The organism is Pseudomonas lini (assembly GCF_964063345.1).
Classification (GTDB): Bacteria; Pseudomonadota; Gammaproteobacteria; order Pseudomonadales; family Pseudomonadaceae; genus Aquipseudomonas; species Aquipseudomonas lini_B.
The window spans coordinates 5,050,816-5,279,416 of the sequence record NZ_OZ061318.1 but is presented as its reverse complement, the minus strand read 5'-3'; the positions used below and the strand labels follow the sequence as shown (position 1 = coordinate 5,279,416).

216 protein-coding genes, 8 tRNA genes, 2 pseudogenes and 1 riboswitch (2 of these 227 running past the window's edge) are annotated in these 228,601 nt (G+C 59.0%); of the genes and pseudogenes, 78 read left to right on the top strand and 148 right to left on the bottom strand.

The window, feature by feature from the left end:
- From lon to AB3226_RS23930, 8 genes are all read right to left on the bottom strand, one after another.
- Positions 1-526, bottom strand: partial view of an endopeptidase La gene (gene lon, locus AB3226_RS23965; protein WP_367374883.1) — the 5' end (the start) only. 1,871 nt of this gene lie to the left of the window's left edge; 526 of the gene's 2,397 nt are visible here — the first part of the coding sequence; it begins with the start codon at positions 524-526; the stop codon falls past the left edge of the window.
- Positions 527-789: 263 nt separating this feature from the next.
- Entirely contained in the window at positions 790-2,073 is a 1,284-nt protein-coding gene (gene clpX, locus AB3226_RS23960) for an ATP-dependent Clp protease ATP-binding subunit ClpX (protein ID WP_007946893.1), read from the bottom strand.
- Between the two features lie 112 nt (positions 2,074-2,185).
- Positions 2,186-2,821, bottom strand: a complete 636-nt coding sequence (gene clpP, locus AB3226_RS23955) for an ATP-dependent Clp endopeptidase proteolytic subunit ClpP (RefSeq protein WP_007901795.1) — start codon at positions 2,819-2,821, stop codon at positions 2,186-2,188.
- Positions 2,822-2,914: 93 nt separating this feature from the next.
- Entirely contained in the window at positions 2,915-4,225 is a 1,311-nt protein-coding gene (gene tig / locus AB3226_RS23950) for a trigger factor (RefSeq protein WP_367374882.1), read from the bottom strand.
- A 386-nt stretch (positions 4,226-4,611) separates the two neighbouring features.
- Positions 4,612-4,687, bottom strand: a tRNA-His gene (locus tag AB3226_RS23945).
- Between the two features lie 75 nt (positions 4,688-4,762).
- A tRNA-Leu gene (locus AB3226_RS23940) sits at positions 4,763-4,847 on the bottom strand.
- A gap of 58 nt (positions 4,848-4,905) precedes the next feature.
- Positions 4,906-4,981: transfer RNA gene (locus tag AB3226_RS23935), tRNA-His, on the bottom strand.
- Positions 4,982-5,013: 32 nt separating this feature from the next.
- A tRNA-Arg gene (locus tag AB3226_RS23930) sits at positions 5,014-5,090 on the bottom strand.
- 274 nt (positions 5,091-5,364) lie between these two features.
- Here AB3226_RS23930 and folD point away from each other — a divergent pair.
- On the top strand, positions 5,365-6,219 hold the full coding sequence (folD, locus tag AB3226_RS23925) for a bifunctional methylenetetrahydrofolate dehydrogenase/methenyltetrahydrofolate cyclohydrolase FolD (protein ID WP_305446212.1): 855 nt from the start codon (positions 5,365-5,367) through the stop codon (positions 6,217-6,219).
- Between the two features lie 272 nt (positions 6,220-6,491).
- A complete protein-coding gene (pbpG, locus tag AB3226_RS23920) occupies positions 6,492-7,430 on the top strand; it encodes a D-alanyl-D-alanine endopeptidase (RefSeq protein ID WP_123357537.1) in 939 nt (312 codons plus the stop codon).
- Between the two features lie 56 nt (positions 7,431-7,486).
- On the opposite strand, the gene AB3226_RS23915 is transcribed toward pbpG, so the two are convergent.
- The 3 genes from AB3226_RS23915 to AB3226_RS23905 form a co-directional block, all read right to left on the bottom strand.
- Positions 7,487-7,711 (bottom strand): hypothetical protein, encoded by a 225-nt coding sequence (locus AB3226_RS23915; RefSeq protein ID WP_217857233.1) that lies wholly within the window; start codon positions 7,709-7,711, stop codon positions 7,487-7,489.
- Between the two features lie 12 nt (positions 7,712-7,723).
- A complete protein-coding gene (locus AB3226_RS23910) occupies positions 7,724-7,939 on the bottom strand; it encodes a DUF6021 family protein (protein ID WP_367374881.1) in 216 nt (71 codons plus the stop codon).
- A 93-nt stretch (positions 7,940-8,032) separates the two neighbouring features.
- Positions 8,033-8,761, bottom strand: coding sequence for a peptidase C39 family protein (locus tag AB3226_RS23905; protein ID WP_367374880.1), 729 nt, complete (start codon positions 8,759-8,761; stop codon positions 8,033-8,035).
- Positions 8,762-8,931: 170 nt separating this feature from the next.
- Between AB3226_RS23905 and AB3226_RS23900 the strand changes: the two genes are divergently transcribed.
- Positions 8,932-9,102 carry a hypothetical protein gene (locus AB3226_RS23900; RefSeq protein ID WP_367374879.1) on the top strand — a complete coding sequence of 57 codons (171 nt, stop codon included), beginning with the start codon at positions 8,932-8,934 and terminating at the stop codon, positions 9,100-9,102.
- Between the two features lie 81 nt (positions 9,103-9,183).
- Here AB3226_RS23900 and AB3226_RS23895 read toward each other — a convergent pair whose 3' ends face one another.
- Positions 9,184-9,933: a TerC family protein gene (locus AB3226_RS23895; RefSeq protein ID WP_123357534.1), complete on the bottom strand. Its 750-nt coding sequence runs from the start codon at positions 9,931-9,933 to the stop codon at positions 9,184-9,186.
- A 28-nt stretch (positions 9,934-9,961) separates the two neighbouring features.
- A complete protein-coding gene (locus AB3226_RS23890) occupies positions 9,962-10,204 on the bottom strand; it encodes a hypothetical protein (protein WP_367374878.1) in 243 nt (80 codons plus the stop codon).
- A gap of 180 nt (positions 10,205-10,384) precedes the next feature.
- Between AB3226_RS23890 and nhaR the strand changes: the two genes are divergently transcribed.
- Positions 10,385-11,284, top strand: a complete 900-nt coding sequence (gene nhaR / locus AB3226_RS23885) for a transcriptional activator NhaR (RefSeq protein WP_367374877.1) — start codon at positions 10,385-10,387, stop codon at positions 11,282-11,284.
- 4 nt (positions 11,285-11,288) lie between these two features.
- On the opposite strand, the gene AB3226_RS23880 is transcribed toward nhaR, so the two are convergent.
- Complete coding sequence (locus tag AB3226_RS23880) at positions 11,289-12,443, bottom strand: MFS transporter (protein ID WP_052967280.1); 1,155 nt, start codon at positions 12,441-12,443, stop codon at positions 11,289-11,291.
- 330 nt (positions 12,444-12,773) lie between these two features.
- On the opposite strand from AB3226_RS23880, the gene sstT reads away from it, so the two are divergent.
- Together sstT and AB3226_RS23870 are read left to right on the top strand one after the other, a co-directional pair.
- Positions 12,774-14,024 (top strand): serine/threonine transporter SstT, encoded by a 1,251-nt coding sequence (sstT, locus tag AB3226_RS23875; RefSeq protein WP_367374876.1) that lies wholly within the window; start codon positions 12,774-12,776, stop codon positions 14,022-14,024.
- Positions 14,025-14,049: 25 nt separating this feature from the next.
- Positions 14,050-14,136, top strand: a pseudogene (locus AB3226_RS23870) (metal ABC transporter ATP-binding protein); the annotation flags it as partial.
- Between the two features lie 139 nt (positions 14,137-14,275).
- On the opposite strand, the gene AB3226_RS23865 reads toward AB3226_RS23870, so the two are convergent.
- The gene (locus AB3226_RS23865; protein WP_367374875.1) at positions 14,276-14,785 is read right to left on the bottom strand and encodes a DUF1993 family protein; all 510 of its coding nucleotides are present in this window, start codon (positions 14,783-14,785) and stop codon (positions 14,276-14,278) included.
- Between the two features lie 140 nt (positions 14,786-14,925).
- Here AB3226_RS23865 and AB3226_RS23860 point away from each other — a divergent pair, with 140 nt between their 5' ends.
- Complete coding sequence (locus tag AB3226_RS23860; RefSeq protein ID WP_217857236.1) at positions 14,926-15,573, top strand: YceH family protein; 648 nt, start codon at positions 14,926-14,928, stop codon at positions 15,571-15,573.
- Positions 15,574-15,756: 183 nt separating this feature from the next.
- Here the strand turns inward: AB3226_RS23860 and AB3226_RS23855 are convergent.
- Together AB3226_RS23855 and AB3226_RS23850 are read right to left on the bottom strand one after the other, a co-directional pair.
- Positions 15,757-16,274: pseudogene (locus tag AB3226_RS23855) on the bottom strand (cupin domain-containing protein).
- Positions 16,275-16,864: 590 nt separating this feature from the next.
- Positions 16,865-17,683, bottom strand: a complete 819-nt coding sequence (locus AB3226_RS23850; RefSeq protein WP_367374874.1) for a shikimate 5-dehydrogenase — start codon at positions 17,681-17,683, stop codon at positions 16,865-16,867.
- Positions 17,684-17,922: 239 nt separating this feature from the next.
- On the opposite strand from AB3226_RS23850, the gene AB3226_RS23845 reads away from it, so the two are divergent.
- The 3 genes from AB3226_RS23845 to AB3226_RS23835 all read left to right on the top strand — a co-directional run bounded on the left by AB3226_RS23845 (position 17,923) and on the right by AB3226_RS23835 (position 18,972).
- Positions 17,923-18,300 carry a hypothetical protein gene (locus AB3226_RS23845; RefSeq protein ID WP_367374873.1) on the top strand — a complete coding sequence of 126 codons (378 nt, stop codon included), beginning with the start codon at positions 17,923-17,925 and terminating at the stop codon, positions 18,298-18,300.
- A gap of 194 nt (positions 18,301-18,494) precedes the next feature.
- Positions 18,495-18,689: a hypothetical protein gene (locus tag AB3226_RS23840; protein WP_123720366.1), complete on the top strand. Its 195-nt coding sequence runs from the start codon at positions 18,495-18,497 to the stop codon at positions 18,687-18,689.
- A 100-nt stretch (positions 18,690-18,789) separates the two neighbouring features.
- Positions 18,790-18,972 carry a hypothetical protein gene (locus AB3226_RS23835; protein ID WP_367374872.1) on the top strand — a complete coding sequence of 61 codons (183 nt, stop codon included), beginning with the start codon at positions 18,790-18,792 and terminating at the stop codon, positions 18,970-18,972.
- Here AB3226_RS23835 and AB3226_RS23830 read toward each other — a convergent pair.
- A complete protein-coding gene (locus tag AB3226_RS23830) occupies positions 18,969-20,030 on the bottom strand; it encodes an AI-2E family transporter (RefSeq protein WP_367374871.1) in 1,062 nt (353 codons plus the stop codon). The genes AB3226_RS23835 and AB3226_RS23830 overlap by 4 nt on opposite strands.
- A gap of 163 nt (positions 20,031-20,193) precedes the next feature.
- Here AB3226_RS23830 and yegQ point away from each other — a divergent pair, with 163 nt between their 5' ends.
- Positions 20,194-21,531 carry a tRNA 5-hydroxyuridine modification protein YegQ gene (gene yegQ / locus AB3226_RS23825; RefSeq protein WP_367374870.1) on the top strand — a complete coding sequence of 446 codons (1,338 nt, stop codon included), beginning with the start codon at positions 20,194-20,196 and terminating at the stop codon, positions 21,529-21,531.
- Positions 21,532-22,004: 473 nt separating this feature from the next.
- Here yegQ and AB3226_RS23820 read toward each other — a convergent pair whose 3' ends face one another.
- Positions 22,005-22,355, bottom strand: coding sequence for a hypothetical protein (locus AB3226_RS23820; RefSeq protein WP_367374869.1), 351 nt, complete (start codon positions 22,353-22,355; stop codon positions 22,005-22,007).
- A 303-nt stretch (positions 22,356-22,658) separates the two neighbouring features.
- Here AB3226_RS23820 and bcsQ point away from each other — a divergent pair, with 303 nt between their 5' ends.
- The 9 genes from bcsQ to AB3226_RS23775 are packed head-to-tail and all read left to right on the top strand — an operon-like array spanning position 22,659 to position 37,372.
- Positions 22,659-23,819 (top strand): cellulose biosynthesis protein BcsQ, encoded by a 1,161-nt coding sequence (gene bcsQ / locus AB3226_RS23815; protein ID WP_367374868.1) that lies wholly within the window; start codon positions 22,659-22,661, stop codon positions 23,817-23,819.
- Positions 23,816-26,047, top strand: coding sequence for a UDP-forming cellulose synthase catalytic subunit (gene bcsA / locus AB3226_RS23810; RefSeq protein ID WP_367374867.1), 2,232 nt, complete (start codon positions 23,816-23,818; stop codon positions 26,045-26,047). Before bcsQ ends, bcsA begins: the two co-directional genes overlap by 4 nt.
- 41 nt (positions 26,048-26,088) lie before the next feature.
- Positions 26,089-28,347, top strand: coding sequence for a cellulose biosynthesis cyclic di-GMP-binding regulatory protein BcsB (bcsB, locus tag AB3226_RS23805; RefSeq protein ID WP_367374866.1), 2,259 nt, complete (start codon positions 26,089-26,091; stop codon positions 28,345-28,347).
- Positions 28,348-28,354: 7 nt separating this feature from the next.
- Positions 28,355-29,596: a cellulose synthase complex periplasmic endoglucanase BcsZ gene (gene bcsZ, locus AB3226_RS23800; RefSeq protein WP_367374865.1), complete on the top strand. Its 1,242-nt coding sequence runs from the start codon at positions 28,355-28,357 to the stop codon at positions 29,594-29,596.
- On the top strand, positions 29,572-33,435 hold the full coding sequence (locus AB3226_RS23795; RefSeq protein WP_367374864.1) for a cellulose synthase subunit BcsC-related outer membrane protein: 3,864 nt from the start codon (positions 29,572-29,574) through the stop codon (positions 33,433-33,435). Before bcsZ ends, AB3226_RS23795 begins: the two co-directional genes overlap by 25 nt.
- 16 nt (positions 33,436-33,451) lie before the next feature.
- Positions 33,452-34,120, top strand: a complete 669-nt coding sequence (locus AB3226_RS23790) for an SGNH/GDSL hydrolase family protein (protein WP_367374863.1) — start codon at positions 33,452-33,454, stop codon at positions 34,118-34,120.
- A complete protein-coding gene (locus AB3226_RS23785; protein ID WP_367374862.1) occupies positions 34,117-34,791 on the top strand; it encodes an alginate O-acetyltransferase AlgF in 675 nt (224 codons plus the stop codon). The genes AB3226_RS23790 and AB3226_RS23785 overlap by 4 nt, the downstream gene beginning before the upstream one ends.
- A gap of 17 nt (positions 34,792-34,808) precedes the next feature.
- Positions 34,809-36,218, top strand: coding sequence for an MBOAT family protein (locus AB3226_RS23780; protein ID WP_367374861.1), 1,410 nt, complete (start codon positions 34,809-34,811; stop codon positions 36,216-36,218).
- Positions 36,218-37,372 carry an alginate O-acetyltransferase AlgX-related protein gene (locus AB3226_RS23775; protein WP_367374860.1) on the top strand — a complete coding sequence of 385 codons (1,155 nt, stop codon included), beginning with the start codon at positions 36,218-36,220 and terminating at the stop codon, positions 37,370-37,372. Before AB3226_RS23780 ends, AB3226_RS23775 begins: the two co-directional genes overlap by 1 nt.
- Before the next feature lie 278 nt (positions 37,373-37,650).
- Here AB3226_RS23775 and AB3226_RS23770 read toward each other — a convergent pair whose 3' ends face one another.
- Both AB3226_RS23770 and AB3226_RS23765 read right to left on the bottom strand, forming a co-directional pair.
- Complete coding sequence (locus AB3226_RS23770; RefSeq protein ID WP_367374859.1) at positions 37,651-37,812, bottom strand: hypothetical protein; 162 nt, start codon at positions 37,810-37,812, stop codon at positions 37,651-37,653.
- A 173-nt stretch (positions 37,813-37,985) separates the two neighbouring features.
- Complete coding sequence (locus tag AB3226_RS23765) at positions 37,986-38,699, bottom strand: FadR/GntR family transcriptional regulator (protein ID WP_367374858.1); 714 nt, start codon at positions 38,697-38,699, stop codon at positions 37,986-37,988.
- A 366-nt stretch (positions 38,700-39,065) separates the two neighbouring features.
- Between AB3226_RS23765 and AB3226_RS23760 the strand changes: the two genes are divergently transcribed.
- Positions 39,066-40,412, top strand: a complete 1,347-nt coding sequence (locus tag AB3226_RS23760) for an MFS transporter (RefSeq protein WP_367374857.1) — start codon at positions 39,066-39,068, stop codon at positions 40,410-40,412.
- Positions 40,413-40,448: 36 nt separating this feature from the next.
- Entirely contained in the window at positions 40,449-41,792 is a 1,344-nt protein-coding gene (gene gudD / locus AB3226_RS23755) for a glucarate dehydratase (protein WP_367374856.1), read from the top strand.
- A gap of 123 nt (positions 41,793-41,915) precedes the next feature.
- Here gudD and AB3226_RS23750 read toward each other — a convergent pair whose 3' ends face one another.
- Positions 41,916-42,788 (bottom strand): LysR family transcriptional regulator, encoded by an 873-nt coding sequence (locus AB3226_RS23750; protein ID WP_367374855.1) that lies wholly within the window; start codon positions 42,786-42,788, stop codon positions 41,916-41,918.
- 159 nt (positions 42,789-42,947) lie between these two features.
- Between AB3226_RS23750 and ampC the strand changes: the two genes are divergently transcribed.
- Positions 42,948-44,102: a class C beta-lactamase gene (gene ampC, locus AB3226_RS23745; protein ID WP_367374854.1), complete on the top strand. Its 1,155-nt coding sequence runs from the start codon at positions 42,948-42,950 to the stop codon at positions 44,100-44,102.
- 83 nt (positions 44,103-44,185) lie between these two features.
- Here ampC and AB3226_RS23740 read toward each other — a convergent pair whose 3' ends face one another.
- The gene (locus AB3226_RS23740; RefSeq protein ID WP_367374853.1) at positions 44,186-44,719 is read right to left on the bottom strand and encodes a DUF4174 domain-containing protein; all 534 of its coding nucleotides are present in this window, start codon (positions 44,717-44,719) and stop codon (positions 44,186-44,188) included.
- 166 nt (positions 44,720-44,885) lie between these two features.
- Between AB3226_RS23740 and AB3226_RS23735 the strand changes: the two genes are divergently transcribed.
- Positions 44,886-45,254 (top strand): VOC family protein, encoded by a 369-nt coding sequence (locus tag AB3226_RS23735; RefSeq protein WP_367374852.1) that lies wholly within the window; start codon positions 44,886-44,888, stop codon positions 45,252-45,254.
- A gap of 227 nt (positions 45,255-45,481) precedes the next feature.
- Here AB3226_RS23735 and AB3226_RS23730 read toward each other — a convergent pair whose 3' ends face one another.
- The 3 genes from AB3226_RS23730 to AB3226_RS23720 form a co-directional block, all read right to left on the bottom strand.
- Entirely contained in the window at positions 45,482-46,840 is a 1,359-nt protein-coding gene (locus AB3226_RS23730; protein ID WP_367374851.1) for an erythromycin esterase family protein, read from the bottom strand.
- Between the two features lie 93 nt (positions 46,841-46,933).
- Complete coding sequence (locus tag AB3226_RS23725; protein WP_123720376.1) at positions 46,934-47,719, bottom strand: sulfite exporter TauE/SafE family protein; 786 nt, start codon at positions 47,717-47,719, stop codon at positions 46,934-46,936.
- Between the two features lie 279 nt (positions 47,720-47,998).
- On the bottom strand, positions 47,999-48,748 hold the full coding sequence (locus AB3226_RS23720) for a hypothetical protein (RefSeq protein ID WP_367374850.1): 750 nt from the start codon (positions 48,746-48,748) through the stop codon (positions 47,999-48,001).
- A gap of 250 nt (positions 48,749-48,998) precedes the next feature.
- Between AB3226_RS23720 and AB3226_RS23715 the strand changes: the two genes are divergently transcribed.
- From AB3226_RS23715 to AB3226_RS23705, 3 genes are all read left to right on the top strand, one after another.
- Positions 48,999-50,147: an aldose epimerase family protein gene (locus AB3226_RS23715; RefSeq protein ID WP_367374849.1), complete on the top strand. Its 1,149-nt coding sequence runs from the start codon at positions 48,999-49,001 to the stop codon at positions 50,145-50,147.
- A gap of 168 nt (positions 50,148-50,315) precedes the next feature.
- Positions 50,316-51,137: an aldo/keto reductase gene (locus tag AB3226_RS23710; protein ID WP_367374848.1), complete on the top strand. Its 822-nt coding sequence runs from the start codon at positions 50,316-50,318 to the stop codon at positions 51,135-51,137.
- A gap of 30 nt (positions 51,138-51,167) precedes the next feature.
- Positions 51,168-51,638 carry a DUF1810 domain-containing protein gene (locus AB3226_RS23705; protein ID WP_038982373.1) on the top strand — a complete coding sequence of 157 codons (471 nt, stop codon included), beginning with the start codon at positions 51,168-51,170 and terminating at the stop codon, positions 51,636-51,638.
- Here AB3226_RS23705 and AB3226_RS23700 read toward each other — a convergent pair.
- Positions 51,603-53,963: a DNA polymerase II gene (locus AB3226_RS23700; protein ID WP_367375837.1), complete on the bottom strand. Its 2,361-nt coding sequence runs from the start codon at positions 53,961-53,963 to the stop codon at positions 51,603-51,605. The two genes, AB3226_RS23705 and AB3226_RS23700, sit on opposite strands and share 36 nt — an antisense overlap.
- A 195-nt stretch (positions 53,964-54,158) precedes the next feature.
- On the opposite strand from AB3226_RS23700, the gene AB3226_RS23695 reads away from it, so the two are divergent.
- Positions 54,159-56,870 carry an RHS repeat-associated core domain-containing protein gene (locus tag AB3226_RS23695; RefSeq protein ID WP_367374847.1) on the top strand — a complete coding sequence of 904 codons (2,712 nt, stop codon included), beginning with the start codon at positions 54,159-54,161 and terminating at the stop codon, positions 56,868-56,870.
- Between the two features lie 117 nt (positions 56,871-56,987).
- Here AB3226_RS23695 and AB3226_RS23690 read toward each other — a convergent pair whose 3' ends face one another.
- Positions 56,988-61,937: an NEL-type E3 ubiquitin ligase domain-containing protein gene (locus tag AB3226_RS23690; RefSeq protein WP_367374846.1), complete on the bottom strand. Its 4,950-nt coding sequence runs from the start codon at positions 61,935-61,937 to the stop codon at positions 56,988-56,990.
- Between the two features lie 362 nt (positions 61,938-62,299).
- On the opposite strand from AB3226_RS23690, the gene AB3226_RS23685 reads away from it, so the two are divergent.
- Positions 62,300-62,740 (top strand): CBS domain-containing protein, encoded by a 441-nt coding sequence (locus tag AB3226_RS23685; protein WP_007901706.1) that lies wholly within the window; start codon positions 62,300-62,302, stop codon positions 62,738-62,740.
- A 159-nt stretch (positions 62,741-62,899) separates the two neighbouring features.
- On the opposite strand, the gene AB3226_RS23680 is transcribed toward AB3226_RS23685, so the two are convergent.
- Complete coding sequence (locus tag AB3226_RS23680; RefSeq protein WP_367374845.1) at positions 62,900-63,520, bottom strand: glutathione S-transferase N-terminal domain-containing protein; 621 nt, start codon at positions 63,518-63,520, stop codon at positions 62,900-62,902.
- Positions 63,521-63,763: 243 nt separating this feature from the next.
- Between AB3226_RS23680 and AB3226_RS23675 the strand changes: the two genes are divergently transcribed.
- A complete protein-coding gene (locus AB3226_RS23675) occupies positions 63,764-64,126 on the top strand; it encodes a hypothetical protein (protein ID WP_367374844.1) in 363 nt (120 codons plus the stop codon).
- 79 nt (positions 64,127-64,205) lie between these two features.
- On the opposite strand, the gene AB3226_RS23670 is transcribed toward AB3226_RS23675, so the two are convergent.
- Positions 64,206-65,300 (bottom strand): DUF1615 domain-containing protein, encoded by a 1,095-nt coding sequence (locus AB3226_RS23670; protein WP_367374843.1) that lies wholly within the window; start codon positions 65,298-65,300, stop codon positions 64,206-64,208.
- Between the two features lie 183 nt (positions 65,301-65,483).
- Here AB3226_RS23670 and AB3226_RS23665 point away from each other — a divergent pair, with 183 nt between their 5' ends.
- Positions 65,484-67,013 (top strand): FAD-dependent monooxygenase, encoded by a 1,530-nt coding sequence (locus tag AB3226_RS23665; protein ID WP_367374842.1) that lies wholly within the window; start codon positions 65,484-65,486, stop codon positions 67,011-67,013.
- A 139-nt stretch (positions 67,014-67,152) separates the two neighbouring features.
- On the opposite strand, the gene hemB is transcribed toward AB3226_RS23665, so the two are convergent.
- The 3 genes from hemB to AB3226_RS23650 form a co-directional block, all read right to left on the bottom strand.
- Positions 67,153-68,127, bottom strand: coding sequence for a porphobilinogen synthase (gene hemB / locus AB3226_RS23660; protein ID WP_367374841.1), 975 nt, complete (start codon positions 68,125-68,127; stop codon positions 67,153-67,155).
- 233 nt (positions 68,128-68,360) lie between these two features.
- Positions 68,361-69,203, bottom strand: coding sequence for a PhzF family phenazine biosynthesis protein (locus AB3226_RS23655; RefSeq protein WP_367374840.1), 843 nt, complete (start codon positions 69,201-69,203; stop codon positions 68,361-68,363).
- 23 nt (positions 69,204-69,226) lie between these two features.
- On the bottom strand, positions 69,227-69,934 hold the full coding sequence (locus AB3226_RS23650; protein ID WP_367374839.1) for a glutathione binding-like protein: 708 nt from the start codon (positions 69,932-69,934) through the stop codon (positions 69,227-69,229).
- A gap of 382 nt (positions 69,935-70,316) precedes the next feature.
- Between AB3226_RS23650 and AB3226_RS23645 the strand changes: the two genes are divergently transcribed.
- Entirely contained in the window at positions 70,317-70,991 is a 675-nt protein-coding gene (locus AB3226_RS23645; RefSeq protein ID WP_367374838.1) for a histidine phosphatase family protein, read from the top strand.
- A 159-nt stretch (positions 70,992-71,150) separates the two neighbouring features.
- On the opposite strand, the gene mnmH is transcribed toward AB3226_RS23645, so the two are convergent.
- Both mnmH and selD read right to left on the bottom strand, forming a co-directional pair.
- The gene (gene mnmH, locus AB3226_RS23640; RefSeq protein WP_367374837.1) at positions 71,151-72,254 is read right to left on the bottom strand and encodes a tRNA 2-selenouridine(34) synthase MnmH; all 1,104 of its coding nucleotides are present in this window, start codon (positions 72,252-72,254) and stop codon (positions 71,151-71,153) included.
- A complete protein-coding gene (selD, locus tag AB3226_RS23635) occupies positions 72,254-73,288 on the bottom strand; it encodes a selenide, water dikinase SelD (RefSeq protein WP_367374836.1) in 1,035 nt (344 codons plus the stop codon). The genes mnmH and selD overlap by 1 nt, the downstream gene beginning before the upstream one ends.
- A 514-nt stretch (positions 73,289-73,802) precedes the next feature.
- Between selD and AB3226_RS23630 the strand changes: the two genes are divergently transcribed.
- From AB3226_RS23630 to AB3226_RS23620, 3 genes are all read left to right on the top strand, one after another.
- Complete coding sequence (locus AB3226_RS23630) at positions 73,803-74,759, top strand: nucleoside-specific channel-forming protein Tsx (RefSeq protein WP_367374835.1); 957 nt, start codon at positions 73,803-73,805, stop codon at positions 74,757-74,759.
- A 24-nt stretch (positions 74,760-74,783) separates the two neighbouring features.
- Positions 74,784-75,818, top strand: a complete 1,035-nt coding sequence (locus tag AB3226_RS23625; protein WP_367374834.1) for a purine nucleoside permease — start codon at positions 74,784-74,786, stop codon at positions 75,816-75,818.
- A gap of 245 nt (positions 75,819-76,063) precedes the next feature.
- Positions 76,064-76,291: a DUF6555 family protein gene (locus AB3226_RS23620; RefSeq protein WP_008071169.1), complete on the top strand. Its 228-nt coding sequence runs from the start codon at positions 76,064-76,066 to the stop codon at positions 76,289-76,291.
- 70 nt (positions 76,292-76,361) lie between these two features.
- On the opposite strand, the gene AB3226_RS23615 is transcribed toward AB3226_RS23620, so the two are convergent.
- The 7 genes from AB3226_RS23615 to AB3226_RS23585 form a co-directional block, all read right to left on the bottom strand.
- The gene (locus tag AB3226_RS23615; protein ID WP_367374833.1) at positions 76,362-76,526 is read right to left on the bottom strand and encodes a metallothionein; all 165 of its coding nucleotides are present in this window, start codon (positions 76,524-76,526) and stop codon (positions 76,362-76,364) included.
- A 366-nt stretch (positions 76,527-76,892) separates the two neighbouring features.
- A complete protein-coding gene (locus AB3226_RS23610) occupies positions 76,893-78,575 on the bottom strand; it encodes a methyl-accepting chemotaxis protein (RefSeq protein ID WP_367374832.1) in 1,683 nt (560 codons plus the stop codon).
- A gap of 179 nt (positions 78,576-78,754) precedes the next feature.
- A complete protein-coding gene (locus AB3226_RS23605; protein WP_367374831.1) occupies positions 78,755-80,071 on the bottom strand; it encodes a Na+/H+ antiporter family protein in 1,317 nt (438 codons plus the stop codon).
- 459 nt (positions 80,072-80,530) lie between these two features.
- Positions 80,531-81,844 carry a sensor histidine kinase gene (locus AB3226_RS23600; RefSeq protein WP_367374830.1) on the bottom strand — a complete coding sequence of 438 codons (1,314 nt, stop codon included), beginning with the start codon at positions 81,842-81,844 and terminating at the stop codon, positions 80,531-80,533.
- The gene (locus AB3226_RS23595; RefSeq protein ID WP_007907723.1) at positions 81,841-82,509 is read right to left on the bottom strand and encodes a response regulator transcription factor; all 669 of its coding nucleotides are present in this window, start codon (positions 82,507-82,509) and stop codon (positions 81,841-81,843) included. The genes AB3226_RS23600 and AB3226_RS23595 overlap by 4 nt, the downstream gene beginning before the upstream one ends.
- A gap of 3 nt (positions 82,510-82,512) precedes the next feature.
- Positions 82,513-82,833 (bottom strand): PepSY domain-containing protein, encoded by a 321-nt coding sequence (locus AB3226_RS23590; protein WP_367374829.1) that lies wholly within the window; start codon positions 82,831-82,833, stop codon positions 82,513-82,515.
- Positions 82,833-83,144, bottom strand: coding sequence for a PepSY domain-containing protein (locus AB3226_RS23585; protein ID WP_367374828.1), 312 nt, complete (start codon positions 83,142-83,144; stop codon positions 82,833-82,835). The genes AB3226_RS23590 and AB3226_RS23585 overlap by 1 nt, the downstream gene beginning before the upstream one ends.
- A 324-nt stretch (positions 83,145-83,468) precedes the next feature.
- On the opposite strand from AB3226_RS23585, the gene AB3226_RS23580 reads away from it, so the two are divergent.
- From AB3226_RS23580 to codA, 5 genes are all read left to right on the top strand, one after another.
- Entirely contained in the window at positions 83,469-84,548 is a 1,080-nt protein-coding gene (locus AB3226_RS23580; protein ID WP_367374827.1) for a patatin-like phospholipase family protein, read from the top strand.
- A gap of 256 nt (positions 84,549-84,804) precedes the next feature.
- A complete protein-coding gene (queD, locus tag AB3226_RS23575; RefSeq protein ID WP_003173033.1) occupies positions 84,805-85,161 on the top strand; it encodes a 6-carboxytetrahydropterin synthase QueD in 357 nt (118 codons plus the stop codon).
- A gap of 241 nt (positions 85,162-85,402) precedes the next feature.
- On the top strand, positions 85,403-86,233 hold the full coding sequence (locus tag AB3226_RS23570; protein WP_367374826.1) for an alpha/beta fold hydrolase: 831 nt from the start codon (positions 85,403-85,405) through the stop codon (positions 86,231-86,233).
- Between the two features lie 314 nt (positions 86,234-86,547).
- Positions 86,548-87,819, top strand: a complete 1,272-nt coding sequence (gene codB, locus AB3226_RS23565; protein ID WP_367374825.1) for a cytosine permease — start codon at positions 86,548-86,550, stop codon at positions 87,817-87,819.
- A 13-nt stretch (positions 87,820-87,832) separates the two neighbouring features.
- On the top strand, positions 87,833-89,077 hold the full coding sequence (codA, locus tag AB3226_RS23560; protein ID WP_367374824.1) for a cytosine deaminase: 1,245 nt from the start codon (positions 87,833-87,835) through the stop codon (positions 89,075-89,077).
- A 137-nt stretch (positions 89,078-89,214) separates the two neighbouring features.
- Here codA and AB3226_RS23555 read toward each other — a convergent pair whose 3' ends face one another.
- The 8 genes from AB3226_RS23555 to AB3226_RS23520 form a co-directional block, all read right to left on the bottom strand.
- A complete protein-coding gene (locus AB3226_RS23555) occupies positions 89,215-90,051 on the bottom strand; it encodes an IS3 family transposase (protein ID WP_367372336.1) in 837 nt (278 codons plus the stop codon).
- On the bottom strand, positions 90,048-90,353 hold the full coding sequence (locus AB3226_RS23550) for a transposase (protein WP_229801896.1): 306 nt from the start codon (positions 90,351-90,353) through the stop codon (positions 90,048-90,050). Before AB3226_RS23550 ends, AB3226_RS23555 begins: the two co-directional genes overlap by 4 nt.
- A gap of 184 nt (positions 90,354-90,537) precedes the next feature.
- Entirely contained in the window at positions 90,538-90,870 is a 333-nt protein-coding gene (locus AB3226_RS23545) for a hypothetical protein (protein WP_367374823.1), read from the bottom strand.
- A 489-nt stretch (positions 90,871-91,359) separates the two neighbouring features.
- On the bottom strand, positions 91,360-91,767 hold the full coding sequence (locus AB3226_RS23540) for a sel1 repeat family protein (RefSeq protein ID WP_367374822.1): 408 nt from the start codon (positions 91,765-91,767) through the stop codon (positions 91,360-91,362).
- Positions 91,768-92,139, bottom strand: coding sequence for a hypothetical protein (locus AB3226_RS23535; RefSeq protein ID WP_007898892.1), 372 nt, complete (start codon positions 92,137-92,139; stop codon positions 91,768-91,770).
- Positions 92,136-92,477, bottom strand: coding sequence for a helix-turn-helix domain-containing protein (locus tag AB3226_RS23530; RefSeq protein WP_030131674.1), 342 nt, complete (start codon positions 92,475-92,477; stop codon positions 92,136-92,138). The genes AB3226_RS23535 and AB3226_RS23530 overlap by 4 nt, the downstream gene beginning before the upstream one ends.
- 111 nt (positions 92,478-92,588) lie before the next feature.
- Positions 92,589-93,044 carry a YkvA family protein gene (locus AB3226_RS23525; protein ID WP_367374821.1) on the bottom strand — a complete coding sequence of 152 codons (456 nt, stop codon included), beginning with the start codon at positions 93,042-93,044 and terminating at the stop codon, positions 92,589-92,591.
- A gap of 293 nt (positions 93,045-93,337) precedes the next feature.
- On the bottom strand, positions 93,338-94,051 hold the full coding sequence (locus AB3226_RS23520; protein WP_258616085.1) for an FKBP-type peptidyl-prolyl cis-trans isomerase: 714 nt from the start codon (positions 94,049-94,051) through the stop codon (positions 93,338-93,340).
- Positions 94,052-94,318: 267 nt separating this feature from the next.
- Here AB3226_RS23520 and AB3226_RS23515 point away from each other — a divergent pair, with 267 nt between their 5' ends.
- A complete protein-coding gene (locus AB3226_RS23515; protein ID WP_367374820.1) occupies positions 94,319-96,151 on the top strand; it encodes a di-heme-cytochrome C peroxidase in 1,833 nt (610 codons plus the stop codon).
- Between the two features lie 3 nt (positions 96,152-96,154).
- Positions 96,155-97,291: a catalase family protein gene (locus AB3226_RS23510; RefSeq protein WP_367374819.1), complete on the top strand. Its 1,137-nt coding sequence runs from the start codon at positions 96,155-96,157 to the stop codon at positions 97,289-97,291.
- Positions 97,292-97,579: 288 nt separating this feature from the next.
- Here AB3226_RS23510 and AB3226_RS23505 read toward each other — a convergent pair.
- The 4 genes from AB3226_RS23505 to AB3226_RS23490 form a co-directional block, all read right to left on the bottom strand.
- A tRNA-Asp gene (locus AB3226_RS23505) sits at positions 97,580-97,656 on the bottom strand.
- Positions 97,657-97,675: 19 nt separating this feature from the next.
- A tRNA-Val gene (locus AB3226_RS23500) sits at positions 97,676-97,751 on the bottom strand.
- Positions 97,752-97,938: 187 nt separating this feature from the next.
- Positions 97,939-98,015: transfer RNA gene (locus AB3226_RS23495), tRNA-Asp, on the bottom strand.
- Positions 98,016-98,033: 18 nt separating this feature from the next.
- Positions 98,034-98,109, bottom strand: a tRNA-Val gene (locus AB3226_RS23490).
- Positions 98,110-98,270: 161 nt separating this feature from the next.
- On the opposite strand from AB3226_RS23490, the gene rdgC reads away from it, so the two are divergent.
- The 3 genes from rdgC to sugE all read left to right on the top strand — a co-directional run bounded on the left by rdgC (position 98,271) and on the right by sugE (position 100,781).
- Positions 98,271-99,191, top strand: a complete 921-nt coding sequence (gene rdgC, locus AB3226_RS23485; RefSeq protein ID WP_052967943.1) for a recombination-associated protein RdgC — start codon at positions 98,271-98,273, stop codon at positions 99,189-99,191.
- Positions 99,192-99,381: 190 nt separating this feature from the next.
- Complete coding sequence (locus tag AB3226_RS23480; RefSeq protein ID WP_123360124.1) at positions 99,382-100,347, top strand: bile acid:sodium symporter family protein; 966 nt, start codon at positions 99,382-99,384, stop codon at positions 100,345-100,347.
- Positions 100,348-100,466: 119 nt separating this feature from the next.
- Positions 100,467-100,781, top strand: a complete 315-nt coding sequence (sugE, locus tag AB3226_RS23475; RefSeq protein WP_367374818.1) for a quaternary ammonium compound efflux SMR transporter SugE — start codon at positions 100,467-100,469, stop codon at positions 100,779-100,781.
- A gap of 125 nt (positions 100,782-100,906) precedes the next feature.
- Here the strand turns inward: sugE and AB3226_RS23470 are convergent, their stop codons facing one another.
- The 4 genes from AB3226_RS23470 to AB3226_RS23455 all read right to left on the bottom strand — a co-directional run bounded on the left by AB3226_RS23470 (position 100,907) and on the right by AB3226_RS23455 (position 105,682).
- On the bottom strand, positions 100,907-102,781 hold the full coding sequence (locus tag AB3226_RS23470) for an MFS transporter (RefSeq protein ID WP_367374817.1): 1,875 nt from the start codon (positions 102,779-102,781) through the stop codon (positions 100,907-100,909).
- Positions 102,782-102,877: 96 nt separating this feature from the next.
- Positions 102,878-104,029, bottom strand: a complete 1,152-nt coding sequence (locus tag AB3226_RS23465; RefSeq protein ID WP_367374816.1) for a TDT family transporter — start codon at positions 104,027-104,029, stop codon at positions 102,878-102,880.
- A 105-nt stretch (positions 104,030-104,134) separates the two neighbouring features.
- Positions 104,135-104,446, bottom strand: coding sequence for a cupin (locus tag AB3226_RS23460; RefSeq protein WP_367374815.1), 312 nt, complete (start codon positions 104,444-104,446; stop codon positions 104,135-104,137).
- Between the two features lie 42 nt (positions 104,447-104,488).
- Positions 104,489-105,682: an MFS transporter gene (locus tag AB3226_RS23455; RefSeq protein ID WP_367374814.1), complete on the bottom strand. Its 1,194-nt coding sequence runs from the start codon at positions 105,680-105,682 to the stop codon at positions 104,489-104,491.
- 91 nt (positions 105,683-105,773) lie between these two features.
- Between AB3226_RS23455 and AB3226_RS23450 the strand changes: the two genes are divergently transcribed.
- Both AB3226_RS23450 and AB3226_RS23445 read left to right on the top strand, forming a co-directional pair.
- Complete coding sequence (locus AB3226_RS23450; protein ID WP_367374813.1) at positions 105,774-106,313, top strand: TetR/AcrR family transcriptional regulator; 540 nt, start codon at positions 105,774-105,776, stop codon at positions 106,311-106,313.
- Between the two features lie 241 nt (positions 106,314-106,554).
- Positions 106,555-110,025: a NahK/ErcS family hybrid sensor histidine kinase/response regulator gene (locus AB3226_RS23445; protein WP_367374812.1), complete on the top strand. Its 3,471-nt coding sequence runs from the start codon at positions 106,555-106,557 to the stop codon at positions 110,023-110,025.
- Positions 110,026-110,166: 141 nt separating this feature from the next.
- On the opposite strand, the gene rmuC is transcribed toward AB3226_RS23445, so the two are convergent.
- Together rmuC and AB3226_RS23435 are read right to left on the bottom strand one after the other, a co-directional pair.
- Positions 110,167-111,531, bottom strand: coding sequence for a DNA recombination protein RmuC (gene rmuC, locus AB3226_RS23440; protein ID WP_367375836.1), 1,365 nt, complete (start codon positions 111,529-111,531; stop codon positions 110,167-110,169).
- Between the two features lie 175 nt (positions 111,532-111,706).
- The gene (locus AB3226_RS23435) at positions 111,707-112,030 is read right to left on the bottom strand and encodes a sel1 repeat family protein (protein ID WP_367374811.1); all 324 of its coding nucleotides are present in this window, start codon (positions 112,028-112,030) and stop codon (positions 111,707-111,709) included.
- A gap of 992 nt (positions 112,031-113,022) precedes the next feature.
- Here AB3226_RS23435 and AB3226_RS23430 point away from each other — a divergent pair.
- The 3 genes from AB3226_RS23430 (at position 113,023) to AB3226_RS23420 (ending at position 115,422) form a co-directional block, all read left to right on the top strand.
- The gene (locus tag AB3226_RS23430) at positions 113,023-113,247 is read left to right on the top strand and encodes a hypothetical protein (RefSeq protein WP_007898912.1); all 225 of its coding nucleotides are present in this window, start codon (positions 113,023-113,025) and stop codon (positions 113,245-113,247) included.
- A gap of 275 nt (positions 113,248-113,522) precedes the next feature.
- A complete protein-coding gene (locus AB3226_RS23425) occupies positions 113,523-114,005 on the top strand; it encodes a hypothetical protein (RefSeq protein WP_367374810.1) in 483 nt (160 codons plus the stop codon).
- A gap of 145 nt (positions 114,006-114,150) precedes the next feature.
- Positions 114,151-115,422 (top strand): OmpP1/FadL family transporter, encoded by a 1,272-nt coding sequence (locus AB3226_RS23420; protein ID WP_367374809.1) that lies wholly within the window; start codon positions 114,151-114,153, stop codon positions 115,420-115,422.
- Positions 115,423-115,511: 89 nt separating this feature from the next.
- Here AB3226_RS23420 and AB3226_RS23415 read toward each other — a convergent pair whose 3' ends face one another.
- From AB3226_RS23415 to cobO, 14 genes are all read right to left on the bottom strand, one after another.
- On the bottom strand, positions 115,512-116,063 hold the full coding sequence (locus AB3226_RS23415; RefSeq protein ID WP_367374808.1) for a glutathione peroxidase: 552 nt from the start codon (positions 116,061-116,063) through the stop codon (positions 115,512-115,514).
- Between the two features lie 56 nt (positions 116,064-116,119).
- A complete protein-coding gene (locus AB3226_RS23410) occupies positions 116,120-116,242 on the bottom strand; it encodes a hypothetical protein (RefSeq protein ID WP_007898919.1) in 123 nt (40 codons plus the stop codon).
- Entirely contained in the window at positions 116,239-117,447 is a 1,209-nt protein-coding gene (locus tag AB3226_RS23405) for an MFS transporter (protein WP_367374807.1), read from the bottom strand. Before AB3226_RS23405 ends, AB3226_RS23410 begins: the two co-directional genes overlap by 4 nt.
- Positions 117,448-117,499: 52 nt before the next feature.
- Positions 117,500-117,904, bottom strand: a complete 405-nt coding sequence (locus AB3226_RS23400; protein ID WP_048394362.1) for a MarR family winged helix-turn-helix transcriptional regulator — start codon at positions 117,902-117,904, stop codon at positions 117,500-117,502.
- A gap of 185 nt (positions 117,905-118,089) precedes the next feature.
- Positions 118,090-118,824: an adenosylcobinamide-GDP ribazoletransferase gene (locus AB3226_RS23395; RefSeq protein WP_367374806.1), complete on the bottom strand. Its 735-nt coding sequence runs from the start codon at positions 118,822-118,824 to the stop codon at positions 118,090-118,092.
- 2 nt (positions 118,825-118,826) lie between these two features.
- Positions 118,827-119,402, bottom strand: coding sequence for an alpha-ribazole phosphatase family protein (gene cobC, locus AB3226_RS23390; protein ID WP_367374805.1), 576 nt, complete (start codon positions 119,400-119,402; stop codon positions 118,827-118,829).
- Positions 119,399-120,454: a nicotinate-nucleotide--dimethylbenzimidazole phosphoribosyltransferase gene (gene cobT / locus AB3226_RS23385; RefSeq protein WP_367374804.1), complete on the bottom strand. Its 1,056-nt coding sequence runs from the start codon at positions 120,452-120,454 to the stop codon at positions 119,399-119,401. Before cobT ends, cobC begins: the two co-directional genes overlap by 4 nt.
- A complete protein-coding gene (gene cobU, locus AB3226_RS23380) occupies positions 120,451-120,972 on the bottom strand; it encodes a bifunctional adenosylcobinamide kinase/adenosylcobinamide-phosphate guanylyltransferase (protein WP_367374803.1) in 522 nt (173 codons plus the stop codon). Before cobU ends, cobT begins: the two co-directional genes overlap by 4 nt.
- 147 nt (positions 120,973-121,119) lie before the next feature.
- The gene (locus AB3226_RS23375) at positions 121,120-122,583 is read right to left on the bottom strand and encodes a cobyric acid synthase (RefSeq protein ID WP_367375835.1); all 1,464 of its coding nucleotides are present in this window, start codon (positions 122,581-122,583) and stop codon (positions 121,120-121,122) included.
- Positions 122,584-122,588: 5 nt separating this feature from the next.
- Positions 122,589-123,581 carry a threonine-phosphate decarboxylase CobD gene (cobD, locus tag AB3226_RS23370; protein ID WP_367374802.1) on the bottom strand — a complete coding sequence of 331 codons (993 nt, stop codon included), beginning with the start codon at positions 123,579-123,581 and terminating at the stop codon, positions 122,589-122,591.
- Complete coding sequence (cbiB, locus tag AB3226_RS23365) at positions 123,574-124,482, bottom strand: adenosylcobinamide-phosphate synthase CbiB (protein WP_367374801.1); 909 nt, start codon at positions 124,480-124,482, stop codon at positions 123,574-123,576. The genes cobD and cbiB overlap by 8 nt, the downstream gene beginning before the upstream one ends.
- On the bottom strand, positions 124,479-125,129 hold the full coding sequence (gene bluB / locus AB3226_RS23360; RefSeq protein ID WP_367374800.1) for a 5,6-dimethylbenzimidazole synthase: 651 nt from the start codon (positions 125,127-125,129) through the stop codon (positions 124,479-124,481). The genes cbiB and bluB overlap by 4 nt, the downstream gene beginning before the upstream one ends.
- The gene (locus tag AB3226_RS23355; RefSeq protein ID WP_367374799.1) at positions 125,126-126,508 is read right to left on the bottom strand and encodes a cobyrinate a,c-diamide synthase; all 1,383 of its coding nucleotides are present in this window, start codon (positions 126,506-126,508) and stop codon (positions 125,126-125,128) included. The genes bluB and AB3226_RS23355 overlap by 4 nt, the downstream gene beginning before the upstream one ends.
- Positions 126,509-126,518: 10 nt before the next feature.
- Positions 126,519-127,130, bottom strand: a complete 612-nt coding sequence (gene cobO / locus AB3226_RS23350; RefSeq protein WP_008071512.1) for a cob(I)yrinic acid a,c-diamide adenosyltransferase — start codon at positions 127,128-127,130, stop codon at positions 126,519-126,521.
- An 80-nt stretch (positions 127,131-127,210) separates the two neighbouring features.
- A riboswitch (cobalamin riboswitch) is annotated at positions 127,211-127,445 on the bottom strand.
- Positions 127,446-127,599: 154 nt separating this feature from the next.
- On the opposite strand from cobO, the gene AB3226_RS23345 reads away from it, so the two are divergent.
- On the top strand, positions 127,600-128,184 hold the full coding sequence (locus AB3226_RS23345; RefSeq protein WP_367374798.1) for a hypothetical protein: 585 nt from the start codon (positions 127,600-127,602) through the stop codon (positions 128,182-128,184).
- Positions 128,185-128,252: 68 nt separating this feature from the next.
- Positions 128,253-129,566 (top strand): sorbosone dehydrogenase family protein, encoded by a 1,314-nt coding sequence (locus tag AB3226_RS23340; protein ID WP_367374797.1) that lies wholly within the window; start codon positions 128,253-128,255, stop codon positions 129,564-129,566.
- A gap of 165 nt (positions 129,567-129,731) precedes the next feature.
- Here AB3226_RS23340 and AB3226_RS23335 read toward each other — a convergent pair whose 3' ends face one another.
- From AB3226_RS23335 to AB3226_RS23315, 5 genes are all read right to left on the bottom strand, one after another.
- On the bottom strand, positions 129,732-130,268 hold the full coding sequence (locus AB3226_RS23335; protein ID WP_367374796.1) for a C40 family peptidase: 537 nt from the start codon (positions 130,266-130,268) through the stop codon (positions 129,732-129,734).
- A 165-nt stretch (positions 130,269-130,433) separates the two neighbouring features.
- A complete protein-coding gene (locus AB3226_RS23330) occupies positions 130,434-131,084 on the bottom strand; it encodes a C40 family peptidase (protein WP_367374795.1) in 651 nt (216 codons plus the stop codon).
- Between the two features lie 227 nt (positions 131,085-131,311).
- Positions 131,312-132,016, bottom strand: a complete 705-nt coding sequence (gene hda / locus AB3226_RS23325; protein ID WP_007898944.1) for a DnaA regulatory inactivator Hda — start codon at positions 132,014-132,016, stop codon at positions 131,312-131,314.
- Between the two features lie 229 nt (positions 132,017-132,245).
- Positions 132,246-133,319 carry an AI-2E family transporter gene (locus AB3226_RS23320; RefSeq protein WP_367374794.1) on the bottom strand — a complete coding sequence of 358 codons (1,074 nt, stop codon included), beginning with the start codon at positions 133,317-133,319 and terminating at the stop codon, positions 132,246-132,248.
- 30 nt (positions 133,320-133,349) lie between these two features.
- A complete protein-coding gene (locus tag AB3226_RS23315; protein ID WP_367374793.1) occupies positions 133,350-134,408 on the bottom strand; it encodes a DUF2066 domain-containing protein in 1,059 nt (352 codons plus the stop codon).
- 390 nt (positions 134,409-134,798) lie between these two features.
- Between AB3226_RS23315 and purM the strand changes: the two genes are divergently transcribed.
- The 3 genes from purM to AB3226_RS23300 are packed head-to-tail and all read left to right on the top strand — an operon-like array spanning position 134,799 to position 137,229.
- Positions 134,799-135,857 (top strand): phosphoribosylformylglycinamidine cyclo-ligase, encoded by a 1,059-nt coding sequence (gene purM / locus AB3226_RS23310; protein WP_010456810.1) that lies wholly within the window; start codon positions 134,799-134,801, stop codon positions 135,855-135,857.
- Entirely contained in the window at positions 135,857-136,507 is a 651-nt protein-coding gene (purN, locus tag AB3226_RS23305; protein ID WP_367374792.1) for a phosphoribosylglycinamide formyltransferase, read from the top strand. The genes purM and purN overlap by 1 nt, the downstream gene beginning before the upstream one ends.
- Before the next feature lie 8 nt (positions 136,508-136,515).
- Positions 136,516-137,229 (top strand): DUF3108 domain-containing protein, encoded by a 714-nt coding sequence (locus AB3226_RS23300; protein WP_367374791.1) that lies wholly within the window; start codon positions 136,516-136,518, stop codon positions 137,227-137,229.
- A gap of 73 nt (positions 137,230-137,302) precedes the next feature.
- On the opposite strand, the gene AB3226_RS23295 is transcribed toward AB3226_RS23300, so the two are convergent.
- Positions 137,303-137,767, bottom strand: a complete 465-nt coding sequence (locus AB3226_RS23295; protein WP_367374790.1) for a DUF3859 domain-containing protein — start codon at positions 137,765-137,767, stop codon at positions 137,303-137,305.
- Between the two features lie 292 nt (positions 137,768-138,059).
- On the opposite strand from AB3226_RS23295, the gene AB3226_RS23290 reads away from it, so the two are divergent.
- Both AB3226_RS23290 and AB3226_RS23285 read left to right on the top strand, forming a co-directional pair.
- Positions 138,060-138,476, top strand: a complete 417-nt coding sequence (locus AB3226_RS23290; protein ID WP_367374789.1) for an OsmC family protein — start codon at positions 138,060-138,062, stop codon at positions 138,474-138,476.
- Positions 138,477-138,537: 61 nt separating this feature from the next.
- The gene (locus AB3226_RS23285) at positions 138,538-139,407 is read left to right on the top strand and encodes a pirin family protein (RefSeq protein WP_367374788.1); all 870 of its coding nucleotides are present in this window, start codon (positions 138,538-138,540) and stop codon (positions 139,405-139,407) included.
- Between the two features lie 179 nt (positions 139,408-139,586).
- Here the strand turns inward: AB3226_RS23285 and htpG are convergent, their stop codons facing one another.
- The 3 genes from htpG to AB3226_RS23270 all read right to left on the bottom strand — a co-directional run bounded on the left by htpG (position 139,587) and on the right by AB3226_RS23270 (position 142,498).
- Positions 139,587-141,491 (bottom strand): molecular chaperone HtpG, encoded by a 1,905-nt coding sequence (htpG, locus tag AB3226_RS23280; RefSeq protein ID WP_367374787.1) that lies wholly within the window; start codon positions 141,489-141,491, stop codon positions 139,587-139,589.
- 81 nt (positions 141,492-141,572) lie between these two features.
- Positions 141,573-142,025: a PaaI family thioesterase gene (locus tag AB3226_RS23275; RefSeq protein ID WP_367374786.1), complete on the bottom strand. Its 453-nt coding sequence runs from the start codon at positions 142,023-142,025 to the stop codon at positions 141,573-141,575.
- Positions 142,022-142,498, bottom strand: a complete 477-nt coding sequence (locus tag AB3226_RS23270; RefSeq protein WP_367374785.1) for a PaaI family thioesterase — start codon at positions 142,496-142,498, stop codon at positions 142,022-142,024. Before AB3226_RS23270 ends, AB3226_RS23275 begins: the two co-directional genes overlap by 4 nt.
- A gap of 157 nt (positions 142,499-142,655) precedes the next feature.
- Between AB3226_RS23270 and AB3226_RS23265 the strand changes: the two genes are divergently transcribed.
- Positions 142,656-142,925 carry a hypothetical protein gene (locus AB3226_RS23265; RefSeq protein ID WP_367374784.1) on the top strand — a complete coding sequence of 90 codons (270 nt, stop codon included), beginning with the start codon at positions 142,656-142,658 and terminating at the stop codon, positions 142,923-142,925.
- A gap of 66 nt (positions 142,926-142,991) precedes the next feature.
- Here the strand turns inward: AB3226_RS23265 and AB3226_RS23260 are convergent, their stop codons facing one another.
- The 12 genes from AB3226_RS23260 to sdhC all read right to left on the bottom strand — a co-directional run bounded on the left by AB3226_RS23260 (position 142,992) and on the right by sdhC (position 157,495).
- Positions 142,992-143,393: an MAPEG family protein gene (locus tag AB3226_RS23260; RefSeq protein WP_367374783.1), complete on the bottom strand. Its 402-nt coding sequence runs from the start codon at positions 143,391-143,393 to the stop codon at positions 142,992-142,994.
- Positions 143,393-144,130, bottom strand: a complete 738-nt coding sequence (locus tag AB3226_RS23255; RefSeq protein WP_367374782.1) for a DUF599 domain-containing protein — start codon at positions 144,128-144,130, stop codon at positions 143,393-143,395. The genes AB3226_RS23260 and AB3226_RS23255 overlap by 1 nt, the downstream gene beginning before the upstream one ends.
- Before the next feature lie 273 nt (positions 144,131-144,403).
- Positions 144,404-145,717: a branched-chain amino acid transport system II carrier protein gene (gene brnQ, locus AB3226_RS23250; protein ID WP_367374781.1), complete on the bottom strand. Its 1,314-nt coding sequence runs from the start codon at positions 145,715-145,717 to the stop codon at positions 144,404-144,406.
- 421 nt (positions 145,718-146,138) lie between these two features.
- Entirely contained in the window at positions 146,139-147,020 is an 882-nt protein-coding gene (gene sucD / locus AB3226_RS23245; RefSeq protein ID WP_007898976.1) for a succinate--CoA ligase subunit alpha, read from the bottom strand.
- Entirely contained in the window at positions 147,020-148,186 is a 1,167-nt protein-coding gene (gene sucC / locus AB3226_RS23240) for an ADP-forming succinate--CoA ligase subunit beta (RefSeq protein ID WP_007898980.1), read from the bottom strand. Before sucC ends, sucD begins: the two co-directional genes overlap by 1 nt.
- A gap of 179 nt (positions 148,187-148,365) precedes the next feature.
- The gene (gene lpdA / locus AB3226_RS23235) at positions 148,366-149,802 is read right to left on the bottom strand and encodes a dihydrolipoyl dehydrogenase (RefSeq protein WP_007898983.1); all 1,437 of its coding nucleotides are present in this window, start codon (positions 149,800-149,802) and stop codon (positions 148,366-148,368) included.
- Positions 149,803-149,912: 110 nt separating this feature from the next.
- On the bottom strand, positions 149,913-151,130 hold the full coding sequence (gene odhB / locus AB3226_RS23230) for a 2-oxoglutarate dehydrogenase complex dihydrolipoyllysine-residue succinyltransferase (RefSeq protein ID WP_367374780.1): 1,218 nt from the start codon (positions 151,128-151,130) through the stop codon (positions 149,913-149,915).
- Positions 151,131-151,172: 42 nt separating this feature from the next.
- Complete coding sequence (locus AB3226_RS23225) at positions 151,173-154,004, bottom strand: 2-oxoglutarate dehydrogenase E1 component (RefSeq protein ID WP_367374779.1); 2,832 nt, start codon at positions 154,002-154,004, stop codon at positions 151,173-151,175.
- Between the two features lie 262 nt (positions 154,005-154,266).
- Entirely contained in the window at positions 154,267-154,971 is a 705-nt protein-coding gene (locus AB3226_RS23220) for a succinate dehydrogenase iron-sulfur subunit (protein ID WP_007898989.1), read from the bottom strand.
- 11 nt (positions 154,972-154,982) lie between these two features.
- Positions 154,983-156,755, bottom strand: a complete 1,773-nt coding sequence (sdhA, locus tag AB3226_RS23215) for a succinate dehydrogenase flavoprotein subunit (RefSeq protein WP_367374778.1) — start codon at positions 156,753-156,755, stop codon at positions 154,983-154,985.
- A 3-nt stretch (positions 156,756-156,758) separates the two neighbouring features.
- Positions 156,759-157,127, bottom strand: coding sequence for a succinate dehydrogenase, hydrophobic membrane anchor protein (sdhD, locus tag AB3226_RS23210; protein WP_045057756.1), 369 nt, complete (start codon positions 157,125-157,127; stop codon positions 156,759-156,761).
- Positions 157,121-157,495 (bottom strand): succinate dehydrogenase, cytochrome b556 subunit, encoded by a 375-nt coding sequence (gene sdhC, locus AB3226_RS23205; RefSeq protein WP_015096190.1) that lies wholly within the window; start codon positions 157,493-157,495, stop codon positions 157,121-157,123. Before sdhC ends, sdhD begins: the two co-directional genes overlap by 7 nt.
- Positions 157,496-157,858: 363 nt before the next feature.
- Here sdhC and gltA point away from each other — a divergent pair, with 363 nt between their 5' ends.
- Complete coding sequence (gltA, locus tag AB3226_RS23200; RefSeq protein WP_007898998.1) at positions 157,859-159,148, top strand: citrate synthase; 1,290 nt, start codon at positions 157,859-157,861, stop codon at positions 159,146-159,148.
- Positions 159,149-160,090: 942 nt separating this feature from the next.
- On the opposite strand, the gene AB3226_RS23195 is transcribed toward gltA, so the two are convergent.
- The 3 genes from AB3226_RS23195 to AB3226_RS23185 all read right to left on the bottom strand — a co-directional run bounded on the left by AB3226_RS23195 (position 160,091) and on the right by AB3226_RS23185 (position 163,160).
- Complete coding sequence (locus tag AB3226_RS23195) at positions 160,091-161,749, bottom strand: cation acetate symporter (RefSeq protein WP_367374777.1); 1,659 nt, start codon at positions 161,747-161,749, stop codon at positions 160,091-160,093.
- Positions 161,746-162,057, bottom strand: a complete 312-nt coding sequence (locus tag AB3226_RS23190; protein WP_367374776.1) for a DUF485 domain-containing protein — start codon at positions 162,055-162,057, stop codon at positions 161,746-161,748. The genes AB3226_RS23195 and AB3226_RS23190 overlap by 4 nt, the downstream gene beginning before the upstream one ends.
- 245 nt (positions 162,058-162,302) lie before the next feature.
- Positions 162,303-163,160, bottom strand: a complete 858-nt coding sequence (locus AB3226_RS23185; protein WP_367374775.1) for a glycine betaine ABC transporter substrate-binding protein — start codon at positions 163,158-163,160, stop codon at positions 162,303-162,305.
- 286 nt (positions 163,161-163,446) lie between these two features.
- On the opposite strand from AB3226_RS23185, the gene AB3226_RS23180 reads away from it, so the two are divergent.
- Complete coding sequence (locus AB3226_RS23180; RefSeq protein WP_367374774.1) at positions 163,447-165,042, top strand: beta (1-6) glucans synthase; 1,596 nt, start codon at positions 163,447-163,449, stop codon at positions 165,040-165,042.
- A 123-nt stretch (positions 165,043-165,165) separates the two neighbouring features.
- On the opposite strand, the gene AB3226_RS23175 is transcribed toward AB3226_RS23180, so the two are convergent.
- Positions 165,166-165,534, bottom strand: coding sequence for a hypothetical protein (locus AB3226_RS23175; protein ID WP_367374773.1), 369 nt, complete (start codon positions 165,532-165,534; stop codon positions 165,166-165,168).
- 223 nt (positions 165,535-165,757) lie between these two features.
- On the opposite strand from AB3226_RS23175, the gene AB3226_RS23170 reads away from it, so the two are divergent.
- Together AB3226_RS23170 and AB3226_RS23165 are read left to right on the top strand one after the other, a co-directional pair.
- On the top strand, positions 165,758-167,056 hold the full coding sequence (locus tag AB3226_RS23170; RefSeq protein WP_367374772.1) for a serine/threonine protein kinase: 1,299 nt from the start codon (positions 165,758-165,760) through the stop codon (positions 167,054-167,056).
- Positions 167,049-167,837 carry a VacJ family lipoprotein gene (locus AB3226_RS23165; protein ID WP_367374771.1) on the top strand — a complete coding sequence of 263 codons (789 nt, stop codon included), beginning with the start codon at positions 167,049-167,051 and terminating at the stop codon, positions 167,835-167,837. The genes AB3226_RS23170 and AB3226_RS23165 overlap by 8 nt, the downstream gene beginning before the upstream one ends.
- Positions 167,838-168,011: 174 nt before the next feature.
- On the opposite strand, the gene AB3226_RS23160 is transcribed toward AB3226_RS23165, so the two are convergent.
- On the bottom strand, positions 168,012-168,926 hold the full coding sequence (locus AB3226_RS23160; protein ID WP_367374770.1) for a DUF808 domain-containing protein: 915 nt from the start codon (positions 168,924-168,926) through the stop codon (positions 168,012-168,014).
- A 134-nt stretch (positions 168,927-169,060) separates the two neighbouring features.
- Between AB3226_RS23160 and AB3226_RS23155 the strand changes: the two genes are divergently transcribed.
- Positions 169,061-169,666, top strand: coding sequence for a TetR/AcrR family transcriptional regulator (locus AB3226_RS23155; protein WP_030131738.1), 606 nt, complete (start codon positions 169,061-169,063; stop codon positions 169,664-169,666).
- A gap of 130 nt (positions 169,667-169,796) precedes the next feature.
- On the opposite strand, the gene AB3226_RS23150 is transcribed toward AB3226_RS23155, so the two are convergent.
- Both AB3226_RS23150 and AB3226_RS23145 read right to left on the bottom strand, forming a co-directional pair.
- Entirely contained in the window at positions 169,797-170,255 is a 459-nt protein-coding gene (locus AB3226_RS23150; RefSeq protein ID WP_367374769.1) for an REP-associated tyrosine transposase, read from the bottom strand.
- A 248-nt stretch (positions 170,256-170,503) separates the two neighbouring features.
- Complete coding sequence (locus AB3226_RS23145) at positions 170,504-170,944, bottom strand: heme-binding protein (RefSeq protein ID WP_367374768.1); 441 nt, start codon at positions 170,942-170,944, stop codon at positions 170,504-170,506.
- A 266-nt stretch (positions 170,945-171,210) separates the two neighbouring features.
- Between AB3226_RS23145 and gcl the strand changes: the two genes are divergently transcribed.
- The 10 genes from gcl to AB3226_RS23095 all read left to right on the top strand — a co-directional run bounded on the left by gcl (position 171,211) and on the right by AB3226_RS23095 (position 183,235).
- Entirely contained in the window at positions 171,211-172,986 is a 1,776-nt protein-coding gene (gene gcl / locus AB3226_RS23140; RefSeq protein ID WP_008014981.1) for a glyoxylate carboligase, read from the top strand.
- A 171-nt stretch (positions 172,987-173,157) separates the two neighbouring features.
- Positions 173,158-173,940 carry a hydroxypyruvate isomerase gene (gene hyi, locus AB3226_RS23135; RefSeq protein ID WP_367374767.1) on the top strand — a complete coding sequence of 261 codons (783 nt, stop codon included), beginning with the start codon at positions 173,158-173,160 and terminating at the stop codon, positions 173,938-173,940.
- Between the two features lie 211 nt (positions 173,941-174,151).
- On the top strand, positions 174,152-175,042 hold the full coding sequence (locus AB3226_RS23130) for a 2-hydroxy-3-oxopropionate reductase (RefSeq protein WP_367374766.1): 891 nt from the start codon (positions 174,152-174,154) through the stop codon (positions 175,040-175,042).
- A 174-nt stretch (positions 175,043-175,216) separates the two neighbouring features.
- Positions 175,217-176,497 carry a glycerate kinase gene (locus AB3226_RS23125; protein WP_367374765.1) on the top strand — a complete coding sequence of 427 codons (1,281 nt, stop codon included), beginning with the start codon at positions 175,217-175,219 and terminating at the stop codon, positions 176,495-176,497.
- Entirely contained in the window at positions 176,487-177,902 is a 1,416-nt protein-coding gene (gene pyk, locus AB3226_RS23120; RefSeq protein ID WP_367374764.1) for a pyruvate kinase, read from the top strand. Before AB3226_RS23125 ends, pyk begins: the two co-directional genes overlap by 11 nt.
- A 138-nt stretch (positions 177,903-178,040) precedes the next feature.
- Positions 178,041-178,955, top strand: a complete 915-nt coding sequence (locus tag AB3226_RS23115; RefSeq protein WP_367374763.1) for an urea transporter — start codon at positions 178,041-178,043, stop codon at positions 178,953-178,955.
- Between the two features lie 21 nt (positions 178,956-178,976).
- Complete coding sequence (locus tag AB3226_RS23110; protein ID WP_367374762.1) at positions 178,977-179,801, top strand: ion transporter; 825 nt, start codon at positions 178,977-178,979, stop codon at positions 179,799-179,801.
- Positions 179,802-179,907: 106 nt separating this feature from the next.
- Complete coding sequence (locus tag AB3226_RS23105) at positions 179,908-180,903, top strand: sulfate ABC transporter substrate-binding protein (protein WP_367374761.1); 996 nt, start codon at positions 179,908-179,910, stop codon at positions 180,901-180,903.
- A 124-nt stretch (positions 180,904-181,027) separates the two neighbouring features.
- A complete protein-coding gene (locus AB3226_RS23100; protein ID WP_367374760.1) occupies positions 181,028-181,753 on the top strand; it encodes a hypothetical protein in 726 nt (241 codons plus the stop codon).
- A gap of 276 nt (positions 181,754-182,029) precedes the next feature.
- Positions 182,030-183,235, top strand: a complete 1,206-nt coding sequence (locus AB3226_RS23095) for an MFS transporter (protein ID WP_367374759.1) — start codon at positions 182,030-182,032, stop codon at positions 183,233-183,235.
- A 100-nt stretch (positions 183,236-183,335) separates the two neighbouring features.
- Here AB3226_RS23095 and AB3226_RS23090 read toward each other — a convergent pair whose 3' ends face one another.
- Positions 183,336-183,740, bottom strand: coding sequence for a type II toxin-antitoxin system HicB family antitoxin (locus AB3226_RS23090; protein ID WP_367374758.1), 405 nt, complete (start codon positions 183,738-183,740; stop codon positions 183,336-183,338).
- Positions 183,740-183,952, bottom strand: coding sequence for a type II toxin-antitoxin system HicA family toxin (locus tag AB3226_RS23085; protein WP_367374757.1), 213 nt, complete (start codon positions 183,950-183,952; stop codon positions 183,740-183,742). Before AB3226_RS23085 ends, AB3226_RS23090 begins: the two co-directional genes overlap by 1 nt.
- A gap of 223 nt (positions 183,953-184,175) precedes the next feature.
- Between AB3226_RS23085 and AB3226_RS23080 the strand changes: the two genes are divergently transcribed.
- A complete protein-coding gene (locus AB3226_RS23080; protein WP_367374756.1) occupies positions 184,176-184,643 on the top strand; it encodes a helix-turn-helix domain-containing protein in 468 nt (155 codons plus the stop codon).
- Complete coding sequence (locus tag AB3226_RS23075; RefSeq protein WP_367374755.1) at positions 184,640-185,215, top strand: PIN domain-containing protein; 576 nt, start codon at positions 184,640-184,642, stop codon at positions 185,213-185,215. The genes AB3226_RS23080 and AB3226_RS23075 overlap by 4 nt, the downstream gene beginning before the upstream one ends.
- 56 nt (positions 185,216-185,271) lie before the next feature.
- Here AB3226_RS23075 and AB3226_RS23070 read toward each other — a convergent pair whose 3' ends face one another.
- From AB3226_RS23070 to ccmA, 10 genes are all read right to left on the bottom strand, one after another.
- Positions 185,272-185,673 (bottom strand): hypothetical protein, encoded by a 402-nt coding sequence (locus AB3226_RS23070; RefSeq protein WP_123360183.1) that lies wholly within the window; start codon positions 185,671-185,673, stop codon positions 185,272-185,274.
- A 14-nt stretch (positions 185,674-185,687) separates the two neighbouring features.
- The gene (ccmI, locus tag AB3226_RS23065) at positions 185,688-186,890 is read right to left on the bottom strand and encodes a c-type cytochrome biogenesis protein CcmI (RefSeq protein WP_367374754.1); all 1,203 of its coding nucleotides are present in this window, start codon (positions 186,888-186,890) and stop codon (positions 185,688-185,690) included.
- Positions 186,883-187,356 (bottom strand): cytochrome c-type biogenesis protein, encoded by a 474-nt coding sequence (locus tag AB3226_RS23060; RefSeq protein WP_007894247.1) that lies wholly within the window; start codon positions 187,354-187,356, stop codon positions 186,883-186,885. Before AB3226_RS23060 ends, ccmI begins: the two co-directional genes overlap by 8 nt.
- Positions 187,353-187,889, bottom strand: a complete 537-nt coding sequence (locus AB3226_RS23055; protein ID WP_367374753.1) for a DsbE family thiol:disulfide interchange protein — start codon at positions 187,887-187,889, stop codon at positions 187,353-187,355. Before AB3226_RS23055 ends, AB3226_RS23060 begins: the two co-directional genes overlap by 4 nt.
- A complete protein-coding gene (locus AB3226_RS23050; RefSeq protein ID WP_367374752.1) occupies positions 187,886-189,889 on the bottom strand; it encodes a heme lyase CcmF/NrfE family subunit in 2,004 nt (667 codons plus the stop codon). Before AB3226_RS23050 ends, AB3226_RS23055 begins: the two co-directional genes overlap by 4 nt.
- 3 nt (positions 189,890-189,892) lie before the next feature.
- On the bottom strand, positions 189,893-190,348 hold the full coding sequence (ccmE, locus tag AB3226_RS23045; RefSeq protein ID WP_367374751.1) for a cytochrome c maturation protein CcmE: 456 nt from the start codon (positions 190,346-190,348) through the stop codon (positions 189,893-189,895).
- A complete protein-coding gene (gene ccmD / locus AB3226_RS23040; protein ID WP_123360189.1) occupies positions 190,345-190,521 on the bottom strand; it encodes a heme exporter protein CcmD in 177 nt (58 codons plus the stop codon). Before ccmD ends, ccmE begins: the two co-directional genes overlap by 4 nt.
- Entirely contained in the window at positions 190,518-191,273 is a 756-nt protein-coding gene (locus AB3226_RS23035) for a heme ABC transporter permease (RefSeq protein WP_123720715.1), read from the bottom strand. Before AB3226_RS23035 ends, ccmD begins: the two co-directional genes overlap by 4 nt.
- 76 nt (positions 191,274-191,349) lie before the next feature.
- A complete protein-coding gene (ccmB, locus tag AB3226_RS23030) occupies positions 191,350-192,018 on the bottom strand; it encodes a heme exporter protein CcmB (protein ID WP_008072659.1) in 669 nt (222 codons plus the stop codon).
- The gene (gene ccmA / locus AB3226_RS23025) at positions 192,015-192,650 is read right to left on the bottom strand and encodes a cytochrome c biogenesis heme-transporting ATPase CcmA (protein ID WP_367374750.1); all 636 of its coding nucleotides are present in this window, start codon (positions 192,648-192,650) and stop codon (positions 192,015-192,017) included. Before ccmA ends, ccmB begins: the two co-directional genes overlap by 4 nt.
- A gap of 197 nt (positions 192,651-192,847) precedes the next feature.
- On the opposite strand from ccmA, the gene AB3226_RS23020 reads away from it, so the two are divergent.
- Together AB3226_RS23020 and AB3226_RS23015 are read left to right on the top strand one after the other, a co-directional pair.
- A complete protein-coding gene (locus tag AB3226_RS23020) occupies positions 192,848-194,422 on the top strand; it encodes a flagellar hook-length control protein FliK (RefSeq protein ID WP_367374749.1) in 1,575 nt (524 codons plus the stop codon).
- Positions 194,419-194,748, top strand: a complete 330-nt coding sequence (locus AB3226_RS23015) for an EscU/YscU/HrcU family type III secretion system export apparatus switch protein (protein WP_367374748.1) — start codon at positions 194,419-194,421, stop codon at positions 194,746-194,748. Before AB3226_RS23020 ends, AB3226_RS23015 begins: the two co-directional genes overlap by 4 nt.
- A 129-nt stretch (positions 194,749-194,877) precedes the next feature.
- On the opposite strand, the gene AB3226_RS23010 is transcribed toward AB3226_RS23015, so the two are convergent.
- From AB3226_RS23010 to flhA, 14 genes are all read right to left on the bottom strand, one after another.
- The gene (locus AB3226_RS23010; RefSeq protein WP_367374747.1) at positions 194,878-195,270 is read right to left on the bottom strand and encodes a DUF2802 domain-containing protein; all 393 of its coding nucleotides are present in this window, start codon (positions 195,268-195,270) and stop codon (positions 194,878-194,880) included.
- A complete protein-coding gene (locus AB3226_RS23005) occupies positions 195,271-195,756 on the bottom strand; it encodes a chemotaxis protein CheW (RefSeq protein ID WP_007894224.1) in 486 nt (161 codons plus the stop codon).
- Between the two features lie 89 nt (positions 195,757-195,845).
- Positions 195,846-196,712, bottom strand: a complete 867-nt coding sequence (locus tag AB3226_RS23000) for a CheW domain-containing protein (RefSeq protein WP_367374746.1) — start codon at positions 196,710-196,712, stop codon at positions 195,846-195,848.
- A 117-nt stretch (positions 196,713-196,829) separates the two neighbouring features.
- Entirely contained in the window at positions 196,830-197,618 is a 789-nt protein-coding gene (locus AB3226_RS22995; protein WP_030130563.1) for a ParA family protein, read from the bottom strand.
- A 43-nt stretch (positions 197,619-197,661) separates the two neighbouring features.
- Positions 197,662-198,555 (bottom strand): flagellar motor protein MotD, encoded by an 894-nt coding sequence (gene motD, locus AB3226_RS22990; RefSeq protein WP_367374745.1) that lies wholly within the window; start codon positions 198,553-198,555, stop codon positions 197,662-197,664.
- Positions 198,556-198,567: 12 nt separating this feature from the next.
- Positions 198,568-199,308, bottom strand: coding sequence for a flagellar motor protein (locus tag AB3226_RS22985; RefSeq protein ID WP_367374744.1), 741 nt, complete (start codon positions 199,306-199,308; stop codon positions 198,568-198,570).
- Complete coding sequence (locus AB3226_RS22980) at positions 199,308-200,444, bottom strand: chemotaxis response regulator protein-glutamate methylesterase (RefSeq protein ID WP_367374743.1); 1,137 nt, start codon at positions 200,442-200,444, stop codon at positions 199,308-199,310. The genes AB3226_RS22985 and AB3226_RS22980 overlap by 1 nt, the downstream gene beginning before the upstream one ends.
- A 49-nt stretch (positions 200,445-200,493) precedes the next feature.
- Positions 200,494-202,737 carry a chemotaxis protein CheA gene (locus AB3226_RS22975; protein ID WP_367374742.1) on the bottom strand — a complete coding sequence of 748 codons (2,244 nt, stop codon included), beginning with the start codon at positions 202,735-202,737 and terminating at the stop codon, positions 200,494-200,496.
- 53 nt (positions 202,738-202,790) lie between these two features.
- A complete protein-coding gene (locus AB3226_RS22970) occupies positions 202,791-203,579 on the bottom strand; it encodes a protein phosphatase CheZ (RefSeq protein ID WP_367374741.1) in 789 nt (262 codons plus the stop codon).
- Positions 203,580-203,609: 30 nt separating this feature from the next.
- Positions 203,610-203,981, bottom strand: a complete 372-nt coding sequence (locus tag AB3226_RS22965; RefSeq protein ID WP_367374740.1) for a chemotaxis response regulator CheY — start codon at positions 203,979-203,981, stop codon at positions 203,610-203,612.
- Between the two features lie 167 nt (positions 203,982-204,148).
- Positions 204,149-204,889 carry an RNA polymerase sigma factor FliA gene (fliA, locus tag AB3226_RS22960; RefSeq protein WP_095080132.1) on the bottom strand — a complete coding sequence of 247 codons (741 nt, stop codon included), beginning with the start codon at positions 204,887-204,889 and terminating at the stop codon, positions 204,149-204,151.
- Complete coding sequence (gene fleN, locus AB3226_RS22955) at positions 204,886-205,716, bottom strand: flagellar synthesis regulator FleN (RefSeq protein WP_367374739.1); 831 nt, start codon at positions 205,714-205,716, stop codon at positions 204,886-204,888. The genes fliA and fleN overlap by 4 nt, the downstream gene beginning before the upstream one ends.
- Before the next feature lie 117 nt (positions 205,717-205,833).
- Positions 205,834-207,159 (bottom strand): flagellar biosynthesis protein FlhF, encoded by a 1,326-nt coding sequence (gene flhF / locus AB3226_RS22950; protein WP_367374738.1) that lies wholly within the window; start codon positions 207,157-207,159, stop codon positions 205,834-205,836.
- A gap of 11 nt (positions 207,160-207,170) precedes the next feature.
- Positions 207,171-209,300, bottom strand: a complete 2,130-nt coding sequence (gene flhA, locus AB3226_RS22945) for a flagellar biosynthesis protein FlhA (protein WP_367374737.1) — start codon at positions 209,298-209,300, stop codon at positions 207,171-207,173.
- A gap of 528 nt (positions 209,301-209,828) precedes the next feature.
- Between flhA and AB3226_RS22940 the strand changes: the two genes are divergently transcribed.
- Positions 209,829-210,188, top strand: a complete 360-nt coding sequence (locus AB3226_RS22940; protein WP_367374736.1) for a DUF6124 family protein — start codon at positions 209,829-209,831, stop codon at positions 210,186-210,188.
- 121 nt (positions 210,189-210,309) lie between these two features.
- Here AB3226_RS22940 and flhB read toward each other — a convergent pair whose 3' ends face one another.
- The 20 genes from flhB to AB3226_RS22840 form a co-directional block, all read right to left on the bottom strand.
- On the bottom strand, positions 210,310-211,449 hold the full coding sequence (flhB, locus tag AB3226_RS22935) for a flagellar biosynthesis protein FlhB (RefSeq protein WP_367374735.1): 1,140 nt from the start codon (positions 211,447-211,449) through the stop codon (positions 210,310-210,312).
- A 3-nt stretch (positions 211,450-211,452) separates the two neighbouring features.
- Positions 211,453-212,238: a flagellar biosynthetic protein FliR gene (gene fliR / locus AB3226_RS22930; protein ID WP_367374734.1), complete on the bottom strand. Its 786-nt coding sequence runs from the start codon at positions 212,236-212,238 to the stop codon at positions 211,453-211,455.
- 3 nt (positions 212,239-212,241) lie between these two features.
- Positions 212,242-212,511 (bottom strand): flagellar biosynthesis protein FliQ, encoded by a 270-nt coding sequence (fliQ, locus tag AB3226_RS22925; protein ID WP_367374733.1) that lies wholly within the window; start codon positions 212,509-212,511, stop codon positions 212,242-212,244.
- Positions 212,508-213,266 carry a flagellar type III secretion system pore protein FliP gene (gene fliP / locus AB3226_RS22920; protein ID WP_052966797.1) on the bottom strand — a complete coding sequence of 253 codons (759 nt, stop codon included), beginning with the start codon at positions 213,264-213,266 and terminating at the stop codon, positions 212,508-212,510. Before fliP ends, fliQ begins: the two co-directional genes overlap by 4 nt.
- Positions 213,266-213,715, bottom strand: a complete 450-nt coding sequence (fliO, locus tag AB3226_RS22915; protein WP_367374732.1) for a flagellar biosynthetic protein FliO — start codon at positions 213,713-213,715, stop codon at positions 213,266-213,268. The genes fliP and fliO overlap by 1 nt, the downstream gene beginning before the upstream one ends.
- Complete coding sequence (gene fliN / locus AB3226_RS22910) at positions 213,716-214,177, bottom strand: flagellar motor switch protein FliN (RefSeq protein ID WP_367374731.1); 462 nt, start codon at positions 214,175-214,177, stop codon at positions 213,716-213,718. It abuts the gene before it with no gap.
- Positions 214,178-214,239: 62 nt separating this feature from the next.
- Positions 214,240-215,208, bottom strand: a complete 969-nt coding sequence (gene fliM, locus AB3226_RS22905) for a flagellar motor switch protein FliM (RefSeq protein ID WP_367374730.1) — start codon at positions 215,206-215,208, stop codon at positions 214,240-214,242.
- 9 nt (positions 215,209-215,217) lie between these two features.
- Positions 215,218-215,721 (bottom strand): flagellar basal body-associated protein FliL, encoded by a 504-nt coding sequence (fliL, locus tag AB3226_RS22900; protein WP_367374729.1) that lies wholly within the window; start codon positions 215,719-215,721, stop codon positions 215,218-215,220.
- A 236-nt stretch (positions 215,722-215,957) separates the two neighbouring features.
- Positions 215,958-217,331: a flagellar hook-length control protein FliK gene (locus AB3226_RS22895; RefSeq protein WP_367374728.1), complete on the bottom strand. Its 1,374-nt coding sequence runs from the start codon at positions 217,329-217,331 to the stop codon at positions 215,958-215,960.
- Positions 217,332-217,434: 103 nt separating this feature from the next.
- Positions 217,435-217,782: an Hpt domain-containing protein gene (locus AB3226_RS22890; RefSeq protein ID WP_367374727.1), complete on the bottom strand. Its 348-nt coding sequence runs from the start codon at positions 217,780-217,782 to the stop codon at positions 217,435-217,437.
- 31 nt (positions 217,783-217,813) lie between these two features.
- Complete coding sequence (locus tag AB3226_RS22885; RefSeq protein ID WP_367374726.1) at positions 217,814-219,517, bottom strand: SpoIIE family protein phosphatase; 1,704 nt, start codon at positions 219,515-219,517, stop codon at positions 217,814-217,816.
- A gap of 5 nt (positions 219,518-219,522) precedes the next feature.
- A complete protein-coding gene (locus tag AB3226_RS22880) occupies positions 219,523-219,828 on the bottom strand; it encodes an STAS domain-containing protein (protein WP_217858358.1) in 306 nt (101 codons plus the stop codon).
- A 135-nt stretch (positions 219,829-219,963) separates the two neighbouring features.
- On the bottom strand, positions 219,964-220,413 hold the full coding sequence (gene fliJ, locus AB3226_RS22875; protein WP_367374725.1) for a flagellar export protein FliJ: 450 nt from the start codon (positions 220,411-220,413) through the stop codon (positions 219,964-219,966).
- A 6-nt stretch (positions 220,414-220,419) separates the two neighbouring features.
- Entirely contained in the window at positions 220,420-221,778 is a 1,359-nt protein-coding gene (fliI, locus tag AB3226_RS22870) for a flagellar protein export ATPase FliI (protein ID WP_367374724.1), read from the bottom strand.
- A complete protein-coding gene (gene fliH / locus AB3226_RS22865) occupies positions 221,768-222,577 on the bottom strand; it encodes a flagellar assembly protein FliH (protein ID WP_367374723.1) in 810 nt (269 codons plus the stop codon). Before fliH ends, fliI begins: the two co-directional genes overlap by 11 nt.
- Positions 222,578-222,584: 7 nt before the next feature.
- On the bottom strand, positions 222,585-223,604 hold the full coding sequence (gene fliG / locus AB3226_RS22860) for a flagellar motor switch protein FliG (protein WP_367374722.1): 1,020 nt from the start codon (positions 223,602-223,604) through the stop codon (positions 222,585-222,587).
- The gene (gene fliF, locus AB3226_RS22855; protein ID WP_367374721.1) at positions 223,597-225,384 is read right to left on the bottom strand and encodes a flagellar basal-body MS-ring/collar protein FliF; all 1,788 of its coding nucleotides are present in this window, start codon (positions 225,382-225,384) and stop codon (positions 223,597-223,599) included. Before fliF ends, fliG begins: the two co-directional genes overlap by 8 nt.
- A gap of 15 nt (positions 225,385-225,399) precedes the next feature.
- On the bottom strand, positions 225,400-225,729 hold the full coding sequence (fliE, locus tag AB3226_RS22850) for a flagellar hook-basal body complex protein FliE (RefSeq protein WP_008072611.1): 330 nt from the start codon (positions 225,727-225,729) through the stop codon (positions 225,400-225,402).
- Between the two features lie 342 nt (positions 225,730-226,071).
- The gene (fleR, locus tag AB3226_RS22845; protein ID WP_367374720.1) at positions 226,072-227,457 is read right to left on the bottom strand and encodes a sigma-54-dependent response regulator transcription factor FleR; all 1,386 of its coding nucleotides are present in this window, start codon (positions 227,455-227,457) and stop codon (positions 226,072-226,074) included.
- Between the two features lie 5 nt (positions 227,458-227,462).
- A protein-coding gene (locus tag AB3226_RS22840) for a PAS domain-containing sensor histidine kinase (RefSeq protein ID WP_367374719.1) crosses the window boundary here: on the bottom strand, positions 227,463-228,601 show its 3' portion. It continues 67 nt past the right edge of the window; only the last 1,139 of its 1,206 coding nucleotides appear in the window; its start codon lies beyond the right edge, outside the window; the stop codon is at positions 227,463-227,465.

Genomic DNA, 228,601 nt, shown 5'->3' with positions numbered 1-228,601 from the left:
TCTGCTCGATCTTCAGGGCCATGTGCGCGGCCATGGTGTCGACCAGGCGACCTGGCTCGTCGATGCTGTTAAGCGACGACAGGACTTCAGCGGGGACTTTCTTGCCCAGCTGCACATATTGTTCGAACTGAGCTAGCAGGCTGCGGACAAACACCTCCGACTCGCGCTCAGGCGCGTCGACTTCGTCGATCAGCGATACTTCGGCACGGCAGTGGCCGTCGACTTCGCTGAAGCGCTCCACGGCGCCCCGCTGCTCGCCTTCGACAAGAACCTTGACCGTGCCGTCAGGCAGCTTGAGCAGCTGCAGAACGGTAGCGATGGTGCCTACGCGATAAAGTGCTTCTTCACCGGGATCGTCATCAGCAGGATTTCGCTGAGCCAGCAGAAGGATCTGCTTGTCGCCCGTCATCGCTGCCTCGAGGGCTTCGATGGATTTCTCGCGCCCCACGAACAGCGGGATAACCATGTGCGGATAAACCACGACATCACGCAATGGCAGGAGAGGCAATTCGATGGTTGTCTTCATGATTTCGCCTCTACGGCGGCCATAAGGCCGTAAACAGATGGATGTAAGCTTGAAACCAAGATGGGGGCTGCTTTCAAAAAAAACAAGCGGATAAAAGAACCACTTTAAAGATCGCCGCTTACGGCAGCGCCTGCATGGGCCCGGATACATCCAAAAAGCCCGGATGTCATGCCGCCTTCGCAGCGGTGTGGCGATCCGACAAGCCAGCTCCCACAATAGCAAAGGGGCCCGAAGGCCCCTTCTTTATTTCAGCAGTGTGACGCTTAGGCGTCTGGCGCTGCCTTGGCAGCCGGCTCACTGTTTTCGTAGATATACAGTGGCTTGGACTTACCTTCTATAACGCTTTCATCGATCACTACTTTACTCACCTCGGACTGCGAGGGGATTTCATACATAGTGTCGAGCAACACACCTTCGAGGATCGAGCGCAGTCCACGGGCACCGGTTTTGCGTTCCAGAGCACGTTTGGCGACCGATTTCAGCGCGTCGGCCCGGAATTCCAGGTCCACGCCTTCCATCTCGAACAGCTTGGCATACTGTTTGGTCAGAGCATTTTTCGGCTCGGTGAGAATCTGCATCAACGCAGCCTCATCAAGCTCGTCCAGCGTGGCAAGTACCGGCAGACGACCGACGAATTCCGGGATCAGACCAAACTTGACCAAATCGTCAGGTTCGACTTCACGCAGGGACTCACCGACTTTCTTGCCTTCTTCCTTGCTGCGAACTTCCGCGTTGAAACCGATGCCGCCCTTGGTGGAACGGTTTTGAATAACCTTTTCCAGACCGGAGAACGCACCACCGCAGATGAACAGGATGTTACGGGTGTCGACCTGAAGGAATTCCTGCTGCGGATGCTTGCGACCACCCTGAGGCGGAACGGAAGCGACCGTGCCTTCGATCAACTTGAGCAGGGCCTGCTGCACGCCTTCACCGGAAACGTCCCGGGTGATCGACGGGTTGTCAGACTTGCGCGAGATTTTGTCGATCTCATCGATGTAGACAATGCCCATCTGGGCTTTTTCTACATCGTAATCGCACTTCTGCAGCAGCTTCTGAATGATGTTCTCGACATCTTCACCGACATAACCCGCCTCGGTGAGGGTGGTTGCGTCGGCAATCGTGAACGGAACGTTCAGCAAGCGAGCCAGTGTTTCGGCAAGCAGGGTTTTACCCGAGCCTGTCGGGCCGATCAGCAAGATGTTGCTCTTGCCGAGTTCGACGTCGTCATTCTTTTTGTCACGCTGGTTCAGGCGCTTGTAGTGGTTGTACACCGCTACGGCCAGAACCTTTTTCGCACGTTCCTGACCAATCACGTACTGATCAAGGATGCCGCTGATTTCTTTAGGCGAAGGCAATTTATGCGCGCTGCTTTCGGCCTGGGCTTCCTGCACCTCCTCACGGATGATGTCATTGCACAGGTCGACGCACTCGTCGCAGATAAAGACCGAGGGGCCGGCAATCAATTTGCGTACTTCATGCTGGCTTTTGCCACAGAAGGAGCAATAGAGCAGCTTGCCGTTGTCCTCGCCGTTGCGGGTGTCAGTCATTCGTTCGATCCAAATCCGATAGGCTTGCAACACAAGATGAAGGCTATTGCGGGCTTTTTCAAGCCCGCTGGTGATCGGACCCGCCGACCAACCTTATTTTGAGCTGCTTATTTTAAGCGGGGCGCTGATTGATCACTTCATCGATCAACCCGTATTCACGCGCTGCTTCTGCACTCATGAAATTATCGCGGTTGGTATCGCGCTCGATCTCTTCAAGAGTGCGCCCGCTATGCTTGGCCATCAGCGTGTTGAGACGCTCACGAATGAAGAGGATTTCCTTGGCATGGATTTCGATATCCGAGGCCTGGCCCTGGAAACCGCCCAGTGGCTGGTGAATCATCACACGCGAGTTCGGCAGGCAGTAACGCTTGCCTTGGGCACCGGCCGTCAATAGAAACGCACCCATGCTGCACGCTTGACCGATGCAGGTGGTCGACACGTTTGGCTTGATGAACTGCATGGTGTCGTAGATCGACATGCCCGCCGTCACCGAACCGCCCGGCGAGTTGATATAGAGATGGATGTCCTTGTCCGGGTTTTCCGCTTCAAGGAACAGCAGTTGCGCACAGATCAGGTTGGCCATGTAGTCCTCTACCGGACCAACCAGAAAAATCACTCGCTCCTTGAGAAGGCGCGAGTAGATGTCATAGGCGCGCTCGCCACGAGCAGACTGCTCGACAACCATCGGGACCAGGCCGCCTGCGGCCTGGATATCAGAGTTCTGCTGAATATACGAATTACGGAACATGCTCTGCAGTCACTCCCAAATAGTTATGTCTTGAATACGCATAAGCCAGCACGAAGGCTGGCTTATGGTGTGTACTTCTTACCGCAAAAACAATCAGTCGGCTTGTGGAGCTTCTACCGGCTTGACCGCTTCTTCGTAAGAGACCGATTTGTCGGTCACGCTAGCTTTCTGCAGAACAGTATCCACAACTTGTTCTTCCAGCACAACCGAACGGACCTCGTTCAGTTGCTGGTCGTTCTTGTAGTACCAAGACACAACCTGCTCAGGCTCCTGGTAAGCCGAAGCCATTTCCTGAATCATCTCGCGAACGCGGGCTTCGTCAGGCTTGAGGTCGAATTGCTTGACCACTTCAGCCACGATCAGACCCAGCACAACGCGGCGCTTGGCTTGCTCTTCGAACAGCTCGGCCGGCAGCTGGTCAGGCTTGATGTTGCCGCCGAACTGCTGAACAGCCTGCACGCGCAGACGGTCGACTTCGTTGGACAGCAGAGCCTTTGGCACTTCGATCGGGTTGGTGGCCAGCAGACCGTCCATAACCTGATTCTTGACCTTGGATTTGATCGCCTGACGCAGTTCGCGCTCCATGTTCTTGCGAACTTCGGTGCGGAAGCCTTCCAGACCGGTTTCCTTGATGCCGAATTGAGCGAAGAATTCTTCGGTCAGTTCTGGCAGTTTTGGCTCGGAAACGGTGTTCACGGTCACGGTGAACTCAGCGGCTTTGCCTGCCAGGTCGAGGTTCTGATAGTCCTCTGGGAAGGTCAGGTTCAGAACGCGCTCTTCGCCGGCTTTAGCGCCAACCAGACCGTCTTCGAAGCCAGGGATCATGCGGCCGGAACCCAGTACCAGCTGGGTGCCTTTGGCGGAACCGCCAGCGAACACTTCACCGTCGACTTTGCCGACGAAATCGATGTTCAGCTGGTCTTCGTTCTGAGCAGCGCGATCGGCAACTTCGAAACGGGTGTTCTGCTTGCGCAGGATTTCCAGCATCTTGTCCAGATCGGCATCAGCCACGTCAGCGCTCAGACGCTCAACGGTGATACCTTCGAAACCGGCAACGGTGAACTCTGGGAACACTTCGAAAATTGCGACGTATTCCAGGTCCTTGCCAGCTTCCAGGGATTTTGGCTCGATCGACGGCGAACCAGCCGGGTTCAGCTTCTGCTCAACCACAGCCTCATAGAAGGAAGACTGGATCACGTCGCCTACAGCTTCCTGGCGAGCGTCAGCACCGAAACGGCGCTTGATTTCGCTCATTGGCACTTTGCCTGGACGGAAGCCAGCAATCTTGGCCTTTTGGGCAGTCTGCTGCAGACGCTTGTTGACTTGGCTCTCAATGCGCTCAGCCGGCACGGTGACGCTCATGCGGCGCTCAAGAGCAGTAGTATTTTCAACAGAAACTTGCATGGATATTCCTCGTTGCACAGACGTTAGCCGGCCGTTTCCGACCCCAGAATCAAGGGCATGCATTCTAGTGGGTCAAACTCAAGAAGTCACCCTACTGAAAACGGGTAAAAAAGCAGCAGGCAATTTATAGGCGGGGACAAACGGTTGTGCCTCGCCCTGTTAGCAAATACAGCCAGTCATGCCGGGGCTCTGCACCAACCCTTCTATATATAGAAGAGACTGCCAACAATTTCCCTGACAGCCGATCTTGCGAGCAAGGCCGGCGGGCAGCGCGGCATCATCGAGAAACATAAATACGACGAAACGCCCCGCCGCTGTGACCCAGAACCTGCGGCCACTGAAACAAAAAAGGCGCCAGACTGTTAAATCTGGCGCCTTTCGAAATATGGGGTGGACGATGGGGATCGAACCCACGACAACGGGAGTCACAATCCCGTGCTCTACCAACTGAGCTACGCCCACCATATTGCGTTACAAAGAATGAACAACTTCTTTGTTGAACCCCAATCATGCCACCGACATGAGCGAAGCTTTATTTGGTGCGGATGAAGAGACTCGAACTCTTACGCCTCGCGGCGCTGGAACCTAAATCCAGTGTGTCTACCAATTCCACCACATCCGCGGATTGAAGCTGTTAAAGCAAAGGCGCCAGACCGTTAAATCTGGCGCCTTTCGAAATATGGGGTGGACGATGGGGATCGAACCCACGACAACGGGAGTCACAATCCCGTGCTCTACCAACTGAGCTACGCCCACCATATCGCGCTACTTGTGCCAAAGCTGCCTAATGGCGCACCCGGCAGGACTCGAACCTGCGACCATCCGCTTAGAAGGCGGATGCTCTATCCAGCTGAGCTACGGGCGCCTTGTTAGCTGTAACCTTGAAGGACTACAAACTAAGTGCTTTTCAGCCTTGCAGAACTTTGATTCCGCTCGACCTTCTCAACCAGTGCTAGGCTGTGCCCGACAAGTGCGACGAATAGTATAGAGCCCCCCAGAGGGCGTCAAATCCTTTTTATAAAAAATTCATTTAATTAAAGGGGTTAGGGGAATTTGCAGACCAAGCGCCTTTGCCCTTACCTCATGACATGCGAGAATGCGCACTCTTTTTTCCCCCTCTCGATGGTTAATCACGCGCAATGACTGCACAACTAATCGACGGCAAATCGATCGCCGCCAGCCTGCGCCAGCAGATCGCCAAACGAGTCGCCGAGCGTCGCCAGCAAGGCTTGCGCACACCCGGTCTCGCGGTGATCCTGGTCGGCAGCGATCCTGCCTCTCAGGTTTATGTCTCGCACAAGCGTAAAGACTGTGAAGAGGTCGGCTTCCTTTCCCAAGCCTATGACCTGCCTGCCGAAACCACTCAAGAAGCACTGACCGACCTGATCGATCGCCTGAACGACGACCCGGCGATTGACGGCGTTCTGCTTCAACTGCCTTTACCTGAACATCTGGACGCCTCCAAATTGCTGGAGCGCATTCGTCCTGACAAGGACGTCGACGGTTTCCACCCTTATAACGTCGGCCGTCTGGCCCAGCGCATTCCGCTGCTGCGTCCGTGCACACCTAAAGGCATCATGGCGTTGCTGGAAAGCACCGGCGCCGACCTCTACGGGATGGACGCGGTCATTGTCGGGGCTTCCAACATTGTTGGCCGTCCGATGGCGATGGAACTGCTGCTGGCCGGTTGCACCGTGACCGTTACCCACCGTTTCACCAAGGATCTGGCGGGCCATGTCGGTCGCGCCGACCTGGTGGTGGTTGCCGCAGGCAAGCCGGGCCTGGTCAAAGGTGAATGGATCAAGGAAGGCGCGATCGTGATCGACGTTGGCATTAATCGTCAGGAAGACGGCAAGCTGGTTGGTGACGTGATCTACGAAACCGCCCTGCCCCGCGCCGGCTGGATCACTCCGGTACCGGGCGGCGTTGGCCCGATGACCCGCGCTTGCTTGCTGGAGAACACGCTGTACGCGGCGGAAACACTGCACGGCTGAGTTCACGCTTGCTCGCAGCGTCGCATAAAAGAACCCCGCCCATCGCGGGGTTTTTTTCGCCCGCAGAAAAAGCTCGACCACCGACTGGTCAGAGATCGGGAAGCTGGAAAGCCAGGATTGATACAAAATGGGTACAGCGTTAAAAATAATTCATCTTTGGCCCTTTGTTTACAGGCGCCTATGGCTTTCCTGGCACATACTCCTAAAATGCGTCGTTTTTAAGAAACAGCCCGTTACAGAACGGCATATCCACCCTTTATGAGTCCACCAGCGTGAAAATCCGTCTTTCAATCCTGAGCTTGTTTTTTGCGTTTACAGGGACTTTCACTACGCAAACGGTCAACGCCGCTGAAACCATCGAGGCGCCCCGAAACATTTCACAACTGAAGATCGCTTCCGGCAGTGCCTTGCTGATGGATATGCAAACCAACAAAGTCATTTATGCCAGCAACCCTGACGTCGTCGTGCCAATCGCGTCCGTCAGCAAACTGATGACTGGTCTGGTGGTGGTAGAAGCCCGACAAAATATGGACGAGTTCCTTTCCGTCAACATCAGCGACACCCCGGAAATGAAAGGCGTGTTTTCCCGAGTCAAACTCAAAAGCGAATTGCCGCGCCGGGAGATGCTACTGATTGCTCTGATGTCATCGGAAAACCGTGCTGCCGCGACGCTGGCCCATCACTATCCGGGCGGTTATGTCGCGTTCATTGCCGCCATGAACGCCAAAGCCAAAGCGCTGGGCATGACCAGCACCCACTTTGTCGAACCGACGGGCCTCTCCCCTCGCAACGTGTCCACTGCCCGCGACCTGAGCAAATTGCTGATCGCTGCGCACAAGTACCCGCTATTGACTGAATTGAGCACCACCAAGGAAAAAACCGTTTCGTTCCGTAAACCCAACTACAGCCTGGGTTTTCGCAATACCGACCATTTGATCAACAAGCCGAACTGGGACATCAAACTGACCAAGACCGGCTTCACCAACGAGGCCGGTCACTGCCTGGTGCTGGTCACCAGCATGGGTAATCGTCCGATGGCACTAGTGATTCTCGATGCCTTCGGCAAATACACGCACTTTGCCGATGCCAGCCGTATTCGCAGCTGGGTCGAAACCGGCAAGAGCGCCGACGTGCCGTCCGTAGCCCTCCAGTACAAATCTGAAAAGAACCTCAAGCATCGCCAAAGCGGCGTGGTTGAAGCGTCGAAATAAGGTCATAACGCCTGTAAACGAAAGCCCCGATTCTTCGGGGCTTTTTTTGTCCTGGATTAATCATTGGGCAACGGCATCTGATCGTCATCCGGAATGCCATCCCCGGCACTCGGGTCCTTCCAGCCCTGCGGATGCTTCGTCGGCACCACTGTCGGTCTGGCCAACGGGTCCCTTAGCGGGCTGTCCGGATCCATCACCGGATCCAGATCTTCTTCGGGGGTTGTTGGAACACTATCTGGAGGATCCGGACGTTTGTCGTCGAAGCTCGAATCGGTAGACATATGCACCTCTGACTAGGACTTGGGTTTCAGATCGCCAAGTGGATCGTAAGGCTTGGCCGGTGCCTTCTTGCCCTCCTCACCCGGTTTTACATCTCTGGGCGCCTTGGCGGGCCCGATGGGATCGACCTGAGGATCGGCAACGTCTGGAGAATCGGGGTCGAACCCCAACTCATTATCGGACGAATGCTCAGACGAGTGCGGGCCGGTCGGGGTATTGGAATGTGCCATGGCGCCTCCTGATCATGGTCCCGGAAAAATCCGGGCCCTCTACCTGAGACTCCAGCATAGCGTGGCAGTGCCATGCCGATGACGAGCGGAAACTTACTTCGTGATCAACGCCTTCTTCGCCCTGGCTGCCGCCTGCTCCTGACCTGACTGGGCAAGATCGCTCGCCGCTTTCAGCCAGCGCGACTGATCGACATTGGCCGGAATCTGGTCCGGCTTCTGGATCAATACAGCCCAGCCACCGGCATTTTCAAACGCCGATTCAAAGGAGCCGAACCCCATCAGCAACCGACGATCCATCCCGGCACGCAGCAGCACGGTCTGCTTCTGACGGTTGTAACCGGCGAGAATGGCATACCGGGGCTCAGCCCAGAACGCCGAGCCTTCGGTGAAGCGCACCATCACCGGGTAACCGGCAGCGACCTGGGCCAGCAGCGCCGGCAAATGGCTGTCGAGGGGATAGACCACCATCCCGTACTCTCGGGCGAGGTTCTGCATGTTCTGTTCCAAGCGGTCTTCGGCACCCGGCAAATGCAGAGGTTTGTCGAGCAACCCCGGGGTTATCACGATGCCTTGCTGGGACAGCAGGCTAGCCAGCACCTGAGGCCCGCTTTGATAACTTTGCCCACGGTAAAACGTACCGCTGAGTTCGACCCGCTCCGGCAGACGCTTGATTTCAGGCGCCACGCTCCCCGCACAACCAGCCAGGCCGGCAACGCAGCCAACGATCAGCACTAAAGACCGAATTCGAGAAAATACCCGCACCATCATCACTCTCTTGTTCAAACGCCAGGCATTCACACTCCCGGCTTGGCCGTCGATCATAGGATGCCGCGCGGCAGCGGTATAGCCTTAACCGGCAGTTGATTGCATTCGATAGAGCGAACTGGTTGGTGCCAGGCGACCTTTGGTCAATAGCCTGAAATATTGCAGCGGCTAAACTGTCATTTACCAAGGAAGAGTGTGTGCCCGATGCTGGGCAAGAGGAGGCACTGATGAGCCTGACAATGACAATCGTAATGTTGATTTCCGGCTGGCTGGCCGTGGCCGCCGCCATGCTGTGGGGCGTTTTGCGTATTACCCGCCGGCACCATCACCACCCGGTTCAATCGACACCTGTGGCGAAAACCGATCAGCCGACCGCACACCCCGCCACCGCGCACTGACTGGCGCGCTTTTCAATCGTACAAACAAAAACGGCCGCCTGGATTCTTTCGAGTTCAGGCGGCCGTTTCGTTTAACGAAGGTTAAGCTTCAGCGGCGATGCGCTTCTGCCTGGCCCGACGCGACAGCATGTTCAAGCCTTCGATCGTCGCCGAGAACGCCATGGCCGCGTAGACGTAGCCTTTCGGTACGTGGGCGCCAAAACCTTCGGCGATCAGCGTCATGCCGATCATGATCAGGAAGCCCAGTGCCAGCATCACCACCGTCGGGTTGTCGTTGATGAACTTGGCCAGAGGGTCAGCCGCCAGCAACATCACCAGTACCGACACCACCACCGCGATGATCATGATCGGCAAATGTTCGGTCATGCCGACAGCGGTAATGATGCTGTCGATGGAGAACACCATGTCCAGCAGCAGGATCTGACCGATCGCGGCGGCAAAGCCCAGGGTCACGGTCGAGGTGGCCGACGTCGGATCATCCGGCGCCGGGTCCATGCTGTGATGGATCTCGGTGGTCGCCTTCCACAACAGGAACAAGCCACCCGCGATGAGGATCATGTCTTTCCAGGAGAACGCCTGGCCGAGAATTTCGATCACAGGCTCCGTCAGCTGGACGATGAATGCGATGGTGCTCAACAGTGCCAGGCGCAGGATCAACGCCATGCCGATACCGATGCGCCGCGCCTTCTGGCGATGCTGTTCGGGCAGCTTGTTGGTGAGGATCGAAATGAAGATCAGGTTATCGATACCGAGCACGATTTCCATCACCACCAGCGTGGCCAGGGCGACCCAGGCAGTGGGGCTTGCAGCAAGTTCTAAAAGGTATTCCATGGGTCAGTCCTGACTCGTTGTAGACGGTTTAGATTTCCTGGGACGAAGATTCGGATTTGTCCGACTCTTTGGCCGTTTGTTCTTTCTTGCTGATCAAACCGCCCGTGGCATCGCTAAGCGCTTGCTCGGCTGCTTTGTGGGTATCGTCAATTGCCTGCTTAGCGGTTTCGGCAGCCTTGCCCATCAATTGCTGAGCGCTTTTCTCGGCCTGGTCGCAACCGGCCAACACCAGTAAAGACGTGATCAGCAGTGCCGTGGTTTTAAGCTTCATGATGCTTTCCTCGATAAAACAGACAGAACCGAAAAGGCGATTCGTCGATAGCGAGGCATTCTAAGGAAGCAAACACTTCAGGAAAATTCGTATTTTTAGCGGTTATACTTCGGTTTTAACGAATCCAGACATCGTATTTGTATGTGCCTACGGATGATCTGAACAAAGGGTTTCACCAACATGTTGAATTATCGACAGCTGCATTACTTCTGGGTGGTGGCCAAAACCGGCAGCATCGTGCGTGCCTGCGAGCAGTTGAACCTGACGCCACAGACCATCAGCGGACAGATTTCCCTGTTCGAGCAAACCTATCGCATCGAGTTGTTTCGCCGGGTCGGCCGGCAGCTGGAGCTCACCGAAGCCGGGCGTCAGACCCTGCCCTATGCCGAGCAGATGTTTCAACTCGGCGGCGAATTGGAGTTGATGCTGCGGGCGCAGCCCAATGAACAACAGATTCTGTTTCGGGTGGGCGTCGCCGACGTAGTACCCAAATCCATCGTCTATCGCCTGATCGCGCCGACCATGGAGTTAAGCGAGCCGCTGCGTATCACCTGTCGCGAAGACAAACTGGAACGTTTGCTTGCCGACCTGGCGATTCAGCGCCTCGATCTGGTGATTTCCGACAGCCCGATGCCCTCGCATCTGGACATCAAGGGCTACAGCCAGAAACTTGGCGAATGCGGCATCAGCTTCTTCGCCACAGCCGAACTGGCGGCGCGATATGGCCAGGACTTCCCCCGCAGCCTGCACGGCGCCCCACTGCTGATTCCCGGGCCGGAAACCGTGGTGCGCAGTCGCTTGCAACGCTGGTTTGCCGAACAGCAGATCCAGCCACGGATCGTCGGCGAGTTCGACGACAGCGCCTTGATGCAGGCCTTCGGCCAATCCGGCAGCGGGATTTTCATCGGCCCGAGCGTGATTGCCGACGAATTGAAACGCCAATGCGGCGTGGAGTTGATCGGCCAGACCGACGCGGTGCGCGAGTCGTTCTACGCCATCTCGGTGGAACGCAAGGTCAAGCACCCCGGCATTGTCGCCATTACCGAAGGTGCTCGCCGCGAGCTGTTCACCGCGATGTGAGGTGTCAGGCGCAGATTTCGCGAGGTTTAAAGGTCATCAGTGCCATCGCCAACAGGATCGATACAAGGATAAAACCGGCTGCCGCGAAACCCAGGCCGCCCAGGCCAACACTGTCGATCACCCGCCCACCGACCATCGCGCCCAGACCGATTCCGAGGTTGGCCCCGGCAATGTTCAGCGATGCAGCAAAGGCCGGAGCCTCAGGCGCAGCCTTCATCAGGCGCACATGACTGACCAGGAACAGCGCGGCCTGAGTCACGCCCCAAATCCCCATCGCTGCCGCCAGACCGAGGGGCGAATGAATGTTCGGCACCAAGGCCACCATGCCGGCGATCATGAAGGCACAGAACGTCACTGAAGCGATCAGCGGATGCCGATCCACCGCGCGACCGCCCAATGAATTGCCGATCAAGCCGACCGCACCGAAGCCCATCAGGCACCAACCGACCACCGTGCCGTTGAAACCGGCGAGGCGCTCAAGAATGTCCGCCAGGTAGGTATAAGCGGTGAACATGCCGCTGAACACCAGGATCGATAACAGCACATGCCCCAGCATCAACGGGCTACGCAGGATTCTGAACTGCGAACGGAAGCTCACTTGATGTTGGTGCAGGTTGGTTTTCGGCAAGTAGATAAACAGCAGCAACGCCTTGGCAAACGCGATCACCGCAAGAATGCCAAAGGCACTGCGCCAGCCGAACGCATCAGAAATCAGCGTACCCACCGGAATACCGAACACAGTGGCGCAGACGATGCCGAAACCGATCTTGGAGATGGCCCGCCCGGCGTAGTCCGGCCCGACGATGTCCACTGCGGTTTCACTGGCCAACGCCCAGAACACCGGTAACCCCAACGCCGGAATCAATCGCGCAATGGCCATTACCCCGATGTTCGGCGCCAGCGCCGCCAGCGTGTTGGCCAGGCCGAACATGATCAGCACGCTGATAAACAGTTTGCGCCGCTCAAATCTGGCGAAATACGCCGTCAGGAACGGCCCGAACGCGGCCACGGTAAAGGCGAACAGGGTCACCAGCAAACCCGCTTGAGGGATGCTGACGTCCAGATCACGGGCGATTGCCGGCAACAGGCCGACGATGATGAATTCCGTGGTCAGCACCGTAAAACCGGCGGCGGACAACAGAAGAATGGGCAACAGCATGCAGAACTCCAGGAAAACGACGACACCAGCGACAGCCCGAAGGCTCACTGGCAGAACTTGAAAATGAGGATGGCGAAGCTTAACAGAGTGTTTCCGGACGAGGTTGCACGAACCTGCAAATCGCGTTGAGCAATCGGGCGGCAGATCGTCACAGGTCTGAAGGATCGCGGCTACGCTGTGATAAAGTCCGCGACCCGCGGGACTTACACTTTGCTCGTCGGCCATTGATTGGCATTGATGTAGCCACCCTTCGGTTCCCTCCATGTGGCCTGCCCGGCTTGTTGCTGCATGAGTAGAACCCTGCACCCTAATAAAATCAGAGATGCCGTTATGACCGCTTCATCCCCTTCTCTCTTGCAACGCCTGAAACGCAGCAGCCTGGTCACGCAAATCATCATCGGCCTGATCGCCGGAATTGCCTTGGCGTTGTTCGCGCCTGAGCTGGCCAAGTCCACTGCCTTTATTGGCAAAGTGTTCGTGTCGGCGCTCAAGGCTGTCGCGCCGATTCTGGTGTTCGTGCTGGTCATGGCCTCGATTGCCAACCACAAGCACGGCCAGGAAACCCATATCCGCCCGATTCTGTTTCTGTATTTGCTGGGCACCTTTGGGGCAGCCGTGGTGGCGGTGGTCGCCAGTACGCTGTTTCCGTCGAGTCTGGTGCTGGCTACCCAAGATGTTGCGGTGACCGCACCGGGCGGCATCAGCGAAGTGCTGCAAAGTCTGCTGCTCAGCGTGGTCGATAACCCGGTCAGTGCGCTGATGAATGCCAACTTCATCGGCATCCTGGCGTGGGCGATCGGCATGGGCGCTGCCATTCGCCATGCCGGCGAGACGACGCGCGAGGTGCTGGGTGACTTGTCCAATGGCGTGACCTTGATCGTGCGTTTGGTGATTCGCTTTGCGCCATTGGGGATCTTCGGTCTGGTGGCCTCGACCCTCGCCACCTCCGGTTTCGGAGCCTTGATCGGTTACATGCATTTGCTGGCCGTGTTGCTGGGCTGCATGCTCTTCGTGGCGCTGGTGATGAACCCGGCCATTGTGTTCTGGAAGCTACGTCGCAACCCGTATCCGCTGGTACTCACCTGCCTGCGCGAGAGCGGCATCACTGCCTTCTTTACCCGCAGTTCGGCGGCGAACATTCCGGTCAACCTGGAGTTGAGCAAGCGTCTGGGCCTGCACGAAGACACCTATTCGGTGTCGATCCCGCTCGGCGCCACCATCAACATGGCCGGCGCCGCGATCACCATCACCGTGCTGACCCTGGCTGCCGTGCACACCCTGGGCATCGCCGTGGATATTCCGACGGCCATCCTGCTCAGCATTGTCGCGGCGATCTGTGCCTGTGGCGCCTCGGGCGTGGCCGGTGGTTCGCTGTTGCTGATTCCGCTGGCGTGCAGCCTGTTCGGCATCCCGAGCGAAATCGCCATGCAAGTGGTAGCGGTCGGTTTCATCATCGGTGTGTTGCAGGACTCGGCGGAAACCGCGCTGAATTCCTCCACCGACGTGCTGTTCACCGCGGCCGCGTGCCAGGGTGAGGAACTGAAGACCCAGAAAGCCCGGGAAGCCCAGCGCTTGGCATAACAGGAGCCAGGCTGGCGCGGAACCTGTGGGAGCGGGCTTGCTCGCGAAGACGGAGTGTCAGTCGACATCATCGTTGCCTGATACACCGCCTTCGCGAGCAAGCTCGCTCCCACATTTCGCCGGCAAGCCTGGTTCCTACAGAAGACTCTAGCCCTGAGACAGGTGTAAAACCTATTCAGGACGAGACAGACAAAACGAAAAAGCCCGCCAAGGCTTACACCTTGGCGGGCTTTTTTGTACCTGGGGCCGGTTTAGAACGCGCCCATGTAATCGCGCTTGCCCACTTCCACGCCGTTGTGACGCAGCAGTGCGTAAGCGGTGGTCACGTGGAAGAAGAACTGCGGCAAACCGTAGCTCAGCAGATAAGCCTGGCCAGTGAAGCGCTTCTCTTTAGGCGTGCCTGGACGGGTAACGATCTCGATGCCTTCCTTGCCGTCGATCTGCTCGGGTTTGATCTCGCCGATGAAGGCCAGAACCTTGGCGATCAGCGCTTGCAGTTCGGCGAAAGTGGTTTCGGTGTCATCGTATTTTGGCAGTTCGACTTCAGCCAGACGCGCCGAAACGCCTTTGGCGAAATCAACGGCGATCTGCACCTGACGTATCAGCGGGAACATGTCCGGGTACAGACGGGCTTGCAGGAACGCGTTCGGGTCGATGTTTTTCGCGGTAGCGTGGGCTTCGGCTTTGCTCAGGTTGTTGCTCAGGGCATTGAGCATTTGCTGGAAAACCGGAACGGAAGCGGCGTACAGGGAAATAGTCATGATGGTCTCGTGTGGTGACAGGCGTAAAAACGTGGAGCGATTATAGCCATGCCCGACCGCCCTGCGGCTTGTCTTTTATCCTGCAAGGATTAGGCTAGGCGGCTTCGACTGCATGCTTCGACTGCATAGGGAAAAGCGCGATGAGCACTGAGCAAGAAACGACCTCCGACGAACCGCGGCTCAACAGCACGGAAATTCGCATTCTGGGCTCGTTGATCGAGAAACAGGCCACCAGTCCGGAAACCTATCCGCTGACGCTCAATGCGCTGGTGATTGCCTGCAACCAGAAAACCAGCCGCGAACCGGTGATGAACCTCAGCCAGGGCCAGGTCGGCCAGAGCTTACGCGTTCTGGAAGGTCGTGGTTTTACCAGACTGGTGATGGGCAGCCGTGCCGACCGCTGGGAGCATCGGGTCGACAAGGCGCTGGAACTGGTGCCGGCGCAGGTGATTTTGACGGGGTTGTTGTTCCTGCGCGGCCCACAGACGGTCAACGAACTGCTGACCCGCAGCGGCCGCATGCATGACTTCGAAGATGCCGAGCAGGTGGTGCATCAACTGGAGCGCTTGATCGCCAGAGGTCTGGCGCTGTTGATCCCGCGTCAGGCCGGCCAGCGCGAAGACCGGTACATGCATGCGCTGGGCGATCCGGCGGATATCGAAGCGATCCTGGCTGCCCGGCAGAATCCGGCGGAACGTGGTACCAGTGGTGGTGTGTCGGTTGAGCGAATCGAAGAGCTTGAAGCGCGGATTGCGGCGCTGGAAGAGCGGCTGGCGCGCCTCGAATAAACGCCTTGCTCGCGATGTACCGAGGTCTTTGTGGCGAGGGAGCTTGCTCCCGCTGGGTCGCGAAGCGGCCCCAAACCAGTGGATGCATTACGTCTGGCACACCGGGTTTGCCTACCTTGCGACTGCTTCGCAGCCGAGCGGGAGCAAGCTCCCTCGCCACAGGTCCGTGCTCACTCTAAGTTGCTACTCGCCGTCCCAGTAATCCACGCCATCGGCCTGCCTGGCGACAGCGACGAAGCCCGAAGTATTGCCCTGGGCATCGACCTTGAAGTCGTCCATCACCACGTATTTGCCGGAGTCCGGGTATTCGCAAATGTCCGGTGATTGCTGGCTACTGACCGCCAGATAGCGCAATTCGCCGTTGCTGGTATTGATGATCTGGTGCGCGGCTTCAGGACCGCCCGCCGTGCAGGCGATCACGTCACCGGCGCGGATCGGAAAGCGTTCGGCGCCAAGGCGAACTTCCCCTTCCCCGGCCACAATGTAGAACATCTCTTCATTGACCCGATGGCTATGAAAAGGACTGCCGCGCATGCCCGGCTCCAGGGCATATAACCGATAACCCAACTTTTGCGCGCCCAGTTGCTGACCGATGCGGGCAAAGCGTTGCTTATAACGGCTGGCAGCGTCTCCGGTGGGAGCAAAACCTTCGGGCAGCAGTAAAAGTTCGGCCTGATCCAGTTGAGAATGGCGGGATGCATGAAAACCTCGGTCACAGTGGCTGGAGAGCAAGTCTGCGCTTGCTGGTGGCCAGTATAGGCGGGGGATATTCGCGGGCAATGCCGGGGCAGGCTGGACACCGAGTCGCGGCAATCGCGGGCAAGCCCGCTCCCACAAGGTCAGCGCCGACGGTCTGTCAGTCCTATTGATGCAAGATGTGCCGGCCCCTTCGCGAGCAAGCCCGCTCCCACAAAGGTCAGCGCCGACGGTCTGTCAGTCCTATTGATGCAAGATGTGCCGGCCCCTGCGCGAGCAAGCCCGCTCCCACAAGGTCAGCGCCGACGGTCTGTCAGTCCTATTGATGCAAGATGTGCCGGCCCCTTCGCGGGCAAGCCCGCTCCCACAAAGGTCAGCGCCGACGGTCTGTCAGTCTATTGATGCAAGATGTGCCGGCCCCTTCGCGGGCAAGCCCGCTCCCACAAAGGTCAGCGCCGACGGTCTGTCAGTCATATTGTTGCAGGATGTGCCGGCCCCTTCACGAGCAAGCCCGCTCCCACAAGGTCAGCGACGAACCTGTGGGAGCGGGCTTGCCCGCGAAGGGGCCGGTACATTCAATAGAAAATCGGGATGATCAGCCCCGGGCAAACGCCACGGCTTTCTGGAACTCTTCATCGGTCGGCCGCACGCCGGTGTACAACACGAACTGTTCGAGTGCCTGGATCGCAATCACTTCCAGCCCGGTGATCACCCGCTTGCCTTCGGCACGACCGCGCACGATCAATGGTGTTTCCGAGGGGATCGCGACTACATCGAAGACAGTTTCGGCCGCAGCGATAGCGTCAGGCTCGAACGCCAGCTGATCGGCCTCCGGTCCGCCGGTCATGCCGATGGGCGTGACGTTGATCAGCATCTGCGGGCGTTGCCCCCCCAAATCCGCCTGCCATGAGTAACCCAGCGATTCAGCCAAAGCACGCCCGGCACGCTCATTGCGGGCCACGATCAAGCCGTTTGTGTAGCCGCCATCGCGCAAGGCACTGGCCACAGCCTTGGCCATGCCGCCGCTGCCGCGCAGGGCAAAGGTCGAATCCTTGGGAACCTGATGAGTTTCAAGCAACTGGGCGATGGCAATGTAATCGGTGTTGTAGGCCTTGAGGTGACCGTTGGTGTTGACGATAGTGTTGATCGATTGAATAGCCTCAGCCGATGCATCCAGCTCATCGACCAAGGCAATACAGGCTTCCTTGAACGGCATCGACACCCCGCAACCCCGAATACCCAAGGCGCGGATGCCGCCAACGGCGCCCGATAAATCCTGGCTGCTGAAGGCTTTATAGTAGAAATTCAGGCCCAGTTGTTCGTACAGATGGTTATGAAACCGCAGGCCGAAATTGCCGGGGCGCCCCGAGAGCGACATGCACAGCTGAGTGTCTCTGTTGGGGTTCATCTGCATTGGAATCTCCTTCAATAGCACTTTCGGATGGACGGGATTAGCCACTTCACCGGTTCTGATTGATCATAAAAGCCAGTCTGCACTTGCCACACAGCCGTAAAGAAGCCGGTACAGACCTTACACAAAATTTACCCAATGGCTGTGCTGATTTTCAAAAAAATGCTGTCTTAGAAGTATCCCCGCGACAACTTGTGTCTATTGCAGACGCGAGCGCCGGGTCGAAGAACCGAGGACTTATCATGATCCGTAAAATCCCCACAGTAGCCTTGCTGATCGGTGCTCTTGCTATCGCAGGGCAGGCAGAAGCAGGTGGTCATGGTCATGGCGGCTGGGAAGGTCCGGCTGTGTTTGGTGCGATCGTCGGCTCGGCAATCATCGGCTCAGCCATAATCGGCCGTGACCGGCCCGTGTATGTAGAGCAACCGGTCTACGTTCAGCCACAACCGGTGTACATACAGCAGCCGCCTCCTGTTTATTACCAACCGGCGCCGGTCTACGTTCAACAACCGATGTACTACCGCCCGGCACCGATCTATTACGGTCCGCCACGCGGTTATGGTCCACCACGCGGCTATTACGGCCCTCCCCATGGTTATTATCGTGGCGACCGCTGGTAACACGCTCATCAGGCCCTGCTTTAGAAGCGGGGCTTTTTTTGTGACCACTGACAGGACGAAGTCTGAATAAATCTCGTCAAGGTCGCTGTCGGGACAGTACCGGCAGGTAAAGTTGGTCATATTTATGTCATGTCCGATCCGCAAGCTCGGATCTGTCCGTAAACAACAGGTTGATAAAAACAAGGACGACCTTCATGCCCACACAAAACCCGCATCGCATTGTCGGCTTGTGCACTTCCGGCAAGGTGTACAACGTACTGACCGAACTCAAACACCTGGAAGGCCATCGCAGCGCAAAATTCCTCTCGCTGCTGGCGGAAAACCTGGTGCGCAAAGGCCTGCTCAATGAGCAGGAAGTGGTGCATATGCTCGATCTAGTGGTGGATTGACCGCAGAACTCATTGGCATCAATGACGACTATCGAAAGCGTTGATTGTCCGTTCAAGCGTCCGATCCGTAAGGTAGCTCCATAGATTAATGGAGGTACTTATGGCTCAGGTTCAGATCATGTCAGTTATCGGCAGCGCCGTTCCCGCACAGCTCAGAGCGCGAGGATTGCTTGCCTGTTGGTATCTGGTGCAGGACGGCGAACCGATCAGCGGCCCGCTCATCTCGCTTCCCGCCGCCCAAGCCTTGTCACAACGTATCGACTCAGGCCAGCTCAGCGCTTAAGGCAGCTGAACCTTGGGCTTGGAATCGATGAAAATCGCCCAGCTCGACACGAACAACGCCGCGATCAACGGCCCGATGACAAAACCGTTCAGGCCAAAAAGCGCCAGGCCGCCCAGGGTCGAGATGAGGATCAGGTAGTCCGGCATTTTGGTGTCCTTGCCCACCAGAATCGGTCGCAGGACGTTGTCCACCAGGCCGATCACGAACACCCCGAACAAGGTCAACACGGTGGCTTGCCAGATCGCGCCACTGAACAGAAAATACGCCGCCACCGGTATCCAGACGATACCCGCCCCCACCGCTGGCAACAGCGACAGAAACGCCATCAACACCGCCCAGAGCAGCACGCTCGGGATGTCCAGAAACCAGAAAATCAAACCACCCAACACCCCTTGCGTGATTGCCACCAGCAGGTTGCCTTTCACCGTGGCCCGCACCACGCGATTGAACTTGAGTTGCAAGCGACGTTTCTGGTTATCTTCCAGCGGTATCGCCGCGCGCACTTTGCGCGCCAGTTCGGACCCGTCCCGCAGGAAGAAAAACAGCAGATAGAGCATGACGAAAAAGCTCACCACGAACTTGAACGTCCCCTGACCAACATCGAACGCCTTGGTCGCGACAAACTGGCTGCCTTGCATTGTGCTCTTGATGATTTTTTCCCGTAGCCCGCTCAGTTCGCCCATACCGAAACGATCAAGCAAGTACTGAACGTACGGCGGCAGGCTTTGTTTGAACTGCGACACATACCCGGCAATGTCCAGTTCGCCGCTTTCGATTCGGTTGTACAGCGCTGCGCCTTCTTGAACCAGCAAGGTACTGATGGTGATTACCGGCAGGATCGCGATCACCACACAGAGACACAAGGTGAACAGGGCCGTCAGGTTGCGTGGCCAGCCGAACCTCTGTTGCAACTGATGCTGCAAGGGCGAAAACAGAATGCCGAGGATGACCGCCCAGAACACCGCACCATAGAGCGGCAGCAGAATCCATATGAAGGCAATGCTCACCAGGGTCAGCAAGACCATCAACGATGTGTTTTGCAGTTTCGTTTCGTTCATGTCCGATCCATTCAGTGCGCCGGGGCGCCGTTTGCGCGTCCTGATATTTAGTCCGCCCCGGCTCGCGCGAGTGCCATCTGTTTGTTCACCAAGCATAGATCCAGATCAATTACCCCCGCGGGCAAGCCGCTTATCCTTGCCGGCTTTTGCGATCGACACTGCCATGACCAGCGCCATAACGCTCACGCCCCCGGAACTGCTCGCCCCTGCCGGCACCCTGAAAAACATGCGTTATGCCTTCGCCTACGGCGCCGACGCGGTTTACGCCGGCCAGCCGCGCTACAGCCTGCGGGTGCGCAACAACGAATTCGATCACGCCAATCTCGCGCTCGGCATCACCGAGGCCCAGGCTCAGGGCAAGCGTTTCTATGTGGTGGTGAACATCGCCCCGCACAACGCCAAGCTCAAAACGTTTTTGAAAGACCTGGAACCGGTGATCGCCATGGCGCCGGACGCGCTGATCATGTCCGACCCTGGCCTGATCATGCTGGTGCGCCGGCACTTCCCGCAGATGCCGATCCACTTGTCAGTGCAGGCCAACACGGTGAACTGGGCCAGCGTCGAGTTCTGGCAGCAACAGGGCTTGAGCCGGATCATCCTGTCCCGCGAACTGTCGCTGGAAGAGATCGCAGAAATCCGCCAGCACGTCCCGGCGATGGAGCTGGAAGTGTTCGTCCACGGGGCGCTGTGCATGGCCTATTCCGGGCGCTGCCTGTTGTCAGGCTATATGAACAAGCGCGACGCCAATCAGGGCAGTTGCACCAATGCCTGCCGCTGGAAATACTCGGCGACGCCGGCCAGCGAAAATCAGCTCGGTGAAATCGTTCAGCAGTTCCGCCCCGAACCGACCCTGGGCATTGGCGCGCCGACCGATCAAGTGTTCCTGCTGCAAGAAGCCAATCGCCCTGACGAACTGATGCCGGCGTTCGAGGATGAACACGGCACCTACATCATGAACGCCAAGGACCTGCGCGCGGTCCAGCATGTCGAGCGCCTGACGCAGATGGGCGTTCATTCATTGAAGATCGAAGGCCGGACCAAATCGCACTTCTATTGCGCGCGCACCACTCAGGTGTATCGCCGCGCGATCGATGATGCGGTGGCTGGCCGGGTGTTTGATCGCAGCTTGATGACCGATCTGGAATCCCTGGCCCAGCGTGGCTACACCGAAGGTTTTCTACGCCGGCATGTGCATGACGAATACCAGAACTACCAAAACGGCAGCTCGGTTTCAGAGCGCCAGCAGTTCGTGGGCGAGTTGACCGGCGAACGTCGGGATCAGTTGGCCGAGGTGCGGGTGAAGAATCGCTTTGGTTTGGGGGATCACCTGGAACTGATGACACCCAAGGGCAACTTCCATTTTGATTTACATCAGCTGCAGAACGTCAAAGGCGAGGCTATTGAAGTGGCGCCCGGAGATGGGCACACGGTGTATTTGCCGATTCCGGATGCGGTGGATGTACGCTTTGGGTTGTTGATGCGGGATGTGGACGCGAGTTAAAAGCCGTCAAAAACAAGGCGCCAATTCTGCGGCGCCTGCGTATCAAACACTGTCACGACACTGTCGCCCAAGTGCGCAATAAATAAGTGAGGTAATAGCACGGAGGGATTTGTCAGGACCGAAGTAAATCATGACTTGTACTTCAACACGCATCCCGACTCGCGTTCTTTGACCGCGAGGACAATGACAACTGCTTGTACCAAGTATGGAAAGACGGCGCGTTCCGACGCGCAACCAAGCTGGCTTTATGTCGCGAACGTTCACGATCCAAGAGCAAACAGTGAACAAGCAGGGCAGCAGGGCTGGGACCGAATGTATATAGGATGTGTGACAGCCCCGGCATCGCGCCTACTTCACGCTCAAAACGTTGGCGAAAATATTACCCAGGCCAAACTGCAGAGGGAATTTACTTCCACGAAAATGCCTTGCTGTACAGAAAAACAAATATAGCCTTCAGCGGTCCAATAAGCATTTCAAACGCCCTCTAAAACGGCCGCCGAATAATTCGCCACGTCCATCGCCAGCCCGGCCTCCGCCAGCGCCTCCAGCAAGGCCGCTTGTGCCTCGAAGCGCAACCCGCGCTTAAGCGTCCGCGCTGCGTGCATTTGATCAAGTAACACACGGGTCACTTGATGAGGCGTGCTGATTTTCAGGCGCTGTAGCCAGATGGGAAGTTTCTTTTCGATTTTACGTTGCCTGACATCCGCGACACCCGCGGCCTTATCCGAAAAAGTATTTTTTGAAACCGCCACTATCTCTTCAAACACATCAGTCAACTTCTTCAATATATAACCCAACATCAAATCATCATAGGCGATCAACACTCATACTCCATTGCGCCAAAAATCATTTCTCTCGACAAACACACCCATTACCCGCCATCACATTACACCTTATTGAACAATCATTAGTGGACGCATTCTAACATTCACACCTTCTACCAATACACAATGTTTTAATAACACACTAACAAGACGTCGCTGACGTTTTATAACAATCATTGACACTCCAACGCTGACACCCTAGATTAATGGCACTCTGCCAACACCCAAACAAGACAATGCATAAACTTTGTTAAGTTAATGGAATGCTGAGTTTCTGAGTTATTTCATTTCCTGGTACAACGCATGAAATATGTAGACGACATTACAAAACTCTTTACTCGTTTTGGCGCCAATGCGCAGAGTTACCAGGAAATACAACCGAACTACAAAGATTTCAAAGACGACCCGGTTACAATGGCTGAGCCAGAACCGGCGGTGGCATCGCCTCCCCCAAACCCAGCGCCCTCTGTGTTTCTGCTGGATGAGCCACAGCCTTCTTTATTGATTGGCGCGGCGGTCGAGCCTGTGAAGAATGTTGTCCTCTCGCTACCTTCGCCCAAATCCTCTCCCCTGACCGAGCCACCTGCAAGTTCTGCTATGGGTGACCGTCAGCGATTGAGCGACCTGTTGCGTGAACTCAATCAGGTTCGTCGAGACGGTCTGCCAGAAACGACTCGCAAGCGGACCAAAGCCAAGGTCATTGCTATCGTTTCGGCGAACGGCGGGGTGGGTAAAAGCACCGTCGCGGCAGGCCTCGCAAAAACACTTCGGCGCCCTGGCGGGCGAACCATCGCGATTGATCTGGACCCTCAGAACGCGCTGTCCAGCCACTTGGGTATCACCAGGCAGGTTCCCGGGCTGATCCAGCTCAAAGAGCAGGACGCAGACTGGAACGCTCATCGCCTGTCGGGCTTTAGCGACAGTGAGTGCCTGCCGTTCGGCACTGGCGAGGTGAACGATCGCCGATTGCTCAGGCAGTTGATGCTTGAAGATTCTGACTGGTTGAATCAGCACCTTGCGTCAATGAACCTCAGCGAAAACGATACCGTGATCCTGGACACGCCTTCGGGTGCGACCGTCTATTCGCAACAGGCACTCGACGCCGCCGATCTGGTGCTGGTGATGACGGTAGCCGACGCGGCTTCCTACCTGGCACTGGACACCATGACCCAGTGGCTGGAAACCAGCCGGCGACGCGCGCAGCGACACCGGTATGTACTCAACCAAAGGGATGACTCACGTTCGTTCAGCAGGGACATGGGCGTGCTGTTTCTGCGGCGGCTCAGCGCTAACCTGATCGGGTCAATTCGTCTCGATCACCAGTTCAACGAGTCGCTGGCCTATGGTCGGGACCCACTGCAGTACGCACCTGAGAGCATTGGCTGCCAGGACATTCTTTCGCTGTCAGGCGCGGTCCATGCCCTGCTTTTCGCGGATGTTAACAGCCAGCAGGGCACGCCATGACCGCCCAGCTGAATCAGCCACCTGCAAAGACGTGGTGGTTGCAGGGGTTACTGGATACTGTCCAGGCTCGCGTCAGTCGATGGCCCCTGCGTGGGCGCCAAGGCCTGAAGATCTCAGCCGGGCTGATTGCGGCATTGTTGGTGCTGGGTATCCTCACCGCGCCGCTGAATCTGTATTCCCAGGCCGCGTTTGCCGTCGTCTGTTTTGCCGCCAGCCTGATCATCCGCAAGCAAGCCGGGCGTCTGGCGATCCTGACCCTGATCACCCTCTCGCTGATCGCTTCGTTGCGTTACATGTACTGGCGCCTGTCCGACACCCTGAACTTCGACAACTGGCAGGATGCCGTATTTGGCTACGGGCTGGTGCTGGCCGAACTGTATGCCTTGCTCGTCCTGGTGTTCGGCTATGTACAGACCGCCTGGCCGTTGCACCGCAAACCGCAGTTTCTGCAACAGCCGCCCGCTGAATGGCCGACGGTAGACGTCTTCATTCCCACCTATAACGAAGCATTGGGTATCGTCAAACTGGTGGTGCTCGCGGCTCAGGCCATTGACTGGCCCGAGGGCAAACTGCGGGTGCACATGCTCGATGACGGACGCCGGGAGGAATTCAAGGTTTTCTGTGAGCAGATTGGTGTCAACTACATCACCCGCGACAACAATCAACATGCCAAGGCCGGCAACCTCAACGAGGCACTCAAAGTCACCGATGGCGAGTTCATTGCCATATTCGACGCCGACCACGTGCCCACCCGCTCCTTCCTGCAGATCGCCATGGGCTGGTTTTTAAAGGACCCGAACCTGGCGCTGCTGCAAACGCCGCACTTTTTCTATTCACCCGATCCGTTCGAAAAAAACCTCGATACCTTTCGCTCGGTACCCAATGAAGGTGAGCTGTTCTACGGCCTGGTGCAGGACGGCAACGACCTGTGGAACGCGACCTTCTTCTGTGGCTCCTGCGCGGTCATCCGGCGGACTCATTTGCTGGAAGTCGGCGGCATCGCCACCGAAACCGTGACGGAAGATGCGCATACGGCACTCAAGCTCAATCGCCGTGGTTTCAATACCGCTTACCTCGCCGTTCCACAAGCGGCGGGACTGGCCACCGAGAGCCTTTCCCGACACATCAGCCAGCGCATACGCTGGGCGCGGGGCATGGCGCAGATTTTTCGGACCGACAATCCGTTGTTTGGCAAAGGACTGAACCTGGGGCAGCGCATCTGCTACCTCAACGCCATGATGCACTTTTTCTACAGCTTGCCCCGTCTGGTGTTCTTGACCGCACCCTTGGCCTACCTGTTTTTCGACGCGCAGATTTTCCATGCCTCGGCGTTGATGGTCACGGTCTATGTACTGCCGCATATTTTCCATTCCAGCCTGACCACCTCCAGCATCCAGGGACGCTTCCGTCATTCCTTCTGGAACGAAGTGTATGAGTCGGTATTGGCCTGGTACATCATGCGACCGGTGCTGTTGGCCCTGATCAGCCCAACGCTCGGCAAATTCAACGTGACCGACAAGGGCGGCACCATTGAAAAGGATTATTTCAACTGGAAGCTCGCGCGGCCTTATATCGTCCTGCTGACCTTGAACATGATCGGTCTGGCGATCGGCGTGGTGAAACTGATCGGGAGTGATTCTGCCGAGGCCACTACCCTGCTGATCAACCTGGCCTGGACCGTCTACAACATCGTCATCGTCAGCACCGCTGTGGCGGTGGCCACTGAGTCCTCTCAGGTGCGCAACGAACCCAGGGTGCCCGCGGATCTGCCCGTGCGCGTCTATCGCGAAGACGGCACCTGGTTCGATTGCATAACCCGGGACTTCTCACAAAACGGCGTGGGTCTGGCACTGCCACCGCAGGTTCTGCTCAGCGTCAATGAGAAGCTGCAACTGTGCATTCTGCGCACACCACCCTCAAGCCTCTTTCCCGCAAATACGGTCTTCAGCAACGACAACGTAGCGGGCGTGCAATTCGAGGGTTTGACCCTGCGCCAGCAAAGTGAGCTGGTGCGATTGACCTTTTCACGGGCCGACACCTGGGCCAACACGTGGGGTAACGGCCGCCTCGACGCGCCAATGTCGGCGTTGCGCGAGGTCAGCAGCATTGGCTTTCGCGCCATCCTGCGCTTGTTCGTTGCAACCCTAAAGGACAGCCAGGCGCTGCTACGCAGACGCCCGGACACTCCATCACCCATCGACTCCACCGCGGACACGCAACGATCTTGAAACCTTCCATTCGCCGGACCTTTCTTCCTCGTCGCTCACTCATGCTGATCACCTGCTCGCTAGTGGGCTGGAGCGGCTGGGCATTGAGTGCTGCCGCCCAAATCAGCGCCACAGAGCCGGCGATGATGCCGGTCGCATCGTTGCCCGGGACCGATGTCCCGAGCAACAGCTATACCCGCACCCTCAAGGAGCTGGGCAAAAGCTATTCGATGACCCTTAAAGGCGTGGAGGCTACCGACAGTGTGAACTTCGATGTGCGCGCCGATGAAGTCGTCACGGCTGCGCAGGTCACGCTGCAGTACAGCTACTCACCGGCGCTGCTGGCCGACCTTTCGCAGATCAATGTACTGGTCAACGATCAAGTGGCCGCCAGCCTGCCCCTCCCGAAGGAAGAGGCCGGTAAATTGCAGACCCGGACCGTGCAGATTCCGCCGCAGACCATCACCGAATTCAACCGGCTCAGCCTGCAGTTCATCGGTCACTACACGATGCAATGTGAAGACCCTTTGCACTCCAGCCTGTGGGCCAGGATCGGCAACGAGAGTCAGCTGAGCCTCCAGGTGTCCTCGATTAAACAGCCCAACGACCTGTCTGCTCTGCCACTGCCCTTGTTCGATCGTCGAGATGCCTCGCCCCTGAAGCTGCCTTTCGTGTTCGCCGGCCGTCCGGGCGGTCCTGAGCTTGAGGCCGCCGGTATCCTGTCGTCCTGGTTTGGCGCCCTGGCCAGCTATCGCGGCGCAACCTTCCCCGCCAGCCTCACCGGCCTGCCGGCCAAAGGCAACGCAGTGGTGTTTGTCAGCGGCAGCGAATCAACGACCTTGAGTGGCTTGCCGATCAAAGAGGCCACGGGGCCGACATTGACACTCGTGAGCAACCCGAATGATGCTCAGGGCAAACTGTTGATCGTCTCCGGGCGCGATGGCGCCGATCTCAAGGTCGCCGCGACAGCGCTGGCCCTCGGTGGCTCGGCCTTTTCCGGGCAGAGCGTGGTGATCGACCGGATCGACTCGCTCAAGCCACGCCGACCGTACGACGCGCCTAACTGGCTGCCCTCCGATCGCCCGGTTCGCCTGGGCGAACTGGCGCAGCCTGCAGAGCTCAATGTGTCGGGTTATAACCCGGGACAAATGACGGTTGCGCTGCGCTTGCCACCTGACCTGTTCAACTGGCGTGAACCCGGCGCGCAACTTGACCTGAAATACCGCTATACGCCGCAACCGGTCTCTACCAATTCCTCATTGCTGGTCAACTTCAACGACACCTTCATCAAGTCGATCGATCTGCCCTCGATCGAGAAACTCGGCAACAGCGACAGCCTGCTGGCGATGCTCAAAACCGACGACAGCCTGGCCCGCACGTCGCGCATGCTGTTGCCGCTCAATTCCGTAGCGCTGCAATCACGCCTGCAATTTCGCTTCATGTATGACTACATCAAACAGGGCGAATGCCGCGACATCATCATCGACAACATGCGCGGTGTGATCGACCCGGACTCGACCCTGGACCTCAGCCAATACGAACATTTCATGGCCATGCCCAACCTTGGGGTGTTCAAGGACAGTGGCTTCCCGTTCACCCGCATGGCCGACCTTTCTGAAACATCGGTGATCCTGCCCAACGAGCCAGGCACGGCCGATCTGAGCGCCTATCTGACCCTGCTGGGCCGTTTCGGCGACTCTACCGGTTATCCGGCCACCGGCGTGAAGGTAGTCCACGCCGACCAGCTGGCGGAGCAACGCGACCGGGATTTGCTGGTGCTCGCCTCGGGCAACAATCAGCCGCTGCTGGAGCAGTGGCAAAGCCTTCTGCCGGCCAAGGACGAAAACGCTGTGCAGTACTTGGAACTGTCTGACCTGCCCTTGCGTCTGCGCAACTGGATCAGCCCGGATACGAAAACCAATCTGCGTGAAGCGCGCAGCAGCTTCAGGTTTACCGCTGAGGACGGCAGTGCTTATCTGACTGGATTCGAATCGCCGCTCAAGAGTGGGCGCAGTGTGGTGTTTATCGCCAGCGCAAGGCCCAGCGGGTTGGCCGACGTGACCAACGCCCTGCTCAGCAGCGAAGAAAATGCCCACGAGTTGCAAGGCAGTCTGGTGGTGGTCAGGGGCAAGCATGTCAAATCGCTGGTCGCCGAGCAGGATTACTACGTCGGGAGCCTGGGCCCATTGCGCTATCTGCAGTGGTACCTCTCGCAAAATGTAATAGCGCTCATGCTGTTCACCCTCCTCGGGGTCCTGCTACTTGCTTCGATGGCCTACCTGGCCCTGCGCTTACGGGCCAAACGTCGTCTTGGTCAATGAGCCGCGCATGCCTGTGTCGTCCATGAGCAGCCGAGGTGTTTCATTTCGCCGGTGCCTGCGCGGTAACACGCGCAGGTTGAGCGCTGTGCTTGCGCTTGCCCTGCTGGCGCCTGCGGTAGCGGCCGCAACCCCCTGTGAGTCGCCACCCTGGCCACTGTGGCAAACCTACGCAACGCGCTTCGTTCAAGACGACGGTCGTGTTCTGGAATCAAGCCTGGAGAACAATCACAGCACCTCTGAAGGGCAGTCCTACGGCATGCTCTTCGCACTGATCGGCAACGATCAGCCACGCTTTGACAAACTCTGGCGCTGGACCTCAGCCAACCTCGCAGGCTCGGCCCCTGCCACACGCCTGCCAGGCTGGTTATGGGGGCAAGGCCCGGACGGTCAGTGGCGCCTGCAAGACGCCAATTCGGCCGCCGACGCCGACCTGTGGATCGCCTACGCCCTGCTCGAGGCCGCACGCCTGTGGCATCGACCGGACTATCACCAGGACGCCCTGCACCTGATGGCGACGATTGAAGCGCAATTGGTCGTCGAGCTGCCAGGGCTAGGCCCGATGGTGTTGCCTGGACGACAGGGCTTCGTCCAGGCAGACGCTCTCTGGCGCCTGAACCCCAGCTACCTGCCACTGCCACTGCTACGGCGGCTGGCCAAGGAAGCACCCTCCGGCCCCTGGCAAGCGATTGCCAACAACACCGCGACGATGATTGGCCAATCAAGCCACCACGGTTTCGTCGCCGACTGGGTCGCTTATCAAGGCACTTCAGCGCAATCGGGTGCCTTCACAAGCGACCCGATCAACGGTGACACGGGCAGCTACGATGCCATTCGCGTGTACCTCTGGCTGGGTATGAGTGATACCTCAGAACCGCTGGCAGCGCTCCTGCTCAAACGGCTGGACGGCATGGCCCGCAGCACTGTCGCGACGGGTTCCCCCCCGGAAACCGTCCAGGTTCTCCACGGCAGTGTTCAGGGTCAGAGCCCGTTCGGATTCTGGGCTGCACTGATTCCCTACCTTGAGGCCAAGGGGCTACCCGGGTTGGCCGATCAGCAACGACGCCGCGTGGAACTCGCCTTGAGCGAGGCGCTGGCCATGCCTGATGCCGATGCCGGTCCGCCGCGTTACTACAACTTCATGCTCAGCCTGTTCGCCCTCGGATGGGCAGATAAACATTACCGATTCCGGGAAGACGGAACGCTGAAACTCTCCTGGGAGACCGCATGCACGCGCACCACCGCACGCTAGCCATCGCCGTCATGAGCGCATGGACGGCCGCAGCTGCCCACGCTCAAAGTCCGACACCACAGGCATTACTCGTCGAGCAAGGGCAGTACTGGCAGTCGCACAACAACCCTCAACGCGCGGCGGAAGTCTGGCTGAAAGTCCTGCTGCTGGACCCGGCCCAGGCTGACGCACTGTATGGCCTGGGCTTGATCGGCGTGCAACAGGGCAAGCCACAAAAGGCGCAGCAATACCTCGCCCGCTTGCAGGCCATCCAGCCACCACCTCGTCAGGCACTGCAATTGGCGCAGGACATCAGCGTGGCCCAACCGCAGAACCAGCAGCGTCTGGAAGAGGCTCGGCGCCTCGCCGATGCCGGTGAGCGCGACAAGGCGACTGCCGTGTTTCGCTCGCTGTTCGATGGCCGTCCACCCCAAGGTACGATCGGCCGTGAGTACTACAACAACCTTGCCTTCAATCAGGCGGACTGGTCCGAAGCACGCAGCGGATTTCAGCGCCTGCAACGCGAGATGCCCAACGACTCGATCGTCGCGCTGTTTTACGCCAAGCATCTGGTGCGCCGTGAAGACAGCCGTGCCGAGGGCATCCGCGCCCTGGCCGCGCTGACCCAGCGTGCCGACATTGCCGGTGATGCCGACGAAAGCTGGCGCCTGGCGTTGACCTGGATCGGTCCGCCCAATCCGGCACAAGTGCCGTTGTTCGAGGCGTACCTCAAGACGCATCCGGATGACGTGGAGATCCGGGCGCAGATGAACAAGGGCAAGCAACAGCTGGCAACGACGGCCAGCAAGGAATGGCAACCGCCCGCCGAAGTCGCGCGCGGTCTGAAGGCGCTCAAAGCAGGTGATCAGGCCACCGCCGAACAGGCTTTTCAAGCACGTTTGAAAACCCGGCCCGATGATGCTGACGCGCTGGGCGGCCTTGGGGTTATTCGCCAGCAGCAACAGCGGCTGGCCGAAGCGGAAAAGCTCTTGAGTCAGGCCACGCGACAAAACGACGGCAGCCGCTGGCAAGTTGCGCTGAACGAAGTGCGCTATTGGTCGGCGTTGCAGCAAGCCCGCGACGCCCAAGCCAAAGGCCAGGCAGCCCAGGCGCAGGTCTTAGTCAACCAGGCGCTGCGGCTCAATCCAAACGGGGTGGATGCTCGCCTCGCCCAGGCTGATATTCAGGCCAGCGCGGGCCAGTTCGATGACGCTCAGCGCAACTATCGGCAGATTTTGAACCTGCGCCGCGACGACCCTCAAGCACTGGAAGGGCTGGTCAATGTGCTGCTCAAGAGCGGCAAGAACGATGAAGCCCTGCAACTGATCAACAGCCTGCCCGCCACCGGACAGGCAAAGATCGGCCAGTCCGCGCGCCTGCAAGCCTTGCGCGCGACGCAACTGGCCGCCCTCGCCGAACAACGCAACGACCTGCCCGCTGCGCGCAACGCCTTGCAAGACGCGCTGCGCTACGAACCGGACAACGTCTGGACGCGTTTCGCCCTGGCCCGCCTGAACCTGGCGATGGGCGAACCGCAAAAGGCCCGGGACCTGATCAACGCCATGCTCAAGGCCCACCCCGACAATGCCGATGCGCTTTACGTCAGCGCCTTGCTATCGGTGCAGATGGGTGAGTGGAAAGCCGCCCAGACAACGTTGGGACGCTTGCGCCCCGACCAGCGCACCCCGGACATGGACGCGCTGGCCGCTGATGTCAGCCTCAACCTGCAACTCAGCCAGGCGATCGAGTTGGGCAAGCGCGGACAGCGCCAGGAAGCCCTGACCTTGCTCGATCGTATTCAGCCGATGGCCAACAACAATCCAGATCGCACGGCGAGCCTGGCCTCGGCGTATGTCGACATCGGTGAGCCAACCCGTGCGCTGGCCCTCATGCGCGGCCAGTTGCAACACACCACGGCGCCCTCGGCAGACTTCATCCTGCAATACGCCGCTGTCCTGCTTAAAACCGGAGAAGACGCACAGGTCAACGAGATTCTGCGCGACCTTCAGAACAGGCCCTTGAACGCGCCGGCTCGCAAGCGTTTCGACGACCTGCTCTATCTCTATCGCATCCGCCAGGCTGACCAGTTGCGTGAACGAGGCAATCTGGCCAGCGCTTATGACACGCTAGCGCCCGCATTGGCGCAACGCCCCGGTGACAGCGCTGCCGTCGCGGCCCTGGCGCGAATGTACTCGGCCAACGGCGACACGGCAAAAGCCCTCGAACTCTACAAACCGCTGTTACAACGTCAGCCAAATGACCCGCAACTGTTGTTGGGTGCCGCCGACGCGGCGGTGTTGGCACATGACACGGCCTTTGCCGAACAGGCACTGCAACAGCTGCTCAAGACCGAATCCGGTAACCCTCAAACGCTGACAGAGGCCGCCCGCCTCTACCAGAACATGGGCAAGACCGGCACGGCGACCGATCTGCTGCGCAAAGCGGTGGCCATTGAACAGAGCGAGAAACGCAGAAGCCAGAGCGGTCAACTGGCCGGTTCGACGGTGGCGCCCAACCCTTTTGCCGGGGTATCGGGTCCACGTAACGAAGTCAGTCGCGACACCTTGCTGGCGGCAATCCCGCCACCGGCTCAGGAGATTCCGGGCAGCGTGAGGTCTCCCACCCCTTTTGGCATCGACGCCCCGCCAAGACCGCAGCAGGCGAGCAATGCATTCGAGTCGCAACTGCCGCGCGCAGCACTGGTGAGCGAGGACATTAGCCCCGCGCAACTGGCACTGAATAAAATCCTTCAGGAGCGCAGTGCCTACGTCATCCAAGGTGTGAGCATTCGCAGCAACAACAGTGAGTCGGGGCTGAGCAAACTGACTGATATTGAGACACCGCTGGAAATCAATATCCCGCTGGATGAAAGTCGCGTCGCCCTGCGCGTGACGCCGGTCTCGCTGAACGCCGGCAGTGCCAGCGACGAGGCGCTGTCGCGTTTCGGTAACGGTGCGCAGAGCGGCAGCGTCGGCTCGCAAAAAGCCGAGGGTGTCGGCCTTTCCGTCGCTATTCAACGGCCCGCGGATGGGCTCAAAGCCGATCTCGGCACCACCCCGCTCGGCTTCAAATACAGCACCGCCACCGGCGGCATCAGCATTGATCGCCCCGTGAGCGACACCTCTAATGTCCGTTACGGCGTGAGCGTTTCCCGGCGTCCGGTGACTGACAGCGTCACCTCGTTTGCCGGCACCACGGACAAACGCAGCGGGCAATCCTGGGGCGGCGTGACCGCTAACGGCGGGCGTGGCCAGTTGAGCTTTGACGACAACGAAGTCGGCGTCTATGGCTACGCCTCCTGGCACCAGCTATTGGGCAACCATGTCGAGTCCAACAACCGCAGTGAACTGGGCAGCGGTGTGTACTGGTACCTGCAAAATGCAACGGACAGCAAGCTGACCGTCGGCCTGAGCATGACCGGCATCAGCTACGCCAACAATCAGGACTATTTCACCTACGGCCACGGCGGCTATTTCAGCCCGCAGACGTTCTTCGCCCTGGGCGTGCCAGTGACCTGGGCACAACGCTCCGGACGCTTGACGTATCAAGTCAAAGGCTCGGTCGGCGTGCAGCATTTCGAGCAGGACAGCGCCGACTATTTCCCCAACGACAAAGACCTGCAAGCGGCCTCAGGCTTGCGCTACGAAGGGCAAAACAAAACCGGGATCGGCTACAGCGTCGCCGCGGCGGCTGAATACAAGGTCGCTTCGAACTTCCTGCTGGGCGCCAATCTGGGCCTGGACAACGCCCGCGACTACCAACAACTCAGCGGCGCCCTGTCATTGCGCTACCAGTTCGAGGAGATCAGCGGCCCCATGAGCCTGCCGGTCAGCCCGTACACCTCACCTTATTCCAACTGATCATCTGGAGCTTTCGATGCCCACTTCTGCCCTTGCCGGCCTGTCCCTCCTTGTTCTTGGGGAGAGCCATATGAGCCTCGCGGACCATTTGCTGGAGCCACTGCACGACAACCTGACTCGCCAAGGCGCCCAGGTTCATTCCATCGGTGCCTGCGGTGCCAGCGCCGGCGATTGGCTGATCAGCAAAAAGGTCGACTGCGGCGCCGAGCGCAAAGGCAATGACAAGATCGTGATCAAAGGGCGTGAGGCAACCACCACGCCGATCCAGGACCTGATCGCGGCCGACAAACCCGACCTGGTGGTACTGGTCATCGGCGACACCATGGCGTCCTATGACAAGCCGGTGTTTCCGAAGGCCTGGGCATGGCAAAGCGTCACCGGCCTGGCCAAGGCCATCGCGGCCACCGGGACCCGTTGCGCCTGGGTGGGCCCGGCCTGGGGCAAAGCCGGTGGCATGTACCAGAAGAATGATGCCCGCACCCAATTGATGTCGCAGTTTTTGGCCGCGAACGTAGCGCCTTGCACTTACATCGATTCGCTGACGTTCTCCAAACCCGGGCAGTGGATCACCACCGACGGGCAGCACTTCACCGTCGCCGGTTATCAGGCATGGGGCACTGCAATTGGCGGCGCGTTGGCCAAACTGCCCGCCGACCGCGTCAGCAGCGCAGGAGCCGGCAAATGAGTCGATCCGCATGTGGCTGGAAACTGTTAGCGCCCTTGATGCTGAGTTTTCACGCCCAGGCCGCTGACATTGCCCTGTACCCGACGGGCCCGGATCAGGACTCGGCCTTCCTGCGCTTTATCAACGCCGCCGACCGCCCCTTGCAGCTGCTGGCCGAAGGTTCACAGGCCAGCCTCAGACTCGAGGGTTCGAATGCCGTGTCCGCCTACCTGCCGGTGCCCGCCAACCAGCCGATCAAGGGCACCCTGGAACGCAACGGCAAAAGCCAGCCGCTGGACATTCAGGTGGCAGCAGGCGAATTCGCCAGCGTGATCGCTTTGCCAGACAGCGCTCAAGGTATTCGCCAGGTCGTCATCCGTGAGCAACCCGACGACTTCAATAGCCTGAGAGCCTCGCTGGCGTTTATCAGCGCCGATCCAGCGTGCACCCAGGCCGGTTTGCGCGCCGCGGGGAAGAACGCCGACCTGTTCAAGGAAGTGGCCGACGGCAGCGTGCAACGCCGAGCGATCAACCCGGTCAGCCTGTCGGTTCAATTGGTCTGCGCTCAAACCAACGTCGGTGCCCCGCTTGACCTGGGCCAGCTCAAGGCCGGCGAGCGTTACAGCGTTGTGCTCCTGCCTGGCGCCAATGGCCCTTACCTGCTGCTTGCGACTGACGTCCTGGCCCACTGATCGGATCGCGCCACCCCATGGTTTTTGCCTCTCTCGAGTTTCTGACGTTATTCCTGCCACTGTTCCTGTGTGCCTATGCCGTGTGCCAAGCCGCTTGGCGCAACGTCACGTTACTGATTGGCAGCTGGCTGTTCTATGGCTGGTTGAGCCCTCGGTTCCTCGCCGTGCATGTGGTGCTGACGATCACGGCGTGGGCTGGCGGTTTGCTGGTTGACGCCTTGCGGGAAGAAGGCAAGGGCCGCGTGCGGCTACTCGCGATGCTGATCGTGCTCAACACGGCGGTGCTGTGCTGGTACAAGTACGCCAACATCGTCGCTGGCACGTTGATCGATACTGTCACCTGGTATGGCGCCATGCCGCTGGACTGGCAGCGCGTCATCATGCCGGCCGGGCTGTCGTTTATCGTCTTGCAGGCGATTTCCTATCTGGTGGATGTACACCGTCGCACCGTGCCGGTCGAACGCAGCTTCATTGATTACGCCACCTATATTTCGATGTTCGGCCATTCGGTCGCCGGCCCCATCATTCGCTATGACTGGGTTCGGCGTGAGTTGAATCAGCGTTACTTCAACCTGCAGAATTTCTCGCTCGGCGCACGCCGATTCATGGTCGGGATGTGCATGAAGGTCCTGGTGGCCGACACCCTGTCGCCGGTGGTCGATGTGGCGTTCAGTTTGCCCAACCCCAGCTTCTCCGACGCCTGGGTTGGCTGCCTTGCCTACTCCCTGCAATTGTTCTTCGACTTCGCCGGCTACAGCGCCATGGCCGTTGGGCTGGGACTGATGCTGGGTTTTCACTTTCCCGAGAACTTCGACCGTCCGTACCTGGCCAACAGCATCCAGGACTTCTGGCGCCGCTGGCACCTGTCGTTGTCCAGCTGGTTACGTGACTATCTTTATATTTCGCTGGGTGGCAATCGCAACGGCACCTGGAAAACGTATCGCAACCTGTTCCTGATCATGGCCATCGCCGGCCTCTGGCACGGCGGTGACAGCTGGAATTATCTGCTGTGGGGCAGCGCCCATGGCATTGCGCTGTGTGTGAATCGTGCCTGGAACAACTCTACCCTGCCCCCGGTACCGCCAGTGCTTGCCCATGGGCTGACACTGTTGTTCGTCTGCCTGGCCTGGACACTGTTCCGCGCCCCTGATTTTCATAGCGCTCTGAACCTGTACGCCGGACAGTTCGGCCTGCAGGGCATCGCCCTCGGTGATGAACTGTCCGCGACCCTGCGCCCGGTACACGGCCTTGCGGGTTTGCTGGGTGTGTTCGGTGTCATCGCACCGCTGCTGCGCCCTTACTGTGTGAATCGACTGGGCGGCCTTTTTCTCCACACCGCCGCCCTTTGGCCCATCGCCGGCTTAATGCTGTCGTTCGCGTTGATCGCCAGTCGCGAAACCGTACCCTTCCTGTACTTTCAATTCTGATGACGAACCTAAAGCACACCCCGCCCCCTCCTCCCCCAGATGATCTGGCGACACGCAGCAGTCGGTTGCCAGGCGTGGCGCTGCTGATATTCCTGTTCGTCGGGCTGCTGTCCTCAGGCCGTCTGATCGTTTCAGGGCAGATCTCGCTGTTACCCGATAAAGTGCTGACCTCGCAGATTTTTGACGGCAATATCACGCATCGGATCGCCAAGGAACTGTCGAATGCTTACCTCCCCACAACCTTCGCCGAGCTGGAGCGCGGTGTCAGTTGGCTGCTCCTCAGAGACACCGGGCCGAGGGTTCGCTCGGGTTGTCCTGACTGGTTGTTTTTGGCCGATGAGCTCAAGGTCAATCATCAAGCGCAGCGCAACGCCGATGCCAAAGCCCAGGCAGTGATTGATCTGAAGCAGCAACTCTCCCAACGTGACATCAGCCTGCTGGTGGTCATCGTTCCAGACAAGAGCCGCATCGCCTCTGAGCAGCGTTGCGCACTGCACCGCCCAGCCGTTCTCGAAGGGCGCATCCAGGCCTGGACCTCGAAGCTGGATGTGGCTGGCGTGGCGAATCTGGACCTCACCGATGCGCTGACGCCACTGGGGGCCAGTGCCTGGTTGCGCACCGATACGCACTGGAGCGAATCCGGCGCGCAGACGGCGGCCGAGGCCATTACACAGCGCCTGAAAACCCTGGGCATCAGCGCAACGCCACGCAGGGCGTTCAACGAAAGTCATGCTCCGCTCGCGGTGCGACCTGGCGATCTGGTCCATCTGGCGGGCATCGACTGGTTGCCGCTCAAATGCCAACCCGCACCCGAAATGGTCGCCCAAACCAGCACCCATGAGCTTCCTGTTGCGTCAGCCGATAGCCTCGATACTGAGGCAGACCTCTTTGGCGATGCCGACCTCCCCGACACCGCGCTCATCGGCACCTCATTCTCGCGCAACTCCAACTTCGCAGGGTTTCTGCAGCAGGCACTGGGCGCCCCCGTGGGTAACTTCGCCAAAGACGGCGGAGCATTCTCCGGAGCGGCAAACAGCTACCTCAACAACCCGGCTTACAAAGAAACGCCGCCAAAGCAAATCATCTGGGAAATCCCGGAGCGGGACCTGCAGTCGGCTTACATCGACCCCATTGCCTATCGCTCGTTGCGGTAGGCCAATCGCATCCGGCCGCGGTGCTTTTGCAGGAGCGAGGCTTGTCCGCGAAGAACGATGACGCGATAAACCTGCAATCACAAAAAACCCGGCACATCGGCTAATGCCCGTAAGTTAAGACGCAGAACCTGTGGGAGCGTGGCTTGCCCGCGAAGAACGATGACGCGTAGTACCTGAAAAACCGCGGTGCATTCTTCGCGGGCAAGCCACGCTCCCACAGGATTTCGTCGCTCAAATTTCTTAACTTACCGACATCAGGCGCATCGGCCGGGTTTGGTTTATCGCCTGTCGTCGGACAATGGCGTTTCTTCATCCGGCGCCGGAATGTCGTCATCCAGAGCGGGGTCCAGAGCCGGGTCCCTCCAGTTTTCAGGACGATCAACGTCCGTATCGGCCGGGTCTCGCGAAGGGTCCATGCCGGGGGGTGCGTCGTGATCCATTGACGTATCGTCCATATCAGGAATGGGTCTGACAGGGTCGTTATCGAACGTCCCACCTTGAAGAATTTGCTCGTAAGCCATGACACACCTCACTGATGAGGTCCAGCGAATCTGGGCCGTACAGGTTGGAAACGAGCCTGCAAAAGGGGTGCTGTCGAGGAGACAAACGGCGGCTACCGATCGGCCGAAAAACGGTCGCGGCTGTTGGTCAGGTGCAACCACATTGCCGCCCGCGCCGCATCCGGATCCTGGCGTTTGATGGCGTTGAGAATCGCCTCGTGTTCGAGATTGGCCAATTGCCCGAGTTTGCTCAAATCCGCCGATCCGCGCTCGGCGGCATTGACCCGGGTCCGGGGGATCATGGCGCTGCCCAGGTGCTGCATGATCTCGGTGAAGCACACGTTGCCAGTGGCTTCGGCGATCAGCAGATGGAAGCGTTTGTCCGCCTCGACGCAACTGTCGTTGTTGGCCAACAGGCTTTGATAGTCATCCAGTGCTTGACGCATCTGCGCCAACTGCTGGTCTGTGCGACGAATCGCTGCCAGCGCGGCGGCCTGGGTTTCCAAGCCCATGCGCAACTCCAGAATACTGCGCACGCCCAGCGCAGTATCGACATTCAGCCGCAGTCCCTGATCCGGTGCTCGCTCGAGAACAAAGGTACCGATGCCGTGACGGGTTTCCACCAGCCCCGAAGCCTGCAGCTTCGAGATTGCCTCGCGCACCACCGTGCGACTGACGCCATGCTCCTGAACAATCGAGTTCTCCGATGGCAGCTTGTCCCCGGGCGCCATCTGCCCGAGCAGGATGCTCTGAGTCAGTTTGCTCACCAGATCATGGGCCAGGTTGTGGGCACGCTTGCGGGTGGGTGCGTCGATGTCTTCTTGCATGGTGGTAATCCGTAAAGCGGGTATCCGGATCGTAGCACTGCGCTCGCTTCTCGTTGACTGGAATCTCAACAAAGCGCCGCTCAACTTGTATGACAACACTCAATTATCATGCTGAAGCAGACGATTTAAATTTATCGAACCCAAGGTCATCGCCGCGAGAAAGAGAACATCACCGACTGAACAAACCCAGACAAAACCCAGCAAATACGCCACATAAAACCAAAAAAAGAATAAAAACCCGCCCACCTAACGCCATTTTGTTGAGAGACAGTACTTGTCGACGCGAAAAATCTAGTTGTATGATGTCTATCAACAACGCAGCATCAGCAACACCCCGCATAAAAATAACGAGTGGGAGAAAAAGAAGTGAATACATCCATATCCGGGATGAACGATGGCGCCGATTCGGTCCTGAAGTCCGCCATCTCGAAAGTGAAACGCCACGTCCTGCCGCTGTTCGTGATCATGTTCATCGTCAATTACATCGACCGCGTGAACATCGGCTTCGTCCGCGCCCATATGGAACATGACTTAGGGATTGGCGCTGCCGCCTACGGCCTCGGTGCCGGTCTGTTTTTTATTGGTTACGCGCTGTTCGAAGTCCCCTCCAACATCCTCCTGCAAAAAGTCGGCGCACGAATCTGGCTGACCCGCATCATGCTGACCTGGGGTCTGGTGGCCGCCTGCATGGCGTTCATCCAGAACGAAACCCACTTCTACATCCTGCGATTTCTACTGGGCGTGGCCGAAGCCGGTTTCTTCCCCGGGGTGATTTATTACTTCACTCGCTGGTTGCCCGGTGTGGAGCGCGGCAAGGCGATTGCGATCTTCCTCAGCGGTTCGGCCATTGCATCGCTGATCTCCGGTCCGCTGTCCGGGTTGCTGCTGCAAATCAGCGGTTTTGGCATGCACGGCTGGCAGTGGATGTACTTCATTGAAGGGATGTTCTCGGTCGGGCTGTGCGTGTTCGTCTGGTTCTGGCTGGACTCCAAACCCCACGACGCCAAATGGCTGACCCGTCCCGAGCAGGACGCACTGGTCAAAGCCATCGATGACGAACAACTGGCCCGCGAAGCCGCGACGCCGATCAAGCCGTCGCTGGGCACACTGCTCAAGGATCGCCAGATCATCCTGTTCTGCCTGATCTACTTCTTCATCCAGTTGACCATCTACGCCGCGACCTTCTGGCTGCCGAGCATCATCAAGAAGATGGGCGACCTGAGCGACATTCAGGTCGGGTTGTTCAACTCGATTCCGTGGTTGCTGTCGATCGTCGGCATGTACGCCTTCGCCACGTTGTCGGCCAAATGGAAGCATCAGCAAGCCTGGGTCGCTGCTGCACTGCTGATCGCTGCCGCCGGGATGTTCATGTCCACCACGGGTGGGCCGATCTTCGCCTTCGTCGCCATCTGCTTCGCCGCGCTGGGTTTCAAATCGGCATCGTCGCTGTTCTGGCCGATTCCCCAGGCGTACCTGGATGCGCGGATTGCTGCTGGCGTGATTGCACTGATCAACTCGGTGGGCAACCTCGGCGGCTTCGTTGCGCCGACCACCTTCGGCCTGCTTGAAGAACACACCGGGTCGATTCAGGGCGGGCTGTACGGCCTGGCCGCTACCTCGATCATCGCGGCAATCATCGTCTTCGCCGCGCGTAATAAACCGAAACCCGCACCTGTGGTTGCCCCGGGCAAACCAGCACCTAATCACGCCTGAACACTCATGTAAGAGCACGGTTTAAAGGACAGAAAAATGAACCCACAAGAAGCCGCAAAAGCCCCGATCATCACCAGCATGCAAGTTGTACCCGTGGCCGGCCACGATGGCATGCTGCTCAATCTGAGTGGCGCCCACGGCCCGTTTTTCACCCGCAATATCGTGATCCTCAAGGACAACGCCGGCCACACTGGCGTCGGCGAAGTGCCGGGTGGCGAGCGTATTCGCCAAACGCTGGAAGACGCGCGCGCACTGGTGGTCGGCAGCCCGATCGGCACTTACCAGAAGATCCTCAATCAGGTGCGCCAGACCTTTGCTGATCGCGATGCCGGTGGTCGCGGCCTGCAGACCTTCGACCTGCGCATCACCATTCACGCGGTCACCGGCCTGGAAGCCGCCCTGCTCGACTTGCTCGGTCAGCACCTGGATGTACCGGTCGCGGCCCTGCTCGGCGAAGGCCAGCAGCGCGATGAAGTGAAGATGCTCGGTTACCTGTTTTATGTCGGTGATCGCAACGAAACCGATCTGGCCTACCGCAGCGAACCGGACGCCGACAATGACTGGTTCCGTGTGCGTCATGAGAAAGCCATGAGCGCCGACGCCGTGGTGCGCCTGGCCGAGGCCGCCCACGCTCGTTATGGTTTCAAGGACTTCAAACTCAAGGGCGGCGTGTTGAGTGGCGTCGAGGAAATCGAAGCGGTCACTGCCCTCGCCGAACGTTTTCCCGACGCGCGCATCACCCTTGATCCGAATGGCGCCTGGTCGCTGAAAGAAGCGATCCGCCTGTGCCGGGAACAGCATCACGTTCTGGCTTACGCCGAAGACCCTTGCGGTGCGGAAAACGGTTACTCGGGCCGCGAGGTCATGGCCGAGTTCCGTCGGGCCACCGGCCTGAAAACCGCGACCAACATGATCGCCACCGACTGGCGGGAAATGGGCCACGCGATTCAGCTGCAATCGGTGGACATTCCCTTGGCCGACCCGCACTTCTGGACGATGCAGGGCTCGGTTCGAGTCGCGCAGATGTGCCACGAATGGGGCCTGACCTGGGGCTCGCATTCCAACAACCACTTCGATATTTCCCTGGCCATGTTCACCCACGTCGCGGCCGCTGCGCCGGGTGAAATCACCGCCATCGACACCCATTGGATCTGGCAGGACGGCCAGCGCCTCACCAAAGCGCCGCTGCAAATCGTCGACGGCTGCGTGCAGGTGCCGAAAAAACCTGGCCTGGGGGTTGAGCTGGACATCGATCAACTGGCCAAGGCCCATGAGCTGTACAAAGGCATGGGACTGGGCGCGCGCGATGACAGCGTGGCGATGCAGTTTCTGATTCCGGGGTGGAAATTCGATAACAAACGGCCGTGTCTGGTGCGGTAGGCTTCTGAGGGCACCGTAATCCCTGTGGGAGCGGGCTTGCTCGCGAAGGCGGTATGTCAGTCAACATCAATGTTGAATGTGATGGCCCCTTCGCGAGCAAGCCCGCTCCCACAGGGTTTTGTATTAAAGCGAAGCTTGCAGCAACCAGTCCTTGAACGCTGCCATCGCCGACGTTTCAGGGCGCGACTGCAAGCGGGTCAGCCAGTAGCTGCCCGTGGTGATCCCGATGGCGAACGGTTGCTCTATTGCACCCACCGCCAGTTGTCGAGAGAACATCAAGGGCGGTGCCAGCGCAACGCCTGCCCCTTGCAGCGCCGCTTCCATCATCGCCAGCGATGAGTCGAAGACAATGCTCCGAGGTGGGGCGGCATGGACCGAAAGACCGCTAGCCTGAAACCACTCCGGCCACTCATCCGTGCGATAGGAGCGCAACAGGGTTTGTTGCAACAGATCGGCTGGTGTGTGCAATTGTCGCGCAATCTCGGGAACGCAAAGCACCGACAGCGGCGCCTCGATCAAGCGCACCGCTTCAATCCCATGCCACGCCCCCGCGCCAAAACGAATGGCGTAATCGAGGCCTTCAGCGGCCACATCCACCCGGTTGTTGTTGGTTGAAAGGCGCAAATCTATGAACGGATGTTTCGTCTGAAAATCCGTCAGACGCGGCAATAGCCAGCCCACCGCAAACGTCCCCACCGCCCCTACCGTCAACACCTCGCGAAAATGCCCACCCTCGAATCGCTCCAGGGTCTCGGCGATCCGGTCGAAGGATTCGCGCAACACCGGCAGCAGGGTTTCACCTTCGCTGGTCAGCATCAGGCCTCGGGGCAGGCGTTTGAACAAAGTCACGTTAAGCTGGGCTTCAAGGCTTTTGACCTGATGACTCACCGCCGCCTGTGTGACACACAACTCCACCGCCGCCCGTGTGAAACTCAAATGGCGTGCCGAAGCCTCGAAAGCGCGCAGCGCATTCAACGGCAGATGAGGTCGAATCATGCCCACTCCCAAAATTTTCTAATGGCTCATCCGAAATATCGTCGTTTGTCGTTCTTCGCCAAACTGCATAGATTTGGCTCGCCCAGCAAGGGACCGGCTTGAAAAACCGCTCGGAGTGTAGCGGTTAACCCAACAGAAACTCATGGAAAGTGGCTCATCATGCATAAAAAGAAACAGAAAAAACTCGCGTCCTACGGCGCTTTCGTGCTTTTCCTCGGTACCAGTCAGTGCTTTGCTGACGACCGCATCGAAGCAATCGTGAAGAACACCATCGAACCGGTGATGCAGCAACAGCAGATCCCCGGTGTTGCGGTCGCGATCACCGTCAATGGCAAACCGCATTACTTTAACTACGGCGTAGCCTCGAAAGAAAACGGCAAAGCCGTCACCGAAAACACCCTGTTCGAAATCGGTTCGGTGAGTAAAACGTTCACTGCCACCCTCGCCGCCTATGCGCAGGCGACAGGCAAACTGGCTTTGTCGGACAATGCCAGTCAGGTTCTGCCGACATTGCGTGGCAGCGCGTTCGACAGCATCAGCGTGCTGCAACTCGGTACCTACACCGCCGGTGGCCTGCCGCTGCAATTCCCCAGTGAGGCAGACCATCAGGACAAAATGCTTGGCTACTTCAAGCAGTGGAAACCGACCTACGCCGCGGGCACTCATCGCCAGTATTCAAACCCCAGCCTTGGGTTGTTCGGCTATCTGGCAGCCCACAGCATGGGTGCGCCGTTCGATGAGCTGATGGAAAAAACCTTGCTGCCGAAACTTGGCCTCAAGCACAGCTACCTCAAGGTGCCGCAGGATCAGATGACGCTTTACGCCCAGGGTTACAACAAGGACGACAAGTCTGTGCGGGTCGGACCGGGCGCATTGGATTGCGAAGCGTATGGCGTGAAAACCAGCGCCTCGGACCTGCTTCGCTATGTTGAAGCGAACATGAACCCGTCGTCGCTGGAAAAGCCCCTGCAGCAAGCCATCGCCACCACTCACACCGGTTACTACACCGTCGGCGAGATGACTCAAGGGTTGGGTTGGGAGTTCTACAACTATCCGGCAACGCTCGATACATTGCTGGCGGGCAACTCGTCGCAGATGGCGATGGAGGCTCATGAAGTCCAACCGCTGAACCCGCCGCAACCGCCACGCGATACTGTGCTGCTCAACAAAACCGGCTCAACCGGTGGCTTTGGCGCCTACGTCGCCTTTATCCCGGCGAAAGACATCGGCATCGTGATTCTGGCCAACAAAAATTACCCGAACGCCGAACGAGTGAAAATTGCTCACAAAATATTGAGTGCACTGACTGAATAATCCCGACACCCCATTGAGACCGGGCAACCACGCACCTGTGGGAGCGGGCTTAACTGATCTGCATTGAGGTAATGCCTCAATACTCATTCATCCGGCTGCTCAGGCGGTTTGGCGGGTTTCGCCGGTTTGCCTTTTGCACCTTTGGCCGGTGCAACTTCAGCCACCGGCGCTGGCACCGGTACCGTTGCTTCTTTCTCGGCCGCCGGCAACTGGTCGACGGTGCTGAAAATCTCTTTCAGCTCGACCGCATCCTTTTCAAGCTTCTTTTCGCCGTCCTTGCCGACCAGGATGATTTTGCTCTTCGCCCCGGCACCCAGCTTGAGCGAGCGGATCAAGGCCATCGTCGTTTGCGGGTCGAGGTCTTTGCCGTCGCGCTGACCCATCGTATTGATCACGGTGTAAAGCACCATATTCCGCTCGGTGAAACCCTGGCGACTGGCGGGTTCATCCAGCGACTTTTTCAGGCTGACCCAAGTGGGATCCACCGAACTGGGCGCGATGACAATCAAGGGACGGGCCTTGCCCACGTCTTTAACCAGAGGGGAATCGTCATCGGCGGCGAACAGGGGGCCGACGAAAGCCAGCAGAGTAGCCAGGGTCAAAGACCTGATGAGCATGCGCATCTCCTTTTGATATCCACGCTCTAATGATTGCGCATCGCGGCGAACGTTCCGGGTGACGCACTGCAATTGTGTTTCGCCTTGCCCCAAGCTTAGGTCAGGGCGGTCATTGCGCAACAGCCTGAGCTAATCTCATAACCTGATTCGCCGTGAGGACTTTTCCATGAGCGCTCAGCTGAACCACACCATCGTCTGGTGCCGTGACAAACAAGTCTCGGCCCGCTACCTGACCGACCTCCTCGGCCTGCCCGATGCCGAGCCGTTCGGGCCGATGCTGGTGGTCAAATTCGATAACGGTGTATCGCTGGATTTCTACAATAACGACCCGCCGATTGCCTCCCAGCACTATGCGTTTCTGATTGGCGACCAAGACTTCGATGCAGCCTTCGCTCGCCTGCAAGCGCGCAAGCAGCCCTGGTGGGCCGATCCGGGCAAGCAACGGCCGAACGAGATCAATGATTACGGCGGGGGCCGGCGGGTGTATTTCGATGACCCGGACGGGCATCTATTGGAGATTTTTACCCGGGAATAGATGCCCGTCATTAGCGCAATGCTGTTCACTTAAGCGCGACTCTCTGTCATGCCAACCTTTGTGGCGAGCGAGCTTGCTCGCGTTGGGCTGCGTAGCGGCCCCAAAAATCTGATAACAATCGTCGATTTTTGTGAGTGCTACGCACTCAAGCGGGAGCAAGCTCCCTCGCCACAGGTTACTCACTGACTCAAGACTCTTAAGTGAACAGCATTGCCGTCATTTGCATGTCATATACCGAACGGAAAGGTGTCTTCCTCGTGTTCCATGAACTCAGGCTCCGGCAATGGCGAGACCGCATGGGTTTTTTCGATCCAGACAAAAGCGTCGAACTGCTCCGCCAACACTGCCTGGAAGTAATGGCTCTGGCGCTCGGTCCTCGGGCGATAGATGACGCCGATGGCGCGCTCAAGTAACGGCTCGGCCAGTACGTCCAGCAGTTCCTCGCTGGGTGACGTTCGCCAGTCGAGCAGCGCTTTGGGGACGCCGGCCTGGAGAAACAGTTGTTCCCAGCTGTCGGCCAATGCCGGGTTCACCTGTTTGACCTGCATCGGCTCATCCCAGTCATCGGCGGCAGCGACGGTGCCGTGGTCGGTGCCCATGCCGATCAGCACTGCATGTGAGCCGTAGGCCGTGCGGCACAACTGGCCGATGTTGAACTGTCCCTCCCAACCCATTTGCGTGGCGGCGGCGTTGCCGATGTGTGAGTTATGCGCCCACACCACCGCTTTGGCGCCTGCCCCGCGATGCTCCATCAGGGTTTGCAAGGTATCGAACATGTGCAGGTCACGCAGGTTCCACGAGGCGGTCGAGCCGCGGTACATGGCGCGGTAATACTGCTCGGCGGCCCGCACGACGCGGGCGTTTTGGGTGGCGCTGAAAAACGCCTCGTCGTCGGCGACCATTGGATCAAGCCGTTCGCCCAGCAGCACATTCAATTGCTCGACCACTGCGTCCTCACACGTGGCCATATTGCCCCGCTCGGCGAAATGACCGTACAGCGCCGGGTCGTCATGCCACGGCGTCAGGCAGCTATAGCGATGGCGGGCCTCTGTCGCCAGATGCGGGTCAGTCTTTTCGAGATAGCCCAACACTTCGTCGATGGAGTGACGCATGCTGTAAACATCCAGCCCCCGAAACTCCACACGCAGCGAAGGCGTCAGCCCGCGATTATGGTGGTGCAGCCAGCGGGTAAAAGCCTGCACGGCGGTGTTGCGCCACATCCAGGTGGGAAATCGGGCGAAGGCTTGTTTTTTCCAGGCGGAGCGGCCCAGGTCGCGGACACATCGGTCGATCTGGCCGGCATCGGGCCAGTCGGCTTCTACCGCAACGATGCCGAAGCCATGTTGCTCGATCAGCCGGCGGGTGATCGCCGCTCGGGTCTGGTAGAAGTCCTGGGTGCCGTGACTGGCTTCACCGATCAGCACCACGCGGGCATCGCCAAAGCGGTCGAACAGTTCGCCGAATTCAGGTGAGTCGAGTGCAGGCAACGGTTCGACATGTCGGCGTAGCACTTCGGCTGCATTGCCGGGTGGCTCGCCTCGGGGGCGGCGGAACCGTCGCAGAAGATCGTTTACGGGGCTGTTCATGGACGTCATGACCTCATCCGAACGTGGTCATGGTTTTGACTACGTCAGCGAGAGCATGATTCCGCTAAATTCAGTGATGTATACGGTGCCGGATCAGAACGCCAGCTTGTAGCCGATCAGCACCAGCATCGTGGCCAGGCACGGACGCAGCAGTTCGTCGGAGATACGCCCGGTCAAGTGGCTGCCCAGGTAAATCCCCGGCAACGAACCGACCAGCAAGTAGCCCAAGACGTGCCAATCCATGTTGCCCATGCTTGCGTGGCCCAGGCCGGCGACCAGGGTCAGGGGCACAGCGTGAGCGATTTCGGTGCCAACCAGACGGCGGGTAGGCAGCAATGGATACAGAATGAACAGCGCGACGGTGCCCAGGGCGCCAGCGCCGATGGAGGTCAGGGCGACCATGGTGCCGAGGACCAGACCGGTGATAACGGTCAGTACATTCAACCGCGAGCCGCTGGGGTTGTAGTGGCCGCCCGCCCGTTTGTGGGCGAAATCGAGCAAGCGCTTCTTGAAGAAAATCGCCAGCGCCGTGGCGAACAGTACGAAGCCCAAGGCTTGTTTGATGACGGCATTCATCGCGTCGGGCGAGGTCTGCAAACTGCTCAGGAACCACAGCGTCAGTGCCACAGCCGGCACACTGCCGAGGGTCAGCCAACCGGTGATCGCCCAATCGATGTTCTTGTTCTTGCGATGAACCAGCACGCCGCTGGATTTGGTAATGGCCGCGTACAGCAAATCCGTACCCACCGCCGTAGCCGGGTTGACGCCGAACCACAACAGAATGGGAGTCATCAACGAACCGCCCCCGACGCCGGTCATGCCGACAATAAAGCCGACCACCAGACCTGCAACGACCAACCCGAAATTACCGAATTCCATTAATACGCCCAGAGAATCGCAGGAGAATAACCGGCTCGCAGCATAGCGATTTTTCTTATAACCAGTTATATCGATGCGGTCTATCGTTATGCCAACTCATTGAGCCGGAACACGATCTTCTTTCTTTCAAGCCCCCTGTGAGGTCGGGCTTTTTGTGGGAGCTGGCTTGCCTGCGATGCAGGCGGCTCGGTTTAACGTCGAACCGAGTTGATACCATCGCAGGCAAGCCAGCTCCCACAAAATCTCGCTCCCACAGGGGATTTGGGTTCACTACTCAAATTACTGCACCGGCAAGAAATTCAGGAACAGCAAACTCTGGGCGTAGTTGAGGCCGATCCGCCGGTAGCGTTCATCGAGCATCTGGGTCAGCAGGTCCAGCCGCGCGACGATTTTGCCGAACTCCACGGCAAAGCTCAGGTTGCTGCCCTCCTCCGAGATTTCGTTGGAAAACAGCAAGGGCTCGCCTTGCTTGTTTTGCCGCTGACTCAAGATCCAGGTGGCTTTCTCGATGTTGCGCGCGGCATTGCTGACGAAGGTCGGGTTGATCGCATCCGTCATGTAGAACTCCAGCCGATTGCCATGGGCGGTGACCAGCATGCTGCCGATGGCATAGATGAAGGCACCCACCCGGTCGCCGAGGAATTCCGGGCTCATGGCGTAGCTCAGCGCGGCGAGGTCTTTTTTGCCGCCGAGCGTGGGTAGCGGCTCTTGCTGTTCGATGGCCATGCGCACTTGTTTTTCCGCGGTGCCAACATCGAGGAAGCCGGATTTCTTCAGCTCCTCTGGGTTGCGCAGGTAGAGCTTGTTCATCAGCAGGTAGAGGCTTTCGAGGTTGTCACGCATCGTCAGGGTCGCCATACGGTCGACGCTTGTCTGGAGGAATTCCTGAGGTTGGCCGTTGCGAAACTGGCTGACGATATCGTTGCCCGGCTGATGGCTGCAGCCACTGGCGAAGAGCATCGACAGGCCAATCAGCAGCCAGCAATAACGGCGAATGTGCGGGGTAAAGCGGGGTAAAACTCGAGCCATGGGTTCTTGAACTTGGGCATGGGCCGGCGGTGGGGATCGCCGCGGGCTGGCCAAGGATAGAACCGTGAAAGCTGGAAAAGTGCAGTGCCGGTGGTCCGTAAACGTTGATCACCGTGAAAGCGGCCGCATATTAGTCATACTTTATAATTGCAACACTGCCTGAATAAGCTATAAATCCTTCCTTGATCGCGTTAATACTCGATTATTAGCATGACTACTTCTCACAAAACAACAAAAAGGAAGGTCAACCATGCTTCAATCTCGATACCTGCTCTCCGGCCTCGGACTGTCCCTGATGATCGCCACCCTCCCCGCTCACGCCGCCGGTTTGTCCAGCGAACACAAAGCCTTCGGCAAAACCAATGACGGCACGCCCGTCGAGCAATACATCTTGCGCAACAGCCATGGCCTGCAAGCCACGGTCATTACCTACGGCGGGATTCTGCAGTCGCTGAAAGTGCCGGACAAAAACGGCAAGCTCGACGATGTGGTGCTGGGCTTCGATGATGTGCAGGGTTATCAAAGTGGCACCGCGTACTTCGGCGCAACCATTGGCCGCTTCGGCAACCGCCTGGCCAATGGCGCTTTCGAACTGGACGGCAAACGCTATCAAGTGCCACTCAACGACGGTAGCAATTCACTGCACGGCGGGGCCCAGGGTTTCGACAAACGTGTGTGGAAAGCCGAACCGAGCAAAGGCAAGGATTCGGTGGGCGTGACCCTGACGTATCTGTCGGCGGGCGGTGAAATGGGGTTCCCGGGCAACCTTAAAACCGAAGTCACCTACAGCCTCACCGAGAGCAATGAGCTGCGCATCGAGTACAAGGCCAGCACCGACAAGCCCACAGTGCTGAACCTGACCAACCACAGTTATTTCAACCTGGCCGGCGCGGGCAACGGCGACGTCCTGAAGCAACTTGCGACTTTGCATGCCGCCCGCTACACACCGGTCACCGGCAAACTGATCCCCACCGGTGAACTGGCCCCGGTCGCCGGCACCCCCATGGACTTCACCCAACCGACCGCCATCGGTCAACACATCAAGGCTGATCACCCGCAACTGAAGTTCGCCGAACCGAAACAAGGCGGTTTCGATTTCAACTGGGTACTGGACGCCAAGGGGGATCTGGGCAAACTCGCTGCTGATGTCAGCGATCCGCAATCCGGGCGCCGGTTGCAGCTCTACACGACTGAACCGGGTGTGCAGTTCTATACCAGCAACTTCCTCGATGGGACGGTCAAGGGCAAGGCGGGCAAGATCTATCCGCATTGGGGGGCGTTTACTCTGGAGACTCAGCATTATCCTGATTCGCCGAACCAGCCGAACTTCCCGTCCACACGGCTGGATCCGGACAAGCGCTATAGCCAGACTACGGTGTATAAGTTTTCTACCCTGTAGATCAAAAGATCGCAGCCTTCGGCAGTTCCTGCACCGGCCCCCAATATCGGGTATGCCCCCGTCCCTGTAGGAGCTGCCGCAGGTTGCGATCTTTCGACATGTCCATGGAACCACCGGGCTATTTTGCTGCCAACTGAAGTATCGATCGGGCTTCGGTAAGGAGGATTCATGCGTACTCTTGAGCTGGCCGGCATCCATGTGCCGGTCATCGGCCAAGGAACCTGGCGCATGGGAGAGGAACGCTCCCGACACACAAAGGAAGTTGCAGCGCTGCGTTTGGGCATCGAGTTGGGCATGACCCTGATCGACACCGCTGAAATGTACGCCGAAGGAGGCGCTGAAGAGGTGGTGGGTGAAGCCATCGCTGGCAGGCGCGACCAGGTTTTTCTGGTCAGCAAGGTCTACCCCCACAACGCCAGCTGCCTAGGCATCCCCCAAGCCTGCGAACGTAGCCTACGGCGTTTGAAAACCGATTACATCGATCTTTACCTGTTGCACTGGCGCGGCGAGTATCCCCTTGAGGAAACCGTCGACGCCTTCGAACGCCTGCGTGAAAGCGGCAAAATCGACCGTTGGGGCGTGTCCAATTTCGACCTGGACGACCTGGAAGAATTGGCCTCGCCCACCTGCGCCACCAATCAGGTGCTGTATAACCTGGAAGAACGCGGCATCGAGTTCGATTTGCTTCCCTGGAGCCAACACCAAAGGATGCCGGTGATGGCCTATTGTCCGATCGGCCAGGGCGGGCACATGCTGGCCAACTCAACGCTCAAGCAGATTGCCGCCCGTCACGAGGCGACACCCGCGCAGGTAGCGCTGGCATGGATTCTGCGTCAGGACGGCGTGATCGCCATCCCCAAGGCGGTCCGTCCCGAGCATGTGCAGCTCAATGCGCAAGCGGCGCAATTGCGGCTTGAAGTCGGGGATCTGGAGGCGCTGGACCAAGCTTTTCGCGCGCCACAACGCAAGCAGCGGTTGGCCATGGTCTGAGCCATCGCGGTTCTGTCAGAGGGCATCGGCATGAGAAGTACCGATCAGCTCGACTCTTTCAACTTGCCACGCTTCGTCCAGGCGCAGGACCCTGTGTTCGAGTGGGTGCAGGAGGAACTGCGCGCCGGCCAGAAGCGCCGGCACTGGATGTGGTTTATCTTTCCGCAGTTTTCCGGGTTGGGTGACAGCGAGATGTCCCGCTACTTTGCCATTCGCTCCAGCGAAGAAGCCACGGCATACCTGGAGCATCCGTTGCTGGGGCCACGCTTGCGTGCCTGCACGCAATTGGTCCTGGACGTTCCTCATCAGTCGATCGCCAAGATTTTCGGCCATCCCGACAACCTCAAGTTTCACTCATCGATGACGCTGTTCGCCCAGGTTTCGCCAAAAGGCAGCCTGTTCCATCAGGCGCTGGATCAGTATTTTCATGGCATACCGGATGGCTGGACGTTGTCGCTGCTGGACTCAAAACAGGCCCAGTTGCCCCCCAATCAGCGTTGAGAAATCGTCATCCACGAACGGCAGGATCGCATCCGCCACCGGTTGCAGCTGCCGAGTGACGTAATGGTCGTAGTCGATGGGCGCGCTGCGGATTTCCAGCGGCTCGGGGCCGGCGACGGTGATGACATAACTGATCCAGCCGCCGTTCTGATATTGACGCGGACGTCCCTGCTGGTCGTTGTAGTCGTCGGCGATTCGCGCGGCCCTCACGTGGGGCGGCACGTTGCGCTGATAATCGTCGAGGGTACGGCGCAGGCGTTTGCGATAGATCAGGCGCTCGTCGAATTCACCGGCCAATGTCTTGCGCACATAGTCACGCACATAATCCTGATAGGGTTTGCGATTGAAGATGCGCAGGTACAGCTCCTGCTGGAATTGCCGGGCCAATGGCGACCAGTCGGTGCGCACGGTTTCCAGGCCCTTGTAGACCATTTCATCGGTGCCATCGGCGCGGGTGACCAACCCGGCATAGCGCTTCTTGCTGCCCTCCTCGGCGCCACGAATGGTCGGCATCAAAAAGCGCTTGTAGTGGGTTTCGAACTGCAACTCCAGGGCACTTTCCAACCCGTATTGCTGTTTCACATGCTCACGCCACCACTGGTTGACATGGTCCACCAGCGCGTGACCGATCTGCGCGGCTTCTGCCTGGCCGTGGGGGCGCCGGAGCCAGACAAAGGTCGAGTCGGTGTCGCCATAGATCACCGCATGGCCCTGTGCTTCGATCAACTGGCGGGTGCGCAACATGATCTCGTGTCCGCGCAAGGTGATGGACGAGGCCAGCCGTGTATCGAAGAAGCGGCAACCGCTGGAACCGAGGACGCCGTAGAAGGCATTCATGATGATCTTCAGGGCCTGGGACAGCGGCGCGTTGTGTTCGCGCTTGGCGGTTTCACGACCTTCGGCGACCCGGGCGATGATCGCCGGCAGGCAATGCCGGGTTCTTGAAAAACGTGCACCGCGAAAGCCCGTCACCGACTCGCTGTCGTCGGGATGCTTGAGCCCTTCGATCAAGCCCACCGGGTCGATTAGAAAAGTGCGGATGATCGACGGATAGAGACTTTTGTAGTCGAGTACCAGCACCGATTCGTACAGCCCTGGTTGCGAGTCCATGACAAAACCGCCGGGGCTGGCCTGCGGTGGTTTGCCGCCGAGGTTCGGCGCGACGAAGCCCTGCCGGTGCATCAACGGCATATACAGGTGAGTGAACGCCGCCACCGAGCCACCGCTGCGGTCCGCCGGCAAACCGGTGACGCTGGCGCGCTCGAGCAGGAAGGTCAGCAACTCGGTCTTGGCGAAGATCCGCGTCACCAGTTCACAGTCCTTGAGGTTGTACTTCGCCAGGGCCGGTTTGTCCTCGGCAAACATGCGATTGATTTCGTCCATCCGCTGGTAGGGGTTGTCGATCGACTTGCCTTCGCCCAACAGGGTTTGTGCGACGTTTTCCAGGCTGAACGAGGGGAAGCTCCAGGTCGCCGAGCGCAGCGACTCGATGCCGTCGATGATCAGCCGGCCGGCAGCCGAAGCGAAGTAATGATTTCGGCTGCCATGCTCGCGCCAGTGCATTTCTTCACCGCCACGCCCCAGTTTCAGCGGCACCGCCAAGCGACGAGCATGCTCGTGCAGTACGCGCAGATCGAACTGCACGACGTTCCAGCCGATGATGGCGTCGGGGTCGTGCCGGGCGAACCATTCATTGAGTTTTTTCAGCAGCAGGGTTCGCGAGTCGCAGTATTCGAGCTGGAAATCCACCTCGCTGTCATCGCCATTGGGTGGCCCGAGCATGTACACCTGACGCTCGCCGCAGCCTTCCAGGGCGATGGAATACAACTCGCCCTGAGCGGTAGTTTCGATGTCCAGCGAGACCAGTCTGAGATTCGGTCGGTAGCCCGGATCGGGTTTCATTTGCGCGTCGAGCAGCAGGTCTTCGGCGTTGGGTGTGCCACCAAACAAAACGGGGGCGGTGATGAAACGCTCCATCATGTAGCGTTCCGGCGGGCGGATGTCGGCCTCGAATACATCGACGCCTGATCTGCGCAGCGCCGTTTCAAGACGCATCAATTGACCGTGCTGCTGGCAATACAGGCCAAGCACCGGGCGATGTTCGAAGTCCAGCAGTGCCAAGGGCTTCAGCTCGAGGTTTTTCTCGCCGCGCAGCAGCGCTTCGGCTTGCTCGCGTTGGGCTGCCGGAATGAACGCTACCGACGGTTGATGCGGCAGGCGGATGCGTCGGGGACCGGCATCGGTCGCCAGCCAGAACTCGACTTCCGTGCCGGCCGGGGTATCGCGCCAATGCCGCGTCAGGACGAAGCCCTGCTGTAAATCCACCACTGCGATCTCGATAATTGGTTCAGAGGCATGATTCTACGCGCCATTGGGTAACCGTGTGGATGCATCGGGACAGGTGCTGCCCCTTTTCACCTGTCATATCTGACAGGTTACATACCTCTCGTGCGTTGATAGCATCGAGCCTTGGAGCCCCCCTTAGCCTGACCCATGCAACGCATTGAAGGAGATTGAGAGATGGATCTCACCGTGCATCGGAAAACCCCTTCAATTGCTGTCAATGATGGCCGCGGCCTGGCGGTTTGCCAGGTGGCCTACCTACGCAAGAGCGTTGGCGCGCCTCTGGAAACACTCATCACCCGACAGCGTCATGACGTCGCAGGCAGACCGGTGGAGCACTGGGATCCCCGTCTGTTCGGCTCCAGGCCTAACCTGACGACAATCCATGGGCTGGCCGGTCAACCGCTGAAGATCGACAGCGTCGATTCCGGTTGGCGTCTGAGCCTGCTCGGGATGGCCGGTGAAGTCATCAGCCGCTGGGATGAGCGCGGTAATCAATGGCGAACTACCTACGATAATCAATTGCGCGTACTGGCGGTTGACGTCAATGGTCAACCGAACGTCGAGGTCTGGACCTACGCAAAGGCCGATGCGGACCCTGGGCATAACCTGCGCGGGCAGTTGATCAGGAAAATCGATCCTTCGGGCTCGATGGAATTCGATTCCTTCAGCCTGCAATACTTGCCTTTTGCTGAAACCCGCACCTTATTCGATGGCAGCGTCCATACCACGAGATGGCTTTACGGTGCAGACGGCAAGGCGCTGAGCCAGACGGATGCCGGCAACCATCAGCAGCACTCGCGCTATGGCATTGCCGGGCAACTCAAGCAAATAACACTACAAATCAATGCCAACGATTCCCCTCAGGACATCCTCAAGGATGCACAGTACAACGCCGCCGGTCAGGTCATCGAACAACAACTCGGTAACGGCGTGGCCAAAACCTGGATCTATGACAAGGCGGATGCTCGGCTGACACACATGAAGGCCGGAGTGCCTGGCCAAGCCCTGCGCCAGGATCTGGAATATGGCTATGACCAGGTCGGTAATGTGCTTCGCATTAAAGATCACACCTTCAATCCGGTGTTCTTCGCCAACCAGTACATTGATGGAACCCGTGAGTTCACCTATGACTCGTTGTACCGGTTGGCCAGCGCCACCGGCCACGACACCACCCCACCGTCCAGCATGCCAGGGCGGCCGCTGCCGAACGACCCCAACAATATCCTGAACTACACACAGACCTACGAGTACGACACGGGAGGCAACCTGATCAAGTTGACTCATAGTCGCGCGGTAGGCGGTTACACCCATCAGATGCGAATTGATCCGTCCAGCAACCGTGGGGTGCGCTGGAAGGAGGGAGATCCCGAACCGGTTTTTTCCAGGTTATTTGACCTCCATGGCAATCTCCAGGCCTTGCAACCGGGTCAGTCCTTGCACTGGAACAGTCGTAATGAGCTGACCTCCATCACGCTGATCGAACGCGAGACCGGCCTCGACGATAAGGAAACCTATCGCTACAGCAATGGCGAACGTGTCTATAAACGCCACGAAACCCATACGTCATCGACCAGCCATTTTCACGAAGTGCGCTACCTTCCCGGCCTGGAAATACGCACCCGCGACACAGGTGAAGCGCTGCACGTCATCACTTTGCCGAATGTGATTGGCAACGTGCGTTGCCTGCATTGGCTCAGCGGTAAACCGGGAGACATCGAGGCCAATCAGGTGCGCTACTGCCTCGACGACAGCCAGGGTTCCAGCCTCATCGAACTTGATCAAACGGCCCGTCTGATCAGTCACGAGCACTATTATCCATTCGGCGGTACGGCTTGGCTGGCAGCGGATTCGGAGCGGGAAGTCAGTTATAAAACCATCCGCTATTCGGGCAAGGAGATGGATGACAGCGGACTTTACTACTACGGACGGCGTTATTACGCGCCGTGGTTGCAACGCTGGATCAGCGCCGATCCAGCGGGGGCTGTGGATGGGTTGAATCTGTATGCGATGGTGGGTAATAACCCGATGAGTTTTGTCGACATCCTCGGGTTAACCGGTGGTTTTCCCGAGCAAATGAGCTCAAGAAGCACGTCCATTCTGACAGCCAATACTAGAAATCCCCTACCACCCAGAAAAGGAAAACCAGACGAAATTCAACGCGTCGAAAATGCGCATCTAGAGAAATTTCCAGACGCTAAGTTCACCAAAAGAAAACTCAATGATTTAAGTGCTCATGCCGGTGCTGAATACTCGGATGGTAGCCCTGAAAACTCCATAATAATTACCGATATGTTCAATATCGTTTTACCGGCTGAAGGCGTGGAGGCCTATAAAGGCGTCAAAATCCATAAACCGCGTAATGTTGCCTTGGGCGAATCCAATCCGGCAAACCTCGGCATATTGCGAATAGATGCCGATGTATTTATTCCGGAACTCAACGAGGCTTTCAGAACGGCTTACAATGATCAAACTTATCCCGTGAAAATATATAGATCAGGTAGCGATGACCCGATAGATATGAGAGGGATCGAGTATGAAGCCCGTCCGCTCCACTCGTTGACAGAAGAACTCACTAAAAACCATATCATCGCAAGTGATGGTTTTATTCCTCAAGGTGCGGGCATTCCTTCATTTCATGCTGAAACCAGAGTTTTAAACACTGCCGCGCTAATGATCCCCAATATTAGTGACAATCTACAAAACCTGACCATCATCACTCAAAGGTTGCAGAAGGAAGTAGCCGCAGTCGCTTTTCCGGCATGTTTCAACTGCAGTCACATACTGGATACATCCCGCCAAGGTCGGTCCGCTATTGACATTCCAACAGGGCGAATAAATTTATCCCATGAGGAGTGGAAACATATAGTCCAGACCTATCCAAGGTGAGCAATTTCATCACTGTCAGCCTAGATGAGCCAAAATGGGTTTGACCTGTCAACGTCTTTGAAAACGAGAGCGTTGACAGGCAAACCGTCGTTAGCGAATGGAGTGTCTTTATTACCGTCAGACACTCGCTGTATTCATGGCCTCCCGGGTCAGAGTCCTGAACAGAACCTTTCGTTTATCCGCCAACTCGGTGATTTTGCGCTCATACGCCTGCTGCGAGATAGCACCCGCCAGATGCCGATTGAGCAGTTCTTCTGACTTCACGTTGTACACCGTCGAATTCTGCGCAAACGCCTGGGCATAACGCCCCTTCAGGTACTTGCGCCAGAACCGCTGCTCGATGATCCGGTTCACCCCCCCCTCACCCGCCTCAAGCGTCAAAACCGATTCATACGCCTGATCTATCTGCGCGTCACTCACCTCAGCCATCTCCCGGAACAACATCCCCCGCGACTGCCACGGCAGTTCAAGTCGATCCGCCAGACCGGTCTGAAACGCCAGATAAACCTCCACCTCGTCGATGGTGCCGGTGATGTCCCCGTCTTCATCGACCGCCATAAAGGTTTCACCGGCCTGTAATCGGCTCTGGACAGTGGCGCGGGCGATTTCATTGACCTGATCCAGACGGGACTTGCCCTTCGCCAATCTGATCAGGCTGGTTTCGATCTGCTCAGGGCTGCCACCCAGATACGCTTCGTGAACCAGTACTTTGATCCCCATTTCATTGAAAATCTGCGCACCAGCGTCGGCACATGTATCAGGGTTGGTGGCCATGCGAAACAGTTCTTCGCGCAGCGGAGTGTCCTGGGTAACGGCGTCGAGCATTCGCCACACCCGTTGTTTCAGCCCGGGACGGCTGGATTCTTCGACGTAATCGGCTGAGTCGGTGAGTTGCTCCAGCACTTCGAAAAAACCTTGGGCATTCGGTTCCCCTTCAAGCTCATCCCAGGTCGCTTGCCTGCCTTCTCGTTGTACGCCCGACAAACCTTCCAGCCAGTACACACTGATTTCCTCGCCCTTGGGCGGGTAGCTGCGTGCCGGGTCATACCCCACCGAGCGCATGTAGCCCTGAAATTGTTCACGACCTTGATCAGACAACCGATCGCGGCTCAAACGGGTGCGGGCAACAAGACGTGCCTGCTCCGAACCGGATGTCACTTGGGGCACCTGTTCAATCGGATTGCCCTGCAGATCCAGTTCAAAGGCGCGCGGTCGCGGCAGCGTGAGCAGGCCGATGGGCCAATTCGTTATACCGGTATCGTGCAAATCCAACAGTTGGAGCTCAGCCATTTGGCTGACATCCGGCCCCTGCGACAGCGCGGAGTTGCCAGCCAATCTCAGCGTTTGCAGACGGGTCAGGCCGGCCATATCCGTCACACTTTCAGCGGTCAGCGTCAGTTGGTTATTGGAAAGGTTAAGACTCTCGAGCGCCGGCAAATTTTCCTGCAAGCGAGGGGGGGCGACCAGCGCGTTGTCACTCAAGTCCAGCGCCCTCAGATTGGGGAAGTAATGCAGTAAACCGGTGATATCGGTACGCAATTCGACATGGCGGAATTGCAGCGAACTGACATGCCGGAAATCAGCGTTCAACGCTGGCAAATACTCCAGAAAATCACTCGTCCAGTGAAAATCCAGGTCCAGGGCATAGCCGTCCGGCCCCGACGTTTGTGCAGCCTGCCAGCATTGCTTGATCGCCTTGGAAAAGCGCCCCTTGTGGTAGCGCTGATCCATGGGTAGAAGCTCGCCTCGCTCGATCGCCACCCAGCTATCCAGGGCTTTGGTCAGTTCCTCGAACTCCGACTCCCGCTCGCCGATGGTCCGCAACGCCCGAGTCTGCGAGCCGGATGAACGGACAAAATCGGCAAACGTGTCCGCACTCGCCTGCGGATACAGCACCTTGAACCGATCCTCCAGGCTCAACGTCCCTCCCGTACCGAGCAGAGGCTCATTGATTCGCGCAAACCCCTGAACGGCTCCGCGCAAACGGGTTGCGGCCGCGGTGTCCAAAACGTGTCGAACAGAGGGTTCAGGAAGAATTTCGCGCAACGCCGCATGCCTCAGCGGTGCGTTCTGCAATGTCTGTCGCAATTGGATGCCTTGACCAATTTCGTGGCCCAGTTTCCTGCGCGCGGCATCAGGCAAGGCTTGCAACAGGGAGGTATAGAAATCGTCAGCGCCATGCAGTGTATTGCCCTCTTCGTCATAAGGCTGAAAGGTGTTCTGCGTGGTTCGCGCCAGAACTTTGCGAATGGGCGCGTGCTCCGTCCCGATACTGTCGAGTAGCGGCCCATCGAACGACTGGTTGCGCATCTCGATGCGCACCTCGGGCGACCAGCCTGGCAGTCGCTCGATACTGTGCAACGCTAGCCGACTGGTATCCAGATTTTCGCTCGAGGGCAAATACAACCCCTCATACGCCCGGACAATCCGCCATTCACGCATCGCCGTGCGGGCCTCCTGTCGCAGACGTAACGGTAAACGCTGCCGGTCGCTCATCTGTTGGCGTTCTGCCTCGGTGATATCGACCAGCAGCTCATCCATGATGGCATCCGGCAATTGAGGAAACTCGCTACGAAATCCTTCAACGTGCGTCGCCACGTCAGGGTCGACAGAGGCTTCATCGAGTCTGAAGCGAGCATCCACCAACGCCGCTTTTTGCTCCTTGGCCGCCGTGGCAATGAGCGCGCGCAGTCTGGCCGCACACATATCCAGGACGATAATTCCATCGCCAAACGCTTCATCCAGCAGGGCCTTGACCTCCTGCTCTTGCAGTTGGGACAACAGTGTTGCGGCGAGATCGTGGTAACCGGTCTGCCCGGATCTGACCTTGACCATCCGTTCGCCCAAGTCTGGCGAAGACTGCCAGAGCACTTCGTCTTGAGCGTCGAGCCACTGCACGTTACGGTTCTTTGGCCACTTGCGATGACGTGTCAACAGTTCCAGTTGGGTCTGGGCATCGGCCTGGCCATACACCTGCGGATCATGGCTGCTCATCCGCTCGATGAAGGTACTCACCTCCTGGTCAGCGGTAAAACGCTTGATGGTTGCGACCAGCAACGCCGGCGGTCGCTCATGCTCGACGTGCAGCTTGCGCAATACCGCTTCGTCAACGCCACTGACGATCCGGATCTGCTCCAGGGTTTGATCGGAAAACGAATCGACGCGATGCCCCAGGCGTCGCATCAGATTGACGCCCTGCCATGCCTGAGGACGCTCAGCCTCATGCACCCACGCACCAACACCGTTGTGTGCAAGACGGGGAGCGTAGGCGTCGGCTCGTCGGGGATGCTGAATGCGGTACTGGTCCGATCCAGGTTCAGGCTTAACCACAAACTGCCTGCCATCGAGCGACAGCACCTCCTGTCCTGCATGCCGATAAATGCCTTTTTCATCTGGCCGCACAGTTTCATCAAGTGTGACCGACTGTGCGTAGCGCCCCAGATCAGGATCCCATAATCGCGACCGACCATCGCTCGTTTCTACCACCCGCATGCGCTCGACAAAAAGCGAGGACTTGAGCGGCAACAAGGCGCCCACCACTTTGCCTCCTGCGGCGAATGTACCCAACTGGATCAGGCTTTCAGCCACACCGATCAAATGCCCGGCCGCTTCGCTTCGCTGCCCTTCTGACCACTCGACAACCCCTTCGAACGTTTCATCAAGCAGTTGATAAGCGGTATAGGCCAACATCAGCTCGCCAAGCAAAGGGACAAAGGGCGCGGCCACAAAAGCGGCCACTTCAAGAATGGCGACGGCAATTTTTTGAAAACTATCCCAGCGCGCCCAACGGGATTTTTCATCCTCATCGCCAGTGGGCACCGCCATCGCTCGAGCGTCATTGAGAATTTTGTTCAGTTTCTGGTGAAAGTCATGGGTCCAGAAGTCACCGCGGCTTCGTCGATATGCCATCTGTAGATCAGGATTGATAATTGGCTCGCTACGCCATGCCGGCTTTTGTTCAAACGGCAAGGTTGCATGCCATTGAATCCTTGAAAGTCGGTTATTGAGCTGGAAAAAGAAGGTGCCCCGCTGTTGGTGAGGGACAAACCGGCTGAAAAAGCGCTGATACTCAGGCACACGTAAATGGGTGGTCAATTCGCTGCAGAACCTGGCCAGAGAGGGATATTGTTTGACCGGATGGTGCGGGTCATGGGGGACATAGACGATGACTTGTTCGATTTGATGGCTGTGATCAAGGTCCGCAGCGATCAGAACAATGCCTGTCAGGGCAGTGTCCATCATCGTCAATTCATAGCAGTACATCGGTTTGCCGTGCAAAGTCAGTGCTTGATGCCCTGCAACCAAATTCAACAGCATGCGATGAGTTTCGTGATCAATGTCCTGTTTCATGAGTGCCAGAACACTGGCCGCACGCAATGCATCCCTTTGACTGGTCTGTACTTTGCGTTGTAACACCGCCCTCGCCACCGGGTTGGCGAACCCCATGAACGCCTTCAAGTAAACTTGGTATCGCGCGCCGATATCCAGTTCACGACACAACGCTGCGAAGGCCTCAACAGACAATTTATGTTTGATCGGCACGATGTCGAATTGCCCGGAAGCAGAAGGCTTCGTAATGAAGTCGCTCGCCGCGTCGAAATAACCCGCCCGGGTTTCTTTAACTTCGAAGTTATGCAGCGCGGCCTCAAGCAGCGACAGCGTCCGCACATCAAATCCGACCACAATACCCTTGGGACAATAAAGCCGCAGGTAGGTCGCTTTGACATCCAGGGTAATGTTGTACTTATCTTTCAGCGCAGCGATTAAAAACGGTTCGGCGAATGTTTCGACTTCCTGAACCTTGTTCAGAATTTTATCACTCTCGTTTTGTGACGCCCAACTTTCCTCAAACGCGCTTTTCATCTCATCACGCAATTGCGCCGAGGCCATGTCATACCGGGGCATGGCAGGTCCAACAAGCTGCTTTAAAGCGGCGCGGTTTTCTGCGAGGGCGCTTGAAAGCCAACCTGGAATAGCCTTGGCAATGAAATGTGCGTGCGGATTCTGAGTAATAGACTCAGGAAATGAACGCTGTGTAAATTTAGCAGCAGTTAAAACATCAAACATAATGACAAGTCATCCATGACCTATTGGAAAATACGAGCCTATTCGAATTTCCTTATTTTATTTTTCTTCATCTATTTCAAGGTATTAACTAAAAAGATCTATAGCCTTCCAGTGCCCGGGATCAAAGGATGTCGACCATAAACCGCTCCCGTGCCAACACGCTGCAAAACTGGATGCGCGCCCTGTCCCAAACCTCTGTCTATATTTTCCGGCTAACAGACGCATTCCCGGTGGATTGCGACGTTTACGAAAGAAAAATCGCCGAATGACGCTTTTCGCGCTGTATGTGCCGCTTTCTGCCTTGCTCTGCGAGCGCGTCTCTACGATTCTTCAAGAACAACGACAACACCCGAGAATCCGTCATGAAAACCGTCGCCCAACTGCTCAAGTTAAAAGCCCAACAGAATCAGGAAGTCCACACCATTGCGCCTCATCAAATGGTGCTGGAAGCGCTGATGGTGATGGCCGCAAAAAACGTCGGCGCGTTACCGGTGCTGAAAGAGGGAAAGGTCGTCGGCATCATCAGCGAGCGTGACTATGCGCGCAAACTGGTGCTCAAGGGGCGCTCCTCTGTCGGCACACCGGTCAGCGATATCATGGTGGCGCCGGTCATCACCGTGGACACCCATCAAACCGTCGAAACCTGCATGGGCATCATGTCCGAAAAACGCCTGCGGCACTTGCCGGTGGTGGAAAACGGCGAGTTGATAGGCTTGCTGTCCATCGGCGACCTGGTCAAGGAAGCCATTGCCGAACAGGCTGAACTGATTCGGCAGTTGGAGCAGTACATCCGCGGCGAGTGATTGCGACACACCGCAAATCCCCTTGTGGGAGCAAGCTTTTGTGGCGAGGGAGCTTGCTCCCGCTGGGCTGCGAAGCGGCCCAAAAAAAGGAACTGCTGCGCAGTTCAGCGGGAGCAAGCTCCCTCGCCACAGAAGCTCCCATATAGGTTTGATGTGTTCCTATGGCCAATGCCGCGCGAAAACCGGTGCCAACGCAGGGTGCCGGTCGAAGCGTTCGAGCCAGGCGGAGAACCCCGGCCGCGCACCGCGCAAGTGCTCCCGAGTGCCCGCCCAGCGGGTCACCACCGCCGCCAGAATATCCAGCGCGCCCGGTGTTCCGTCGCCCAAGTACAATTTGCCGGCGAACTGATCGGCAAACACCTCCCAACTCCAGTGCAGGCGCTGGCGGGCACCGGCCATGAGGTTTTCCCTGGATGATTCGTCCGCCTCGGCCAGCCAGCGCTCGGGGTAATCGATGATGCCGATGGCTGCATAGCAATTGCTGACGATGTACACCAGGCCCCGAATAACCTGATCACGCTTGAGCGGGTTTTCCGGCAGCAGGTTCGACTCCGGGAACGTGAGGCCCAGATGAATCAGGATGGCCGCACTCTCGGTCAGAACACCGCCATCGGGCAGTTGCAGGGTGGGAATCTGCTTGAGCGGGTTGAGCTTCTCCAACGCCTGAACCGCCTCCGGGGACGATGAAACATCGATGAAGCGATAAGGAACCTCGCACAGTTCCAACGCGGCTTCGATGGCGGCCGCACCTGAGTTCTGATGCCCGTAGAGCTGGTACATGACTAAATCTCCTCTGCGACTCTCTCTTTGTAGCAGCTGCCAAAGATTGCGCTCGGCCAAAGCGGTGGGCCAGTCAATTCATCCGTCAAATGTAGTACCGCTTTCGCGAACAGGCCCACAGGACCGTCGTTGTAATCATCATCAGCGTCGATGTTCACCATCACGTCAATGAAGTTCTCATAAAAAATCCGCGGCGTAACATCCGCTCCATACCCAACCAATAACACCCCGGAGCACACCACCATGAAACGCCAAATCCTCCTCAGCATCGCTTTCTCGGTTTTTGCAGTTAACGCTTTCGCCGCTTCCTCTGCTCACCCGGTCGTCGCTGAAGGTGGCTCCGATCGTCTGATCCAGAATCGCGTCGCTGAAGGTGGTTCGGATCGTCTGATCCAGAATCGCGTTGCCGAAGGTGGCTCCGATCGTCTGATCGAGAATCGCGTCGCCGAAGGTGGCTCCGATCGTCTGATCGAGAATCGTGTGGCTGAAGGTGGCTCCGATCGTCTGATCGAGAATCGCGTTGCCGAAGGTGGTTCGGATCGTCTGATCCAGAATCGCGTGGCTGAAGGTGGCTCCGATCGTCTGATCCAGAATCGCGTTGCTTGAATGAAGGGTTTTACCGCGGTACTCAATAAAAAACCCGGCCTCATCAGCCGGGTTTTTTTATAGTCATTTTTTGGTTCGGTTACATCCCCGCGCGCTTCATGCAGCGCTGATAACGCTCATCGACCCGCTTGGCGAACCATGCCGTGGTGAGTTTGCGGGTGATTTTCGGGCTTTGCAGCAAGATCCCCGGCAACACCGCCCGGGGTAATGGCCGGCCTTCGGCCTGTTCGGCCAAAGCAAAGACCCGCCGATAAAGCTTGGTGTCCTCGAATTCGAGACCTTTACCCTCCTCCAATTGATCCCGAATAGTGAGGTTGCGCATGTCCAACTGCTTGCCGAGAGTGCGCACCGCCAATTCCGTGGCGCCCGGCATGATCGAACCGTAGCGCACCAGATCGCCATCCAGCGCCAACGCAATACCCGTCGCACGACTTACCGCGTTCTGGAACGCCGCATTACGGCTGGCGTACCAACCGGCGTTGAAATCAGCGAAGCGATACAGCGGCTGTTTGTAGCTCACCGGGTAACCGAGCAAATGGGCAATACCGAAATACATACCGCCGCGACGCGTAAACACTTCGCGGCGAATCGAGCCGTCCACCGGGTAGGGATAATCCCGAGCCTGCTGCTCTGCAAAGTCAATGCTGACCTGCATCGGCCCGCCGGTGTGCACCGGGTTGAAACCATCGAACAGCGTCCGCCCCATGGGCACCATGCCGATGAAGTCATCAAAAATCGCGCTGAGCTCTTTTTCGCTGCGCGCGGCATTCAGCCGATCGCTGTAACTTTTGCCATTGGGTGAACTTACCTGCAAGGCACCGCTCACCAGCAGGCCGGGAATGTGGGCCTTGGCGGCGCGGCGGTCGATCTCGTCCCGGGCGATCTTGCCCAGGCCCGGCACCCGCGGATCAGCCTGAAACGTCGATTCCTGCTCAGTGACCGCGAGTACCGAACACAGGTTTTGCGTGGTCGGTGAAATCTTTTGCGCGGCAAATGCCGCATAGATGTCCGTGGCCCAGCCCTGGCGGTCGACCGTCTTGGCCGGCAGCAGACGCATGATCTCTGCCTTGACCTCGGCAGGCTTGCGGGCCGGCGGTTCCTGCGTGCGTTGGCTACCGCAACCGGCCAGAACCAACAGAGCCGCGATGCTCATGATCAATCGATTGGCTTGCATGGTGCTCCATCAAAATCCGTTGAGCCGGGTTAACCATACGATCAATGGCATGGCGCAGGCTATGACTGTGACAGTCGCGGACTGTTCCCCTGCGCTATAGGGGTGGTTTTCCGTTGGGCAGCCGGGAGGCCAGTGCATCCGGGCTGAACCATACTTGATCCACATACCGAGGAGGACAGGCTCATGAACCGTAGCGACGTGCTGATCATCGGTGCCGGCCCGACCGGGCTGGTACTGGCGCTGTGGTTGAGCAAACTGGGGATTGCGGTGCGGATTATCGACAAGACGTCGACACCCGGCACCACTTCACGTGCGCTGGCGGTACAGGCGCGAACGCTTGAACTGTATAGCCAGCTCGACCTCAGCGACGCCGTTGTGCAAAACGGCCATAAAGTGGCCGCGGCGAATTTCTGGGTCAAGGGCGAACCCGTCGCGCGCCTGCCGCTGAGCACCATCGGCGAGGGTCTGACGCCCTACGCGTTTCTGGAAATCTATCCGCAAGACGAGCACGAACGCCTGCTGATCGAACGCCTGGAGGCCTTCGGTATTACGGTGGAGCGCGATACCGAACTGCAAAGTTTCGAGGAAACCGGCGACGGCATCACCGCCCGGCTGCGTTTGCCCGATGGCCAGCAGCAAACCTGCCAGGCCTGTTACCTCGCCGGCTGCGACGGCGCCCGGTCGATTGTGCGCAAGACGCTGGACACCGGTTTTCCGGGTGGCACCTACCAGCAGATTTTCTACGTGGCGGATGTGCAGGCTCGCGGCCCCACGTTCAACGGTGAACTGCATGTGGACCTTGATGAAGCCGACTTCCTTGCCATTTTCCCCTTGTCCGACGAAGGTCGCGCCCGCCTGATCGGCACGGTTCGCGACGAGCGTGCCGACCGCGCCGAAACCCTCCAGTTTGAAGACGTCAGCAGCCGGGCCATTGAGAATTTAAAGCTGCAGATAGATCAGGTGAACTGGTTCTCGACCTACCGCGTGCATCATCGGGTTGCGGATCACTTTCGCACGGGGCGCGCGTTTCTATTGGGTGACGCTGCCCATGTCCACAGCCCGGCGGGTGGCCAAGGCATGAACACCGGGATTGGCGATGCGATCAATCTGGCCTGGAAACTCGCGACAGTGTTGAGCGGCGGCGCCACGCCCAAACTGCTCGACAGTTATGAAACCGAACGCATCGCCTTTGCCCGGCGCCTGGTAGCCACCACTGATCGGGTCTTCAGTTTCGTCACGGCCGATGGGCCAATTGCCGACTTGGTGCGGATGCGCGTGGCACCTTTTTTGATCCCGAAAATGATCTCGCTGGAACCGGTTCGGGAGTTCATGTTTCGCACGGTGTCGCAGACCACCCTCAACTATCGCGGCATGCCATTGAGCGAGGGGGTTGCGGGCCATGTTCACGGCGGTGATCGTCTGCCTTGGGCCCACGACGGTGAAGGGGACAATTTCGAGTCGCTGAAAAATCCGACCTGGCAGGTGCATGTGTATGGCGAGACCAGCGATGAAATGATTGCCTGGTGTACCGAGCATCACCTGCCATTGCAGGTGTTCGACTGGCGGCCGGTGTTTGAAACGGTGGGGCTGGCGCGCAACGGGTTTTACCTGCTGCGGCCGGATACCTATGTGGCAATTGCCGAGTACAGCGCCGATCCGAAGGTGATCGAGCGGTATTTCCGGGACCGTGGGATTCGGCCTTTCGTCGGCTGAACCCAAGATTAGCTTGGATGATCGTTCCCACGCTCTGCGTGGGAATGCAGCCAGGGACGCTCCGCGTCCCAACAAGCGTGACGCAGAGCGTCACAGGAGGCGTTCCCACGCGGAGCGTGGGAACGATCTTTCAAAACAGTTAGATCCCGGCCAGGGCCAGGTCCATCGCGAAGTAGGTGAAGATCAAATCCGCCCCGGCTCGCTTGATCGCCCCCAGGCTCTCACGCACCACTCGGTCTTCATCGATTGCCCCAGCCTGGGCGGCGAATTTGATCATCGCGTACTCGCCACTCACCTGATACGCCGACAGCGGCAAACGCGAGGCTTCGCGGATGTCGCGGATGATGTCCAGGTACGCGCCGGCCGGTTTGACCATCAGCGCGTCGGCGCCTTCTTGCTCGTCCATCAGCGATTCCCGCACGGCTTCGCGGCGGTTCATCGGGTTCATCTGATAGCTTTTTCGGTCACCTTTCAGCGCACTGCCACCGGCCTCGCGGAACGGGCCATAAAGCGCCGAAGCGAATTTGGTCGAATAGGCCATGATCGCGGTCTGGTTGAAACCCGCTTCATCGAGCGCCCGGCGAATGGCCTGGACCTGCCCGTCCATGGCCGCCGACGGTGCGATCACATCAGCGCCAGCGCGGGCGGCCGCTACGGCTTGTTTGCCGAGGTTGATCAGGGTCTGGTCGTTGTCGACTTCGTGGTGGTGCAGCACACCGCAATGGCCGTGGTCGGTGTACTCGCAGAAACAGGTGTCGGACATCACGATCATTTCCGGCACAGCGTCTTTGGCGATGCGCGACATGCGCGACACCAGGCCGTTGTCGCTCCAGGTGTCGCTGCCGCTGCTGTCCAGATGATGGGACACGCCAAACGTCATTACCGACTTGATCCCGGCCCGAGCGTAACGCTCGATCTCGCCGGCCAGCTTCGACTCGGGAATGCGCATCACCCCGGGCATGCTCTTGATCGGCACGAAATCGTCGATTTCTTCCTCGACGAAAATCGGCAGCACCAAGTCGTTCAAGCTGAACTCGGTTTCCTGGAACAGGCTGCGCAGGCTCGCATTGCGGCGCAGACGGCGTGGACGTGCTTCGGGGAACTGACTTGGCATGGGTCTTCCTGAAAAACGGCGAATGAGACAAAAGTCGTAGGGGGCGAAGCTTATGCCCTGCAAGGCGCGGGGCACAAACCTCGATCGCTCAAGACTGCATTACCGCGGCGGCAACAATCACCAGCATCTGACACAAAACCCTGTGGGAGTGGGCTTGCTCACGAAGGCGGCCGATCGTTCAACATTGATGTCGACTGACCCACCGCTTTCGCGAGCAAGCCCGCTCCCACAGGTTACAAAGTCAGCGTGCCGCTGATGCAGGTCACCACCGCACCGCCAATCCAGATCTCATCCCCCACCTGTTCGACCTGAATCCGCCCGCCGCGGCCCATGGTCAGGCCCTGACTGACGACATAAGACGCCGCAGCAAGTCCTTCACTGAGCAACCATTGGGCAATCCCGGCGTTCAGGCTGCCGGTGGCCGGGTCTTCTGGCATGCCGTCGCCGGAGATGAACGCACGCACTTCGAACTGCGCATCGACGCCATCGCGCTCGACGCACCACGGCGCGATGACACCGACGGCGAGGCCAAGCATCTGTGAATGATCCGGCTGCAAGTCCAATACCTGCTGACGATCCTCGAGCATCACCGCCAGCCATCCGGCACCGTTGTCGACCCATTGCGCCCGCACAATCGCACCCGGCGCCAATCCGAGGCCCCGCCGTACGCGCTCGACCAGTTCGGCGTCCACCGGACCGGACCTGAGCAGCGGTGGCGCGAGAAACGCCAGGTCAGCGCCCTGCCGACGTACCCGCACCAAACCGACACCGCATTCCTGAATGATCTCCTCGCCCTTGGGTACCCCGCCGGCCTCGAGCCAGGCATGACAGGTGCCGAGTGTCGGATGACCGGCGAACGGCAACTCCTTAAGAGTGGTGAAGATGCGTACCCGATAGTCGGCCCGGGGGTCTCGGGGTTCGAGCACGAAAGTAGTTTCGCTGAGGTTGGTCCAGCACGCGAACGCCGCCATGCGCTCATCACTGAGCCTGTCTGCGCCGAGCACCACCGCCAACGGGTTGCCCTTGAGCGCGACGCGGCTGAAGACATCTACTTGCTTGAAATCGAATGAGCTCATTGCCTGCCTTGGTGATGAGGGATTCAAAGGGGTTGCTTGGGAATTTCCAGCCCGCGAATCACCGCCGGCCTTGCCAGGAAACGCTCCAGCACGCGGGTGACGTTGGGGAAGTTCTGGATACCGACCAGATCACCGGCCTCATAGAAGCCGATCAGGTTGCGTACCCACGGAAAGGTCGCGATGTCGGCGATAGTGTAGCGCTCGCCCATGATCCAGTCGCGTCCTTGCAGACGGCCATCAAGGACCTGGAGCAAGCGCTTGCTTTCGTCGACGTAGCGATCACGGGGACGCTTGTCTTCGTAGTCCTTGCCGGCGAATTTGTTGAAAAAACCGAGTTGGCCGAACATCGGCCCGATACCGCCCATCTGAAACATCAGCCACTGAATGGTCTCGTAACGCGCCGCCGATTCCTTCGCCAGCAGTTGCCCGCTCTTGTCCGCGAGGTAAATCAGAATCGCCCCGGACTCGAACAATGCCAGCGGTTGGTCCCCCGGACCGTGGGGGTCGAGGATCGCCGGGATCTTGTTATTGGGGTTCAGCGACAGAAACTCGGGAGACAGCTGATCGTTGGTCTCGAAGCCCACACGATGCGGCTCGTAGGGCAGCCCGATCTCCTCGAGCATGATGGAAACCTTGACGCCATTGGGCGTTGGCAAGGAATAGAGCTGGATCCACTCCGGGTACTGGGCCGGCCATTTTTGAGTGATGGGGAATGCAGACAAATCGGTCATAAGGGGCATCCACGAGAAAATCGGACTGAAGATCATAATGTAGGAGGCTGCCGAAGGCTGCGATCTTTTGGCGCCCTCAGGGGGGGGCCGAAGAGAAAGATCAACAAATCGCAGCCTTCGGCAGCGCCTACAAAGGGTAAGGTGTATGCCGTGTCCATAAATCCGCAACATCCTGTCGATAAGCTTTCCCCCAATCCGTTCAAGGTTGCCGCTAAAGTGCCGGTCACCTCACTCAGATCGAACCAAAAGGCTTCAAAGGACTCTGAGCATTGCCCCGTAGGAAACGGACCGGGTCAACCACATGGAAAACACCCGGATGCTGGGAGCTGGCGGTATGAAGGTTTGTCAGCCCTGACCGAATACGCTGAAGATGACCTATTCGATGAGGAATCCATTGAAATTCACTCAACGCTTCAAACATCGCGCCTATATCTTCCTGCCTGCCCTGCTGGCGGTCAGCGCGTTGTTTTTGTCGCTGGAATCCAGTGAAAGCCGCGCCCAACCGGCGGATGGCACCCAGACGCTGGTATTTCTGCGTCACGCGGAGAAACCCGCCGGCGGCCTGGGTCAGCTCAATTGTCAGGGGCTGAATCGCGCCATAGACCTGGCCACCTTGTTGCCGGAAAAATTCGGCAAGGCCAACTACGTGTTCGCCGCCAACCCGACGCGCAATGTCGAGGAAGGCGAATTTGATAATTCCTACAGTTACATCCGCCCCCTGATGACCATCAGCCCCAGCGCAATCAAGCTCGGCTTGCCGGTGAACATCAACTTCTCGGCCAACGACACCAGCGACCTGGCGGATGAACTGCTGCACGACAAGTATCACAACTCGGTCATTTATACGGCCTGGTCCCATGGCTACCTGCCCGAACTGATCAATAAAGTCGCAGAGGAAGCCGTCGGCAAGAAACAGAACATCGCCGATGACTGGGCATCCAGCGACTACGATTCGCTGTACGTACTCACGCTGACCTGGCACAACGGCAAGGCCAGCCTGCAGAGCCACAGTTACAAGCAAGGGCTGGATAACGGTCAGGAGAGCTGTCCGACGTAAGCAGTGATCGTGGTGGCGCTTCGAGTTTTATAGTGCCTGTCACGGCCCCATCGCGGGCAAGCCCGCTCCCACAAGGGGCAGCGTCGATCACACATCTGTGTTTCACCACAGATCACTGTGGGAGCGGGCTTGCCCGCGATGGGGCCGGCAAAAACAACATCAAAGCAGCTGTTTGCCACGCTCCCGCAGATACTCAATGACAGCCCCCCGCTCCCCGACAAACTCGATCCGCGTCCCCTTCTTCTCCCGCTGAAACGCATACATCGGGTCGTAATACTCGCGCAACAACCCCTCGATCCAGCCCCGGTGCAAATCCACCGCACCGCTGTTCGCCTGCTCCATCAGCGCGTCTTCCATCAAGGTCAACATCCGCCGATGGCGTTCGCCACCCAGACGTTTCTGGACATTATTCAGGCTCGCCAGCATCCGCTCGGAAAACAGCGCAAAGCCTTCATCGCCATGCACCTCGATGAACTCGGCACACAAGTCCACCACGTAATCGCGAAGGATCCGTTCGACCCGCCCTTCCAGGCTGTCTTCCAGCCAGACCAACGGAAACTGCTGCATGCCCTGATACAGCGGCAGCGGCAAGGCACAACTGCCAATCGCGCGGCTCTCGTCTTCCAGCACGAACTGTTCGATACCCCCAGCACGTTTCTTCAGCACGTCCACGGCCAGGCGGTTTTCAAAGTCGATGTTGGAGGGTTGGCCGGTGGCGCGCTTGCCGAAGCTGGAGCCGCGATGATGGGCGTGGCCTTCAAGGTCCAGCCCGTTGCTCAATTGCGTGAGCACCTCGGTCTTGCCGGTGCCGGTCATACCACCGAGCAAAACGAAATCGCACTGGGCAATGGCCTGATCGAGCGTGTCGAGCAAAAAGGTGCGCATGGCCTTGTAGCCGCCACCGACCCGCGGATAGTCGATACCCGCTTCGTCCTTGAGCCATTGCTGAACGATTTGCGAACGCAAGCCGCCACGAAAACAATACAAATAACCATCCGGATGAGCCCGGGCAAAATCGGCCCAGGCCTGGATGCGCTCGGCCTTGATCTCGCCAGACACCAATTGATGTCCCAGCGTGATGGCCGCTTGCTGACCTTGCTGCTTGTAGCAAGTGCCGATCCGTTGCCGCTCAAGGTCATTCATCAGCGGCAGATTGACCACGCCGGGGAATGAGCCCTTGAGGAATTCGACTGGCGCGCGGGTATCCATCATCGGCCGGTCGTTGAGAAAGATGTCGCGGTAATCGGTGAAGTCGATGGACATCAAAACACCTCTACCGCGTTAGTCTGTCGCTCAACCAGTTCGCCGATCGGCTCAAGGGTCAGACCGAGTTCGGCGGCTATTTTGAGGAATTGTTCGTTACCTTCAGGGGTGACTGCAATCAGCAGGCCGCCGCTGGTCTGCGGGTCGCAGAGCACGCGTTTGTGCAACTCCTGGAGCCGGCCAACCTTGTTGGCGTAACTGTCAAAATTGCGCAGCGTGCCGCCCGGCACGCAGCCCTGATCGAGGTAATACTCGACACCCGGCAGGCGCGGCACCCGGTCATATTCGATGCGGGCCGTCACGTTGCTGCCGTCGGCCATTTCCACCAAGTGCCCGAGCAGGCCAAAACCGGTGACGTCGGTCATTGCGGTCACGCCGTCGAGTTTGCCGAAACGGCTGCCGGGTTTGTTCAGGGTGCACATCCAGTCGCGGGCCAGGCCGATGTCGGCATGGCGCAACTTGCCCTTCTTCTCGGCCGTGGTAAGGATGCCGATGCCCAAAGGTTTGGTGAGGTACAGCAAGCAACCGGCGGTGGCGGTGTCGTTGCGCTTCATGTGGCGCTTTTCCACCAGCCCGGTCACGGCCAGGCCGAAGATCGGCTCTGGCGCGTCGATGGAATGGCCGCCGGCCAGTGGAATCCCCGCCTCATCGCAGACCGAACGCCCGCCGCGAATCACTTCCCGGGCTATCTCCGGCGCCAGCACATTGACCGGCCAGCCGAGGATCGCAATCGCCATCAACGGATCGCCGCCCATGGCGTAGATATCGCTGATGGCGTTGGTGGCGGCAATGCGACCGAAGTCGAACGGATCGTCGACGATCGGCATGAAAAAGTCGGTGGTCGATACTACGCCACGCTCTTCGTCGATGGCATACACCGCCGCGTCATCGCGCGAGGCGTTGCCGACCCAGAGTTTCGGGTCCAGGTTCTGCGCGCCGCTGCCGGCCAGAATCACCTCCAGCACCTGGGGCGAAATCTTGCAGCCACAGCCTGCGCCGTGGCTGTACTGGGTCAGACGAATCGGCTCGCTCATCGGGGGTGCACCTTGTGAAGTCAGTGCCGAGGATTCTACAGCAACCCCATTCCTACAGGGTCTTCACAACCCGCAGGAATAAGCGATCCATTGTGGCGAGGGAGCTTGCTCCCGCTCGGGTGCGAAGCATCCGCAAAATTGGCGGCGTGCAAGGTTTTAGGGCTGCTGCGCAGCCCAGCGGGAGCAAGCTCCCTCGCCACAAAAGCTCCTTTTCCACCTTTGTCACGAAATCTCTATTGCCACAGATCGGGTTACTCAGCTGATCGTCGATACCACTTTGGTGCATATCTCATCCAGATCCCTTCGCCCCCGAATTCCACTCCTTTTCCCCCTCACCTCGAATTCCTTGACCGAAAGGACAGTTAAACCGTCAATTCCTTAGATTTTTCCGCGTCTTGAATAAACTGGTATGCCTTGTGCAAACGTTTGCGAGTCGCCGATACCGGCCTGTTCGCCACCTAACCGCGCAAACCCGCATCACCGGGCTTTCGATCCGCACGAAAAGGGACTTTTAATGCACTGCACCTCCAGCCGCGTGACTTGCTCACGCACCTTTGCTGTTTCCTTGCTGCTGGCCAGCGTTACAGGACTACTCAGCAGCCACGTTTTGGCCCAACCGGCCACCGCCGAAGAATCCGCCCAGGGCGAAGCCCTCAGCCCTGAAGCCAGCCCGTCGAAAAAAGGCGCCTACTTGTCGGACTGGTTCAACCAGGACCTGACCGTCATTGGCAGCAAAGACATCAGCTTCGGCCCGCAACCGGCCGACGATATCTACCTGGAATATGAATACTTCGGCCGCAAAGGGCCGTTCGAGTTGTACGGCTACATCGACATTCCGAAGATCTTCGACATCGGCAACAGCCATGACAAAGGCGTCTGGGACCACGGTTCGCCGGTGTTCATGGAGCACGAACCGCGGATTTCCATCGACTACCTGGCCGGCCGCAGCCTGGCCGTCGGACCGTTCAAGGAATGGTACGTGGCGTTCGACTGGATCTACGACCACGGCAGCAACAGCGCCAACCGCGCCAACACGCTGTACAGCGGCCTCGGCACCGACATCGACACCCATTCGCGGGTCAACCTGTCGGCCAACTTCTACGGCCGCTACCAGTGGGAAAACTACGGTGCCAGCAACGAGTATTCGTGGGACGGCTACCGCGCCCAGCTCAAGTACATCGTGCCCATCAGCAGTTTCAACAACGGCGCTTCGTTGACCTACATCGGTTTCACCAACTTCGACTTCGGCTCCGACCTGCACAAGGACAACCCGGCCCGCACCGCCAATGCCACCGTGGCCACCAACGTGTTGCTCTACGCCTTCACCCACTTGCGTTTCACTCTGGTCGGCCGTTACTTCCACAACGGCGGCAACTGGGAGGATGGCAGCGAGCTGAATTTCGGCGACGGTGACTTCCGCGCCCGTTCCAACGGCTGGGGCTACTACGCCGGTGTCGGTTATCAGTTTTAAGGCTCATTTGAATCAGGAGGTTTTATGAATGCAATAACCCGTCTTTCCCTGTGCGTGGGCCTGGCCTGCGGCACTCTGCTCTCTTCTGCTGCCTGGGCTGGCGACGCGCCGATCCAGCCGAAAGTGATGCTGATTACCATGTTCGCCCCCGAGGCGCAGAACTGGATCGATCGCCTGGAACTCAAGCAAGAAGTGCGCGTACCGGGCCTGTCCGCCGAGTACCCGAATATTCGCTGCAACACCCAACAGGTGTGCCTGATGGTCACCGGCATGGGCCAGACCAATGCCGCAGCCTCGACCCTGGCCCTGGCGCTGTCACCGAAATTCGACCTGCGCAAAAGTTACTTCCTGATCGCCGGGATTGCCGGCATCAGCCCGCACCACGGCACCATCGGCACCACCGCGTGGGCGCACTATCTGGTGGAGTTCGGCACCCAGTGGGAACTGGATTCCCGCGACGCGCCGAAAGACTGGCCCACCGGCTACCTGGGCATCAACACCAAAGGCCCGAACGAAAAGCCGCCGCTGGACTACAAGACTGAAGTGTTTGAACTCAATCCGAAGTTGCAGGCCAAGGCATTCGCCGTGAGCCGCAAGGTCCAGCTGAGCGAGAGTAAGGAATCGGCGGCGTGGCGCTTGAAGTATCCGTCTGCGCCAGCCAATCAGCCACCGGTGGTGACCCAGTGCGACACGCTGGCGGGCAATACCTGGTTTTCCGGAACGCGGTTGAGTGAGCGGGCGGAAGCCTGGACCAAGTTGCTGACCAATAACGAAGGGATTTATTGCACGACTCAGCAGGAAGACAATTCCACCTATGAAGCGCTGCTGCGCGCCAGCCGCGAGGGGCTGGTGGACGTCCGGCGCCTGGCGGTGGTGCGCGCCGGTTCCGACTTCGACCGGCCGGCGCCGGGCCAGAGCGAGGTGGATAACCTGCTCAAATACGCCGATCAAGGCGGTTTTGTGCCGGCACTAGAGAACTTGTACCGCACGGGGAATCCGTTGGTGCAGGAGATTCTGCAGAATTGGTCGGCTTGGGAGATAGGTGTTCCCGAAGCCTGATCTGACAACACCTCCCCATGTGGGAGCGGGCTTGCTCGCTCCCACTTTAATCGGATTACGGCAACAACCCCTGGCATGTTCAAATCAGGCGGCGCAGCCATAGGCTAGGATAATTGGGGGTCAGGAAGGCTCCATGATCACGAGGCGTCCGGCTGTCGCCAGTCACTGTCACCGTCCGACAATTCGACTGAATTTTCCCCGCGCCTCGCGATCCCTCTATAACTACAGGGAGGAATACAGGCTTTATGAACAATGCAAAACTTTTCGTTATTGAATACACCCTTCATGGCCAGCCCAAGTCTTTCATTATCCGCCTGGACAAAATGGACAATGCAGAGGCTTGGCACTGGGCCAGTTGCGACGCCGGAGTCGGGCGGATCCCGCGCTTTGGCCGTGAACGGGTGCAAAAGACCAGCAAACCGCTGGCGGAAAAATTCGGCATCGAGAATGTGACCTGGCGACCGGCCAGTTGAGCGTCAAAAAGGAGGGGAAAGATTCAAACCGAAGTGGAGCCTGGAAGGCTCCACTTTTTTGCCTGAACAGTCAGTGTTGAGCACACTTGCAGCCTTTGGTGGTGCATGCTTCGCCGTGTTCGTGGTGCTTGGCGCAGCCTTCACAACAATAGTGCTTGCCGTGACGCGCGATTGGATGTTCGCCCAGTTTGCAGGAACATTTGGGGCAGTCGCAGATACTTTCACTGTCGATCATGAGTCTGACTCCATTGTTGTGGTCGTCAAGGTGCCGCCGGTGCGCGACACCTGAAGCAAATGACCGCCCATTCCGCAAACGGGTTCAAACAAACGGGACGGTGCTTGCTTACTAATGAGGGTAGTCGCGATGCGGCTACTCATGGATGAACACTGCCCTGCGGTGAGGGCGGAGACCCGAATGCAAGTCAAGGCGCAGAAACCTGTGGGAGCGTGGCTTGCCCGCGAAGGCGTCGTGTCATTCAACATTGATATCGACTGACACTACGCCTTCGCGGGCAAGCCACGCTCCCACAGGATTTTCGTCGCTCAAATTTCTTGATTTACTGGCATGGGGGCAAGCCCCTTGCCACACGAGCACTATCAATCAGATACGGAACTGCCCGACCAGTTGCCCCAGGCGTTGACCGAGGTCGGCCAGGCTGCGTGAGGTCTGGGCGCCGAGTTGGGTTTCGTCGGCGACGCTGTCTACCGCCACGGCAATTTGATGCACGCTGCGGTTGATTTCTTCGGCCACGGCGGTTTGCTCTTCGGCGGCGCTGGCAATCTGGGCGTTCATCGAGTTGATGGTGCCGATCAGCTGAGCCATGGCATCCAGAGATGCCCCCGCCTCGTTGGCCTGGGCCGACGTGCCGTCGCCAGCCTCGCTGGAGCGGCGCATGGCTTCGACTGCCGATTGGGTGCCGGCCTGCAAGCGGTCGATCATGCTCTGGATTTCCTGGGTGCTGATTTGCGTACGGCTGGCCAATGCACGCACTTCGTCGGCGACCACCGCAAAACCACGCCCGGCCTCACCGGCGCGGGCCGCCTCAATGGCGGCGTTGAGCGCCAGAAGGTTGGTCTGTTCGGCAATCGAACGGATCACCCCGAGTACGCTGACAATCGACGACACGTCTTTCTGCAAACTGTCGAGAGACACGCCGCTGCTGCGAATATCGTTCACCAGCGCATGAATCTTCACGATGCTGCCGGCCACCACGCGCTTGGCGGCCTGGCCTTCTTCATCGGTCTGCTGGGCAGCGACCGCTGCGTTTTGCGCACTTTTGGCCACTTCCTGGGCCGCCGCCGACATTTCGTTGATCGCCGTGGCCACCTGATCGGTTTCGTGACGCTGGCGCTCCATGGCCTGATCCGAGCGTTGTGCCTGATCAGATACCTGATTCACCAATCCGGTCAGTTGCGAGGTCATTTCAGTGATCTGCCGCACCAAACCGTGAATCTTGTCGACGAAACGGTTGAACGAACCGGCCAGTTCGCCAAGTTCATCCTGGCTGGTGATGGTCAGGCGCCGAGTCAGGTCGCCCTCGCCCGCCGCGATGTCATCGAGGTTGGCTTTCATCAGGTTCAGCGGACGCAGGATGGTGTTGGCCAGCAGCATCCCGGCGGCAGCGATCACCAACAGCACTACCACGGCAATCCCGACAATGCTCAGCACCACGCCTTGCATGCGTTCCTGGACCTTGGTCTCAACCACCGCCACTTGCGCTTCGATGCCGTCGAGGTTGACCGAGGTGCCGACCGCCATGTCCCACTTCGACAGGTATTCGGTGTAGCCGAGCTTGGGCACCAACACTTGCGTGTTACCGGGCAGCGGCGAACTGTATTGCAGGTAGTGAGTACCGTCCTTGGCAACTTTCACCAGCTCACGGTTGACGTAGACGCCGTTCGGGTCGCGGTTGTCCTTGAAGCTCTGGCCCACGCCTTCGGGGCTGTTGGCCTTGAACAGGCGCACGGTATTGGAGTCGTAGCCGAAGAAGTAGCCGTCCTTGCCGTAGGTGATGCTCGACAGCAACTTGATCACCTGCGCCCGCGCCGCGTCATCGCCGGGAGCTGCCGCGTCGTACAGCGGTTTGATCGTGGTCATGGCCACGGCAACATAACTTTGCAGGGTCGCCTTGGCATCGCTGAGCAGGCGCTGACGGGTTTCCTCGACTTCCTTGCGGGCCTGCTCTTGCAGAATGAACAGCGTGGTCAGGCTGATGACCAGCGCAAAGAGCAGCACCGGGAGGACGGCAAGGGACAGGACTTTAGCCTTCAGGCTCATGCGCATGACGTTCACTCTTTTGATTTTTTTGGCGTGGTTAAAGGCTATAACGGCAGGCCAATTCAAAAGTTGAACGCAGTCATGGTGGGAGCGTGGCTTGCCCGCGATTCAGGCGCCGCGGTTTATCAGGCATACCGCGTAATCGTTCATCGCGGGCAAGCCACGCTCCCACAGGGTTAGAGGTGTTACAACACCATCGCTGCCACCCAGCCGAACACCAGCAACGGCAGGTTGTAGTGCAGGAAGGTCGGGACCACGGTGTCCCAGATGTGGTGATGCTGGCCGTCGATGTTCAGGCCGGAGGTCGGGCCCAGGGTCGAATCCGACGCGGGTGACCCGGCATCGCCCAATGCCCCGGCAGTGCCGACGATGCATACGATGGCGATCGGGCTGAAGCCCAGTTGCACGCACAACGGCACGAAAATCGCCGCCAGAATCGGCACGGTGGAAAACGACGAGCCGATGCCCATGGTCACCAACAATCCGACCAGCAACATCAACAACGCGCCGATGCCTTTGCTGTGGTTGATCCACGAAGCCGAAGATTCCACCAGGGTCTGCACATGACCGGTAGCCTTCATCACTTCGGCAAACCCGGACGCGGCGATCATGATGAAGCCGATCATCGCCATCATCTTCATGCCTTCGGTGAACAAATCATCGGTGTCGCGCCATTTGACGATGCCCGACACCGAAAAGATCAGGAAGCCCACCAGCGCCCCGATAATCATCGAGTCCAGCAGCAACTGAACAATGAACGCGGCGGCAATGGCCAGACCGGCGATCATCAGGCTCATTGGGTTGTACTGCACCGCGACCTGTTCGACTTTCTCGATTTTCTCGAGGTCGTAAACGCGCTTCTTGCGGTAGCTGATGAGCGCTGCCGCCAAGCCAAACACCATGCCCAGCGCCGGAATACCCATGGCATGGGTGACGTTGATACCGCTGATGTCCACGCCACTGCGGGCGACGTTGGCCAACAGAATTTCATTGAGGAAGATGTTGCCGAAGCCCACGGGCAAGAACATATACGGCGTGATCAGACCGAACGTAATGACGCAGGCAATCAATCGACGATCCAGTTGCAGTTTGGTCAGCACATATAACAGTGGCGGCACCAGCAACGGGATAAAGGCGATATGGATCGGCAAGATGTTCTGGGAGGCGATTGCCACCACCCACAGCAGGCCGATCAGCAGCCATTTGACATTGCCGCCCCCGTTGGCGTGCTGACGATCGACCATGGCCAAGGCTTTGTCAGCCAGCGCATGGGCCAGGCCGGACTTGGCGATGGCCACCGCGAACGCGCCGAGCAAGGCGTAGGACAACGCAACCGTCGCGCCACCGCCGAGGCCGCTGTTGAAAGCTTTCAGCGTCGCGTCGATGCCCAGGCCACCGGTCAGGCCGCCCACCAGCGCGCCGACAATCAGCGCGATTACCACATGCACGCGGGACAGGCTGAGTATCAGCATGATGCCGACCGCGGCAATTACTGCATTCATTGTTGTTACCTCAAAAGCAGCGCGGTGAGGCAATCACCGCCAAACGGAATGAGTCCGGCCGGCAGTCTGCATAGGCCGCCAGCGGATTAAAGAAAAAAGGGTTTTATTAGAGGGCGCGCACTGTGCCGGAGCATTGCCGCCTTGTCAAAGCCAACACCAACGCCAACCCTCGTAGGCGCTGTCGAAGGCTGCAATCCTTTGATTTTCAACGACCTTGATGACACCAGAAGATCAAAAGATCGCAGCCTTCGGGTCAAGTCGGCTCTGCAAGCCAAGCGCGAGCAGGCTTGCTCCCACAGGATTAGTGGTTGTCCGCAAAATTTGCAGGCAACACAGATCCAGTGTGGGAGCGGGCTTGCCCGCGATGAGGTCATAACATCCAACATCTATGTTGGCTGTTACATCGCCTTCGCGGGCAAGCCCGCTCCCACAGGTTAATCGGCGTTCTTCAGATTGGGGTCAGCGTTTGGGCAGTTCGATCGTGACCTTCAACCCTTCCCACTCGCTTTCCTGCAACTTCAACACCCCGCCCCACGTGTCGACGATGTCGCGCACGATGCCCAACCCCAGCCCATGCCCATCCGTCTGTTCATCAAGCCGGGTACCGCGGCTGAACACCTGAGCGCGCTGGTCTTCGGGAATTCCCGGGCCATCGTCTTCCACGCTCAACTCAAACCTTTCTGCCGTTTCGACGATGCTCAACCGCACCTCGGCATCCGCCCATTTGCAGGCGTTGTCCAGCAGGTTGCCGAGCAACTCCAGCAGATCTTCGCGATCCCACGGCAGTTGCAAACCGGCCGGCGCGCGGTAGCTCAGTTCGAGGTGTTCGCCGTGGATCATGTTCAACGTGGCCAGCAACCCAGGCAGTTCGGCATCGCAATCAAACAGCGCCCCGGGCAGTGCATCGCCGGACAGTCGGGCGCGGTTGAGTTCTCGATTAAGCCGTTGCTGAACCTGTTCCAGCTGCGCCTGCATGACTTTGCGCAGCTGCGGGTGAGCATCGAGTTTTTCGCTGGAAGCCAGGCTCAACAACACCGCCAGTGGCGTTTTCAAGGCATGGCCAAGATTGCCCAACGCATTACGCGAGCGCTTGAGACTGTCTTCGGTATGGGCCAGCAAATGGTTGATCTGCGCCACCAGCGGTTCCAGCTCCAGTGGCACTTCTTCATCGAGTTGCGAACGCTGGCCCTGCTGCAACTGGGCGATTTGCTCGCGGGCCTTTTCCAGCGGGCGCAAGGCGCGGCGCACGGTGATCCGTTGCAACAGCAAAATCAACAACAACCCCGCCAGCCCTAACCCGAGGCCGACCTGTTGCATGCGCCGAAAGCTCTCACGCACCGGGGTATAGTCCTGGGCGACGCTAATGGAAATCGCCTGGCCCAACCGACGATAGTCCGAACGCAATACCAGCAGCTGCTGCCCTTCCGGCCCCAATTGCAGATTGCTATGCAGGCCGGGGTGTCCTAGCTGCGGCAGCTCCTGATCCCATAACGAGCGGGAACGCCAATGGCTGTCGGCGAAATCGATACGAAAATAATGTCCGGAGAATGGTCGCTGATAGGCCGGCGACAAGTGCCGCTCATCCAGTTGCAATCCCTGCGGCCCACGCACCAGCGCCACCAACAGGTTTTCGCTGTCGTTGCGCAGCCCGGCTTCGAGGTAGCGCTGCAAACCCATTTCGAACAGCCACAGGCTGGTTTGCGCCAGCACCAGGCCGACGATCACCATCACGCTGATCAGGCCCAGGCTCAAGCGGCGCTGGATCGACCTCACTGGGCTTGCCCGCCGAACAGGTAACCCTGACCGCGACGGGTTTCGATCACGCTGCGGCCGAGCTTGCGTCGCAGGTGATTGACGTGGACTTCCAGCACGTTGGAATCGCGCTCGGTTTCACCGTCGTAGAGGTGTTCGGCGAGGTGGCTTTTGGAAAGGATCTGTTCGGGGTGCAGCATGAAGTAGCGCAGCAGGCGAAACTCGGCGGCGGTGAGCTGGATGTCGGCGCCGTCGCGGGTCACGCATTGGCGACCTTCATCCAGATGCAAACCGGCGGCCTTGAGCGTCGGCTGATTGGCGTGACCATGGGAGCGGCGCAACAATGCCTGGACTCGCAGGTGCAGCTCTTCGGGGTGAAACGGTTTGGTCAGGTAATCGTCGGCGCCGGCCTTGAGGCCTTCGATCCGCTCGGCCCAGGAACCGCGCGCGGTGAGGATCAGCACTGGCGTGGCCAAGCCCCCGGCTCGCCATTGCGCCAGCACGTCGAGCCCTGGCAAACCCGGCAGGCCGAGGTCGAGGATGATCAGGTCATAGGGCTCGCTGCTGCCCTGGTACACCGCATCACGGCCGTCGGCCAGCCAGTCCACGGCGTAACCCTGCCGGTTGAGGCCAGCCATCAATTCGTCGGCCAGCGGCACGTGGTCTTCCACCAGAAGCAAACGCATCGATCAGTCTTCCTTGTCTTTCAGTAAATGGCCGGTGGTGGCGTCAAGGTCCAGCTCGCGCACCACGCCTTCAGCAGTCAGCAGCTCGACTTCATAAATGTAGACGTCGTGTTTTTCCTCAAGCTCGGCTTCCAGCAATTTGGCTCCGGGATAGTGGTCCAGCGCTTGCCGCAAGAGTTGCTCCAGAGGCAGGATCACCCCTTGTTGGCGCAGGCGCAGGGCCTCGTCCTGATCCAGGTCGCGGGCCATGACCACCGAGCAAAAAGCCAGGAGCGCCAGCGCCATTCGACTGCTGGCGCGTCGATTTAACGAAAACACCTTCATTACGTTTCCTGATGATCCTTGAGAACCTGCCCGCTGACAGCGTCCAATTCCAGGTCCCACTCAAGACCCTGCGGGTCGCGCAGTTCCACCTGGTAGATGTACTTGCCGTACTCTTCTTCAAGCTCGGTTTCGGTGATTTTGGCGCCGGGGTGTTTGGCCAATGCCGTGGCGTTGAGCTTCTCGAAGGACACAATGGTACCAGCGTCGCGCAGTCTCAGGGCTTCGTCGGGGCCGAGGTCGCGCGCGTGGGCGATGCTGGCGGTCATGGCGATGATGATGGGGGCGGTGAACAGGGCAGTCAGGATTTTCATGGGTGTCTCCGTATTTTTTTATGTGTTGCCTACGGGCGCTACCTTAGTGATTCGAACTTAACTGAAACTGAATTGCCATCATTGATGATTGCAACGCGACATCACTGACACACAAGTCCCTGTAGGAGCTGCCGAAGGCTGCGATCTTTTGATCTTTGGCTGCCTCATGAACGCCAAAAATCAAAATCAAAAGATCGCAGCCTTCGGCAGCTCCTGCATTGATCGAGGGCAGTTAACATTCAACAAAAATGTCGACTGTTACACCGCTTTCGCGAGCAAGCCCGCTCCCACATAATCCCCCGCCTGCCAGACATCGAGACCGGTATGACCGCGATCCACATCAAGTTCCCTTCCCTGACTATCAAGGCCGGCCCGCGTGCCCTGGCGCGCATCCGGGCAAATGGCTTGAGCGCCGCCGATGTGGGCACGCTGCCGGGCGCCGCTGGTGGCCCGAAAGCGTTGGGGATTCAGGGGCTGGATCTGGCGCTGTTCGGCGAATGGCTGCCGGCGGCGCCCCGGGAGCGTTCGCTGATCGGCGCGTCGGTGGGTTCCTGGCGGTTCGCCAGCGCCTGCCTTCCGGATGCCGCCGACGGCATCCGCCGCCTCGGTCATCTGTACACCGAGCAGAATTTCGCCAAGGGCGTGACCATGGCGCAGATCAGCCAGAGCTCCCGGCGCATGCTCGATGACTTGCTCGACGGCCGCGATGCATCGATTCTGGATAACGCCCACTACCGACTGAACATCATGCTGGTCAAAAGTCACGGCCTGCTGGCGGACGATCATCGTGGTCGGCTGGGGCTGGGGCTGTCGTCGGTGATCGCCGACAACCTGCGCGGACGAGCGCGGCTGTCGCGGCATTTCGAGCGGCTGATCATCCACGACCCGCGCTTGGCGCCACCGGTCAACGCATTGAATGACTTCCCGTCGCGCTTCGTTGCGCTGGATGCCGGCAACCTGCACCAGGCCTTGCTCGCCTCGGGCTCGATCCCGATGGTCATGCAAGGCGTGCGCGACCTGCCGGGTGCCGGCGCCGGGACGTTCCGCGATGGCGGTCTGCTGGACTATCACCTCGACCTGCCCTACAGCGGCAACGACATCGTGCTCTATCCGCACTTCACTGATCGAGTGATTCCCGGCTGGTTCGACAAGACCCTACCGTGGCGCCGCGCCTGCCCGGCGCGTTTGCAGGATGTTCTGTTGCTGGCGCCGTCGAAGGAATATCTGTCGCGCCTGCCCTACGGCAAACTGCCGGACCGTAACGATTTCAAGCGTTTCATGGGCGACGCCCCGAGCCGGCAGAAATACTGGCGCACGACGATGGATGAAAGCCGTCGTCTGGGCGATGAGTTCCTTGAACTGGCCGCCAACGGTCGCCTCGGCGAGCGCTTGCTGACCCTCTAGTGCCCTGTCTCGCCAATACTGTTCCTTTTTGACGGCGGCTGTTGTCGCCATGCTGCGTTGCCGCTCCTCGCCATAGCGGGCTATGACTCGTCGCGGCGCCTTGCCTGACGACAAAAGCCACCCGCCAAAAGAGGAACGTATTGGTGAGACAGGACACTGGTCAGTGTTTTCCCGCATCGCCAAACGCAAGCTGGTAAACTCGCCACCTGCCCGAATCGCTGCGGCGAACGCCATCTGAACAGAGCTGAACATGACTGTGGAAATCTTCAAAGAATTTACCTTCGAATCCGCCCACCGCCTGCCCCACGTGCCGGACGGCCACAAGTGCGGTCGTTTGCACGGTCACTCGTTCAAAGTGGCAATTCACCTGAGCGGCGACCTCGATCCGCACACCGGCTGGATCCGCGACTTCTCGGAAATCAAGGCGATCTTCAAGCCGCTCTACGAGCGTCTGGACCACAACTATCTGAACGACATTCCTGGCCTGGAAAACCCGACCAGCGAAGTGCTGGCCAAGTGGATCTGGAATGAATTGAAACCCCTGCTGCCGGAACTCAGCGCGATTCGCATTCATGAGACCTGCACCAGCGGTTGCATCTATCGCGGTGAGTAAACTGACCCCAAGCACAACATAAATCCCTGTGGGAGCTGGCTTGTCGGATCGCCGCACCGCTGCGATGGCATCAACCCGGTTCGACGTTAAACCGAGCCGCCTGCATCGCGGGCAAGCCCGACTCCCACACAAGCCCGACCACACAAGAACTGCGTTTCGTCAGTGAATATAAAAACAGCCTTCAATGGCTGTTTTTTTATGCCTATGCTTCTTGGCTCGCACATGCCAAGAGGACGCTCCCATGGCTGACTGGCCGCTGGCTCAGACCTATCGCTTCAACGGGCACTCCGTGCGCTACGCCGTGCGTGGCGACGGTCCGCCGCTGGTGTTCGTGCATGGCACGCCCTTCTCGTCTTATGTGTGGCACCGGATTGCGCCGCACTTCATCACCACGCACCGGGTGCACTACTTCGATCTGCTGGGTTACGGGCAATCCACTCAGCCGGACGGCGATGTGTCGCTGGGCGTACAAAACCAACTGTTGGCGCAATTGCTGGAGCACTGGGGCCTGGAACGGCCAGACGTGGTGGCCCACGATTTCGGCGGAGCCACCGCGTTGCGCGCGCATCTGCTCAATGGCAAGGATTACCGCAGCCTGACGCTGATCGACCCGGTGGCGCTGACACCCTGGGGTTCGCCGTTCGTACAGCATGTGCGTCAGCATGAAGCGGCGTTCAGTGGACTGCCCGACTACATTCAGCAGGCGATTGTGCCGACCTATATTCGTGGCGCGATCAAGCGCGAGATTCCCGATCATGAGCTGGCGCCCTACGTGCGGCCCTGGCTCGGAGATCCGGGGCAAGCGGCGTTCTACCGGCAGATCGCGCAGATGGATGAACGTTATACCCGCGAAGTCGAAGGGCTGTATCCGACGGTTCGCTGCCCGGTGCAGATCCTTTGGGGTGAAGACGATCAGTGGATTCCCATTGAGCGCGGCCAGGCGCTGCATCAGATGATTGCGGGGTCGCAATTTCACGCCATTACCAATGCCGGGCATCTGGTCCAGGAGGATGCGCCGGAGGCGATTGTGGCGGCGATATTGCGGTTTTTGCCCCTGCACAAATCCCCCTGAAAAAACCGAATCAAATGTGGGAGCGATGTGGCGAGGGGGCTTGTCGGAACGCCGCATCGCCCCGTTCGGCTGCGAAGCAGTCGTAAACCCTGCGGTTGAACTGTGAGATGCCGGGGCCGCTTCGCGACCCAACGGGGGCAAGCCCCCTCGCCACAAGCCCGCTCCCACATGAGTCTTGTGTTCCGTCAACTGCACCGCTTTCGAGCCCTCTTCGGGCCAAATCCGCCTGCTCGTCTATAAATAACAACACCTTCGCGCCATTGGCACGAGCACTGCAACACCCCCCGCGTCCTCCATCCAGCAAGGAACGCCATATGACGCAGAACGATTCGGGCAACGATTACCCCCTCAGCGAAGTGCCGATGCATGCCCGCAAGGGACTTGCCTCCACCGCCATGGTGCTACTGGGTTTTACCTTCTTCACCGCGACCATGTTTGCCGGTGGCAAGCTTGGCGTGGCGTTCAGTTTCGGCGAGATGATGGCGGTGATTATCGTCGGCAATCTGCTGCTGGGGATCTACGCCGCGGGACTGGGCTACATCGCCTTCAAGAGCGGCCTCAACTCGGTATTGATGGGACGTTTCTGCTTCGGTGAAGTCGGCAGCAAACTCAGCGACCTGATCCTCGGTTTCACCCAGATCGGCTGGTACGCCTGGGGCACGGCGACCGCGGCTGTGGTGCTGGGCAAGTATTTCGAACTGAGTGAGGGCACCGTTCTGGGGCTGATGGTGCTGTTCGGCCTGGGCTTCTGTGCCACGGCGTACATCGGCTATCGCGGGTTGGAGATTCTGTCGTATATCGCCGTGCCGGCCATGATGTTGCTGCTGATGCTGTCGATGTGGGTCGCCACGGTGAAGGTCGGCGGGCTCGAGGGCTTGCTCGCGGTGGTTCCGACAGGAACGCTGGATTGGTCGACCGCGATTACCTTGGTGTTCGGCACGTTCGTCAGCGGTGCGACGCAAGCAACCAACTGGACACGCTTCTCCCGTTCGGCGCGGGTAGCGGTGTTGGCGAGCCTGATCGGCTTCTTCGTTGGCAACGGTCTAATGGTGTTGATTGGTGCCTACGGCGCCATCGTCTATCAGCAACCGGACGTGGTCGAAGTGCTGCTGTTGCAAGGCTTCGCCATGGCCGCGATGGCGATGTTGCTGCTCAACATCTGGAGCACCCAGGACAACACCATCTACAACTTCGCCGTTGCCGGTTGCAACCTGCTGCGAACCGGCCGGCGCAAAACCGTGACCCTGGCCGGCGCGGTGATCGGCACGCTGCTGGCACTGCTGGGCATGTACGACATGCTAGTGCCTTACCTGATTCTGCTGGGCACGGTCATTCCGCCGATTGGCGGAGTGATCATGGCGGACTTTTTCTTCCGCTATCGGCGCCGCTACCCGCGCCTGGCCGACACACGGTTGCCCGCGTTCAACTGGCCGGGACTGAGCGCTTATGCCGTCGGCACAGTCGCGGCATTCAGTTCACCGTGGGTCGCGCCGCTGGTAGGGATTGCCGCCGCCGCGCTAACGTATGTGCTATTGACCGGGGTACTGGGTGCCCGTACCGCCGACGCACCACTCCAAGATCTCTAGAAGGATTCGCCCGATGCACATCATCAACGCCCGCCTGCGCAACCAAGAAGGCCTGCATGAGTTGCACCTGGAAAACGGCCTGATTCACAGCATCGCCCGGCAAACTGAAGCCCCATCCCTGGGGCCGGATGACCTGGACGCCGGCGGCAATCTGGTGGTGCCGCCCTTTGTCGAGCCGCACATTCACCTCGACGCCACCCTGACCGCCGGCGAACCGCGCTGGAACATGAGCGGCACACTGTTCGAAGGCATCGAGTGCTGGGGCGAGCGCAAGGCGACCATCACCCAGGAAGACACCAAGACCCGCGCCAAGAAGACCATCCAGACCCTCGCCGCCCATGGCATTCAGCATGTGCGCACCCACGTCGACGTCACTGACCCGGAACTGACCGCGCTCAAGGCAATGCTCGAAGTCCGCGAGGAAAGCCGTCATCTGATCGACCTGCAAATCGTCGCGTTCCCACAGGAAGGCATCGAGTCGTACCGCAACGGCCGAGAGCTGATGGAAGAAGCGATCCGCCTGGGAGCCGATGTGGTCGGGGGCATTCCGCATTTCGAGTACACCCGAGATCAGGGCGTCAGTTCGGTGAAGTTCCTCATGGACCTGGCCGAGCGCACCGGTTGTCTGGTGGACGTGCATTGCGACGAAACCGACGACCCGCACTCACGCTTCCTTGAAGTGCTGGCCGAAGAGGCCCGCAGCCGCGACATCGGTTCGCGCGTCACCGCCAGCCACACCACGGCCATGGGTTCATACGACAACGCCTACTGCGCCAAGCTCTTTCGGCTGCTCGGGCATTCGGGGATCAGCTTTGTCTCCTGCCCCACCGAAAGCATTCACTTGCAAGGACGCTTCGACAGCTTCCCTAAACGCCGTGGCGTGACCCGAGTGAATGAGTTGCTCGAAGCGGGGATGAACGTGTGTTTCGGTCAGGACTCGATCGTCGACCCGTGGTATCCGTTGGGCAACGGCAACATTTTGCGGGTACTCGAGGCTGGGTTGCACATCTGCCACATGCTCGGTTATCGCAATCTGCAAAGTGCGCTGGATCTGGTGACCGACAACAGCGCCAAGGCCATGAACCTGGGCGATCGTTATGGGCTGGAACAAGGGCGACCGGCGAATCTGTTGATTCTGTCGGCGGACAGTGATTATGAGGTGATTCGTAGTCAGGGTTTGCCGCTGTACTCGGTTCGCGGGGGCAAGGTGTTGATGAAGCGGCAGATGCCGGTGGTGGAATGGGTGGATCAGCTCTGAGTTTTCGCTGACTGGCGGGCCTCTTCGCAAGCCCGCTCCCACAGAGATCTGTGTTGAATGCAAAATTTGCAAACAATAGAAAACCTGTGGGAGCGGGCTTGATCTGGTCAAGTAATCCCGGACACCAGTTACGGTGTTTATGCCGCTTTTAGCTCCATAGCTATTGGCGACAGGTAGTTGTTGTAGCTGTGGAGCCTGGTGCGGTTGTAGTACATGAAGAAACGCACCATATCGGTTTGTGCTTCCTCGCTCGTGCTGTAGCCGTTGCGAGGGACCCATTCTGACTTCAGGGTGCCGAAAAAGCGTTCCGTTGGAGCATTGTCCCAACACTGCCCGCGATGACTCATGCTCTGCAAAATGCCATGGCGCATCAGCTCTTCTTGAAACTTGCGACTGGTGTACTGACAGCCCTGATCCGAATGGAACATCAACCCAGGTGGGCAGGTTCGAAGCTCTGTCGCCATGCGTAGCGCTTTACTCACCAAGTTGGCGTCATTGACCAGCGAAAATGCCCAACCAATGACCCGACGAGCAAACAAATCGATCACGATGGCCAGATGAACCCAGCGCTTGCCTACCATCAAGCTTGTAACGTCGCCACACCAGACTTGATTGACCGCGGTCGGCTTGAAATTGCGCTTGAGCAGGTTGGGCGCGACAAATGCTTCAACTCCTTTGGACCTGAATGGATGAGGCTGGCGTTGTTTGCTGACAATGTTGGCTTCCCTCATCAGGGCTTTAACAAGGCTTCTTCCGACCGCTATGTTTTGGGCCTGCAGATGCTTGCTGATCGTTCTGGACCCCATGGCTTCCCGGCTTTCGCTGTGCAGTTCGACCACCTTCCCCTTGAGCTCTTCGCGCTCGATCTTAGGCCGCGAGAGACGCTGTAGCCATTCGTAAAAGCTGCTGCGCTTCACATCGAAAACGCGACACAGGATGGCGGTCGGGAATGACTCTCTTAGCTCCGCGATCATCGAAAACGATCGGGATCCGACATCAAGAGAGCGGTAGCCTTTTTTAAGATTTCGGCTTCCATTTCCATGCGTTTGATCTTGGCTTTCAAATCCTGAATCTGGCGCTGATCCTCAGTAATGGCCTTGGTGCCTTGAACCGGTTGCCCCTTGTGTTCCTTGCGAACCTGATCCACCCAGCGCCGCAACGCGGTGGCGCTAATGTCCAGCGACGCGCAGACTTCCTGTACCGAACAACCGTCATCAATCACCATGCTGGCTGCACGATGTTTGAACTCGCGGGAAAAGACTCTTCTTTCTTTCATGGAACCTCCAAATTGGCGAAATCATATCGCCCTTAAGAGGTGTCCGGAATTATTAGGCCAGATCAGCCTCGCTCCCACAGGTTTTGTGTCGTACGCAATATTCACAAACGACACAAACCTGTGGGAGCGAGGCTTGCCCGCGAAGAGGCCCGCTCAGTCGCCGCAAATTTCCAGGACTAATCCGTCACGAGACATCGCCCGAAGGCCGAGCCCGCAACCGTCGCCCAATCACATCCAGCACATCACACCCATCGCGCAGTGGAATGGCGCAGAGCAAGGCAAAGTCGCTAAGTATCATCGAGTCGCACTCGACAGAGCCGCGCATGGACAGGTTTTCGAGCACCTGGGTGACGGCACGAATTCGATAGCTGGCAGCGTCGGTCAAAATATCGAGCGGCGCGTGGGTATGGACGAACAGCGTGGGCATGTCGTTGCAGTTGCTGGTGAGCGCCATGAAGCGGTTTTTGGGGTGAGGAATTGGTTTTTCGTAGGGTGGATCAGGGGTAATAGCCGTCATTGTTTGACTCCTAACGTATGGATTGGAGCCGCCAGAAATCACTTCCACGCAATAGGTGGTGGCTGTACGCAGGTGTGGAAGACCAGGACGTTAGGCACCTGGCGCACTCGAAAGCGCCCCGCGCACAGCCACCATAAAACACAGACGATAAAAAACGCCGAACTGGTGGCGCTTGATGCGCCTAACGATAGAAGGGCTTCCACGCCCTGTCACTGAATTTGCAGTGACAACCCCAAGACTATCGATGGAGCGCATTTCGCACCAGTTCATGAAAACCGCTACAACTTGAAGGAAATCTCCGATGGATCTGCCCGGTAATAAACGCGCGAGACTTTGCGGGGGATCGATCAGGAAAGAAGTCAGGAAAGGATGATGTGGATGTAGGCCGATTCTCTTAATAGCCACTCCATTAATCAACAAGCAGGCAAAAACGCAAACGTGGCGAGAGGTTTCCCTCTCACCACGTTAATTTGTCAGACACACAATTATTTAATCCGCAGAACCACGAGACGCCAATTCTTTCAATTTGAGTTCGGCCAACGGATGCCCTGCTTTCGCTGCCATTTCCCACCAGCGAGCCGCTTCAGCCGGATCCGGCGCCTTGCTCGGCGTTCCGGCCAGGCTGATCACACCAACCTGATACGCTGCCTTGCCATCCCCCGCCAACGCGGCCAGGCGCAGTAATCGCACACCTTCCTCGCGAGCCCCAAGACCGACGCCGCGAAAGGTCAGAATGTGGCCGTAGAAGCTCTGGGCGCCGACATCACCCAGGTTCGCCATACGCGCGAACTGGCCCTCGAGCCAACTCCAGCCTCGCGGCTGATGCACAAACCACGACCAGTGGAACAACCGGCGGGCCAGCCAGTAACTGGCCCGCGCCTTGAGTCTTAAAAACACTCAGGCTTCCGCCGACTCGGGGTACTCGTATTCGAACACCCGCACTACTTCCGAGGCATGCCAGGACGCGGCAGCCACGCCATCGGACGGTCCGGAGAAGCGCCCGAGGCGCTCGACACATTCGAAAAAACCGGTGCGCGGTAAGCGGCTGGCGCCCTGACTGATCACCAGCGAGCTGCGCAACGGCTGCTCGGCTCTGGCATCCAGCGCGGCCAGGTGCTCAAGCGCTGCGGTCAAGGTTTGCATGGCCGGCGTGGGTAGCTGCAAACGCTCCAGCAACGCCCGATAAGTCAAAAGATGGCGCTGACGACGCGCCTGATCCAGCTCCCCCAGCAATCCATCCCAATGTTGACGACTGATGCGTACGCTCACGATTCATCCCTCCATCCTGGCACCGTCAATTCCCAGGCGAGGCTGCGGCGAATAGCAGCGTCGGGTTGACGCTCACCGCTTTCGATCAAGGCGAGATATGACGGGCTGATGCCTACCGTGCGGGCCAGCGCCTCAATGGCGATGCCCTTCCCTTCGCGCAAATTGCGTAGTTGATCCAGACCCGGAAGAATCTGGTCTGGTGCTGCCGCGGGAGGCACTGTGGCGTCGCGCGGTGGTTGTTGCTTGATGCCTGCTGCTTTCAGTAGAGCCTGATACTGAGCCCATGGCAGAACCGCATATTCGGGTTCGCCTTCGCGTGTAATTATCTGAATATCCATGACTACCCCGTAGGACAACGACACTTAGCGAGTCGGCGCTTTTCCCTAGAAGTGTAATCCTAACAGCGGCCAAGGTCGCGGGGGTATGAATATGGATGATCCTGAATCGGTTCAGGTTTTTTTTGGGCCCTGAAGCTGCAGTTGTTCCGGGGTATCAGGCAGGCGTTCGACCACCGCGAGCTTTTCCGGCAACTGACGCTTGCGCCAGGCACGGAAGGCGTTGAGTTCGTCATCGAGGACTTTCATCAACCAGGCCAGCACGGCAATGTCGTCGAGCATGCCGAATACCGGGATGAAATCCGGGATGGCATCCACCGGGCTCAGGAAATACATCAGGCCAGCCACCACCGAGACCAGTGCTTTTGGGCTGATGGCCCGGTACTCGCCACGCCAGTAGGCCAGGCAGAGTGCCTGCAACAAACGCAGATCATCTTTGAGTTTGCCCAGGCGACTGCCCTGGCTCGCGCCTTTGCTGGCAACAGCGAACAGCAGGGTCGGCAAACGACCACGGGCGAGCAGGCGTCCGGCCAGAGGCAGGAAACGAGCGAAATTCCAGGGCGTTTTCATTTGTTCCTCCCGCTGAAATGTTATCCACACAAATTGTGGATAACCTTGTGAACAGAGCTGCATTTCATCGCTGAAAGCCCCGTTTCATAAGGGCCTGACTCAGATCGGGCGTTTTTTACTCACATAAAAAAACCCAAGAATTCATTGACTTGGCGCCTCGGTCCGTCTAGCCAAACGCTCTCACTGGCTATGACTCCAGCGTACCGCATCCGTTCGCTTTGTTTACCTTCCCTGAACGCCAGATGCAACAACGCCCCGCATAAGCGAGGCGTTGTTTTTCGAGCAGACGCGAATTACTTGGTGGCGTCTTGTTTTGCTGGATCCTTGATGGCCAGCAGCTCCAGGTCGAATACCAGCACCGAGTTGGCTGGAATCGCCGGGCTTGGGCTTTGGGCGCCGTAAGCCAGCTCGCTAGGGATGTACAGTTTGTACTTCTCGCCAACGTGCATCAGTTGCAGGCCTTCGACCCAACCCGGAATCACACCGCTGACCGGCAGATCGATCGGGCTGCCGCGCTCGACGGAACTGTCGAAAACGGTGCCATTGGTCAATTTACCGGTGTAGTGAACAGTCACTACGTCGGTTGGCTTAGGCTGAGCGCCGTCGGCTTTCTTGACCACTTCGTATTGCAGGCCGGAAGCCGTGGTGACGACACCTGCTTTCTTGCCGTTTTCTTCAAGGAACTTCTTGCCGGCGGCTGCCGACTCTTCGCTCATCTTGGCCAAACGCTCTTCAGCACGCTTTTGCAGTGCGGCGAAGGCTTCAACCAGCTCTTCATCTTTCAGCTTCTGTTCTTTCTTGCCGACGGCATCTTCGATGCCCTGGGCTACCGCTTTGGAATCCAGGTCATCCATGCCTTCCTGAGCAAGGCTTTTGCCCATGTTCAGGCCGATACCGTAGGAAGCTTTTTGCGCCGGGGTTTTCAGCTCTACGCTGGTCTGCGAATCACAACCCGCAAGTACCAGGCCAACCAGGGCCACCGCCGCCGCCAACCGATGCTGTTTCATGCTATTTCCTTGTTCATGCGCCTAAAGGGCAATCGAGTAAAGCCGCGAGCTTATCAGGCCGCCACGACCAATGGCTACCGGCATGAGAGCAGGAAACGTCTGATAAGTTCAGGTGTTTAAACGCATTTCGGCCATAGAAGGATGAAGCTTCTGTCATTTGGCTCTTACAGACTTAGGGGGGTTCCCACAGCCTCTGGCGTAATGGCCTCTTGCCGCACCTCGTCCGGTGAGGCATAAGAGAGCTACAAATTGACAAGGACGTTTATCTTGCGCCTCATATTCCGCTTGCTGATTCTGATCGCAGTATTACTGGGGCTAGGCCTCGCCATAGTGCTGTATTACGTCGCCAACCCGAAACTACCGGTTTGGTCACCGGCGCAACAGGTGAATTACCTGGAGCAATGGAGTGCCGCCGACCGACAGGCTTACTACTTCACACCTCAAGGTACCCAGGTCAAAGGCTTGCGCTATGACTGGTTCAACGCCCTGGAACTGCCCTTTTCGCAAAAACGATTCGCCGCTCCTGAATACCTCGCACGCTTTGGTTTTCTGATCGACCCGAGCCAGAAAGCCACGCCAAACAATCCCGGTAACCTGCCCGTCGGTTTTGCCCGTCATCAAAACCCCGGCAGCCAGGACGAGTTTCTGGACATCACCTGCGCCGCCTGTCACACGGGCGAATTGCGCTTCAATGGTCAGGCTGTGCGTATCGACGGCGGCTCGGCCCAGCATGTGTTGCCATCCAGCGTTCCTACGCTGCGAGGTGGCAGTTTCGGACAAGCACTGGTCGCGAGTCTGACCTCGACTTACTACAACCCCTGGAAATTCGAACGTTTCGCCCGCAACGTTCTGGGTCAGGACTACGACGCACGGCATCAACAACTACGCCAGGATTTTAAAGTCTCACTCGATACCTTCTTGAAAGTGGCCTGGAACGACACCCACCGCGGCCTCTACCCCACCGAAGAGGGACCTGGCCGCACCGATGCATTCGGGCGCATTGCCAATGCCAGCTTCGGCGACGCGATTTCACCCGCCAACTACCGCGTGGCCAACGCACCGGTGGACTACCCGCAACTGTGGGACATGTGGACCTTCGACTGGGTGCAGTGGAACGGTTCGGCGCAGCAACCGATGGCCCGTAATATCGGTGAGGCCTTGGGCGTGGGTGCCACGCTGAATTTCTTCGACAGCAGCGGGCAGCCGCTCAAGGGCGACGACCGCTACCCGTCCAGCGTCCGGGTGCGCGATCTGCACCAGATCGAGCAAACCCTGCAACGACTCAAACCGCCCGCCTGGCCGGAAGCCCTGTTGGGCAACATCGACAAGCCCCTGGCCGCAAAAGGCCGCGAACTATTCGCTGAAAACTGCGCCGGGTGCCATGTACCCCGCGTCACCCAAAGCGACGGCAGACCGGTGCATCATCTGAAATTACTGCCTGTGGAGGTGATTGGCACAGACGCCGGCGCCGCCAACAATATTGCTGATCACCGCTTCGATCTGACGGCCTTGCAGTGGGATCCGGCAGAGCTTGCGCAACTGGACGTACAACTGCATCCCAAACCCACAGAACCATTGGATATGAGCCAGTTATCCGTGGCCAAGGGACTGGCTTACGTCACTGCTTTCGTGAGCAACCAGGCCTACCGCGAAGCCAATGTGACAGCCGCGGAGCGCCCGAACCTGGACGGATTCGGCCTGCCGATCGGCGTTCAAGAGTTGCGTAGCTATAAAGCTCGACCATTGGCAGGTGTCTGGGCCACTCCGCCGTTTTTGCATAACGGTTCGGTACCGAGCATTTATCAACTGCTCTCGCCACAAAGTGAACGCGCGACCACGTTCTACAAGGGCACCTTCGAATACGACCCCAAACATTTGGGTTATCGCACCGAAGCCTTCACCAACGGTTTTGTGTTCGACACGCGTATCACCGGCAACCACAACAGCGGCCACGAGTTCCGCGCAGGCGAGCGCGGCAACGGCGTCATTGGTCGCCTGCTGCAGCCGGAGGAACGCTGGGCGCTGCTGGAATACCTGAAAGTATTGGGCGGCCCGATGGAGTCGCAATTGACAGACCGCCGCCTCAGTCAAAAGGATTGACCCATGCTGATCACTCTCTGGTTGCGCCTTGGCGTTTTCCTCGGCAAAACCCTGTTGTGGTTGCTGGGCCTGGGTTTGCTCGGCTGGGCGCTGCTCATGGCCTGGTCCGCCTGGCAGCATCGTGGCCCGGTATCGGCTGAAGAACTGATTCCGGATGGCGAAGCGGCAATGACCCAGGACATCATCCAGACGGCCGTGCGTATCGTCGATCAACACCGCGAAAGTACCCGCTACCTGCGCGATGCCCATGCCAAGGCCCATGGCTGCGTGAAGGCCGAGGTTCAGGTGCTGCCGGATCTGGCGACGGAGTTACGTCGAGGCGTGTTCAGCGAACCCGGCAAAACCTGGCAAGCGACGATGCGGCTGTCCAATGGCAATGCGTATCCGCAGTTCGACAGCATCCGCGATGCTCGGGGTATGGCGATCAAACTGTTCGATGTGCCTGGTAAACAGCTGCTGAGTGACCGACAAGGACGCAGTGAACAGGATTTCGTGATGTTCAACCATCCGAACTTCTTTGTCAGCGATGTCGCCGAGTATCGTCAGAATGTAGCCGCTCAGTCTGATGGCAAAAAGGTCATGGCGTTCTTCCCGGGTTGGGACCCACGCACCTGGCAGGTTCGCCATCTGTTTATCGCCCTGGCGACGCTCTCCCCTGCCCCGACAAGCCCGACGCAGACCACTTACTTTTCGGTTTCGCCGTACAAGTTTGGTGAAGCCAACGCAAAATTCCGGGTGATGCCGGATCCTGATAGCTGTCCGGTCTACGCGCTGCCCACGCAAAATCAAAACCTGCCGAACTTTCTGCGCAGTGCGCTGAACCAGCAGCTGTCGACCGATCGGGTACCGGCGTGTTTCGTCTTGCAGATCCAGCGCCAGGATGCGGGCAAGTACATGCCGATCGAAGATACCAGTATCGAGTGGAGCGAAAGCGACGCGCCCTTCGAAACCGTGGCCAGGATCAAACTGCCCGCCCAGGATTTCGATACCCCGGCGCTGAACCTGCAATGCGACAACCAGTCGTTCAACCCATGGTTCGGCCTTGAAGCCCATAGGCCGATTGGCGGGATCAACCGGTTGCGCAAAGCGGTGTACGAGGCTGTGAGCGACTACCGGCACAGTCGTAACGCTGAACAATAGGCAAGGCAGAAACGAAAAAAGCGACCCGGACAGGGCAATGCTGGTCAGTTACGCGCGGAACCTGTGGGAGCGGGCTTGCTCGCGAAAGCGGTGTGTCAGGCAACATCAATGTTGACTGTGCCGCCGTCTTCGCGAGCAAGCCCACATTGGATTGCGCTTAACCGGCATTACCCGAACAGGTCACTTTTTCACTGGATCCGCTACAAAGCCAAATCCCAGACAGCAAAAAGCCCGCATTAAGCGGGCTTTCTGTGGTGATCTGGCGTTCAGCGTTCCAGATACCGAATATGGCGCAGCGGACGGGACTCGAACCCGCGACCCCCGGCGTGACAGGCCGGTATTCTAACCGACTGAACTACCGCTGCGCGTAGCGTTGAAAGTAAGTGGTGGGTGATGACGGGATCGAACCGCCGACATTCTGCTTGTAAGGCAGACGCTCTCCCAGCTGAGCTAATCACCCTTTACCTTCGTTGCGGGGCGCATTGTGCCACAGATTTTCATAAAGTGTTGATTTAATTGATAAAAAATCAAAAAAATCTGAAAACCGGTAAAACGACACACCCTGCAGGAACTTCAGACAGAAAAAAACCCGCGTTAGCGGGCTTTTCCGTGGTGACCTGGCGTTCAGCGTTCCAGGTTACCGAATATGGCGCAGCGGACGGGACTCGAACCCGCGACCCCCGGCGTGACAGGCCGGTATTCTAACCGACTGAACTACCGCTGCGCGTAACACTAAAGCGAATGGTGGGTGATGACGGGATCGAACCGCCGACATTCTGCTTGTAAGGCAGACGCTCTCCCAGCTGAGCTAATCACCCTTCACTTTCGGTGTGGCGCGCATTCTACGGAGCGACCCAACCTCTGGCAAGCACTTTTTTAATTAATTTTCTCAGGCCTTCCAAAGGCTTAGAGAAGGGTTGGCCTATGGCACACGGAGGACAATAATGCCCCCCTTTGTATAAAGGAGAGACTCATCCCCATGTGGTTCAAAAACCTGCTTATCTATCGCCTGACCCAAGATCTGCCTTTTGATGCCGAGGCGTTGGAAACTGCACTGGCCACCAAACTGGCGCGTCCATGTGCAAGCCAGGAGTTGACCACCTACGGTTTCGTCGCGCCATTCGGTAAGGGCGAAGACGCGCCGCTGGTGCACATCAGCGGCGACTTCCTGCTGATCGCCGCCCGTAAGGAAGAGCGCATTCTGCCGGGCAGCGTCGTACGCGACGCGGTGAAGGAAAAGGTCGAAGAGATCGAAGCCGAACAAATGCGCAAGGTCTACAAAAAGGAACGTGACCAGATCAAGGATGAAATCATCCAGGCCTTCCTGCCCCGCGCCTTTATCCGCCGCTCGTCGACCTTCGCCGCCATCGCGCCGAAACAGGGCCTGATCCTGGTTAACTCGGCTAGCCCGAAACGTGCCGAAGACCTGCTGTCCACTCTGCGCGAAGTGATCGGCTCGCTGCCAGTGCGTCCGCTGACGGTGAAGATGTCGCCGACCGCCACCATGACCGAATGGGTCACCACCCAGAAAGCCGCGAATGATTTCTTCGTGCTGGATGAGTGCGAGCTGCGCGACACCCACGAAGACGGCGGCATCGTTCGCTGCAAGCGTCAGGACCTGACCAGCGAAGAAATCCAGCTGCACCTGAGCACCGGCAAAGTGGTCACTCAACTGTCGTTGGCCTGGCAGGACAAACTGTCGTTCGTGCTCGACGACAAAATGGTGGTCAAGCGCCTGAAGTTCGAAGACCTGCTGCAAGATCAGGCGGAACAGGACGGTGGCGACGAAGCCCTGGGTCAACTAGACGCCAGCTTCACCCTGATGATGCTGACCTTCGGCGACTTCCTGCCGTCGATGGTTGAAGCGTTGGGTGGTGAAGAGACCCCGCAGGGTATCTAAAAAAACCGGTTCCTCTTGAAGGAACCGGATCAAAGGTGGGAGCTGGCTTGTCGGATCGCCGCACCGCTGCGATGGCGGTGTGTCAGACGGCTTAAATGTAATCTGACACTCCGCCATCGCAGGCAAGCCAGCTCCCACATTGATTAGATTTCCAAACTGGGAATCTCACTTACTCAACAAGGATCAGGCCATGCGCGCACTGGCTGCATTGAGTCGTTTTGTCGGCAACACATTCGCTTACTGGGTACTGATTTTCGCCGTCGTGGCGTTTCTGCAACCGGCCTGGTTCATCGGCTTGAAAGGCGCCATTGTGCCGCTGCTGGGGCTGGTGATGTTCGGCATGGGCCTGACCCTCAAGCTCGAAGACTTCGCCGAAGTCGCTCGTCATCCGTGGCGTGTGGCCTTGGGCGTGGTTGCCCATTTCGTGATCATGCCCGGTGTGGCGTGGTTGCTCTGCCAGGTTTTCCACCTGCCGCCGGAAATCGCCGTCGGCGTGATTCTGGTCGGCTGCTGCCCAAGCGGTACCTCGTCGAACGTGATGACCTGGCTGGCGCGCGGCGATCTGGCGTTGTCGGTGGCCATTGCCGCTGTCACCACCCTCCTCGCTCCGCTGCTGACGCCGGCGCTGATCTGGCTGCTGGCTTCGGCCTGGTTGCCGGTGTCGTTCATGGAGCTGTTCTGGTCGATCCTGCAAGTCGTGCTGCTGCCGATCGTACTCGGCGTGGTTGCCCAGCGCGTACTCGGTGATCGGGTACGTCATGCGGTAGATGTGTTGCCACTGGTGTCGGTGGTGAGCATCGTGATCATCGTCACTGCCGTGGTGGCCGCCAGTCAGGCGAAGATTGCCGAATCCGGCCTGCTGATCATGGCCGTGGTGATGTTGCACAACAGCTTCGGCTACTTGCTGGGTTACTTCACCGGACGCCTGTTCAACCTGCCACTGGCCCAGCGCAAATCCCTGGCACTGGAAGTCGGCATGCAGAACTCCGGTTTGGGCGCGGCGCTGGCCAGTGCGCACTTCTCGCCGCTGGCGGCGGTGCCAAGCGCGTTGTTCAGCGTCTGGCACAACATTTCCGGGGCGCTGCTCTCGACGTATTTCCGTCGCATGAGCGAGAAAGAAGACCGGCAAATCGCTGCTCAGCAGGCGGCGGATTAAGCCGCAAACTTGATCCTCGGATTAATGATGGGCACTCTATGGCGCAATGCGGGGACGACCTCGCGGCTCGATCGAGTGATTAATCCGGGGACGACCCCATCCATTGATGGAGGTCTTTGATGTCCTGGATCATTCTGTTTTTCGCTGGCCTGTTCGAAGTCGGCTGGGCCGTCGGCCTGAAATACACCGACGGTTTCAGCCGCCCTCTCCCTACCGCACTGACCATTGCCGCCATGGCGATCAGCCTTGGCCTGCTGGGCCTTGCCATGAAGGAATTGCCGCTGGGCACAGCCTATGCGATCTGGACTGGCGTGGGTGCAGTGGGCACGGTGATCGCCGGGATCATTTTGTTTGGTGAATCCATGGCGCTGTTTCGGCTGGTCAGTGTGGCGTTGATCATTGCCGGGTTGGTTGGGCTCAAGGTTAGCGCTTAGGCCTCTGAAGCCATCGCGGGCAAGCCCGGCTCCCACAGGGATTGATGGAGTGTCCACACTATGTGGCACAACACAGAACCTGTGGGAGCCGGGCTTGCCCGCGATGAGGCCCGCCCGATCACCGACTATCTAACGGCCCCACGCAATTCCCCCACCAACCCTTGCAATGTCGCCGGCTCAGCCACTTCAACGGCCACCGCCGGCCCCGCCACCAGGGTCACCCGCGACCACAGCCTGCGAAACACGCCCTTGTCTGGATCGCGGCTGAAGAAACTCCCCCACAACCCCTGCAGCGCCAGCGGAATCACCGGCACCGGTGTTTCTTCGAGAATCCGCGTCAGCCCACCCTTGAACTCGTTGATCTCGCCATCGGCGGTCAACTTGCCTTCAGGGAAAATGCACACCAACTCACCGTCCTTCAGGTATTGGGCGATGCGGGTGAAGGCTTTTTCGTAAATCTGAATGTCTTCCTGACGCCCGGCGATAGGAATCGTCCCCGCCGTGCGGAAGATGAAGTTCAGCACCGGCAAGTTGTAGATTTTGTAATACATCACAAAGCGAATCGGCCGACGCACTGCGCCGCCAATCAGCAACGCATCGACGAACGACACATGGTTGCAAACCAGCAGTGCTGCGCCTTCATCAGGAATCAGCTCCAGATTGCGATGCTCGACGCGGTACATGGAATGGCCGAGCAGCCAGATCATGAAGCGCATGCTGAACTCGGGGACGATTTTGAAGATGTAGGCGTTGACGCCGATGTTCAGCAGCGACACCACCAAAAACAGCTGCGGGATCGACAGCTTGGCGAGGCTCAGCAAGACGATCGATACAATCGCCGACACCACCATGAACAGGGCATTCAGAATGTTGTTGGCGGCGATCACCCGCGCCCGTTCGTTCTCGACGGTACGCGACTGGATCAGCGCATACAGCGGCACGATGTAGAAACCGCCGAAGATCCCAAGCCCAAGAATGTCGATCAACACCAACCAGGTGTGACCGAACCCAAGGACTTCGATCCAGCCGTGGCCGGCAACACTGTCGGGAATTGCGCCGGAATGCCACCACAACAGCAAGCCAAACACCGTCAAACCGAATGAGCCGAACGGCACCAGACCGATCTCGACTTTGCGCCCGGAGAGTTTCTCGCAGAGCATCGAACCCAGTGCGATCCCGACCGAGAACACCGTAAGAATCAGCGTCACCACGGTCTCATCGCCGTGCATCCATTCCTTGGCATACGCCGGGATTTGCGTCAGATAAATCGCCCCGACAAACCAGAACCATGAGTTGCCGACGATCGAACGCGATACCGCGGGGGTTTGCCCGAGGCCCAGTTTCAAGGTGGCCCAGGACTGGCTGAAAATGTTCCAGTTCAAACGCATTTCCGGCGATGCCGCCGCGGCCCGGGGAATGCTGCGGCTGGCGAGGTAACCGAGTACCGCGATCCCGATGATTGCCGTGGAAACGACCGGCGCGTAGTTGCTGGTGGACATCATGATCCCGGCACCAATCGTCCCGGCAAGAATCGCCAGGAAGGTGCCCATTTCCACCAGACCGTTACCGCCCACCAGCTCTTCTTCGCGCAAGGCCTGCGGCAGGATCGAGTACTTCACCGGCCCGAACAGCGCCGAGTGGGTGCCCATGGCAAACAGCGCCAGCAGCATCAGCGACAGGTGATCGAACATGAAACCGACCGCGCCCACCGTCATGATGACGATTTCCCCGAGCTTGATCAGACGGATCAGTGCGTCCTTGGCGAACTTTTCCCCGAATTGCCCGGCCAGCGCCGAGAACAGGAAGAACGGCAAGATAAACAGCAACGCACACAAGTTGACCCAGATCGAACGGTCACCCTCGATAGTCAGCCTGTACAAAATGGCGAGGATCAGCGACTGCTTGAAGATGTTGTCGTTGAAGGCCCCGAGGGACTGCGTAACAAAAAACGGCAGGAAGCGCCGAGTGCGAAGCAAGGTGAACTGTGAGGGGTGACTCATCTTCCATGTGTCCCTGATTTAGGTAGAGAGTGGCTTGGATACTGTTATTGGAAGTCGAACGTCGATCCAGGCCACAGATTACCTAATCTTTGCAGGTTATTTCTGTAATCCTGCAATGCACGGCGAGACAAATAGCTCACCTCGCCACGCACCCTGCACTGTCCGTTTGGCGACAAGCAGCCACATCACCGCCAGCATTGCCACCAACACGCAACCAAAGACACTGAAAAACGTCAGGTTCAAGGTGCTGGCCAGTTTCAGCGTAGCCAGGGAATAAACACCCAGCGGAAAAGTGAAGCCCCACCAGCCGAGGTTGAACGGGATACCGGCGCGCAAGTAACGCACGGTGATCAACAGCGCTATCAGCATCCACCAGAGCCCGAAGCCCCACAGCGTGATGCCGGCCACCAAGCCAAGCCCCGCGGCAATCTCACCAATACCCGGCAGACCGTTGGCAGCAAAGATCGCTGGCGCGTCGGCGCCCAACAGCAACATGCCCAATGCGCCGGTACCGATGGGACCGAGGGCCAGCCAGCTCGAGGCAGCCATGTTTTCATGGGGCAATTTATGCAACGCCATGCGCAGCAACAGGATGGTCAGAATGCTGAACGCAACCGGTAGGGAAAAGGCCCAGAGCACGTAGCTGGTCACCAACACCACCAGTTGTGAATGAGCATCGGCCAGGTGCGGCGCCAGCAAGCCACCGCTGGCAGCCGCCACTTCCGCCGCCACCACCGGCAACAGCCAGACGGCAGTCATCTGGTCGATGCTGTGCTCCTGACGGGTGAACATCATGTAGGGAATCAATACGCCGCAAGCCAGCGACATCGCCACGTCCAGCCACCAGAGCACTTCGGCGAGATGAATCACACCGTCACCCCAGCGCGGCAAACCGAACAACAGAAAGCCATTGATGATGGTCGCAAGGCCCATGGGAATGGTGCCGAAAAACATCGAAACCGTGGAATGGCCGAAAATCCGTCGCGCCTCGTCGAAAAACATGACCCAACGGGCGGCATACATGGCCGTGAACACCACAAACAAAGCGATGTTGAATAGCCAAAGACCTTCGGCAAACGCATGCAGACCGGGATTCGACACCGGCAATTGCGCAATCGCCAGCGCCAATACACCCGTGCCCATGGTCGCCGCGAACCAGTTGGGGGTGAATTGGCGGATGGCCTCTCGTGGGTGCTGCAGATGACTGAGCGGTTTGATACCGGGTTTAACGCTATGGGTGCAGGTCATGGTGAACTCCTGTCCTCTCGTGAGGTGGAGCTCATGGTAGATCCGAATCGAATATCTATATAACGGGTAATATCTCTAACTGTTATCTGTTTTACCGATATTACATCAAACGCTGCCTTCAGCCTCGATCACCAATATCCGAGCTACACCGAGTGGATGAGCCACATGCTCGGTGCCCACCGATGCATAAAAAATATCGCCGACTTCAAGTAGCGTTTCCTTTTCCAGGCCTTCTTCGCGATAACGCATCTGCACCTGCCCATCGAGCACCACGAACACTTCCTGACCATCATTGATGTGCCATTTATAGGGCTGATCGGTCCAGTGTAAACGGGTGGTGATGCCGTTCATGTTGGCGATATCCAGCGCCGCCCAGGCGCGGTCACCGGTGAAGGATTTGCTGTGGATGATCTTCATGGGTCGGTCCGTCGAAATGAATGGCAGTGCCAAGGCTAACGGTCATCGAACATTGACGCCACAGGCTTTGACAGTCTGCTCACGCATCAACCCGACCAGCGCACCCAGCGACAGGATGATCAGCACCGCGCCATAACCATCGGTGGTTGCCACCAGGCCAAAGGTCCGCGTCAGACTGCCCGCCAACAACGACGGCAAACAGAACGCCAGATAGCTGAGCACATAAAACGCCGACATCAGCCCTGCCCGCTCATGAGGCAAGGCCAGCGGCACGATGCTTCGCAGCGCACCCAGGAAGCCCGCGCCGAATCCACCGCCCGCCACCAGGGTGCCGAAGAAAAACAACGGCAGGCTGGCGCTGTGTACCGCCAGCAGAATCAGCGCAACGCCCGCAGGCAGCAGGCTCGCGCCCAACAGCAAGACTTTGTCGGCCGGGCGATTACGCAAGGAGTAGATCATCAAGGCGCCGGTCACCGTCAATACGGCCACCGTCGCCCCGCCAATCAGGTTGGAGGTGGACCCGGTGGCGGTCCGCACCAGAGACGGCGCCAGGGAGGCGAAAAAACCACCGAGCGCCCACACCGCCAGATCTATCGGCAGCACCCGCCACAGCATACGCCGCGCCTGAATCGGCACATGCAAGGTCGGGCGCAACGAGACCCAGGCGCCCGGTTGTCGGGTGACGCTTTCCGGCAGGCGCCAGACGTACAGGGCTTGCATCACAAACAGCGCGAACAGCACCCAATAGGTCAGTTGCAGCGGCAGCGGCGCAAACTCGGCCAACACGCCACAGCCCATGGCACCCAGCGCCATGCCCAGCAACGGCGCGACGCTGTTGACCATCGGCCCTTGCTGACGGTCGGTATCCAGCAGCGCCGCACTTAAAACGGCGGTGGCCATGCCCGTGGCAAAACCCTGCAGGACCCGTGCACTGATCAGCCAGGCGACGCTGTCGGCGTTGATGAACAGCAACATCGCCAGCATGTTCAGCAACACGGCGGTGAAAATCACCGGTTTGCGCCCCAGATAATCCGAAAGCGAACCGACCGTGAGCAACGCCGCCAGCAAGCTGAGGGCGTAGACGCCGAAAATCAGGGTCAGGGTCACTGCCGAGAACTGCAGGTGTTCTTGATACAAGTGATACAACGGCGTTGGCGCGGTGGAAGCGGCGAGAAAACTGAGTAAGGTGATCGCCAGAAACCACAGGCTGGAACGGTTTGACGTTGAACGGGACATAAGCACACTCCGCAAAAGCTAACTTTTTGCTTTTGCGGAGTGTGCTACTGGCAAACGCTTAAAGCAAATTCTTTGTGTTAAGGTCCGCCGTATGGCTATTAAAGAAGGTTTACGTCCTGGTGGCCGCAGCGCCAGGGTGCAAGAGTCGATTCATTCGGCAGTCCGCGCGCTCCTCGAAGAACAGGATCGTGCGAGCGTGACCGTGCCGCAAATCGCTGCCCGGGCCGGGGTGACGCCGTCGACCATTTACCGGCGCTGGGGGGATCTGTCGGCGCTACTGGCCGACGTCGCCCTCGCCCGCATGCGCCCCGACAGCGAACCGGCCAACACCGGCAGCCTGCGCGGTGACGTGCGTGCCTGGGCGGAGCAGTATCTGGACGAGATGAGTTCCGAACCCGGGCGCAACATGATGCGCGACGTGCAATCCAGCGCCACGCCGGGCTATTGCGTGACGATCATTGGCGGGCAGTTGCAGACGATTCTGGATCGCTATCCCGAGCAGCCGAAGCCGAGTGTCGACCGGCTGATCAATATGGTGGTGGCGCCGACGGTGTTTCGCATCCTGTTTGCAGCTCAGGCGCTGGAGGTTGGAGAGTTGCATCGGTTGATCGATATTGCGTTGAGTCAGTGAGGCCGCTATCGCGAGCAGGCTCGCTCCCACATTTGATCTTTCAGTGAGCTGAAGATTTGTTGCCAGGACAAATCCCCTGTGGGAGCGAGCCCGCTCGCGATGAAGCCCGTACAGACACCAAAGATCTGACGGTATCCCAACCTGCGACACCCGACCTTGGTCGACACTGACTAACTCAAGCGGTCATGCGAGACTGTCCTGACCGGGCGGGCGTCCCGGAGGTCTTTTGTCTGGAGTTCCCATGTCGCTGTCCATCGGGCTGATTGCCACCGTCGCCCTGGCCTATATGGCCATCCTGTTCGCTATCGCCTTTTACGGCGACCGTCGCAGCACACCGCTGCCGCCACGGGTGCGTGCCTGGGTGTACAGCCTGTCGCTGGCCGTTTACTGCACCAGTTGGACATTCTTTGGCGCCGTGGGCCAGGCGGCCGAACAGCTCTGGTCATTCCTGCCGATCTACCTCGGGCCGATCCTGCTGCTGGTGTGCGCGCCGTGGGTCCTGCAAAAAATGGTGATGATCAGCAAACAGGAGAACATCACCTCCATCGCCGACTTCATCGCCGCCCGCTACGGCAAATCCCAGTCGCTGGCGGTGGTGGTGGCGCTGATTTGTCTGGTCGGCGTGCTGCCGTACATCGCCTTGCAGCTCAAGGGTATCGTGCTGGGCGTGAACCTGCTGATCGGCGCCGGTGCCGACGCCATGGGCACGCGCGCGCAGGACACGGCGCTGATCGTGTCGTTGGTGCTGGCACTGTTCACCATCGTTTTCGGTACCCGCAACCTCGACGCCACGGAACACCACCGCGGCATGGTGCTGGCGATTGCCTTTGAGTCGCTAGTCAAGCTGTTCGCTTTTCTCGCGGTCGGCGGGTTCGTGACCTACGGCCTGTACGACGGTTTCGACGACCTGTTCGACCAGGCCATGCTCGCCCCGCGCCTCGAGGCGTACTGGAAAGAAACCATCAACTGGCCGTCCATGGTGGTGCAAACCGGCGTGGCGATGATGGCGATCATCTGCCTGCCCCGGCAGTTCCATGTGACCGTGGTGGAAAACATCGATCCCCAGGATCTGCGCTTGGCCAAGTGGGTGTTCCCGGCCTATCTGGCGCTGGCGGCATTGTTTGTCGTGCCAATCGCACTGGCCGGTCAGATGATGCTGCCCAGCTCGGTGCTGCCGGACTCATTCGTCATCAGCCTGCCTCTGGCCCAATCTCACCCTGCCCTGGCGATGCTGGCGTTTATCGGCGGCGCTTCGGCGGCGACCGGTATGGTGATCGTGGCCAGCGTGGCGCTGTCGACGATGCTTTCCAACGACCTGCTGCTGCCGTGGTTGCTGCGGCGTAACAACGCCGAGCGGCCGTTCGAAGTGTTCCGCCAGTGGATGCTTTCGGTGCGCCGGGTGAGCATTGTGGTCATTCTGCTGTTGGCCTATGTCAGTTATCGACTACTGGGTTCGACCGCAAGCCTGGCAACCATCGGCCAGATCGCCTTCGCCGCCGTGACCCAACTGGCCCCGGCCATGCTCGGCGCGCTGTACTGGAAACAGGCTAACCGCCGCGGGGTGTTCGCGGGGCTGGCCGCCGGGACGTTCCTCTGGCTCTACACCCTGGTGCTGCCGATCGCCGCCAACAGTCTCGGCTTGCCCCTGAGCAGTTTTCCGGGCCTGGCCTGGCTGCAAGGCAACCCGTTGAACCTGCCGATCACGCCGTTGACTCAAGGCGTGGTGCTGTCCCTGGCGGGCAACTTCACCTTGTTCGCCTGGGTCTCGCTACTGTCACGCACGCGGGTTTCGGAGCATTGGCAGGCCGGCCGCTTCATCGGCCAGGAAATCAGCGCCCGCCCGAGCGCCCGTTCGATGCTGGCGGTACAGATCAACGACTTGCTGCAACTGGCCGCCCGTTTTGTCGGCGAAGAGCGGGCTCGTCAGAGTTTCATCCGTTTCGCCTACCGTCAGGGCAAAGGCTTCAATCCGAACCAGAACGCCGACGGTGAATGGATCGCCCATACCGAACGCTTGCTGGCCGGTGTACTCGGCGCATCCTCGACCCGGGCGGTGGTAAAAGCCGCCATCGAAGGTCGGGAAATGCAACTTGAGGATGTCGTGCGGATCGCCGACGAAACCTCGGAAGTGCTGCAGTTCAATCGCGCCCTGCTGCAAGGCGCCATCGAGAACATTACCCAGGGCATCAGCGTGGTCGACCAGTCGTTGAAACTGGTGGCCTGGAACCGGCGCTACCTTGAGTTATTCAACTACCCCGACGGCTTGATCAGCGTTGGCCGGCCGATTGCCGACATCATTCGCTACAACGCCGAGCGCGGCCTGTGCGGCCCCGGCGAAGCGGAAGTGCACGTCGCCCGTCGCTTGCACTGGATGCGTCAGGGCCGGGCCCATACCTCCGAGCGGCTGTTCCCCAATGGTCGAGTGATCGAACTGATCGGCAACCCGATGCCCGGCGGCGGTTTCGTCATGAGTTTCACCGACATCACCGCGTTCCGCGAGGCCGAGCAAGCGCTGACCGAAGCCAATGAAGGCCTCGAACAACGGGTCATCGAACGCACCCACGAGCTGTCGCAGCTCAACGTTGCCCTGACCGAAGCCAAGGGCACCGCCGAATCGGCCAACCAGTCGAAAACCCGCTTCCTCGCCGCCGTCAGCCATGACTTGATGCAACCACTGAATGCTGCGCGATTGTTCTCTGCCGCCCTCTCCCACCAGGAAGAAAACTTATCCAGTGAAGCCCGGAAACTGGTTCATCACCTGGACAGTTCACTGCGCTCGGCCGAAGACCTGATCAGCGACCTGCTGGACATTTCCCGCCTGGAAAACGGCAAGATCAACCCTGATCGCAAGCCGTTCGTGCTCAATGAGTTGTTCCATACACTGGGCGCCGAGTTCAAGGCCCTGGCGCAGGAACAGGGGCTGAAATTCCGTGTCCGGGGCAGCGCGTTACGGATCGACAGCGACATCAAACTGCTGCGACGGATTTTGCAGAACTTCCTGACCAATGCCTTCCGCTATGCAAAAGGCCCGGTGCTGCTCGGCGTTCGGCGGCGCAACGGCGAGTTGTGCCTGGAGGTCTGGGACCGTGGACCGGGCATTCCGGAAGACAAACTGCAGGTGATTTTCGAAGAGTTCAAACGCCTCGACAGCCACCAGACCCGGGCCGAGAAAGGTTTGGGCCTGGGCCTGGCGATTGCCGATGGGCTGTGTCGTGTGCTGGGTCATACCTTGCGCGTGCGCTCCTGGCCGGGTCGCGGCAGCGTGTTCAGTGTCAGCGTACCGCTGGCTCGGGCACAAACCGCGGCGCCGGCCAAGGCTGCCGAACTCAATGGCCATTTGCTCAGCGGCGCGCAGGTGCTGTGTATCGATAACGAAGACAGCATTTTGATTGGCATGAACAGTTTGCTGACACGCTGGGGTTGCCAGGTCTGGACCGCGCGCAACCGTGCTGAGTGCGCGACGCTGCTCGGTGATGGAATGCGTCCGCAATTGGCACTGGTGGATTACCACCTGGACGATGGCGAGACCGGAACCGAGTTGATGGCGTGGTTGCGCACGCAACTGGGCGAACCGGTGCCGGGGGTAGTGATCAGTGCCGATGGACGGCCGGAGACGGTTGCCCAAGTGCATGCCGCGGGCCTGGATTACCTGGCCAAACCGGTGAAACCGGCGGCGTTGCGGGCGTTGTTGAGTCGGCATTTGCCGTTGTAGTGCGGCAGGTCTGAACCCTGCAGTGGGGCGATTGACGCCTTCGCGGGCAAGCCCGCTCCCACAGGGGTTTGTGGTGTTCACTCTATTTGTGCAAAAACACCAATCCACTGTGGGAGCGGGCTTGCTCGCGAAGCTTTTCGGCTACTCCGGCAGTTCGGCCAAGCCATCGACATCCGTCATCGCCCGCTCCAGCAGGTCCGCCGGCAAGCTTTTGCTGGCCCGCGCCCCGAGCAACTTGAGCTGCTCGCTGCGACTGACCAGGTTGCCGCGGCCTTCTGTCAGCTTATTGCGTGCAGAGCTGTAGGCCTTGTCCAGTTGCTGCAGGCGATTGCCGACCTCGTCCAGATCCTGAATGAACAACACGAACTTGTCGTACAGCCAACCGGCGCGCTCGGCGATTTCCCGGGCGTTCTGGCTCTGGCGCTCCTGCTTCCACAAGCTATCAATGACCCGCAAAGTGGCCAGCAACGTGGTCGGGCTGACGATCACGATGTTGCGGTCGAATGCCTCCTGAAACAGCGTCGGCTCAGCCTGCAACGCCGCAGAAAACGCCGCTTCGATCGGGACGAAAAGCAGAACGAAATCCAGGCTGTGCAAGCCGTCGAGCCGCTTGTAGTCCTTGCCGGCCAAGCCTTTGACGTGACTGCGCAGGGACAGCACATGCTGCTTGATAGCAATCTGGCCGATGGCATCGTCCTCGGCCGCCACATATTGCTGATAAGCCGTGAGGCTGACCTTGGAATCGACCACGACCTGCTTGTCGCCGGGCAGATAAATAATCACATCTGGCTGGAAACGCTCACCGTCCGGCCCCTTGAGATTGACCTGGGTCTGGTACTCACGCCCCTTCTCCAGGCCCGCATGCTCGAGCACTCGCTCGAGAATCAGCTCGCCCCAGTTGCCCTGGGTTTTCTGCCCTTTCAAGGCCCGCGTCAGATTAGTGGCTTCGTCGCTCAGGCGCAGGTTCAGTTGTTGCAGCCGTTCCAGCTCCTTGGCCAGGGAAAAACGCTCACGAGCTTCAGCCTGATAGCTTTCCTCGACGCGTTTTTCGAACGACTGGATGCGCTCTTTCAACGGATCGAGCAACTGCCCCAAACGTTGCTGGCTGGTTTCGGCAAACCGCTGCTCACGCTCGTCGAAGATCTTGCCCGCCAGCTCGGCGAATTGTGCGCGCAGCTCGTCTCGCGAGCCTTGCAGATCGTTGAGGCGCTGCTGGTGGCTTTCCTGCTGCTCACGCAGCTCGGCGTTAAGGGAAGCGGCCTGAGCGTCGAGACGACGCAACTCAGCCTCTTTACCGGCGCGTTCGATGTTCCAGGCGTGGGCCGCGTCGCGGGCGTCGTCGCGTTCGATCTGCAGCAGTTCGACTTCACGCCGCACGGCGGCCAGATCAGCCTGTTTGGCGGAGTTGGCCTGGCTCAGGTCAGCGATTTCATCACGGCTGGTGTCAAGCTGCGCATTCAAGCCGTCCTGCGTCAGTTGGGCGATGGCAAGGCGCTCTTCCAGCAGCGCCAGCTCGGCCTGTCCCGAACTTGCCCGACGCTGAAGTTGCCAGGCCAGTACCAGTAACGGCAGTGCAGCGCCCGCCAGACCCAGCAATGCGCTGGTCAAGTCCATCGCCATAGCCACTCCTGCCGATTAGTTAAAGCGTGAAGGTTAACCAAGGCGTCAGGTCTTGGACAGCTCAGTCTTCGGTCAGGCCCAGTTCCTGTTGTGCGCGTCGGTCGCCCGCACGCGCGGCCAGACGCAACAGCTCCTGGCCAATGCGACGATCACGGGCATTACCGCATTCGCGGCACATCAGCTGGCCGAGACGGCTTTGCGCGGCCACCACGCCTTCACGGGCAGGTTGCTTGAGCAAGCGTCCGGCGAAGTGTTTGACGTTGGGGTTTTCGCCCAGGCGCGGACTGTCCAGCAGCCACTCGGCCACGCGCATCGAAAAGCGCTTGGGTGGGGTAACACTGGGGGGTGTTGAGGCAGCAGAGATTGATACTGAGCGAAACTTCATAAAGCACTGTGGGGCAGATCGGAAGGCGCGCCACTCTACTCTTTTTTTCGTACAGGTAAAGTCGAAAAAAGCCTGCACGCCCGTCCTAGAGCAAGCGCTTGGGACAATCCACAGAAGCTGTGGATAACTCAGTGGACAACCGCCTTTGAACTCGCGCAAAGCCCTGTGGAATGGGGCTCGCAGTCAAACTGACGATTTTTTCACCAGTAAAAAAAAGCGATGTTTTTCATTGACTTAAATTTTCGTTACAGGCACCCACTCCCGTTGAAGGAAGGATGACAGTGGGATGACAGTGCGCGCAACTAATGTGCACAAGTACCTTAGAGCCGGTTATATCGATGCGCTTTTTCGGCGCGTTTTTCCGTAAAGTCTGGGGATAAACCTGGGCAACCCGCGCAACGATTGATCCTGGCTCGATCGTCCTCTCGGATCAACGGTCGGGTTCTGGGCTATTACGGGGCGCAGGGTATGCCGGTGGCTCTTCCCATCGCTCAGCCGGGATTTGTCGGCAGGCACTCCAGCGATCTTTTTTGCGAACAGACTTCCCTTTGGCATTTCAATCCGTTAGTATCCGCGGCGTTAGTACCAAGCTGAAAGTCAATTCTGGTCGAACAAATCCCCCCGGTCCGCCTTCTCCAAGAGAAGCCTCTACCGACAAAGCGGGATCGACCACCTCGATGGTTTCCAGGTAAATCTTGCACCAACACAGCCTTTGAATCGAAAGCAAAGGGTGTTGCCAAGCTCACTTACTCTGACCGAACCAGCCTGCAAATTGATCAGGATCTTCACCCCGGGCCCAGAACCTTTGCCCTTGATGTGTTGCCTGCCCTCCTAAGTACCTACCTGCCAGCCCAAGCGCGCCAATTTATCAGCGCTTCAAACTGGCTGCTTTGTTCCAGTCGGGTTCTTCGTTCGACCAATGGTGGTCGTCGTCACTGGAACGTTTTAACTTTGCACGGTTCTTATCCGTGTCGCTTGTAGGAACACCAATTATGTCCACTCAAATCCACACTCAGGATGCCATTCGCACCCTAACCAACGCTTTTGCTCCAATGAACTGCCTGATCATGGCCGCTCGCAAAGGCTGTTTCAGCTTCACTCTGGTCAACGAACACGGCATCGCTCGTCACAGCGAACGCCTGTACCCCGATCAATACTCCAGCGCAGAACCGCTGCAGGCTGTGATCGAACGTACTCGCCAGGCACTGGTTGCCTGAGACGCCAGAAAGGCTGAAAACCTCAAAAGCCCTGCTAAAAAGCGGGGCTTTTTAATGCCCGATATTTCTCATTTCGCGGCCTACGGCTAAGCACCAACCGATATAACGGTTATAACTCGAAGCCGGAAATATTTTAAAAACAGTCCTTTACAGCGAAATAATGACACTACACTTCAACTCAAGCGGCTTGATCCGCTTCCGGCGAGACTGAATCGATCCATTGCTGCCAAGGCCCCCTTCAGGTCTCGCCGACCACTTCAGGTTTCGAGGGCTTTATGGGTATCGCTGCCAGCGAACTGTGTCGTTATGTGATCCGTCCGACGCTGATCTACCTCGGACGCCATAGCGCAACTGCCGAATCCCTGCTGCTGGGCATCGCCGCCAGTCAGTCAGCCCTTGGTTCAGCCCTGCATGACCGCCGTGGACACGGCTTGTATCGAATCGCCGAGCCCCGCCACCAGGCCCTTTGGGATCACTACCTGGCCCTGGACCCGGATCGGGCGAGCCTGGTTCGCGGCCTCGCCAGCCAGCATGCCTTTCTTAGCGGGCCGCATCTGGAATTGACCGTCAACCTGCGTTACGCCACCGCCATCGCCTGGCTGCTGGTAGAAGAACAGAACACTCCCCTCCCCGCTTCCGATGATCTCCTGGGAATGGCCCGAATCTGGCGCCAGACTTTCCAGCCCCAAGGTCGTCTGCGCGATTTCACCTACGCCTGGCACACCTGTGTTTCATCGCTGAATCAGGTCGCCTGCTGACCCACCATTTCCGAAAATCGCACAACTTGTCGCGATTCTGGTCGGATTGTCCTACAAAACCGCTCTAACTCAAGCGAAACAGGCTATAGCGCCCGGACGAAAATGTTGGTAATTTTCGCCCCGGTGATCACCAGGAGTTCTAATAATGAAAAAAGTAATGCTCAAAACCACCCTTAGCCTCGCCGTTGCCTTGGCATCCACCCAGATCTTTGCAGCTGGCTTTGCCATCAACGAACAAAGCATCAGCGGGATGGGTACAGGTTTTGCCGGGCGATCTTCTGCTGCCGACGACGCAAGCACCATTTTTGGCAACCCTGCCGGCATGTCTCGCCTCAAGCGCGAACAAGTGACCGGCGGCGCTGCACTGCTCGACGCACACACTGACATCAGCCACGCCAGCTCCAGCCCCAACAGCGGCAGCAACGATGGCGACATGGTTCCCCTCGTTGCCGTACCAATGGGCTACTACGTCAAGCCAATCGATGACCACTGGGCATTCGGCATTGGCATGTACGCCCCGTTCGGTCTGGTGACCGACTACGAAAACGGCTTTGCCGGCCGTTACTTCGGCAGCAAGAGCGACGTGAAAGTCATGACCTTGCAACCGACCGTCAGCTACGCCTTCAACGACAAGGTGTCGATCGGTTTCGGTCCGACCATCAACCGCATCGAGGGCACCCTGGAATCGAACCTGTCGATCACCCAAGCCGCGCCGGACGGCAAGGTCAAGATCAAGGGCGACGACACCGCGCTGGGCTACAACATCGGCGTACTGGTTCAAGCCACCGACAGCACGCGCGTCGGCCTGACCTACCACTCGAAAGTGAAGTACAAGCTCGAAGGTGATACCAAGGTCAACTACAACGTCCTCGCGGCCGTGGGTCAGAACCCAAGCCAGAAATACGATGCTTCGCTGGACCTGACGACGCCTGAGTCGGTCGACTTCTCGCTCACCCATCAACTGGATGACAAGTGGACCCTCTATGCAGGTAGCACCTGGACTCGCTGGAGCCGCCTGAAAGAAATCACCGTCGAAAACAAAGGCGTTCCGGGCATCCTGAATGGCCAGTTCGGCACCATCACCGAAGAACAGAACTGGCACGACACCTGGGCTCACGCCATCGGCGCGTCCTACCAGTTGAACAAGCAATGGGTACTGCGTACCGGTCTGTCCGTCGACCAGGCACCGACCAACAACGAAAACCGCTCCCCACGCATTCCGACTGGCGATCGCAAGATTTTCAGCCTGGGCGCCGGCTGGAGCCCGACCGACGACCTGACCATCGACGTGGCGTACTCGTACCTGCGCGAAGAGTCGGTCAAGGTCAACAACAGCAACAATCGTGGCCAGACCTACAACGCCACGTATGAAAACTCGGCGAACGGTTTCGGTGTAGGCGCGACCTACCGTTTCTGATGATTCACGGCGAGCTTGACTCGCTCGCCGCCTGAATTGAAAAAGCCCCGCACTCTTGTACAGAGGCGGGGCTTTTTAGTGGCTGGCGATCAAGGTTTCGAGGCGAGGGCTTTCTCCACCGCCTCGATGAACTCGGGATTATCCGGTTTGGTCAGGCTGGAAAAATTGGCAACCACTTTGCCTTGGCGATCGACCACGTACTTGTAGAAATTCCACTTCGGCGAACTGCTTTGTTCAGCAAGGACCTTGAACAAATGCGTTGCGTCATCACCGCGGACTTTCTGCGGTTCGGTCATGGTGAAAGTGACGCCGTAGTTCACGTAACAGACTTTGGCAGTCTCTGCGCCATCTTTGGATTCTTGTTTGAAATCATTGGATGGAACACCAATCACCTCAAGCCCTTGATCCTTGTAACGCTGATACAGCGCCTCAAGGCCTCTGAACTGCGGGGCAAAGCCACAGAAGCTCGCGGTATTGACCACCACCAGTGGCTTGCCGGCGAAGCGCTGGCACAGATCGATGGATTCCTTGGCACGCAGCTTGGGCAATGAGCCTAGTAACAACTCCGGGCATTCTGCCGCCTGGACCAACCCGGTAAAAGCCGTCAGCAACGCGGGGACTGCAAGCCAGCGCATCAGCATGTCGGTGCATCCTTGAACAATCGTCAGAAAACGAAATTACTCGCCTTCGCCGCTCGCTAGCAAGCTCCCATGCCCAACTGCATCAATGCCAGGCCACCCTGATGCCAGCCCCACCATGCCAGGGCCAGCAGCAGTACACCGATGGCGATTACAGCCATCCGCGGCCAGAGACTGTTCATGCTGCACTCATCCGGGTTTGCAGACGCGCCACCGGCTGCTCGCGCACCGGCCAGTTCAGGGCTGCGGCCACCAGACTCAAGAGAATCGCTACCTGCCAGATCAAGTCGTAACTCCCGGTTCGGTCATACACCACCCCACCCAACCAGCCGCCGAGGAACGAGCCGAGCTGGTGGAAGAGGAAAACGATCCCTCCGAGCATGGACAAATTTCGTACACCGAACAAGGTCGCCACCGTGCCGTTGGTCAAGGGCACCGTCGACAACCAGAGAAACCCCATGGCCATACCGAACAAATAAGCCGTGACCTGCGTGACCGGCGCCCAGAGGAACAGCACAATCACCACCGCCCGCAACAGATACAGACCGGTGAGCAGGCGCGGTTTGGACATCCGCCCGCCGAGCCAGCCTGCTGTGTAGGTACCGAATATATTGAACAGCCCGATCAGCGCCAGCACTGTGGTGCCGACAGTGGCTGGCAAGTGTTGGTCCACCAGATAGGCCGGCAGGTGCACGCCGATGAACACCACTTGAAAACCGCAGACAAAAAAGCCGAACGCCAACAACCAGAATCCTGAATGAGAACAGGCTTCGCGTAGCGCTTCAGAGAGGGTTTGCTCGTGCCCGAGGACCGGCAGCGGCTTGTCTTTGAGCATGCTCACCAGCGGCACGATCAGCGCCACCACCAGGCCCAACACCAGCAATGCCGCAGACCAGCCAAGCCAGCCGATCAACCCCAGCGTGCCGGGTAACATGGCGAATTGACCGAAAGAACCGGCAGCGCTGGCGATCCCCATGCCCATGCTGCGTTTTTCCGGCGGCACGGCACGACCGACCACGCCGAGGATCACCGAGAACGAGGTGCCGGACAGACCGATACCGATCAACAGGCCGGCGCTCAAGGACAAGGTCACCGCCGAATCGGACAGCCCCATGAACACCAGGCCCAAGGCGTACAAGACACCCCCGATCAACACCACCTTCGCGGCGCCAAAGCGGTCGGCCAGCGCACCGGTGAACGGCTGCGCCAGGCCCCAGATCAGGTTCTGCAAAGCAATGGCGAAGGCAAACACTTCGCGGCCCCAGCCAAACTCGGCGCTCATGGGCGCCAGAAACAGCCCGAAGCCATGTCGCACACCCAGGGACAACGCCAGAATCAGCGCACTCCCCAACAGAACCCAACCGCATGTACGCCACATTGATGTCATTCTTGTTCTCCGGTAGCGGGTATATACCCGCTTAAAATCGAACAAACTGGCCTCAAGCCAGTTCGTCCAGCAATTTCAGCAAGGTTTCACGCTTCTCGGCACCCAAACGATCAATCAACCGCTGCTGCGCCGCTTCCCAGGCCGGCAAGGCCGCTGCCAGACGTTCACGACCCGTTTCGGTGAGCAGGACGATGCGATTGCGCATGTCCTCGCCTTCGACCAACGTCACCAGGCCTTCGCCCTCCAACACCCGCAGATTGCGCCCGAGGGTGCTGCGATCCAGGCCCATGGCTTCGGCCAGAGACGAGATACTCGGCTGATCCAGACGCTGCAGATTGCACAGCAGAGAATACTGGGCAACGTTAATCCCGAAGCCGTCGAGGGCACCGTCGTAATGCCTGCTGACGCCACGAGCGGCGCGACGCAGGTTGGTACACAAACATTGAGAAGGAAGCATAGTGCGTGTATATACCCGCGGTTAAATGAAAGCAAGTTTCAAAAATTGCTTTGTAGAATAGATCGCCTTCGCGGGCAAGCCCGCTCCCACACAGGATGAGTGGTGTGGCGCTATTTTGTGATTAACCCGATAACCCTGTGGGAGCGGGCTTGCCCGCGAAGGCGTCAGCACATCCACCACATTATTCATGAGACCAACGCCAATCCCACCAGCACCGCCACCTCCAGCAATTCCAGCAACGCCCCCGCCGTATCGCCCGTTGTCCCGCCCAATCGCCGCACCATCACTTGCCGCAACCAGACAAACAGCACCGTCGCCAACGCAAGTGCTCCTACACCGCTGAGGCCAGCCATCAGCACACAGGCCACCGCACTGATCACCAACACCTGTTTGCCGGCCAAACGCGGCAGATGATCGGCCAGTGCCTGCCCCAATCCACCGGGACGCACGTAAGACGTGGTGAGGAATAAACCCAGTAACGCGCTGCGGCTAATCAATGGAACGATGATCAGGGCCACGCTGTGCTGCTGTTCGATCAACGCCAGCAACGCGGCAAACTTGAGCAGCAATACCAGGACCAGCGTCACCACGGCGATCGGCCCGCTACGCGGGTCTTTCATGATGGTCAGGGTGCGTTCACGGTCGCCGTAGCCACCGAGCCACGCATCGGCGCTATCGGCCAGGCCATCCAGATGCAACGCGCCGCTGAGCACAACCCAAACACTCAGCAGCAATGCGGCGTGAAGCAATAATGGCGTGCCCAGCAATAGCCAGTTCAGCCCCCACAGAATCGCGCCGAACAACAAACCGACCAGCGGATAAAACAGCAGCGACCGGCCCAGCTCCTCGGGTGTCGGCATGCCCGGCAGACGAATCGGCAGGCTGCTCAAAAATTGCAGGGCGATCCAGAATGGCAACATGGTCAGATCGCTTCCCTCAACAAGACGCCGGATTGGAGCGACAACGAGAACAGCGCGCCATGGCCGACTTCAACGTTGAGCAACTGCTCACGCGGCAATCCGCGCGCTTGAGCCAGCAACAAACGCATGACGCCACCATGGCTGATCAGCAGGATTCGCTCCCCCGCATAGGCCGTGTGCAGCCGCTCGATGGCCGCCAACACTCGCGCAGAAAAATCCGCCACCGGCTCACCGTCAGGCGGCGTGAATGAATAGGGATCGGCCCAGAACAAGCCCAACGCCTCGGCACTGGTTTCCATCAACGCCGCCGCGCTCTGCCCTTCCCAGGCGCCAAAGTGCAGCTCTTGCAGATCCTTATCCAGCTGCACCGGCAAACCCAGTTGCGCCCCAAGCTCTTCAGCAAAACGCGCACAACGCTGCAACGGCGAACTGACCAGTCGATCCCAGGGTCCCTGCTCGATCACCGCGGTGCGCATTTGCTCCCAGCCTTTATCGGTCAGCGCATCGTCGAGGCTGCCGCGCAAACCGCCGCCGAGTTCAGTTTCGCCGTGCCGCAACAGGTCCAGGCGCAAGGTCATGCCGGGCGATCCGCCACCGCGGCTTCGGCGAATGTCGCCATCTGCCCGTGCAGGTCGCAGGCCAGACGCAGCAATGGCACGGCCAATGCCGCGCCACTGCCCTCGCCCAGTCGCAGACCGAGGTCCAGCAACGGTTCGGCGTTCAGGGTTTCTAGCACATGGCGATGACCCGGCTCGGCGCCGCGATGACCGAACAGCAACCACTCACGGCAGGCCGGATTCAAACGCACCGCCACTAACGCAGCGACGCTACAAATAAACCCGTCGACCAACACCGCGATACCTTCCTGAGCACAGGCCAGGTAGGCGCCGACCAGCGCAGCGATTTCGAATCCGCCGAGGTTGAACAAGGTCTGCAGCGCATCGCTACGCTGAACGCCATGCAACGCCAAGGCGCGCTCGATGACTTGGGCTTTATGGATGACACCCGCCGCGTTCAAACCGGTGCCTGGCCCGGCCAGATGCACCACCGGGCAATCGAGCAACGCACAGGCCAACGCACTGGCCGCGGTGGTGTTGCCGATGCCCATTTCGCCACCGATGAACAACTGTGCGCCGGCTGCGATAGCGCGCAGCGCACTGTCGCGGCCGGCCTGCAGGGCGAGTTCGCCCTGGGCCTGGGTCATCGCCGGCCCCTGGACGAAATTCGCCGTACCCGGACCGATATTCAGGTGACGCACACCCGGCAGATTCAACGACGGCGTGACGGTGCCGAGGTCGACAACTTCCAGGGAAGCGCCCAACTGCCGCGCCAACACGCTGATCGCCGCGCCGCCGCTGACAAAGTTGTGCAGCATCTGCCCGGTGACTTCCTGCGGAAACGCCGACACGCCTTCGGCGACCACACCATGGTCACCGGCAAAAATCGTGATCCACAGCTGATCGAGCGTCGGCTTGACCTGCCCCTGCAACCCGGCCAATTGCACCGCTACCGATTCGAGCTGGCCGAGCGAGCCGGCAGGCTTGGTCAGTTGCTGTTGACGCGCCTGCGCCTGCTCGACTGCTTGCGCGTCGATTGGCTTGCACGGGTTCAGCCACCAGGAGTGAGTCATAACGCAGTTCCTTTCAAAGTCAGGGGCAGGCCGGCGACGGTCAGGACAACTCGCAGACAGCGCTCGGCCAAGGCTTGATGCAGCCAACCGGCTTCATCGACATAACGGCGAGTCAACTCGCCCAGCGGTACGACACCCATCCCGGTCTCGTTGCTGACAAAAATGATTTCACCCGGCAACGATGCCAGGCAGTCCAGCAGGGCTTCGCGTTCGGCCGACAGACGCTCGGCGTTGTCGAGCATCAGTAGATTGGTCAGCCACAGCGTCAGGCAGTCCACCAGCAAGCAACGATCGGCACTGGCGTTTTCGCGCAGCACGCGGGCCAGTTCCAGCGGCTCTTCGATCAACGCCCATTCGGCTGGACGACGGGCGCGATGATGGGCCACCCGTTCGTTCATTTCACCGTCCAGGGGTTGGCTGGTGGCGATGTAAGTGACTTGGAGTTGACTGTCTGTCGCCAGTTTTTCAGCCAGGCGACTTTTGCCAGAGCGGGCGCCGCCGAGGATCAGTTGCAGCATGGTTTATTCCTTAAAATCTTCGGTGTCGGGACGGGCCTCATCGCGGGCAAGCCCGCTCCCACAAGGATCGAGGCTGTTCACAGATTTCTGTCCACCCGCGGAACCTGTGGGAGCGGGCTTGCCCGCGATGAGGCCTGTGCAGCCACCTCAAATCCCACAGAGCTCACGCAGCAACGAAGTATCCAAATGCTTCTCCACCAGATCCGCCAACCGCTCGATATCGCGCTCACGCAAGGCGTGGTAATCCACCGCCTGCACATCCTGCAAACCAGCCCAGCGCAACAGCGCACTGCACGCTGCCGGTGACTCGAACAAGCCATGCAGATACGTGCCGAAAATCTGCCCATCGACACTTTGCGCGCCATCGCAGCGACCATCGTCGAGCTGCACCGCGGCATTTTCCAGGGCTGGCCCGGTGGTCACCCCGGCATGAATTTCATAGCCACTGACCTCTGCATCTTCCAGCACCAGACGCCCACGTACATTGCGCAACTGCTTCTCTTCTTCGAGCTGCGTTTCGAACGCCAACAAGCCCAAACCGGCACTGGAGCCCGGTGCTCCTTCGAGGCCCAGCGGGTCGTGCACCTGCTCGCCGAGCATTTGCAGACCGCCGCAGATTCCCAGCACTTTTCCACCGTAGCGCAAGTGCCGCGAAATAGCCGTGTCCCAGCCGTTGGCCCGCAGGTACGTGAGGTCGCTGCGCACGCTTTTCGAGCCGGGAAGAATGATCAGGTCGGCCGGCGGAATCGCCTGACCGGGGCCGATGAATTGCAGATCCACTTGCGGATGCAGGCGCAGCGGATCGAAATCGGTGTGGTTGCTGATGCGCGGAAGTACTGGCACCACCACGTTGAGTACTTGATCGGCCTTGTCGGTCTGACGCTGATCGAGACCGTCCTCGGCCTCAAGATGCAGGTCCATTACATACGGCAAGACGCCTATCACCGGTTTGCCGGTGCGTGCTTCAAGCCAGTCCAGCCCCGGTTGCAGCAAGGCGATGTCGCCGCGAAAACGGTTGATGATGAAGCCTTTGACCCGCGCCTGTTCGCTGGGCGACAGCAGCTCCAGCGTACCGACCAAATGCGCGAAAACGCCACCGCGATTGATGTCGGCAATCAGCACGACCGGGCAGTCCACCGCCTCGGCAAACCCCATGTTGGCGATGTCGCCGGCGCGCAGATTGATCTCGGCTGGCGAGCCCGCCCCTTCGACCATCACCACTGGATACGCCGCGCTCAAGCGTTCATGAGAAGCCAGCACCGCTTGCATCGCGATGGCCTTGTAGTCGTGATAGGCGACGGCATTCATGGTGGTGACCGCTCGCCCATGAATGATCACTTGAGCGCCGGTATCGCTATTGGGCTTGAGCAGCACCGGGTTCATGTCGGTGTGCGGTTCGAGGTTGGCGGCCTGGGCCTGCACCGCTTGAGCACGGCCAATCTCGCCACCGTCAGCAGTCACCGCGCTGTTGAGGGCCATGTTCTGCGGCTTGAACGGCACGACACTCACACCCTGACGCGTGACCCAGCGACACAGCGCCGTCACCAGCGTGCTTTTACCGGCGTCGGACGTGGTGCCCTGCACCATTAAAGTGGCGCCCTGCACCTTCAATGTAGTCATTGCACTTCCTTGACACAGGCTTCAAGCGCTTGCTCGAGACGCAGCCAATCCGCTTCATCGGCGGGCAAGCCAAACCGCACGCTGCTGGTGTGGGTGAACAACCGCAGCAGAATGCCGCGCCGGGCCATGAATTCATGCAGCGCTTCGGCGCGCTCGGTGATCAGCCATTGGAACAATGCGCAGCCGCCCTGAGGCTTGAAACCATACTGCTCAAGCAGCAACGCCAGACGTTCGCCGGCTTCGTCAGTGCGAACGCGCTGTCGCGTGTGCCCCTCGGTATCCGTCAAGCACGCCTGGCCGAGCACGCGGGTCGGTCCGCTCACCGCCCAAGGTCCGACCTGTTCTGCCAGCAGCTTGAGCAACTTGCGTTCGGCCAATACAAACCCCAGCCGCACCCCGGCCAGGCCGAAAAATTTGCCAAAGGAGCGCAGCACGATCAAGCCGATCTGATGGGTGAACGGCGCCAGGCTCAAATGCGGGGTGTTGTCCATGAATGCCTCATCCACCACCAGCCAGCCACCGCGCTGAGCCAGCCGCGAATGCCAATCCAGCAGGCGAGCCGGGGTCAGGCTCAACCCCGTGGGATTGTTCGGGTTGACCACCACCAGCACGTCGAGGCTGTCGAGAAAGAAATCGACTTCCGACTCCAACACTTCACGCACGATGTAACCGTTGCGACGCCAGGCTTCGGCGTGTTCGGCGTAACACGGCGACAGCACGCCGACCTTGCCGGCCCGGCGCAAACGCGGCAGCAACTGGATCGCCATTTGCGACCCGGCCACCGGCAACACTTGGGCCGCACCGTAATAGTCGCAGGCGGCCTGCTCCAGGCCATCATCGGTTTCCGGCAACCGCGCCCAGGCCCGCAGCGGGATGTCCGGGACCGCGAATGGCCAAGGCGCCAGGCCACTGGACAGGTCGAGCCAATCGGCTTCGGCAATGCCGTATTCAAGCGCCGCCTTGCGCAAGCGACCACCGTGCTCAAGCATAGAACTCAGCCCCCACGCAAAGAATCAGCAGCCATAACCATACCCCGCGCTGGACCAATTGCCAGCCACGGTCGATAGAATCGGCATCCGCCGGCACGCCTTCGCCCAACTTCGGACGCTGATGCAGTTCACCGTGATAGATCGCCGCACCGCCTAACTCGACGCCCAGCGCACCGGCACCGGCCGCCATCACCGGCCCGGCATTCGGGCTGTCCCAGGTCGGGCCCTGGGTACGCCAGCACTTCAGCGCCAGTCGGGTTTTGCCCAGCAGCGCGTAGGTCAACGCCACCAGGCGTGCGGGAATGTAGTTCAAAACATCATCGATCTTCGCCGCCGCCCAACCGAAACGCTCAAAGCGTTCGTTGCGATAACCCCACATCGCATCGAGCGTGTTGCTCAGACGATAGAGCACCACGCCGGGCGCACCCGCCACGGCAAACCAGAACAGCGCGGCGAATACCGCATCGCTGCCGTTCTCCAGCACCGATTCGGTGGCGGCGCGGGCGACTTCGGTTTCATCCAGCTCGCTGGTCTGACGGCTGACCAGATAGCCGACGCGGTTGCGCGCCTCGATCAGATCATCACTGCGCAGGGCCTTGGCCACCGGCTCGACATGCTCGCCGAGACTGCGCATGCCGAGGGCACAATAGAGCACGAGAATCTCGACGATCCAGCCCACGTAAGGCGCCCAGGAAAGTGCGGTGGCCAGCAAAGTCAGCGGCACGACCGCCATCACCCAGGCCGTAACGCCATGACTGCGCCAGCCGCGGCCACCGGAGTTGAAACGTTGCTCGATGCGATCGGCAAAACGACCGAACGCCACCAGCGGATGCCAGCGCTTGGGTTCACCCAGCAGCGCATCCAGCGCGACCGCGGCGACACTCAACAACGCCACACTCATTGACTCACTCCCCAATAATTTTCATACAGCAACTCGCTGAGTGGGCGCGCTTGCGCCCAGCCTTCGAGTACCAACATCGGCGCCGGATAGAATGCCTCGACCGGCCCCAGACAAAGAATGGCCAAAGGCTTGGCCCCGCTCGGTAAACCTAGCAAGTCCGCCAGCGCTTGCGGCTCGAACAATGACACCCAGCCCATGCCCAGGCCTTCGGCGCGGGACGCGAGCCAAAGGTTCTGGATGGCGCAAGACAATGAGGCCATGTCCATTTCCGGCAGCGTACGACGGCCGAAGATATGCCGTTCGCGATCGTCCATCAGCGCGGCGACCAGCACCTCGGCGCAGTCGTTGATGCCTTCGACCTTGAGCTTCATGAATTCGTCGGAACGCTCGCCGAGGGCTTCGGCAGTGCGGATGCGTTCTTCTTCCACCAGCTGCTGGATCTTGCCGCGCAGTGCCCGGTCGCTGATACGGATGAAACGCCAGGGCTGCATCAGGCCGACACTCGGCGCTTGGTGCGCGGCTTCGAGCAGACGACGTAGTAGCTCGGGTTCGACGGTGCCGCCGCTGAAATGCCGCATGTCGCGGCGTTCGGCGATGGCTCGGTAAACTGCGTCGCGTTCGGCCTGGCTGAATGCGTTGTCCGTCATGGCCTCTTCGCGGGCAAGCCCGCTCCCACAGGGTTTAGGTGATCCAATGTGGGAGCGAGCCTGCTCGCGATGGCGGCCTCACGATCAGGCACAAACAGCGCTGCAATCGCCGATGGATTGGACGGAAAATAAAAATGCACATAAGAGGCCGTCATCCGCCCCTCACGATAAACCGCCTCCGCCCCTCGCCCGCCATTCGGGCTCAAACCTCGAGCAATTGGCTCAAGTTCAGTGCTGGTCAACGAGTGGTGATAGGTGTGCCCACGCAGCAAACCTTCCGGCAATTCGACCGCCTGCAAGGCCAACGCGGCAAGACGCTTCTGCATCACCGCATCACCGGCCAGCAGGCCAACCAGTTCAGCGCGAGTGCCCTCGACATCGGTCAAGGAATCCAGCAGATACAGCATGCCGCCACACTCGGCCAACAACGGTTTGCCCGCCGCGTGATGAGCGCGGATCGCGGTCAGCATCGGCGTGTTTTGTGACAACGCCACATGGTGCAGTTCGGGGTAACCGCCGGGCAGATAAAGGCTGTCTGCCTGCGGCAATTCGGTGTCGCGGATCGGCGAAAAGAAAGACAATTCGGCGCCCATGGCCCGCAGCAGATCCAGACTCGCGCCGTAGGTAAATGCGAAAGCTTCGTCCCGGGCCACGGCAATTCGCACACCGGCCAGCAACGGTTCGGCTGCAATCATTTCAGGCGCGGCGAATTCCACGGCCGGCGGTAGAGCCACATCGCAACTGCTGGCCAAGGAGTCGGCCGCCGCATCGAGACGCAGGTCGAGATCATTCAATTCACTGGCCTGAACCAGGCCGAGATGCCGACTCGGCAATTCGATCCCGGTCTCCCGGGACAACGCTCCGTACCAACGCAAGCCTTCAGTCAGGCTGCCTTCGAGTAACTGCGCATGCCGCACGGTGCCGACCCGGTTGGCCAGCACACCGGCAAACGGCAAGTCCGGCTGATAACGCGCAAGGCCCAATGCTAGCGCGCCAAACGTCTGCGCCATGGCGGTGCCGTCGATCACGCCGAGCACCGGCACACCGAAGTGCCGCGCCAGATCGGCGCTGGACGGCGTACCGTCGAACAGCCCCATGACGCCTTCGATGAGGATCAGGTCGGCATCGCCAGCGGCCTCCCACAATAGACGCCGACTTTCCTGCTCGCCGACCATCCACATGTCGAGTTGATAAACCGGTGCACCGCTGGCGCGCTCGAGAATCATCGGGTCGAGAAAGTCCGGGCCGCATTTGAACACGCGAACCTTGCGCCCCTGATTGCGATGCAAACGGGCGAGCGCGGCGGTGACGGTGGTCTTGCCCTGACCGGAGGCCGGCGCGGCGATCAGTACCGCCGGGCATTGACGATGGCTATTCATAAAGTGCTGTTCACAACTCGACGCCTTTTTGCGCTTTGATTCCGGCCTGGAAGGCGTGCTTGATCATGCCCATTTCAGTGACGGTGTCGGCCAGTTCGATCATCTCCGGTTTGGCGCCACGACCGGTGACCACCACGTGCTGCATCGGCGGACGGGCCTGCAAGTCGCTGAGCACCTGATCGAGATCGAGGTAGCCGTGCTTGAGGGCGATGTTCAATTCATCAAGCACCACCAGGCCAATGGCCGGATCACGCAGCAATTCGCGGGACACCGCCCAAGCGGCTTCGGCGGCGGCAATGTCGCGCTGGCGATCCTGGGTTTCCCAGGTGAAGCCCTCGCCCATCACATGAAAACGCACCTGCTCCGGGAAGCGCCGGAAGAACAACTCCTCGCCGGTGCTGGTGCGCCCCTTGATGAACTGCACCACGCCGCACTGCATACCGTGGCCCATGGACCGCGCAAGCATGCCGAACGCCGAGCTGCTTTTGCCTTTGCCGTTGCCGGAGAGCACCAGCAGCAAACCGCATTCATTCGGCGAGTTGGCGATGCGTTCGTCGATCACCGCTTTTTTGCGCAGCATGCGCGCCAGGTGGCGTTCGTCACGATCGGGGGTATCAGTCATGGGGGAGCTCTCCGTTGAGGCTGGATAACGGCGGGCAGGCACAAGAATAGACGGCAAGAAGCCTGGCATCGCCCACCGTGATGCCGTTGGATGAATCAGGCCGGTCTCCGGGCTCATGAGCGGCTTGCGCCTGATTGCGCGCCTTCCCATGTCAGCACTAGACACAGTGGCTCAAGGCGCAGTCTTCACTCATTTACCGTTGCGGGGGCAGCGCCGGGATCGTGATCATTCTTCGCTGGAAGAAATTCACTCACCGGTTTCCCTGTTTCACTCTGTCGACCAAGGTCACAGAGCACCTGAAACAAGCCGCGAAGGTTAGAGGGTTGGGGATGGAGCGTCAATTAAAGCCGGGTCGCCGCTGAGCGAATAACTGCCGTCGATCAATTAACTGACGCCAATCTTGTGCCACACTGCCAGCAGTGATATCAAAGAGCCACAACCTGACAACACAATAATAAGGGTGAGCCACATGCAAGGCATGATCATCAGCAATCCGAAGCTGCAATTCCTGCGGCCGGTGCTGGAACGCTGGTTTGACTGTATCGACCGCTACAACGCCGTGCGCGGCGATAACGATACACCTTACTGGTACGACGAAAACGCCAACCTGGGCCTGCTCTCCGCTGCGGCCTGGATGGCAGAAATGGTCACGCTGCAACAAACGTCGACGCGCAAACAGACCGAAGAAGGCGAACGCAACGCCCGCGCCGATCTGTTTATCGCCAGCAGCGAAGAACGCGCATATCTCCAGGCCACCCAGCGCTGGCCGCGAGTCAATAGCCTGAACCTGACCCAGGCACTGGCGGACATCACCAGTGACGCGAAGCGAATCAGCTACGCCAGCGATCTGAAACTCGGTTGTCTGTTTGTCGCGCCACAAAAAGCCCAACACAGCGCCACCCCGGAAGAACTCCAGGACATGGTCGATGACCTGCAAAAGGAACACACCTGCGCCGTGGCCTGGTATTTCCCTTACGCCTACCGCAAGTTGCGTAATGAAGCCGGCAACTATCATCCAGGGATCGCCGTATTGTTCAAGGAAGCTCGCGGCTGACGGGTTGAACCATCGAACGTCTACGCTTCTCTATGATTACGTCAATGCATTCATAGGGAAGATCAGTAATGCACAAACCCCAGCTCGTTTTCATCATCGCGCTCGCCGGAGGGCTCGCCGCCTGTGGTGAAACCTCCAGCCTGCAAGTCTCGGACGGAACCGGACCGTCGCCCAAGCTGCCAGAGCCGAATAAAACCCTGATCCCGACGGTGAACATCGCCCCGGCGATCGGCTGGCCTGAAGGCAAGAAACCCGTCACCGCGGCCGGGACTCAAGTGGCGGCGTTTGCCGAAGGCCTCGATCATCCGCGCTGGCTCTATGTGCTGCCCAACGGCGATGTGCTGGTGGCCGAAACCAACGCACCGCCCAAACCCGATGACGGCACAGGCATTCGCGGCTGGGTCATGGGCAAAGTCATGGGTCGCGCCGGCGCCGGCGTCCCCAGCCCGAACCGCATCACCCTGCTGCGGGACAAGGACCACGACGGCGTCGCCGAAACCCGCACGGTGTTTCTGGAAAACCTTAACTCGCCGTTCGGCATGACCCTGGTCGGCAATGACCTGTACGTCGCCGACACTGATCGCCTGCTGCGTTTCCACTACGAAGATGGCGAGACGGCGATCAAGTCGCAGCCGATCAAGGTGGTCGATCTGCCGGGCGGCACGCTGAATCACCACTGGACCAAAAACGTCATCGCCAGCAAGGATGGCAGCAAGCTGTACGTCACCGTGGGCTCAAACAGCAACGTCGGTGAAAACGGCATGGATCAGGAGGAAGGACGCGCGGCGATCTGGGAAGTGGATCGCGCCACCGGCAACCATCGGATCTTCGCCTCGGGGATTCGTAATCCAAACGGTCTGGCCTGGGAGCCTCAGAGCGGCGCACTGTGGACCGCCGTCAACGAGCGTGACGAAATCGGCAGCGACCTGGTGCCGGACTACATCACATCCGTGAAGGACGGCGGGTTCTACGGTTGGCCTTATAGCTATTACGGCCAGCACGTCGACATTCGCGTCGAGCCGCAAAACCCTGAGCTGGTGGCCAAGGCCATTGCGCCAGATTACGCGGTGGGGCCACACACCGCATCACTGGGCCTGACCTTCGCCGAAGGCAGCAAGTTGCCCGCGCCGTTCACTCAAGGTGCCTTCATCGGCCAGCACGGCTCGTGGAACCGCAAACCGCACAGTGGCTACAAAGTGATTTTCGTGCCGTTCAGCGCCGGCAAACCGACCGGGCAACCAGTGGATGTGCTCACTGGTTTCCTCAATGACGAGGAAAAAGCCATGGGCCGGCCGGTGGGCGTGGTGATTGATCAGCAAGGAGGCTTGCTGGTGGCGGATGATGTGGGGAACAAGGTGTGGCGCGTTAGCGCGGCTAAATAATGTTATTACTGCAAGACGAAAACCCTGTGGGAGCGGGCTTGCCCGCGATAGCGGCAGCCCAGACTACATCGATGTTGAATGTGCCGCCGTCTTCGCGGGCAAGCCCGCTCCCACAGGGGATCAGCGTTTACAACAGAGGGTGAGACCTGGTCATGACAACCTGCACTACGGATTATGTGCCAAGTGCTCGGGTTGCAAGACACGCTTGGCGCTCAGATAGGCTCTCTGCCAGTAAGCTTTGGACAAGCTGTCCAGCTTGACCGTGCCGCCAGTGGCTGGCGCGTGGACGAAGCGGCCTTCGCCGACGTAGATCCCGGCATGGCTGACCTGGGAGCCTCCATTGGTGGCGAAGAAAATCAGGTCACCGGTTTGCAGGCCTTCCTTGCCGATATTGGGGGCCTGCATGCCGATCATCTCGCGGGTGGAGCGCGGCAAGGAAATGCCTGCGACATCGCGATACACGTAACCGATCAGACCGCTGCAATCGAACCCGGAATCCGGCGTGTTGCCACCCCAACGATAAGGCGTTCCCACCAGACCCAGCGCGCGAAACAGCACGTCTTCTGCCGCAGGGGAAAAGGCTTGGGAAGGACCGAAAACAATTGGAGCGCGGACCACCGGCGCAGGTGGCGGTGTGCGGCTGGCGCAGGCGCTGAGCAGCGCTGCGAAGAACATGAGTGCGAGGCGGGCCGACATCGTCATAAGCAGAACATCCTGATCTGGCTGCGGCTTTTTCTGCCACAGAGACAGAAAAGAAAACCGCCTGCGCAGAACGCAGGCGGTTTGCCATCAATAATAGATCAGGATTCTAGCGGCTACGCGGCAAACTTCAAGTAAGACTTTAAGTTCGCCTTACAAACTGTCCGCTTACTTGCGTGCAGTGACGATAGCCGGTGCCGTATTCGGCGCCATCGCGAGTGCGCGCTTGGCTTCGATGAAGGTCTTGCTCCAGTAGCTGTCGCCCAGGCTATCGATCCGGACACCACCGCTTTTGCGGCTGCTGGAGTGGATGAACTGGTTGTCACCCAGGTAGATCCCGGCGTGACTGACACGACCGCGACGGCCATTGGTGGCGAAGAACAGCAAGTCACCTGGCTTGAGAGCGCTGCGAGCAACCAGAGGAGCGTCAACGTTGATCATTTCGCGAGTGGAGCGCGGCAGGTTCATGCCGGCCTCTTCACGAAACAGATAACCGATGAAGCCGCTGCAGTCGAAGCCAGCCTCGGAGGTGCCGCCGAAACGGTAACGGGTACCGATCAGGGACATGCCACGTTCGAGGATGCTGTCGGCCAGAACCGGAAGCTGGTACGACTTGCCGCCGGCGAAGTCTGCCAGTTCTTTATCGGTGGCCACGCCGTCTTGGTAAAGAGTTTCCTGGAAAAGAACGGAAGACTGCGCGGTAACTGAATTTGAAACCTGCTGTTGTGGCGCTTGCTGGGACACTGGAGAGTGAGCAGCGCAACCGAACAACAGGGTGACGAGTGCGAGAGGCACGAGGGGTGCGAAGCGATTTAGCATGGGCACGACCGTGGCTGATAGTTTCTAAAGAAGCCGAGACTATGCCCGCTATCAACCTCATTTGCAAATTCAATCGATCTTTATGTGACTTATCGGTTTCTCGTTTACATCTAAGCGCTTAAGCCCATTTTGAACTTTTGCGCAGCCTGCCTTCTTGCAGGAAAGCGGATTTGTTGACGCCTGGAATATGCCGACCCCCCTGTAAAACCTGAGCCTGATCCAGGTTTTTACCAACCAAGGGTTTCTTTCAGGAACGGGATTGTCAGCTTGCGCTGAGCTTGGAGGGAGGCCTGATCGAGGCGTTCAAGCAGCTCGAAAAGCGCACTCATGCTGCGGGTACCGCGAGTCAAAATAAAATGCCCGACCTCGTCGGTCAGGTGCAGGCCGCGACGCGATGCGCGCAACTGCAAGGCACGCAATTTGTCTTCATCAGAGAGCGGGCGCATCTGGAAGATGAGTGCCAGTGTCAGCCGCGACTTGAGGTCTGCCAGCTTCACCGGCAGTTCGCGCGGAGATGTCGAGGCGGCGATCAGCAGACGCCGGCCACTGTCACGCAGACGATTGAACAGATGGAACAGCGCCTCTTCCCAATCCGCCTTTCCGGCGACCGCCTGCAGATCGTCCAGGCAGACCAGTTCGTATTGTTCGAGGTTGTCGAGGATTTCGATGCCGCGGTCCAACAACTCGGCCAATGGCAGGTACACCGCCGGCTCCCCCAGTTGTTCGAAGCGCAGACACGCTGCCTGCAACAAATGCGTGCGCCCTACTCCGTCCTTGCCCCAGAGGTAAATCAGGCTTTCCGTCCAGCCGGCGTCGGCTTCGCAGAGCCGCTCGACATAGCCGAGTGCAGCGGCATTGGCGCCTGGGTAGTAATTGATAAAGGTAGCGTCATCACGCAGACGCACACCTAGGGGCAGCTGAATCGGTTTCATGCTGACTGAACAGTTCCAAAGGAACCGTTAGTGGCCTCTGTGTAAAGTTTGCGAAGTTTATACCCGTGAGGCTGACCGCACAATGCGACAGACCACAAGCAAAATCAAAGGTTTGCGTTAACGCACTGGTTTTATGACCGTTTCTTTGACAGCGCATGTGACAGCCACGCGAGCGATACGGGCAAACCTGGCACGAAACCAGACTGCCCGCTATAGCGATCAAAAAAACTTACAGCCCGGATTCGTCGACACCGCCATAGATATCCGAATCCTTGTACAAATCATGCACGTGGCGCACCAGGACCATGATCACCGCCGCCACCGGCAATGCCAGCAGCACTCCGGTAAAACCGAACAACTCGCCGCCGGCCAGGATCGCGAAAATCACCGCCACCGGGTGCAGACCGATCCGGTCGCCCACCAGCAACGGCGTCAGGACCATGCCTTCCAGCGCCTGGCCGACCATGAACACCGCGACAATACCGATCATGGGATACAAATCGCCACCGAACTGGAACAGACCAGCAATCAATGCCGCCCCAATCCCGATGACGAACCCCATGTACGGCACGATCGCCGCCAGACCGGCAATCAGGCCGATCAACAGCCCCAGCTCCAACCCGACGATCATCAAGCCTGCGGCGTAGATCACGCCCAGCGCCAGCATCACCAGCAACTGCCCACGCACGAACGCGCCGAGCACTTCATGGCATTCACCCGCCAGGGACATGACGCGCTCTTCACGATCACGCGGCAGCAGGCTGCGGATCTTGGCCATCATCAGGTCCCAGTCGCGCAGCAGATAAAAACTCACCACCGGAATCAGCACCAGATTGGCCAGCCAGCCAATCAGCGCAAGACCTGAAGCCGTCGCCTGACTCAGCACCACCCCCACCACATCGGTGGTCTGGCCCATGTGCTCGCTGAACGCCGCCTTGAGCTTGTCGAACTTCCAGAAGCCGTCCGACAACCCGATCTTCGATTGCGCCCACGGCACGGCGGTGTGCTGCAACCAGTCGAGCATTTGCGGTGCCAGTTCATACAAGCGAAACAGCTGCCTGGCGAGCATCGGCACCAACACCAACAGCAACGCGGTGACGATCAACGTGAACAAGGCGAACACCGCCACCACACCCCAGGTCCGTGACAGACCGTACTTCTCCAGTCGATCCACCAGCGGGTCGAACAGATAGGCCAGCAACAGCGCCACCAGGAACGGCGTCAGGATCGGGTGCAACAGGTAAACAAACGCGCAAAGCAGGACCACCCCACCGAGCCAGAACCAACGCCGTGTATCGGCCATGTACCACTCCTGCTTCTATATAAAGAAAAACTACCAGCGAAAACGTAACTGCGGCATCGGTGCCGGGGCTGGCGCTACGGCCGGTGTCGAGCCAGCCGCCACGGGCTGAACAGGCGTCACGGGGGCCGGCGCCTCACCGGCCGGAATTTCCTGCAACCTGGCCAAGGACAACTGCGCCCGCAGTTGATCGGCGCTGCCGTTGACCCGATAAAGCACGCGGTCACCATCAACGCTTTGCAGACGTGCGCCAAAAGGCTCCAGCAAACGCCCGAGCGCTGCATAGTGCTCCAGATTCATGCCCTGCACTTCCAGCAATTGCTCGCTCGATGCGCCCGGCTTGGCGGCAAAACGCGGTGCCAGGCGTTGGCTGACCGCCAGCATCACCGCATCGGCCAGCGCGGCGGTATCGGCGCCCTGCGCGCTACCGGCTTCTTTCTGATCGCCCAACCACAAACGCCACTTGGCTTGCCATTGACCCCCCTCTTCACGGGCATGCACCGCCAGCAACGCGTCGGCATTGTAACGGTCGGATGCGCCCCGCAGCGGTGCCGGCTCTGCACTTTCCAGATTCGGCGCAGTGGCGACAATCTGCTCGTTCAGGTCCGCCAGCGGCAAACGCAGCGGCAGCCCACGATGTTGCGCCGCTCGAAGCAGTGGCGTGGCACTGGCCTGGCCATCGCCGACCAGGCTCGAACCTTCAGTGGAATCGTTCAACCACCAGCCAAGGATCGACGGCCGATTGGCACCCCACACAGCCAACCCGGCACGCCGCAAGGCCTGTTCGGTGGTGGCTGGATCGAAATCGACTTTCAGCACCTCCGGCGGTCCGGCGTCATAACCGAACTGGCTGATAATCTGCTGAGGGTCTTTGCGCACAGCCGCCAGACCAGGGCTCTGCGCCGCCTTGGGGTCGCCGGTCAGGCGCAACACCAACGTATCCAGCGCCCGCTGAGTCGCCTGATCGCGCTCCTCCGGCGTCTGGCTGCTGACAGGCTCGCGCACTTGATAGAGGCTTTTGACTGTTTCGGCATGGCTGGTCAGGCTGACCACGGATAAACAGCCCACGAACAAGAATTTAAGAAAACGCATGAAAGATTCCTGACGACAAGAGCGGCTGGAACAAACCGCATGAACACGAAGATGATTGAGCTAGGCTGTGACCACACACTCAAGCAAAACATTCACACGATCACATTAAGTTTTCGCACTGTCATAACGATAGACGGTTAGCGTCAATACCTTATACAGCCATGTGGGACGCCACCAATACGCGCAATATCGGTTTTTTTAACGCGATATGCCTCTACCCGTCGGCACGAGGATGGTCGCTGCCCCTCAAGCCTGATAAAATCGCGCGCCTTCGCAGACCGGCAACAGCCGGGCGCCCTGAAATTCGCGGATGGCAATTGCCCTTCGCCTGTTTCAGTGGCCCCACTGGACTCGGTCGTTACCCCTGAATCCCCCCTAAAGGCCTGGATCATGAGCAAGCAACCCTCCCTGAGCTACAAGGACGCCGGTGTAGACATCGACGCCGGTGAAGCATTGGTCGAACGCATCAAGAGCGTCGCCAAGCGCACTGCGCGCCCGGAAGTCATGGGCGGCCTGGGCGGTTTCGGCGCCCTCTGCGAAATCCCGGCCGGTTACAAACAACCGGTGCTGGTATCGGGCACTGACGGCGTCGGCACCAAGCTGCGCCTGGCGCTGAACCTGAACAAGCACGACAGCATCGGCATCGATCTGGTTGCCATGTGCGTGAACGACCTGGTGGTCTGCGGCGCAGAGCCGCTGTTCTTCCTCGACTACTACGCCACCGGCAAACTCAATGTCGAAACCGCGACCCAGGTCGTGACCGGCATCGGCGCTGGCTGTGAACTGTCCGGCTGCTCCTTGGTCGGCGGCGAAACCGCTGAAATGCCTGGCATGTACGAAGGCGAAGACTACGACCTGGCCGGCTTCTGCGTCGGCGTCGTGGAAAAGTCCGAAATCATCGACGGTTCCAAAGTCGCTGCCGGCGATGCCTTGCTCGCCCTGCCGTCTTCCGGCCCGCACTCCAACGGCTACTCGCTGATCCGCAAGATCATCGAAGTGTCCGGTGCAGACATCGAAAACATCCAGCTTGACGGCAAACCGCTGACCGACCTGCTGATGGCCCCGACCCGCATCTACGTGAAGCCGCTGCTCAAGCTGATCAAAGACACCGGCGCCGTCAAAGCCATGGCCCACATCACCGGTGGTGGTCTGCTGGACAACATCCCGCGTGTTCTGCCAAAAGGCGCACAAGCGGTGGTTGACGTTGCAAGCTGGACTCGCCCTGCCGTGTTCGACTGGCTGCAAGAGAAAGGCAACGTTGACGAAAACGAAATGCACCGCGTGCTGAACTGCGGCGTCGGCATGGTTATCTGCGTGGCCCAAGAGCACGTTGAAACCGCGCTGAACGTGTTGCGTGAAGCCGGCGAACAGCCTTGGGTCATCGGTCAGATCGCCACCGCTGCCGAAGGCGCGGCCCAGGTTGAACTGAAGAACCTCAAGGCTCATTGATGTCCCAGACCTGTGATGTGGTGGTGCTGTTGTCCGGCACCGGCAGTAACTTGCAGGCCTTGATCGACAGCACGCGGACCGGCGACAGCCCGGCCCGCATCGCTGCGGTGATTTCCAACCGCGCCGACGCCTACGGCCTGCAACGCGCCAGGGACGCGGGTATCGATACCCGCACCCTGGATCACAAGGCTTTCGAAGGTCGCGAGGCCTTCGATGCCGCGCTGATCGAACTGATCGACGCCTTCAACCCCAAACTCGTGGTATTGGCCGGTTTCATGCGCATTCTCAGCGCTGACTTCGTGCGCCACTATCAGGGTCGCCTGCTCAATATCCATCCCTCGCTGCTGCCCAAATACAAAGGGTTACACACCCATCAGCGCGCGCTGGAGGCCGGCGACACTGAACACGGCTGTTCTGTGCACTTCGTCACCGAGGAACTCGATGGCGGACCACTGGTCGTACAGGCAGTAATACCGGTAGAGTTGCACGATTCGCCGCAGAGTCTGGCGCAGCGAGTCCATACCCAGGAACACCTGATCTACCCGATGGCCGTACGCTGGTTTGCCGAAGGTCGTGTATCACTCGGCGAACAAGGTGCTTTACTGGACGGACAGTTACTCGCGGCCAGCGGCCACTTGATTCGTACCTAGGAGATTTTATGCGTCGTGCCCTGCTCTTCGCTTGCGCTCTGCTCGCCCTGCCGTTTGCGCAGGCCGCAGACCTTCAACCCTTCTCCGCCAGCTACACCGCCGACTGGAAGCAGTTGCCCATGAGCGGCACCGCCGAACGCAGCCTGACCAAGGGAACCAACGGCGTCTGGAAGCTCAGCTTCAAGGCGTCGATGATGATCGCCAGCCTGACCGAAGAAAGCACCCTGACCCTGGACAAGGACACGCTGCTGCCACAGTCCTACCACTTCGAACGCGGCGGTCTGGGCAAAGCCAAGAAAGCTGATCTGGACTTCGACTGGACCAACAAGATGGTCACCGGCACCGATCGCGGTGACGCCGTCAAGCTCCCGCTCAACCGCGGCATGGTCGACAAGTCCACCTATCAACTGGCGCTGCAGCATGACGTGGCCGCCGGCAAGAAAAGCATGAGCTATCAAGTCGTCGATGACGGCGAAGTCGATACCTATGACTTCCGCGTGCTGGGTTCGGAGAAAGTCGACACCAAGGCTGGCCAGATCGATGCGATCAAGGTCGAGCGCGTGCGCGACCCGACACAAAGCAAGCGCATCACCGTCCTGTGGTTCGCCAAGGACTGGGATTACCTGCTGGTCCGTCTGCAACAGGTCGAAACCGACGGCAAGGAGTACAACATCATGCTCCTCGACGGCACGGTCAACGGCAAGCCGGTCAAAGGCGGCTGATCCGCAACAAAATGAAAGCCCCGCAAAACGCGGGGCTTTTTTTCGTCTGGCATTTGGCTGGGCGAGAGAGCGATCAGCGCACGGTAAAGCGTTGCTGAGCCAGCAGGCGATCGCCCTGGAACACCATGAAACGCCATTCTCCGGGAACGACTTCGTGGCTTTCGGTGAACTCGTAGGCCATCAGGTCCTGCGGAGCGCCGGGTACCAGTTTCTGAGTGACTTCCAGCTTGTCGTGACGCACGCCATCCGGAGTACGAATGCCCGGCGTGAAATAGAGCAACGTCAGCGGCTGGTCTTCGGCGACCTTGCCGGCCAACTGGTAACGCATACCGAATTTGGTGCCCAGTTTGGCGGGGACGATTTCGGTCTGCTGGATCTGTTCATTGCTGCGCCGTAAAACCCGCTCGCCCGATTGCAGTTCGGCTTTCGGGCCAGCGAAGACGCCATATTCCACCGAGCCTTCGACGCGGACTTCGGCACTGGCCAGAGCACTGACGAACATTATAGTGGCCAGGGTGGCTAAGCGGGTGAGGTACATGGCGCGCTCCTTGATTGAGATGAGCGCGAGGGTATGACGCGGGGGTGACAGGACGATGACAACCTTGAGTTCAATGCAATCCTGTAGGAGCGAGGCTTGCCCGCGAAGAACGATGACGCGTAATACCTGAAAAGCCGCGGTGCATTCTTCGCGGGCAAGCCTCGCTCCTACAGGTTCTGCGTCTGGTCAAATCCCCCACCAAGAAAGTGGAACGCGAACTTGAAGGAATGCTCTATAACTTCAGGGTCTTTTTTGACCGAATGACTTTTCCCTGATCCCTGCGAGGTTTCCCATGACTGTTACCGTCAATACCATCTGCGCCGAAGGTTTTCGTCACAGCGTCCAGATCGATGACCACGAACTCTTTGCCGATGTATCGAAAGCCTCTGGCGGCGAAGGCACCGCGCCTGAACCACACGACTACTTCGACGCAGCCCTGGGTGCCTGTAAGGCCCTGACGCTGAAAATGTATGCCAAGAAAAAGGACATCCCGCTGACGGGCGTCGAGGTTGAAGTCACGCGCGACAACAGTGAAGAACAGAAAGGCAAGTACGCCCTGCACGTCGAACTCACGCTCAAGGGTGTGCTCACCGACGCCCAGCGTGACGAGCTGCACCGCGTGGCCGACCGCTGCCCGGTACACAAGCTGATGACCACTTCCGACATCAGCATCGAAACCCATCTGTCCGAAGGCGCCTTCAGCCAATAGCGGCAAGGGCTGCGCAAGCGGGTTATGCTCCCTGCGTCACCCGCTCAGCCTGGAATGCACCATGAACACTCCGCTCGTGATCCGCCCTCGCGCCGAAGATGTCGAAGGCCAGCCGATTCTTCGCCCGCTGCCGTCAGCCAAATGCCGCAACGTCGGGCCTTTCGTGTTTTTCGACCACATGCTCGAAACCCGTTACCCGGCGGGCAAAGGCATGAACATCCGTCAGCATCCGCACATCGGCCTGTCCACCCTCACCTACTTGTTCGAAGGACAAATCCAGCACAAGGACAGCCTCGGTTCCGATCAGGTGGTGAATGCTGGCGATGTCAGCTGGATGACGGCGGGTAGCGCAATTGCCCACGTCGAACGCACGCCCGAACCATTGAAAGACAGCGGCTTTACGATGCACGGCTTACAGATCTGGCTGGCTTCGCCCAAGGATCGTGAACACGGCCCGGGGCATTACAGTCACCATCCGGCGGCCACGCTACCCGTCAGCGATAACCTTGGCGTGAAGATACGGATGATCGCCGGGTCAGGCTTTTGCCTCGAATCGCCGGTCCCAGTGCTTTCTCCTACGCTGTACGCCGAATTGAACCTGCAAGCGGCGACCACATTGCTGATTCCCATCGAGCATGAAGAACGGGCACTGTATGTGCTGAGCGGTGAGGTGCAGCTTGATGGCGAGCCGCTGGAGCCGCATTCGCTGGTGGTATTGCCGGCCGGGGCAGAGATGACACTGTTCGCCGAGAGCGACTGTCATGCCATGTTGTTTGGCGGCGCGCCGCTGGATGAACCGCGACGGATCAACTGGAATTTCGTGGCCAGCGATCCGGCATTGATCGATGAAGCGCGTCGGCGCTGGGCGGCCGGGGATTGGCCGACAGTACCGGGGGAAAGTGAGCGGATTGAGTTGCCTTCGGGGCGTTAGTAACACCGCCATCGCGGGCAAGCCCGCTCCCACAATTGCGAGGTCGTTCGCAAAATTCGCGCACGGCACAATTCCCTGTGGGAGCGGGCTTGCCCGCGAAGAGGCCCTGTCAGGCACCCGACCCCAGCCAGCGCCTGAACATAAAAAAACCCGCCGAAGCGGGTTTTTTTACAACGCGGTTAAACCGACAGTTCAACCAACAGCTTATTCAGACGGCGCACATAAGCCGCCGGGTCTTTCAAGCTGTCGCCGGCCGCCAGGGCCGCCTGATCGAACAGAATGTGCGACAGGTCGCCGAAGCGCTCGTCGCTCTGCTCGTTGTCGAGTTTCTCGATCAGCGGGTGAGCCGGGTTGAATTCGAAGATCGGCTTCGAATCCGGAACCTTCTGACCGCTGGCTTCCAGGATCTGACGCATTTGCAGGCCCAGGTCCTGCTCGCCGATGGCCAGAATCGCCGGGGAATCGGTCAGACGGTGAGAGACCCGCACCTCAGCAACGGAGTCGCCCAAAGCGGTCTTGAGACGCTCAACCAAGCCTTCTTTGGACTTGGCGACTTCTTCCGCGGCTTTCTTGTCTTCTTCCGAATCCAGATTGCCGAGGTCCAGGTCACCGCGTGCCACGTCGACAAAGCTCTTGCCGTCGAAGTCGTTGAGGTAGCTCATCAGCCACTCGTCGATGCGGTCGGTCAACAGCAGCACTTCGATGCCTTTCTTGCGGAAGACTTCCAGGTGCGGGCTGTTTTTGACTTGCGCGTAGGTTTCGCCAGTCAGGTAGTAGATCTTGTCCTGACCTTCCTTGGCGCGAGCCAGGTAGTCGGCCAGACCTACAACCTGCTCGCCGTCATCGCCCTGAGTGGACGCGAAACGCAGCAGGCCGGCAATTTTCTCTTTGTTGGCGAAGTCTTCTGCCGGGCCTTCTTTCATGACCTGACCGAAGTTCTTCCAGAAGCCTTTGTATTGCTCAGGCTCGTTCTTCGCCAGTTTTTCCAGCATGTCCAGAACGCGCTTGGTCAGCGCCGACTTCATGGAATCGATGATCGGGTCTTTCTGCAGGATTTCCCGCGACACGTTCAGCGACAGGTCGTTGGAGTCGACCACGCCTTTGATGAAGCGCAGGTACAGCGGCAGGAACGACTCGGCCTGATCCATGACGAACACACGCTGCACGTACAGCTTCAGGCCTTTTGGCGCTTCACGCTGGTACAGGTCGAACGGAGCACGGGTCGGCACATAAAGCAGCGAGGTGTACTCGAGCTTGCCTTCGACCTTGTTGTGGCTCCAGCTCAGCGGGTTTTCGAAATCGTGAGCGACGTGCTTGTAGAACTCCTGGTATTCCTCGTCTTTTACTTCAGCACGAGGGCGAGTCCACAGGGCGCTGGCGCGGTTGACGGTTTCCCACTCAACGGCAGGCTTGTCTTCGCCTTCAACGGCTGCCACTTCTTTCGGCAACTCGATCGGCAAGGCGATGTGATCGGAGTACTTCTTGATGATGTTGCGCAGACGCCAGCCATCGGCGAATTCGTCTTCAGCGGACTTCAGGTGCAGAACGATGCGGGTACCACGGTCGGCTTTCTCGACAGTGGAAATTTCGAATTCGCCTTCGCCCTTGGACGACCAGTGCACACCTTCGCTAGCAGCGAGGCCAGCACGGCGGCTGAACACATCAACTTTATCGGCGACGATGAAAGCCGAGTAAAAACCGACACCGAACTGACCGATCAGGTGCGAGTCTTTTTTCTGATCGCCAGACAGGTGTTTCATGAAATCGGCAGTGCCGGACTTGGCGATGGTACCCAGATGGGTGACCGCGTCTTCACGGCTCATGCCGATGCCGTTGTCTTCGAGGGTGACGGTTTTAGCGTCTTTGTCGAAGCTCACACGGATTTTCAGTTCAGCGCCGCCTTCCAGCAATTCAGGCTTGGCCAGCGCTTCAAAACGTAATTTATCGACAGCGTCAGAGGCGTTCGAGATCAATTCGCGAAGGAAAATTTCCTTGTTGGAATACAGCGAATGGATCATGAGGTGCAGCAGTTGCTTCACCTCGGTCTGGAAGCCCAGGGTTTCCTTTTGAGTTTCCACACTCATGGTCATCAAACTCCAATCAGATGGCAGTGGCCGCGACCTTGAGGGTCGGCGGCGGGTTGTCCTCAGAGTTGGGGGCTGAGATCAGGATTTCAAGGGCTCTTCGATTTTGAAATGAGCGCGGGCCGTGGCAATGGGCTCGGCTTCGGTGCTTTGCCAGGCGGTAATCGCCACGTTTGCCACCCGGCGCCCCTGACGGCACACCAGGCATCTGGCCCAGGTATCGCGAAACTGCCCCGCACGCAGGTAGTCGAGGGAAAAGTCGATAATCTTCGGCACACCGGGCGAGCCGGTGAAGATAAGCAGGTGCAGTGCCGCCGAAAGTTCCATGAACCCGGCAATCACCCCGCCATGAATCGCCGGCAATAAAGGATTACCAATGTTGTCTTTGTTGGCCGGCAGACGAAACAGCAGTTCATCCCCTACCCGCGAACATTCGACACCGATCAGTGCGGCGTAGGGAATCAGGTCCAGCAGCGAGGCGTAGTCCCCCTGCGCATGGGCCTGTTGAAGTTGCTCCTTGAACGTGTCGGTCATTTCGCACCTCCAGCAATGGCGCCGCCAAAACCTTTAGTGCCTTTAATTCCCTTGCCCATGCGCATGAAGGTGCCCACCACATGGGCGATGGGTTGTTCAGGGTCGTCCTGATAGGCAAAACCGCGCGCGAAGATTACGTCGGTGGTCACTCGGTAGCATTGGGCGAAGCCGTACACGTCCTTGTTCGGCTCGGCGGCGTGCATGTAGTCGATGCGCAAGTCGAGCGTCGGACAGACTTCGAACTCGGGCAGCACGCAAAGGGTGGCCATACCGCAGGCGGTGTCCATCAGAGAGGTCAGCGCACCGCCATGAATCACCCCGGTTTGCGGATTACCGACGATCTGCGGGCTGTACGGCAAAATCACCGTCAATCCTTCGCTGCTGGCGCTGTGAACACGCATTCCGAGTACCTGACAATGCCGCAATGCCGACAGGAATCGCGTCGCACGCTCAAAAACGGGATTTTCGGCCATTTGATAAAACTCTTCTTAGTGTCTGGTCAAAGTAGCGGGCTAGAAGGCAAAAGTTCCGCAGCAAAACAAACTTATATATCTGTATGAATTGAGGAACTTAACCCTATTCGCTGTGCTCGAAAGGCCAGTAGATATTTTCCATAAGGAGAAACACCCCATGCGTAAGACTTTAGCTATTGCCTTGATGTTGACCGCTTCCCTCGGTCTCGCTGCCTGCGATAAAAAATCCGAGGACAAAGCTCAAGATGCCACCAAACATGCCGAGCAAGCTCAGGAAAAAATGGGCGAAGCTCAGGATAAAGTGAACGACGCTGCAAAAGAAAACGCCGAAGCTGCCAAAGCTCAGGCCGAATCGAACGCAGCAGCGGCAAAAGAAGCCGCTCCAGCTACAGCGCCAGCGCCAGCGCCAGAAGCACCTAAAAACTAAAAACGTTTTTAGTGTGATAAAAGAAAACCCGCCCAGTGCGGGTTTTCTTTTTATTGGCGATAAGTATTAGAGCAAAATTGATCTAAAAGTCGGACTAATCATCAGCAACAGCGAACACACTAAACCCACAAACCACACCAGACTGCGCTGCCAGGCCAGATCTCCCCAATAGCACAGCAAGTAAATAATGCGCGTGATCACGAAGATGAGCGCCAGCGTATCGATCAGCCATCCCGCCGTCTGCGTGGTGTGCGCCATCAACACTCCTATCGCAAACAATAAGAACGCCTCGAAACTGTTCTGGTGAGCCGCCAATGCACGGGCGCCGAAGCCCGTCAGTTGCGCCTGTTGCTGACGCGGCAGGTGATTGTTGTAACCCCCCTGCTCGTTCATGGCCTTGGCCACTGGAATCTTTGCCACGTAAATCAACAATGCGCTGATAAACACACACCAGAACGGAATACTCATCAAGCAGCCTCCTTGTTTGCTTCAGGCAATGGCGCCTCTGTAGGTGTATAGACCATCACATCCAGAACGTCGGAGTGAAACTCTCGGCGATACAACACAAACACGACGCCGGCACTCATCAACATGAACAACCAGGGACTGACGAACCACGCCAGCATGGTCATGCCGAAGTAATAGGAACGCAGACCGAAGTTGAACTGGTTGGCCGCCATGGAGATGACACGGGCGGCTCGGGAAGCAAAGGCTTTACGCTCTTGCTCGGACACATGGCGCTCGCCGATCATCGGCGCCGAGCCCACGAGAATCGCCGCAAAGTTGTACTGACGCATGCACCAACTGAAGGTAAAGAACGCATAGACAAACACCAGCGCCAGGCACAACAACTTGATCTCCGACATGCCTTGGGAGGCCTGTTGCACCATCGGGATATCCGCCAGCAACGACACGGCTCTGTCGGACGCCCCCAACACCGTGAGAATACCGGCCAGGATAATCAGCGTACTGGAGGCGAAGAACGAGGCATTGCGCTCCAGGTTACCGATCACGCTGGCATCGGCAATGCGGTTGTCGCGCAACAGCATGCGGCGCATCCAGTCTTCGCGATACAGGTGCAGCACGCTGGCCAGGCACGCGGTGTCGCGGCCCTTCCATGAGGCGTAACGGGTATAACCGCCCCAGCAGACGACAAACCAGAGCGCGGCGAGGATGTGGATCAGATTGGCGTGGATGAACGACATGCAGGTCCTTGTGATGTGTTTGCGGGGAACGGAAACCCTGTGGGAGCGGGCTTGCTCGAGAAGGCAATGGGTCAGTCGACATCAATGTTGAATGATAAGCCGTCTTCGCGAGCAAGCCCGCACATTAGATTTGGCAGTGCTTCGACGTTAGCGCAAGGAAAAAGACACCGCATCTCGCCCATAAAAAAATGCCCCGTATCGATTGATACGGGGCATTTCTATTTTTTGGCAGGAAGCAACTCAAGGCCCGCTTGTGGCGGGCCATGAAGCAGCTTAAGCCAGCGCTTCTTCGCGCTTGCCCAGCAGACGGTCGCAAACCACGGCAACCACCAGGGTCATGAACGACGGCACCAGCCACGCCAGACCCTGCTCGCTCAGCGGCAGGTGAGTCAGTTGAGTCGGCATCCAGTCGGCCAGACCGGCGCCCTTGAGGGCGTCGATCAGGCCGAAGATGAACGACACCAGCATCACCGGACCGACAATGCGCCCCTGCTCATGCCAGAAGTCCTTGCAGAAGCTCAGGGCTACCAAGGCGATGCACGGCGGGTAGATGGCAGTCAGCACCGGGATCGAGAAAGCAATCAGCTTGGTGAGGCCCAGGTTGGACACCAACAGGGAGAACGCAGCCAGAATGATCACCAGTGTCTTGTAGGACAGTGGCAGTACACGGCTGAAGTATTCGGCACAGGCACACGTCAGACCGACCGCTGTCACCAGGCAGGCCAGGGAGATCAGCACCGCAAGGAAACCGCTGCCCAACGAACCAAACGTGTGCTGAACGTACGCATGCAATACCGCCGCGCCGTTGGCAGCACCGGCGGCCACTTCATGGCTGCCCGAACCAAGACGGAACAGACTGACGTAAACCAGCGCCAGGCCCACACCGGCAATCAGACCGGCGATGATCGCGTAACGGGTGATCAACGCTGGCGATTCCACGCCGCGGGAGCGGATCGCATTGACGATGACAATGCCGAATACCAACGCGCCCAGGGTATCCATGGTCAGGTAACCATTGATAAAGCCTTGGGAGAACGGTGCCGCGACATATTCAGGAGTGGCCACGCCGATATCACCGGCCGGCAACGCGAACGCGGCAATGCCGAGAACGGCCAGAGCGATGATCTTCAGCGGTGCAAGGAAACGTCCTACGGTGTCCAGCAGACGGCCCGGATAAAGCGAGATGAAAAACACCAGCAGGAAGTACACCGAGCTATAGAGAAACAGCGCCAGCGGGCTCTCGCCGGTCAGCGGCGCCAGGCCCACTTCAAACGACACGGTCGCAGTGCGCGGCGTCGCGAACAACGGGCCGACAGCGAGGTAGCACGCGGCTGCCAGCAGGCCTCCGGCGACTTTACCGATCGGGCTGCTCAAGGCATCCATTGCACCACCGACCTTGGCCAGGGCAACAACGGTGATCACCGGCAGACCGACCGCGGTGATCAGAAAACCCAGCGCCGCCATCCAGACATTGGGCCCGGACTGCAAACCGACGATAGGTGGGAAGATGATGTTGCCAGCCCCGACGAACAGGGCAAATGTCATAAAACCCAGTGCCAGGATGTCCTGGCCTTTCAAGACTTTCATTAAGGAAATACCACACTACTGAATCGGAATTTAGAGAGGGATTTCCCTTATGGGTGAGGGAAATGCTGTCGGCCCGTATAGGACTGACCCGTTTAGCGCGTCGCTGCCTTGTGGGCCGCGGACGCAAAAATGGCTGCTAGCCTAACGAATTTGCACGACAAACGCACTGTTACGGGGCGAACTATCCGATACACGACATTATAATGTCGTGTTTACATATCTAATTTTCCTACCTCGGCACAGATCGTTCCCACGCTCTGCGTGGGAATGCATCCCGTGACGCTCTGCGTCACATTCAAAGGCGGAACGCGGAGCGTCCCTGGCGGCGTTCCCACGCAGAGCGTGGGAACGATCACCCGGAAACGACAAAGGCCACCCGAAGGTGGCCTTTGTTTGGTGAAGCGTCAGCTAAGCGCGAGGCTTACTTGATCGCCCAACCGGTCAGCTCGGACAAAGCCTTGCCGATGTCTGCCAGCGAACGCACGGTTTTAACGCCTGCGTCTTCCAGGGCAGCAAACTTCTCGTCTGCAGTGCCTTTGCCGCCAGAGATGATTGCGCCAGCATGGCCCATGCGCTTGCCCGCAGGGGCAGTCACACCAGCGATGTAGGAAACAACCGGCTTGGTCACGTTTGCCTTGATGTAGGCAGCCGCTTCTTCTTCAGCCGAACCGCCGATCTCACCGATCATTACGATCGCTTCGGTCTTCGGGTCTTCCTGGAACAGCTTCAGGATGTCGATGAAGTTCGAACCCGGGATCGGGTCACCACCGATGCCGACGCAAGTCGACTGACCGAAACCGGCGTCAGTAGTCTGCTTCACAGCTTCGTAGGTCAGGGTGCCGGAACGGGAAACGATACCGACCTTGCCTGGCAAGTGAATGTGACCTGGCATGATGCCGATCTTGCATTCGCCTGGAGTGATCACGCCTGGGCAGTTAGGACCGATCAGGACTACGCCCAGCTCGTCGCACTTGACCTTGGCATCCAGCATGTCCAGGGTAGGAATGCCTTCAGTGATGCAAACGATCAGCTTGATGCCGCCGAATGCTGCTTCCAGGATGGAGTCTTTGCAGAAAGGAGCTGGAACGTAGATCACGCTGGCGGTGGCGCCAGTGGCAGCTACAGCGTCTTTCACGGTGTTGAACACTGGCAGACCCAGGTGCTCGGTGCCGCCTTTGCCTGGAGTTACACCACCAACCATCTTGGTGCCGTACTCGATGGCTTGCTGGGTGTGGAAACTACCTTGCGAACCGGTAATACCCTGGCAGATAACTTTGGTGTCTTTATTGATCAGGACGCTCATTATTTGCCCTCCGCAGCTTTAACAACTTGTTGAGCAGCGTCGGTCAGGCTGGTAGCAGCGATGATGTTCAAACCGCTTTCTGCCAGTACTTTAGCGCCCAGCTCAGCATTGTTGCCTTCAAGGCGAACAACAACCGGGATTTTCACGCCGACTTCTTTCACAGCGCCGATGATACCTTCGGCAATCATGTCGCAACGAACGATGCCGCCGAAGATGTTGACCAATACTGCAGCGACGTTAGTGTCGGACAGGATGATCTTGAACGCTTCGGTAACGCGTTCTTTGGTAGCACCGCCGCCCACGTCGAGGAAGTTGGCTGGTTTGCCGCCATGCAGGTTGACGATGTCCATGGTACCCATGGCCAGGCCAGCACCGTTGACCATGCAACCGATGTTGCCTTCCAGTGCTACGTAGTTCAGTTCGAACTTGGCAGCATGCGCTTCGCGCGGATCGTCTTGCGACGGATCGTGGAAAGTCTTCAGCTTAGGCTGACGGTACATGGCGTTGGCGTCGATGTTGATCTTGGCGTCGAGGCAATGCAGATCGCCGTCAGCCTTGATCACCAGCGGGTTCACTTCCAGCAGAGCCAGGTCGTGATCCTTGAACAGCTTGGCCAGACCTACGAAGATCTTGGCGAACTGAGCAACTTGCTTGCCTTCCAGACCCAGCTGGAATGCCAGCTCGCGACCCTGGAATGGCTGAGCGCCAACCAGTGGATCGATAGTGGCCTTGAGGATTTTCTCAGGGGTGTCGTGAGCGATTTTCTCGATGTCCACGCCACCTTCGGTGGAAGCCATGAACACGATGCGACGGCTCGAACGGTCAACGACAGCGCCCAGGTACAGCTCTTTAGCGATATCAGTGCACGATTCAACCAGGATCTTGGTGACTGGCTGACCATTGGCATCAGTCTGGTAAGTCACCAGACGCTTGCCCAACCACTGTTGAGCGAATGCTTTGGCGTCTTCTTTGCTGCGAACCAGCTTTACGCCGCCCGCTTTACCGCGACCACCAGCGTGGACCTGGGCTTTGACAACCCACTCGGTGCCGCCGATTTTGTCGCAAGCTTCTGCTGCTGCTTCCGGGGTGTCTACTGCGTAGCCGGTGGAAACTGGCAGGCCGTACTCAGCGAACAGCTGCTTACCCTGATACTCGTGAAGATTCATGCTTATTACCGTCTTCGTTAGGTACTGCGCATTCGGTGCTGCACTAGTTGAAGTGCCGCACCACCTGTGACTGCTGCTTGCGTAGCTGATCTACGCAAGACTGCGTCCAGCGGACATTCCGCGGTGAGTCTTGCATGCAAGGCTCACGACGGGCCGTACCGCCGTGGTTTCTTATTGTCTTAACGCTTCTTGCGGTTGGCGATGTGGATGGCGCCGCCATTCACAGCCAAAGCTGCTTCGTGCAAGGCTTCAGACAGGGTCGGATGGGAGAAAACCATCATGCCCAGGTCTTCAGCGCTGGTGCCGAATTCCATACCGATCGCGCCCTGCTGAACCAGTTCTGCAGCGCTCGGGCCAATCACATGGACGCCCAATACGCGGTCAGTCTTGGCATCAGCAATGACTTTCACGAAACCGCCGGTGTCGTTGGCTGCCATGGCACGGCCACTGGCTGCGAACGGGAAGGTGCCAACGTTAACTTCAACGCCTTCAGCCTTCAAGGTCTGCTCGGTTTTGCCGACCCATGCGATTTCCGGGTGAGTATAAATAACTGACGGGATCAAGTCATAGTTCATCTGGGCTTTGTGGCCCTTGATGCGCTCAACGACCATGATGCCCTCTTCCGAGGCTTTGTGTGCCAGCATCATGCCGCGAACCACGTCACCAATGGCGTAAACGCCCGGTACGGTGGTAGCGCAGTGATCGTCAACGTGCACGAAACCGCGCTCGTCCAGGGTCACGCCGCAATCGGCAGCCAGCAGATCAGTGGTCACCGGACGGCGACCAACGGCTACGATCAGCTTGTCGAAAGTGATGTTCTGTTCGCCGTTGGCATCGGTGTAGTTCACAACGACTTCGTCGCCGTTCACTTTGGAACCGGTAACGCGAGCACCCAGCTTGATGTCCAGACCTTGTTTGGTCAGGGTTTTCAGCGCTTCCTTGGAAACGGCAGCGTCAGCGGCCATCAGGAAGGTGTCCAGCGCTTCGAGAACGGTAACTTCTGCGCCCAGACGGGACCAGACCGAACCCAGTTCCAGACCGATCACGCCAGCGCCAATCACGCCCAGACGTTTTGGAACCGATTGGAATTCCAGCGCGCCAGTCGAATCAACGATCACATTCTGGTCGACCGGAGCCGGTGGAATGTCGATCGGACGCGAACCTGGAGCCAGAATCACGTTCTCGGCTTCAATGATTTCTACCGAACCGTCAGGCTTGGTGACTTCGACTTTCTTGCCAGCCAGCAGTTTGCCGTGGCCCTGGATCGAAGTAACGCCGTTAGCCTTGAACAGGGTGGCAACGCCGGAGGTCAGGCCTTTGACGATGTTGGCTTTACGGCCGACCATTGCTGGCACGTCCATGGTCACGCCAGCGTGGTTGATACCGTGGATCGCGAAGCCGTCTTGGGCTTCGTGGAACTTCCAGGAGCTGTCCAGCAGCGCCTTGGATGGAATGCAGCCGACGTTCAGGCAAGTACCGCCGAGGGCCAGTTTGCCTTCCTTGTCGGTGTATTTCTCGATGCAGGCAGTGGAGAGGCCCAGTTGCGCTGCTTTAATGGCAGCCACGTAGCCGCCAGGGCCCGCGCCAATCACTACCACGTCGAATTTCTGAGTCATGTGTCATTCCTTCTCGAATCAAACCGGACGGCCCCTTTTGGGGACCGTCGTGGGACGAAGCTGGTCATTACAGAAGGGCCGCCCATCGCTGAGCGGCCCGTGCAACGAAATCAGATATCCAGCAGCAAACGAGCCGGGTCTTCCAGCAGGTTCTTGATGGTAACCAGGAAGGTCACAGCTTCTTTGCCGTCGATCAAACGGTGATCGTAGGACAGAGCGAGGTACATCATCGGACGGATAACGACTTGACCGTTGATCGCCATAGGACGCTGCAGAATGTTGTGCATGCCCAGGATGGCCGCTTGTGGCGGGTTGACGATCGGAGTCGACATCATCGAACCGAAAGTACCACCGTTGGTGATGGTGAACGTACCACCGGTCATTTCGTCCATCGACAGCTTGCCGTCACGAGCCTTCTTGCCGAAGGTGGCGATGCCGCCTTCGATTTCAGCCAGGCTCATCAGTTCGGCGTTACGCAGAACCGGTACAACCAGGCCGCGGTCGCTGGAAACAGCAACACCGACGTCAGCGTAGCCGTGGTAAACGATGTCGGCACCGTCGATCGACGCGTTGACAGCCGGGAAGCGTTTCAGCGCTTCGGTGGCAGCCTTGACGAAGAACGACATGAAGCCCAGGCGCACGCCGTTGTGGGACTTCTCGAACAGGTCCTTGTACTTCGAACGCAGGGCCATGACTTCGGTCATGTCGACTTCGTTGAAAGTGGTCAGCATTGCCATGTTCGATTGAGCTTCAACCAGACGCTTGGCAACGGTGGCCCGCACGCGGGTCATCGGTACGCGCTTCTCGATGCGATCGCCGGCAGCGAACACTGGAGCAGCAGCGGCAGGAGCAGCAGCCTTGGCAGGCGCGGCAGCCGGAGCGGCTTTCTTGGCAGCTACAGCGGCAACAACGTCTTCCTTGGTCACACGACCGCCTTTGCCAGTGCCGGCAACGGAAGCGATGTTGATACCGTTTTCTTCAGCCAGCTTGCGAGCAGCCGGTGCAGCAACAGGATCATCTTCGCCCGCTTCGGCAGGAGCAGCGGCAGCGGCAGCAGGTGCAGCAGCGGCGGCTGGAGCGGCAGCAGCACCGCCCTCACCGATGGAGCCCAGAACTTCGTCGGACAGAACGGTGTCGCCTTCGTTCTTGACGATAGCGCCCAGCACGCCATCAGCGGTGGCCAACACTTCCAGTACGACTTTGTCAGTTTCGATGTCGACGATCAGTTCGTCACGCTTGACGGCGTCGCCCGGTTTTTTGTGCCAGGTGGCAACGGTGCCATCGGCAACCGATTCCGGGAAAGTGGGGGCTTTGATTTCGATAGCCATTATCTGTGGGTCCTTAAATTCGGTTTCAGGTGCGCGAAGGCGTTAAACAGTAAAGGCGTCTTGCAGCAGTTGTTCCTGCTGCTCAGCGTGCATCGATGCATAACCACAAGCAGGTGCAGCAGAAGCATCACGGCCCGCGTACTCAAGTACGAGAGACTTGTCGTGATTGCCAACGATGCGGCGCATGTGGTGTTGGCTGCAGTACCAGGCACCCTGGTTCATCGGCTCTTCCTGACACCAAACGATATGTTTGAGGTTGGTGTACGGAGCCAGGACTTCGTTCAAGTCGTCCTCAGGGAATGGGTACAGCTGCTCGATACGCACGATGGCGATGTCATCACGACCTTCGGCACGGCGTTTTTCCAGCAGGTCGTAGTAGACCTTGCCGCTACACAGAACAACGCGCTCGACCTTTTTCGGGTCCAGGGCATCGATTTCCGGGATAACGGTCTGGAACGAACCTTCAGCCAGATCTTCCAGGGTCGAGATGGCCAGTTTATGACGCAGCAGCGACTTCGGAGTCAGAACGATCAACGGCTTGCGCAGCGGGCGAATCACCTGACGACGCAGCAAGTGGTAGATCTGAGCCGGTGTAGTCGGCACGGCTACCTGAATATTGTGCTCGGCGCACAGTTGCAGGTAACGCTCCAGACGAGCCGAAGAGTGCTCCGGACCCTGACCTTCATAACCGTGCGGCAGCAGCATGGTCAGACCGCAGAGACGGCCCCACTTGTGCTCGCCACTGGTGATGAACTGGTCGATAACCACTTGGGCACCGTTGGCGAAGTCGCCGAACTGGGCTTCCCAGATCACCAGCGCCTCAGGCGTGGTGGTCGAGTAACCGTATTCGAACGCCAGCACGGCTTCTTCGGACAGGAACGAATCGTACAGGTCGAAACGTGGCTGGCCCTTGTACAGGTTTTGCAGCGGGACGTAGGTACCCGCGTCTTTCTGGTTGTGCAAGACAGCGTGACGGTGCGAGAACGTACCGCGACCGATGTCCTGACCCGTCATGCGAATCGGGTGACCTTCGAACGCCAGGGTCGCGTACGCCATGGTTTCGGCGTAACCCCAGTTGATCGGCAGGCCGCCGGCTTGCATTTTCTGACGGTCTTCGTAGATTTTCGAGACCTGGCGCTGAACCACGAAGCCTTCCGGAATTTCCAGCAGCTTGGCGGACAGTTCCTGCAAGGTTTTCAGATCGAAGCGAGTGTCGTGACGCGCGGTCCAGGCGTGGCCCAGATACGGACGCCAGTCCACGAACAACTCTTTGTTCGGCTCTTTGACCAGGCTTTTTACAACATGCAGACCGTTGTCCAGCGCATTGCGGTATTCGTCGACTTTCGCCTGAACACGCTCTGCATCCAGCACACCGCCCTGGGTCAGACGATCGGCATACAGCTCACGGGTAGTGCGCTGTTTGGTGATCTGCTGATACATGATTGGCTGGGTGCCGCTAGGCTCGTCGGCCTCGTTGTGGCCGCGACGACGGTAGCAGACCAGGTCGATCACCACGTCACGCTTGAACTGCATGCGGTAGTCGATGGCCAACTGGGTCACGAACAACACGGCTTCCGGATCATCACCATTTACATGGAGGATCGGCGCCTGGATCATCTTCGCAACGTCGGTCGCGTACTCGGTGGAGCGCGAGTCCAGCGGGTTGCTGATGGTGAAACCGACCTGGTTGTTGATCACGATGTGCACGGTGCCGCCGGTCTTGAAACCGCGGGTCTGCGACATCTGGAAGGTTTCCATCACCACACCCTGACCGGCGAATGCCGCGTCGCCGTGGATGGAGATAGGCAGAACCTTCTCGCCGGTAGGGTCGTTACGACGATCCTGACGGGCGCGAACCGAACCCTCGACCACCGGGGAAACGATTTCCAGGTGGGACGGGTTGAACGCCATGGCCAGGTGAACTTCACCGCCGGTGGTCATCACGTTGGACGAGAAGCCCTGGTGATATTTAACGTCACCGGACCCCAGCTCGACCTTCTTCTTGCCCTCGAACTCGTCGAACAGCTCGCGCGGGTTCTTGCCGAAGGTGTTGACCAGCACGTTGAGACGACCACGGTGGGCCATGCCGATCACGATTTCCTTGGTGCCGTAGGAGCCGGAACGCTGGATCAGCTCGTCGAGCATCGGAATCAGGCTCTCGCCGCCTTCCAGACCGAAACGCTTGGTACCCGGGTATTTGGTCCCAAGGTATTTTTCCAGACCTTCGCCGGCGGTGACGCGCTCAAGCAGGTGGCTCTTGATGTCGGCGGAGTACGTCGGACGGCCGCGCACGCTTTCCAGACGCTGCTGGAACCACTGGCGCTGCTCGGAATCGGTGATGTGCGTAAATTCAGCGCCGATGGTGCGGCAATATGTCTGCTGCAACGCTTCGTGAATTTCGCGTAGGCTCGCCTCCTCTTTGCCGATGAACAGGTCGCCGGCACGGAAGGTCGTATCAAGATCGGCATTGGTCAAGCCGTAATGATTGATTGACAGGTCTGCAGGTGCAGGACGCTGCCACAGCCCCAGCGGGTCAAGCTGGGCTGCCTGGTGGCCACGCATACGGTAGGCCTGGATCAATCGCAGCACTTCAACTTGCTTCTTCTCGTGCTCACTGCTCACGCTTCCGGCGGAAACCGGTTGGGCGCGGCGCTGGTTCTTTGCCAGCAAGACGAAATGATCGCGAATTGTGGAGTGCGAAACATCGGTGACAGTGTCGCCATCAGCAGGCAACTTCTGGAAGTAGGTGCGCCACTCTTCTGGCACAGCGTTAGGGTCGTGCAGGTAGAGCTCGTAGAGCTCTTCCACATAGGCAGCGTTACTACCGGATAGGTAGGCGCTGTTCCACATGCGCTGCATCACGCTTTCTTGCATGCTTGGTCACCCTCGGTTAGGGGAACACCACCGGCGTCGACACCGAGAAAACTTGCAGAAGTCCGAATGCAGCGACTAAAACAAGCCACTTAGGATCACGCTGATAGTCCGGGTACCAGCCCGGATGCCCCTGCTTGTCTCATTTCTTCAAAATAAGAGCCGCAGCCTTATAAGCTGCTGCTCAGGTTAAAACTACGGCGCCGGTTGAAGCCTGCGCCGTAGCATCTACGGGTATTGCGGTCCTACGGGTACAGCAGCTGAATCACACGCCGCTTTGCAGCAGCATGTTACGAATGTGACCGATGGCCTTAGTCGGGTTCAGGCCTTTCGGACAAACGTTGACGCAGTTCATGATGCCCCGGCAGCGGAATACGCTGAACGGGTCATCCAGCGAAGCCAGACGCTCGGATGTCTTGTTGTCGCGGCTGTCTGCCAGGAAGCGATAGGCTTGCAGCAGAGCAGCCGGACCCAGGAACTTGTCCGGGTTCCACCAGAAGGACGGGCACGAAGTCGAGCAGCAAGCGCACAGGATGCACTCGTACAGACCGTCGAGCTTTTCACGCTCTTCAGGAGACTGCAGACGCTCGATGGCCGGAGCCGGCGTGTCGTTCTGCAGGTATGGCTTAACCTTTTCGTATTGCTTGTAGAAGATGCTCATATCGACGACCAGGTCACGGATAACCGGCAAACCTGGCAACGGACGAACGATCAGCTTGTTACGTTTTACGACGGCAGACAGCGGCGTGATGCATGCCAGACCGTTTTTGCCGTTGATGTTCATGCCGTCGGAACCGCAAACACCTTCACGGCAAGAGCGACGATAGGAGAAACCTTCGTCCTGCTCTTTGATCAGCGCCAGCACATCCAGCACCATCAGGTCTTTACCACCGGTATCAACCTGGAATTCCTGCATGAACGGCGCAGCGTCCTGATCAGGGTTGTAACGATAAACACTGACTTGCAACATGGAGGCCACCCTTAATAAGTCCGAATCTTAGGTTCAAAAGTCGGAACAGTCTTCGGCGAGAAGTTCACAGCACGCTTGGTAACGCGCTTGTCACCCGGGAAGTACAGGGTGTGGCACAGCCAGTTTTCGTCGTCACGGTCTTCGAAGTCTTCACGGGCGTGAGCACCGCGGGACTCTTTGCGCACTTCTGCAGCGATGGCAGTGGCTTCGGCCACTTCCAGCAGGTTCTGCAGTTCCAGCGCTTCGATACGCGCAGTGTTGAACGCCTGGCTCTTGTCGTTGATCTTGACGTTGGCGATACGGCCACGCAGATCAGCCAACTGAGCAATACCCTTCTGCATGTATTCGCCGGTACGGAACACACCGAAGTAGTTCTGCATGCAGTTTTGCAGTTCGCGACGCAGGGTTGCCACGTCTTCACCTTCGGTACGCTCGTTCAGAGCGGACAGACGTGCCAGGGCCGCATTGATGTCGGCGTCGGTGGCGTCATCGTATTCGATACCGTCGGTCAGCGCTTTTTCCAGGTGCAGGCCGGCAGCGCGGCCGAATACCACCAAGTCGAGCAGCGAGTTGCCGCCCAGACGGTTGGCGCCGTGAACCGATACGCACGCCACTTCACCCACTGCGAACAAGCCTGGGATGATTTCGTCGACGCCTTCGTCGTTCTGGGTGATTGCCTGACCGTGAATGTTGGTCGGAACGCCGCCCATCATATAGTGGCAGGTCGGAACAACCGGAACCGGAGCAACAACCGGGTCAACGTGTGCGAAAGTCTTGGACAGTTCGCAGATGCCTGGCAGACGGCTGTGCAGCACTTCCTCGCCCAAGTGGTCGAGTTTGAGCATTACGTGGTCGCCATTCGGACCGCAACCGTTACCGGCAATGATTTCTTTAACCATCGAACGGGCAACAACGTCACGACCGGCAAGGTCTTTGGCGTTCGGAGCATAACGCTCCATGAAACGCTCGCCGTGCTTGTTGATCAGGTAACCACCTTCACCACGGCAACCTTCTGTAACCAGTACACCGGCGCCGGCGATGCCGGTCGGGTGGAACTGCCACATTTCGATGTCTTGTACCGGTACGCCGGCACGTAGCGCCATACCAACGCCGTCACCGGTGTTGATCAGGGCGTTGGTGGTCGAAGCGTAGATACGACCTGCACCGCCGGTGGCCAGTACGGTGGCCTTGGCACGGATATAGGTGGTTTCACCGGTTTCGATGCAGATGGCGATCACGCCGACGAACTCGCCTTCGCCGTTCTTCACCAGATCGACAGCGTAGTACTCGTTCAGGAACACGGTACCGGCTTTCAGGTTGCCCTGATAAAGGGTGTGCAGCAGCGCGTGACCGGTACGGTCGGACGCAGCGCAAGTACGCGCAGCCTGGCCACCTTTACCGTAATCCTTCGACTGACCGCCGAATGGACGCTGGTAGATACGACCTTGCTCGGTACGCGAGAACGGCATACCCATGTGGTCCAGTTCGTAAACGGCAGCCGGACCTTCCTGACACATGTATTCGATAGCGTCCTGGTCACCGATGTAGTCGGAACCCTTGACGGTATCGTACATGTGCCAGCGCCAGTCATCGTTCGGGTCAGCAGACGCGATTGCGCAGGTGATGCCGCCCTGGGCGGATACAGTGTGCGAACGGGTCGGGAAAACCTTGGTGATCACGGCAGTCTTGTGACCACCTTGTGCCAGTTGCAGCGCTGCGCGCATGCCGGCACCGCCACCACCAATAATGATGGCGTCGAAAGAAATCGTTGGAATGTTAGCCATGACTCAGATACCCCAGAGAATCTGCACACCCCAGACGAAGTAAGCGAACATCGCAACGCCGCATACTGCCTGGAAAAGGAAACGTACTGCAGTCGCGGACTTGCCCAGCGCCATCGGCGTCAGGTAGTCAGTCGCGATGGTCCACATGCCGACCCAGGCGTGAGCGCCCAGGGCCACAAGGGCCAGCAGACTGAAGATACGCATCCCGTTGTGGGCGAACAGGCCATGCCACTGCTCGTAGCCAATGCCCGGATTCGCTGCGAGGTATCCGATCAGGAAGATGAAATAAGCCGCGAGAACAACCGCAGACACACGCTGTGCCATCCAGTCATAGAGGCCCGAACGCGAAAGGTTCGTAACGCTGGTTACCATATCCAAACTCCTGCCAGAACGATCAACACCACCGAAACGGCGATGATAATTTTCGAGCCCAGGCGGCCGCCTTCCAGCGTCTCACCGATGCCCATGTCCATGATCAAATGGCGCACACCGGCTACCAGGTGATACAGCAGAGCGGACAGGAGGCCCCATGCTACGAACTTGGCCAGCGGACTGGTCAAGCATGCCTTCACCTCGGCAAAACCTTCCTCGGAACCCAAAGACTTGCCCAATGCATAAAGCATGAAGCCAAGGCCCAGGAAGAGGATGATGCCGGAAACACGGTGAAGAAACGACGTAACGCCGGTGATGGGGAGTTTGATGGTCCTTAGGTCTAGGTTTACAGGTCGTTGGCTTTTCACGGCTTTTTTTTCACACTGAAGAGCCCCTAACAATCAGGGCAAAGTTGTTGGGGAGTGCACTGGTCAGGTAAGCACCACCCAGGGATGCGACCCCCAATAAAGCAGGCCCAAAAGCCCCTGGCGGTCGGTGGCCGAGTATAGACAGTTAGGCTACTAATGACAACGCGTTCACCTTCCCCTAATAGCTGATTGCACAAGTGAGATAAAAGGCGTAAATGGCAGTCAATTTCGAGGAAAAAGTCCGGTTAAAGCCTTCTGGAGCAAGACTTTAGGCAAATTGACATTCGAATTTATCTCACTATAGTGGTGCGGGCCCTGCGTGGGGGGTCTGTCTGATGATTTCAAGCATAAATAGGAGGCCACATGGCTGACAAAAAAGCGCAGTTGATCATCGAGGGCGCAGCCCCCGTCGAGCTGCCCATTTTAACCGGCACCGTTGGTCCCGATGTTATCGACGTTCGGGGCCTGACGGCCACGGGCCGTTTCACCTTTGACCCTGGCTTCATGTCGACTGCCTCCTGCGAGTCGAAGATCACCTATATCGACGGCGACAACGGCATTCTGCTGCACCGCGGCTACCCAATCGAACAGCTGGCTGAAAAGTCGGACTATCTGGAAACCTGCTATCTGCTGCTCAACGGTGAATTGCCGACCGCAGAACAGAAGGCCCAGTTCGTAGGCACCGTGAAGAACCACACCATGGTTCACGAGCAATTGAAGACCTTCTTCAACGGCTTCCGTCGCGACGCCCACCCGATGGCCGTCATGTGCGGCGTAGTGGGCGCCCTCTCGGCCTTCTACCACGACTCCCTCGACATCAATAACCCGCAGCATCGCGAAATCTCCGCGATCCGTCTGGTTGCCAAGATGCCGACCCTGGCCGCAATGGTTTACAAGTACTCCATGGGCCAACCCATGATGTACCCGCGCAACGATCTGTCGTATGCGGAAAACTTCCTGCACATGATGTTCAACACCCCGTGCGAGATCAAACCGATCAGCCCGGTGCTCGCCAAGGCCATGGACCGGATCTTCATCCTCCATGCCGACCACGAGCAAAACGCATCGACTTCTACCGTACGTCTGGCCGGTTCGTCGGGTGCCAACCCGTTCGCCTGTATCGCCGCCGGTATCGCTGCACTGTGGGGCCCTGCCCACGGCGGTGCGAACGAAGCCGTTCTGACCATGCTTGACGAGATTGGCGATGTTTCGAACATCGACAAGTACATCGCCAAGGCCAAGGACAAGAACGATCCGTTCAAATTGATGGGCTTCGGTCACCGGGTTTACAAAAACCGCGACCCACGCGCCACCGTCATGAAGCAAACCTGCGACGAAGTACTGAAAGAGCTGGGCATCACCAACGATCCGCAACTCGAACTGGCCATGCGCCTGGAAGAGATCGCCCTGACCGATCCGTACTTCATCGAACGCTCGCTGTACCCGAACGTCGACTTCTACTCGGGGATCATCCTCAAGGCGATCGGCATTCCGACCAGCATGTTCACTGTGATCTTCGCTCTGGCGCGGACTGTCGGCTGGATCTCCCACTGGAAAGAAATGCTCTCCAGCCCGTACAAGATCGGCCGCCCGCGCCAGCTGTACACCGGCTACGAGTCGCGTGACATCACCAAGCTGGAAGACCGCGAATAAGACCTGTCTTGCGATAATGTCTTGAGCTGTACCGGGAACGGCCTCTATTTAGATAGGGGCCGTTTTTGTTTGTGGGTCTTGTGTGCCCTCCCGGCTTTTTGGTTGTGTACATATCCGTTTCTGCGGTAACGGCTTCTATTGGTTTCGCTTTTACAGCGAGTCACTTTCGAAAAGCGCGAAAGCAACCAAAGCGCTTCTGCCCCTGTCGTTCGGTGCCTCGCTCTGGCTCGGCATGCCCTCGCTCCGGTCCTGCTCCGTGGGCCCGCCGCCATCGGCCATCCATGGCCGCAGAACCTCCACTCGGCCTCTCGAGGGGGCGGTGCATCAACATCAACAGCTGCAGGCGAGCTAACGCTCGGCCTGTTGAGTGGTGAAAAGCAGAGCGGATGTGCTGTGGGAGCTGGCTTGTCGGGTCGCCGCATCGCTGCGATGGCGGCCTGTCAGCCGCCCAGTCTCTTGCAGATGCACATCACCCCCTGTTGGAGCGGGCTTGCTCGCGAAGCTGTTGATCTTGCCGTTGCCGTTGCTTTGGTTTCTTTGGCTTTTGATCTTGATCTGTTGCCCCTTTCCCAGAGGCCGAACGCAGGCGTTGCGCAGAGGGCACCGCGGCAAGGATGCCGCGGTAGCCGCCCCCGGCCATGGATGGCCGATGGCGGCGGGCCCCCGAAGCAATGCCTTCGTTATGGCATGCCGAGCCTAGGCGAGGCACCGAATGGAGGGGCAAAGCCTTTTGGTTCCTTTTCGGCGCTTGGAAAAGGGACTCGCTGTAAGAGCGAAACCGCCAGCCGCTATAACCGCAGAAACGGATATGTACCCGATCAAAGAGCAGGCCACCTCTGCGGAAAAGCCATACAAAGTGCGATAACTGCCCAATAAAAAATGCCCCGATCTCTCAATCGGGGCATTTTGTGTAGCTCAGCTTATATATAGAAACTCAAAGCCTTAGTGCGAAACCGCCCCGCTCGCCCCCAACCCGGTCTGCGAACGAACAAACTGCGGGAAGAACAGCGCCCGCTCGTTCACACCCTCAGCCGACTTATCGGTGATCGAGAAGAACCAGATCCCGACAAACGCAATGGCCATGGAGAACAGCGCCGGATATTCATACGGGAAGATCGCCTTCTCGTGACCCAGGATCTGCACCCAAATGGTTGGCCCCAACACCATCAAGCCAACAGCACTGACCAGACCCAACCAGCCGCCGATCATCGCACCGCGAGTCGTCAGCTTCTTCCAGTACATCGAAAGCAGCAGCACCGGGAAGTTGCAGCTCGCCGCGATGGAGAACGCCAGGCCCACCATGAATGCGATGTTCTGCTTCTCGAACAGAATGCCCAGGCCGATCGCCAGCACCGCCAGAGCGATGGTGGTGATTTTCGAGACACGGATCTCGTCCTTCTCGTTGGCCTTGCCCTTCTTGATCACGCTGGCATACAGGTCATGAGACACCGCCGAAGCACCGGCCAGGGTCAGACCAGCCACCACCGCCAGGATGGTTGCGAACGCCACCGCCGAGATGAAGCCCAGGAAAATACTGCCACCCACCGCGTTGGCCAAATGCACCGCCGCCATGTTGTTGCCGCCCAACAGCGCGCCAGCCGCATCTTTGAAGGCCGGGTTGGTGCTCACCAGCAAGATCGCGCCAAAGCCGATGATGAAGGTCAGGATGTAGAAGTAGCCAATGAAGCCGGTTGCATACAGCACGCTCTTGCGAGCTTCTTTAGCGTCACTCACGGTGAAGAAGCGCATCAGAATGTGCGGCAGGCCAGCGGTACCGAACATCAATGCCAGGCCAAGGGAAAACGCGGAGACCGGATCTTTCACCAGGCCACCAGGGCTCATGATCGCTTCACCTTTAGGGTGAACCTTGATCGCCTCGGAGAACAGCGCATTGAAGTCGAAGTTGACGTGCTTCATCACCATCAGCGCCATGAACGAGGCACCGGACAGCAACAGTACCGCCTTGATGATCTGCACCCAAGTGGTCGCCAGCATGCCGCCGAACAGCACGTACATGCACATCAGGATACCGACCAGAATCACCGCAACATGATAGTCGAGACCGAACAGCAGCTGAATCAGCTTGCCGGCACCCACCATTTGCGCGATCAGGTAGAACGCCACCACCACCAGCGAACCGCAAGCGGACAGCGAGCGAATCTGGGTTTGCCCGAGGCGGTAGGACGCCACGTCGGCAAAGGTGTACTTGCCCAGGTTACGCAGGCGCTCGGCGATCAGGAACAAAATGATCGGCCAGCCCACCAGGAAGCCGATCGAGTAGATCAGGCCATCGTAGCCAGAGGTGAACACCAGGGCGGAAATACCCAGGAAGGACGCCGCGGACATGTAGTCACCGGCAATCGCCAAGCCGTTCTGGAAACCAGTGATCTTGCCGCCCGCCGCATAGTAGTCGGCGGCCGAGTTGTTTTTCTTGGAAGCCCAGTAAGTGATGCACAGGGTCGCACCCACGAATGCCACGAACATCAGGATCGCGGAAACGTTGAGCGGTTGTTTCTGCACTGCACCCGTCAGGGCTTCAGCCGCCCAGGCGCCAGGTGCAAAAGCTGCGATGCTCAATAGAGCCATAAGACGCCGGATCATTGCTGAGCCTCCTTGAGAATCGCATTGTTCAAGTCGTCGAATTCGCCATTGGCGCGTCGCACGTAGATGCCCGTCAGGACAAAGGCCGAAACGATCAGCCCGACACCGATCGGAATGCCCCAGGTAATTGAGGACTCGGGGCTGATTTTCGCGCCCAGAATATGCGGCCCGTAAGCAATCAAAAGGATGAATCCGGAGTACAGCCCAAGCATGATCGCTGAAAGAATCCAGGCGAATCGTTCTCTCTTGCTGACCAGCTCTTTGAAGCGTGAGCTGTTTTGAATCGAGAGGTAAATGCTGTCGTTCATTGTTTTTATCCTCGCAGCACAGATTTAGTTGGAACGGTATCCACTCTATGCGGCTGCCGGACAGGTTCCAGACGACCTTAGTATTAGAACGACATGACGGTTCCCCTCTCTGCAGGAGCACGGCTTGCCGACGATAGCGATCTTGAGGGCGCCTTCGCCGGCAAGCCGTGCTCCTACAGAAAAGCAAAAGGCCCCTTGGCATTTATGCCAAGGGGCCTCGAGAGATGCTGACTAGACGCTTCAGGTCAAATCATTTTGGTCCAGTCTGCAACGCGATCCGGATGTTTAGCCACCCAATCCTTCGCTGCGGCTTCAGGCTTGGCGCCATCCTGGATCGCCAACATGACTTCGCCGATTTCGTCTTTCGACGCCCACTGGAAGTTCTTCAGGAACTTCGCAACTTCCGGCGCTTTGGTCGCCAACTCTTTGCTACCGATGCTGTTCACGGTTTCAGCCGCGCCATAAACGCCTTTCGGGTCGTCCAGGAAGCGCAGTTTCCACTTGGCGAACATCCAGTGCGGCACCCAACCGGTGACGGCAATGGATTCGTTTTTCTTCTCGGCACGGGTCAGCTCGGCAATCATGCCGGCGCCAGAACTGGCCTTGAGGGTGTAGTTGTCCAGACCGTAATCCTTGATGGCCTGATCGGTCTTGAGCATCACGCCTGAACCGGCGTCGATACCGACGATACGACCCTTGAAACTGTCGTCTGTTTTCAGATCGGCAATAGACTTGGCCTTGACGTATTCCGGCACGATCAGGCCGATTTTTGCATCCTTGAAGTTCGGGCCGTAATCGACGACCTGATCCTTGTTCTTCGTCCAGTATTCACCGTGGGTCACGGGCAGCCACGCCGACAGCATGGCGTCGAGTTTGCCTGTGGCCACACCCTGCCACATGATGCCGGTGGCAACCGCTTGCAGTTTCACGTCATAACCGAGCTTCTGCCGGATCACTTCTGCGGCCACGTTGGTCGTGGCGACGCTGTCCGACCAGCCGTCTACATAACCGATCGTCACTGCCTTGCCTTCAGCGCTGGCCATCGTAGAACTGATCGCCAGCACCAAAGCGGCACCTGCGCCCAAGAGTCGTCGCATCTTCATCGTTACTTCCCCGAAAGTGCTGCGCCCGACGGATGCCGAGCCGCTCAACGTATTGTTATGGTGCACAGCGCCCCCATCACGCCTCACTGCAAACTCGTTCAAACATCAGCGGAGTACTGACGTTTGGATGATCAACCTGACGCCCATGACGACCTGCTCTGCCAGCGACCTCAAGGCACCGAGAAACGACATCAGAAGGCCATTAATTGCAACCGCCGCAAATCCATCCGCCACCCCGCCCGAACTTTGCATGACAAAATTATGCAGGCCACCAAGCGCGAGACAAATGCAGGTAACATGCGCGGCTTTGTTCCCAGACGGCCTGACCATGCCCGCGACATCCCGCTTTCCTTTTTTTGCTTATTTATTTGCCTGCCTGCTGGGGCTTTTTGCCCTCGGCGGCTTCTGGTACGGCCTCGGCAAACCGGTGATCCTGCCGGACGTGGCCAGCGCAACACACAAGCTGCAATGCGCCTCCTACACTCCGTTCGACAAAGACCAATCGCCGTTCGATGTGCCATTCAAACTGCGCCCCGAGCGCATGGACGCCGACCTCGCACTGCTGACCACCCGTTTCGAATGCATCCGCACCTATTCCATGACCGGCCTTGAGGCCCTCCCCGATCTGGCGCGCAAGCACGGCTTGAAGCTGATGATCGGCGCCTGGGTCAACAGCAACCCGGTGGACACTGCCAAGGAGGTCGACCTGCTGATCGCCTCGGCCAATGCCAACGCCGATGTCGTGACCTCAGTGATCGTAGGTAACGAAACCCTGCTGCGCAAGGAAGTCACCGGCGCACAGTTGGCGACGTTGATTAACAAAGTCAAAAGCCAGGTCAAACAACCGGTGACTTACGCCGACGTCTGGGAATTCTGGCTCAAGCACCCGGAAATCGCCCCGGCAGTAGACTTCCTGACCATCCATTTGCTGCCGTACTGGGAAGACGATCCGTCGAATATCGACGCCGCACTGCAGCATGTGGCCGAAGTGCGTCAGGTGTTCGGTAACAAATTTGCGCCCAAAGACGTGATGATTGGCGAAACCGGATGGCCGAGCGAAGGCCGTCAGCGCGAAACCGCCCTGCCGAGCCGGGTCAATGAAGCCAAGTTCATTCGCAGCTTTGTAATCATGGCCGAGCAGCAAGGCTGGCATTACAACCTGATCGAAGCGTTCGACCAGCCCTGGAAACGCGCCAGCGAAGGTGCGGTCGGGGGTTACTGGGGACTGTTCGACGCTGATCGTCAGGACAAGGGCGTCCTGGCAGGTCCTGTTTCGAACGTACCGTACTGGTCGCAATGGCTGATAGTGGGTGGCTTGATCTTCATCGGCACGCTGATCCTCGGCGGTCGCGTTCGCAGCACCCGCGCGGCGCTGGTGCTGCCACTGCTCGGCGCATTGGCAGCCTGTTCGATCGGCGCCTGGGGCGATCTGGCCCGTGTCACCACCCGGTTTGCCAGTGAATGGCTATGGGTCGCCTTGCTGACGGGGTTGAATCTGTTGGTGCTGGCGCATGCCGCGCTGACTTTGAGCGCTCGCACCGGCTGGCGTGAACGTGCCTTCAATGCATTGGAACGTCGCGCCGGCTGGTGGCTGGCAGCGGCAGGTTTTGCCGCGGCGGTGATGATGCTGGAACTGGTGTTCGACCCGCGTTATCGCAGCTTCCCGAGTGTCGCGTTCATCCTGCCGGCGCTGGTGTACCTGTGCCGCCCGGTCAGTGTGCCGCGTCGGGAAATCGCCCTGCTGACCTTCATCATCGGCGCCGGCATTGCGCCGCAGCTGTATCAAGAAGGTTTGCAGAACCAGCAGGCCTGGGGTTGGGCGCTGGTGAGTGTGTTGATGGTAGCGGCGTTGTGGCGCAGCTTGCGGGTTCGCAAGGGATAATCTTCAGCGCCGCTGCTGGCCTCATCGCGGGCAAGCCCGCTCCCACAGGGTTCTTCAGCGAATACAGAATCTGAGTACGACTAAGATCCCTGTGGGAGCGGGCTTGCCCGCGATGACAATCTATCAGGCAACGCGAGACGCACGGACTAGCCGCAATGCAGCAATCACCACCGCAAACACCGCCAACGTGGTGGTGTACAACGCCAGCGCCGGAAACCCGAACACCAGCGCCAGCACCGCCAGCCACCACCCTGCTCGCCCCGGCAACACGAAACCGAGCACAGCGGCGGCCATTGCCGACCAGCCCAACACCTTGAAATGAATCATCAAGCCCAGGTTCGACCGAATCTGGCATTCCCAGCGACTGGCCTCGTCAACGCAAATGCCGACCCACTGAGCATCCTCCATGAAGCCATAACGCGCGCCATAACTGGCGGCCAGCCACAATGGCAGAAGAACGAGCAACAGGATCACGGGCAGACGGCGGGACATGAAACACTCCAATAAACGAAATCGGCGGCCAGCTTAATCTCCCAACAGCCTTACGCAAGCGCTAACAACAGTTAACTGGCCAGCCAATCACTGCAAAGTGTATCGTCCAGCTACCGTTGCTCCGAAATCAGGCCTGTTTGGTGCCAATCATGGCACTTTGGCGCAAATGCTGTGGTCATAGCCTGCGAACTTCATTCGGCACCTTCCTCTAAGGGATCTAGTCATGCTCCGTTCCTTGCGCTTCGCCGCCCTGTTTGGCGGCTTGATTTTAAGTGCGTCCGCACTGGCGGCCGACATTGATGCCGCCAGTTACGGCTACCCCCTGACCAACCCGTTCGAGGCGACCATCGCCACGACGCCGCCGGAGTTACGCCCGGAGTTGCCGCTGGACGACGATATCAATCAGGAGGATCGCAGCGTCACATTGCGCCCGGAGCGTGAATTCAGCCTGCCGGACAACTTCTGGCCGGTAAAGAAACTCACCTACCGCATCGCCACGCAAGATCAGGCGGCACCATTGATCTTCCTGATCTCCGGCACGGGTGCACGCTATGACAGCACCCTCAACGAGTACCTGAAAAAGCTCTATTACAAGGCCGGCTATCACGTGGTGCAGCTGTCGTCGCCGACCAGCTTCGACTTCATGACCGCCGCCTCGCGTTTCGCCACCCCTGGCATAACCAAGGAAGATGCCGAAGACATGTACCGGGTAATGCAGGCCGTGCGGGCGCAAAACCCGAAACTGCCGGTCACCGATTATTACCTGAGCGGCTACAGCCTCGGCGCTCTGGATGCGGCCTTTGTGGCGCACCTGGATGAAACCCGTCGCAGCTTCAATTTCAAGAAAGTCTTGTTGCTCAACCCGCCCGTCAATCTCTATACCTCAGTCACCAACCTGGATAAGCTGGTACAGACAGAGGTGAAAGGCATCAACAACTCCACCACTTTCTATGAGTTGGTGCTGGACAAACTGACCCGTTACTTCCAGCAGAAGGGCTACATCGACCTCAACGATGCCCTGCTCTACGACTTCCAGCAGTCCAAGCAGCACTTGAGCAACGAGCAGATGGCGATGCTGATCGGCACCTCGTTTCGCTTCTCGGCGGCCGACATCGCCTTCACCTCGGACCTGATCAACCGCCGCGGCCTGATCACGCCACCGAAATACCCGATCACCGAAGGCACCACCCTCACGCCGTTCCTCAAACGTGCGCTGCAATGCGACTTCGACTGCTACCTGACCGAACAGGTCATTCCGATGTGGCGCGCCCGCACCGACGGCGGCAGCCTGCTGCAATTGATCGATCAGGTCAGCCTGTATGCGCTCAAGGACTACCTGCACGACAGCCCGAAAATCGCCGTCATGCACAACGCCGACGACGTGATCCTCGGCCCTGGCGACCTGGGGTTCCTGCGCCGGACCTTTGGCGACCGTTTAACTGTTTATCCATTGGGCGGCCATTGCGGCAACCTCAACTATCGCGTCAACAGCGACGCCATGCTGGAGTTTTTCCGTGGCTAAATACCCCCTGCTGATCGCAGCGTTACTCTGTGCAGGCGTCGCCAACGCCGACAACAGCAAAGCCAATGCACCTGTGGTGGTCGATAGTGACGGCTTCAAGGAACCGCTGAGCAAACTCAAATTCAACCCGGGGCTGGATCAGCGCGAGTTCGAACGCTCGACGCTCAACGCGTTGAACGTCTACGACCCGCTGGAAGAGTGGAACCGCCGCGTCTACCACTTCAACTACCGTTTCGACCAATGGGTGTTCCTGCCCGTGGTCAACGGCTATCGCTATATCACCCCAAGCTTCCTGCGCACCGGCGTCAGTAACTTCTTCAACAACGTCGGCGATGTACCGAACCTGGTGAACAGCCTGCTGCAATTCAAGGGGCAGCGTTCGATGGAAACCACCGCGCGCCTGCTGCTCAACACCACCATCGGTGTCGCCGGCCTGTGGGACCCGGCCACCGCCATGGGACTGCCGCGCCAGAGCGAAGACTTCGGCCAGACCCTGGGCTTCTACGGCGTACCGGGCGGTGCCTACTTCGTGCTGCCGATCCTCGGCCCTTCAAACCTGCGTGACACCGCAGGCCTGGTCGTGGATTACACCGGCGAATCGGCGATCAACTTCCTGAACGTTGCCGAAGTCAGCTCCAACCATCCGGAAGTCCTGGCGCTGCGCATCATCGACAAGCGTTATCAGAACAGCTTCCGCTACGGCCAGCTGAACACGCCGTTCGAGTACGAAAAAGTGCGTTACGTGTACACCGAGTCGCGCAAGCTGCAGGTCGCCGAGTAATTCCGACGGCGACAAAAAAGGCCATTCGATTTGCGTCGAATGGCCTTTTTTATGCGCGGTTTCCAAACACCGCCAACCTACTGTGGGAGCGAGCTTGCTCGCGAAGAGGCCATCACATCCAATATCAATGTTGACTGAGACACCGCCTTCGCGAGCAAGCCCGCTCCCACAGGTTCAGCCCCTTACCGTTTTCCAAACCTTGCTGACAGCCATCACCCCAACCAACACCGCCGCACCCGCCACAATCCCGGCCACCGCATTCAGTAACGTCGGCACGATAAACCCGGCCCCACCAGCACTCGCGCTGACACTCTCGATCCAGTGATGAATCACCGGCACGCCATGGGTCAGAATCCCGCCGCCGACCAAAAACATCGCCGCCGTGCCGATCACCGACAGGCTTTTCATCATGTACGGCGCTGCACGCAAAATCCCGCCGCCGATGCTTTTGGCCATTTGCCCAGGCTTCTGGGTCAGCCACAGACCGAGGTCATCGAGTTTGACGATGCCGGCCACCAGGCCGTAGACACCAATGGTCATGACGATAGCGATGCCCGAGAGCACGATCACTTGCTGGGTCAGCGAAGCGGCAGCCACGGTGCCCAGGGTGATGGCGATGATTTCCGCCGAGAGAATGAAGTCGGTACGGATCGCCCCTTTGATCTTGTCCTTCTCGAACGCCACCAGATCGACCGCCGGGTTGGCCACAGCCTCGACCAGCTCTGCGTGTTCGGCCTGATCTTCAGCTTTGCTGTGCAGGAATTTGTGCGCGAGTTTCTCGAAACCTTCGAAGCACAGGTAAGCGCCACCGACCATCAACAACGGCGTGACCAGCCACGGAATGAACGCGCTGATGGCCAAGGCCGACGGCACCAGGATCAGTTTGTTGAGGAACGAGCCTTTGGCCACCGCCCACACCACCGGAATTTCCCGCTCGGCACGCACGCCGGAAACCTGCTGGGCGTTGAGCGCCAGATCGTCGCCAAGCACGCCGGCGGTCTTCTTCGCGGCCATTTTGGTCATCAACGCCACATCGTCCAGTACGGTGGCGATGTCGTCGATCAGCACCAGCAAACTGCTTCCTGCCATGAATCAGGTTTCCTTCTTGAATGAATGGTGCGCAGCATAGCGCGACCCGAGGCTACACGGGGCATTCTTGAGCGCCGCGCGAGGCCGGTGCTACCATGCGCAACCGCCAGAACAGGCAAGGAACTCCTTGGTTTATGAGCACCATCCGCGAGCGCAACAAAGAACTGATCCTGCGTGCCGCCAGCGAAGAATTTGCCGACAAGGGCTTCGCTGCGACCAAAACCAGTGACATCGCGGCCAAGGCCGGACTACCCAAGCCTAACGTCTACTACTACTTCAAATCCAAGGAAAACCTCTACCGCGAGGTCCTGGAAAGCATTATCGAGCCGATTCTGCAGGCCTCGACGCCGTTCAACGCCGACGGCGTGCCCAGCGAAGTGCTGAGCGGCTACATTCGCTCGAAAATCCGCATCTCCCGTGACCTGCCCTTCGCTTCCAAAGTGTTCGCCAGCGAAATCATGCACGGCGCCCCGCACCTGAGCCCCGACCTGGTCGAGCAGCTCAATGGCCAGGCCAGGCACAACATCGACTGCATCCAGACCTGGATCGACCGTGGCCAGATCGCCCCGATCGACCCCAACCACCTGATGTTCAGCATCTGGGCCGCGACCCAGACCTACGCCGACTTCGACTGGCAAATCTCTGCGGTTACCGGCAAAGCCAAGCTGGATGAGGCCGACTATGAGGCGGCGGCGCAGACGATTATCCGGTTGGTGCTTAAGGGGTGTGAGCTGGACTGATAGACCGAGTGAACCCCAATCGCGGGCAAGCGCGCTCCCACAGGTTCGGTGGTGTACACAAAAGATGTGAACACCCTCAATCCTTGTGGGAGCGGGCTTGCCCGCGATGAAGGCGACTCGATATGAAGTCTTAAAACCAGATAGCATCCCACAACGGATAGTCGCCAAGCCGCTCTACAAGACCTGCCCGCAATGGATTGGCCACTACATACCGTGCCATCTTCACCAAGTCTTCTTCTCGCCTCAATGCCCGGTCGTGATAGCCCTGCTGCCAAAGTGGTCCATTCCTGTTACTGGAAAGATTCACCTTCCGCGTAATCAGTGACTTGGTTTGACGCATCAGATTACTGAGCGAACAGTTCTCCAACTCGACAAGCCAATGAAAGTGATCAGGCATGACGACCCACGCCAGTGAGTTCACTAATCCTGTGTCTTGCGCTTGGCGAAATTGATGAACAACCAATCTGCCCAATGCGAAATCCGCAAAAACCGGCTCGCGATCAAGTGTATTGGTAGTCAGTAAGTAGATTCGATTGGGTTCGGCATAGCGCCCCGTTCGCAGGCGATGTGAAGCAGGAAGATCAGGCAATCCGTTGCCCCTTCATGATGGATTCATCAGAAGACTAGACCTGAGCAGCCCATAGACCTTGACAATCCGTTATCTGGATGTGTCCATGAGGCCGCCATCGCGGGCAAGCCCGCTCCCACAAGGATCAAGGGTGTTCACAGATTTTGTGTCCACCTACAAGGATCGGGGTTGTTTCACGCATTTTGTGTCCACCACCGAACCTGTGGGAGCGGGCTTGCCCGCGATGACATTCGATCAGACGCTGAAGATCAACCAACGACCCCCGCATCCGCCCTCAACCCCTGCGCCTCAACCGCCCTGATCGCGCACTGCTCATCGACATCAGACAAATCACCGCTGATGCCCACCGCCCCCAACACACTTCCATCCTGATCCCGAATCAACACGCCGCCCGGTACCGGGACGACGCTGCCCTGCCCCAGGCTATTCAGCGCGGCGAAGAAGGCCGGGCGTTGTTGGGCGTCCTGGGCCAGCAGGCGTGAGCCTTTGCCCAGGGCGATCGCGCCCCAGGCTTTGCCGATGGCGATCTGCGGGCGCAGCAGGCTGGCGCCGTCTTCGCGTTGCAGCGTTATCAAGTGCCCGCCGGCGTCCAGTACGGCAACGGTCAAGGGCGCGGCAGAGATTGCACGACCTGCGGAGATGGCCTGATTGGCCAGGTTGACTGCGACGTTCAAGGTTAAAGCGCTCATGGTGCCGTCCTCATTTTGTTATTGGGAAAGCCGTTGGATTGCTTTCTGTCGCGCAATCCGATGCAACAAATAGAACACAATGAATTATTTTTTTGTATACAATAATTCTCGAAAAGCGCCACATGCGACGAAAAGCCACAGTCCTTCGGGCTTCCGACGAATGAAACAGCTGCTTGAGAAAATGGATTGACCTGCGCCGTCCGCCGTGAATACACTCTGCGCAAAGCCACTTGTATACAATTACAAAACGTAAGAGGCACAAAACCATGAGCAAAATGAGAGCAATCGAAGCCGCCGTTCTGGTGATGCGCCGTGAAGGGGTTGATACCGCTTTTGGCATCCCGGGCGCCGCGATCAACCCGCTGTACTCCGCCTTGCAGAAGGTCGGTGGCATCGATCACGTCCTCGCTCGCCACGTTGAAGGCGCCTCGCACATGGCCGAGGGCTACACCCGCACCAAGGCCGGCAACATCGGCGTGTGCATCGGCACCTCCGGCCCGGCCGGCACCGACATGGTCACCGGGCTCTACAGCGCCTCGGCCGACTCGATCCCGATCCTGTGCATCACCGGCCAGGCACCGCGGGCCCGGATGCACAAAGAAGACTTCCAGGCCGTCGATATCACCAGCATAGTCAAGCCGGTCACCAAGTGGTCGACCACCGTTATGGAACCGGGCCAGGTGCCTTACGCGTTCCAGAAAGCCTTCTATGAAATGCGCTCCGGCCGCCCAGGCCCAGTGCTGATCGACCTGCCGTTCGATGTGCAGATGGCTGAAATCGAATTCGATATCGACGCCTATGAACCGCTGCCGCTGGCCAAGCCGACCGCTAACCGCGTGCAAATCGAGAAGGCCCTGGCCATGCTCGATCAAGCTGAGCGCCCACTGTTGGTGGCCGGCGGCGGCATCATCAATGCCGACGCCAGCGAGTTGCTGGTGGAGTTCGCCGAGCTGACCGGTATTCCAGTGATCCCGACCCTGATGGGCTGGGGCACCATCCCGGACGATCACCCGCTGATGGTTGGCATGGTCGGTCTGCAAACCTCGCACCGTTACGGCAACGCGACGATGTTGAAGTCGGACGTGGTACTGGGCGTCGGCAACCGTTGGGCTAACCGTCACACCGGTTCGGTCGACGTTTACACCGAAGGTCGCAAGTTCATTCATGTCGACATCGAACCGACCCAGATCGGCCGCGTGTTCACCCCGGACTTGGGCATCGTGTCCGACGCCGCTGCCGCGTTGACCGTCTTCATCGAAGTCGCTCGCGAGTGGCAAGCCGCCGGCAAGCTGAAAAACCGCAGCGCCTGGCTGCAAGACTGCCAGCAACGCAAAGCCAGCCTGCAGCGCAAGACTCACTTCGACAACGTGCCGGTCAAGCCGCAACGCGTTTACGAAGAGATGAACCAGGTGTTCGGCAAAGACACCTGCTACGTCAGCACCATCGGTCTGTCGCAGATTGCCGGCGCGCAGTTCCTGCACGTCTACAAGCCGCGTCACTGGATCAACTGCGGTCAGGCCGGCCCGTTGGGCTGGACCATTCCGGCAGCACTCGGCGTGGTCAAGGCTGATCCGACCCGCAAGGTTGTGGCGCTCTCGGGCGACTACGACTTCCAGTTCATGATCGAAGAGCTGGCGGTGGGCGCGCAGTTCAAGCTGCCGTACATCCACGTTGTCGTGAACAACTCGTACCTGGGGCTGATCCGTCAGGCTCAGCGCGGTTTCGACATGGACTACTGCGTGCAGTTGTCCTTCGACAACCTCAACGCTCCGGAACTCAACGGTTACGGTGTCGACCACGTCGCTGTCGCCGAAGGCCTGGGTTGCAAGGCGCTGCGGGTGTTCGAACCGGATCAGATCCAGCCAGCCCTGCGCAAGGCTCAGGAACTGATCGAAGAGTTCAAGGTGCCGGTGATCGTCGAAATCATTCTGGAACGCGTGACCAACATTTCCATGGGCACCGAGATCAACGCCGTCAACGAATTCGAAGACCTGGCGTTGGTCGGCAACGATGCGCCAACGGCGATTTCGTTGCTCGATTAACTGCCGATCGCTCCCACTGTGGAAGCGAGGTGTGGCGAGGGAGCTTGCTCCCGCCGGGTCGCGAAGCGGCCCCAAAAGCTTTGCGACTGCTTCGCAGCCGAGCGGGAGCAAGCTCCCTCGCCACACAGGCTCGCTCCCACAAGGGACCTCACACATATACGGGAGACCACCATGCCGCGTTTCGCAGCCAACCTGTCCATGCTGTTCACCGAGCAGGATTTTCTTGCCCGTTTCGATGCTGCCGCCAAGGCTGGCTTCAGTGGTGTCGAATACCTGTTCCCCTACGATTTCAGCTCCGCCGAAATCAAAGCCAGGCTCGATGCCAATGGATTGACTCAGGTGCTGTTCAACCTGCCGGCCGGTGACTGGGCCAAGGGCGAGCGTGGTATTGCGTGCTTGCCGGATCGGGTCGAAGAATTCCGCGCCGGTGTCGATCTGGCCATCGCTTACGCCAACGTGCTGGGCAATACCCAGATCAACTGCCTGGCCGGTATTCGTCCACAAGGCGTCGACGATGCCACCGTGGAAAAGACCTTTGTCGCCAACCTCAAGTACGCGGCCGACAAGCTGCAAGCGGCGGGCATCAAACTGGTGATGGAAGCGATCAACACTCGTGACATCCCGGGCTTCTACCTGAACAACACGGCGCAAGCCCTGTCGATTCGCGAGCAGGTCGGCAGCGCCAACCTGTTCCTGCAATATGACATTTATCACATGCAAATCATGGAGGGCGACCTGGCCCGGACCATGGCTGCGCACCTGGCCGAGATCAACCACATCCAGTTGGCCGACAACCCAGGGCGCAACGAACCGGGCACCGGTGAAATCAATTACCGCTTCCTGTTCGAACACCTGGACCGCATCGGTTATCAGGGTTGGGTTGGCTGCGAATACAAGCCGCTGACCACCACCGAAGCGGGTCTGGGCTGGTTGAAAACCCATAACGCGATTTGAAGTTGAAACAGAACCCTTGTGGCGAGGGAGCTTGCTCCCGCTCGGCTGCGAAGCAGTCGTAAAACCTGCAAGCAAGTTCTACCTGACACACCGCAGTGGCTGTTTTGGGGTCGCTTCGCAACCCAGCGGGAACAAGCTCCCTCGCCACAGGATGTGTCTCCCTCAGGCACGCGCACATTATTTGGCTACACAAAAACAAGAGGATTTTCTCATGGCTAAAATCGGATTTATCGGCACCGGCATCATGGGCCACCCAATGGCGTTGAACCTGCAGAAAGCCGGTCACAGCCTGTTCCTGTCGGCGCACCACGACCCTGCCCCTGCCGATCTGGTCGCCGCTGGCGCCGTCGCGCTGGCGAACCCGAAAGAAGTGGCCCAGGAAGCCGAATTCATCATCGTCATGGTTCCGGATACCCCGCAGGTCGATGACGTACTGTTCCGCGCCGACGGCGTTGCGGCGGGCGTGAGCAAGGGCAAAGTCGTGATCGACATGAGCTCGATCTCGCCGACCGCCACTAAAACCTTCGCTGCCAAGATCAATGAAAAAGGCGCTCAATACCTCGACGCACCAGTGTCCGGCGGTGAAGTCGGCGCCAAGGCTGCGACCTTGAGCATCATGGTCGGTGGCGATGCCGATGCGTTCGAACGCGCCCTGCCGCTGTTCCAGGCCATGGGCAAGAACATCACCCTGGTCGGTGGCAACGGCGACGGTCAAACCGCGAAAGTGGCGAACCAGATCATCGTCGCCCTGAACATCCAGGCCGTGGCCGAAGCGCTGTTGTTCGCCTCGAAAAACGGTGCCGATCCGGCCAAGGTGCGTGAAGCACTGATGGGCGGTTTCGCGTCATCGAAGATCCTTGAAGTTCACGGCGAACGCATGATTAAGGGCACCTTCGACCCGGGCTTCCGTATCAGCCTGCACCAGAAGGACCTGAACCTGGCCCTGGCCGGCGCTCGCGAACTGGGCATCAACCTGCCGAACACCGCCAATACCCAGCAAGTGTTCAGCACCTGCGCGGCCATCGGCGGCAGCAACTGGGACCACTCGGCGCTGATCAAAGGCCTGGAACACATGGCGAATTTCTCGATTCGCGATAAGTAACACCGATCTGAAGCTGGCTCGGTTCCTGTGGGAGCTGGCTTGCCTGCGATGGCATCAACTCGGTCTACCTGAAAGACCGCGTCGCCTGAATCGCAGGCAAGCCAGCTCCCACAGGACCGCGTTGCAACACCTGCTTTCGCTTTATCCCAATAACAAGAATCCCGGGAGCCCGCCATGTCGGTCGATCCGCAACAACTGCTGCGCGAGCTGTTTGCCACAGCCATCGACGCGGCCCATCCGCAGCACGTCCTCGAAGCCCATTTGCCCAAAGATCGCAGCGGTCGGGTGATCGTCATCGGCGCCGGTAAAGCCGCAGCGGCCATGGCCCAGGTGGTCGAGCGCTGCTGGCAGGGTGAAGTGTCCGGCCTGGTGGTGACTCGCTACGGCCACGGCGCCCCGTGCGAAAAAATCGAAGTGGTCGAAGCCGCGCACCCGGTGCCGGATGCGGCTGGTCTGGCCGTGGCGAAACGGGTGCTGGAACTGGTCAGCGACTTGAGCGAAGACGACCGCGTGATCTTCCTGCTCTCGGGCGGTGGATCGGCATTGTTGGCATTACCCGCCGCCGGCATCACCCTCGCCGACAAACAGTCGATCAACAAAGCCCTGCTCAAATCCGGCGCGACCATCGGCGAGATGAATTGCGTGCGCAAGCACCTCTCGGCAATCAAGGGCGGTCGTCTGGGCAAAGCCTGCTGGCCGGCCACGGTTTATACCTATGCGATTTCCGATGTACCGGGCGACCTTGCCACGGTCATCGCCTCCGGCCCCACTGTGGCCGACCCGAGCACCTCGGCCGAAGCGCTGGCGATCCTCAAGCGTTATGGCATTGAAGTCCCGGCTTCGGTGCGCACCTGGCTGCAAAATCCGGAATCGGAAACGGTCAAACCTGGCGATCCGAGCCTGGCCCGCAGTCATTTCCAGTTGATCGCCCGCCCACAGCAATCGCTGGAAGCGGCAGCGGTGAAAGCCCGTCAGGCTGGTTTCAGCCCATTGATTCTCGGCGACCTGGAAGGCGAATCCCGGGACGTGGCGAAAGTCCACGCCGGCATTGCGCGGCAGATCGTCCAGCACGGCCAGCCGCTGGCAGCGCCGTGCGTGATTCTGTCCGGCGGCGAAACCACCGTCACCGTACGCGGCAATGGCCGTGGCGGACGCAACGCCGAATTCCTGCTGAGCCTGACCGACAGCCTCAAAGGCCTGCCCGGCGTCTACGCCTTGGCGGGTGACACCGACGGCATCGACGGCTCCGAAGATAACGCCGGCGCCATCATGAGCCCGGGCAGTTACGCACACGCCGCCGCCCTCGGCCTGAGCGCCAGCGATGAACTGGACAACAACAATGGCTACGGCTATTTCGCCGCGCTGGATGCGCTGATCGTCACCGAGCCGACCCGCACCAACGTCAACGACTTCCGCGCCATCCTGATTCTCGAGAGCACTAAACATGACGCCTGATAAGAAGGTCAAAATCCTCGCCACCCTTGGCCCGGCCACCAACGGAATCGACGACATCCGTGAGCTGGTGCAGGCCGGGGTCAATATCTTTCGCCTGAACTTCAGCCACGGCGATCATGCCGACCACGCCCAGCGCTATCAGTGGATTCGTGAAGTCGAGCGCCAGCTGAATTACCCGCTGGGGATTCTGATGGACCTGCAAGGCCCCAAATTGCGGGTCGGCAAATTCGCCCAAGGCAAAGTGCAGCTGCATCGCGGTCAGGCCTTGCGTCTGGACCTGGACCCGACGCCGGGCGACGAGCGCCGGGTCAACCTGCCTCACCCGGAAATCATCGCAGCGCTGGAGCCAGGCATGGACCTGCTGCTGGACGACGGCAAGCTGCGCCTGCGGGTGGTGACCAAGTATGCCGACGCCATCGACACCACGGTGCTCAATGGCGGCGAGCTGTCGGATCGCAAAGGCGTCAACGTGCCGCAAGCGGTGCTGGATCTGAGCCCGTTGACCGCCAAGGATCGTCGCGATTTGAGCTTCGGTCTGGAGCTGGGGGTGGATTGGGTTGCGCTGTCGTTCGTGCAGCGCCCGGAAGACATTCGCGAAGCTCGCGCACTGATCGGCGACAAGGCGTATTTGATGGCGAAGATCGAGAAGCCATCGGCCGTGACGCAACTGCGGGAAATCGCCGAAATGAGCGATGCGATCATGGTCGCTCGCGGCGACTTGGGCGTGGAAGTCCCGGCCGAAAGCGTGCCGCAGATTCAGAAAAACATCATCAGTACCTGCCGTGAGCTCGGCAAACCGGTAGTAGTGGCGACGCAGATGCTGGAGTCGATGCGTTTCTCCCCCGCCCCGACCCGCGCCGAAGTCACTGACGTCGCCAACGCAGTGGCCGAAGGTGCGGACGCGGTGATGCTGTCGGCGGAAACCGCATCCGGCGAGTACCCGCTGGAAGCCGTGCAGATGATGAGCAAGATCATCCGTCAGGTGGAAAACGGCCCGGACTATCAGGCCCAACTGGACGTGAGCCGCCCGAAAGCCGAGGCCACGGTGTCGGACGCGATCAGCTGCGCGATCCGCCGCATCAGCAACGTGCTGCCGGTGGCGGTGCTGGTGAACTACAGCGAGTCTGGTACGTCGAGTCTGCGTGCGGCGCGGGAACGGCCGACGGTGCCGATCCTCAACCTGACGCCGAACTTGCAAACCGCGCGGCGTTTGACGGTGGCGTGGGGCGTGCACTCGGTGGTCAATGATCGGCTGCGTCAGGTGGATGAAGTGTGCTCGACGGCGCTGGAGATTGCGCAGGCACAGGGCATGGCTCAACGCGGCGATACGTTGTTGATCACAGCGGGCGTGCCGTTCGGGCAGCCGGGGTCGACCAATTCGTTGCGCATTGAGACATTAATCTAACCCCCTCACAATGATCGTTCCCACGCTCTGCGTGGGAATGCAGCCCGGGACGCTCCGCGTCCCAAGAGCAGACGCAGAGCGTCCGTTGAGGCATTCCCACGCAGAGCGTGGAAACGATCTGTACTGACTGCCCCCATCATGCCCGCCAACCACTTCAACACCCACTGTCCCGACTGGGCCACTGCCCTGCTCAACGGTTTCAGCCAAATCTTTCTCCAGCGCCATCCGCTGTGCGGCCTGCTGTGTCTGTTGGCGATTCTATTCAGCGCGCCGGCCCTGCTCGGCGGTGCGTTGCTGGGAGGTGTCGCCGGGTTGCTCACCGCGCAACGTCGCGGGTACACCAAGGCTGATCGTCAGGCCGGGCTGTTCAGCTACAACGGTATTCTGCTCGGTCTGCTGCTGAGCCTTTATTTCCCATGGTCAGCGCTGTTGCCACCGCTGATCATTGCCGCTGGGGGCCTGAGCGCGATGCTCACCCAGCAATGGCTCAAGCGTTCGCGCGATCATCATTGCCTTCCCGCCTACACCGCGCCCTTCGTCGGGATGAGCTGGCTACTACTGTCGTTTGCCGCTCCCCAGCAACCCGCACCGCTGATCGAAATGACCACACTCAACTTGCTCGCCGCGTCATTGAAAGGGCTCGGTCAGGTGCTGTTTCTCGGTCATCCGCTGGCCGGCGCTCTGATTGCCACGGGTTTGCTGATCGCTGACCGTCGTGCCTTCCTGTGGGCGCTGCTCGGCTCCGTTGCCGGCCTCGGCTTCGCTCTTCTGCATCACGAAACATCAACCGCGCTGCTGGGTTTGAGCGGTTACAACGGCGTGCTCGCCGCCCTCGCCTTCAGCCAAAATCGTCGCCAGCCTTGGTTGCCATTGTTGGCAATCCTGCTGGCAGTGTTGCTCACACCGGGGTTCGCCGCACTCGGCCTGGCCACATTGACCGCGCCTTTCATCCTCGCCTGCTGGCTGATTCGCGCAGGCATTCGAATGCTGCGCCAGGCCGCCATAGACAGCGCGCCTTGCGCTACCGGGGAGAATCGACCTAGGCTTCGCTGATTCTCGATTCAGGCGTTTTCCATGGACAGCAGTAAAAACTGGCGTGAAGAGCTTTACGTCATCATCTTCCAATCCGATACCCCGGCCGGCCGCCGCTTCGACAGCATTCTGCTGTTGATCATCCTCGCCAGCCTGGTGATCGTGATTCTGGACAGTATCGACAGCGTTCACCAGAACTACGCCGACATACTGGCGTACATCGAATGGGGCTTCACCGTCGTTTTCGCCATCGAATACGCTCTGCGCCTGTACTGCTCGCCCAAACCGTTGCGCTACGCGTTCAGCTTCTATGGGCTGGTGGATTTGCTGGCGATCGTGCCTGGCATTCTCGCGCTGTATTACAGCGATGCGCAGTACCTGCTAATCATTCGAATCATTCGGATGCTGCGGATTTTCCGCGTGCTCAAGCTCAGCCCGTATCTGAAGCAAGCCAACTATTTGATGACGGCGTTGCGCGGCAGCAAGCAGAAGATCGTGGTGTTTCTGCTCAGCGTCAGCACCCTGGTGACGGTGTTCGGCACGCTGATGTACGTGATCGAAGGCCCGGAACACGGTTTCACCAGCATTCCCAAAGGCATCTATTGGGCTATCGTCACGCTGACCACCGTGGGTTTTGGCGATATCGTACCCAGGACGCCATTGGGTCAGGTGGTTTCGTCGCTGGTGATGATCACTGGTTACTCGATCATCGCCGTGCCAACAGGGATCTTTACCGCGGAACTGGCCAACGCCATGCGCGGCGAACAATTGCAACACGATTGCCCGACCTGTCAGAAAAACAGTCACGAACACGGCGCAGCATTTTGCTCCCGCTGTGGCAATGCGCTGTTCAAGAAACTGGAATAAGCAAAGTGCTTTTTAATCTTTAAAGGACTATGCGAGCCCGGCTATAGTCGCTGGCAAATTGCCAACACTTTCCATCGAACATGTTTGATAAAACAAGGAATGCGCAGTGAAAAAACTCTTTGGCGCCTCACTTCTGGCCGCTGGCCTGGCCTTGGGCAGCATGGCTCAGGCTGCACCGACCCTGCTTAACGTTTCCTACGACGTGATGCGAGACTTCTACAAGGACTACAACGCTGCCTTCCAGAAACACTGGCAAGCCGAGCACAACGAAAACATCACACTGCAAATGTCCTTCGGCGGCTCCAGCAAGCAGGCGCGCTCAGTGATCGATGGCCTGCCGGCTGACGTCATCACCATGAACATGGCCACCGACATCAACGCCTTGGCGGACAACGGCAAACTGGTCCCGGACAACTGGGTCACGCGCCTGCCAAACAACAGCGCGCCATTCACCTCGGCCACGGTGTTCATTGTGCGCAAAGGCAACCCGAAAGCCCTGAAAGACTGGCCAGACCTGCTCAAGGACGGCGTGCAAGTGATCGTCCCCAACCCGAAAACCTCGGGCAACGGCCGCTACACCTACCTCTCGGCGTGGGGTTATGTGCTGAAAAACGGCGGCGACGAGAACAAGGCCAAAACCTTCGTCGGCAAACTGTTCAAACAAGCGCCAGTGCTGGATACCGGCGGCCGTGCAGCGACCACCACGTTCATGACCAACCAGATCGGCGACGTGCTGGTGACCTTCGAAAACGAAGCGGAAATGATTGCGCGCGAATTTGGTCGTGATCAGTTTGAAGTGATTTACCCGAGTGTTTCCGCTGAGGCCGAGCCGCCGGTGTCTGTGGTCGACAAAGTGGTCGAGAAAAAAGGCACTCGCGCTGCTGCAGAGGAATATTTGAAATACCTGTGGTCGCCGGAAGGTCAAGAGATTGCGGCGGCCAACTACCTGCGTCCGCGTGATCCGGCGGTATTGGCCAAGTACACCGATCGCTTCCCGAAAGTGGATTTCCTTTCGGTGGAGAAGACCTTTGGTGACTGGCGCACGGTGCAGAAGACTCACTTCAATGATGGTGGGGTTTTTGATCAGGTTTATGCTCAGTAGAAGCTGTTAGCCCTACAAAAAAGGCGACCTCGGAGGTCGCCTTTTCTATTACAATTTTCCAGCCGTTACAAACACCAACAACTCGAAACATAAAAACACGAACATATTAAAAGGACTACGCTCGTTGAAGGCTGAAAAAACCAGCGCAATAATTTTTGGAATAATCGCATCCGTGACAGCCGTAGCCGGCCTGCTTATCACTCTTTCGAACCCAAGCCCGCACTTGAGCGCCGAAGTAAGCAAGTACATTTCATACGTACCCCCGCAATACAAAGAATTGATGCGCAATTCTAGAAACCTGGCAAATTCAGAAACGCTGTCAGCACTGATAAACAAAGCTATACCTGAAGCTGGATTCGAGCAAAAAAGCGAGCTGTTCGAAAATATCCGGACGAATATGCTGACGCCATGGACAGCCCCATTCGATAACGGAGTCAATGCGTTTCAGACGATGGTTTTCATACTGATCAAGAATGAAGGTTCAGCGGTAGCGAAGGACGTCTACGTAGATCTTCCTCAACACGGGTTGATGATGATAGAAGATGACAAAAAAGAACTGGTAAGTGTTGCCGAGCAAACCCGTCGCTACAAAATCCCTTCAATCAGGCAAGGCGGAACTTACAAGCTATGGGTCTGGTTCCCTTCAGAGCTCGAAAAAATCGATGAATACGCAGTTCGTATCGGAAACGATCAACAAACTGCAGATATTGAACATCCGAAAGAATTCACTGGCTGGGCATCTCGCGTAGCCGACTATTATTTGGTGTTCATTTACCTCACAGTGTTAATGATTCTTTCGTTTTTCTACTGGCTTTATGAAATCCTGAAACCAACTGAGCGCAGTTCTTGATTCCTGTAGTCCCTACATCGGCGGTGTGACACCATCCTTGCCCGCCGGGATGGATTGAGCGGTGAGCGCTCCGTCAGCACCTTGAATGACGAACATCACGATCTTCACGCCCACCTTCAGCAAGCGGCGATCGCGACCGACGATTCAAAGGTCAAAATGAACGGCCTCTCTCAATCATTCCTCAGAGGCATGATTACTATCACCCTATTCCCTCTTCCGCCGCTCTAGCCCGCCGATTAGCCTCCCCGCACTCCTTCTTCTTCAGCGAGCCACGTTATGAACCCAACGACTCAGGTGCCCCTCGGTACCGCGATAATGACCCGAGGCATGGTGCTGCTCTTCGCCTTCTGCTGCGGCGCCATCGTGGCCAACATCTACTACGCCCAGCCGATCATCGGCCTGATCGCACCGGACATCGGCCTGACCGACACCATGGCCAGCCTGATCGTTTCGCTGACGCAGATTGGTTATGCGCTGGGTCTGTTCTTCCTGGTGCCGTTGGGTGATCTGCTGGAAAATCGCCGCTTGATGATCATCACCACCGTGGTGGCGATTGCCAGTCTGCTGGGCGCGGCGTTCACCGACCAGCCGAACGTGTTTCTGCTGATCTCGTTGCTGGTGGGATTCAGCTCGGTGTCGGTGCAGATCCTGATCCCACTGGCCGCCCACCTGGCGCCGGAAGAATCCCGGGGCCGCGTGGTCGGCGGCATCATGGGTGGTTTGCTGCTGGGGATTCTGCTGGCTCGACCAGTATCCAGCGTAATAGCCGACCACTTCGGCTGGCGTGCGATGTTCGTCATTGCAGCGGTGTTGATGACGGCCATCAGCATCGTGCTGGCCCTGACCATTCCCAAGCGCCAGCCTGATCACAGTGCTTCTTATGGCCAGTTGTTGGGTTCGCTCTGGACGCTCTTGCGTCAGCAGCCGGTATTGCGTCAACGGGCGTTTTATCAAGCCTGCATGTTCGCCACCTTCAGCCTGTTCTGGACTGCAGTGCCGCTGGAACTGTCGCGTAATCATGGCTTGTCGCAAACCCAGATCGCGATCTTCGCCCTGGTTGGCGCCATCGGAGCAATTGCCGCCCCCATCGCCGGTCGACTGGCGGATGCCGGCCATACCCGCATCGCCTCGCTGCTGTCCCTGCTATTCGCCAGCCTGAGCTTCCTGCCCGCCTTCATCCACCCGGCCTACAGCGTTATCGGCCTGGCGGTGACGGGGGTGGTGCTGGATTTCTGCGTGCAAATGAACATGGTCCTCGGCCAACGAGCGGTCTACACCCTCGACGCTAAAAGCCGCGGCCGTCTGAATGCGCTGTACATGACCAGCATCTTCATCGGCGGCGCGTTTGGATCTTCGGTGGCCAGCGCGGTGTATGAGCATGGTGGCTGGTTGTGGATCGTGATTGTGGGTAGTGCGTTTCCGTTGTTGGCGTTGTTGCGGTTTTTGAGTGTTTCGCAGAGGCCTGCACTGGCGACGGCTTAGGGCGCTAAAAGCTTCGCGGGCAATAGCCTCGCTCCTACACGTCTTGCATTATCCCTATAGGTGTGAGGCTTGCCCGCGAAGGCGATTCCACTGATACCACTCAATGCCGAACCAGCTTCTCCATCGCCGCATCCGCGAGAAAGGAGGAGCGGCTTTTGACATTGTGCTCTCGCACATAGCGGTCAATGCGCTGGATCACGTAGCCAGGCAGCGTCACGTTGACCTTCTCGGTCTTGCCCAGATACGGCGAGATGTCGAGTTCCAGCATCCCCCAACCCATGTTGGCAAATTCCGGATTCTCGCGGTGCACAGCCGCTGAGGTCGGCATCGGAATTGACTCCCCGCCTGCCATGATCTCTTGCAGCATGATGTGGGCAATTTCGACCGCCGCGTTGTAAGCATCTTCAAACGTATCCCCGGCCGTTACGGCACCGGGAATATCGGGGATCTGAATACCGATGGCGGTGTTCTCGTCGCCCCATTCGATACAGATTGGGTATTGCATTATGGATCTCCTGCCAAACTGGCTCCCGGGCAATAGAGCCCGGCTCGCCTCCTGATGCTTTTAACCGTCCCGACCGGCAAATCCTTCTTCGGATGAGGGACGGGTATCGTGTAAGGGCTATAACGGTGAGTGAAGATGTGATGACTGCCGGTGACCCGGTCCAGTGTCCAGCCCGCCTCTATCAGTTCCTTGATCAATAACCTGCTCTGCACCACCAGCCTCCTTGCTCCGGCCCAACAAAAATAACTCTAGAGTTATATTTACTCAAGCACAAAAATCCGGATCACGACGCTCGGTTGTTTTACAGGGTGTTGATTTTGCCGATTACCGTTGCTGGCAAAAGAGTCATAAACAAGCCTTGGTTTCGTTTATTGCGATTTTCGTTTGATTCGAATAGCCTTTCAGCATCGCTACTCAGAATGTAGGAATTTCATCATGTCCCTAGTCATCCACCCACCGATCAACCTGCCCATGGCGCGCGAAGTTCAGGCCGCTATTGAAGGCCAGCGTGCCCTCGCGGCCTATCTCGCGACTCAATTCGAAACTCAACGCATCCAGATTTTCGACGAGCAGAATGAAGCTCACAGCGTCGAACTGCCCACTTCAGCCCTGCGATTGCTGCTCGACATCCTGGCAGCATTGGCAGAAGGCAATGCGGTAAAGGTCGTCCCGGTTCACGCGGAACTGACCACCCAGGAAGCGGCGGACTTGCTCAATGTCTCACGCCCGCACCTGATCAAACTGCTGGAGTCCGGCGAGTTGTCCTACCACAAAACCGGCAAGCACCGACGTGTGCGCTTTGCCGATTTGATGGACTATAAGAACCGGCGCGACACCGCCAGCGAGCAAGCAATGACGCTTCTCGCCGAGCAAGCACAAGCGTTAAGGACAGGATACGAGTGAGGCACTCCCCTTTTACCGCTGTATATGACGCATGTGTTTTGTACCCCGCCCCCTTGAGGGACTTTCTGATGTGGCTCGCGCTCTCCGGACGTTTCAGGGCGCGATGGTCACTGGAGATACACAACGAATGGAAGCGCAATCTGCTGAAAAACCGCCCGGACCTGACAACAGAGCAATTGGATCGCACGTCCGACTTGATGGATCAGGCCATACCCGATGCTTGCGTATCCGGTTACGAAAAGCTGATCGAAGGGCTCACACTGCCCGACATCGACGACCGCCATGTTCTGGCTGCCGCCATACGCTGCAACGCCAGTGTCATCGTGACCTTTAATCAGAAAGACTTTCCCGATGAAGCACTCGGTTCTTTTGGCATCGAGGCGCAGCATCCTGACGAATTCGTCGATAACCTCTTTGACCTGGACCCGGCAGCGGTTGTTGCGGCAGCACAACGGCAACGCAAACAGCTAAAGATGCCGCCAATGGATGTCGGCACCTATCTTGATCTGCTCTTTCGTCAAGGCCTGATTCAGTCGAGCAAGGCGTTGACCCACTATCGAGCGATTCTTTAATCGCCTATCACAAACCCCAAAAAGCAAAACGGCGATCCTCAGATCGCCGTTTCCATTCACTGCCCGAATTGCCTGCCCAACCCACCCGGCACGCCATGGATATCTGTCTCTTCCCACGGCCCGTTGGGGCTGATCGAGCGACTCCAGCCGTTGTTCCAGCGGTAGTAGGTGCGCTGGCGGTAGAAGGTGTTGGTTTGATCATCGAGAACGTAAACGCCGAGTTTCGCATCCCAATGACTATTGCCACCCGGTGGCGGGGCGAAGCTGGCGGAGGTGCGTGGAATCGGCTTGGACGGTTTGACCGGCGTACTCGGTTTGCTCGGTGTCGTTGGAGCCGGTTTGGTGCTCGGCTGCGAAGGCGGGATTGGCGGCAGCCGTGTGGGCTCGGGCTGCTGGACCGCACAGGCGCTTAACCCCAAAACCATACTGAGCAGAGTGATACGAGCGATGGCGGTCATGGTGGTGCTTCCTGTTATTTATCCGGGCTGTCGATGATCAGTTTTTGTTGCGCGGTGGTGCTGCTGGCCAAGGGTTGGCTGCGACCGATCCATTCGCCGGCAGTCGGTTGGCCAGCGCGGGAGATGCGCGCAACCAGTTGGACTTCAGGGAAGTTCGACAGTTTCAACTGCGGCATCATGGCGTCGGCATCACCCAGTTCCACAGTCGCCGGCAAGTCGGCGACTGTCAGACGCTTGGCGGCCAGCGGCGCGGGTGGACCGGAGATGGCGCGGGCGAAGATGAACACGCTGTCACCCGGCTGGACCTTGGCTTTCAGCTCTGGCGCCAGATCGACTTGCACTTTGAGCAGTGCTGCAGCTTTGGCCGCAGGCGCTTGGGCAACCTTGCCACCGCTGGCTTCGAGTTTCTCGGCGGCCCGAGTAATGCCGCCTTGCAGCGCGACGCGGGATTTATCATCCGGCGGCAGTTGCGCCAGCAGGCGATTCCAGTAGTCGATGGCGTCCTGGTAACGCTCACTTTCAAACGCCGCGATGCCCAGCAGACCGAGGCTGGTGACTTCTTTCGGATCAGCTTTCAACGCTTCGTCGGTCAGCGCCTGAACCTTGTCCGACCACTTCTTGCCATCGGCGAAATATTGCGCCTGGGCCCATTGCCCGAGCAGTTCCGGCTGACGACCGGCCAGGGTAACAGTCCGTTCGAAGATCTTCGCTGCATCAGCCGGACGGTCCTGAGCCATGTAGGTGCGGCCGAGGAAGTACAGGCCTTCGGCCGAATCCGGTTGGGCGGCAACCGCACGTTCCAGGCGACGGGTCATCTCTTCCATCGACTGCGGCGCCTGAGCGAACTCGCGGGTCAACTCGACTTTGTCGCTGGCGCCGAAATGCAGGTACAGCCCAAGGCCCAGCACCGGCACCAGAATCGCCGCCAGCAATGGCAACGGCTTGCCCAGACGCGACACGCGCGGTGCCTCGACGCCTTCGGTGTCGGCGAGCAGTTCACGGGCGGCTTCGGCACGGCCGGAGTCCATTTGCTCGGTGTTGAGCACGCCCTCTTCCTGCTGAGTCTGCAACTCAGCCACGCGCTCCTGATAAAGCGCGACGTTCAGTGCCGTGCGGTCCTCTTCAAGCTGAGCGCGGCGCCCACGCAGAACGGGGATCAGCAGAAAACTCAGGGCAACCAGGAGCAGCAGGCCTGCAGCGAGCCAGAAATCAATCATTCTTGGTTTTATCCAACAGGTGGTCGAGGCGCTCGCGCTCCTCGGCAGAAAGCGTGTCCGGGCTGTCAGTGCGTTGCACGCGACGACGGCGGACGATCACGGCGATGATCACAAAACCGCCCAGCAACAGGCCGGCGGGGCCGAACCAGAGCAGTGCGGTTTTGGCATTGAGGGCAGGTTTGTAGCGGACGAAATCACCGTAGCGGTCGACCATGAAATCGATGATCTGCTGGTTGTCCTTGCCCTCGCCGAGCATGCGAAAAATCTCTTTGCGCAGGTCGGCGGCGATCGGTGCATTGGAATCGGCGATGTCCTGATTCTGGCACTTGGGGCAACGCAGCTCTTTGGTCAGTTCGCGGAAACGCTCGCGGTCGCCTTCTTTGGCGAACTCATAGGTGTCGATGGCCGCATGGGCCACACCGGCCATGCTCAAGCCCAACACGGCGGCGGCGATCCAGCGCTTCATGGTTTGGCCTCATCGACCAGCGCCTGATACTTGGCCGCCAGTTTTTCACGCCAGACTTGTTCGTCGATCACGCCGACGAATTTGTCGCGGATGATGCCCTTGGCGTCAATGAAGAAGGTTTCCGGTGCACCGTACACGCCGAGGTTCAGGCCCAGGGTGCCGGCATCGTCACGGATGTCCAGTTTATACGGGTTGTGGAACTCGGCCAGCCACTTCAAGGCATCGGCGTTGACGTCCTTGTAGTTGATGCCATAAATCACCACGCCCTTCTCGGCCAGCTTGTTCAGCACCGGGTGCTCGACCCGGCAGGAAATGCACCAGGTGCCCCAGACGTTGACCAATGCCGGTTTACCCAGAATGTCCGCTTTGGTCAGGGTTTTGTCGCCCTGCACCGAGGGCAGCGAAAACTCCGGGAACGGTTTGTTGATCATTGCCGAAGGCAGTTCAGCCGGGTCCAGGTACAGACCCCGATACAGAAAAACAGCGACCACCAGAAAAATCGCCAGTGGCAACAGCATCAACCAACGTCTCATGCAGTGGCTCCCGTCATGCCGAGCGCTTCACGCACACGGCTTTTCACCTTGACCCGATAACGGCGATCCAGCGCCGCCAGCAACCCACCCAAACCGGTGAGCAGACCGCCGAACCAGATCCAGCGCACGAACGGTTTGACGTGCACGCGGACCGCCCAGGCGCCCTCGCCCAGCGGCTCGCCCAGAGCGACGTAAAGATCACGGGTGAAACCGGCGTCGATCCCGGCTTCGGTCATCACCGAGTTCTGCACGGTGTACAGGCGTTTTTCCGGGTGCAGCACGCTGATTTCCTTGCCATCGCGGATCACCCGTACGGTGCCCTTGTCGGAGGTGAAGTTCGGCCCTTCGAAGTGCTTGGCGCCTTCGAACACAAATTGATAACCGGCCAGGCTCATGGACTCACCCGGTGCCAGGCGCAGATCACGCTCGGCACTGTTCTGGCTCGACAACACGACACCCAGCGCGCACACGGCAATGCCCAAATGCGCGATTTGCATGCCCCAATAGCTGCGGGTCAGGGTCGGCAGACCTTTGATCAAGCCCTTGTGACGTGTCTTGTCGAAGATATCCCGCACACCGGCCAGCAACACCCAGGCAGCCAGCATGAATGTCGCCAGCACTGCCCAATTGAAATCGCCGTAAGCGACACCCGCCACGACGGCCAGCGCAGCGCTGCCGAGCAACACCGGCGTCAACATGCTCATCAGCCATTTGACCGGGGTGTCTTTCCAGCGCACCAGCATGCCGACGGCCATCACTACCATCAGTATCGCCATCAATGGAATGAACAGCGCGTTGAAGTACGGCGGGCCGACCGACAGCTTGGCGCCGGTCATCGCGTCGAGGATCAATGGATACAAGGTGCCGAGCAGGATCATCGAAGCGGCCACCACCAGCACCAGGTTATTGCCCAGCAGCAGGGTTTCCCGGGACCAGAGGTTGAAGCCGACGTGGCTCTTGACCACCGGAGCGCGCAGGGCGAACAGCGTCAGCGAACCACCGACCACAAACAGCAGGAAGATCAGGATGAACACACCGCGTTCAGGGTCCGACGCAAAGGCGTGAACCGAGGTCAGCACGCCGGATCGCACAAGGAAGGTCCCGAGCAAACTCAACGAGAACGCAGCGATGGCCAGCAACACCGTCCAGCTCTTGAACACGCCACGCTTTTCCGTGACCGCCAACGAGTGAATCAGTGCCGTGCCCACCAGCCAAGGCATGAAGGATGCGTTTTCGACCGGATCCCAGAACCACCAGCCGCCCCAGCCGAGTTCGTAGTAGGCCCACCAGGAGCCCAACGTAATACCGATACCGAGGAAGGCCCAAGCCACGATTGTCCACGGACGCGACCAACGTGCCCACGCCGCATCAAGACGACCGCCCAGCAGCGCGGCAATGGCGAAGGCAAACGCTACAGAGAAACCGACATAGCCCATGTACAGCATCGGCGGGTGAACGATCAGGCCGATGTCTTGCAGGAGTGGATTGAGGTCGCGACCATCCGTCGGCATCTGCGGCAGGATTCGGGCGAAAGGGTTAGACGTCAGGATCAGGAACAGCAGGAAACCCGTGCTGATCATGCCCATCACAGCCAATACGCGAGCCAGCATCACTTGCGGCAATTGCCGGGAGAACACCGATACCGCGAAGGTCCAGCCGCCGAGGATCAGTGCCCACAGCAGCAACGAACCTTCGTGAGCGCCCCAGACGGCGCTGAATTTGTAGTACCACGGCAAGGCGCTGTTGGAGTTGCTGGCCACGTAAGCGACGGAGAAGTCGTCAGCCATAAAGGCATACGTCAGGCAACCGAAAGCGAACAGCAGAAACGCGAACTGCCCCCAAGCGGCCGGCTGGGCCAGGCTCATCCACAAACGGTCGCCGCGCCAGGCACCGAGCAACGGCACTACGGCCTGAACCAGCGCGAAACACAGCGCGAGGATCATCGCCAAGTGGCCCAATTCAGGGATGAACAGCCCTGAACTATAAAGTGAGGAAGTCATCAGTTAGCCCTCTTTCGCGGGAGTGGGTGCCGACTGACCGCTGTCTTTCAGGGCCTTGGTCACTTCCGGCGGCATGTACTTTTCATCGTGCTTGGCCAGCACTTCGTCGGCCACCACCACGCCTTCAGCGTTGAGCTTGCCCAGGGCGACGATGCCCTGCCCTTCGCGGAACAGATCCGGCAGGATCCCGCGATAACTGATGGTCACGGATTTATTGAAGTCGGTAACGATGAATTTCACGTCCAGGGAATCGCCGGAACGTTGCAGCGAACCTTTCTCGACCATGCCACCCGCGCGGATACGCGTGTCTTGCGGCGCTTCGCCGTTGGCGATCTGGGTCGGGGTGTAAAACAGATTGATGTTCTGCTGCAGGGCACTCAGGGCCAGGCCGACGGCAGCACCGACACCGACCAGGATTGCGAGAATGATCATAAGACGCTTTTTACGCAGCGGATTCACTTGCCGTTCTCCCGGCGCAGACGACGCGCCTCTTGTTGCAGATACCGCTTGCGGGCCAGGATCGGCACCGCCACGTTGAGGGCCAGCACCGCCAGGCTAATGCCATAGGCTGACCAGACATACAGACCGTGATGGCCCATGGCGAGAAAGTCGCCGAATGAAGCGAAACTCATCGAGCGACCTCCAGACTGTTCTGCACTTCGGTTTTCACCCAGCTCGCCCGGGCTTCGCGCTTGAGCACTTCAAGACGCATGCGCAGCAACAGCACCGCGCCGAAGAAACAGTAGAAACCCAGCGCCGTCAGCAGCAGTGGCAGCCACATCTCGGCAGGCATCGCCGGTTTTTCGGTGAGGGTGAAGGTCGCGCCCTGGTGCAGGGTGTTCCACCACTCCACCGAGTATTTGATGATCGGGATGTTGATCACGCCGACGATCGCCAGTACCGCACAGGCCTTGGCGGCGCTGTCACGATTGCTGATGGCGTTGCCCAGCGCAATAAGACCGAAGTACAGAAACAGCAGAATAAGCATGGACGTAAGTCGCGCATCCCAGACCCACCACGAGCCCCAGGTCGGTTTGCCCCAGATCGCGCCGGTGACCAGCGCCACGGCGGTCATCCAGGCACCGATCGGTGCGGCGCATTGCAGGGCGACGTCGGCCAGTTTCATCTTCCAGACCAGCCCGACGATGCCGCACACGGCCAGCATCACGTAGATGGACTGCGCCAGCATGGCGGCCGGGACGTGGATATAGATGATCCGAAAGCTGTTGCCTTGCTGGTAGTCCGGCGGCGCGAAGGCCAACCCCCAAACCACACCGATGCTGATCAGCAGCAACGCCGCGACGCTCAGCCACGGCAGCAGTTTGCCGCTGATGCCGTAGAACCATTTGGGCGAGCCGAGCTTGTGAAACCACGTCCAGTTCATACTGTTTCCATCACGGTTGCCGTTCGCCATCACGAACAGCCAGGGTCTTTACTGATCAAATTTTGATCAGACCTCATTATTCGCCGACGCTGATCTTCAGGCCAGCAGCTATTGCAAAAGGTGTCAGGGTTATCGCCAGGGCGGTCAGGCTACCAAGCCACAAGAGATAACCGGTCGCCGGCATGCCCTGCAATGCCGCCTGCAAGGCGCCACTGCCGAGAATCAACACCGGGATGTACAGCGGCAGAATCAACAGCGCCAGTAACAGGCCACCGCGCTTCAATCCTACCGTCAACGCCGCGCCCACCGCACCGAGCAGGCTCAGCACCGGTGTACCCAGCAATAAAGAAAGCAGCAACACCGGCAGACAGGCGGCAGGCAAACCAAGCATCAACGCCAGCAAGGGTGCGAGCAAAACCAGCGCAAGGCCGGAAAAGGCCCAGTGTGCCAGCACCTTGGCCAAAACCAGAATAGGCAGGGGGTGCGGCGAAAGGACCCACTGCTCAAGCGACCCGTCTTCGAAATCACTGCGGAAAAGCCCATCCAGCGAGAGCAAGACCGATAAAAGCGCTGCCACCCAGACCAGCCCCGGGGACAAGGTTTGCAACAATTGAGGCCCGGCGCCGACCGCCAATGGGAACAAAGAGACGACGATGGCGAAGAACACCAGCGGATTCGCCAATTCGGCAGGACGACGGAACAGCAAACGTGCCTCGCGGGCGACCAACAGGCCGAAAACACTCATACGGCCCAGTTCCCCAAATCAATGTCGCGATAGCCTGCCGGCATCCGGGTCAGCGTGTGGTGAGTGGTCAGCACCACCATGCCGCCTCGCTCGCAATGCGCAGCCAAGTGTTCTTCGAGTTGCGCCACGCCTTGTTTGTCGAGCGCGGTGAACGGCTCATCGAGGATCCAAAGCGGCGGGCTGTCCAGATACAAGCGCGCCAACGCGACTCGGCGTTGTTGCCCGGCGGAGAGCGTGTGACAGGGAACATCCTCAAAACCGCGCAGCCCCACAGCCGTCAGCGCCTGCCAGATCGCTTCATGAGAGGCCGGTTGATGCAGGGCGCAGAGCCAACTCAGATTCTCTTCCGGCGTCAGTAGATCCTTGATCCCGGCAGCATGGCCGATCCACAGCAGGTTGCGCGCCAGTTCGCTGCGTTGCTCGTGCAGTGGCTGGCCGTTTAGTAATACTTGACCGGCGGTCGGTTGCATCAAACCGCATAGCAAACGTAAAAGACTGGTCTTGCCACTGCCGTTGGGGCCGCTGATTTGCAACATTTCGCCACTGGCCAGTCTCAACTCGAGATTTTCGAAGAGCAGCCGAAGGTCTCGCTCACAGGCAAGGGCAACGGTTTGCAGGACAGGACTGGTCAAGAGATCACGGGCCTTTTGCGGTTCAAGTCGGCAGTGGAGCGGCCGCTAAAGAGATGCAGGATAGATGCATTGGCGGCCCGTTTTAGAGAGCTGCGTCAATCAATTGCAATGTTTTTAGCGCCCAGGTGCAACGGGGCGGCATTATACATGCCATGCCCGACTCTAAAGAGCGCAATTTCCACAGGTTGTGACCGCGTATGACAGGCGAAATGAACATCCTTGCGCTGCCGCAGACCACGCCCGCGACTTCGCGGCCGCTGGTGGTGAGTGGTGAGCTACTCAAGCTGCTGACGCCGATGGAAGGCCTGATCTCCGTCGGGCAAACCGCCAAGGCTGAAGTGCTGTCGCTCAAGCAGACGGATCAGACCTTTCAACTGTTGCTCAAGGTCACCCTCGACAGCGGCCGCCAGACCACGGTTCAGGCCACCAGCACTCAACCGTTGCCCCAAGGCACCAGCCTGGCAATCACCCAGCCATCGGCGGGCAACCTGGCGGTCACGGTGCAACAGGCCATCGCCTCCAGCGTCGCGACCCTCACCCGCATCGACACGGCGCAACTGCCGGTCGGCACCTTGCTGCAAGGCAAAGTACTGACCTCTCAGGTAATGCCGCAGGTGCCGGGCCAGCCGACGGTGTTTCGCTCGATGGTGAGCCTGCTCAACACCGCGCTGAGCGGCAGCACGCTGAGCATCGACAGCCCGACGCCACTGCGCATCGGCACCTTGCTGAGCGCCTTGGTACAGGACACCCAGACCCTGAAATTCGTGCCATTGAGCAGCCGTCAGGAACAGTTGGCGGTGACCCAACAACTGGTCAGCCAGCAAAGTCGCCAGGGCTCTCTGGATGGCTTGATCAAAGTCCTGCAAAACCTGCCGCCGTCGGATCAGACCTCCAGCGACCTGCGCGCCACCGTGGACAAATTGCTCGCCGGCCTTCCAGACGTCCAGCAACTGAGCACGCCCAGAGGCCTGGCCCAGGCGTTGGCCAATAGCGGCCTGTTCCTTGAAGCGAAACTGCTGACCGGCCAAAACCCGACGCTGATGCCTGACATGAAAGGCGACCTGCTCAAGCTGATCGCACAACTGACGCCGAACCTGCCGGCCAACACCAATCTCAACGCGATCATTGCCGCCAACAGCTTGGCCCATGCGCTGCCGAGTTTCGTGCGTAGCGCCCTCGGTATGCTCGGCCAGGTCAGCGCCAAACCATTGCCGACCAGTTTCCCGCTCCCCGAGCGTCTGCTGCAAAGTCAGGACGGTGAAGGCGACCTGGAACATTTGCTGCGCCTGGCAGCGGCGGCCGTCTCGCGCCTGCAAAGCCATCAACTGTCGAGCCTGGAACAGACCGGCGTCACCGACGATGGTCGCCTGCTCAGCACCTGGCAACTGGAAATCCCCATGCGCAACCTGCAGGACATCGTGCCGTTGCAGGTCAAATTCCAGCGCGAAGAAGCGCCCGAGAAAGAACAACCTCACGAGCGCCGCGACGAACGCGAACCCAAGCAACAGTTGTGGCGAGTCGATCTGGCGTTCGATATGGAACCGTTAGGGCCGTTGCAGATTCAGGCCCAACTGATCAAAGGCAGCCTCTCCAGTCAGCTGTGGGCCGAACGGCCGTACACCGCAAGCCTGATCGAAAGCAATCTGGCTGGGCTGCGCGAACGCTTGCTGACGTCAGGCCTGAACGTCGGTGATCTGGATTGCCACCTCGGCACACCGCCACAAGGCCCTCAAACCCGTCTCGAACAACGCTGGGTCGACGAAACCGCATGAACGAATCCATCGCACCGCGCCAGGCTATCGCCCTCAAATACGACGGCAGCCACGCCCCTACCCTCACCGCCAAGGGCGACGAAGAACTGGCTGAAGAAATTCTGAGGATTGCCCGCGATTACGAAGTGCCGATCTACGAAAACGCCGAACTGGTGAAACTGCTGGCGCGGATGGAATTGGGAGAGAGTATTCCGGAGGAGTTGTATCGCACGATTGCCGAGATCATTGCGTTTGCGTGGAATTTGAAGGGCAAGTTTCCGGCGGGGCATGATTCGGAAACGGTGATGGTGGAGAAGGATGTCACCGATCGAGGGGATGACTACTGAGGTTTTGAGGACGCCATCGCGGGCAAGCCCGCTCCCACAAGGATTGGGGTGGACACAAAATGTGTGAGCGCCGCTAATCCTGTGGGAGCGGGCTTGCCCGCGATAGCGATCTGAACCAGATCGCAAAAATCAGTTCTTGTGCAACTTACTCATCAACTCCGCCTCAGCCTGGGTCAACCCGCAAGACTGAGTCAGTTCGTCGACGCTGGCCCCCATCCCCACCAGGCGGGCTGCCTGAGCGAATGAAAGGCTCGACGGATCACGCTGTTCCAGCTGAGCCAGTTTGTCCGGCAACGGGCCGACGACGGCACGCAGTTCGTGCAGGTCTTCACCCATGCGCACGTTGCCGTTCTGGTAGTCGTCGACGCGTTTGGCCAGGTCCTTGATGCGCTGATCGCGCAACGCATCGCCCTGGGCCTGTTGCGCGGCGATCTGCCGTTGAGCGCGGATGTATGCCAGGAACATCGCCAGCGTGCCTGCCCAGAAGAGGAACAGGACAATGACAGCTACCTCAAGAATCAATCAGATACTCTCCAGTTCCGACCATTCTTCTTCGCTCATCATCTTGTCCAGCTCGACCAGGATCAGCAGTTCGTTGTTCTTGTTGCATACGCCCTGAATGAACTTGGCGGACTCTTCGTTACCGACGTTCGGCGCGGTCTCGATTTCCGACTGACGCAGGTAAACCACTTCAGCCACGCTGTCGACCATGATCCCGACCACTTGCTTGTCGGCTTCGATGATGACGATACGGGTGTTGTCGCTGATCTCGGCATTCATCAGGCCGAAGCGCTGACGGGTGTCGATCACGGTGACCACGTTACCGCGCAGGTTGATGATGCCCAGCACGTAGCTCGGAGCACCCGGGACCGGGGCGATTTCGGTGTAGCGCAGGACTTCCTGAACGCGCATCACGTTGATGCCGTAGGTTTCATTGTCCAGCTTGAAGGTTACCCATTGCAGGATCGGATCTTCAGAACCTTTTGCATTCGTCGCTTGATTACTCATACCCCTGACCCCTCGAAAAACCGCTTCTAGCGGTGTGTGTTCTGTTGGCGGCATTCAACAATGCCGTCGCATACTTGTTATGTCGGCAGCTATGTCGGTTTGTGTAGCTGCTTGCTGCCGCCCATGTGCTTTGCCCCACCGCTGGCAATCAGCTCGGCCAGAGCGGAAATGTCGAGCAAGGCACACATGTGCTCAATCACCGTGCCCGCCAGCCATGGCCGTTGACCCCGGTGGCTGCGCCATTTGATTTCGTTCGGGTCCAGGCGCAATGAGCGGCTGACCTGATGCACCGCCAGCCCCCACTCGTAGCCCTGCACCGAAATAACGTATTGCAGGCCTTGGCGGAAATCATCGCGATAACGATCCGGCATGACCCAGCGTGCGGTATCCAGCACTTTCAGGTTGCCGGCCTGGCTCGGCAGGATCCCGAGAAACCATTCCGGCTGACCGAACAACGGTGTCAGCTCGTGGCCGGCCAGGGAATAAATCGAACCCAGGCACACCAGCGGCACCGCCAGGGTCAACCCGGCGACGTCGAACAACAGGCATTCGAAAGGCTCGGCAGCCCATGCCGGACGACCATCGGTTTCCACCGGTGGCGGCGTATTGCTCGGCGGCAGATGAACTTCAACCACCGGCGGCACCAACGCTTGCAGCAGCGGCGCAATCGTCGACACGGGCGCCAGAATTGGTGCCGGCGCTTCGATCACGGCCACGGGTGCTTTCACCACTGGCGCAACGATGGGTGCAGCGGCCACCGCCGGTTTCTGTGCATCACGGGCCTGTTCTTCAAGCACGGCCGCCTGGAACTCGTCCAGCGCGGCTTCAACCTCGACAACCTCGGGCAGCGCCTCGACTTCTGGCGGCAACTCTTCGGTCGCGTCCTGCAGCAAGGCGTCCAGATAGGACTGGAGAGCCAGCTGCGGGCGCGATGTGATCTTCACCGGCCGATTCACGGGCACACCCCTGTAAGAGCGAGGCTTGCCCGCGAAGCAGACGCCGCTGTGCTCACAGTTAAATCGCGTAATCGTTCTTCGCGGGCAAGCCTCGCTCCTACACGAATGAGGTTCATGTCAGGCCACCTGCGGAACAAGTTGTGCTGCCAGCAGATGCTTGAGCAGTGCACGGTAAGCGAGAACACCACGGCTTTTGCCGTCGAATTGCGAAGGCGTCAGCCCTGCCCGGCTCGCGTCACGCAAGCGGGTGTCGATCGGGATGTAGCCTTGCCAGATTTCTTCCGGGTACTTGTCGCGCAGCACGCGAAGTGTGCCAAGGGAAGCCTGGGTGCGACGGTCGAACAGGGTCGGCACAATGCTGAACGGCAGCGCCTGTTTGCGCGAGCGGTTGATCATCGCCAGGGTGTTGACCATGCGTTCCAGGCCTTTGACCGCCAGATGCTCGGTCTGCACCGGGATCACCAACTGCTGGCTCGCCGCCAAGGCATTGACCATCAGCACACCGAGCAACGGCGGACTGTCGATCACCGCATAATCGAAGTCCTGCCACAACTGCGCCAGGCTCTTGGCGATCACCAGGCCCAAACCACTCTGGCCCGGCGACTGGCGCTCAAGGGTTGCCAGCGCGGTGCTCGATGGCAACAGGGAAATGCGTTCGTCACTGGTGGGCATCAGCAACTGACCGGGCAAGCCTTGCGGCACGCTGCCCTTGTGCAGAAACAGGTCGTAGCTGCTGTGTTCCAGGCTGTCGGGGTCGTAACCGAAATAGCTGGTCATGGAGCCGTGGGGGTCGAGATCGACCACAACCACGCGCTTGCCCGCCTCAGCCAGCAAACCGGCTAAAGCGATGGAGGAAGTGGTTTTACCGACACCACCCTTTTGATTGGCGACTGCCCAGACTCTCATTCGGATTGTTCCTCCCGGTCGAAAAGGTCGACCGAGAAATAGCTCAACGTATTAATGCGGGTGACGGAGAATTGACGGCGCTCTCTCGTCCCGGCGACTTGACCGGGGTCGGTGCAGTTTGTGTGCCAGCCCGCTTCAACGCGGCATCCGGTTTCGCATTGGCGGTTCCGGTGCCGGTGAGACTGCGGCGTACATCGAGATTTCGCGACACCACCAACACCACTCGACGGTTACGCGCCCGGCCTTCGGCGGTGGCGTTATTGGCCACTGGCTGGAACTCGCCGTAACCCACCGACGCCAGACGACCGGGATTCACACCCTGCATCGCCAGCATGCGCACGATGCTCGCCGAACGGGCCGAGGACAGCTCCCAGTTGGTCGGGTATTGCGCGGTGCGAATCGGCTGATCATCGGTAAAGCCCTCGACATGGATCGGGTTGTCGAACGGCCTGAGGATCGCGGAAATCTTGTCGACGATGTTGAACGCAATGTCGCTGGGCATGGCGTCGCCGCTGCCGAACAACAGGCTGGAATTGAGTTCGATCTCGACCCACAACTCATTGCCGCGCACAGTCATCTGGTTGGAGCTGATCAGGTCGCCGAACGCTGCGCTGATGTCATCGGCGATGCTTTTGAGCGGATCTTTGGCGGCTTGGGCGATGCCGGCGTCGATCTGTTCGCTGTCCTTGACCAGCGGCTTGGCCGGAGTCACGGTCTTCGGTCGCTCTTCGCCGATAGGAATCGGCTTGAGGGCGCGATCGGAATCGGTAAACACCCCGATCAACGCCTCGGAAATGATCTTGTACTTGCCTTCGTTGATCGAAGAGATCGAGTACATCACCACGAAGAAAGCGAACAGCAACGTAATGAAGTCGGCGTAGGAAACCAGCCAGCGTTCGTGATTGACGTGTTCTTCAGGTTGCCGACGACGAGCCATGAGGTTATTCCCTTAATCCATGAAGCCCTGAAGCTTCAACTCAATGGAGCGAGGATTTTCACCTTCGGCGATCGACAGAATCCCTTCCAGCAACATCTCGCGATAACGCGACTGCCGCAACGCGATGGACTTGAGCTTGGCGGCAATCGGCAGCAACATCAGGTTGGCACTGGCCACGCCATAAATGGTGGCGACAAAAGCGACGGCAATGCCGCTGCCCAGTTGCGACGGATCGCCCAGGTTACCCATGACATGGATCAGGCCCATCACCGCACCGATGATGCCGATGGTCGGTGCGTAGCCGCCCATGCTTTCAAAGACTTTGGCGGCTTCGATGTCACGGCTTTCCTGGGTGTAGAAATCCACTTCCAGAATGCTGCGAATCGCTTCCGGCTCGGCGCCGTCCACCAACAATTGCAGGCCTTTGCGCGAGTAGCTGTCGGGTTCGGCGTCGGCCACCCCTTCCAGACCGAGCAAACCTTCCTTGCGGGCGGTCAGGCTCCAGTTCACGACGCGATCGATGCCGCCAGCCAGGTCCACGCGAGGTGGAAACAGGATCCAGGCGAGAATCTGCATGGCGCGCTTGAAGGCGCTCATCGGCGATTGCAGCAGCGCCGCACCGACGGTCCCGCCGAGTACGATCAACGCCGCCGGGCCGTTGGCCAGCGCGCCGAGGTGACCGCCTTCAAGGTAGTTGCCGCCAATGATGGCGACGAACGCCATGATGATCCCGATAAGGCTGAGTACATCCATCAGAGACACGCCTCGACCAGGTGTCGGCCGATATCGTCCAGGCTGTATATCGCGTCCGCGAGTTCGGCTTTGACGATCGCCATCGGCATGCCGTAGATCACGCAGCTGGCTTCATCCTGAGCCCAGATCGCACTGCCGCCCTGCTTGAGCAGACGCGCGCCTTCACGACCGTCGGCGCCCATGCCGGTCAGTACCACCGCCAGAACTTTGTCGCCGTAGGATTTGGCCGCCGAACCGAAGGTGATGTCCACGCACGGCTTGTAGTTCAGACGCTCGTCGCCCGGCAGGATTTTCACCGCGCCGCGGCCGTCGATCATCATCTGCTTGCCACCCGGTGCCAGTAGCGCCAGGCCCGGACGCAGGATGTCGCCATCCTCGGCTTCCTTGACGCTGATGCGGCACAGTTTGTCCAGACGCTCGGCAAAGGCCTTGGTGAAGGCTGCCGGCATGTGCTGGATCAACACGATCGGTGCCGGGAAGTTGGCCGGCAACTGTGTCAGCACCCGCTGCAGGGCAACCGGACCGCCGGTGGAGGTACCGATGGCGACCAGTTTGTAGGCTTTGCGTTTGGGCGCTGGAGACGACGGCGACGCTGCATGGCTGCGAGCCGGAATCGGTGCCGGGGCCGGACGCGCAGGCGCGCCGCTGCCATAGCTGCTGACGCTCGAAGGCGCAGGCGTCGGGGCTGGTGCGGCCACCGGAGCCGGAGCCGGAGCGCTGTAGGCGCTGACACGACGGTTACTGCGCGAGATGCTGAGAATCTTCTCGCACAGCAGTTGCTTGACCTTCTCCGGGTTACGGGAAATGTCTTCGAAATTCTTCGGCAGGAAGTCCACCGCGCCGGCGTCCAGCGCATCGAGGGTAACCCGCGCGCCTTCGTGAGTCAGCGAGGAGAACATCAACACCGGGGTCGGGCAGCGCTGCATGATGTGCCGCACTGCCGTGATGCCATCCATCATCGGCATCTCGTAGTCCATGGTGATCACGTCTGGCTTGAGGGCCAGCGCCTGATCGATCGCCTCTTTGCCATTGGTCGCCGTACCGACGACCTGGATATTCGAATCCGCTGAAAGAATTTCCGAGACGCGGCGGCGGAAAAACCCCGAATCGTCCACCACCAGGACTTTGACTGCCATAAACACTCCATTAGACGGGGCGAGGCTCAGTCGCCCCGCTCCCCCAGAATCAAATACGCCGTGCGGCGTAACGCTTGAGCATGCTCGGCACATCGAGAATCAGTGCAATGCGGCCGTCACCAGTGATGGTGGCGCCGGACATGCCCGGGGTTCCCTGGAGCATTTTGCCCAATGGCTTGATGACCACTTCTTCCTGGCCCACCAACTGGTCGACGACGAAGCCGATCCGCTGAGTGCCCACTGAAAGGATCACCACATGGCCTTCGCGCTGCTCTTCGTGAGCGGCGGAGCTGACCAGCCAGCGCTTGAGGTAGAACAGAGGCAGCGCCTTGTCCCGCACGATCACCACTTCCTGACCGTCCACCACGTTGGTGCGCGACAGGTCGAGGTGGAAGATCTCGTTGACGTTCACCAGCGGGAACGCGAACGCCTGGTTGCCGAGCATGACCATCAGCGTCGGCATGATCGCCAGGGTCAACGGGACCTTGATGACGATCTTCGAGCCCTTGCCCTTGGTCGAGTAGATATTGATGGTGCCGTTGAGCTGGGCGATCTTGGTTTTCACCACGTCCATGCCCACGCCGCGCCCGGACACGTCGGAAATCTCGGTCTTGGTCGAGAACCCCGGAGCGAAGATCAGGTTGAAGCAATCAGTCTCGCTGAGACGGTCCGCCGCATCCTTGTCCATCAGGCCTTTCTTCACGGCGATGCCGCGTAGAACATCAGCGTCCATGCCTTTGCCATCATCGGAGATGGACAGCAGGATGTGGTCGCCTTCCTGTTCAGCGGACAGGATCACCTTGCCGCTGCGAGGTTTGCCCATCGCTTCGCGCTCAGTCGGCTCTTCAATACCGTGGTCGACCGAGTTGCGCACCAAGTGGACCAGCGGGTCGGCCAGGGCCTCGACGAGGTTCTTGTCGAGGTCGGTTTCTTCGCCGACCAGCTCCAGGTTGATCTCTTTCTTGAGCTGGCGAGCCAGGTCGCGAACCAGACGCGGGAAGCGCCCGAAAACTTTCTTGATCGGCTGCATCCGGGTCTTCATGACCGCGGTTTGCAGGTCGGCCGTGACCACGTCGAGGTTCGACACGGCCTTGGACATGGCTTCGTCGCCGCTGTTGAGGCCCAGACGGACCAAGCGGTTACGCACCAGAACCAACTCGCCGACCATGTTCATGATTTCGTCGAGACGCGCGGTATCGACCCGCACGGTGGTCTCGGCTTCGCTGGCCGGTTTTTCCGGTGGCGGCGCAGCCGGGGCACGAGCAGGAGCCGGTGCAGCAGCGGCAGCAGGCTTGGGCGCCTGGGCTTTTGGCTCAGGCGCTTTGGCGACAGGTGCCGGCGCCGCTGCCTTGACGACTGGGGTTGCTACCGCCGAAGCAGCAGAACCGGTGCCCACTTCAGTGAACTTGCCTTTACCGTGCAATTCGTCGAGCAGCGATTCGAACTCATGATCGGAGATCAGATCACCGCCGGCCGCTTTAGCGGTTGGCGCAGCCGGGGCCGGGGCCGAAGCAATCGCCGATTCCAGCGCATCGACCGCAAAGTTGCCTTTGCCGTGCAACTGATCGAGCAGTGTTTCGAACTCGTCATCGGTGATGTCGGAGCTGTCGCCTGCCGCTTTCGGGGCAGCCGGTGCGGCGGGCGCCGCGACCACTGCATCGGCGGCGAACTGGCCTTTGCCGTGCAATTGATCGAGCAACGACTCGAACTCGGCATCGGTGATTTCGTCGCTGGTCGCCGTATCGGCGGCAGGCGGAGCAACCACAGGCGCCTCGGCCTGAGCCTTGACGGCATTCAGCGAGTCCAGCAGTTGTTCGAATTCGTTATCGGTAATGTCACCGGATTCACTTTCAGCGGCCGGCTCTTGCACCACTTCAGCGACAGGTGCTGCTTCATCGCCGGTTTGCGGCTCGGCCAGGCGGGCCAGAGCAGCCAGCAATTCAGGCGTGGCAGCTGTGATCGGGCTGCGTTCGCGGACCTCGCTGAACATTCCGTTCACCGCGTCCAGTGCCTCGAGAACCACGTCCATCAGTTCCGAGTCGACGCGTCGTTCACCCTTGCGCAGGATGTCGAACACGTTCTCGGCGATGTGACAGCACTCCACCAGCTCATTGAGCTGGAGGAAGCCGGCGCCCCCTTTTACAGTGTGAAAACCGCGAAAAATTGCATTGAGCAAATCCGCATCATCCGGTCGGCTTTCAAGCTCGACCAGCTGTTCGGACAGTTGCTCTAGAATCTCGCCGGCCTCAACCAGGAAATCCTGAAGGATCTCTTCATCGGCGCCGAAGCTCATTAAGGGGGTGCTCCTGAGGTCTAAAAACCTAAAAAACCTAAAATGCTAAAACTCTAAAATCCTAGGCTGGATAACAAATCGTCCACATCGTCCTGACCGGACACAACGTCTTCTCTTTTATCGGCATGAATCTGCGGACCTTCACCCTGAGAGAGATGTTTTTGTGGATCTTTTTCAGCGAGCATCGCTTCATGGTCATGTTCGATACCCGCAAAGCGGTCGACCTGACTGGCCATGAGCACGAGCTTGAGCAGATTGCTTTCAACGTCGGTGACCAACTGGGTCACGCGCTTGATCACCTGACCGGTGAGGTCCTGGTAATCCTGGGCCAGCAGAATGTCGTTGAGGTTGCTCGACACGACGCGGTTGTCTTCGCTGCTGCGTGTCAGGAAACCGTCAACCCGCCTGGCCAGTTCTCGGAACTCTTCAGCCCCGACTTCGCGACGCATGAACCGTCCCCAATCCGTGCTCAGCGCCTGAGCTTCATCGCTCAGGCCATTGATCAGCGGCGTGGCGTTTTCCACCAGGTCCATGGTGCGGTTGGCCGCGGCCTCGGTCAGCTTGACCACATAACCCAGGCGCTCAGTGGCATCGGTGATCTGAGACACTTCCTCGGCTTGCGGCATGTGCGGGTCAATCTGAAAATTGACGATCGCGCTATGCAGCTCGCGGGTGAGCTTGCCCACTTCCTGGTACAGGCCGCGGTCACGGGTCTGGTTGAGCTCATGGATCAGTTGCACAGCGTCGCCGAACCTGCCTTTTTCAAGGCTTTCGACCAGTTCGACCGCGTGTTTTTTCAGGGTCGATTCGAAATCGCCCTGTGAAGATTCGTTTTGCTCCATAGCTCCCCCGTGACGGACTGGCTTTGCACATCAACCGATGCGTTCGAAGATCTTTTCAATCTTGTCTTTCAACGCTTGAGCCGTGAATGGCTTGACCACATAGCCGTTCACACCCGCCTGAGCGGCTTCGATGATTTGCTCGCGCTTGGCTTCAGCGGTCACCATCAGCACCGGCAGGTGCTTGAGCTTTTCATCGGCGCGCACGTGACGCAGCAGATCGATGCCGGTCATGCCAGGCATGTTCCAGTCCGTTACCAGAAAGTCGATGCCCCCGCTGTTGAGAACCGGAATGGCAGTGATGCCATCGTCAGCCTCGACCGTGTTGGTGAACCCAAGGTCACGCAACAGGTTTTTTATGATCCGCCGCATCGTTGAGAAGTCATCAACGATGAGGATTTTCATGTTCTTGTTCAATTCGACCTCCAAGCAGTCTTAAACGCGTCCAGCACCTGGACGCGCCATTTCAATCAATCCGGCAAAGCACTCAATGACTGTCTGGAGCACAACAGATCGAAACCGGCGCGGTTCAACACCACACCTGCTCCATTCGCAGTGTCCCCACACTGCCTTCAGCGCGCTCGCCACTCCCCCAAACGCCCCCGCAAACGGGCCGCGCACTGGCTGTGTAACTGGCTGACCCGCGATTCGCTGACCCCCAGGACCTCACCGATTTCCTTGAGATTCAACTCTTCGTCGTAGTACAGCGCCAACACCAGTCGCTCACGCTCCGGCAAATTGGCAATCGCGTCCGCCAGCGCCGCCTGGAAGCGTTCATCTTCCAGATCGCGTGACGGCTCGAGATGAGCACTGGCGCCATCCTCATGCAGCCCTTCGTGTTCGCCGTCCTGCAACAGATCGTCGAAACTGAATAACCGGCTACCCAGGGTGTCGTTCAAAATCCCGTAATAATCGTCGAGACTCAATTGGAGTTCGGCCGCAACTTCGTGATCTTTAGCGTCACGGCCGGTTTTAGCTTCAATCGAGCGAATCGCGTCGCTGACCATGCGGGTATTGCGGTGAACCGAACGTGGCGCCCAGTCCCCCTTGCGCACTTCATCGAGCATCGCGCCGCGGATTCGAATGCCCGCGTACGTCTCGAAACTCGCGCCTTTGCTGGCGTCGTATTTGGTTGATACTTCAAGCAGGCCGATCATGCCGGCCTGGATCAGGTCTTCGACCTGGACACTGGCCGGCAAACGCGCCAGCAAATGGTAGGCAATGCGTTTTACCAAGGGCGCGTAACGCTCGATTAGTTCGTACTGCGCGTCACGTGCCGAGTTCTTGTAGAGGTTGTAACCACTGGCTGTCATAGGACGGGTCCTGCCGTTTGTTGCACGAGGCGCTCGACGAAAAATTCCAGATGCCCACGCGGGTTGGCCGGCAGCGGCCAGGTATCGACCTTCTGCGCAATGGCCTTGAATGCCAGAGCGCACTTGGAACGGGGAAAGGCTTCGTAGACGGCACGCTGCTTCTGCACGGCCTTGCGCACGCTTTCGTCGTAAGGCACCGCGCCAACGTATTGCAAGGCGACGTCGAGGAAGCGATCGGTGACCTTGGTCAACTTGGCGAACAGGTTGCGGCCCTCCTGCGGGCTCTGCGCCATGTTGGCCAGGACGCGGAAACGATTCATGCCGTAGTCGCGGTTCAGCAGTTTGATCAGCGCGTAGGCGTCAGTGATCGAGGTCGGCTCGTCGCACACCACCAGCAAGACTTCCTGGGCTGCGCGAACGAAACTGACTACCGAGTCACCAATGCCCGCAGCGGTGTCGATCACCAATACGTCGAGGTTGTCGCCGATGTCGCTGAAGGCCTGGATCAGGCCGGCATGCTGGGCCGGGCTCAGATGAACCATGCTCTGGGTGCCGGACGCGGCCGGGACGATGCGGATACCGCCGGGCCCTTGCAGCAGCACGTCGCGCAGCTCACACCGGCCTTCGATCACATCGGCCAAAGTACGTTTGGGTGTCAGCCCCAACAGGACGTCGACGTTCGCCAGCCCCAGATCGGCATCCAGCAGCATGACGCGCCGGCCGAGCTCAGCTAGAGCCAGGGACAAGTTCACTGACACGTTAGTCTTCCCGACGCCACTTTTGCCGCCGGTCACCGCGATCACCTGTACGGGATGCATGCTGCCCATGTTATTTCTTTACCTTGTCTTACTTAGACGGAGGCCACATTACTGGCTGCGCGTTCACCAACTGAACAATGCATTGGCAGACCATCGATGTAGGTACAAAAACTGTTCATTAATACCTCAGCCAACCCGCTTGGTCGGACTGTGGTAGAGGTCAGCGAACATATCAGCCATGGCTTCTTCGCTGGGTTCTTCCTGCATTTGCACGCTAACGGCGCGGCTGACCAACTGATGACGACGCGGCAGATGCAAATCATCCGGGATCCGCGGGCCATCGGTCAGGTAAGCCACCGGCAATTCATGACTGATGGCCAGGCTCAACACCTCACCCAGGCTTGCCGTTTCATCCAGTTTAGTCAGGATGCAGCCAGCTAGCCCGCAACGCTTGTAACTATGATAAGCGGCGGTTAGAACCTGTTTTTGGCTAGTGGTTGCCAAGACCAGATAATTTTTTGATTTGATCCCTCGTCCGGCCAGGCTTTCGAGCTGCATGCGCAGTGCCGGATCGCTGGCCTGCAGGCCGGCGGTATCGATCAGAACCACGCGTTTGCGCAGCAAAGGTTCCAGCGCCTGCACCAGCGATTGGCCCGGGTCGACGTGGGTGACTGACACATTGAGGATGCGGCCCAGGGTCTTGAGCTGTTCCTGAGCGCCGATGCGGTAGCTGTCCATGCTCACCAGCGCGATGTTCTGCGCGCCGTACTTGAGCACGTAACGGGCGGCGAGTTTGGCCAGCGTGGTGGTCTTGCCCATACCGGCCGGGCCGACCATCGCAATCACGCCGCCCTCTTCCAGTGGCTCAACTTGCGGGGTGGCAATCATCCGCGCCAGGTGCGCGAGCAACATGCGCCAGGCCTGACGGGGTTCTTCAATGTCGGTAATCAGTGCCAGCAGATCGCGCGACAACGGGCCGGACAGACCGATGCGTTGCAGGCGACGCCAGAGGTTGGCCTGGGCCGGACGGCTGCCTTGCAGCTGATTCCAGGCCAGCGAGCCGAGTTGCACTTCCATCAGTTCACGCAGGCTGTTGAGCTCGAAACGCATCGAGTCGAACGCACGCGGATCGACGCCGGTCGCTGCGGCAGGCGCGGGTGCCGGACGCCGAGGCTCGGCCAGCGTTGGCTCGATCAGTGGCTCGGCGGCGGTCAACGGCAGGCCGGCGAACAACTGGCGATTGGTGGCTTTGTCGCTCTCGCCATCGCCACGCAGGCTCAGTTCGGCCTGGGCGGTGACGATCCGCGACTGGGTCTTGCGCAACTCGTCCTCGAGTTCCATGTTCGGAACACGCGGGGCCAGCGCCGACAATTTGTAATCCAGGGCAGCCGTCAGCTCGACACCGCCGGCGATCCGGCGATTGCCAATGATGGCGGCATCGGCGCCCAGCTCATCACGAACCAGTTTCATGGCCTGACGCATATCGGCGGCGAAAAAACGCTTAACTTGCATAAACCACTACCTCAGCCGTTGGGCCCTACTGTCGCAACGATGGTCACTTGCTTGTTGTCAGGGATTTCCTGGTAAGCCAACACATGCAAACCCGGGACTGCCAGTCGGCCGAATCGCGAGAGCATCGCGCGAACCGGACCGGCCACCAGCAGAATCACCGGTTGACCTTGCATTTCCTGACGCTGCGCCGCTTCGATCAACGAGCGTTGCAGTTTCTCTGCCATGCTTGGCTCCAGCAGAACACCCTCTTCCGAGCCTTGTCCTGCCTTCTGAAGACTATTGAGCAATATTTGTTCCAACCTTGGTTCCAAGGTGATCACAGGCAGCTGCGACTCAGTGCCTACAATGCTTTGCACGATTGCGCGGGATACGCCGACGCGCACCGCGGCCACCAAAGCGGCAGTATCTTGACTCTTGGCGGCGTTGTTGGCGATGGCTTCGGCGATGCTGCGAATGTCTCGTACCGGTACTTGTTCGGCCAGCAATGCCTGCAAGACTTTGAGCAGTTGCGACAGCGAAACCACCCCCGGCACCAACTCTTCTGCCAGTTTCGGTGAGCTTTTGGCCAACAATTGCATGAGTTGCTGGACTTCTTCGTGGCCGATCAGCTCGCTGGAGTGCTTGTACAGAATCTGGTTCAAATGCGTTGCCACTACCGTACTGGCATCGACCACGGTATAACCAAGGGATTGCGCCTGGGCACGCTGGCTGATTTCGATCCAGACCGCCTCCAGACCAAAAGCCGGATCTTTGGCGGTGATGCCGTTGAGCGTGCCGTAGACCTGCCCCGGGTTGATCGCCAACTCGCGGTCCGGATAAATCTCGGCCTCGGCCAGGATCACGCCCATCAGGGTCAGGCGATAGGCGCTTGGCGCCAGGTCGAGGTTGTCACGGATATGCACAGTCGGCATCAGGAAGCCCAGGTCCTGGGAGAGCTTTTTACGCACACCCTTGATCCGTGCCAGCAACTGACCACCCTGGTTGCGATCCACCAGCGGGATCAGGCGGTAGCCGACTTCCAGGCCGATCATGTCGATCGGGGTCACGTCATCCCAGCCAAGCTCTTTGGTTTCCTGAGCGCGGGCCGGCGATGGCAGCAGTTCCTGCTGACGCTTGACCTCCTGCAGGGCCTGAACCTTGACCGCGTTCTGCTTCTTCCAGAACAGGTAAGCGCCGCCGGCCGCCAGGGCTGCCATGCTCAGAAAGGAGAAGTGCGGCATGCCGGGCACCAGGCCCATCACCGCCATCAAGCCAGCGGCCACTGCCAGGGCTTTCGGCGAAGCGAACATCTGACGATTGATCTGCTTGCCCATGTCTTCCGAGCCGGAAGCACGGGTCACCATGATCGCAGCGGCAGTCGACAACAGCAGTGATGGCAACTGCGCCACCAAACCGTCACCGATGGTCAACAGCGCATAAACCTTGCCGGCATCAGCAAAGCTCATGCCGTGCTGGAAGATACCGACCGCCATACCGCCGATCAGGTTGATGAACAGAATCAGCAGACCGGCGATGGCGTCACCACGCACGAACTTGCTGGCACCGTCCATCGAACCGTAGAACTCGGCTTCCTGGGCCACTTCCATCCGGCGCAATTTCGCCTGGTTCTGATCGATCAGGCCGGCGTTCAAGTCGGCGTCGATCGCCATCTGTTTGCCGGGCATCGCATCGAGGGTGAAACGCGCGCTCACCTCGGAAATCCGCCCGGCGCCCTTGGTCACCACGACGAAGTTGATGATCATCAAGATCGCAAAGACCACGATACCGACCACGTAGTTACCGCCGATCACCACCTCACCGAAGGCCTGGATCACCTTACCGGCGGCGGCATGACCGTCCTGACCGTGAAGCATCACCACCCGCGTCGAGGCCACGTTCAGCGCCAGTCGCAGCAACGTTGCCACCAGCAGAATGGTCGGGAACACCGCAAAATCCAGCGGCCGCAAGGCGTACACGCAGACCAGCAACACGACGATGGACAAGGCAATGTTGAAGGTGAAAAACACGTCCAGCAGGAACGGCGGCACCGGCAACATCATCATGGCCAGCATGACCAGCAGCAACAGCGGCACACCCAGATTGCCCCGACTGAGGTCGGCAACGTTTGTGCGTGCAGTGTTGATTAACTGAGAGCGATCCACCGGTTTTCCCCGTTTCTTTAAAGCAAACTTTTGACGCCTGAAGCAGGCGCAGGGCGGCTATTGCAAGAAGCCTTCCAACTTTTGCCGGGGTGGGAAATAGAGGGTTGCGCGAGTCACGGAAGATCAAAAGATCGTCCAAAGGCTCGGGCCGCGTTCGGACGATCTTTTGATTTTAAACAGACATGTTTAATCGACATCTCCAGACACTCACCCAGGCTACACATCCTTGCGTCGTTGCCTACGACTACGCCAGAATCCGCCGGCTTGTGCGCCTAAGGGCCGGGCTCTATCGTTTCCCTGTCGCTGAAAAACAGCGATCGGGTTTGGTAGCCCGCCGTCCACATGACGCATAGCGTCACCTTATGCAGGTGCTTTTTCGGCATTTGTTTTTATGGTGGCCATGCGTAGGGCGTCCTCGGGCGCGCCGGTTTTTCCATGTGGGCCGGTCTACCAACCTTCGTATGGCCACCACCTCTTCGTTTGGTAGCGAGGGTGATGGCTCCTCTAATCACATATGGAGTTCCATCTATGTTCAAACCAACGCCCAACCCACCGGAAACCGATCCGGCATCCCCCTACGAATCCCTCGATTCCAAAAAGCTCAACGAAGCCGCCGACCGCGCCCTCGATTACTACCTCAAACCGCCCATCCCCAAAGACACCAAGCGCAAACCCAGCACCATTTACCATGTCGGTGCCGAGGTCGATAACGAAACCCTGCTGGTCAACGTCTGCGAATCCTTGGCCTCAGCGAGCATGATGCTCAGTGAGTTCGCCGGATTGATGGACATGCCACATCGCAACATGATGCTGGGGATTCAATCGGTGGTCATGCTCGGCGAGCTGGCGGTGAACCGGGTGCTGGATAACTTCGACCCACAAGGCTAGCGCAGACTTGGAGTGAGGGGCTTGCCCTACCACAAAAGCAGGTAAAGCAGAAAAGATCGCAGCCTTCGGCAGCTCCCCACACGCCTGTGGCCGCCGCCAAAGGTTGCGACTTTTAGATCTATCAGGAATCGCGGCGCAGATCCGGCGGAATCGGCAAATCATCCTGGAGCGGATCCGGGCGCTTGCCCTTGCCGGCGCGGTGCTGACGGATCTGGTAGACGTAGGCCAATACCTGGGCGACTGCCAGATAAAGCCCGCCGGGAATTTCCTGTTCCAGCTCCGTGGAGTAGTAGATCGAGCGCGCCAGCGCCGGCGATTCGAGCAGCAGCACATTATTGGCCACGGCGATTTCACGGATCTTCAGGGCCAGGAAGTCACTGCCCTTGGCGATCAGCATCGGCGCCCCGCCCTTTTCCGGATCGTACTTGAGCGCCACGGCGTAGTGAGTCGGGTTGGTGATGACCACGTCGGCCTCGGGAATGGCCGCCATCATCCGCCGCTGCGACATCTCGCGTTGCAACTGGCGAATGCGCTGCTTGACCTCCGGCTTACCTTCTTGATCCTTGTGCTCATCGCGAACTTCCTGCTTGGTCATCAGCAGCTTCTTGTGGCTTTCCCACAACTGCACCGGCACGTCGACCGCGGCGATGATGATCAATCCGCAAGCCATCCACAAAGTACTCCAGCCGACCACTTGCAGGCTGTGAATGATCGCCATGTCCAATGGCTCGTGGGCAATACGCAGCAGATCGTCAATGTCCGATGACAACACCGCCAACGCCACGAATAACACAATGAAAAACTTCGCCAGGGCCTTGAGCAACTCCACCAACGCCTTGGCCGAGAACATTCGTTTCAGCCCCGCGCCGGGGTTCATGCGACTGAATTTCGGCGCCATGGAGCCGGCCGCGAACAGCCAGCCGCCGAGGGAGATCGGGCCAATCAACGCAGCCAACAGTAAGGTGATCATCACTGGCTGAATAGCAACGAGGGCAATCTGCCCCGAATGCAGCAGATAAGTGCCCATGGAACGCTGATCCAGAATCACCTCTCGCGAGAGCGAGAAGTTCATGCGCATCAGCTCCATCAAATCCTGGGCCAGGGCGCCGCCAAAAATCAGCAACGCACCGGCGCCAGCGAGCATGACCGCCAGGGTGTTGAGTTCCTTGGAGCGCGCAATCTCGCCCTTCTCACGGGAGTCCTTTTTGCGTTTCTCCGTGGGGTCTTCTGTTTTGTCCTGACCGCTTTCGCTCTCAGCCATGACTCAGCGCGCCCGTGCCAGTTCGCGTAACAACTGCAAAGCCTCGGCGGCCAGCGGCTGATACTGATTGAGAATGTCCGCCAGACCGACCCAGATGATGAACATCCCAAGCACCAGAGTCAGCGGGAAGCCGATCGAGAAGATGTTCAGCTGTGGCGCCGCCCGGGTCATCACGCCAAATGCGATGTTGACCACCAGCAACGCGGTGATCGCCGGCAGCACCAGCAACAGCGCTGCACCGAGCACCCAGCCGAGTTTGCCGGCCAGCTCCCAGAAATGATTGACCATCAACCCGCCACCGACCGGCAGTGTAGTGAAGCTTTCGGTGAGGACTTCGAACACCACCAAGTGACCATTCATGGACAGGAACAGCAGCGTCACCAGCATGGTGAAGAACTGTCCGATCACCGCCACCGACACACCGTTCGTAGGGTCGACCATCGAGGCGAAGCCCATACCCATCTGGATCGCGACGATCTGTCCCGCCACCACGAACGCCTGAAAGAATAGCTGCAAGGAGAAGCCGAGGACCGCACCGATGATGATCTGCTCGGCAATCAACAGCAACGCGCTCAGGTCCAGCGCATTGACCGGCGGCATTGGCGGCAGGCCAGGGGCAATCACCAAGGTGATCGCCAGGGCGAAGTACAGACGCACGCGCTGGGGCACCAGCGTCGTGCCGAAAATAGGCATGACCATCAGCAACGAACCGATGCGAAACAACGGCAACATGAACGTCGCCACCCAGGTGCTGATCTGGGTGTCGGTCAGCTGAAGCAGCGACGACATGGCTTAACCGATGACCATCGGGATGCTGTGGTACAGCTGCAGGATGTATTCCATGAAAGTCTGCACCATCCACGGCCCGCCAACGATCAGCGTCACCAGCATCACCAACAGACGCGGCAGGAAGCTCAGGGTCTGTTCGTTGATCTGGGTCGCCGCCTGGAACATCGCCACCAACAGCCCCACCAGCAAGCTCGGGATCACCAGCACGGCGACCATCATGGTGGTCAGCCACAGCGCTTCGCGAAAGATGTCTACGGCAACTTCCGGCGTCATGGTGAAACACCGCCGAAGCTGCTGGCCAGGGTTCCGATGATCAACGCCCAGCCATCCACCAGCACGAACAGCATGATCTTGAACGGCAGGGAAATGATTAGCGGCGAGAGCATCATCATACCCATGGCCATCAGCACACTGGCCACGACCAGGTCGATGATCAGGAACGGGATGAAGATCATGAAGCCGATCTGGAACGCGGTTTTCAGCTCCGAGGTCACGAACGCCGGCACCAAAATCGTCAGTGGTGCCTGATCCGGCGTAGCGATGTCGGTGCGCTTTGACAGGCGCATGAACAACTCCAGATCGCTGCTGCGAGTCTGGGCGAGCATGAAGTCCTTGATCGGTACTTGCGCCTTGGTCACGGCATCCTGAGCGGTGAGTTTCTCCGCCAGATACGGCTGCAAGGCATCCTGATTCACGCGATCGAACACCGGCGCCATGATGAACATGGTGAGGAACAGCGCCATGCCGGTGAGGATCTGGTTCGACGGTGTCTGCTGCAAGCCCAAGGCCTGACGCAGGATCGAGAACACTATGATGATCCGGGTGAAACTGGTCATCAGCATGACGAACGCCGGGATGAAACTCAGCGCGGTCATGATCAGCAGGATTTGCAGGCTGACCGAGTATTCCTGAGCGCCTTCGGCGTTAGTGCCCAAGGTGATCGCCGGGATCGACAACGGATCGGCGGCGAACGCCAGCGGCGCGACCAGCATCAGGGCCAGCGTCAAGACGATGCGTAGCGCACCCATTACTTCTTATCCTTCTGATCCTTGCCGAGCATCTTCAACAGATGCAGGGCAAATTCCGGGGTCGCTTTTTCAGTCCCGCTCGGCACTTGCACCGGCTCCTTGAGCACATGCAATGCGGTGATGGTGCCGGGGCTCAGGCCGAGCAGAATCTGTTCGTTGCCGACCTGCACCAGCATCAAACGGTCACGAGGACCTAGCGCGCGGGAACCGATCAGCTCGATCACCTGCCCCTTGCCGGCCGGCCCGGCCTGCTGAACCCGGCGTAGCAGCCAGGCGAGAAAGAAGATCAACCCCAGCACCAGCAGCAAGCCGAACACCAATTGCGTCAATTGCCCGGCCACACCGCTGCTGACGGCCGGCGCAGCGGCCGTCGTTACCGGCTCGGCCGCCAACACGCTGAACGGCAAGGCCAGCGCTAACCCCAGCACAAAACCCAGAACCTTTTTCACTCAGCGCAGCTTCTTGATGCGTTCGCTTGGGCTGATCACGTCGGTCAGGCGGATGCCGAACTTTTCGTTGACCACCACCACTTCACCGTGGGCGATGAGCGTGCCGTTGACCAGCACGTCCAGCGGCTCGCCGGCCAGACGATCGAGCTCGATCACCGAACCCTGGTTGAGTTGCAGCAGGTTGCGGATGTTGATATCGGTGCTGCCGACTTCCATGGAAATCGACACCGGGATATCGAGGATCACGTCCAGGTTCGGACCGTCCAGCGTCACTGGATCGTTGTTCTTCGGCACGCTGCCGAATTCTTCCATTGCCAGACGGCTGGACGGCGAACCGGCGGCGTCGGCGGCCAGCAAGGCATCGATATCGTCCTGCCCGGCGTCACCGGTTTCTTCCAGGGCCGCAGCCCATTCATCAGCCAGTGCCTGGTCGTCCTGGGCGTTCATATCGTCGTTCATCATTTGTCCTCGGCGGGCACCTGCTCAATCAAGAGCAGTCAATTAAAAGGGGGTTGGAGCGCCGGTCAGCGGCGCTCGATCGGCTCGATCACCTGCAACGCAAGGTTGCCTTTGTGCGAGCCCATCTTGACCTTGAAGGCCGGTACGCCGTTGGCGCGCATGATCATTTCTTCCGGCATCTCGACCGGAATAATGTCCCCGGGCTGCATGTGCAGAATGTCGCGAAGGCGTAGCTGGCGGCGGGCAACGGTGGCACCGATCGGTACGTCGACGTCCAGCACGTCCTGGCGCAAGGCGTTGATCCAGCGCTCGTCCTGATCGTCGAGGTCCGACTGGAAGCCGGCGTCGAGCATTTCACGCACCGGCTCGATCATCGAGTACGGCATGGTCACGTGCAGGTCGCCGCCACCGCCATCGAGTTCGATGTGGAACGTCGACACCACAACGGCTTCGCTCGGGCCGACGATGTTGGCCATGGCCGGGTTCACTTCCGAGTTGATGTACTCGAAGTTCACTTCCATGATCGCCTGCCAGGCTTCCTTCAAATCGACGAAGGCCTGTTCCAGCACCATGCGCACCACACGCAGTTCGGTGGGGGTGAATTCACGCCCTTCGATCTTCGCGTGACGGCCATCGCCGCCGAAGAAGTTGTCCACCAGTTTGAACACCAGTTTGGCGTCGAGGATGAACAGCGCAGTGCCGCGCAGCGGTTTGAGCTTGACCAGGTTGAGACTGGTCGGAACGTACAGCGAGTGCACGTATTCGCCAAACTTCATCACCTGCACGCCACCGACGGCAACGTCCGCCGAGCGGCGCAGCATGTTGAACATGCTGATGCGGGTGTAGCGGGCGAAACGCTCGTTGATCATTTCCAGGGTCGGCATGCGTCCACGGACGATGCGATCCTGGCTGGTCAGGTCGTAGCTTTTGACACTGCCGGCTTCGGCAGCGTTATCGGTCTGCACCAGACCATCGTCGACGCCATGCAACAGCGCATCGATCTCATCCTGGGACAGCAGGTCCTGCACGGCCATGTCGTGTTCCTACTGCAGTACGAAATTAGTGAAAAGCAACTGTTCGATCACCACTTTGCCAAGCTCTTTCTGCGCCACTTCCTGGACGCTGGCCGTGGCCTTCTGACGCAACATCTCCTGGCCAACCGGGGTCGCCAGCGTGGCGAAATCCTGACCGGAAAACAGCATGACCAGGTTATTGCGGATCACCGGCATGTGGACTTTGAGCGCTTCCAGATCGGCCTGATTGCGGCCCAGCATGGTGATGCTCACCTGCATGTAGCGTTGGCGGCCGTTCTGGGTGTAGTTGGCCACGAAGGCCGGAGCCATGGGTTCGAAGATCGCCGGCTGCTTGCCGACCACAGCGGTTTCAGCGGCGGGGGCAGGCTTGCTCTGGGCGCTGTGCATGAAGAACCAGGTCGCCCCCACGGACAAGCCGATCGCCAGCATCAGGGCCACGACGATCACAATGATCAGCTTGATTTTGCCTTTGGTTGCGGGGTCTTTCACTGGTGCTGCGTCGCTCTTAGCCATGCCAATAATCCGTCACTATTCGGGTTTTCACAGTCGCACGGCAAGGCAAGAGCAAGTGTTATGCCAGAAGTGTCGGTAGGGAGAGGGGTAAGGGAGCTACAGCAATCTGCCGAACACCATAAAAACACTGTGGGAGCGGGCTTGCCCGCGATGAGGGCATGACAGTCAATATATTCATCGACTGTTATGCCGCCATCGCGGGCAAGCCCGCTCCCACAGGATTTATGTGAGTTCGATCAGGCGTAGTAGTCGACGGCGCTGGTGCCAATCACGCTGGTGGTGTTGGCAGCTACTTCAGCAACAGTCGCAGGCAGTTCTTCATCGACAGAATCGAGACGACCGCCACCAGCGTTGGTACGTCCACCCTGCCCCTGTTGAGCCTGCTCCTGACCCTGACCCTGACCCTGCCAGCCACGAGACTGATCGGAAACGTTGACGTCGACCTGACCCATGCCTTGCTGCGCGAACATGTCACGCAGGCGATGCATTTGCCCGTCGAGCGCTTCGCGAACGCTTGGGTGGGCGCTCATGAAAGTCACCTGGGTCTGCTGATCCGGAACCATGTTCACCCGAATATCCAGGCGCCCCAGCTCGGCCGGTTGCAACTGGATGTCGGCCGCCTTGAGATTGGCGCTGGACAGGTACATGACCCGATTGACCACCTCTTCGGTCCAACCGCTCTGATGCATGGCGATTGGCTGGTTCACCGGCAATGCATTGGCTGTCTTCGGCGTTGCCGCCTGGGTCAGTGCCGCCAGACGGTTGGCGAAATCATCGACACGGGTATCGCTGCTGGCGGACTTGAGATCCTTGAGGCCGTCATCGATCAGGCCACTGAAAGCCTTCTCGCCGCCCTGGCTGGTGCTGTCCTGATCGGCCTGCACATCAAGCATGCTCGCCATGCCCGTGGCAAAGTTTTGTGCCGAAGTCGGCTCACCGTCGACTTGAGCCGGGGCCGGCGCCGCTTTTTGCTGGGCCTGGCTGGTGGCCGAAACGTGCCCACCCTGCTCCATGGCCATGCGCACGGCTGGCAGCGCATCGAGAGGATCGGCTTCGGGATCGAAATCTGGATCGATGGCCGCAACGGTCTGCGTCGCTGTCGCGGCAACAGCAGCTGCGACGGGTGCTTCAACGGCTGACTGCACAGTGGCAACAACCGGTGGAGTTTCCGACACGGGGGCTGGCAGCACCGGCTGCACCACTTGCATCAACGCCGGATCGAGGGCTGGATCGACAGGCGCGGTATCGACTACCGGCGTCGATGTCTCGGCCGTATCCGGCGCGTCATCGCTGGCCGTACTGTCGTCAGCCTGCGCCGGCTTATCGGCGGGCAAGGAATTGCCGCTATCGGCAACTGTCGGTTCCGGGGCGGCAGACTTGTCGTTGCTCACGTCTTTCTTGCCGACGCTGTCCGAGACTTTGTCGCGTGCGGGTTTAGCCGATCCATCCGCCACGGCCGAGGGCTTGTTCTGGGCTTGATTAGCATAGACCTGAGCGAAGCTGGACGCCTTGTCCCCGGGCTCAGCCGCCAGCGCCGGCGCATTGGCGGTCGCGGCTTGAGTCTTGGCCGTAGCGGCGGCCTGAAGCAGAATATTGGGAGTAACGGGCATAACGGTCTCCGCTGCACTGGGATCGTAGGTACAGTTGAGCAAGTTGACTGCAAGGGTCGAGCCAGCTTTTTTCGCCGACTGCTAAAAGAGCCGGACGGCTGCCTTATTCAGCAAGGGAGCGCTGGCGCTCCGCTTCGTAGAGAGGTCGGACAATGGCGAATTCACCGTCAATTTCTCCGACCAGCGCTGCAATACCTTCGAGGCTTTTTTGCTTGGCTCGCTGCTCCAGCTCATGGCACAGCTCGGCCAGCCGGGTAGCGCCCATATTGCTGCTGCTGCCTTTGAAGCTGTGCGCAGCGGCGCCCAGCTGATCGGCATCGTCAACTTTACGTAGCACACTCAAACGCTCCTCGGAATCGGCGAGAAAGGTATCAAGCAATTCTGGATACCCGTCTTCCATAACTTCCTGCAACGCGCTCAGCACGTCACGGTCCAGATGTGTGTCAGCCACTTGTTCGCTCCTTGATCAAGAATGCCCGGGATCAGGCCAGAGCCTCCCAGAAGAACTCCACGTGAGCACTGCGACCATTATCGGTCCAGCGCGCATGATGGCTCAACTGGCGGATCAAACTGACGCCACGTCCCGACAGACGGACATCATCGACAGGACGCTCCATCACCCGCGCCACATCGAAACCCTTGCCACTGTCTTCGACCCGGACCATCAGGCAACCGCCCTCGCCTTTTGGTGCCACCTGCAAATGCACCCGTACGTAGCCGTCCTGCAATTCGTCCAGACGCGCATTGCGCTGCTGATAATAACGCGCAAAACCTGAAGCATCTCGTTTCAGACTCGAATCCAGGCCCAGCACGCCATGTTCCAGGGCATTGGAATAAAGCTCTGCCAGCACACTGTAGAGTGCGCCACTCTGAGTCCGCAGGCCATGCACCTCAAGCAGCAATTGCAACAAGTACGGCAGCGGATTGAAGCGTTTGAGAGTGGCGGCGCGGAATTCGAAACTCACCGACCAGTCCAGCGGACTGGACTGGCCGCTGTCGGAGTACACCGGCGCTGGCGGACTCAGTTGCGCAGCCTCCAGCAGACTGACCTCGACCATGCTCACGTCATCGCGGGCCTCGCCGCGAAAATCCCGCAGGGCCTGTTCGATTTCTTCGAACAGCGCATCAGGCTGACGATTGGCTGCAAACACCTGCTCCAATCGCTCTACGCCAAACAATTGTTCATTGGCATCGCAGGTATCGATCACCCCGTCGGACAACAGAAAGACCCGATCCCCGACGCCCATCGGGAACACCTCGGTGCGGTCATCGAAGGTTTGCGGGCTCAGCACGCCCAGCGGCAAGTGCCGCGCCGTCAGAGCGATACGTTCGCCGCTGGCGGTGCTGTGCAAGTAACCGTCCGGCATCCCGCCGTTCCAGACCTCCACCGATCCCCGTTGAAAACTCAGGCACAGCAGGGTCGCACAGCAGAACATGTCCACCGGCAGAATACGTTTGAGCTTGGCGTTCATCTCGCGCAGGGTTTCGGACAAGCCGTAGCCCTTTGCGGTCATGCCGTAGAAGACTTCAGCCAGGGGCATGGCGCCGACAGCGGCCGGCAAACCATGACCGGTGAAATCACCGAGCAACACGTGCATGTCACCAGCCGGGGTGAACGCGGCCAGCAACAGATCGCCGTTGAACAGCGCATAGGGCGATTGCAGGTAACGGATGTTCGGTGCATTCAGGCAACCGGAATGGGCGACCTTGTCGAACACCGCTTTGGCCACCCGTTGTTCGTTGAGCAGGTAATCGTGGTGCCTGGCGATCAAATCGCGTTGCTCCAGCACCGTGGCTTGCAAACGTCGCAAGCGGTCCATCGCCTTGATCTTGGCGGCGAGGATCACTTGGTTGTAAGGCTTTGCCAGAAAATCGTCGCCCCCGGCCTCCAGACAACGGGCCAGGGCTTCACTTTCGGTCAGCGACGTCAAAAAGATGATCGGCACCAGGGTTTCGCCAGCCAGCGCCTTGATCTGCTGCGCGGCCTCGAAACCGTCCATCACCGGCATCATGGCGTCCATCAGCACCAGGTGCGGTCGCTGCGAACGGAACGCTTCGACCGCCTCGGCGCCGTTGGCAGCCGTTAGCACCTCATGCCCCTGACGACGGACGATAGTCGACAGCAGCAGGCGATCGGCCGCGCTGTCTTCAGCGATCAGAATCGTCAGCGGCTCGAGCGGCTGCATGGTGATCAACTGATGTCGAACAGTTTGTCGAAGTTGGAGATGGCGAGGATTTTCTTCACATCGGAGCTGCTGTTGACGACGCGAATATCGGAACTGTCGCCACCGGCGTGATCGCGCAGCAAAAGCAGCATGCCCAGCGCAGAGCTATCGAGATAAGTGGCTTTCTTCAGGTCCACCACAATGGACTCGGGTTTACTGTTGAGTCGCTCGTAGGACTCGCGAAACTCCTGATGCCGACCGAAATCGAATCGCCCCTCGATCGAAATCGTCAGCTTTTTCCCATCTTGAGATACTTCTGTAACGACTGACATTTTCACGGCTTCCTTGTCATTGACGAACGTACGTGTAGAAGGTTTAGCACCTGATGGGGGCTGGAGCAAGGCTGAAAAAATTGTACGGTTTGTAAAATCGCCTCCCGCGAAGAACGATAACGCGGATTACCTGATTCAATACGGATCGTGGCGCGGCAACCGCTGGGACAGTTCATCCAGCAGCCTCTGCTCGCGCTTGTCTTCCAATTGCCGCGCCTCATCCCTGTAGCGCTGAACCAGTTTGCGCAAGCCTTCGACCCGGGCAAACGCCTGCTGCCAGGCTTCCCGGGACTTGTTCAGGTTGTTTTGGTGCCAGTTCAGGCTCTGACGCTGCTGGTCGATGGCCGTGCCCAATTGCGCGAGAAAGCCCTGATAACCCAGCAACCATTGGCCCGAAACACCGCTACTGCCGCGCACGATCCATTGCTCCTGGTATTCGAGGCGGAAGTTTTCCAGGTCGGCGAGTTTGCTTTCCGCCAGACGAACCTGACCCTGGAAGTGCCCCAGGCGCTGGACGGCGGTTTTCTCGGCCTTTTCAGCCATTTCCACCACCGGTGCCAGGCGTGCTGCGCGACTCAGGGCCATAGACGATTAACCGCCTGGCGCTGGCGCAAAGACCGACGCAAGATGGCCTTCGCTGGCGCCCATGCTGATGTTGTCGTTCAAGCCCTGGCGCAGGTACATCGTCATGGCCGGTTGCAGATTGATCGCGGTGTCGGTTTCCCGGTCACCGCCGGGCACATAGGCGCCGACACTGATCAGGTCGCGGCTCTGCTGATAGCGCGACCAGTATTGCTTGAACATCTGCGCGTGGTTCATGTGCTTGATGCCGACCACCGACGGCATGACCCGGCTGATGGACGCTTCGATATCGATGGCCGGGTAATGCCCTTCCTCGGCCAGGCGCCGGGACAGCACGATGTGCCCGTCGAGCACGCCCCGCGCCGAGTCGGCGATCGGGTCTTGCTGATCGTCGCCTTCGGACAATACGGTGTAGAACGCAGTGATCGAACCGCCACCCTTTTCGGCGTTACCGGCCCGTTCCACCAGTTTCGGCAACTTGGCGAACACCGAGGGCGGATAGCCCTTGGTCGCTGGCGGTTCGCCGATGGCCAGGGCGATTTCCCGCTGGGCCTGGGCGAAACGAGTCAGGGAATCCATGAGCAACAGGACATTCTTGCCCTTGTCGCGAAAATACTCGGCGATCCGTGTGCAGTACATCGCCGCGCGCAGACGCATCAGCGGCGCATCGTCCGCTGGCGACGCCACCACCACCGAACGCTTGAGCCCTTCTTCACCGAGGATGTGCTCGATGAACTCTTTAACTTCTCGACCCCGCTCACCGATCAGCCCGACGACGATGATGTCGGCCTCGGTGAAGCGGGTCATCATGCCCAGCAGCACACTCTTGCCCACGCCGGTACCGGCGAACAGCCCGAGCCGCTGACCGCGACCGACCGTCAACAAACCGTTAATGCAACGAATACCGACGTCCAGCGGTTGGCTGATCGGGTCACGCTTGAGCGGGTTGATGGTCGGGCCGTCCATCGGCACCCAGTCTTCAGCCTTCATCCCGCCCTTGCCATCCAGCGCGCGACCGGCGCCATCGAGCACCCGCCCGAGCATGCTCATGCCCATTGGCAAGCGGCCGGTATCGGCAAGTGGAACCACGCGGGCGCCAGGCGCAATGCCGGCGACGCTGCCGACCGGCATCAGAAAAACTTTGCTGCCAGAGAAGCCCATGACCTCGGCTTCGACCTGCACCGGGTGATAGCTGTCATCGTTGATGACCATGCAGCGACTGCCCATGGCGGCGCGCAAGCCTTCGGCTTCAAGGGTCAGGCCGACCATGCGCAACAGGCGACCTTCAAGGATCGGCGCAGCAGCAAGCGCAGTGGCCTCGGCGTAGCCACCGAGGCGTTTGGCGAAGCTGGTGCGATCAAGGCGCATCGGGGGCGTCCAGTTCCGGCTCGACCGGGGCAACCGCAGGCTTTTCGTCGTTCGGCAGCTCCAGGCTCAGGTCCGGCGCGGCCGGGTGCAGCGCTTGATCGTGCAATTGATCGAACAGCTTGGCCATGACCTGGGTCACACGGGTTTCGATGGTGGCGTCGATGCGACTGTGTTCGGTCTCGACCCGGCAGCCGCCCGGCAACAAGGCCTCGTCCTCGACGATGCGCCAGCTTTCTTCATGGCGCTCGCGCAGGGCTTTGACCTGTTCGAAATCCTGCGGATTGACGTACAACCGCACATTGCCCACGCCCAGTGGCAACAGCTTGAGCGCTTCGCGCATGACGTGTTCGATCTGCGTCGAGTCGATGGCCAGTTCGCGCTGAATCACTTGCTTGGTGATGTGCTGCACAAGGTCGACCAGCGACTTTTCGATCTGGGTGTCCTGCTCGGCAATCGGCTCGAACAAATTGACCATCAGTTGTTCCAGGCCAGCGATCTTGGCCGTCAGGGCCACTTCGGCTTCCTGACGGACCTTGAGCGCGGTGCTGTGGAAACCTTCTTTTTCGCCAACCGCGAAGCCTTCGTTGTAGGCCTCCTGACGAATGCTTTCGAGCTCTTCAAGGGTCAGTGGCTGGACTTCTTCCAGCGGCACTTCTTCCATTTCCGGCGGTTCGGGCTCAGGCGTAGGCTCAGGCTCCGGCACAAACGGGTCGAAACTGGGCAGTGACCAGATGTCGAAACCACCGACATCCTTGGCACGGATCAGGTCGGTATTGGACTCATCATGTTTGGACGACATAGTGACCTTAGATCATCTCTTCGCCGCCCTTCCCGCCGAGAACGATTTCTCCGGCTTCGGCCATACGGCGGGCAATGGTGAGAATTTCTTTCTGCGCGGTTTCCACGTCGCTGACACGCACCGGGCCTTTGGCCTCGAGGTCGTCGCGCAACAGTTCGGCCGCCCGTTTGGACATGTTCTTGAAGATCTTTTCCTTGACGCCTTCGTCCGAACCCTTGAGGGCCAGCACCAGAACGTCCGAGGACACTTCGCGCAACAGCGCCTGAATGCCACGGTCGTCGACATCGGACAGGTTGTTGAACACGAACATGAGGTCTTCGATCTGACCGGACAGGTCTTCGTCGACTTCGCGGATCGAGTCCATTAACTGACCTTCGATCGAGCTGTCGAGGAAGTTCATGATGTCGGCCGCACGCTTGATGCCACCCAGGGTGGTGCGCGCGGCATTCGAGTTGCCGGAGAACTGCTTCTCGAGAATCAGGTTGAGTTCTTTCAGGGCCGCTGGCTGCACGGTGTTCAGCGAAGACACACGCAGGATGATGTCCAGCCGGACCTTGTGGTCGAAGTTGCCCAGCACTTCACCGGCCTGATCCGGGTCGAGGTACGCCACCACGATTGCCTGGATCTGCGGGTGCTCGTAACGAATCACGTCGGCGACGGCGCGCGGCTCCATCCACTTCAGGCTGTCGAGGCCGCTGGTGTTGCCGCCCAGCAGGATCCGGTCGATCAGGCCGTTGGCCTTGTCTTCACCCAGCGCCTGGGTGAGCATGTTGCGCACGTAGTCATCGGAGCCGACGCCCAGGCTGGTCTGGTCGCCGACGATGTCGACGAACTCGCTCATGACCTGTTCGACCTGCTCGCGGTGTACGTTACCCATCTGGGCCATGGCCACACCCACACGCTGGACCTCTTTAGGTCCCATGTGGCGCAGCACTTGCGCGGCGTCGGTAGAACCCAGGGACAGCAGCAGGATCGCGGCTTTATCAACCCGGGACAGTTTGGCGACAGCGGCTCGGTTATCACTCATCTGCGTTAATCCACTCTTTCACGACCTGGGCCACGCGACCCGGATCTTCTGCCACCAGACTCTTGATTGCGTTCAACTGTGCGTCATAGCCTTCGCTCGGGCTCGGCAGCAGGATGCTGGTCGGGCCGCCGAGGCTGACGCGGTCGTTGGCCAGTTCGCCATCCAGGCCGCCCATGCCACCGAGCTCCATGTCGCTGCCCAGGCCAGCGAGTTGCTTGTCTTTGCCGCCACCGGTGATGTTGTTGAGCACCGGGCGCAGCACGCCGAATACCAGCACCAGGATGAACAACACACCCAGCACTTGCTTGACGATGTCCCAGAACCACGGCTGGGAATAGAACGCAATCTCGGCAATCACTTCACCGCGCTCGGCAGAGAACGGCATGTTGATTACGCTGACGCTGTCGCCACGGCTGGCGTCGAAACCGACCGCGTCCTGTACCAGACGAGTGAAGCGCGCCAATTCATCGGCGCTCCACGGCGCACGAGTAGTTTCGCCATTGGCCGCGTTGACCTTGACCTGATCGTCCACCACCACCGACACCGACAGGCGATTCAATCGGCCCTGCTGCTGCTTGGTGTGGCTGATCGAACGGTCGAGTTCGAAGTTCTTGGTGGATTGTTGACGCTTGTCTGCCGGATACGGCGCCAGCATCGGCTGGCCGGTGGCCGGGTCCATGATTTGCTGACCGTTGGCATCGAGCAAAGGCTGACCTGGCTGCACCATGCCGGCCGACGCGGTGGCGCCACCGGTGGTTTGCGGCGCCGAGGCTGGCGACGGCGGCTGGTTGCTCAGGGCACCCGGCACACCTTGCGGGCCATTGCTGGCGGTGCGCTGTTCGTTGACCGACTGCTCGCTGCGCAAGGCCGGCTGGTCCGGGTTGAACTGCTCGGAAGTCGACTCGACGGCACTGAAATCCACGTCGGCCGAGACTTCGGCTTTATAGCGGTCATTGCCCAGCACCGGTTGCAGGATGTTGTGCACGCGCTGGGTCAGCATGCTTTCCATGCGACGGCTGTAATCGAATTGCTTGCCGGCCATGGTCAGTTCGGAGTTTTCTGCCTGATCCGACAGCAGGTTGCCCTTCTGGTCGACCACGGTGATCTGCGATTTGCTCAGCTCGGGAACGCTGGTCGCCACCAGATTGATGATGGCGACGACCTGGCCCGGCTCCAGCGAACGACCGGAATAGAGTTCAACCAGCACCGAAGCGCTGGGTTTGCGTTCGTCACGCACGAACACCGAGCTTTTCGGAATCGCCAGGTGCACGCGAGCACCCTTGACGTTGTTCAGGCTGGAAATGGTCCGGGCCAGTTCGCCTTCGAGGCCGCGACGATAACGGGTCGCTTCCATGAACTGGCTGGTGCCCAACCCCTGTTCCTTGTCGAGAATCTCGAAACCGATGTTGCCGTCGCTGGGAGTGACACCAGCGGCCGCGAGCTTGAGCCGCGCACGAGACAGGTCATCGGCCTTGACCAGCAAGGCACCGGAGTTCGGTTCAACGGTATAGGGAATGTCGGCTGCGGCCAGGGTTTCCATGACCTGCTTGGCGTCCATGCCGGCAAGGCTGCCGTACAGAGGCCGGTAGTCTGGCTGCTGGGACCACAACACCACGGCAAAACCAATCGCCACGCTCGCAGCCAGGCCGACCAACAGGCCCACCTGACGCAACATGGTCATCTCGGAGAGGTTTTCCAGGAAGGACAACCCGAACAGCGGCGGTTTGCCGTCTATTGGGGTGACCTTGGCCGGAACATTATCAGCGATTGCTTCTGCCATGACTCAATCTCGTCCTTAAACCGGCATCTGCATGATGTCTTGATAAGCTTGAACCAGCTTGTTACGCACTTGGGTCAGCGCCTGAAAAGACACGCTGGCCTTCTGTGAGGAAATCATCACGTCTGTCAGGTCGACGCCGCTTTTACCGATCTCGAAGGCACTGGCCAACTGATTGGACGCCTGCTGGGTGTCGTTCACTTTATTGACGGCCTGACCGAGCATGTCGGAAAAGCTGCTGCCACCCAATTCAGGGACTGCGGCAGTCGATTTCGGCGCAGACATCGCATCCATTTGCATGGAGCGCATGTCCAGCATCAACCGATTGAATTCAATACCTTGGCTCATGGTTTCTCTCTTTGACGAAGCTACGTCTTTGGCTACCCGCAATTTTTTGACACTCACTCGGCGGGTAGTGAGGTGTTAGCAACAAGGGTGCCAGCTCCGTGGTCGCTCTAAACAAAAGCCAATTCCGGGCTTTGCTCAACCGTGAACCACCGCAAAACCATTGTGGGAGCGAGCCTTTGTGGCGAGGGGGCTTGCCCCCGTTCGGCTGCGCAGCAGTCGTAAAATCTGAGCACACAGCCAACCTGCCCCCCTCAAAAAGAAGGACCGCTTCGCAGTCCAACGGGGGCAAGCCCCCTCGCCACAGGGCTCCCACATTTGGATCAGTGTTGCTTGCGTCAACTTTCAGGTGGCGAACAAGTACGCTTCCACGTCCATTCCGGCGTCGCGCATTTGCGCCAGCTTGTAGCGCAAGGTGCGTGGGCTGATGCCCAGTCGCTCGGCGGCTTCTTTGCGACGGCCGCGCTCAGAGCGCAGGGTGTCAATAATCATCTGGAATTCACGGCGCCGCAGGTCATCGCCCAGCGCCCCCGCCGATTCGGCTTCGACTTCCACTGCGCGCACGGGCGGCGGTGCCAATGTCGGCAGCGGCGCACACGCCACCGGCCCGGCCAGGCAGAAATCCTGCGGCTGGATCAAGCCGCCCTGCTGCAGAATCAAGGCACGCTGGATTGCGTTATCCAGTTCACGCACGTTGCCCGGCCACGGATAACCGATCAGGCACGCCTGCGCCTCGGGCGAGAGCTTCGCCGCGGCATGCTTCATTTTTTTGACGTGTTTGGCCAGCAGTCGCTCGGCCAACGGCAGGATGTCGGCGGTGCGCTCGCGCAGCGGACGCCAGGCCAACGGAAACACCGACAGGCGATAGTAAAGGTCTTCACGAAAACGCCCCGCCGCCACTTCAGCGGCCAGGTCACGGTTAGTGGTGGCGACCACTCGGATGTCCAGCGTAATCGGCTTGCGTGCGCCGACTCGTTCGACTTCACGCTCCTGCAATACGCGCAGTAATTTGGCTTGAAGGCCAAGGGGCATTTCGGAGATTTCATCGAGCAGGATCGTCCCGCCATCGGCCTGCTCGAACTTGCCGGCCTGCGCCGCGATGGCGCCGGTGAATGAACCCTTTTCGTGACCGAACAAGGTGGCTTCGAGCATGTTGTCCGGGATCGCTGCACAGTTGATCGCAATGAACGGCTGACTGGCGCGATGGGAGTGCTGATGGATGTAACGCGCCAGCACTTCCTTGCCGGTTCCGGATTCACCGGAGATCAACACCGTGGAATCGCTACGCGCCACCCGTGCAGCCAATTCCAGCAATTGCGCACTGGCCGGCTCGTACGCCACAGGTCCCTCACTCTCGGTCGCGCCGAGATTGCCCAGTGCGTGACGCGCCACCAGATCGAGCAAGGCTTTGGGCTCGAATGGTTTGACCAGATAATCCGCCGCGCCCTGACGCATAGCGTCGACTGCCCGCTCGACGGCGCCGTGGGCGGTCATCAGCAGCACCGGCAGTTGCGGCTGACGAGCGCGCAGCAATCCAAGCAGTTGGTGGCCATCCATGCCCGGCATGTTGACGTCGCTGAGCACCAGATTGAACGCCTCGGCACTGACCGCAGCCAGCGCCTCTTCCGCCGAACCGACCGCCGTGTAATCGTGCCCGGCAAGCAGCAGCGTATCGGCCAATGCCTCCCGTAGTGCGCGATCATCCTCGACCAGTAAAACCTTGATCGCCATGTCTTTCACTTCGCTCCCTGAGCGCTGCGCTGCTCACCCGAAAAAAGCGGCAAGATCACCTGCGCACAAGTGCCGCGACCCAGCCGCGAGCGCAACTGTAATTCTCCCTGATGTGCACGGGCGACGGCCTTGACCACGGTCAGGCCCAGGCCGGTGCCAGTGGTTTTAGTGGTGAAAAACGGCTCACCCAAACGCGCCAGGACCTTCGTGTCGATACCACTGCCGCTGTCGCTGACGCACAAGCACAGGTTGTTGCCGCGGGTATACAGGTGAACCTTCAAACGGACATCACCGGCACTTGCCTGAATAGCGTTCTCGATCAGATTCAGAATGGCCCCGACCAGGGTGTCGCGATTGCACAACAACTCACCGGCATGACTGTCGCACTGCCAGCGAATCGGCAGGTCCTGAACGTGGGTCAGCGCTGCCGCTTGCAGCGACTGCATCAGCATCTTGGGGGTCACGCGATCAGTCAGCGGCAGCTCGCCGCGAGCGAACACCAGCATGTCGCGAACCTGATGTTCGAGCTCATGCAGACGCTCTTTCAGGCGCCCGGCAAAACGTTGCTGGGTCTCGACCGGCAACGCCTGCTCAGTCAAATGACTGGCATAGAGCAACGCAGCGGACAACGGCGTGCGAATCTGATGAGCCAACGACGCAACCATACGACCGAGAGACGACAGGCGCTCATGACGAGCCAGTTGACCTTGCAGATGACGGGTTTCAGTCAGGTCGTTGAGCAACACCAATTGACCAGGCTCGGCGTCCAGCGAGCGGGTAGCGATCGACAGGCGTCGACCGTCCTTGAGAGAAATTTCGTGACCGTCGTCTTCGCGCGGCGCAAAGCATCGAGTAATCACATGACGCCACAGCTCGCCTTCGAGAGGCAACCCCAGCAGTTCACTCGCAGCGGGATTGGCTTCGCGCACGATGCCTTGGGCGTCGATGACGATGACACCGCCAGGCAATAGATCGAGGAGATTTTGCAGGCGGTTAGCCAGGCGTTCTTTTTCCGCCAGCTCCTGCATGCGCTGAGCACTGACCACCGCCAGCTCGCCCTTAAGCTCGGTGACCCGCGCTTCGAGCATGCTGTAGGAATCGGTCAATTGGCTCGACATCTGGCTGAACAGCGCAAATGCCTGTT

What these genes read in the sequence shown, in the direction of transcription:
- AB3226_RS23645 (WP_367374838.1), top strand. Translation starts at nt 70,317, where the DNA reads ATGAGGAATCCATTGAAATTCACTCAACGCTTCAAACATCGCGCCTAT.
- AB3226_RS23725 (WP_123720376.1), bottom strand. Translation starts at nt 47,719, where the DNA reads ATGGAATTCGGTAATTTCGGGTTGGTCGTTGCAGGTCTGGTGGTCGGC.
- AB3226_RS23630 (WP_367374835.1), top strand. Translation starts at nt 73,803, where the DNA reads ATGCACTGCACCTCCAGCCGCGTGACTTGCTCACGCACCTTTGCTGTT.
- bcsZ (WP_367374865.1), top strand. Translation starts at nt 28,355, where the DNA reads ATGCCTGTGTCGTCCATGAGCAGCCGAGGTGTTTCATTTCGCCGGTGC.
- AB3226_RS23035 (WP_123720715.1), bottom strand. Translation starts at nt 191,273, where the DNA reads ATGAACTGGACGTGGTTTCACAAGCTCGGCTCGCCCAAATGGTTCTAC.
- AB3226_RS23315 (WP_367374793.1), bottom strand. Translation starts at nt 134,408, where the DNA reads ATGCGTTTTCTTAAATTCTTGTTCGTGGGCTGTTTATCCGTGGTCAGC.
- AB3226_RS23090 (WP_367374758.1), bottom strand. Translation starts at nt 183,740, where the DNA reads ATGCAATACCCAATCTGTATCGAATGGGGCGACGAGAACACCGCCATC.
- AB3226_RS23335 (WP_367374796.1), bottom strand. Translation starts at nt 130,268, where the DNA reads ATGACGATGTCGGCCCGCCTCGCACTCATGTTCTTCGCAGCGCTGCTC.
- AB3226_RS23845 (WP_367374873.1), top strand. Translation starts at nt 17,923, where the DNA reads ATGATCCGTAAAATCCCCACAGTAGCCTTGCTGATCGGTGCTCTTGCT.
- motD (WP_367374745.1), bottom strand. Translation starts at nt 198,555, where the DNA reads ATGGCTCGTCGTCGGCAACCTGAAGAACACGTCAATCACGAACGCTGG.
- cobO (WP_008071512.1), bottom strand. Translation starts at nt 127,130, where the DNA reads ATGACTGATACCCCCGATCGTGACGAACGCCACCTGGCGCGCATGCTG.
- AB3226_RS23585 (WP_367374828.1), bottom strand. Translation starts at nt 83,144, where the DNA reads ATGAAAATCCTGACTGCCCTGTTCACCGCCCCCATCATCATCGCCATG.
- AB3226_RS23435 (WP_367374811.1), bottom strand. Translation starts at nt 112,030, where the DNA reads ATGAAGTTTCGCTCAGTATCAATCTCTGCTGCCTCAACACCCCCCAGT.
- fliA (WP_095080132.1), bottom strand. Translation starts at nt 204,889, where the DNA reads ATGACAGCCAGTGGTTACAACCTCTACAAGAACTCGGCACGTGACGCG.
- AB3226_RS23620 (WP_008071169.1), top strand. Translation starts at nt 76,064, where the DNA reads ATGAACAATGCAAAACTTTTCGTTATTGAATACACCCTTCATGGCCAG.
- AB3226_RS23130 (WP_367374766.1), top strand. Translation starts at nt 174,152, where the DNA reads ATGGCTAAAATCGGATTTATCGGCACCGGCATCATGGGCCACCCAATG.
- AB3226_RS23695 (WP_367374847.1), top strand. Translation starts at nt 54,159, where the DNA reads ATGGATCTCACCGTGCATCGGAAAACCCCTTCAATTGCTGTCAATGAT.
- codB (WP_367374825.1), top strand. Translation starts at nt 86,548, where the DNA reads ATGACGCAGAACGATTCGGGCAACGATTACCCCCTCAGCGAAGTGCCG.
- AB3226_RS22885 (WP_367374726.1), bottom strand. Translation starts at nt 219,517, where the DNA reads ATGCAGCCGCTCGAGCCGCTGACGATTCTGATCGCTGAAGACAGCGCG.
- AB3226_RS23675 (WP_367374844.1), top strand. Translation starts at nt 63,764, where the DNA reads ATGAAACGCCAAATCCTCCTCAGCATCGCTTTCTCGGTTTTTGCAGTT.
- AB3226_RS23070 (WP_123360183.1), bottom strand. Translation starts at nt 185,673, where the DNA reads ATGACCGCCATCGCTCGTATCACTCTGCTCAGTATGGTTTTGGGGTTA.
- sugE (WP_367374818.1), top strand. Translation starts at nt 100,467, where the DNA reads ATGTCCTGGATCATTCTGTTTTTCGCTGGCCTGTTCGAAGTCGGCTGG.
- selD (WP_367374836.1), bottom strand. Translation starts at nt 73,288, where the DNA reads ATGAGCGAGCCGATTCGTCTGACCCAGTACAGCCACGGCGCAGGCTGT.
- AB3226_RS23880 (WP_052967280.1), bottom strand. Translation starts at nt 12,443, where the DNA reads ATGCTGTTGCCCATTCTTCTGTTGTCCGCCGCCGGTTTTACGGTGCTG.
- folD (WP_305446212.1), top strand. Translation starts at nt 5,365, where the DNA reads ATGACTGCACAACTAATCGACGGCAAATCGATCGCCGCCAGCCTGCGC.
- clpX (WP_007946893.1), bottom strand. Translation starts at nt 2,073, where the DNA reads ATGACTGACACCCGCAACGGCGAGGACAACGGCAAGCTGCTCTATTGC.
- AB3226_RS23865 (WP_367374875.1), bottom strand. Translation starts at nt 14,785, where the DNA reads ATGACTATTTCCCTGTACGCCGCTTCCGTTCCGGTTTTCCAGCAAATG.
- AB3226_RS23510 (WP_367374819.1), top strand. Translation starts at nt 96,155, where the DNA reads ATGCTGATCACTCTCTGGTTGCGCCTTGGCGTTTTCCTCGGCAAAACC.
- sucC (WP_007898980.1), bottom strand. Translation starts at nt 148,186, where the DNA reads ATGAATCTTCACGAGTATCAGGGTAAGCAGCTGTTCGCTGAGTACGGC.
- AB3226_RS23530 (WP_030131674.1), bottom strand. Translation starts at nt 92,477, where the DNA reads ATGGATATTCAGATAATTACACGCGAAGGCGAACCCGAATATGCGGTT.
- AB3226_RS23750 (WP_367374855.1), bottom strand. Translation starts at nt 42,788, where the DNA reads ATGATTCGACCTCATCTGCCGTTGAATGCGCTGCGCGCTTTCGAGGCT.
- fliI (WP_367374724.1), bottom strand. Translation starts at nt 221,778, where the DNA reads ATGCGCCTTGATCGCACCAGCTTCGCCAAACGCCTCGGTGGCTACGCC.
- codA (WP_367374824.1), top strand. Translation starts at nt 87,833, where the DNA reads ATGCACATCATCAACGCCCGCCTGCGCAACCAAGAAGGCCTGCATGAG.
- AB3226_RS23835 (WP_367374872.1), top strand. Translation starts at nt 18,790, where the DNA reads ATGGCTCAGGTTCAGATCATGTCAGTTATCGGCAGCGCCGTTCCCGCA.
- AB3226_RS23425 (WP_367374810.1), top strand. Translation starts at nt 113,523, where the DNA reads ATGGGTATCGCTGCCAGCGAACTGTGTCGTTATGTGATCCGTCCGACG.
- AB3226_RS22980 (WP_367374743.1), bottom strand. Translation starts at nt 200,444, where the DNA reads ATGGCAGTCAAAGTCCTGGTGGTGGACGATTCGGGGTTTTTCCGCCGC.
- AB3226_RS23910 (WP_367374881.1), bottom strand. Translation starts at nt 7,939, where the DNA reads ATGGCACATTCCAATACCCCGACCGGCCCGCACTCGTCTGAGCATTCG.
- AB3226_RS23155 (WP_030131738.1), top strand. Translation starts at nt 169,061, where the DNA reads ATGAGCACCATCCGCGAGCGCAACAAAGAACTGATCCTGCGTGCCGCC.
- AB3226_RS23395 (WP_367374806.1), bottom strand. Translation starts at nt 118,824, where the DNA reads ATGTTGCCATTCTGGATCGCCCTGCAATTTTTGAGCAGCCTGCCGATT.
- AB3226_RS23295 (WP_367374790.1), bottom strand. Translation starts at nt 137,767, where the DNA reads ATGTACCTCACCCGCTTAGCCACCCTGGCCACTATAATGTTCGTCAGT.
- AB3226_RS23915 (WP_217857233.1), bottom strand. Translation starts at nt 7,711, where the DNA reads ATGTCTACCGATTCGAGCTTCGACGACAAACGTCCGGATCCTCCAGAT.
- AB3226_RS23580 (WP_367374827.1), top strand. Translation starts at nt 83,469, where the DNA reads ATGACCGCGATCCACATCAAGTTCCCTTCCCTGACTATCAAGGCCGGC.
- AB3226_RS23765 (WP_367374858.1), bottom strand. Translation starts at nt 38,699, where the DNA reads ATGCAAGAAGACATCGACGCACCCACCCGCAAGCGTGCCCACAACCTG.
- AB3226_RS23595 (WP_007907723.1), bottom strand. Translation starts at nt 82,509, where the DNA reads ATGCGTTTGCTTCTGGTGGAAGACCACGTGCCGCTGGCCGACGAATTG.
- AB3226_RS23115 (WP_367374763.1), top strand. Translation starts at nt 178,041, where the DNA reads ATGCCCGCCAACCACTTCAACACCCACTGTCCCGACTGGGCCACTGCC.
- AB3226_RS23860 (WP_217857236.1), top strand. Translation starts at nt 14,926, where the DNA reads ATGAGCACTGAGCAAGAAACGACCTCCGACGAACCGCGGCTCAACAGC.
- lpdA (WP_007898983.1), bottom strand. Translation starts at nt 149,802, where the DNA reads ATGACTCAGAAATTCGACGTGGTAGTGATTGGCGCGGGCCCTGGCGGC.
- cobC (WP_367374805.1), bottom strand. Translation starts at nt 119,402, where the DNA reads ATGACCTTGCGCCTGGACCTGTTGCGGCACGGCGAAACTGAACTCGGC.
- AB3226_RS23195 (WP_367374777.1), bottom strand. Translation starts at nt 161,749, where the DNA reads ATGATCCGGCGTCTTATGGCTCTATTGAGCATCGCAGCTTTTGCACCT.
- AB3226_RS23720 (WP_367374850.1), bottom strand. Translation starts at nt 48,748, where the DNA reads ATGGCTCGAGTTTTACCCCGCTTTACCCCGCACATTCGCCGTTATTGC.
- AB3226_RS23465 (WP_367374816.1), bottom strand. Translation starts at nt 104,029, where the DNA reads ATGACCTGCACCCATAGCGTTAAACCCGGTATCAAACCGCTCAGTCAT.
- AB3226_RS23830 (WP_367374871.1), bottom strand. Translation starts at nt 20,030, where the DNA reads ATGAACGAAACGAAACTGCAAAACACATCGTTGATGGTCTTGCTGACC.
- hyi (WP_367374767.1), top strand. Translation starts at nt 173,158, where the DNA reads ATGCCGCGTTTCGCAGCCAACCTGTCCATGCTGTTCACCGAGCAGGAT.
- AB3226_RS23180 (WP_367374774.1), top strand. Translation starts at nt 163,447, where the DNA reads ATGCAGGTAACATGCGCGGCTTTGTTCCCAGACGGCCTGACCATGCCC.
- AB3226_RS23340 (WP_367374797.1), top strand. Translation starts at nt 128,253, where the DNA reads ATGCACAAACCCCAGCTCGTTTTCATCATCGCGCTCGCCGGAGGGCTC.
- AB3226_RS23850 (WP_367374874.1), bottom strand. Translation starts at nt 17,683, where the DNA reads ATGCAGATGAACCCCAACAGAGACACTCAGCTGTGCATGTCGCTCTCG.
- AB3226_RS23185 (WP_367374775.1), bottom strand. Translation starts at nt 163,160, where the DNA reads ATGAAGATGCGACGACTCTTGGGCGCAGGTGCCGCTTTGGTGCTGGCG.
- AB3226_RS23320 (WP_367374794.1), bottom strand. Translation starts at nt 133,319, where the DNA reads ATGGCCGATACACGGCGTTGGTTCTGGCTCGGTGGGGTGGTCCTGCTT.
- AB3226_RS23795 (WP_367374864.1), top strand. Translation starts at nt 29,572, where the DNA reads ATGCACGCGCACCACCGCACGCTAGCCATCGCCGTCATGAGCGCATGG.
- fliH (WP_367374723.1), bottom strand. Translation starts at nt 222,577, where the DNA reads ATGTCGTCCAAACATGATGAGTCCAATACCGACCTGATCCGTGCCAAG.
- fliG (WP_367374722.1), bottom strand. Translation starts at nt 223,604, where the DNA reads ATGAGTGATAACCGAGCCGCTGTCGCCAAACTGTCCCGGGTTGATAAA.
- fliQ (WP_367374733.1), bottom strand. Translation starts at nt 212,511, where the DNA reads ATGACGCCGGAAGTTGCCGTAGACATCTTTCGCGAAGCGCTGTGGCTG.
- ccmD (WP_123360189.1), bottom strand. Translation starts at nt 190,521, where the DNA reads ATGAGTTTCGCTTCATTCGGCGACTTTCTCGCCATGGGCCATCACGGT.
- AB3226_RS23550 (WP_229801896.1), bottom strand. Translation starts at nt 90,353, where the DNA reads ATGAAAGAAAGAAGAGTCTTTTCCCGCGAGTTCAAACATCGTGCAGCC.
- AB3226_RS23015 (WP_367374748.1), top strand. Translation starts at nt 194,419, where the DNA reads ATGAACGAATCCATCGCACCGCGCCAGGCTATCGCCCTCAAATACGAC.
- AB3226_RS22985 (WP_367374744.1), bottom strand. Translation starts at nt 199,308, where the DNA reads ATGGATGTACTCAGCCTTATCGGGATCATCATGGCGTTCGTCGCCATC.
- AB3226_RS23555 (WP_367372336.1), bottom strand. Translation starts at nt 90,051, where the DNA reads ATGATCGCGGAGCTAAGAGAGTCATTCCCGACCGCCATCCTGTGTCGC.
- AB3226_RS23445 (WP_367374812.1), top strand. Translation starts at nt 106,555, where the DNA reads ATGTCGCTGTCCATCGGGCTGATTGCCACCGTCGCCCTGGCCTATATG.
- cobD (WP_367374802.1), bottom strand. Translation starts at nt 123,581, where the DNA reads ATGCTTGAGCACGGTGGTCGCTTGCGCAAGGCGGCGCTTGAATACGGC.
- fliL (WP_367374729.1), bottom strand. Translation starts at nt 215,721, where the DNA reads ATGGCTAAGAGCGACGCAGCACCAGTGAAAGACCCCGCAACCAAAGGC.
- AB3226_RS23420 (WP_367374809.1), top strand. Translation starts at nt 114,151, where the DNA reads ATGAAAAAAGTAATGCTCAAAACCACCCTTAGCCTCGCCGTTGCCTTG.
- AB3226_RS23665 (WP_367374842.1), top strand. Translation starts at nt 65,484, where the DNA reads ATGAACCGTAGCGACGTGCTGATCATCGGTGCCGGCCCGACCGGGCTG.
- cobU (WP_367374803.1), bottom strand. Translation starts at nt 120,972, where the DNA reads ATGCTGCAACTGATCCTCGGCGGCGCCCGCTCTGGCAAAAGTCGCCTG.
- AB3226_RS23355 (WP_367374799.1), bottom strand. Translation starts at nt 126,508, where the DNA reads ATGAATAGCCATCGTCAATGCCCGGCGGTACTGATCGCCGCGCCGGCC.
- gltA (WP_007898998.1), top strand. Translation starts at nt 157,859, where the DNA reads ATGGCTGACAAAAAAGCGCAGTTGATCATCGAGGGCGCAGCCCCCGTC.
- bcsQ (WP_367374868.1), top strand. Translation starts at nt 22,659, where the DNA reads ATGAAATATGTAGACGACATTACAAAACTCTTTACTCGTTTTGGCGCC.
- AB3226_RS23570 (WP_367374826.1), top strand. Translation starts at nt 85,403, where the DNA reads ATGGCTGACTGGCCGCTGGCTCAGACCTATCGCTTCAACGGGCACTCC.
- AB3226_RS22880 (WP_217858358.1), bottom strand. Translation starts at nt 219,828, where the DNA reads ATGTCAGTCGTTACAGAAGTATCTCAAGATGGGAAAAAGCTGACGATT.
- flhF (WP_367374738.1), bottom strand. Translation starts at nt 207,159, where the DNA reads ATGCAAGTTAAGCGTTTTTTCGCCGCCGATATGCGTCAGGCCATGAAA.
- AB3226_RS23345 (WP_367374798.1), top strand. Translation starts at nt 127,600, where the DNA reads ATGCAAGGCATGATCATCAGCAATCCGAAGCTGCAATTCCTGCGGCCG.
- AB3226_RS23730 (WP_367374851.1), bottom strand. Translation starts at nt 46,840, where the DNA reads ATGAACAGCCCCGTAAACGATCTTCTGCGACGGTTCCGCCGCCCCCGA.
- sdhA (WP_367374778.1), bottom strand. Translation starts at nt 156,755, where the DNA reads ATGGCTAACATTCCAACGATTTCTTTCGACGCCATCATTATTGGTGGT.
- tig (WP_367374882.1), bottom strand. Translation starts at nt 4,225, where the DNA reads ATGCAAGTTTCTGTTGAAAATACTACTGCTCTTGAGCGCCGCATGAGC.
- AB3226_RS23175 (WP_367374773.1), bottom strand. Translation starts at nt 165,534, where the DNA reads ATGTCCCGCCGTCTGCCCGTGATCCTGTTGCTCGTTCTTCTGCCATTG.
- ccmI (WP_367374754.1), bottom strand. Translation starts at nt 186,890, where the DNA reads ATGATTGATTTCTGGCTCGCTGCAGGCCTGCTGCTCCTGGTTGCCCTG.
- cobT (WP_367374804.1), bottom strand. Translation starts at nt 120,454, where the DNA reads ATGACTCACTCCTGGTGGCTGAACCCGTGCAAGCCAATCGACGCGCAA.
- bcsB (WP_367374866.1), top strand. Translation starts at nt 26,089, where the DNA reads ATGCTGATCACCTGCTCGCTAGTGGGCTGGAGCGGCTGGGCATTGAGT.
- AB3226_RS23005 (WP_007894224.1), bottom strand. Translation starts at nt 195,756, where the DNA reads ATGAGTAATCAAGCGACGAATGCAAAAGGTTCTGAAGATCCGATCCTG.
- AB3226_RS23790 (WP_367374863.1), top strand. Translation starts at nt 33,452, where the DNA reads ATGCCCACTTCTGCCCTTGCCGGCCTGTCCCTCCTTGTTCTTGGGGAG.
- AB3226_RS23145 (WP_367374768.1), bottom strand. Translation starts at nt 170,944, where the DNA reads ATGAGCGCTTTAACCTTGAACGTCGCAGTCAACCTGGCCAATCAGGCC.
- AB3226_RS23895 (WP_123357534.1), bottom strand. Translation starts at nt 9,933, where the DNA reads ATGGAATACCTTTTAGAACTTGCTGCAAGCCCCACTGCCTGGGTCGCC.
- fliM (WP_367374730.1), bottom strand. Translation starts at nt 215,208, where the DNA reads ATGGCCGTGCAGGACCTGCTGTCCCAGGATGAGATCGATGCGCTGTTG.
- bcsA (WP_367374867.1), top strand. Translation starts at nt 23,816, where the DNA reads ATGACCGCCCAGCTGAATCAGCCACCTGCAAAGACGTGGTGGTTGCAG.
- AB3226_RS23190 (WP_367374776.1), bottom strand. Translation starts at nt 162,057, where the DNA reads ATGAACGACAGCATTTACCTCTCGATTCAAAACAGCTCACGCTTCAAA.
- fliE (WP_008072611.1), bottom strand. Translation starts at nt 225,729, where the DNA reads ATGAGCCAAGGTATTGAATTCAATCGGTTGATGCTGGACATGCGCTCC.
- AB3226_RS23685 (WP_007901706.1), top strand. Translation starts at nt 62,300, where the DNA reads ATGAAAACCGTCGCCCAACTGCTCAAGTTAAAAGCCCAACAGAATCAG.
- AB3226_RS23220 (WP_007898989.1), bottom strand. Translation starts at nt 154,971, where the DNA reads ATGTTGCAAGTCAGTGTTTATCGTTACAACCCTGATCAGGACGCTGCG.
- nhaR (WP_367374877.1), top strand. Translation starts at nt 10,385, where the DNA reads ATGTTGAATTATCGACAGCTGCATTACTTCTGGGTGGTGGCCAAAACC.
- AB3226_RS22940 (WP_367374736.1), top strand. Translation starts at nt 209,829, where the DNA reads ATGTTCAAACCAACGCCCAACCCACCGGAAACCGATCCGGCATCCCCC.
- AB3226_RS23275 (WP_367374786.1), bottom strand. Translation starts at nt 142,025, where the DNA reads ATGACCGACACGTTCAAGGAGCAACTTCAACAGGCCCATGCGCAGGGG.
- AB3226_RS23770 (WP_367374859.1), bottom strand. Translation starts at nt 37,812, where the DNA reads ATGGATCACGACGCACCCCCCGGCATGGACCCTTCGCGAGACCCGGCC.
- AB3226_RS23715 (WP_367374849.1), top strand. Translation starts at nt 48,999, where the DNA reads ATGCTTCAATCTCGATACCTGCTCTCCGGCCTCGGACTGTCCCTGATG.
- AB3226_RS23430 (WP_007898912.1), top strand. Translation starts at nt 113,023, where the DNA reads ATGTCCACTCAAATCCACACTCAGGATGCCATTCGCACCCTAACCAAC.
- AB3226_RS23095 (WP_367374759.1), top strand. Translation starts at nt 182,030, where the DNA reads ATGAACCCAACGACTCAGGTGCCCCTCGGTACCGCGATAATGACCCGA.
- rdgC (WP_052967943.1), top strand. Translation starts at nt 98,271, where the DNA reads ATGTGGTTCAAAAACCTGCTTATCTATCGCCTGACCCAAGATCTGCCT.
- hemB (WP_367374841.1), bottom strand. Translation starts at nt 68,127, where the DNA reads ATGCCAAGTCAGTTCCCCGAAGCACGTCCACGCCGTCTGCGCCGCAAT.
- AB3226_RS23520 (WP_258616085.1), bottom strand. Translation starts at nt 94,051, where the DNA reads ATGAAACAGCATCGGTTGGCGGCGGCGGTGGCCCTGGTTGGCCTGGTA.
- AB3226_RS23160 (WP_367374770.1), bottom strand. Translation starts at nt 168,926, where the DNA reads ATGGCAGGAAGCAGTTTGCTGGTGCTGATCGACGACATCGCCACCGTA.
- cbiB (WP_367374801.1), bottom strand. Translation starts at nt 124,482, where the DNA reads ATGAGTGTGGCGTTGTTGAGTGTCGCCGCGGTCGCGCTGGATGCGCTG.
- AB3226_RS23775 (WP_367374860.1), top strand. Translation starts at nt 36,218, where the DNA reads ATGACGAACCTAAAGCACACCCCGCCCCCTCCTCCCCCAGATGATCTG.
- purN (WP_367374792.1), top strand. Translation starts at nt 135,857, where the DNA reads ATGTCCCAGACCTGTGATGTGGTGGTGCTGTTGTCCGGCACCGGCAGT.
- AB3226_RS23710 (WP_367374848.1), top strand. Translation starts at nt 50,316, where the DNA reads ATGCGTACTCTTGAGCTGGCCGGCATCCATGTGCCGGTCATCGGCCAA.
- brnQ (WP_367374781.1), bottom strand. Translation starts at nt 145,717, where the DNA reads ATGAAAGTCTTGAAAGGCCAGGACATCCTGGCACTGGGTTTTATGACA.
- AB3226_RS23615 (WP_367374833.1), bottom strand. Translation starts at nt 76,526, where the DNA reads ATGATCGACAGTGAAAGTATCTGCGACTGCCCCAAATGTTCCTGCAAA.
- gcl (WP_008014981.1), top strand. Translation starts at nt 171,211, where the DNA reads ATGAGCAAAATGAGAGCAATCGAAGCCGCCGTTCTGGTGATGCGCCGT.
- AB3226_RS23170 (WP_367374772.1), top strand. Translation starts at nt 165,758, where the DNA reads ATGCTCCGTTCCTTGCGCTTCGCCGCCCTGTTTGGCGGCTTGATTTTA.
- AB3226_RS23060 (WP_007894247.1), bottom strand. Translation starts at nt 187,356, where the DNA reads ATGAAGCGCTGGATCGCCGCCGCCGTGTTGGGCTTGAGCATGGCCGGT.
- pyk (WP_367374764.1), top strand. Translation starts at nt 176,487, where the DNA reads ATGACGCCTGATAAGAAGGTCAAAATCCTCGCCACCCTTGGCCCGGCC.
- AB3226_RS23270 (WP_367374785.1), bottom strand. Translation starts at nt 142,498, where the DNA reads ATGGCCGAAAATCCCGTTTTTGAGCGTGCGACGCGATTCCTGTCGGCA.
- AB3226_RS23545 (WP_367374823.1), bottom strand. Translation starts at nt 90,870, where the DNA reads ATGACGGCTATTACCCCTGATCCACCCTACGAAAAACCAATTCCTCAC.
- AB3226_RS23265 (WP_367374784.1), top strand. Translation starts at nt 142,656, where the DNA reads ATGCGTAAGACTTTAGCTATTGCCTTGATGTTGACCGCTTCCCTCGGT.
- fleR (WP_367374720.1), bottom strand. Translation starts at nt 227,457, where the DNA reads ATGGCGATCAAGGTTTTACTGGTCGAGGATGATCGCGCACTACGGGAG.
- AB3226_RS23405 (WP_367374807.1), bottom strand. Translation starts at nt 117,447, where the DNA reads ATGACATCAATGTGGCGTACATGCGGTTGGGTTCTGTTGGGGAGTGCG.
- odhB (WP_367374780.1), bottom strand. Translation starts at nt 151,130, where the DNA reads ATGGCTATCGAAATCAAAGCCCCCACTTTCCCGGAATCGGTTGCCGAT.
- AB3226_RS23625 (WP_367374834.1), top strand. Translation starts at nt 74,784, where the DNA reads ATGAATGCAATAACCCGTCTTTCCCTGTGCGTGGGCCTGGCCTGCGGC.
- AB3226_RS23780 (WP_367374861.1), top strand. Translation starts at nt 34,809, where the DNA reads ATGGTTTTTGCCTCTCTCGAGTTTCTGACGTTATTCCTGCCACTGTTC.
- sucD (WP_007898976.1), bottom strand. Translation starts at nt 147,020, where the DNA reads ATGAGCGTCCTGATCAATAAAGACACCAAAGTTATCTGCCAGGGTATT.
- AB3226_RS23655 (WP_367374840.1), bottom strand. Translation starts at nt 69,203, where the DNA reads ATGAGCTCATTCGATTTCAAGCAAGTAGATGTCTTCAGCCGCGTCGCG.
- AB3226_RS23470 (WP_367374817.1), bottom strand. Translation starts at nt 102,781, where the DNA reads ATGAGTCACCCCTCACAGTTCACCTTGCTTCGCACTCGGCGCTTCCTG.
- AB3226_RS23740 (WP_367374853.1), bottom strand. Translation starts at nt 44,719, where the DNA reads ATGCTCATCAGGTCTTTGACCCTGGCTACTCTGCTGGCTTTCGTCGGC.
- AB3226_RS23735 (WP_367374852.1), top strand. Translation starts at nt 44,886, where the DNA reads ATGAGCGCTCAGCTGAACCACACCATCGTCTGGTGCCGTGACAAACAA.
- htpG (WP_367374787.1), bottom strand. Translation starts at nt 141,491, where the DNA reads ATGAGTGTGGAAACTCAAAAGGAAACCCTGGGCTTCCAGACCGAGGTG.
- AB3226_RS23125 (WP_367374765.1), top strand. Translation starts at nt 175,217, where the DNA reads ATGTCGGTCGATCCGCAACAACTGCTGCGCGAGCTGTTTGCCACAGCC.
- purM (WP_010456810.1), top strand. Translation starts at nt 134,799, where the DNA reads ATGAGCAAGCAACCCTCCCTGAGCTACAAGGACGCCGGTGTAGACATC.
- AB3226_RS23110 (WP_367374762.1), top strand. Translation starts at nt 178,977, where the DNA reads ATGGACAGCAGTAAAAACTGGCGTGAAGAGCTTTACGTCATCATCTTC.
- AB3226_RS23020 (WP_367374749.1), top strand. Translation starts at nt 192,848, where the DNA reads ATGACAGGCGAAATGAACATCCTTGCGCTGCCGCAGACCACGCCCGCG.
- AB3226_RS23290 (WP_367374789.1), top strand. Translation starts at nt 138,060, where the DNA reads ATGACTGTTACCGTCAATACCATCTGCGCCGAAGGTTTTCGTCACAGC.
- AB3226_RS23525 (WP_367374821.1), bottom strand. Translation starts at nt 93,044, where the DNA reads ATGAAAACGCCCTGGAATTTCGCTCGTTTCCTGCCTCTGGCCGGACGC.
- AB3226_RS23480 (WP_123360124.1), top strand. Translation starts at nt 99,382, where the DNA reads ATGCGCGCACTGGCTGCATTGAGTCGTTTTGTCGGCAACACATTCGCT.
- fliJ (WP_367374725.1), bottom strand. Translation starts at nt 220,413, where the DNA reads ATGGCCCTGAGTCGCGCAGCACGCCTGGCACCGGTGGTGGAAATGGCT.
- AB3226_RS23590 (WP_367374829.1), bottom strand. Translation starts at nt 82,833, where the DNA reads ATGAAGGTGTTTTCGTTAAATCGACGCGCCAGCAGTCGAATGGCGCTG.
- AB3226_RS23785 (WP_367374862.1), top strand. Translation starts at nt 34,117, where the DNA reads ATGAGTCGATCCGCATGTGGCTGGAAACTGTTAGCGCCCTTGATGCTG.
- ampC (WP_367374854.1), top strand. Translation starts at nt 42,948, where the DNA reads ATGCATAAAAAGAAACAGAAAAAACTCGCGTCCTACGGCGCTTTCGTG.
- AB3226_RS23410 (WP_007898919.1), bottom strand. Translation starts at nt 116,242, where the DNA reads ATGAACAGTCTCTGGCCGCGGATGGCTGTAATCGCCATCGGTGTACTG.
- AB3226_RS22995 (WP_030130563.1), bottom strand. Translation starts at nt 197,618, where the DNA reads ATGAGAGTCTGGGCAGTCGCCAATCAAAAGGGTGGTGTCGGTAAAACC.
- clpP (WP_007901795.1), bottom strand. Translation starts at nt 2,821, where the DNA reads ATGTTCCGTAATTCGTATATTCAGCAGAACTCTGATATCCAGGCCGCA.
- bluB (WP_367374800.1), bottom strand. Translation starts at nt 125,129, where the DNA reads ATGACGGACAACGCATTCAGCCAGGCCGAACGCGACGCAGTTTACCGA.
- flhB (WP_367374735.1), bottom strand. Translation starts at nt 211,449, where the DNA reads ATGGCTGAGAGCGAAAGCGGTCAGGACAAAACAGAAGACCCCACGGAG.
- AB3226_RS23450 (WP_367374813.1), top strand. Translation starts at nt 105,774, where the DNA reads ATGGCTATTAAAGAAGGTTTACGTCCTGGTGGCCGCAGCGCCAGGGTG.
- AB3226_RS22965 (WP_367374740.1), bottom strand. Translation starts at nt 203,981, where the DNA reads ATGAAAATCCTCATCGTTGATGACTTCTCAACGATGCGGCGGATCATA.
- ccmB (WP_008072659.1), bottom strand. Translation starts at nt 192,018, where the DNA reads ATGAGTGTTTTCGGCCTGTTGGTCGCCCGCGAGGCACGTTTGCTGTTC.
- fliR (WP_367374734.1), bottom strand. Translation starts at nt 212,238, where the DNA reads ATGTCGTCGCTGCTTCAGCTGACCGACACCCAGATCAGCACCTGGGTG.
- AB3226_RS23455 (WP_367374814.1), bottom strand. Translation starts at nt 105,682, where the DNA reads ATGTCCCGTTCAACGTCAAACCGTTCCAGCCTGTGGTTTCTGGCGATC.
- fliF (WP_367374721.1), bottom strand. Translation starts at nt 225,384, where the DNA reads ATGGCAGAAGCAATCGCTGATAATGTTCCGGCCAAGGTCACCCCAATA.
- AB3226_RS23705 (WP_038982373.1), top strand. Translation starts at nt 51,168, where the DNA reads ATGAGAAGTACCGATCAGCTCGACTCTTTCAACTTGCCACGCTTCGTC.
- gudD (WP_367374856.1), top strand. Translation starts at nt 40,449, where the DNA reads ATGAACCCACAAGAAGCCGCAAAAGCCCCGATCATCACCAGCATGCAA.
- AB3226_RS23300 (WP_367374791.1), top strand. Translation starts at nt 136,516, where the DNA reads ATGCGTCGTGCCCTGCTCTTCGCTTGCGCTCTGCTCGCCCTGCCGTTT.
- AB3226_RS23670 (WP_367374843.1), bottom strand. Translation starts at nt 65,300, where the DNA reads ATGCAAGCCAATCGATTGATCATGAGCATCGCGGCTCTGTTGGTTCTG.
- AB3226_RS23900 (WP_367374879.1), top strand. Translation starts at nt 8,932, where the DNA reads ATGAGCCTGACAATGACAATCGTAATGTTGATTTCCGGCTGGCTGGCC.
- AB3226_RS23650 (WP_367374839.1), bottom strand. Translation starts at nt 69,934, where the DNA reads ATGACCGATTTGTCTGCATTCCCCATCACTCAAAAATGGCCGGCCCAG.
- AB3226_RS23330 (WP_367374795.1), bottom strand. Translation starts at nt 131,084, where the DNA reads ATGCTAAATCGCTTCGCACCCCTCGTGCCTCTCGCACTCGTCACCCTG.
- AB3226_RS23260 (WP_367374783.1), bottom strand. Translation starts at nt 143,393, where the DNA reads ATGAGTATTCCGTTCTGGTGTGTGTTTATCAGCGCATTGTTGATTTAC.
- AB3226_RS22975 (WP_367374742.1), bottom strand. Translation starts at nt 202,737, where the DNA reads ATGAGCTTCGGCGCCGATGAAGAGATCCTTCAGGATTTCCTGGTTGAG.
- AB3226_RS22970 (WP_367374741.1), bottom strand. Translation starts at nt 203,579, where the DNA reads ATGGAGCAAAACGAATCTTCACAGGGCGATTTCGAATCGACCCTGAAA.
- fleN (WP_367374739.1), bottom strand. Translation starts at nt 205,716, where the DNA reads ATGGGCAGCATGCATCCCGTACAGGTGATCGCGGTGACCGGCGGCAAA.
- AB3226_RS23690 (WP_367374846.1), bottom strand. Translation starts at nt 61,937, where the DNA reads ATGTTTGATGTTTTAACTGCTGCTAAATTTACACAGCGTTCATTTCCT.
- AB3226_RS22895 (WP_367374728.1), bottom strand. Translation starts at nt 217,331, where the DNA reads ATGCCCGTTACTCCCAATATTCTGCTTCAGGCCGCCGCTACGGCCAAG.
- mnmH (WP_367374837.1), bottom strand. Translation starts at nt 72,254, where the DNA reads ATGTCCATCGACTTCACCGATTACCGCGACATCTTTCTCAACGACCGG.
- AB3226_RS23415 (WP_367374808.1), bottom strand. Translation starts at nt 116,063, where the DNA reads ATGCTGATGCGCTGGCTTGCAGTCCCCGCGTTGCTGACGGCTTTTACC.
- fliN (WP_367374731.1), bottom strand. Translation starts at nt 214,177, where the DNA reads ATGATGAACGACGATATGAACGCCCAGGACGACCAGGCACTGGCTGAT.
- AB3226_RS23905 (WP_367374880.1), bottom strand. Translation starts at nt 8,761, where the DNA reads ATGATCGACGGCCAAGCCGGGAGTGTGAATGCCTGGCGTTTGAACAAG.
- AB3226_RS23285 (WP_367374788.1), top strand. Translation starts at nt 138,538, where the DNA reads ATGAACACTCCGCTCGTGATCCGCCCTCGCGCCGAAGATGTCGAAGGC.
- AB3226_RS23225 (WP_367374779.1), bottom strand. Translation starts at nt 154,004, where the DNA reads ATGCAAGAAAGCGTGATGCAGCGCATGTGGAACAGCGCCTACCTATCC.
- AB3226_RS23605 (WP_367374831.1), bottom strand. Translation starts at nt 80,071, where the DNA reads ATGAATGCAGTAATTGCCGCGGTCGGCATCATGCTGATACTCAGCCTG.
- AB3226_RS23840 (WP_123720366.1), top strand. Translation starts at nt 18,495, where the DNA reads ATGCCCACACAAAACCCGCATCGCATTGTCGGCTTGTGCACTTCCGGC.
- AB3226_RS23050 (WP_367374752.1), bottom strand. Translation starts at nt 189,889, where the DNA reads ATGACTTCCTCACTTTATAGTTCAGGGCTGTTCATCCCTGAATTGGGC.
- hda (WP_007898944.1), bottom strand. Translation starts at nt 132,016, where the DNA reads ATGAAACCGATTCAGCTGCCCCTAGGTGTGCGTCTGCGTGATGACGCT.
- AB3226_RS23400 (WP_048394362.1), bottom strand. Translation starts at nt 117,904, where the DNA reads ATGCTTCCTTCTCAATGTTTGTGTACCAACCTGCGTCGCGCCGCTCGT.
- AB3226_RS23255 (WP_367374782.1), bottom strand. Translation starts at nt 144,130, where the DNA reads ATGTCGTTCATCCACGCCAATCTGATCCACATCCTCGCCGCGCTCTGG.
- AB3226_RS23610 (WP_367374832.1), bottom strand. Translation starts at nt 78,575, where the DNA reads ATGCGCATGAGCCTGAAGGCTAAAGTCCTGTCCCTTGCCGTCCTCCCG.
- AB3226_RS23460 (WP_367374815.1), bottom strand. Translation starts at nt 104,446, where the DNA reads ATGAAGATCATCCACAGCAAATCCTTCACCGGTGACCGCGCCTGGGCG.
- AB3226_RS23055 (WP_367374753.1), bottom strand. Translation starts at nt 187,889, where the DNA reads ATGAGACGTTGGTTGATGCTGTTGCCACTGGCGATTTTTCTGGTGGTC.
- AB3226_RS23680 (WP_367374845.1), bottom strand. Translation starts at nt 63,520, where the DNA reads ATGTACCAGCTCTACGGGCATCAGAACTCAGGTGCGGCCGCCATCGAA.
- sdhD (WP_045057756.1), bottom strand. Translation starts at nt 157,127, where the DNA reads ATGGTAACCAGCGTTACGAACCTTTCGCGTTCGGGCCTCTATGACTGG.
- fliP (WP_052966797.1), bottom strand. Translation starts at nt 213,266, where the DNA reads ATGGGTGCGCTACGCATCGTCTTGACGCTGGCCCTGATGCTGGTCGCG.
- AB3226_RS23890 (WP_367374878.1), bottom strand. Translation starts at nt 10,204, where the DNA reads ATGAAGCTTAAAACCACGGCACTGCTGATCACGTCTTTACTGGTGTTG.
- AB3226_RS23080 (WP_367374756.1), top strand. Translation starts at nt 184,176, where the DNA reads ATGTCCCTAGTCATCCACCCACCGATCAACCTGCCCATGGCGCGCGAA.
- sstT (WP_367374876.1), top strand. Translation starts at nt 12,774, where the DNA reads ATGACCGCTTCATCCCCTTCTCTCTTGCAACGCCTGAAACGCAGCAGC.
- yegQ (WP_367374870.1), top strand. Translation starts at nt 20,194, where the DNA reads ATGACCAGCGCCATAACGCTCACGCCCCCGGAACTGCTCGCCCCTGCC.